Here is a 225874-nt window from a genome sequence, read left to right as displayed (position 1 = left end):
ATAGCGCCGTGGTGAAGGCCAGCGCCGCACCCGCCTCGCAGCAGGCGCGCACAATCAGCGGCGTACGCCAGGCGTCGCGGGCGAACAAGTTATGCCCGCCAAGACGCGCCATGATCGCAAACACCGTAGCGCTGCCCAGCCCCAGGAAGAACAGGATTTGCCCAACGGAGATATCCGCGGACAACTTCTTGATGAACATGTCCTCGACGGTGAAAGCCGCCATGGACAATACCACAAGAAGTATTCCGCGAATGTTGTCCATAATCTCCGCCCGACAGCCCCGCCGGAGCGATAGGCGGCTTTCAACGCAGAGACAAGCCGGTAGCGGCCGCCAACTACTCTTTGCGGAGCGGCACGCCGTAGAGTTCGAGCTTGTGACCTTTTAACTCGTAGCCCAGCTTGGCGGCGATCTTTTCCTGCAATTGTTCGATTTCGGGATCGACGAACTCGATGACCTCGCCCGAGTGCATGTCGATCAGGTGATCGTGATGATCGCGTTCGGCATCTTCGTAACGTGCGCGCCCATCGCCGAATTCCAGCTTCTCGATGATTCCGGCCTCTTCGAAAAGTTTCACTGTCCTGTATACCGTGGCGATCGAGATTTTTGGATCGCGGCCGCTCGCCCGCGAATAAAGCTCTTCTACATCCGGATGATCATCCGAATTTTCCAGAACCATGGCGATGGTGCGTCGCTGGTCGGTCATCCGCAGGCCCTTGGCCTCGCAACGGTCGATTATGGTCTCTGTCATGCCGGCCTTCTGTGCGTATCCGGGGCGTTGGATAACGGGAACGCTTCTGGAAATCCAGAGTTTTGACGGCCCGATCACTGCGACTGTTCGAGGTCGGCCCAGACCGGCAGGTGATCAGAGGCGATATGCGCGGGCCTCTCGCGCAATGTGCCAGTCGCCACTGTCGCAAGCGTGGCCGAATGCGCGATCCGGTCGAGCCGCGCCAAGGGGCGCGGGGCGGGGTAGCTGGGAGGCGTCAGGGCAAACGAGACACCGCGTGCCGCAGAGTCGATGGCGGCACGATTCCCCCACTCGTTGAAATCCCCGGCAAGGATAAGCGGCATCGCGGGACGCCGGGCAACGTGACGCAGCACGGCCTTGATCTGAAGAAGGCGATAGCGGCGCACCAATCCCAGATGCACCCCGACAACGCGTAAAGGTCCAAGTCGCGTTTTCATCTCGGCCAGTATCGCGCCACGCGGTTCCAGACCGGGCAGATCAAGATGCTGGGTGTGCAGAACGCTCAGGTCCGCGCGCACCAGCATCGCATTGCCATGCCATCCCAAAGAGCCACCGGGTGCGCCGAATGGCAGGATTTTCCATCCATCTCGCTCGACCAGATCATGGGGCAGGGCCGCGGGGCGCGGCGGCAGGCGCTTGTCTACCTCCTGCAACACCACGATGTCCGCCCCGAGGGAATTGATCACCTGAAGGCTTCGATCCGGCCGGCGGCGCATGTCCAGTCCCACGCATTTCTGCAGATTGTAGGTTGCAATTCTCAGGCGCGGCATTTTCATGCTAACACGTTGGCAGGAGCCGTGACGGAGCGTACCCCATGTTTGCAGATCAGACTTGGCTGGCGCGGATCATATGGCTGGCACTGGCCGGGGCAGTCATATGGGCGGTGGCTTTGCTGCGTTTCGAACTTGCTTTCGTTGCGTTGGCAACTTTGGGCCTGTCGATGGCTCCGGTGGTCGTGGCCAACTGGGCCCAGGTGCATGTTCCTCCGACATTCGTCGCGGTCGTGGTCATCTTCGTTGCGGCAACGCTTTTTCTTGGCGAAGTCTTCAATTTCTACGAACGGTTCTGGTGGTGGGACATCGCCATGCATGGCACCTCGGCCGTCGCGTTTGGTCTGATCGGCTTTGTGCTCGTCTTCATGATGTTCCAGGGCGATCGTTTCGCCGCACCGCACCTGCAACTCAGTTTTCTCGCATTCTGTTTTGCCATGACCATCGGGACTGTCTGGGAAATCTTCGAATTCGCGATGGATCAGGCTTTTGGGCTGAACATGCAAAAGTCTGGCCTGGACGACACGATGGGCGACCTCATCATCAACACGGTAGGGGCGCTTTTGGGCGCGGCAGCCGGGTATGGTTATCTCAAAGGCCGTCATGTCGGTATCGGATCCTTCATCGACGAATTCGTGCGCCGCAATCCGCGATTTTTCCGCAGGCTGCGCCGAAACCGCGACAAGAACCGCTCAAGCTAGGCTCAGGTTCCACAGAACGTCTGCTGGACCACCTCGGACGGCTCGGGCGGGCGCGCCAGATCCCGAGCGTCGTCCCGGGGTTGGTACGGGTCCGACAAGACGTCAAGCATCCGATGGAAGGGAGCGAGATCCTCGCCCAGTGCCGTCTGGATCATCTGCTCGACCCTGTGGTTGCGCGGGATGTAGACCGGATTTGCCTCCTTCATGGAGCTTACCGGATCCTGTTCCTGTTCCTGCTCCAGGCGCCTGGACCATTCCGTTTCCCAGGTATCGAAGTCACCGGGATCAAGGAACTGATCCCGCGCCTTGCCGTCGCTCAAGGCGCGGAAGGTATTGGTGAAATCGGCCCTGTTGGCGGCCATCTTGTCCAGCAACGATACGATCAGCGGCTCGTCCTCGACCGAGGCGTCCGCAAGTCCGATCTTTCGGCCGAAGCGCTTGCGCCACGCTATGTGAACTTGCTCCGGCATTGCATGCACGGTCTTGGTGAATTCCTCCACAGCCTCGTCCTGGTCCGGCATCAGGGGCACCAGCGCAGTTGCCAGCTGCGCCATGTTCCAGACGATCACATTGGCTTGGTTGGCAAAGGCATACCGGCCGTGCATGTCGATGGATGAAAACACTGTGTCGGGATGGTAGGTGTCCATGAAAGCGCACGGGCCATAATCGATTGTCTCACCGGACAGCGTGGTGTTGTCGGTGTTCATGACGCCGTGAATGAAACCAAGCGACATCCACTGCGCAACAAGTTCGGCCTGCCGCGCCATTACCGCCTGAAGTAGCTCGTGGGGGCCTTCGACATCCGGATAATGCCGATTCACGACATACTCGAAAAGGTCCTTCAAGCCGGCAATGTCGCGGCGCGCGGCAAAGAACTGAAACGTGCCGACGCGGATGTGGCTCCGGGCCACGCGGGTCAGCACGGCACCGGGCAGGGCGCCGGTTTCGCGGAAAACCTGCTCTCCGGTCAGGGTGGCGGCCAACGCGCGGCTGGTGGGGACGCCGAGCGCGTGCATGGCCTCGCTCACGACGTATTCCCGCAGAACCGGACCGAGCCAGGCCCGCCCGTCTCCCATGCGGGAATAGGGTGTCGGACCCGAACCCTTCAATTGTATGTCAAAGCGGTCGCCATTCCGCGCGACCTCGCCCAGCAGATTTGCCCTGCCGTCGCCGAGCTGTGGAGAGAACCCGCCGAACTGGTGACCTGCATAGGCCTGCGCCAGTGGATCGGCCCCGTCCGGCAGGGCATTGCCCGAGAAAATCTGTGCCAATTCCTCGTCAGATCCCGGTGTGATCCCAAGCTCATGCGCAAGAGCTTGGTTGAAAGCGATCAATTTGGGTGCCTTGACCGGCGCCGGGTCTTGGCGCGTGTAAAAGCGTTCGGGCAGGCGGCTATAGGAATTGTCGAAAGGAATCCGCAGGGTCATGCCTGAAACATAGGTGCATTTTGCGCCGACGCTAGAGCTTGCGCGTCATCAGCATGTAATTCTCCCGCGACTCGAACCGCAGTTTTTCATAGACCCGGCGCGCGGCTTCGTTGCCCCGGTCGACCTCCAGATGGATTGCTTTCATGCCTGCCTTCGCCAAGGTCTTGGGCAACGCCAAAAGGATTTCCGATCCGATACCACGGCCTCGCACACCCGGCCGGATGAAGATTTCGTCCACGAACCCGTCGAGGCCGCCGAACTCCACGGACCAGCCAAAAGTGACGATCACGTAGCCGATCGGCGCGCGTCTCGGTCCGGCCAGATAGACGCAACCGTGGGGCGATCCTTCCAGCAGCGGCGTAAGCGCCGCCCGACGGGTCGCCTCGTCCTGGGCAATCCCTTCTTCGGCATGGAACGCCGCCACCAAAGGCACCAGACGATCCAGGTCTTCCAGCGCGGCAAGGGTCAGTTTGGTCATAGACGTGCAAGCCTTTCGGTCAGCAGCGAAAAAAAGCCATCGGCGTCAACGTCCCCGATGAACAGCGCGTTGGGCGCGCGATCTGTCACGCCCCACCAGTCGGCGACGGTCATGCCCAGGGTCAGGTCGGACGTCGTCTCGATCTCGACATTGATATGCCTGCCGGAAAACAATTCTGGCCTCATGAGGTAAGCCGTGGTGCAGGGATCGTGCAGCGGCGCGCCTTCCGAGCCGTATTTTTCGCGGTCGAACCGTTCGAAGAAATCGGTCATCTCGGCGACCGCTTCGCCCACACGGTTCCCGATGGCTCGAAAGGCATCGTTGCGCGCCCGGGTGACCAGCGCCTTGTGCGTGACGTCAAGCGGCATGACCACAAGTGGGGCACCCGAGCCAAAGACACGTGCCGCGGCCTCCGGATCCACGTGGATGTTGAACTCCGCTGCGGGCGTGATGTTGCCCACCTGGAAATAAGCGCCGCCCATCAGAACGACCTCTGCGACGTTGCCCGCCACATCCGGTGCCTGCTCGAAGGCCGCCGCGATATTCGTCAGCGGTCCGATGGGAACAAGGGTAACGCTGCCTTTCGGTTCGGAGCGCAATGTTTCGATGATGAAGTCCACCGCATGTTTTTCCTGCAACGGCATGACGGGATCGCTCAGAACCGGCCCATCCAGCCCCGTCTTGCCGTGCACATGTTCGGCCGTGATCAAGTCACGCTTCAGGGGGCGGTCGCAGCCTGCAAAGACCTTGATATCCCGTCGCCCGGCAAGCTCGCAGACGATGCGGGCGTTTCTGGTCGTCAGGCCCAGCGGCACGTTACCCGCCACGCAGGTAATGCCAAGCACCTCGATCTCGTCAGGGCTTGCCAGCGCCAACAGGATGGCGACGGCGTCATCCTGCCCCGGATCGGTGTCGATGATGATCTTGCGCGGAGCCATGCGCAGTCCCTGTCACGCCGGGCTGCCCTTGTCCACTGGCCTTGCTTTGGTTGGCAGAAATACTCCGGACGAGACGCGGAAGAACCCGCGTATCGACCTTGTGGTCAGCGGCCCAGTTCCTTCATGCCGTTTTCGATGCCGGCCAGTGTCATCGGCACCATGCGGCCCTCGAAGATATCGCGGATCATGCCGATAGAGTGCGTGTAGTCCCAGTATTTCTCGGGCACCGGGTTGATCCAAAGATGTTCGGGCCATTGGGCACGGGCCCGGTTCAACCAGACCTGACCCGCTTCGGCGTTCCAGTGCTCGTTGGCGCCGCCAGGATACGCGATCTCGTAGGGCGACATCGAGGCATCGCCGACGAAAATGCACTTATAGTCCGGGCCATAGGTTCGCAGCACTTCGTCGGTCGGTGTCTGCACGTCCCAGCGGCGGCGATTGTCGCGCCAGACGCCTTCGTAGAGACAGTTGTGGAAATAATAGTATTCCAGATGCTTGAACTCGGCCCGCGCGGCGGAAAAGAGTTCTTCCACCAGCTTGATGTGCGGGTCCATGGAGCCGCCCACATCGAGAAACAAAAGTACCTTGACCGCATTGCGCCGCTCGGGCCGCGTCTTGACGTCGAGATAGCCATGCTCGGCGGTGGCACGGATTGTTCCGTCAAGGTCCAGTTCCTCTTCGGCCCCGTCCCGCGCCCAGCGTCTCAGGCGCTTGAGCGCGACCTTGATGTTGCGCGTGCCCAGTTCGATCGTGTCATCGAGGTTGCGGAACTCGCGCTTGTCCCAGACCTTGACCGCCCGCCGGTGCCGGCTTTCCTTTTGCCCGATCCGAACGCCTTCGGGGTTGTAGCCATAAGCGCCGAAGGGCGATGTGCCTGCCGTGCCGATCCACTTGTTCCCGCCCTGGTGGCGGCCCTGCTGCTCTTTCAGGCGCTCTTTTAGCGTCTCCATCAGCTTGTCGAACCCGCCTAGCGCCTCGATCTCGGCGCGTTCTTCTTCGCTCAGGTGCTTTTCCGCCAGCTTCTCCAGCCATTCCTGGGGGATTTCGACCGCGTTCAGAACGTCACTCGCGCTGATCGCTTCAAGCCCCTTGAAACTGGCGGCGAAAGCCTGATCGAAGCGGTCGATCAGGCGCTCGTCCTTCACCATCGCGGACCGTGCGAGGTAATAGAACCCCTCGATGTCATAGGTCACAAGCCCGGCGTTCATCGCTTTCAGGAACGTCAGGTATTCGCGCAGCGACACAGGCAGGCCCGACTTCCGGAGATTTTCGAAGAAGGGCAGGAACATCGTTACCTCAAATGGACATGCGGTGGATGACCAGTGTCGCGAAAAGTCCAAGCAAGGTAAAGATCAGGCCATAGATCGTGGCATAGAGCAGGATGTCCGCCACGCGCCCCTTGCGCCGCCACGCGGTGAATGCACCCAGGCTGATGCCCAGGATGGCCCCGAAAACTACGATCATGTTTTTTCCCGTCAGATCACTTCAAAGGGCTGAGCGACGAGATTTCGCGCAGTTTGGCCCGCACCGCCCAGTCCGCGCCGAAGCCGTATCGCGCCCAGCCGATACTGTCCAGCCGTACGGACTGCGCCTCCGCGACGCGGCCTTCGAGGTCAAGCGCCTCGGCCCGCAGCAGCATAAGCGTCGACAAAAGCGCTGCATTCTCGTGACGTTCGGCAATGGCCAGGTGAGGAGACAGGATGGCGAGCGCCAAAGTGCCGTTGCCTTCGCCGATCGCGAACGCGGCGAGCTGGGAGGCGGAGTAGGCACGATGCAACTCCGTACCCGGTGTCTGGCTGTAGAACCTCTCCGCAAGTCGGAAATGCTCGAACGCGGTGTCGGGCTGGCTGTCTTGGGTCAGCCGCCCCATGGCGAAATGCGAGAAAGCCCGGCGATGGTCGTGCCATCCCATGGCGTCGGCGATGCGCAACGCCTCGCCCGCGGCCACGACCCGCTGCGAATGTCCGGCCCCCGGGCCGAGCGCGGTTTGAACCGCTTTGACCCAGGCGCGGGGAGTCGAGGAAACCTGGCGCGGCGGAATGCTGTCACCCCGTGGATTGAGCCGCGACAGGATCGAGGGCAGGCGTGCCGCAACCTGCGCGCGGGTCATCCCCGAGTGCAACTCGGGCGCATAATAGGTCCGCAAGATCAGCATGTCGAAGCCGGTCAGGACGGTATGCACATTGTCATCGTTGAATACGCTGTCAGGCAGGCGATAGAGGTCGTTCAGAGGCCCGAGCGCCTGCGCCACTTCCTCATGCAGGCAGTCGCGCACTTCCTGAGGAGACGCATCGTTGGGAAGAAAAATCGCGATCTTCTCGCGCTTGATCAGCTTGCTCCAGTTTGTCAGGCGTTTGTTTCTTGCCGCGCGGTAGTCGGACAGGCGGCTGATGTTCGGGACGACAAAGCAGGCTGCTTTGGGCAGATGCCGGCGAATTTGCGCGCGGGGAACGGCTTCGATGGTGATGTTGGCGGTCTCAGATCGCACCCGCGCGATGTCGATCTGCGCCTCGGTCCGCAACCGATGGACCAGCCGATTGAGGTCCGGGATCAGTGTCGATGGCGGTTTGCCCGTGACGCGAATGGAAATCGGCCCCTCGAAACGCGAGAAGTTCTGCAATTTGCGACCGGATTCCAGCTGAAAGGACAGTTCGAGAAAGTCGCGCCCGATGTCCGTGTTCGAACGTGTCGGTGCAACTGGCCTGGGCGCAGAGAACGACTTGAGTGCCGGCAATGACGCCGTGGATTGTGTTGCGGCTCGTGACGGCATTTCGCTGGACGGACTGGGGACGCATGCGCCCAGCATGAGGAACAGTGGAAGTATGACGCGGCGCATGTGGTCCCCGATGCCTGTAAATTCCCAAGTGGCAGAGAACCCCGTCGCGGAAAGCCTGCCGTCCTTCGATGTCTTCCCAAGGGCTGATGCGTGTCGTTTCCCGCACGCGAATGTGCCCTGCTGCTGAACAAACCTACCGGACGGTACTGGAAATCGCCTCCTACTTCGTCTCGGGTGAGGAGCAAAAAAGGTAAAACTGTGGCCTAATCGCCAGTCAGCGGCGCCTCAGCCGAAAGATCGCCGCCAGTTTTTCAAGCAAGGTGCCGTGAGAATGATCTGCGCGTTTCACGTACCTTAGGCGTGGGACACGTATCTGACGGCAACGTCTGCCACGGCTTTCGCGAGGCGGCCCTACCTTTGGCGTCGCGCCATGAAGGCCAGCCGCTCGAAGAGATGCACATCCTGTTCGTTCTTCAACAGCGCACCGTGCAGCTTGGGCAGGGCGTCGGCGCCATTGCGTTTCAGGTCCTCGGCGCTCAGGTCTTCGGCCAGGATCAGCTTCAGCCAGTCGAGCACTTCCGATGTCGATGGCTTCTTCTTCAACCCGGACTGTTCGCGAATGTCATAGAACTGGGTCAGCGCCTCGGTCAGGAGCTTCTCTTTGATGCCCGGATAATGCACTTCGACGATCTGCTTCATGGTCGCGACGTCGGGAAAACGGATATAGTGAAAGAAGCAGCGTCGCAGAAAAGCATCCGGCAGCTCCTTTTCGTTGTTCGACGTGATGATGACGATCGGGCGCTGTGCCGCGCGAACAGTTTCGCCAGTCTCGTAGACGTGGAATTCCATCCGGTCGAGTTCCTGCAGCAGGTCGTTCGGAAACTCGATATCCGCCTTGTCGATTTCATCGATCAACAGAACGAGCTTCTGGTCGGCCTCGAACGCCTGCCATAGCTTTCCCTTGCGGATGTAGTTGCGCACGTCGTGCACGCGTTCTTCGCCCAGCTGGCTGTCGCGCAGGCGTGACACCGCGTCGTATTCGTAAAGACCTTGCTGCGCCTTGGTCGTGGACTTGATGTTCCACTCCAGCATCGGCACCCCAAGCCCTTTTGCGACCTGCCGGGCCAGCTCGGTCTTGCCCGTCCCCGGTTCTCCCTTGACCAGAAGGGGCCGCTCCAGCGTAACGGCGGCGTTCACGGCGACGGTCAGGTCGTCGGTGGCGATATAGGCATCGGTGCCTTCGAATTTCATGGGCTTCCCTTTTCTTGAGGATGTCGGCGTAACGCATGGTCTGCATGGAATTTTCGCTGCACCCTAGTGTCTTGGAGAATTCACATCAATGGCGGGCAATTGTGTAGTGACAATCCGGCAAGGCGCGTGTAATTGCACGCCACAAGGTGGATTTCTTTGGGGGAAGTTGGGTGACCGACGCCGACCTGAAAGAGGGAATGGACATGAAACAGGACGTTGTTCTGTCGGAGGACTATACTCCGGCCGAAGACGAGCCGTTCATGAATGAACGGCAAGTCGAGTATTTTCGTCGCAAGTTGCTGAACTGGAAGAGCGAACTTCTGGAGGACAGCCGCGACACCATCGAAGGGCTTCAGGACGGCACCCGCGCCATTCCCGACGTGGCGGACCGCGCCAGCGAGGAAACCGATCGTGCGCTGGAACTTCGGACGCGAGATCGTCAGCGCAAGCTGGTGGCGAAGATCGATGCGGCGCTGCGCCGGATCGACGAAGGTGAGTACGGGTATTGCGAAGTGACCGGCGAACCCATCAGCCTCAAGCGCCTCGACGCCCGCCCGATCGCCACGATGAGCCTCGAAGCGCAGGAACGCCACGAGCGGCGCGAAAAGGTCCACCGCGACGACTGAAGCGCTGGAATTTTCCTGAAGACCGAGCGCCGGAGCCAAGCTTCGGCGCTTTGCGCTTTCAAGGGGCGGCCATGAACATCACGACTTTGAAATCCGTCGTTATCGGCGGCGGGATCGCAGGCCTCGCGGTGGCACTTGTTTTGCGCCGCGCCGGCGCCGAGGTCCGTGTGCTGGAGCAGGCGCCTGAAATCGGCGAAGTCGGAGCCGGCCTGCAGATCAGCCCGAACGGCTTTGTCGTCCTGGAGAAGCTTGGGCTTGGCAATGCCCTGCGCGCCAAATCGGTACGCGGCCAGGCGGTGCGCCTTCGGGACTACAAGGGGCATGACGTGGTTCGGCTCGACCTCGCCCGGCTGCCCTGCGGAGACTACCATTTCGTTCATCGCGCGGATCTGGTGGATATCCTCGAGCGCGCCGCGCGCAATGCAGGGGTCGAGATCGCGCTTGGCCAGCAGGTCGCATCGGTGCACACGGGGCAGGGGGCGTCCGCGACCCTGGGCGACGGGACAGTGGTCGAAGCTGATCTTCTTGTCGGCGCGGATGGATTGCAATCGCATGCACGCCAAGCCCTGAATGGAACGGTTGCACCGTTCTTCACACGGCAGGTGGCGTGGCGTGCCCTTGTGACCGAAACCGGCGCAGAGCCCGAAGCGCAGGTCTTCATGGGACCGCATCGTCACCTCGTGACCTACCCCCTGCGCGGCGGACGGTTAAGGAATATCGTGGCGGTTCAGGAACGCGCGAACTGGCACGAGGAAAGCTGGCACACTGAGGACACTCCCGAAAACCTGCGGGCTGCCTTCGGAGATTTCTGCCCCGACGCCTTTGCTCTGCTCGAACGGGTCGAGCGCGTGCATCGCTGGGGGCTGTTCCGGCACCCCGTTGCCGGCAAATGGTTTGCCGGTGGCGTTGTTCTGTTGGGCGACGCGGCGCACCCGACGCTCCCGTTCATGGCGCAAGGGGCCAACATGGCGCTCGAGGACGCGTTTGCGCTTGGTCGTTGCCTGCAGGAAGGCGAGGACTTGAACCGCGCTCTCGTGGCGTATCAGCAGATGCGGGCGGACCGTGTCCGCCGTGTCGTCGAGACGGCCAGCGGCAACGCGTGGAAGTACCATCTCAGCTTTCCGCCGCTACGGCTTGCCGCACATACCGCACTCCGGCTTGGAGGAGCGCTTCTGCCGGGGCGCGTGGTCGGCCAATTCGACTGGATCTACGGCTACGATGTGACCACGGACGAAATCCAAAGCGATTCGCGATAAACCTGGATCACAGCTTACCCGCCAAACGCGGCACAACAGCCAACCGTTGCACGCGTTTCGCTGATGGCTCAGGTCAAAAGCAAAACACTTTACACGTCCAGTTCCACCCAGATCGGGACGTGATCCGAGGGCTTTTCACGTCCGCGGATGTCCTTGTCTATTGCGGTGTCGGTCAGCCTGTCGGCGGCTTGAGGGCTCAACAGGAAATGGTCGATGCGTATCCCGTCATCCCGGTTCCACGCGCCAGCCTGGTAGTCCCAGAACGTGTAATGTCCGGGACCCTGCACGCGAGCACGGAACGCTTCCGTGAATCCCATGGCCACAAGTTCGCGAAAGGCCGCGCGGCTCTGAGGAAGCGCCAGGGCATCTTCACGCCAGGCCTCGGGACGTTTGGCATCTTCGTCCTGAGGAATGACGTTGTAGTCACCGGCCATCAGGAATGGTTCCTCGGTCGCCAGCAATTCGGCCGCGCGCGCTTTCTGACGCGCCATCCAGGCCAGCTTGTAGTCGTATTTCGGGCCCGGTGCGGGGTTTCCGTTGGGCAGGTACAACCCGCAAATGCGCAGCGACGTCGCCTCGCCCATCACGGTCGCTTCTATCCATCGGGCCTGCTCATCCTCGTCATCCCCTGGCAGGCCGCGCTGGACGTCCTCCAGCGGATGTTTCGACAAGATCGCGACGCCGTTGAACCCTTTCTGACCGTGGGTTTCGACGTTGTATCCACGCTCTTCGAAAGGCGCGTGGGGAAAACCTTCATCGACCGTCTTGATCTCCTGCAGCACCGCCACATCCGGCTGAGCCTCGTCCAGCCAGTTGGTCAAGGCGTCGAGCCGCGCCTTGATGCCGTTGATGTTGAAACTGGCAATCTTCATTCAGGCCTCCTGATCTGGCTTGATCTATCGCGCAGCGGCGCGCGGGAGGCAAGCGGGCTTGGTCATTTCGTTAGCGTAATTTCCGGGGGGTGATTCGGCTCAGTTTGGAAACAGAAAGCAAGATATCCACAGCTTTGTGGCCCTGTGGAAAACAATTTTTTACGGGCGCTGCAAAGCAGCGCCCGTAAATACAGGCAAGGCTGTCCTAAAAAAGTTAACGGACAAGGTCGCCTGTGGATAACTCGCTTTCCGAGAAAATCTGTTTGAAAGTCCCGTTTTGCGTGTAACCGTTTTAGGTGTTGACCAAACAAGGAGACTACCGATGGTTGCACTGCTCAAAGCTCAAACCGCCTTCGAAACAAAGCCCAACGAGACCAGCCTGCACGACGGCGGCGCGGTCGAGGCGTTCACTTCTTCGCTCCACGCCTCCGGCGACATGCTGGACGGTTCTCAGACCGAAATGTTCACGTCCAGCCTGGCCCCGGTTGCCGAGACCAGCCGCATGACGGGCGACGCCGTCGAGGCGTTTACGTCCAGTCTTGCGCCGCGTGCGACGTCCGACGCAGGTGCCGGCGACTCGGTGGAACTCTTTACCTCCAGCCTTGGCCCGGTACGCGCCGCGCGCGCGGATGAAGGCGAGGTTGTCGGCGCCTTCACGTCGAGCCTGTAAGCTCCGGGCGGAACGGAACTAGAACACAAGGATATCAGACCCATGGGATCCGTCGTACACCTCGATATTCCGTTCCGCCAAACCACGCGGCAGGCGCGACAAAGCGCACTGATCCAATGCTTCGCCCGTGAGCGCCGGCCCGAGACCGATGTCTTCTGGCTCAAGGAGAACGCCGAAGTCCTGAACATCATGGTCAGCACCGGCACGACCTTGCCGCGCGAGGCGTTGAGTCCGTTCGATGCCGTCTACGACTCGCTGGACCGGCGCCTGGGCTTTTTCCCGCAATACTACAGATTTCTGCTGTCGCTTGGCCTGGACCTTGAAGACCTGGGCCTTGCCGGGACAAAGGCATCCCGGGCGGCCGAATGGGTGGCGTCCGAAGGATTGGTCGGCGCGGAACTTTCGGACCTTCAGCGCGCCGAGGCCCGGCGGCTGTGCTTGCGCCGTGGCGTTGATCCGGTGTCGGGTGATGCCGGGCTTGACGACCGCCTGCGGGCTTTCGGAAGCCGTAGGGCGACCTTCGCGCTGCCGAACAAGAAAGCGGCGTACGAACTTACGCATATCGTGTTCTACCTTTCAGAGTATGGCCAACGCGACCCTGACTTGCCCGCGGCCTTCGTCGAAAGCCTGACATTCGCCGGCACGATCGCCTTTCTCGAAATGAACCTGGACCTGCTCGCCGAGGTTTGCATCGCGCTGCGGTTCGCGGGGCAGGTCCCTCCCCAGACATGGGAGCGTTGGCTTGCCGCTCAGGCCAGGAATTTCGTGCTCGAGGCCGACGCGACGGGCTGGATGTCGGACGACTATCACCCGTACCTGATGGTCCAATGGTTCCTGGCGACCGCAGGCTTGGGCGGTTTTGGTGCTTCCTTGCCGGAAGGTGGCGTGCGCTTCACGGCGCCAAAGCCCCACGCGGCCCCGCTGAGAGAGCTGTCCGAATGCATCTATCGCCTGGACGGGGTGCGCAATGGCGACTGGTCCGCGATGCGCAACCTTGTCGACCCACATCTGTCGCTGGAGGCGCGCGACGTTGTCGAGGCCGCCGAGAGTGCCATCGACTTCGATGTATTCTTCCACGATTTCTCGCGCGCGTCGGCGCAGGAGTTTTTGGCGTGACGGGGCGCGCAACCGAAGTTGTGGCCCTCGGGGTCGTACTGACTGTCGCGTATACCCTGCTGATCACCGGCGCCGACGCCATAACCAAGCTGTTTTCGGCCAATTATGCAGCTCCGCAGATGTTCGCCTTTTCCGGTGGGCTGGTGGCACTGTTCTGCCTGCTTGTAGGTCGGAAGTCGGCAGGTACGACCGTTCTGAAAACGCGATGCCCCCGGGTGATGGCCCTGCGGGCCGTTGCGACAGTCATTGGCACCTGTGCCTTTTTCTATGCCTTCAAGCTTTTGCCCTTTGCCGAGGTCTTCCTGTTCATCGCCATCATCCCGATCCTCGCCGCCCTGTTGTCGCGTCTTGTGCTGCAAGAACGGCCGGGCGGGCAGGTCTGGGGAGCGCTGCTGTTGGGGCTAGTAGGCATGACAACGCTGTTCCCAAGCGGCTTTCACAGCTTCGGAACAGGTCATCTGGTTGCGTTACTCGCGGTGACGATGGGGGCGATCTCAATGGTCTCGTCGCGATACATCGGACAGCGTGATCCAGCAGGATTGTTGTCACAGGTCTTCTATCCAAACGCCGCCTTGATGGCAGTCATGGCTTGTGTCCTGCCCTTCGTGTTCGTGCCGATGGGATGGGGCGACGTGATGTGGATCGTCTGCTATGCCGCGCTTCTCTTCGCTGCGAGGTGGGTGCTGGTGGCCGCGCTCAGAATACTGCCGGCTTATGTCGTCACACCACTGATGAACCTGCAATTCCTCTGGATGGTGGCACTCGGCACGGTAGCTTTCGGAGAGCCGACCGGAGCCGGCGTGTTCTTTGGCGCGTCACTGCTCATCCTCGCGGGGGCCTGGTTGGTGTGGGACCAGGTGCGAACGCCGCTGCCGAAAGCGGCGGTGCCCGCCGAGTAGGTCACATCGAGAACGACGTACCGCAGCCGCAGGCGCTCGTAACGTTCGGATTGTCGATCGTGAAGCGCGCACCGATCAGCTCTTCAGTGAAATCAATCGTCGCGCCCGCAAGGAAGGGTAGCGAGACGCTGTCCACGACCACCTTCTGACCTTCTGCGCCTTCCAGCACCAAGTCATCGCCCGTGGGCGCGTCCAGCTTGATGTCGTATTGAAAACCGGAGCAACCGCCGCCTTCGACGGCGACGCGCAAGGCCTGACCCTGCTCACCAGCACCGATTTCAGCAAGGCGTTCATAGGCGCGTTGCGTCACTTTGGGGGGCATCTGCATCTGGCGATCCTCGAGGTTTCTTTGCAGTTCATCATCGAATATACGAACGCTGGGACAGGACGACAAGGAAACAGGCGATGCATACCCCTTATGCCTCGGACCCGGCGCGCGCTCGGGCGCGGCTCTACCCAGAAGAAGAAAGCGCGTTTCGGTCGTGTTATCAGAGGGATAGGGATCGTATCATCCATTCCAGCGCCTTCCGCCGCCTCAAGCACAAAACTCAGGTTTTCGTCGAACATGAGGGCGATTATTTCCGCACGCGGCTGACACACTCGATCGAGGTTGCGCAGGTCGCGCGCACGATTGCGGGTGCGCTCGGGCTTAACGTGGAACTGACCGAAGCGGTGGCCTTGGCTCATGACCTGGGCCACACGCCATTCGGCCATACCGGCGAAGACGCGCTTGACAGGCTCATGTCGGATTATGGCGGCTTTGATCACAACGCGCAGGCGATCCGTATCGTCACGTCGCTGGAACGCCACTACGCCGAGTTCGATGGGCTCAATCTCACCTGGGATACGCTCGAGGGCATCGCCAAGCATAATGGTCCGGTGACGGGTGCGCTTCCATATGCGCTTGCGGACTATAACGCAAAGCACGACCTCGAACTGCACACCTATGCGAGCGCCGAGGCACAGGTGGCCGCACTGGCTGATGACGTGGCATACAACAATCATGACCTGCACGACGGCCTCCGTGCCAGGCTCTTCACCGAGCAGGAAATCGCCGAGCTGCCGGTTGTGGGCGCCTGTTACCGCGAGGTCGACACGAAATATCCCGGCCTTGATCCGTATCGCCGTCGCCACGAGGCGCTGCGGCGCGTCTTCGGTGTGATGGTGACAGACGTTATCGAGACCTCTCACGCCATCCTTCAACAGGCCGCGCCGCCAGACCCTCAGGCCGTCCGTGACCTCGGGCGTCCGGTCATCCGGTTTTCCGACCGGATGTGGGCCGACTTGCAGGTGATAAGGTCGTTCCTTTTCAAGCGGATGTACCGGGCTTCTAAAGTGGTGGAGATGCGCAGCCGTGTTACAAAAGTGGTCGAGGACCTCTTTGCGTTCTACATGTCGCATCCCGACTTTCTTCCGAAGCGCTGGCGCCAAAACGTGGCTGATGCCCCGGACCGGACGGCACTGGCGCGGCTGGTCAGCGACTACATCGCGGGAATGACGGACCGTTTCGCGCTCGAGGCTCATGCGCGGTTGTTGGGCGGAGACGCCGGTATGACTGAAAGAAAAGGAATATAGCGCATGGCGACAGGCGTCACGGAGGGAGCGCTCGATCCGGTCATGGCGGTGGCGATGGTCGGGGCGCTCGGCGTTGGAGCGCAATGGATCGCCTGGCGCCTGCGGATGCCCGCAATCGTCCTTATGCTGGCTGCGGGATTGCTGGCCGGTCCTGTATTCGGCGTTTTCGACCCGTCGCGCGATATCGGCACGCTCATGGGCCCCATGATTTCCATCGCGGTGGCGATCATCCTGTTCGAAGGCGGCCTGACGCTTGATTTTTATTCGCTTCGCGGGGCAGAGCAGGGGGTCAAACGGCTAGTATTCCTCGGCGCTCCGGTAGGCTGGATCGGCAGCGCCCTGGCGCTGCATTATGTCGGGGGGCTCAGTTGGGAAAGTTCCGCTGTCTTCGGTGGCATCATGATCGTGACGGGACCGACGGTGATCGCGCCACTATTGCGTCAGGCGCGACTGAACCGCCGCCCGGCCCAATTGCTGCAGTGGGAAGCCATCGTGAACGACCCGATCGGCGCACTGGCGGCTGTACTGGCCTTCGAGGTGATCGTCGTGTCCGCAAGCGCAGGCAGTTTCGGCCTTGCCGCATGGCAGATCCTGCGCGGAATCGTGGTGGCGGGCGTTCTCGGATGGGCAGGCGGCTGGATCCTGAGCGAGGCGTTTCGGCGGGGTAAGGTGCCGGAATACATGAAGGTGCCGGTGCTCTTCAGCATCCTGTTGGGTATTTTCGCACTGACGGACTACATCCTTCACGAAAGCGGGCTGCTGGCGGTGACGGTGATGGGCGTGGTGATCGCGAACGCAAACCTTCCAAGCTACACAGAGCTGCGCCGTTTCAAGGAACATGCGACGATACTGCTGGTCTCGGGGGTATTCGTTCTGCTCGCCGCCAACATGGATATGGAAACCCTGCGCCTCATCAACTGGAATGCCGTTGCGATGGTGGCAGTGGTCATCCTCCTGGTACGCCCGATGACGGTCTTGTTTTCTCTGGCCTTCACCAACATCCCTTTCCGGGAACGCCTTCTGGTGGGTCTGACCGGACCACGCGGGGTGGTTCTCGTGGCCGTTGCGGGCCTTTTCGGAGAGCGCCTGGTGGCGGAAGGCGTCGAGGATGCCGCGTTCCTCACGCCCTTCGCATTTGCGCTGGTGGCTGCCACGGTGGTTCTGCACGGGTTCACGCTCGCTCCGCTGGCGCGATGGCTGGGGCTTGCCGGAAAGGGCCAGCCCGGCGTTCTTTTGTCCGGGGGCTCACAGTTCGCAACCTCCTTCGCGAAGACACTGCAAGAGCTCGAGGTGCCCATCCTGATCACCGACACCAACCGAGCGCGCCTGAGAAGTGCGCGCGAGGCCGGATTGCCGGTCTTTTTCGGCGACGTGTTGTCCGAAGCTGCGGAGCATAGTGCCGAGATCATGAAATACGGCGTCGTGCTCGCGATCAGTGACAACGATGCCTACAACACGCTCGTTGCCACCGACTTGGCACCCGAATTTGGTCGAGAAAACGTCTATCAACTGGGCCGTGCCAAGCAGGACAGCAAGCGGCACGAACTTCCCGCATCGCTGGGCGGCCGGATCGTTGCACAAGGTCGCGGCTATACCGAACTGGCCGGCAAAATGGTCCAGGGTTGGGAAGTCCGGGCGACCAACCTGACCGAGGACTACACCTTCGAAGACTGGCAGTCGCAGAATGACGGAGGCATTCCGCTGGCGACCCACAGCCAAACCGCCGGACTGCGCATTCTGTCGGAAACCTCCAAGGTCGAGAGCGAGGGCGAGTTCAAACTCATCTGGCTTGGCCCGGCGCGAGAGGAAAGGGCCGCCGCGTCGGCGTCTGCATAGACCCGCGCGGATTGACGTGGCCGGTTCTGGTGATAAACCGGCGCGGAAACGAAGGATTATCCGATGAACCTGTTTACCGAGATCCGCGCCAGCGTCCTTGCCGCCCTTGATACGATGCAGAGCAGGGGCGAATTGCCGGATGACCTGGACATGGCGAATGTGACCGTCGAGCCGCCTCGGGATGCCGCGCATGGCGACATGGCGACCAACGCGGCCATGGTTCTTGCCAAGCCGTCAGGTCAAAAACCGCGCGATATCGCCGAGAAACTCGCGACTTTGCTGGCGGCCGACGACCGTATTGAATCTGCCGAGGTCGCCGGTCCGGGATTTTTGAACCTGCGTCTGGCCAACTCGCTCTGGCAGGACGTTGTGCGCGCCGCGCTTCAGGGCGGAGAGGCCTACGGGCGCTCGGAACTGGGCAAGGGCAAGCGCGTCAACGTCGAGTACGTGTCGGCCAACCCCACAGGCCCCCTGCACGTTGGCCACACGCGTGGCGCCGTCTTTGGCGATGCCCTGGCCAGCCTGCTAGATTATGTCGGCTACGAGGTCACCCGCGAGTATTACATCAATGACGGTGGCGCCCAGGTGGGTGTCCTCGCCCGCTCCGTTTACCTGCGCTACCTCGAAGCGCACGGGCAAGAGATCGCCTTCGAGGACGGCAGTTATCCGGGTGACTACCTCGTGCCTGTGGGCGAGGCGCTGAAGGAAAAGGTCGGCGACGACTACGTGGGCCAGCCCGAGGACGTGTGGTTGGCCGACGTGCGCGATTTCGCCACTGACGCCATGATGGCGCTGATCCGCGAGGACCTAGACGCACTCGGCGTGCAGATGGATGTGTTCTACAGCGAAAAATCCCTCTACGGCACCGGCCGGATCGAGCAGGCGCTCGATGCTCTGCACTCGAAGGGCTTGATCTACGAAGGCGTGTTGGAGCCACCCAAGGGCAAGAAGCCCGAAGATTGGGAGCCGCGAGAACAGACGCTGTTCAAGTCCACCGCGCATGGCGATGACGTGGATCGCCCGGTCAAGAAGTCCGACGGGGACTGGACCTATTTTGCGCCGGACATTGCCTATCACTACGATAAGGTCGAACGCGGGTTCGATGCGCTGATCGACGTGTTCGGCGCCGATCACGGCGGTTATGTCAAGCGGATGAAAGCAGCGGTGAGCGCGCTGACGGACGGGCGGGTGCCGCTCGACATCAAGCTGACCCAGCTGGTCAAGCTCTACAAGGACGGCCAGCCGTTCAAGATGTCGAAACGGGCAGGGACCTTCGTGACCCTGCGCGATGTGGTCGATCAGGTAGGCGCGGATGTGACCCGCTTCGTGATGCTGACCCGCAAGAACGACGCCCCGCTCGACTTCGACTTCGACAAGGTTCTGGAGCAATCCAAGGAAAACCCGGTCTTCTATGTCCAGTACGCCTATGCCAGGATCTCATCGGTGATGCGCAAGGCGCGCGAGGCCGGTATCGAGGTCGACGACGCGACGCTCGCCGCGGCGGATCTTTCGGTGCTGCGCGACACGGCACAGCTTGCCGTGGCCAAGAAGCTGGCCGAGTGGCCGCGTCTTGTTGAAATCGCCGGACGCACGAACGAGCCGCACCGTGTGGCCTTTTATCTCTACGATCTTGCCAGCGACCTGCACAGCCTTTGGAACCGCGGCAACGACGTGCCAGAGCTGCGTTTCCTCGAAGAGGCCGATACAGCCGGGTCTCAGGCGAAAATCGCCTTGGCACGAGCCGTAACCGTTGTTATTTCCGCCGGTCTTGGTATCTTGGGTGTAACCCCGGTCGAAGAAATGCGGTAGAAAAACCGCGCCCGCACCGGGGATCAGGCAGTAATCCAAGCCGGCGGCCAAGTATCGCCGGAGGTAGCGAGGCGAGCAATGGCACAGATGCAGGGTACCCCCGGCGATATGGGGGGCAATCGGCGGATATCATTCCAGAAACTCACCAATATGGCAGGGGCTGCTATCTCTTTGGCTCTCGTGGTCGGTATCGGGGTCTGGGGCTACAAGATTCTTGTGCGCGATGTCAGCGGCGTACCTGTCGTTCGCGCTGCCGAAGGTCCGATGCGCATTCAGCCCAAGGACCCGGGCGGTGCGACCGCCGAACATCAGGGCCTCGCGGTGAACGGCGTGGCCGCGGACGGCTCTGCTGCCAAACCGGCCGACCGTCTCGTGTTGGCACCCGAACCGCTGACGCTAAGCCTTGAAGACACGCCGCAATCGGAATTGAGGGTCGCCGCTTCCGCCGACGCGCCTGCTGACGCCGCCGACGAGGTGTCACCCCGGGCAGAGGCCCAGGATGCAGTCGAGTCCGACGAAGACGCGGCGACGCTGGCGGCTCTGAACACGCTGGCCGATGAATTGTCCGAAGGCGTGGAGCCGATGACGCCCCTGGCGTCGACCGAAAGCTCCGACAACGACGCCGAAGCGTCAGCCGAACAGGAAGCCGAGCCTGAGTCCGAGCGCACCGCGGCTCTGTCCTCCGAGGGCCTTGGCCGCTCTCTTCGTCCCAAGGCACGCCCGGTCCAGCTGGCAAGTGTCGAGGATGCCGTTGCTGCAAGTGTCGCGGCCCAAGCGGCAGCCGCACCGGAAGTGGATCCCGACAGCATTCCGGTCGGCACCCGCATGGCACAGCTTGGTGCGTTCGAAAGTGCCGCGGTCGCGGAACAGGAATGGGCCAAACTCTCCAAGCGGTTCTCGGAATACCTGGACGCCAAGCAGCGCGTGATTCAGAAAGCGCAAAGCGGAGGGCGGACTTTCTACCGCCTGCGGGCAATGGGCTTCACAGATCTCAGCGACGCTCGGCGCTTTTGCTCGGCCTTGGTCGCGGAGAAGGCCGATTGCATCCCGGTGGTGACGCGTTGACTTCGCTTAGCGCCACGATCCTGGGCGTGGCCGGTACGGAACTGACAGTGGAAGAGGCGGCGCTTTTCAAAGAGGCGCGGCCCTTCGGTTTCATTCTTTTTGCACGCAATATCGAGACCCCGGACCAAGTGCGCGCTCTGTGCGACAGCTTGCGCAAGGCGGCCGGCCACGAGGCCCCGATCCTGATTGACCAGGAAGGGGGACGCGTTCAGCGCCTGCGCGGTCCGGTCTGGCGCGAGTGGTTGCCACCGTTGGAACAGGTACAGCTTGCCGGTTCGCGTGCCGAGGACGCGATGTACGCTCGCTACCGGATCATCGCGCATGAACTGCTGGAATTGGGGGTAGACTCCAACTGTGCACCTCTTGTCGACATCGCGACACGGCAAACGCATCCATTCCTGAAAAACAGATGTTATGGACATAGTGCCGATACGGTGGCGAAGGTTGGCCGTGCGGTGGCGAATGGTCTTCTGGACGGTGGCGTATTGCCGATCGTCAAGCACATCCCCGGTCACGGCCGAGCCCAGGTTGACAGCCACCTTGACCTGCCTGTCGTCGAGACGGATTTCGAAACGCTTTCTGATACCGACTTTCGGCCGTTCGCAGCGTTGAATGACCTGCCCATGGGAATGACTGCACATCTTGTCTATACGGCCTGCGACACGCGTCCCGCCACGACCTCGCCCGAAATGATGCGCGTCATTCGCGACCGCATCGGCTTTGACGGGCTGATCATGACGGACGATATCTCGATGAAGGCGCTCAAGGGCGACCTGGCCGAACTTTCCCGGCAGTCGCTCGCGGCTGGCTGTGACGTGGTCCTTCATTGCAACGGCGAATTTGACGAGATGACCGCTGTCGCCGGGGCCTCCGGCTCGCTTGAAGGCGACGCACGCCGTCGGGCCGATGCAGCGCTTGCCGCTCGAAAAGGCCCGGCCGAGGTTGACATTCCCGCGCTTGAGGCAAAGCTGACCGAACTGCTACACGGTCGGGGCAATGTCTGAAGACGCGTTCGAGGAAACAGATAAGATCGAGAGCGTAAGCGACCGCATGGCGGCCGAAGCGCTGATCGTGGACGTCGACGGCTACGAGGGGCCGCTCGACCTTCTGCTTACGCTCAGTCGCACGCAGAAGGTTGACCTGCGCAAGATATCCGTTCTGCAACTGGCCGAGCAATATTTGGCATTTGTCGAACGTGCCAAGGCGCTGCGCCTGGAATTGGCCGCGGATTATCTGGTGATGGCGGCCTGGCTCGCATTCCTCAAATCTCGGCTTCTTCTTCCACCCGATCCCGCCGAAGAAGGCCCGTCGGGCGAAGAGCTGGCCGCGCACCTGGCGTTCCAGCTGGAACGCCTGCAAGCTATGCGCGAGGCGTCAGCCAGGCTGATGGGGCGCGACCAGTTGGGACGCGACTTCTTTGCCCGTGGCCTGCCCGAGGACGTGACCCGCATTCGTCGCGTGCAATACACCGCCACGCTTCTCGACCTCATGCAAGGCTACGCGCGGATCCGCACCCGGGATGAGTTTCGGCCCTACGCGTTCGACCGCGAAGCGCTGTTCACCCTGGAACAGGCGCTTGACCGAATGCGGGGGCTGATCGGGTTCGCAGGCACATGGACCGATATCGCGTCCTACCTGCCGGAGGGTTTTACCTCCGATCCAGGACGCCGGCGCTCTGCCACGGCGTCGACCTTTGCCGCGGCCCTGGAGCTGACGAAGGAAGGCAAGGTAGAACTGCGCCAGTCCGAGGTTTTCGCTCCGCTGGAATTGCGGCGAAAGGGATAGCGCATGTCTGACGGGATCGAGAACGAAGCGCCGCAGAATGAAAGCCTTTTCGAGGCGCCGCCCATGGCGGAGCAGGAACGCATGTGCGAAGCGATCCTGTTTGCCACCGCCGAGCCGATTTCCGCAAAGGAGATCGAAGCCCGGATGCCCCACGGCTGCGATGCCGCCGAAGCCCTGGTGCACCTGCGCAAGCGCTACGAAGGGCGCGGCGTGCATCTGGTGAAGGTGGGCGATGCTTGGGCCATGCGTACCGCAGCCGACCTCGGCTTCCTGATGCAAAAGGAAACGGTCGAGACCCGGAAGCTCAGCCGCGCCGCGATCGAGACACTGGCCATCATCGCCTATCACCAACCTGTCACCCGCGCCGAGATCGAAGAAATCCGTGGTGTCAGCGTCAGTCGCGGCACGGTCGACCAGCTGCTGGAAATGGAGTGGATCCGGTTCGGGCGTCGCAAGATGACACCGGGCCGGCCCGTGACCTTTGTCGTGACCCAGCATTTCCTGGATCACTTCGGCCTGGAAAACGCGCGCGATCTGCCCGGTCTGAAGGAACTGCGCGCCGCGGGCCTTCTGGAAAACCGGCCACCGCCCGGCGAGATGCCCCAAATGGGGGAAGGCGACGAGGACCTGTCGGAAGAGACTGAAGAAGGTCAAAGCGAACTTTTCGAGGACTGACCCGGCTAAATTTCCGGATTTGCCCTGAAAACTTCATTATCGCGTGTTATATCCCAATCAAGCAGGTACTTGAGGAGCGCGCAATGAACGCCAACCGCATCATCAACATGGTCATTCGGATGGTCATGAACCGCCTGATCCGCGGCGGGGTCAATGCCGGGATCAACAGATTTTCGCAGCGGGATGCCAAGAACGCTTCGTCCAAAGGGCAGGGCACGTCGAACGGCCAGCAGAAACAGCAGACGGCAGAGACGCAGAAGCGCATGAGACAGTCCATGCGCGTGGCCCGCAAGATCGGCCGTTTCTAAATCGTTTCGCCATTTACCTGAGTCATCAGCGAAGGGCGAAACGCTTTAGGCGGCGCGGAAGTGCTTTGACAGCTTGAGGCCCTGTCCCTGGTAGTTCGAGGCTATTCCCGCGCCATAAAGTTGCTGTGGCACTTCGTCCATCTGCTCGTAGACCAGCCGACCCACGATCTGCCCGTGCTCCAGCACGAAAGGGGCCTCGTGACAGCGTACTTCCAGAACGCCGCGTGAACCGGCACCTCCCGCCGCGTCATGTCCGAATCCGGGATCGAAAAAACCGGCGTAATGCACCCGGAATTCACCCACCATGGCAAGGTAGGGGGCCATTTCGGCGGCATAGGATGGCGGGATGTGCACCGCTTCACGGCTGACGAGTATGTAGAACGCACCGGGATCCAGGATGATCCGCCCCGTATTGCTGTGGACTTCTTCCCAATAGTCGGCGGGCGCGTAGCCGGCGATATTGTCAAGATCGATGACCCCGGTGTGGGGCTTGGCACGGTACCCGACCAGGGTGCCTTCCGCCGGCTTCAGGTCCACCGAAAAGCCCAGCCCGTCGCTGATCACCGGCGGACCGTCGACCAAGGGGCTTTGGGCATGAAGGGCACTCAGGGCCGCATCGTTCAGCACGGCCTGTCCCGCCCTGAACCGGATCTGGTTCAAGCGCATCCCCGGACGGACAAGCACCGAGAACGAGCGCGGACATATCTCGGCATAGAGCGGGCCGGAATAGCCGGCAGTGACCCGGTCGAATTCCTCGCCGCCATCGGTGATGGTCCGGGTCAGCAGGTCAAGTCGTCCGGTCGAAGACTTTGCATTCGCCACGGCGTGAATATCCGAGGGCAAATCCAGGCTTTCCATCAGGGGCACGACATAGACACAGCCCTTTTCGAGGACCGCACCATCGGTCAGGTCGATCCGGTGCATTTCGAATTCCTGCAACCTGTCTGCGACCTTGGCGCCGGCGCCTGCCAGGAACGAGGCGCGCACCCGGTACGCGACCGATCCAAGGCGCAAATCCAGCGAGGCGGGCTGTATCTGATCGGACAGGACCGCGGGCTGCGCCGCAAGGCTACCGTCCTGGATCATCGTTTCGAGTTGCTGGCTGGCCAGAACGCCGGTCATTCCTGCCTCCCTGCGTGCCGCACCACGATACGTTCCGTACCGACGCAAAGCGCGGAAAAAGGACCAGTGGTGCGCGAAAAATTGGTCGGGCTAGCAGGACTCGAACCTGCGACCTTCCGTCCCCCAGACGGACGCGCTACCAGGCTGCGCCATAGCCCGACGTCTGGCCGTTCATACTGGTTTTGGCGACAAGGACAAGGGGGAAATTCCAGATTCACGCGCTACTCTCTGGCAGCGGTGCCCGTCGTGGCCCGCAGTCGCGGAAGCAAGCCTTCAAGCCCGGCAATCGTGTCGGGTGAAAGAGGGCGCTCGATCCTCGAGAGCAAGGTCAGAACGCCTGCGTCTGCGGCAACCTCGTCTTCCGGATCGTCGGGCACATCCACGGCAAGCGAAGGCTTCGGCGTTTCAGGCGTATCGTCCGCCACTTGCGGATCCTGCGCTTGATCCTCGTTGCTCTGTGACGCCCCAGGAGGCGCCTCATCGCGTTGCAGAAAACTCGGCAATTGGGCGCCACCATCCGACACATCTTGCGTCTCGGCGGTCGGATCGGGCTCGACTTCGGGCATAGGCGCGGGCTCCGGCTTGTGCCGGCTGAACGTCAAAGCTGCGCTCTCGGTTTCTTCTTCCCGCTCCGGAGTGGGCGGGAGGGCACGATCATTCGTCATTTCCGGACGGGGCGGCAAATCGGATGCGACCGGAGGCGGCTCGGGAGCCGCACTCGGCGTTCGTGGTTCGGGGTCGGGCGTTGCCCCGGATGATGGCTGCTCCGGCGTCGTCCCGGCGTCTTCAGGTTCCACTTCAGCAGCAGAAGACACGTCAGAAGGCGCCGAAGTTTCGGCCTGGGGTGTCTGCGGAGGCATGGGCGTCCTCATCCCGGTATCCGATGGCTGCGGTTCGGATGCGGCAACGGAGGCACCGGCACCGGGAAGTTGCGACTCTGACGCTTCGGCAGGGGCCTCTTCGAGGTGATCTATAATCACGTCATCCGCGGCGTCGCCCAGGGGCTGAGAAAAATCCGATACGTGCCCGACACCCTGTTCGCGCAGCATCTTTTGCACGCCCTTGATCGTCATGCCGTCATCGTGGAGCAGTTTCTTGATACCGCCCAGCAGTTTCATGTCGGCGGGGCGATAGTACCGCCGTCCACCGGCGCGCTTCACCGGCTTTACCTGACTGAACTTGCTTTCCCAGAAACGCAGCACATGCGCCGGAGTCTCCAGCCAGTCGGCAACTTCGCTGATTGTACGAAAGGCGTCGGCGGATTTGGCCATGGCGTCTACCTCAGCCTTTGTTGCCCGCCGCGACCCGGTCCTTCATGAGGTGCGATGGGCGAAAGGTCAGAACCCGCCTGGGATTGATCGGAACCTCTTCGCCGGTTTTCGGATTCCGCCCCACGCGGGCCGACTTGTCGCGCACCGAAAACGTGCCGAAAGAAGAGATCTTGACCTGTTCACCGCGCACCAGTGCGTCCGACATATGCTCCAGAACACTTTCGACCAACTGGGCAGAGTCGTTGCGCGACAAGCCCACTTCGCGGAACACCGCCTCGCTCAGGTCCATCCTTGTCAGCGTGTTGTTTGTCATCACATCCCCTCTACCTTATGCAAAGGACTTTAGGGTCGAAGAATTTTCCGAGTCAATGTCAATGACTTGGCAGGCAGAGTTTAAGCGGAAAAATCGCGCTTTGTTCCGGCACTTACCAGCGCAGAACCACGGCGCCCCAGGCCAGGCCACCGCCGATCGCTTCGGAAACGATCAGATCTCCGCGCTTGATCTTGCCTTCTGACACGCCGACCGACAAGGCCAGCGGAATGGACGCGGCCGAGGTGTTTCCGTGATCCTGAACGGTGACAACCACCCGATCCATGGGAATGGCAAGTTTCTTGGCGGTGCCTTGAATGATGCGGATATTGGCCTGATGCGGCACGATCCAGTCAACGTCGTCATCCGTCAGTTGGGCCTTGCCCAAGGCCGCCTCGGCGGTCGTGGTCAGTTTTTCAACCGCCTGCCGGAACAATAGGTTGCCCTGCATCTTCAGCTTGCCCGAAGTGCCGGTCGAAGACACGCCGCCATCGACATAGAGCATATCCAGGTAGCGACCGTCCGAATTGAGGTCGGTAGACAGAATTCCGCGATCGGACGGAGCGCCCTCGGCCTCGGCCGCGCTCAGAACCACGGCGCCGGCACCATCCCCGAACAGAACGCAGGTCGACCGATCGGTCCAGTCCATGATCCTGCTGAAGGTCTCGGCCCCGATCACCAGCAGGCGCTTCGCCTGGCCCGACACGATCAGCGCATTGGCGTTGGCAAGCGCATAGACGAAACCCGCGCAGACGGCCTGCACATCAAAGCCGAAGCCGCGCGTCATCCCCAGTTCTTTCTGGATCATCGTGGCGACGGACGGAAAGGTAAGGTCGGGTGTCGATGTGGCGACAAGGATGCCGTCGATATCTTCCGGGCTTACGCCCGCGTTTTCCATTGCAGCGATAGCCGCGCGCGTGCCCAAGTCAGAGGTCGTCTGATCCTCGGCGGCGAAATGGCGCCGCTCAATCCCCGAGCGGGTTCTGATCCATTCGTCCGTTGTATCGAGAAAGGTCTCAAAATGTGAATTCGGCACCACTCGTTCAGGAAGGTAGTGACCGACACCGTCTACAACGGCGCGAATCGTCATGCCTGTTCACCGCTACTGTCGGGTTCGTTTTCGCCATCCTGTTCAAGCATGCTCGCAGATGCAACCCGTGCGGCCAGTTTTTCGGTAAAGCCGGTATCGGCCAGCTCGAAGGCCAGTTTCACTGCAGCGGAAATGCCCGTCGCGTCTGCCGAGCCGTGTGATTTCACCACCGTACCGTTGAGGCCGAGGAAGACACCGCCGTTGGCGCGGCTTGGATCGATCCGCTTGCCCATCCGGCGCAGCGATGTCAGCGCCAGGATAGATGCAAGACGCGACAGCGGAGTATGCGCAAAGGCCTCCTTGAGCAATTCTCGAATAAGCTTCGCCGTGCCTTCCCCGGTCTTGAGCGCCACATTGCCGGTAAATCCGTCCGTCACGATCACGTCGCACACCGTGCCGGGCAGGTCGCGTCCCTCGACAAACCCCACGAACTCGAAATCGCCGTTCCGCGCATTGCCCTCGATCAGGTCATAGGCCTCGCGCAGCTCGGAGCGGCCCTTGTGCTCTTCCGTGCCGACATTCAGCAGGCCCACACGGGGGCGGTCCAGCCCGAAACCGTTCCGCGCATAGGACGTTCCCATGAGCGCGTATTGCATGAGGTCCTTGGCGTCGGCGCGAATATCGGCGCCACCGTCCAGCATGATGTTGTGCCGCTGCGGGTTCTGCGAAGGCCACAACACCGCGATTGCGGGGCGGTAGATGCCGGGCAACTTGCGCAGCCGTATGACCGACATCAGCATCAGCGCGCCGGTGTTGCCGCAAGAGACGCAGACATTCGCCTCGCCGTTGCGCACGGATTCCAGGGCCGACCACATCGAGGTGCCCTTGCCTTGGCGCAACGCCTGGCTCGGCTTGTCCTCCATCTCCACCACGTCGCCGGCGTTCCGAATCTCGCATCGACCGGCCAGGTGCTTGCGCTTGGCAACGAGCGGCTTCAACACGTCCTCGGGGCCGTGAAGAATGAAACCGATCCGATTGTTCTTCTTCGCAGACGTGGAAATCCCGGCAACGACGGTTGCCGGGCCCAAATCGCCCCCCATGGCGTCTACAGAGATGAGGATGCGCCCGTCGGTCTTGCCGGTCTTGTCGGCCGATGCCGTCATTGGACGCGTCCCTTTGCTGCCGCTTAGGCTGCGTCTTCGTCCAGATCGACCTCGTCATCCAGCGCGATGACTTCGCGGTCCGCATAGTGACCGCAGGCGACACACACGTGATGCGGGCGCTTCAGTTCACCGCAGTTGGGGCACTCGTTCGGGTTGGCACCCTCAAGCGAGTCATGCGCCCGGCGATTGTTCCGGCGCGATTTCGATACTTTGTTCTGTTGGACAGCCATGTCACAACCTCAAATCTTGTGGGCCTCACGGCCCGGTTTCATACGCTGCCGCGGCTCCTATTCCTCGAGAGCCTGCCGTGCAACCCTAAATCCGGTGAGAGCGCGAAAATACAAGGAAATCGCTTGCTGTCCAGCGATTCTTTCGTGCCCTCAATCGCCGTCTTTCAACTGGCCTTTCAGTTTCGCGAGGGCGGCAAAAGGCTTGGCATCCGCGTCCGTCATCGGCGTGACGCCCGGGGGCGCATATTGGGCATTCTCACTGGGTGTTCCCGTGCTGCGAGGGTAGGGCGGCAGCGCCAGCGCAATCGCCTCCTGCAGCACAGCCCACAGGTCGATCTGGTCGCTCAGCGGGTCGATCGTCTCGTCCTCGGGCATCTCGATCTCTTCCATGTCGGTGTCTACGCCCGGCCAATCCTTGCGAAACTTGCGGACGATCTCTTCGTCGATGCGTGTCGTGACAGGGTCCAGCGTCACCACGCAGGACTGCACCACGGTCGCCCCGAGCCGTGCTTCGAGTTTCCAGTTTTCGCCGTCGTCAGGATGCATCGCGCCCTCGAGTCGCACTTTTTTCAGCGCGAGAATCCCGAGGTCTTCCGCCATGCGCGCCATGTCCGGAGCATCCGGCTCGATCCGAAATGGATGCGATCGGTTCATCGACATCTGTGCCAGATGCAGCACGGTCGGATTTTCTGTCTTTTCGCTCATAGACGTATCACCTATCCTTTCTTGAACCTGACCGCTACCTTGTTGTATCGGGTACTTGGGTGTTTGGGACCCGTTCAAGAGGCGAAGAGGGGTGGCATGAAAAAACGGTTTGCCAGGATTGGTGCCATTGTGTGCCTTGTGGGGGCGCTTGCCGCCTGTACCCCGACCTATCGCAATCACGGATACATGCCGCTTCAGGAGGATCTTCAGAACCTTGTCGTGGGTGTGGACACGCGCGACACGGTCAACGACGTGATAGGACCGCCGTCTTCGGCCGGCATGTTGGACCGCGGCGACTATTACTACGTGCGCAGCCGCGTCAAGGAAGTGGGCATGTACCGTCCAGAGGTGATCGAGCGGCAGGTGCTGGCCATCAGTTTCGCGCCGAACGATACCATCGCCAACATCGAGACCTTCTCCCTGGCCGACGGCAACATCGTCCCACTGACCCGCCGCGTGACCGACTCTTCGGTGGTGGGCAACGGCTTCCTGCGTCAGATCCTGGGCAACTTCGGCAACATCGATCCCGGCACTTTCTTCTAGCCGCGGGCGTCATTCGCCTGTCACATGCTTCATGTTAAGCGGTTCGCACATATATAAAGCGTAAGCGACCGCCATGGATGAGGCCGAGATGTTGAGCAAGGGACGCTACCGCACGCGCATCGCCGATGGCGACGCCGACATAGAGGCGGCGCAGCGCCTTCGGCAACTGGCCTTCAGGGGCGGCGATTCCCAGGATGACCTCGACCGGGATCAGTTCGACGGCATCTGTACGCATATCCTTGTCGAGGACGCCCAGGACAAGCGCCTGATCTGCTGCTTCAGAATGCTGCCACTTGATGGCGGCGACGAGATCGAGCGCAGCTATTCCGCGCAGTTCTACGAATTGTCCGCGCTGCGGGCATTTTCCGGCCGGATGGTCGAGATGGGCCGCTTCTGCATCCATCCCGAGGCGCGTGACCCCGACATCTTGCGCGTGGCGTGGGCAGAGATGACGCGCTACGTCGATGACAACGACGTGGAACTGCTGTTCGGATGCTCGTCTTTCAAGGGAACCGACGCCGACGACTACCTCGACGCCTTCGCGATGTTGAAGGAACGCCACCTTGCGCCGCGGCGATGGTTGCCGCGCGTCAAGGCGCCTTCGGTGTTTCGCTTCGCGCAAAAGCTGCGCCTGCGGCAACCCGATGCCAAGTTGGCCATGCTGCGAATGCCGCCACTGCTGCGCACATACCTGGTGATGGGCGGCTGGGTCAGCGATCACGCGGTGGTGGACCTGCAGATGAACACGCTTCACGTTTTCACCGGGCTCGAGATCAACGCGATCCCGCCAGCCCGCAAGCGCCTGCTTCGCGCCGTTGTGCAATAACGCGACCGCTTGACGCTCCCCCCGGCGCGGGATAGCGCTGCGCCATGGCGCGTGCACCCCTCATCCAGCTGTCGGACATTTCCCTTACCTTTGGCGGCGAACCTGTCTTCGACGATCTGTCGCTGGTGGTTCAGACAGGCGACCGCGTCGCGCTGGTCGGGCGCAACGGCTCTGGCAAATCCACCCTCATGAAGGTCATCGCCGGTCTGGTGGAACCCGATCGCGGCACCCGCGCCCTGCAGCCCGACGCTTCGGTCGGCTACATGGAACAGGAGCCTGACATGACCGGCTTCGACACGCTGGGTGCGTTCGCGGCCGACGGTCTGGACGAGGCAGAGCATTACCGTGTGGAAATGGCCGCCGAAGGGTTGAAGTTCGAACCTGGCCGGCCCGTCGCCACCGCGTCGGGCGGAGAGCGCCGCAGGGCCGCGCTGGCGAAACTGATGGCGCAGGCGCCGGATCTGATGCTGCTGGACGAACCCACGAACCACCTTGATATCGAGGCGATCGGCTGGCTGGAACAGCAGCTGAAGGAGACGCGGGCGGGCTACATCATCATATCGCACGACCGCGCCTTTCTGCGCGAGTTGACCCGTGCCACGCTCTGGATCGACCGCGGCATGACCAGGCGGCAGGAAAAGGGCTTCGAGCACTTCGAGGCATGGCGCGACAAGGTCTGGGAAGAAGAGGACCAGGCGCGTCACAAGCTCAACCGCAAGATCGCCGAAGAGGCCCGGTGGGCGGTCGAGGGCATCAGCGCCCGGCGCAAGCGCAACCAGGGGCGGGTTCGTGCGCTTCAGGATCTCCGCGCCGAACGGGCGTCCCAGATCAAACGGCAGGGCACCGCAGCCATGGCGCTGGCCAGCGGCCCGCAATCCGGCCGCAAGGTGATCGAGGCGTCACACATCTCCAAGAGTTTCGGGGAGGCCCCCGTTGTGCTCGATCTTTCCCTGACGATCCAGCGCAAGGACCGGGTCGCCTTCATCGGCCCGAACGGGGTGGGCAAGACAACGCTTCTGAAGCTGCTGATGAAATCGCTCGAACCCGACGAGGGAGAAGTGCGGCACGGTACGAATCTTGTGCCGGCCGTGTTCGATCAGGCGCGGGCAAAGCTGGCTCCCGACATGACGCTCTGGGACAGTCTGACCGGCGATCCGGACATGCGCGTCTCGGGGCAGGCCGATCAGGTCATGGTGCGCGGCGTGCCGCGTCACGTTGTCGGGTACCTCAAGGATTTTCTGTTCGACGAGCGGCAGGTGCGCGCCCCCGTCCGGTCGCTCTCGGGCGGGGAAAAGGCGCGCCTGTTGCTGGCCAGGCTGATGGCGCGGGAAAGCAACCTGCTTGTGCTCGACGAACCGACCAACGATCTGGATATCGAAACGCTCGATCTGCTGCAGGAACTGCTGGACGACTATGACGGCACGGTTCTGCTGGTCAGCCACGACCGGGATTTCCTGGATCGGGTGGCGACCACCACCGTCGCAATGGAGGGGCGCGGCAGGCATACCGTCTATGCGGGGGGCTGGACCGATTATCAGGCGCAGCGTGTGGCGCCCGAGGTTACGCCTGAAAAAAAGCCGCAAAAGCCTACGCCGGCCGCGGGACAGCAGCGGTTAGCGGGCAACGCGAGCAAACAGAAACTCAGTTTCAAGGACAAGCACCGGCTTGACACTCTGCCCGATCAGATCGCCCGGCTGGAAGCCGAGATCGCGAAGCTGGAGGAATTGCTTGCCGACCCGGGGCTTTATACCCGGGACCCTTCGAAGTTCGCCAAGGCGACCGAAGGTTTGAACCAACGGCAGGCGGCACTGGGCGAGGCCGAAGAGGAATGGCTTCTTCTGGCGGAGAAGGCCGAGAACACCGGCTAGCCTTGGCCGGCGCTACTCGTTCACCGATTTGCCGCCTTTCCCCATTTCGCTCTTCTCGATCCACTGATGCAGCGTCGCTTCCATCTGTTCCGCATTCCGCGTGTCGATCGCTTGCCGCAAGGATTGCAGGGCGTTGGCCATTTCGATTTCTGAAAGGTGCTTTTCCTGTGCCCGCAGGATTTTCGGATGCGGCGTCGTCAGCATATCGGAGCCGATCAGCAGTTCCTCGTGCAATTTCTCGCCGGGGCGCAGGCCGGTGATTTTGATCTCGACGTCGCCGCCCGGGTTTTCAGCGTCGCGCACGGTGTGTCCGGCATTCTCGATCATTCTGCGTGCCAGCTCGTAGATCGGTACGGGTTTGCCCATGTCGAGCACGAACACGTCGCCGCCGCGGGCGAAGGAGCCGGTCAGCAGGACCAGCCGCACTGCTTCCGGGATGGTCATGAAATACCGGGTGACATCGGTATGGGTCAGCGTCACCGGACCGCCCCGAGAAATCTGTTCCTGGAATAGCGGGATGACCGACCCCGACGAGCCAAGAACGTTGCCGAACCGCACCATCGAAAACCGAGTGCCATTCGACCGCGTCGCCAGATCCTGCACCGTCAGTTCGGCAAACCGTTTCGAGGCGCCCATGATCGAGGACGGGCGCACCGCCTTGTCGGTGGAAATGAGGATGAAGCGTTCCACGCCCGTACGCATCGCCGCGCTGGCGACGGTCCTTGTTCCGAACACGTTGTTTCGGATTCCTTCCAGCGCATTGTGCTCGACCATGGGCACGTGCTTGTAGGCCGCGGCGTGCAGGACGATCTCGATCTGGTGTGTGCGCATGACGTCGGCAACCAGCGGCTCTTCGGTGACACTGCCCAGGACGGGGATGACCGTCGCCTCGGGCAGGATCGCATTCAGTTCGCGGTGGATCTCGAACAAGGCCAGCTCGCTGTGGTCCAGCAAGACGAGTTTGCCCGGTTCGCAGGACAGAATCTGGCGAGACAGTTCCGCGCCTATCGACCCGCCTGCGCCGGTCACCAGGATATTGCGGTTCCGGTACGTTTCGAAGACACCGGGCAGATCGTCGTCAAAGCCGGCACGGCCGAGCAGTGTATTGACGTCGACGGGCTTGGTTTCGGACAGGCTCGCGGACGATGTTGCAACCAGATCCGCGAAGGACGGCATCGAATGGACTTCGCAGGATGTGCTGGCCAGACGTTTGATGATACTGGACTGAACCGCCCGATTGGCGCTTGGCATGGCCAGGACGACGCGCTTGACCTGGTACCTCTGGATCAGGTCTTCGAGGTCGCCAGGCGAATAGGTGCGCAGCCCTCCAATGGTGATGCCCTGCAACCGCAAGTCATCATCCACGAAAGCGACGGGCTCTACCGCGTCGTCGACAGACAGCGCGGTCGCCAGTTGCTGCCCGGTCTGTCCCGCGCCGTAGATGATGATCGGCAATCTTGCATTGCCGCGCCGGTAGACGGACAGAAGTACTTGCCGCATCAGCAGCCGTGACGACACCGAGAGGATGAGAAAAAGCATTCCCATGACCACGAAAAGCGGCGCTGGAAAGGTCATCCCGAAGAACACCGCCGACATCAGCGCGCCGGTACCGATCATCACGGCCGCAACAAAGGCGGATTCGACCACGCCTTGCATCTGATAGGCGTTCAGCTTGATCCGGTGCAGTCCCAGCACGAAGATCAGAGCCAGGCCGACTCCTGTCACGCAGGTCACGCTCATCAGGAACGCATCGGCATGCGCCGTGACACCGTCCATGCCCAGCAACAGGAACCCGGCTACGATATGAGATACCGCGATCAGGACACCGTCGACTGCAAGCAGGATTTTCCGCTTTTGATGACGCGAAAGGGAAACCGCCAACTTGTAAAGCATCAAGCCCCGCCTCGTACGACCATGAGTTGAACCTTTATTGGCAAATACAACTTAAACAAATCACATCATCCCAACGAAACGCAACACGGTACATAGAATGGAAAATCTCCGCGTCACAAGTGAATTCTGCTGCGTATGCAATGCATGTGCGGATTCCAGTCTTAGCATGTATCTGTTATAGCTTCGTATAGGTTAGCCGCCTGAGGCGAAAACCCGCCTAACCGTCCTGACGATCAGTGCGGCGTCGAAACAGAGCGTCCTGTTTCTGGCCCAGATAAGGTCGATTTTTGCCTTGGCCGGCACACAACGACGCAGATAGACATCATCGGTTTCGGCCTGTGAATGGCATCTCGACAAGAGCTGTTCCTCCCGACGATGAAACACCAGCGTCGCCAGCCCCGTGACACCGGGGCGGTTTTCCAGAACCTCGGCATATACCAGAGGGCACAGACGGACGAAGCGGGGCAGGGGCGGTCGCGGGCCGACAAAGCTCATGTCGCCTTTCAGGATATTCCACAGCTGCGGCAGCTCATCCAGGCGTTTGCGACGCAGGAATCTTCCGGTCTTGGTGATGCGGCTCTGCTTGTACGCCCCGGACACGGACGCATCCCGGCCCGAATTCGTCATCGTTCGGAACTTCCACAGGATAAAGCTCTGTCCCGGCGCCTTCATGCGTTTCGACGGATAAAGGATCGGCCGGCCGTCGAGGACAAGAATGGCCGCGGCCACCAGCAGCGTCGGGATCAACAACACCACGACCAGCAACAGGGCCAATGCGATGTCCATGACCCGCTTGCCGGGACTCATCGGCGTACCTCCAGTCGGTTCAAATCTGCGATCATCTCGCCTGCGTCGGAGGTGAATCGATGGTCGGGCAGCAGGGCCTGCAGGCGCCCGACGTCCAGCGACACTTCCTTGATTGCGCTGTCGGGGGCAGGGCGCCACAGAACGTGCCGGCCCGCAGCCACCACCAGGTCTTCCATCGCCACCGGCCCGGGCGCGGCAATATTGAGCACGCGTGGCATCGGTTTTGTCTCCGTGTCGGAAAGGCGTTTCAACACCGCAAGCAGGTCGGTCGCCCCGATATAACTGCGAATGGGGCCGCGTCCATCCGCAAACTGGTCCAGCGTGACCCCGCCACCCTTTGCCAGCGCTGGTGCCAGGCTGTCAGCGCCGACCACGTTGGCCAGGCGCAACACATGCTCTGACACGGCGCTGTCGCCTGAGGTCACCGTGCGCTCCATGTTCAGTTTCGCCTCCCCGTATGGGCCGATCGGGCGCAATGGTGCGTCCTCGGTCAGTTTTGCGCCGGGGCCGTAAACGGCGGCCGTGGAAATATGGAACAGCCGCCGAGCACCGCAATGCTGCGCTACGCGGCGCGACAGGCCCACAAGCGCGGTATTCATTGCAAGGTCATCGCTCGTGCCGGCGGTCTTGCCCCACAGCGCAATCATCATGTCGCAGGCCGGCAGCCGGTCCAACGAGTCATCGGGTGTCCAACGCACGTCCCGGTCCGGTCCGCCGGACTGAAATATGAACTCGGCGTCACAACAGGCGCCCGTAGTCCTTGCGGCATGCAGCAATCGACCAAGCCGTCCACCAGAGCCCGCTACAAGTATCCGCATCCCGACGTCCAGCCCGGGCAATCTCGCCGGATTGCCCTCTTTTTCCATTACCCCATTGTCTATCATCACGTGCATGGGATAGGAAACCAATGCATGCCCGCGGGGGGACACGACATTGTTGAAGACGATCCGGTTTCTATTTTTGGCCGTCGGCGTTGTTGCGCTTACAGGATGCGCGTTGCCGCGTGGCGCTGCCGTGCAGTCCGAAATATTGAAGGAACAACGCTCTGAGAAGCCGTCGTTTCAGTTGGTCGAGGTGACGCGCGAGCTGACGCCGCTGATCGCGAAATGGCCGCACAGCGGCGCGAGCGCCAAATTCCACTGGTTCGGGGCCGATCAAGGGCCTGATTCCTCGGCTATCCAGACCGGCGATACGGTCAATATCGTGGTCTGGGACAGCGAAGACAACTCTCTTCTGACCGGACTGAACGGAACCGCAGCCGAAATCCCCCCACAGGAGGTTTCCGCGGCAGGCCGCATCTTCCTGCCCTATGTCGGCGAGGTGTCGGTGCGGGGCCTAACCCCATCCTCGGCAAGAGCCCGGCTGCAATCGCAGTTCGAACAGATCCAGCCTTCGGCGCAGGTGCAACTGTCCGTGACGCCCGGACGCAACAATTCTGTCGACGTTGTCGGCGGGGTCGCGGCGCCGGGTCGCTATCCGCTCGACAGCCGGAACACCAAGATACTGGGCGTGGTGGCCCAGAGCGGCGGAGTGAATCCCGCCCTGCGCAACCCGATGATTCGCCTTCAACGCGGGGGCCGAACCTACGAGGCCCGCGTCTCGTCGCTGTTGGAAAACGCCAATCGCAACGTGCGTGTCGTCGGCGGTGACCAGATCGTGGTGGTCGAGGACGAACGCAGTTTCACGTCTCTCGGCGCGACCGGCGCACAGAAGGTGATCTATTTCGAGAAGGAGCGCATGACGGTGGTGGAAGCGCTCTCGTCCACAAGCGGTCTGAATGCGGGAACAGCCAACCCCAAGGGCGTACTCGTCCTGCGTGATTACCAGCCCAGGGACCTGAAGCCGGGACTGGCGGGTCCGAACAAACAGCAGGTCGTGTTCAGCTTCGATCTGACTTCGGCCGACGGCCTGTTCGCGGCGCGACAGTTCTTCATCCAGCCCGACGATACACTTTATGCCACCGAATCCCCCATCAATTCGGCGCGCACGGTTATCGGTCTGTTTGGAACGATCATCGGTGTGACCAGCTCGGTGAACAACGTCAGCAACTGATTAGATTATGGCCAGCCGCTCTGCGCGCTCGGGGTCGGGAAATGGGCGGTACAGCGCATAGTCGGCGGTGTCGATCATGTCGTGCATCCGTGTGTAGAGCGTCTCCGCCTCGTCACCCTGTTGTCCGACCCATCGAAAGGCCTGATCAAGCTGCGCGAGGTCGGCCACCTCGATCCTCAAAAGGAAATCGCGAAAGCTGTCGGATGCAAGGTTGAGCTTGCGCCGGACGAGCGACCATTGGCCGACAACACCGGCCGCCTGCAGATGGGACATCCAGTTGTCGAGCGCGGCTGCGAACAACATCGCTTGCGCGTCTTTTTTCAGGTCTATCTGGCAGGTGTAGATGTTCATGTCGCGCAACGCCCCTGGTCGAACGCAGGCAGACTGACAGCAAACCGTTGCGAAATCGTTGCCGGGTGCGAGCGTCGCGATCGTCACAGGGCGGCGAAGATGTTCTCGACCTCGTCACTGTCGCCATGCGTCGCCGAGACCAGCCTGGGTTTCTGGCGTTCCAGTGCAGGCTGGGGCGATACGGCTTGTGTCCTGGTCAATGGCTGCATCGCGGATGTCGTCCGCGCCCGCTGTTGTGCCCGGTCCGCGGCGGTTGCCCCCGCTGTCACGCGGCGCGGCACCACCACCTGATCGTTGCGCAGCCGCGGCGTGCTGCGGCGCCATACAAATGCGGCCCGGCTGATTTCGGTCCGTTTCAGGCCGGTGTAGCTCAGAAGGACGGCACCGACGAGCGCCAGATCGCGCCAGAACGGCTCGACCAGCGGCGTATCGGCCAGCACCAGGTTCTGCGCCACGCTGGTGGCAAACACGAAGATCGCCAGCATCAAAGATGTCAGTCGCAACCACAGCCCAAGCATGAATACGGCGGTGACGGAAAACAGCAGAACGGTGCCAATCAGGTCAGCCGTCTGCGGGTCGGTAAACGACAGGAACAACGCGGGCGGCACCACACCGGAGATCAGGCCAAGCGCGATTGCCATGAAATACGATCCGATGACGATTCGGATCAAATTCAGACCCGTGTATTCGACCCAGCGTTGCCGTCTTTGCACCAAGGCGAAAAACCCTACCCCGGGGGCAGCAAAAGCCCGGAGTTTCCTTGACCTTTTTTTGCCGAAAAATTGGGGCAGAATTCGTTCGAAACCACGCGAATTGCACGGCAGGTCATCGGCTCAGGTGGTTTCCTGGCTTTCCGCGGGGGCGCCTTCATCGAGGTCGTCTTCGCCGGTCTCGGCAATCCAGGCGACGCTGACGACCTTCTCTCCCTTTCCGGTGTTGAAGACCTTCACGCCGCCCGCGCTGCGGGACCGGAACGAGATTCCGTCAACCGGAACGCGGATCGACTGGCCTCGTGATGTTGCCAGCATGATCTGGTCCTCGATCTGAACCGGGAAGGAGGCCACCAAAGCCCCGCCGCGCATGGCCTTGTCCATGGCCTGGACACCCATGCCGCCGCGTCCGCGGACCGGGTAATCATGGCTGGAACTCAATTTGCCGGCACCCTGTTCGGTGATGGTCAGAATCAGATTCTCAGCCGCCTTCATCTCTTCAAAGCGCTCGGCCGGCAGCGGCGTTTCCGCGTTGCCCTCTTCCTCGCCCGTCTCGTCGTCATCGGCCCCAGCCATCTGTCTGCGCATCTTCAGGTACGCGGCGCGTTCGTCCGGCGTGGCCTCGAAATGGCTGATGATCGACATCGACACCACCCGGTCGCCATTGCTCAGACGGATGCCGCGTACGCCCGTCGAGGCGCGCGAGTTAAAGACCCGCACATCGGTCGCCGGGAAACGGATGGCCCGACCGGAATTCGTGACCAGCATCACGTCATCGTCGTTCGAGGCGATGCGTGCATTGATCAAGGACCAGCCTTCGCTTTCGCCTTCGAACTTCATCGCGATCTTGCCGTTGCGCATGACGTTGGTGAAATCGCTCAGTTTGTTGCGGCGGACGGTTCCGTGGTCGGTGGCAAAGACCACTTGCAGGTCGTCCCATTCGCTCTCGTCACGGTCCACCGGCATGATCGCCGCGATGCTGACCCCGGTGGGGATCGGCAAGATGTTCACGATCGCCTTTCCCTTCGACGTTCGCCCACCCAGAGGCAGCCGCCAGGTCTTCAGCTTGTAGACCATCCCGTCGGTGGTGAAGAACAGAAGCTGGGTATGCGTATTGGCCACGAACAGCGTGGTCACCACGTCCTCTTCCTTGGTCTGCATGCCCGACAGGCCTTTGCCGCCACGTTTCTGCGCGCGGAAATCGGCTAGTGCGGTGCGCTTGATATAGCCGCCCGAGGTCACGGTCACGACCATGTCCTCGCGCTCGATCAGGTCCTCGTCCTCCATGTCGCCGGACCAGTCGACGATCTCGGTGCGGCGGGGAACGGCGAATTGCTCTTTCACCTCGGTCAGCTCGTCCGAGATGATCTGCATGATTCGCTCGCGGCTGGCGAGGATCGCGAGGTATTCCTTGATCTTGCCCGCCAGTTCCTGCAGCTCGTCGGTGACCTCTTTCACGCCAAGCTGAGTCAGGCGTTGCAGGCGCAGTTCCAGGATGGCGCGGGCCTGCGTTTCGCTGAGGTTGTAGGTGCCGTCGTCGTTCGCCTTGTGCGTCGGGTCGTCGATCAGCGCGATGTATTCAAGGATATCGCCCGCGGGCCAGCGGCGGGTCATCAGCTTTTCACGGGCCTCGGCGGCATCGGCGGAGGCGCGGATCGTGGCGACCACCTCGTCGACATTGCTGACCGCCACGGCCAGGCCGCACAGCACGTGGCTGCGTTCGCGGGCCTTGCGCAGGTCATAGGCGGTGCGCCGGGCCACCACGTCCTCGCGGAACGAGATGAAGGCGCTGAGGAACCCGTAAAGCGTCAGCTGTTCGGGCCGCCCGCCGTTCAGCGCCAGCATGTTGCAGCCGAAATGCGTCTGCATCGGGGTGAAGCGGAAGAGCTGGTTCAGCACCACCTCGGCGGTGGCGTCGCGCTTCAGCTCGACCACCACGCGCACGCCGTGACGGTCGGATTCGTCCTGCACATGGGTGATGCCCTCGATGCGTTTCTCGCGCACGGTCTCGGCGATCTTCTCGATCATCGCCGACTTGTTCACCTGATAGGGAATCTCTTCGATAACAATCGCGTAGCGGTCTTTCCTGATCTCCTCGATCCGGGTCTTGGCGCGCACGATCACGCTGCCGCGCCCCTCGATATACGCCTTCCGCGCACCGGAGCGGCCGAGCATGATGCCGCCGGTGGGAAAGTCCGGGCCGGGGATGTATTCGATCAGCTGTTCGGAACTCAGGTCGGGGTTCTCGATCAGGGCCAGCGTGGCGTCGATGACCTCGCCCAGGTTGTGCGGCGGGATGTTGGTGGCCATGCCGACGGCGATGCCGCCGGCGCCGTTGACCAGCATGTTGGGGAAACGCGCGGGCAGGACCGTGGGCTCGCGGTCCTTGCCGTCGTAGTTGTCCTGGAAATCGACGGTTTCCTTCTCGATATCCGCCAAGAGCGCGCCCGCGGGCTTGTCCATGCGGACCTCGGTGTAACGCATGGCGGCGGGGTTATCGCCGTCCATGGAGCCGAAGTTGCCTTGACCGTCAAGTAGCGGTAAAGACATGGAAAAATCCTGCGCCATGCGCACCAGCGCGTCGTAGATCGCAGAGTCGCCGTGGGGGTGGTATTTACCCATGACGTCGCCCACGGGGCGGGCGGATTTGCGGTAGGCCTTGTCATGCGTGTTGCCGGTTTCGTGCATGGCGTAAAGGATGCGGCGGTGCACGGGTTTCAGGCCGTCGCGCAGGTCGGGAATGGCCCGGCTGACGATCACCGACATGGCGTAGTCCAGGTAGGACGTCTTCATCTCTTCGATGATCGACACCGACGGCCCGTCATGGACGGGGCGTTCGGGCGGCATTTCGTCTTCGTTTTCAGGGGTTTCCGGCGTGTCGTTCACGTGCTGTCCCGTCCTGTCGCATTTGTCTATATCTTGTTAACGAAACTATACCAGAGGCAGGATATGGGGTGCAATGGCCCGTGTCCCCGACCTTTGGCAGCCAGCCGGGCAGGGTGATAACATGCTGTTTTTATTGAAAACTAATTATTTCGTGCCACACTCTGATTCATAACAATAAGAGTGGTGCCAACATGGATAACACGACGGAGCTTTCGGAAACCGAACTGATGCTGAAAGGCTATGGCCTGACGACGGCGGAATTTTATTACCACATGCCGGATTATGCGCATGTTATCAATACCTTCGTCTGGCAGGACTATGATCTTGCCCCGGACCATCCCAAGCTGTTCAAGTTCATCGAATTCTGGCAGGACGAAATCGACGGACCGCTGCATTCGGTGCAGTTCATCCACCGCAAGATGATCAGCCCCGGCGAATGGCGGCAGGTGACCGGCGAGTTTTACATGAACTGAGCACGGTCGGTTAACCGATCCGCGCAACGGGCCGAAATCGCGGGGGTGACAGGCGTGCACCCCGCGTACACCCCCCGTGCACCGGGCGGTGCCGCCAAGCGGCGTTAACGTCTCGGCGGCAGGATGACGGGCATTCACCCCCCGTGTCCTCCCGTTGAAAGGAACCCCCGATGCGCCGCACGCCGCCGCCGCAGAACAACCGCGCCGCGTTGATGGACGAACTGCGACAATTGCAGGAATCGCTGACCGAGCACTGGCTGGACCGATCCCTGCCCGAGGAGTGGCAGGGGCTGGAAAGCCGCGAACCGATCGCGCGCCCGAAAACGCGGGTCACCATCCGGCTGGACAGCGACATGGTGAAATGGTTCCGCCGCCTTGGCCCCGGCTATGGCGCGCGCATCAACCGGGTGCTGCGGCTGTACTGGCTGGCCCTGATCGAGGGACGGGTCTATGCGCATTGGGACGAGAACGGCGCGGGACCGCAATTTGCCGAATACCTGAACCGGCAGATGGAGATGCTGAAAGAGCAGCGCGCCCGGCGGCGGAACGGGGACGAGGCGGATGTGGGCGCGACGGAGGAGGGCGACGACACCCCGCTGCCAGGGATCACGATAGATTTCGGCGATGGCGCGGAATGAGGCGCGCCGCCCGCGCCCCGATCAGTAGGTCGGGCAGTTCGCGGGCGGCGGGGGAATGTCGGGCAGGGCGCAGCCGCAATGGGATTTCAGCAGGGTGAAGCGTTTGCTGCGCAAGCCCATCCGCTGAAGCTGGCGATGCACCTGGCCCAGCCGGGGGCGCGCGCCGGCCGAGACTTCGAGATCCATCACCATGCGGCCATCGAAATGGGTCTGGCTTGCGGAGTCATCGGCCCCTTCCGGCAGGTGCCCCAGGGCCACGGCCTGCCGCTTGCTGCAATCTACCAGAACATAGGTCGGCCGGTATCCCGTGGCGTCGGGATCAAGCTGCGAGAAGAGGACGGTGCTGCCGCTGGCATGTTCGAGCGTGGCACGCTGGCCGTTCGGGACCTCGCAGACCGGCGGCGGCAGGGCGCAGGCGGCGGCATGGGCCGCGGTGCAGAGGGTGACAAGCGCGGCAAGTGCTGCGGTACGGGGCATGGGCGACCTCTTTCGTGACACAGAGCGCGCGAGGTGTTCACGCGCCCTTCATGGGTCGGTCGCCGTCCCGGGGCGGTTCAATCCCCGCGCGGTCGTCAGGGAATGATGCGGGTGTACTTGATGCCTTCCAGCGACGCGCCGATCAGCGCACCGGCCTGGCCGAAGATCACCGCAAGCACCGGCGAGCTGGCGGTGGTGGTGTCGGCGCGCAGGTTCTCGCCCTGGTCCGAGAACACGTATTCGATATCGGCGCCCGCGACCCAGCCGGAGGCGCGGCGGAAGTTGGCCAGCGAATCCTCGGTCATGAAGAACAGGACATGGGCGAATTGCTGTGCCCCGATCTGCAGCCCGACACTGCCCTTGGTGGCGGAATAGTAATCGACGCTGACGCCGCCGACGCGCAGGGCGCCCCGGCCATAGCCGCCGCCGACGATGAAGCCGCCCTCGGTGATCAGCGGCATGACCAGCTGGCCCACCGACTTGTTCGAGATGTCGCGGGTCTGGGGATAGCGTTGGTAAAGGTAATTGAGCGTCGAGTTAACGCGGGCGTCGATCTTTTGCGAGCCGACGCTGCCGACCCCGTTGCCGCAAGCGGCCAGAAGGGGGGACGCGGCCAATGCGCCGAGCGTGAAGCTTCGCCGGGAAAGGTTTTTCATGATACTGCCTGTTCGTTGCCTGATCGTTGGCCGGTCTTTTGAAATTGCCGGTCTGGGGCTGAGTATAGGGGCTATCGCCGGCGGTGTCACCACAGATTGTGGTGCACTTGGGCATAAGCGAGAACCCGCGCTTGTGTCAGCCGTTCAGCATCCGTGCCACGGCGGGGGCGAAATAGGTGAGAATCCCGTCGCAGCCGGCGCGTTTGAAGGCCATCAGGCTTTCGACCATGGCGCGGTCGTGGTCGATCCAGCCGTTCTGCGCGGCGGCCTGGATCATCGCGTACTCGCCCGACACCTGGTAGGCGTAGGTGGGCGCGCCGAAGGTGTCCTTCACCCGGCGGCAGATATCGAGATAGGGCAGGCCGGGCTTGACCATGACCATGTCGGCGCCCTCGGAAAGGTCGCGGGCGACGCAGCGCAGCGCCTCGTCGGAATTGGCCGGGTCCATCTGGTAGGTTTTCTTGTCGCCCTTGAGTGCGCCCGATGCGCCGACCGCATCGCGGAAGGGGCCGTAGAAGGCGCTGGCGTACTTGGCGGCGTAACTGAGCAGAAGCGTGTTCTTGTGGCCTTCGGATTCCAGCGCCGCGCGCAGGGCGCCGATGCGGCCGTCCATCATGTCCGAGGGGCCGATGATATCGACGCCCGCCGCGGCCTGGCTGAGGGCCTGTTTCACGAGCGCCTCGATGGTTTCGTCGTTGAGGATCTCGCCGTCCACGACAAAGCCGTCATGGCCGGTATCGGAATAGGGGTCGAGCGCCACATCGGTCATGATGGCGATGTCGGGCACCGCATCCTTGATCGCCCGCGTCGCGCGGTTGGAAAGGTTGTCGGGGTTCCACGCCTCGGCGCAATCCGAGGTTCGGTTCTGCGCCGAGGTATAGGGGAAGAGGCAGATGGCGGGGATGCCAAGGCCGTGCGCCTCGCGGGCGGCCTCGACCACGCGGTCGACGCTGCGGCGCAGGACGCCGGGCATGGAGGGCACGGGTTCCTCGACGCCGTCCCCGTCGCGCACGAACACGGGCCAGATCAGGTCGGCCGGGGTCAGCGTGTTCTGCGCCACCAGCGCGCGGATCGCCGGGGTGGCGCGGGTGCGCCGCAGGCGCGTGACGGGAAAGGGCCCTTGGGTGGGACGCATGGTTGCCATCCTTTTTCTGATGCGCCTTCTGAGTGGCATGGAAATTCCGCCATCTCAAGGGTAGGAATTGGCGCCAAGCGGCGCTAAGAGGTGCCCGGATAGAGCGCGGCACAGCGCAACGACGCAACGAGGCACCGGCATTGGACCTGATCGAGACGATTTTCGAGCTGATCGACATGCGCAGCTTCAGCAACCTGTGGTTCTGGATCGTTCTGGCGGTGCTGTGGTCGTCGACCAGCCACTGGGTGCTGGGCGTGCCGTGGGACATGGTGCAGCGGGCCAAGGGCGGCGACGAGCAGGGCGTCGTGGACCTGCACGACATGGTGCGCATCAACTGCAACCGCATCCTTTACATCGCGCGTGAGACCGGGCTGCTGATGGCGGGGTTCATCTGTTTCGTTCTGACCTCGGCGGCGCTGCTGGGCTTCGTTTACGGCAACGAGTTCAGCCAGGCGCTGTTCCTGCTGGGGTTTCCGATGACGCTGGTGGCACTGATGGCCGTCTTCACGGCGCACCGCATCACCCGGGACGAACTGGTGGGCGCGGCGCTTTACAAGCGGATGCATTATCACCGCATCGCCACGCAGCTGGTGGGCATCCTGTCGATCCTGGTGACCGCGATGTGGGGTATGCTGGTCAACATGTCGACCGGCGTGCTGGGCGGCTGAGGGGCCGGGCATGGCAGGCAGCACCCGTATCGCCGTTGGCGGCGCGCCAGAAGGCTTCGACGCCAAGCTGATCCTCGACGAGGCCGCCCGTGCGAAGGGCCCCGTGATCCATGTCGCGCGCGACGACAAGCGGATGGCGGCGATGGAGGAGGCGCTGCGCTTTTTCGCGCCCGACATGCCGGTGATCCGCTTTCCCGGCTGGGATTGCCTGCCTTACGACCGGGTGTCGCCCAATGCCGATATCGCCGCCACGCGGATGGCGACGCTGGCGGGGCTGGTGCATGGCGGGCCGTCGCGGTTCATCCTGCTGACGACCCTCAATGCCGCGACGCAACGCGTGCCCGCGCGCGAGGTGTTGCGCGAGGCGGCGTTCTCGGCGCAGGTGGATTACCAGATCGACGAGGAGGCGCTGAAATCCTTCCTCGTGCGGATGGGCTTTACCCAGGCGCCCACGGTGATGGAGCCGGGCGATTATGCCGTGCGCGGGGGCATCATCGACATCTACCCGCCGGGCGAGAGCGGCCCGGTGCGGCTGGACCTCTTTGGCGATGTGCTGGACGGTGTGCGCCGGTTCGATCCTGCGACGCAGCGCACCACCGAGAAGCTGGACCGGATCGAGCTGGCTCCGGTCAGTGAGGTCATTCTGGACGAGGCCGCGATCACGCGCTTTCGCCAGAACTACCGGATCGAGTTCGGCGCGGCGGGCAGTGACGACCCGCTTTACGAGGCGGTGAGCGCGGGGCGCAAGCAGGCCGGGATGGAGCATTGGCTGCCGCTCTTTCACGAGCGGCTCGAGACGCTCTTTGACTATATTCCCGGCGCGCCGGTCAGCCTGGATGATCAGGTGGAGGCGGCGCGCGAGGCGCGGTGGGTGTCCATCGCCGACCAGTATGATGCCCGCAGGCACGCCATGACCCAGAAGGGCCGCGAAGACAGCGTCTACAAGCCCATCGCGCCCGATCTGCTGTATCTCGACAACGACGCCTGGAGCGCCGCATTGGGCGACCGCCGCGTGCTGGCCTTGTCGCCCTTGCCACAGGCGCCGGGGCCGGGGGTGATCGACGCGGGCGGGCGCATCGGGCGCAATTTCGCCCCCGAGCGTCAACAGGAAAAGATAAACCTTTTCAGTGTCCTGAAAGACCATGTTGATGCGCGCATGGCCGAGGGGCCGGTGCTGGTCGCGTCCTATTCCGACGGCGCGCGGGAGCGGTTGGAAGGGCTGTTGGAAGACGAGGGCCTCTTGGGCGCGGTCACGGTGAAGAACGCCGGGGCCATCGGCAAGCGCGGGCTGCATCTGGCGGTCTGGGGGCTGGAGCACGGGTTTACCGCACCCGGCATGACGGTGATCGCCGAGCAGGATATTCTCGGCGACCGTTTGATCCGGTCCCCCAAGAAGCGGCGGCGGGCCGAGAACTTCCTGACCGAGGCGCAGAGCCTGTCGCCCGGCGACCTGGTGGTGCATGTCGATCACGGGATCGGTCGCTACAAGGGGCTGGAAGTGGTCACCGCGGCGGGCGCGGCGCATGAGTGCTTGTTGCTGGAATATGCCGAGCAATCAAAGCTTTACCTGCCGGTCGAGAATATCGAGCTGCTCAGCCGCTATGGCCATGAAGAGGGCCTGCTGGATCGTCTGGGCGGCGGCGCGTGGCAGGCCAAGAAGGCCAAGCTGAAGGAGCGCATCCGCGAGATGGCCGACCGCCTGATCCGGATCGCCGCCGAGCGGGCGTTGCGCAAGGCCCCTGTGCTGGAGCCCGAGCACCACGCGTGGGAGGCGTTCTCGGCCCGGTTCCCGTACCAGGAGACGGACGACCAGTTGCGGGCCATCGAGGACGTGGTGGCCGACCTCGACAGCGGCACGCCGATGGACCGGCTGATCTGCGGCGACGTCGGCTTTGGCAAGACCGAGGTGGCGATGCGTGCGGCCTTCATCGCCGCCATGTCGGGGATGCAGGTGGCGGTGATCGCGCCGACGACCCTGCTGGCGCGGCAGCATTACCAGAGCTTTGCCGAGAGGTTTCGCGGCTTTCCGGTGTCGGTGGCGCCCTTGTCGCGCTTCGTGCCCGCGAGCCAGGCCACGAAGACCCGCGCGGGGCTGGCCGATGGCACGGTGGATATCGTGGTGGGCACGCACGCGCTTCTGGCCAAGAACATCCGGTTCAAGAACCTTGGCCTGCTGGTGATCGACGAGGAACAGCGGTTCGGCGTGACCCACAAGGAGCGGCTGAAGTCGCTGCGCTCGGAAGTGCATGTGCTGACCCTGACGGCGACGCCGATCCCGCGGACCTTGCAGTTGAGCCTGAGTGGCGTGCGGGACCTGAGCATCATCGGCACGCCGCCCATCGACCGGCTGTCGATCCGCACCTATGTCAGCGAGTTCGACACGGTGACGATCCGCGAGGCGCTGTTGCGCGAGCATTACCGGGGCGGACAGAGTTTCTACGTGGTGCCGCGGATCAGCGACATCGCCGAGATCGAGGCCTTCCTGCGCGATCAGGTGCCCGAGGTCAGCTTTGTCGTGGCGCATGGGCAGATGGCGGCCAAGGAACTCGACGAGCGGATGAACGCCTTCTACGACGGCAAGTACGATGTGCTCTTGGCCACAACCATCGTGGAATCGGGCCTCGATATTCCCACCGCCAACACGATGGTGGTGCACCGCGCCGACATGTTCGGCCTGTCACAGCTTTACCAGATAAGGGGCCGCGTGGGGCGGGCCAAAACGCGAGCCTATGCGTACCTGACGACCAAGCCCCGGATGCGGCTGACGCCCGGCGCCGAGAAGCGGTTGCGGGTGCTGGGAAGTCTGGATCAGCTGGGCGCGGGGTTCACGCTGGCCAGCCAGGACCTCGATATTCGCGGGGCGGGCAACCTCTTGGGCGAGGAACAGTCCGGGCAGATGCGCGACGTGGGGTACGAGCTCTACCAGTCGATGCTGGAAGAGGCGATTGCCAAGATCAAGTCGGGTCAGCTGGAAGGGCTGAGCGAGGCCGATGAGCAATGGGCGCCGCAGATCAACCTGGGTGTGCCGGTGCTGATCCCCGAGGAGTATGTGCCCGACCTGGACGTGCGCTTGGGACTGTACCGCCGTCTCAGTGGTTTGGCGACCAAAGTTGAACTGGAAGGCTTCGCCGCCGAGCTGATCGACCGGTTCGGCAAGCTGCCGCGCGAGGTGAACACGCTGATGCTGGTGGTGCGGATCAAGGCGATGTGCAAGCGCGCCGGCATCGCCAAGCTGGATGGCGGGCCGCGGGGGGCGACGATCCAGTTCCACAACGACAAGTTTTCCAATCCGCAGGGGCTGGTCGATTTCATCAAGGACCAGAAGGGGCTGGCCAAGGTCAAGGACAACAAGATCGTGGTCAAGCGCAGCTGGAAATCGGACGCCGACAAGATCAAGGGCGCGTTTGCCATCGCCCGCGACCTGGCGGAGAAGGTGAAGGAAGGCAAGAAGGGGTGAGGAGCCGCCTTCGCGCGGAATCAAGGCGCGGCACCGCCGCGCCGCCGCGCGATCGCCAGACCGCCCCCCGGGCTGGCGATTCGGGCACGTTAGCGCATCAATCTGAGGCTTTACGGATGTGGCTGCGATAAAGTGCGTTGAACAGCCGACGGGTCGCCACCCCGCGGTCTGGCAATCGCGCGGCGCTCACTGCGACCGTTTCAACTCCGCCACCAGCTTTTCGTACTGCGCCTTGGTCAGCTCGTCCGTGTCGGTATAGGGCTTGGAGGCCAGAAAGCTGCGCTCGAACAGGGTGTCGTAGGTCAGGCGAGGCCCCAGCGCGTGCTTGCCGGCGCCGTCCTCGCCCAGACCCTCGCCATGGTGCCGCGCGACCGACAGGGCGTTCTGCATCCAGTTGAGGCAGTTGATCGCCGTGAACGGATCGTTGACGCCGGGGGAGAGGGCGCGGGCCAACACCTCGACCAGTTCATCGACGAGAAAGAGCACGTTCTGATGCTCGGTCTTGCTGGTGCCAAGCGCGTAGCAGTCGCGCAGCTCCGCGATATCGTCGTCCGACAGCGCCTCGTGTGACCAGACCGACATCACCGGCGTGAAGGAGCTGACGAAATCGCCCGGCTGCTGTTCGATCCGCAGGAGCCAGTCGTCGCGGTCGGTCAGTTTTTCGACCTGCTGGTAGTTCAGCGTGCGGATGTAGCCGGCGGCGTTCAGGGCGATCCGGTGGTCCGGGTCGCGGTCGGGATAGGTGACCTCGCGGCGCTTGTCGCGGGCGTCCTCGGCGTCGATGATGGCCTTGATCTCGGCCTCCAGCCGCTGGCCCAGGCCGGCGGTGATGTTGCCCACGTTGATCGTTTCAGGCACGTGGTGGACGAAATAGATCATCGTGAAGACCGCGATGATGCAGCCGAGCATGGCCAGCAGCATGGAATATTGCGGCACGAAGGCCTCGATCTCGGCGGTCTCGGAGGGGTCCTGCACGGCGCGCAGGATCAAGAGGGCATAGACGAAGGTGGCGATCAGGATGCCGAGGCTGATCTGGTTGCCCCGGTTGCGCATGAAATTCCCGATCAGGCGCGGGCCGTAATTACCCGCGGCGAAGGACACCGCGACGATGGTCATGGAAAACATCACGCCGGTGACACCGATCACCGAGGTCGCGATGGTCGAGAGCGTGCTGCGCGCGCCCTCGACCTGGGTATCTATAAGGGATTCGGGGAATTGGAACGGAAGGATCTCGGCATTGTGGTCGAGCCATTCCGACCCGTAGGCCAGAACGATCGCGAACAACACCATGTTGGCCGGAATGAACCAGTAGCTGGCGCGCATGTCCTGCGCCAGTTTGAGCAAAAGCGCCCGTTTGTTCATTCAGTTCTTCCCTGGAGGTCGGACCCCGGGACCTCGTTCACCCGATGCCGATGAAAGAAAGGATGGCAACGACGATGACGATAAGGCCGACGATATAGATGATGTTGTTCATGGGTCTTCTTCTCCGATTTGCCGGGCGGGCACAATTGGCGTGCCCGCTTTGGCGTGCAGTCGCTCAACTGCACCACGCCAAGGAAAGTTCCCGCAATCGTGATCAAAGCGTGAGGATGGTCGAGCCGGTGGTTTCGCGCGCCTCGAGTGCGCGATGCGCCTCGGCGATATCCTCCAGTTTCCAGGTCTGGCCGATATTCACCTTCACGTCGCCGGACTGCACCTTCGAGAAGAGGTGGCGCGCCATTTCCTGGCAGCGTTCGTGGTCCGCCAGGAAGGTGAAGAGCGTCGTGCGGGTGAGCTTCAGCGAGCCTTTCTGCGCCAGGGTCAGCAGGCTGACGGGCTCGACCGGGCCGGAGGCGTTGCCGAAGGACATCATCATGCCCAGGGGTTTCAGGCAGTCGAGCGAGCGGTCGAACGTGTCCTTGCCGACCCCGTCCATCACCACGTCGACGCCCTTGTAGTCGGTCAGTTTCCTGACCTCGGCCACGAAATCCTCGGTGCGGTAGTTGATGCAGGCCGACGCGCCGTTATCGACAGCCATCTTGCATTTTTCATCCGTGCCGGCGGTGCCGATCAGGGTGATGCCCTCGGAGCGCGCCCATTGGCAGGCCAGCAGGCCCACGCCCCCGGCGGCGGCGTGAAAGAGCACGGTGTCGCCCTTTTTCAGGGGCCAGACCCGGTGAAAGAGGTATTCCACCGTCATGCCCTGAAGCATGATCGAGGCGGCGTCCTCGAACGGGATGTCGTCGGGCAGGGGGCAGACCTGCGCGGCGGGCATGACCCGGGCCTCGGAATAGGCGCCGGGCGGGGTGGCGGCATAGGCGGCTTTCTGGCCCGGTTGCAGGTGGGTCACACCGTCGCCCACCGCCTCGACGATGCCCGCGGCCTCCATCCCAAGGGCATGGGGCAGCTCCAGCGGGTACAGCCCGGTGCGCTGGTAGACGTCGATGAAGTTCAGCCCGCAGGCGACGTGGGCGATGCGCACCTCGCCGGGGCCGGGTTCGCCGACCTCGCGGTCAACGAGCTTGAGGTTCTCCGGTCCGCCGAACTCTTCGATGATGATGGTGCGTGCCATGATGGTGTCTCCCTGCTTGGTTGTCGTGCGCGGGGCGAGAGCCCGGCGCCGCACGTGTCTGGACGGGCACCTAGCCCGCTTGGCACGGATCGCCCGTGCGAAGTGCGATCGCCGTCAGGTTTCGGGCGCGTCCTTGGCCGCGCCGCCCTCCGTGCCCTGCTGTTCCTGGAACTTCCTGACCCGGTTCAGCAGATGCGCGCGCGCCGCCATGTTGGCGCGGCGCACCCGCATCGAGGTCAGGAACGCCTCTTCGGCGGATTGCGAGGTGGCGCCGAGGATGCCGACGATTTCCGAGATCACGCCGTCGTCCCCGGAGGCATCGACATACTTGATGACCTTGAGCGCCAGTTCGTCGGCCAGATCCTCGGTCACGCCCATGGGCCGTTACCTCGTGGTCTCGGTAAGGCGGCGTTTGACGTAATCGCTGACGGTGCCGATCATCGTCTCCATGTGCGGCTCCTCGAAGAAGTGCCCCGAGCCCTCGATTTGTTCGTGGGTGATGGTGATGCCCTGCTGCTCGTGCAGCTTGCCCACGAGGGCCTGCGTGTCGGCGGGCGGCGCCACGCGGTCGGCGCTGCCGTTGATGATCAGGCCCGAGGACGGGCAGGGGGCGAGGAACGAGAAATCGTACATGTTGGCCGGCGGCGACACCGACACGAAGCCGGTGATCTCGGGGCGGCGCATCAAGAGCTGCATCCCGATCCACGCGCCGAAGGAAAAGCCCGCGACCCAGCAATGTTTCGAGTTGGCGTTCATCGACTGCAGGTAGTCGAGCGCCGAGGCGGCATCGGAAAGCTCGCCCACGCCCTGGTCATACTCGCCCTGGCTGCGGCCCACGCCGCGGAAGTTGAAGCGCAGGACGGTGAAGCCCAGCTTGTGGAACGCGTAGTGCAGGTTGTAGACCACCTTGTTGTTCATCGTGCCCCCGAACTGCGGGTGCGGGTGCAGGATGATGGCGATGGGCGCGTCGCGCTCTCGTTGCGGGTGGTAGCGGCCTTCCAGGCGGCCCTCGGGGCCGGGAAAGATGACCTCGGGCATGCGTGTCCCCTTGCATTTCGGGCGCCGGTCAATTCTTGACGGAATTGATCAAGCACCTTAGAACTATTCTAAACAACCGAATGGATTCTGCGGCTTCACGCGAGATAGGGGGTTGATGGGGCAAGGTCAATCATTTCCCCGCCCGCCAAGCCACTGACTCGCCGGGTATTTGGGGGAGACGATGAAACTCAGCACCAAGGGACGCTACGCGATGGTCGCGCTGGTCGATATCGCGTTGCAGCAGAAGGACGGGCTGGTGACGCTCAGCGACATCTCGCACCGGCAGAGCATCTCGCTGCCCTATCTGGAGCAGCTGTTTGTGAAACTGCGCCGGGCCGAGCTGGTGAGTTCGGTGCGCGGGCCCGGCGGCGGCTACAAGCTGGCGCGGCCGGCGTCCGAGATCCGGGCGGTGGACATCCTGGCCGCGGTGGACGAGACCATCGATGCGATGCACAAGGGCGCGGGCGCCTCGGGCGCCACGAGCGGCTCGCGGGCGCAGAGCATGACCAACCGGCTGTGGGAGGGGTTGAGCGCGCAGGTCTACGTGTTCCTGCACCAGACGAGGCTGAGCGACGTGGTGGGCAATTCGCTGGCGCCTTGTCCCGCCGTTCCGTCGCTTTTCGCCGTGGTGGACGAGGAATGAGGACGCCTGCGGCGACAGGTTTTGCGCCGCCTTCGGCGTCGCGGCGGGAGGGGGCTCTGCCCCCAACGGCGAACCCATGGGTTCGCCGCTCCCCCCGGGATATTTTTGGCCAGAGGAAGGGGTGGGCGGTTTGAGCCGGGTCTACCTCGACTACAACGCGACCGCGCCGTTGCGGGCCGAGGCGCGGGAGGCGATGGTCGCGGCGATGGATGTGGTCGGCAACCCGTCTTCGGTGCATGGCGAGGGGCGCAGCGCCAAGGCGCTGGTGGAGCGGGCGCGGGGGCAGGTGGCCGCCGCGGTGGGCTGCAAGCCGCAGGAGGTGGTGTTCACCTCAGGCGCGACCGAGGCGGCGCGGGTCCTGGCGGGCTTCGACAGCGTGGATGTGCAGGCGACCGCGCATGACGCGCTTTGGGCGCATCACGCGCCGGGTCAGGCTGAGCCAGTGGTGCGCGCGATGGGGCTGGCCAATTCCGAGACCGGGGTTGTGACGCAGCCCGAGACCGGCGAGACCCTGCTGCTTCTGGATATCACGCAGGCGGTGGGCCGCCTGCCGTTTTCGTTTGCCTGGTCCGGTGCGGACCTGGCCGTGATGTCGGCGCACAAGCTGGGCGGGCCCAAGGGTGTCGGCGCGCTGATCGTCCGGCAGGGCGTGGACATTCCGGCGCTCAGCGCTGGCGGCGGGCAGGAGATGGGTCGCAGGTCGGGCACGGAGAACATCATCGGCGTCGCGGGCTTCGGCGCCGCGGTCGGCGCGGCGCAGCGCGATCTGGAGGATGGCGCGTGGGAGCGGGTGAAAAAACTTAGAAGGATTCTAGAAAATGCTATTGAGGAATCCGCCCCAGCGACTATTTTTGTCGGGAAATCCGAAGAAAGGCTGCCGAACACGTCCTGCTTCATCACGCCCGGCTGGAAGGGCGAGACGCAGGTGATGGCGATGGACCTTGCGGGGTTCGCCATTTCGGCCGGTTCGGCCTGTTCCAGCGGCAAGGTCAAGGCCAGCCGCGTGCTGGCGGCGATGGGGTTCGACGAGGCTGAGGCGGCCAGCGCCGTCCGGGTCTCGCTGGGCCCCGACACGAGCGAAGACGACGTTGTGGCCTTCGCGCAAGCCTGGGCCAGGCAACACGAGAAGTTCCGCGCCCGTGCGGCGTGAGAGACAAAACCGAGGAGGTGGCCCAATGGCGGCACTGGACGAAACCCAAGTCAAGGAAGGCGTCGACAAGGAAACGGTCGATGCGGTGCGCGACATCAGCACGTACAAGTACGGCTGGGAAACCGACATCGAGATGGAATACGCGCCCAAGGGCCTCACGCCGGAGATCGTCAAGCTGATCTCGGAAAAGAACGGCGAGCCGGAGTGGATGACCGAGTGGCGCTTGCAGGCCTATGAGCGCTGGCTGCAGAAGGAAGAGCCGGATTGGGCGATGGTTGATTATCCCGAGATCGACTTTCAAAACCAGTATTACTATGCCCGGCCCAAGAGCATGGAGCAGAAGCCCAAGTCGCTGGACGAGGTCGACCCCAAGCTGCTGGAGACCTATGAAAAGCTGGGTATTCCGCTGAAGGAACAGATGATCCTGGCTGGCGTCGAAGGCGCCGAGGAGGCGCCCGCGGAGGGCCGCAAGGTGGCCGTGGACGCGGTGTTTGACTCTGTGTCCGTCGGCACGACCTTCCAGAAGGAGCTGGAGAAGGCCGGCGTGATCTTCTGCTCGATCTCCGAGGCCATTCGCGAGCATCCCGAACTGGTGAAGAAATACCTCGGCTCGGTCGTGCCGGTGAGCGACAACTTCTATGCGACGCTCAATTCGGCGGTCTTTTCGGACGGGTCCTTCGTCTACGTCCCGCCGGGCGTGCGCTGCCCGATGGAGCTGAGCACCTATTTCCGCATCAATGCCGAGAACACCGGCCAGTTCGAGCGGACTTTGATCATCGCCGACAAGGGCTCTTACGTCAGCTACCTCGAAGGCTGCACCGCGCCGCAGCGTGACACCAGCCAGCTTCACGCGGCGGTCGTCGAGATCGTCGTCGAGGAAGATGCCGAGGTGAAATATTCCACGGTGCAGAACTGGTTCCCCGGCGACGAGGACGGCAAGGGCGGCATCTACAACTTCGTCACCAAGCGCGCCGATTGCCGGGGCGACCGGGCCAAGGTGATGTGGACGCAGGTGGAAACCGGCTCGGCCGTGACGTGGAAATATCCCAGCTGCATCCTGCGCGGCAATGAAAGCCAGGGCGAGTTCTATTCCATCGCCATCACTAACAACTGGCAGCAGGCCGATACTGGCACGAAGATGATCCACCTTGGCAAGAACACCAAGAGCCGGATCGTCTCGAAGGGTATCAGCGCGGGGCATGCGCAGAACACCTATCGCGGCCTTGTCTCGATGCATCCCAAGGCGAAGGACAGCCGCAACTACACCCAGTGCGACAGCCTGCTCATTGGCTCGGAATGCGGGGCGCACACGGTGCCTTATATCGAGGTCAAGAACAACTCGTCCCGGGTGGAGCACGAGGCGACCACGTCGAAGGTGGATGACGACCAGCTGTTCTATTGCCGCCAGCGCGGCATGGACGAGGAAGAGGCCGTGGCGCTGGTGGTGAACGGGTTCTGCAAGGATGTGCTTCAGGCCCTGCCGATGGAGTTCGCCATGGAGGCGCAGCAACTGGTGGCGATTTCGCTGGAAGGCAGCGTGGGATGACCGAAGGGTGCCGGACACCCGAGGCGACCCGGAGCCGGCTGCCGAGGCTTGGCCATTCGGGGCGCCTGCGGTCCGGCACCCGGACCTTTACCATGCTGCTGCTTGGTCATTTCCTGGTGTTCGTTCTGGCGATGAGCCATGACGAGATCGCGCTGCAGGCGGTCGAAAGCGGCTGGATCCGGCCCGGTCAGGCAGAGCTGGCCGAACTTGGCATGGGGCTGGTCCTGTTCATGATCTGGGGGTGGCTGAGCGTGCGCGTGGCAGGACTTTTGCAGGAGGCACGCGCGGCCTCGGACGGCAAGGCGAAACGATAGAATGATCGACACGACCACGCACAGCATCGAAGGGCGCAATATCGTCGCCGGCAGCGGCGCCATGCCGGGCGGCGCGATCATGGTCGGAAGGACGGTGGGCTGATGTTCAGCGGGTTCGATCGGGACGACGCTATGCTGCGTGACATCCACCATCCCGGGCATACGGACGGGGGGCGCGAAGGCTTCGCGACGTTCGCAGCCCTGTGCCTGGCCGGGACGGTCACGTTCTCCGCTGTCGAGATCGCCTGGCTACCGCTCTACTGGAAGATCTTCGTGACGCTTTTCGTGGCGGCTGTCGGCGGGATCGTGGTTGGCGCCTGGATACGAGGCCTGCAAACCTCGGCGAAGCGGAAGGCGCAGAACGCGTATCGCGCCATGCGCGAAGCGGAAACGCAAAAGGGGATCGACCAGATGCTTCGGGCACAGTCGAAAATTCCAAGGGTAAGAAAATGATCATCACGACCACGCAGAACATCGAAGGACGCAAGATCATCGACTACCGCGGTATCGTGGTGGGCGAGGCGATAATGGGGGCGAATGTCTTTCGCGATTTCTTCGCCCAGGTGACGGATATCGTCGGTGGGCGCTCGGGCGCCTACGAGACCAAGTTGCAGGATGCCCGCGACACCGCCATGCGCGAGCTGGAGGAGCGGGCCAAGGCGGTGGGCGCGAATGCCGTGGTGGGTGTAGATCTGGACTATGAAGTAGTTGCGGATTCCATGCTGATGGTCTCGGCCAGCGGGACGGCAGTGGTGCTGGACTGACATGACCCCGACCGCCACCATATCGCGGCCCGAGCTGACGCTGCCGGAGGCCGAGGCGGAGGTGCTGCGCGCGGCCTACGCGGGTGCAGACGTGATCCTGGAATACGGGTCGGGCGGGTCGACCGTGATGGCGGGCGAGATGCCGGGCAAGCGGGTCTTTTCGGTCGAAAGCGACAAGGACTGGGCGCTGATGATGCGCGGCTGGTTCGACGAGAACGCGCCCGCGAAAGGCACCGAGGTGGACGTGATCTGGTCCGACATAGGCCCGACGAAAGAGTGGGGTTATCCGACCGACGCGGAGCAGTACATGCGCTATCCGCGCTATCCGCTGGAGGTCTGGGATCTGCCCGAATTCCGACAGCCCGACGTGGTGCTGGTGGATGGCCGGTTTCGGACGGGATGCGTGATGGCCACGGCGCTGCGCACCGAGCGGCCGGTGCAGCTGTTCGTCGACGACTACAAGCGGCGCAAGCAGTACCACGTGGTCGAGAATTTCATTGGCGCCCCGCAGATGACGGGGCGCATGGCGGGGTTCGAGATTAAACCGCTGAACCTGCCGCAGAACGAGCTGTTGAACGTGATCGAGATGATGCTGCGCCCCTGAGGGGGCAGCGACAGGAAAAGGAGAGAAAGATGTTGGAGATCAAAGGCCTGAAGGTCGATCTTGAAGACGAGGACAAGACCATCCTGAAAGGCGTCGACCTGACCGTCGAGGCGGGCAAGGTGCACGCGATCATGGGGCCGAACGGCTCTGGCAAGTCGACGCTGAGCTATGTTCTGTCGGGCCGTGACGGCTATGAGGTCACGGGCGGGACGGCCACGCTGGAAGGCGAGGACATCCTGGACATGGAACCCGAAGAGCGCGCCGCGGCGGGGCTTTTCCTGGCGTTTCAATACCCGGTCGAGATCCCCGGCGTGGGCAACATGACCTTCATGCGCACCGCCCTGAACGCGCAGCGCAAGGCGCGCGGGCAGGACGAGATCAGCGCCGCCGATTTCCTCAAGCTGGTGCGCGAGAAGGCGGCCACGCTGGAGATGAGCAACGACATGCTGAAGCGCCCCGTCAACGTCGGCTTCTCGGGCGGTGAGAAGAAGCGCAACGAGATCCTGCAAATGGCTGTTCTGGAACCGAAAATGTGCATCCTGGACGAGACGGATTCCGGCCTTGACGTGGACGCGATGAAGCTGGTGTCGCAAGGCGTGAACGCGCTGCGCGATCAGGGTCGCGGGTTCCTGGTGATCACGCACTACCAGCGCCTGTTGGACCACATCAAACCCGACGTGGTGCACATCATGTCCGATGGCCGCATCGTTAAAACCGGCGGGCCTGAACTGGCCCTTGAGGTCGAGAAGAACGGGTATGCCGAGATCAAGGCGGAGGTGGCGTAATGGCCTTGCCCCAAGCGAAACAGGACGCCACTGAGGCGCGCCTTGCCGCGCTGAGCCTGCCCGAGGCGTCGGGCTGGACGAAAGCGCCGCGCGAGGATGCGCTGGCGCGGCTGCGGGCCGCGGGCCTGCCGCACGCGCGGGATGAATACTGGAAATTCACCCGCCCCGACACGCTGGTCGACGCCGAGGCGCCCAAGGCCGCGGTGTTCGAGAGCGACGAGACCGAGATGTTCGACGATGTCGAGCGCCTGAAGATCGTGTTCCGCGACGGTGTGTTCGACGCGGATGCCAGCGACGACCTGAGCCTCGAAGGCGTGAAGATCGACCGTCTGGCCGAGGCCGGGCAGGCCGACATTCACTGGGCCAAGGACCTTTACGGCGCGCTGGAAACGAATGGCCAGACGCCGGTGGCGCGGCCCCTCGCGACGCTCAACACGGCGGCCGCCACTGACGGCGTGCTGATCCACGTGACCGGCAAGGCATCGAAGCCGATAAACCTGATTTATCACCACGAATCAGAGACTTCCGACGCGATCCTGCACCACGTGATCAAGCTGGATTCGGGCGCCGAGTTGACCGTGCTGGAAAACGGTCCCGCCGCCGCGCGGTTCAACAAGGTGATGGAGGTCGAGGTGGCCGACACCGCCGCGTTCAACCACGTGCGCACGCAAGGGCGCGACCACGAGCGGCGCGCGGTCACGCATATCTTCGCGCGGCTGGGACGGGAAAGCGCCTTCAAGTCGTTCACCATGACCGCCAACGGCGTGCTGACGCGCAATGAATGCGTGATCGAGCTGACCGGCGACGATGCCATTGCGCATGTCGCGGGCGCCTGCGTGGGCGACGGTGATTTCCACCATGACGACACCGTCTTCATCACCCATGACGCCGAGAATTGCGAAAGCCGGCAGGTGTTCAAGAAGGTCCTGCGCAACGGTGCCACCGGCGTCTTCCAGGGTAAGATCCTGGTGAAAGCGGGCGCGCAGAAGACCGACGGTTACCAGATCAGCCAGTCGCTGCTGCTGGATGGCGACAGCGAGTTCCTGGCCAAGCCGGAGCTGGAAATCTACGCCGACGATGTGGCCTGCTCGCATGGCTCGACCTCGGGCGCGATCGACGAGGAGGCGCTCTTTTACCTGCGCGCGCGCGGCGTGCCCAGGCCCATCGCCACCGACCTTCTGACGCTGGCCTTCCTGGCCGAGGCGGTGGAAGAGATCGAGGACGAGGGCCTGCGCGACGGGATCGTCGAGCGCCTCGAAGGCTGGCTGGTGCGGCGGCGCGGCTGATGCCGGTCACCACCGATATCGTGGCCGCCTATCGCGGCCCGCGAACGGTGTTCCGTCGCCTGCTGGCGATGGGCGCGAATGAAGGGCGTGCGCTGGCCATCCTGATGGCCGGCTGCGCGATCTTCTTCGTGTCCGAATGGCCGCGCCTGGCGCGCGAGGCGCACCTGACCGGGCAGGAGCTGAACCCGATGCTGGGCGGGGCGCTGCTGGGGTGGATCTTCATCGCGCCGCTGATCTTCTACGCCATCGGGACGATCACCCAGCTTGTGCTGCGCCTGATGGGCGGGCGCGCCTCGACCTATGCCACGCGGCTGGCGCTGTTCTGGGCGTGGCTGGTGGCCAGCCCGATCAAGCTGCTGCATGGCCTCGTGGCGGGGTTCATCGGCCCCGGCCCGGGCTTGACGGCGGTGGGCGCGATATGGCTTGTGGCGTTTCTGTGGGTCTGGCTGTCCGACCTGCGCGAAGCCGGATGGGGGCAGACATGAACGCGGCGGTGCTGAAACCCCTTTTCGCAACCACCATCCGCGACCCGCGCATGGGCGCCGAGCAAATGATCGCCCTGAGGTGGCCGGTTCAGGCGCTGTGGATCGCGCTGTCGCTGATTTCGGTCGTGACCTCTGCGCTGGTCGCCGCGCTGGTGCAGGCCGCGCCGATGCCCGAGGGCGACCTGGGGCGTATGCTGGAAGCGTCGCCGGTCTACAGCTCGCCGCTGATCTTCGCTGGCATGCAATGGGCGCGGGCGGTCTTTTCGGTCTTCATGCTGTTCTGGATCGGCCGCGCGCTTGGCGGCCGGGGCACGGTCCCCGAGGTGCTGGCCGTGGTCACCTTGTTGCAGGCGGTCAGCTTCGTGCTGGTGGCCGGGTTTACCATTCTGGGCCTTTTCATCCCCTTCGTGTCGTCGCTGGGACTGCTGGTCTTCCTCGTGTGGTGGATGTGGGCGGTGTCCAACATGCTGGACGTGGCGCACGCCTTCGACAGCCCGCTGAAGGCCTTCGGCGTGATGATCGTCGCCATATTCGGCGTGCTGATCGGCCTTTCGATCATCATGGGCGTCATCGGCGGCATCGCGGGCGGATTTACAGGAGCTATCTGAGATGTACGATATCGAGGCGATCCGCCGCGACTTTCCGATCCTGTCGCGAGAGGTGAACGGCAAGCCGCTGGTCTATCTCGACAATGGCGCCAGCGCGCAGAAACCGCAGGTGGTGATCGACGCGATCACGCGGGCCTATTCGGAAGAATACGCCAATGTCCATCGCGGGCTGCACTACCTGTCGAACCTGGCGACCGAGAAATACGAGGGCGTGCGCGGCATCATCGCGCGCTTCCTGGGCGTGGCGGACGAGGACCAGATCGTGCTGAATTCCGGGACCACCGAGGGGATCAACATGGTCGCCTATGGCTGGGCCATGCCCCGGATGGAGGCGGGCGACGAGATCGTGCTGTCGGTGATGGAGCATCACGCCAACATCGTGCCCTGGCATTTCCTGCGCGAACGTCAGGGCGTGGCGCTGAAATGGGTGGATACCGACAGCACCGGCGCGCTGGACACGCAAAAGGTGATCGACGCCATCGGGCCGAAAACGAAACTGGTTGCGATCACGCATCTGTCGAACGTTCTGGGCACCAAGGTGGATATCAAGGCGATCACCGACGCCGCCCATGAAAAGGGCGTGCCGGTGCTAGTCGACGGCAGCCAGGCGGCGGTGCATATGCCGGTGAACCTCGACGAGCTGGGTGTGGATTTCTACGCCATCACCGGGCACAAGCTTTACGGCCCCTCCGGCTCGGGCGCGATTTTCGTGCACAAGGACCGGCTGGCCGAGATGCGCCCTTTCATGGGCGGTGGCGACATGATCCGCGAGGTTTCCAAGGACGAGGTGACCTATGCCGACCCGCCGATGAAATTCGAGGCCGGCACGCCCGGCATCGTGCAGACCATCGGGCTGGGCGTTGCGCTGGAGTACATGATGGGGCTAGGGATGGAGAATATCGCCGCCCACGAGGACCGCTTGCGCGATTATGCGGTGGGGCGCCTGGGGGGCCTCAACTGGTTGCAGGTGCAGGGGCAGACGCCGGACAAGGCGGCGATTTTCTCCTTCACGCTGGACGGCGCGGCCCATGCGCATGACATCTCGACCATCCTCGACAAGAAGGGCGTGGCGGTGCGTGCGGGCCATCACTGTGCCGGGCCGCTGATGGATCACATCGGGCTGACGGCGACCTGCCGGGCGTCCTTCGGCCTTTACAACACCGAGGCCGAGGTCGACGCGCTCATCGACGCGCTGGAACTGGCGCACGAGCTTTTCGCCTGACGGCCGGAAAAGTTTGAACGGATCCTCCTGGCGGGCCGACCCATGGCCGGACCACCAAGGAGAGCATCATGTTCAAACTTCACACAACCGCCTTCGTCGCCCTGATGGGCGCCAGCCTGTCGGCCTGCACCGAGCCCCCCACGACCCCGAGCCGGGCCGCGATCACGCCCGACCCGATCATGACCAAGTATGACAGCGACGGGGGCGGCGGCGGCTGTCCGGGCGGCGGCCAGCAAGGCACTGCCGGCGGCGGCGAGGAATGCCTGCCGGACGACTATCCGCAAACCCCGCGCAACCCCACGGGCCAGCCTCAGTCGAGCGGCGGGGGCAACCAGGGCGCCGGCACCCAGGGCGGCGCGCGTCCCTGACCCGTGCGGCCCGGGCGCGTCCGCCCGGGCCACGACACCTCCCGCGGCCTGCACCACATCGCGGGCGTTTTCGCCGTTGCGGCACTGGACCGAACGAGTTATAGCGTCGACCAGGCACCTGTAGCTCAGCTGGATAGAGCGCTGCCCTCCGAAGGCAGAGGCCAAAGGTTCGAATCCTTTCAGGTGCGCCATTTTCCCGAATATATCATCACGTGACGCTGTGGCGCCTCCGGCGCGCGTGTCAGGGCAGGGTCCTGGGCCTAGTCAAGCCTCATGATGATCATCGGTCCGATTTGAAGTGTCCTGGCATCAAGCGCCTGCTCGATAAAGGACAGAGCAGCAACCGGATCGGTGATGTCGATGGTCCCGCTCAGTCGTCTTTTGTCGAGGGAGGCCCCTGTCACGAAAATTCTCCCGGACATTCGTTTGTCGATTTCAGTGATGATTTCGTCGATCGGGGTGTCGTCGAGAAGCAGCTTGCCGTCTCGCCATGCCAGGGCGCGGTGATGATCGGAGTCTTCCACGGTAAGCTGTGCGCCGGCGATCTGGTATCGCCCCTGTTGCCCCTCGTTCAGTTGCGTTGTCCTGTCTTCGCCTAGGTCAAGGAGAACGCTATGCTCGGTCACCGTGACCGCGATATCGGCTTGGCCGAGCCGAACATCGAATGCGGTGCCGAGAGCGACGACAGTGGTCGTGCCAGCGGTTACGGAGAAAGGTCGATCGCGATCGGGCGCGACCTCGAAATAGGCCTGGCCGCGCATCAGATGAACGCTGCGCTGTCCCGGGTCGAGATCGACCGCGATCGCGGACCCCGCGTTCAGTTGCACCACCGAGCCATCCCCGAGCGTTACCCGCGGCATCTCGTCAATCCCGGCGATCAGATCGGCCCGCAGCCGCATGGGGCCGTCGGCCCAGAAAAAGCTGCCGATGCCAATGGCAAGTGCCACGGCGATGACCGCAATCTTAGGGCCTGCCGGCCTGGCTGGCTTCGCCTCGAAGGCGCGGAGGTCCGGGTCGGATTCGATTGCCTGTCCCGCTGCGCCAAAGAGCTGCCGGGCCGACTCGTAACTCCGCCGGTTGTCCGACGCGGTGCGAACCGTGGTGACTCCCCCCAGGGGTTCGGTCCTTTCAAGGTATTGGCGGATATCCTGACGGGTGTAGTCGAGGCGTCCGCCAAGTGTGACATTCACCGTCGGGATCACCTCATAGGTCGCCTCACCGAAAATCGCGTAGTTTTCGCTGGAGCTTTCGTTGCGTTGGACCTGGTTCCGGTAGTCATAGATGGTCCGGTCGTAAAAGTTGTCCTCGTGCTCGTAGGCGGCGTAGAGCCCCGCGACCCAGGTCAGCCTTTCGTCTTCGTAATTGAGGCGAAACTCCTGGGACGCCAACAGGTTTCTATAGTGCCCGTGATAGGTGTTGATCTCACCCGGTGTCCGGTAATTCGGCGATTGCCGTTGGGTGTCCGAGTAGCTGAAGGCCGTCATCGAGGTGAAACGCAGCGCGTTTGTCAGATCGTGGGTGACCTCAAGGCCGAGATTGTGCACGTCGGTCGGGCGATGTTCGACATAGGCGGGGATCGTGAAGTCCCCGCGCTCGTCATCAAAGTCGAAGCCAAGGCCCGGCCCTCCGATATCGCGGACGTAGGGATCGTCGTGCGAGAACGAGTAGCTCAGCAGGGCGCGCGTGGATGGGGAAGCCTTCGGTTCAAACAGCAGTTTGGCCCGAATCTGGTAGTTCGTGTCGGTGGTGAAATCGTCCAGATGGGTGAAGGACGAGAACGTCGGATACTCGATATCGTTCTCGCTTCTTTCGAAGACCCCGGAGAAGCGAAGCGCCACCTGGTTGTTCTTGAGCGGCGTGTTCAGCATGAATGCGGTGCCGCGAAGGCCGTTCGAACCGATGGTTCCGGAGATCTCTCCTTCCTTCTCGAAGACAGGGTCCTTTGTCTTGATATAGAGTGCCCCGGCCATTGCAGCCCGGCCCGAAAGCGTTGACTGGGGGCCACGGTAGACTTCGACCTGTTCGACATCCCACAGGGAGCGGGCGCCGCGCCGTGTGCCTTGGCTCGTCTGCTGGACACCATCGACATAGAGCGAGGCCAGAGGTGCTCCGCCCGGCACCAATCCCTCGGAGTTTACGCCGCGGATGATGAACCCGTTATCCGTCCAGTCGCCATCGATGACGTTGCCCAGTCGACGGAAGGAGTCCCGGAAAGACCGGATCTGACCGTCGCGGATCTGGTCCGAGCCGACGATGCCGACACTTGCATCGGTGCTTCCGAGCGTGGTCGCGCTCCTGTTGCCATAGATGGTGATCGTGCCCAGGTTGACGGCACCATCCTGCATTGTCGCGGCACTCTCGTCGGCTTTCCGTTCCAGCACGACCTGGTTGGCGCCGGCAAAGCGCGGCTCCAGTCCCGTGCCCGAAAGCAGCAAGTCCAGGGCGTCGATGTTCGGGAGGCAAGCGCGGGATCGAAGAGGATCTGCAGGCCGGTCTGCCGCGCCAGGTCATTGAGACCCTGTGTCAGGCTTCCCGCTGCGACCGATATCTTCTGTGCGTCCGCCGTTGCGGGAAAGCTTTGGGCCGGAGCGTCTGTCGCCAGACAAATGCTTGCCAGTATTGCTGCGGCCATTGTCGGCTTCACGGACGTTTTTCGCACGCGTGCTGCGTTGCGCCAAGCCTCGGTATTCTGTGTCATTCTGCCCTCCGCGTCATCGCGATCTGTCTTGGGTTGTCGCGGATGCGTGGCGGCGGCTGTGATCCGTTCCCTTATCTGACGTTTGGGCCATTGCGCTTGGGACCATTCTCGTAAAAAAATATTCGCAATGGTCCTTTCCGCGCCTAATCGCTCAATCCGAAGCGCCGGCGAAGAGCGATCCGAAGATCGCGGTTGCGTGGGGCAGGGGTCTTCAGAACGCAGGTGGTACAGAACCTGCCCGCCTCGACCGTATAGTACCGGCAGCATCCTCCACGTGCGCGCAGGCAAACGCGGTTGGACGGCTCGCCCGCGACGGCCAGCTCGAGGTCGAAGAAATGCAGCTGTGCATTGTTCAGCGGAGAGCCTTCCGTTTTCACGATCCTCAACGCCAGGGCCTTGGCAGGCGCTTCCTCGCCTGTGTTTTTGCCGACCGTCAGAAATTCCGCCGCGATACCATCCGCCACGAGGCGCCAGAATGCGGCAGGCGCCAGCCCGGAAAGGGCGCTCAGACGAGAGATCAGTGGCGCGAAATGGCGTTCGGTTTCCGTTCTGAGTGCTTCGGCCAGGTCCGGCTTCGTGGCACCCTCCCGGGTGGGAATGGCCGACAGGTCCGGCGCTGCCGCGAGATCGGAAGACAAAAAGACGACACGCATCGTCCTTGGCTGTGGTTGGGACGGATCGGTCGGCTGGTCGGTGGCCTGGTGAAAGCTCAGCCCAACATTCCGGGGGGCGAGGCTTGGCACGATCCGGTGATGCATGAAGAGCGGGATCAGCACTTTCATCAATACCGCGATATAGTCGGACAACATGAAGGTCGCGGAGGCTTTGGTGTCCGCGTCGAGGCAAAAGCTGCGCTGATACTCGAACGCCTTCAGAAGGGCTGCGTCGTCGGCAAAGAACTCGCTGCACGGCAGGACGTTGCCCGGGATGCGTGAAACGTCGCGCCCGGCGTGCTCCCCGTCGGGCTGGCCACCGACTTTCCCAGCCAATTCGAGCGGGTTTGGATGGGTGCCGAACCCGCGGTCGCTGCCATCGCACATTGCGTTACCTCGTCATAAAGCTCTCTGTTATGACGTTTGGCCGTGCCCGGTCGGGACTTCGGCTTTCGATTTTCGACCCGCCAGGGGGAGTCCTGAGGGCCCCGCTTTGCGCAAATCTCTCACCGTGGCTCGCTCTATGGCAAGGATTGCCGATGCGGCGCATGACCAGGACCAACAGCCGTCAGCAGAAGATGCGGACGGAGTTGCCGCATGAGTTCGAAACAGGTGGCGACGGTGGCGGCATCCTCGACCGGAACGATCTTGCTCATCAGGCCGCCGCCGGGGAGTTTGGAATGTGAAGGCGCCTTTCGGGGAAGCGGCCGCTCTCGTGCGGCGCATGTGCGCCTTGTCCGGGGATGGACCGGGCCAAAAGGGCTGCACGTTGTCTGACAGGCCGGCGGCATGATCCTGCCGCCGGCCGTCATGCGTGCAAGGGTCAGGTCGTGGCGGACGTCCTGGCCATCGCGTAGTACAACGCGCCGCCAAGGCAGGCTCCGATCACCCAGTTGTACCCGGACAGAAACCCGAACCACGGCACCCAGACCGTCGCGACCGAGAAGATCGCGGCGATGGCGAACACCTTGACCGCGGTCAGGTTCCAGCCGTTGCTGTAGTGATAGCGCCCCCCGGACATGTCGTAGAGGTCATCCAAATCCAGGCTTTGCCCGCGATGCAGGTAGTAGTCCACGATCATGATCCCGAAGACCGGGGCCAGCGTCGCCCCCAGCGTGTTGACGAAGCCGCTGATGCCGACCTCGCTGATGAAGCTGGTCCAGAACCCGCCGATGATCAGCGCCAGGAACGAGGTGATCAGCCCCGCCTTGCGAAAGCTGATCTTTTCCGGCGCGAGGTTGGCGATGCCGTTCACCGCCGGGATGAAATTGGCGACAAGGTTGATCCCGACCGTGGCCGCAAAGAAGGTCAGCGCGGCGATGACCCCCAGCAGCACGCTGTCGGTGCGCTCGACGATAAGGCTGGGGTTGGTGATTTCCTCGCCAAAGACGACAGCCGCGCCCGCGGTGGTCAGCAGGGCCAGCGCCGAGAACAGGATCATGTTGAACGGCAGCCCCACCAGGTTGCCCATCACCATCGACCGCTTGTCGCGGGAATAACGCGAGAAATCGCTGAAGTTGATCATCACGGCGGCGAAATAGGCCACCATCGTGCCGACGATCGCGACGAAGCCGTTGAACTCGGTGAGGAAAGTCGCATCCGGGTTGGCAAAGATCGTGGCCGTCGCCTCGAGCAGCTGGCCGTCGGCCTTTTGCCACAGCACGATCAGCAGGCCGATCATCACCAGGTAGACAAGCGGACCGGCGATATTCAGGAAGGTCTCGACCCAGTTCATGCCGCGCCAGAAAATCACGATATGAAAGGCCCAGACGATGAAGAACGACAGCCAGTCGATCCCGGTCAGGCCAAGAACCTCGGCGCCCCCGGCCTCGATCCCGGTCAGGGACCGGATCAGCAGCGCAACTGCCGTGGAGGCAAAGTAGACCTGCACACCGTACCAGAACACCGCGACCGTCGCCCGCAAAACCGCGGGCAGGCGCGCGCCGCTGGTGCCAAGGCTGGCGCGGGCCAGAACCGGGTAGGGGATGCCGTATTTCTCGCCCGGCGCGCCGGACAGGTTGACCATCCACATGGTAAAGAGGCCCGCGGCGATCAGCGCCGCAAAGGCGGTCCAGCCGCTGACTCCGTAGGATATGAACAGCGACGCCACCAGCGAATAGCCGAACAGCGACTGAACGTCGTTGGCCCAGACGTTGAAGATGGCGAACCATCCCCAAGTCTTTTCGCTGGCCTTGACCGGCTGCAGCGTGTTGCCCTCCGGGTCCAGCGTGGACCCGGCATGGCCGTGGTTAGTTTCGATTGCAGTCATTGTGTCCTCTCTGTCCGTCGACTTGATTATTGTTTTTTGAATTGGCCCGGCGGCGTGTCGACTACCGCCGCCGGGATGCGCCGCTCAACGCGGCAAGGCACCCGACGCGAGCGGCATGTGCCGGTTCACGTCCTTGTAGAGAAGATAGCGGAAGGGCTCCGGCCCCCCGGCGTAGCAGGCCTGCGGGCAGAACGCGCGCAGCCACATGAAATCGCCGGCCTCGACCTCGACCCAGTCCTGGTTCAGCCGGTAGACCGCCTTGCCCTGCAACACGTAAAGCCCGTGTTCCATGACATGGGTTTCGGCAAACGGGATCACCGCGCCCGGCTGCAGGGTAACGATGGTCACATGCATGTCGTGGCGCAGGTCGTCGGGATCGACGAAGCGGGTGGTCGCCCATCTGCCGTTGGTGTCGGGCATCGCGGTCGGTGCGATGTCTGCCTCGTCGGTGACCAGGGCCGGGGGCGCGTCGATGCCGTCAACCGCCTGATACGCCTTGCGGATCCAGTGGAACCGGGCCGGCGCCTCGCCCTCAACCCTCAGCTGCCAGTCCGTGCCGGGCGGAATATAGGCGTATCCGCCCGCACCCATCTCGTGCGCCACGCCTTCCAGGGTCAGCCGCAGCGTCCCGTCGACGACGAACAGCACCGCCTCGACCCCGGCTTCGGTTTCGGGCCGGTCGCTGCCGCCGCCCGGCTGCACCTCGGCGATATATTGCGAGAATGTCTCGGCAAAGCCCGACAGGGGCCGCGCCAGCACCCAGAACCGGGCCTTGTCCCAGAACGGCAGCTTGCTGGTCACGATATCGCTCATCGTGCCGTGCGGGATCACCGCATAGGCCTCGGTGAACACCGCGCGGCCGGTCAGCAGCTGGCTCTGGGGCGGCAACCCGCCCTCGGGATAGGCATAGATGCGGTCGCTCATGACAGGTCTCCCTGGACTGTGAAAGGGTGCTCGAACCAGTGTTCCTCGAGATTGTTGCCCGCCCCGATCCGGTCGATCACCAGGAACCGGCCCGGCCCGCCGATCGGGTTCAGGACGCCGTGCCAGACGCCGCGCAGCAGGTTCACCGCCTGTCCGGGCTGGCTGAGAAAGGCGCGCGGCTCGCCGGGGCGGCCCGACGCGTCCGGGGCCACACAGATCAGCATCGCCACGGGATCCATCGGCACGAAGGCCTGGCTGCCCAGCGGGTGACGCTCCATCATCCCGAGGCTGACGGGCAGGGTCTCGGCCTCGGCATCGAACAGGCTCAGCCCGGCGCGACCCTCGTCCCCGAAATCAAGCCGCGCGCGGTCGTGGAACCGGCCACAGCGCCCCTGGTTTATCATGATATCGGGCGCGCCCCGTGCCTCGATCACGTCGCCGAACGGGGCAAAGGCCTCTGCCGTCAAGGGCGCGGCCAGAATGCGCGCGCCGCTCATGGCAGCAACTCTCGCAGGCGCGGCAGAAGCGCGGCTTCATACGCCGTGCAGGCCCGGTCGACGGCGCGCGCGTCTGTCACCGCCGCGGGATCATCGCCGCCCGCGCCGACCGTGGCGGACTGCGCCGCCCCGGCCATCTCCTGCGCCAGCGCCGCGCGCTCCGTGTCAGAGGCGCTGCGCAGGGCGCGGCAAAAGGCATTGTGCAGCCCGATGGCGCTGTCATGGCCCGGCCCCAGTTCCAGCGCCCAGGCCCGCGGGGCCAGCCACTTGCCCGCGCCAAGCGCCGGTCCGAACACCTCGGTGAACCGTGCCTCTTTCATTGCGCTGGGGCGTTCCTGGCGATGGTGGGGGTGGGTGGCGGCCCAGTGCCGCGCGATGTCGCTGCGGCGTGGGCACCAGACGGCCTCGTGACGCTGCACATGCTCGATGAAGCGGCGCAACCCGGCGATCTTGCCGGGGCGGCCGATCAGCCGGCAATGCAGCCCCACCGTCATCATCTTCGGCGCGCCCGCCGCGCCCTCGGCATACAGCGTGTCGAACGTGTCTTTCAGGTAGGTCTCGAAATCGCCGCCCGTCACCCAGCCGGGCGTGGCGGCAAAGCGCATGTCGTTGGTTTCCAGCGAGTAGGGGATCATCAGTTGATCGCGCCGGGCGAACTCGCGCCAGTGGGGCAGATCGTCGTCATAGCAATCCGAGATATAGTCGAACCCGCCTTCCTCGGCGACAAGGCGCACGGTGTTGGCGCTGCACCGGCCCGTGTACCAGCCGCGCGGCCGTTCGCCGACCACCTCGGTATGCAGGCGCACCGCTTCGGCGATGGCCGCGCGCTCTTCGTGTTCGGGCATATCCTTGTGGTCGATCCATTTCAGGCCGTGGCTGGCAATCTCCCAGCCGGCGTCGGTCATCGCCGCCACCTGTTCGGGGCTGCGCGCCAGGGCGGTGGCGACGCCATAGATGGTCAGCGGAATACCCGCCCCGGTGAACAGATCGTGCAACCGCCAGAACCCGGCCCGCGCGCCGTATTCATAGATCGACTCCATGTTCCAGTGACGCTGGCCCGGCCAGGGCACCGCACCGGGAATGTCCGACAGGAACGCCTCGGAGGCCTCGTCGCCATGCAGGACGCAATTCTCGCCGCCCTCTTCATAGTTCAGCACGAATTGCACGGCGATCTTCGCGCCATCGGGCCAGCGCGGATCCGGCGGCGTCGCGCCGTAGCCGCGCATGTCACGGGGATAGCGAGTCATGTCTGCTCCTTTGTTGGAATCTGTCCGGGCACGCGTCAGCGGCGGACGGGCGGAAGGGGCCGGCGCGCGGCCCCTTCCGGGCGATATGCGTGCCTCAGCCGTCGAGGAACCGGCGCGCGGCGGGCAGGTGCCGCATCAGCAGGTAATAGGTCAGCCCCGCCGGGATCAGGCTTGCATACCACGACACCGACGAAAAGGTCAGCGCCGCGGCGATGCCCACCACCATGGCGATCAGCGCCGCCGGGTTGAATCCCTTGTAGTCGCCGGTCTCGTCATAAAGCTTGTCGAGGTCCAGCACCTGCCGGCGCAGCACGTAGTAATCGACCACCAGGATCGCGAAGATCGGGCCGAGGAAGGCGCTGTAGGTCTGGATGAACAGGTTCAGACCGGCGGCGGACTCGTCCTTGACCAGTTCCCACGGGAAGGTGGCGAAGGCCAGCAGCCCGACCAGCACCGCCGAGGTCTTGTAGTTCAGCTTGAAGACATCCATCAGCGCATAGGCCGGCGGCACCACGTTGTTGAGAATGTTGGTCGTCACCTGTGCAAAGGCGATGAACAGCAGGGTGATGACCAGCAACAGCTTGTTGTCCACCGCGTTCGAGAACACGCGGATCGGATCGACCTCGCCGGTCGCACCCGACACCATCAGCCCGATCAGCCCCATGAACAGCGTCGCCGGCAGGATCGAGTTGGCGTAGATCACCACCTGCCGCGTGCGTCCGACGGACCGGCGCAATTCGCGAGAATAGTCCGACACGTTCAGCATCATCGTCGCGTAGATCCCGAGGAAAAGCATCGTCGCCCCCCAGAACGGCGCGCCCCAGGTGCCTTCGACATTGACCAGGTTCGTGCTGATCTCGTCGCCGTATTTCCCGATCACCGACACGAACATGTAGACCAGCGACCCGATGATGAAGACCGAACCGATGTTCTCCAGCCACTTGATGCCGTGGAATCCGAGGACCGACAGGAAGATCTGCAGGAACTGGAAGCCGATGAAGAACACCACGATGTTGGAATAGCCGAACAGAGTCTCGCTCACCAGGTTCAGCGCGCCGGCCCCGATCCAGCTTTGAAAGCCGAACCAGACGATGGCCGGCACCGACCGCACCAGCGCGGGAATGCGCGAGCCGGTGAACCCGAAAGCAGAGCGCACCTGCACCATCATCGGAATGCCGTACTTGTGGCCCGCCGCCCCGTTGATCATCAGCGCAAAGCCGATGACGGTGCAGCCGATGGCGATGGCGATGAACACCTGAAGCAGGTTCAGCGTGCCCACAAGGCCCGACCCGATGGTAAAGGTGCCGATCGACACGCAGCCGCCCAGCCAGGCGAACAGGTACGACCAGGGGTCCATGATCCGGGTCTCCTGCGGGGCCAGCGATTCCTCGCCCAGGCCCTTCTTGTCGATTGCATGGGGCACGTGGTCTTCCTTTGACCCGACGCCCTTGTTTGTATCCGAAATTGTCATCTGTCTCCTCCCAGTTGTCTGTTATTTCGGGTTTGGTGCGGCGTATGCTCCGATCTTGCTCGTCTTCAGCCCCGCACCGACCAGCGCCTCGGCGAATTTCGTCGCCACCGAGACACCGTCGATCACCGGAATGCCTGTCTCCTCCGACAGCCATTCCACCAGATCGGACATGCCGGCACAGCCCAGCACCACGGCCTCGCAGCGATCCTCCTCGATCGCGCGCAGGATCTCGTCGCGCACCTGAATGCGGGCATTCGATCCGGGCTCTTCCAGCGCCAGCACCGGAATCGCCGCCGCGCGCACCTTGCGGCACTGGTGATCCAGCCCGTAGCGTCGCACCAGCTCCTCGATGATCGGGGCAGAGCGGGGCAGGGTGGTGATCACGCTGAACGACGTGGCGATCATGCTGGCGGCCTTCACCGCCGCCTCGCACAGCCCCACCACCGGGCCGGTCGCGATCTCGCGGCAGGCGCCCAGGCCCGGGTCGTCGAAACAGGCCACGACGATGGCGTCGGCCTGTCCGGCTTCGGCTTCGCGGACCTGATCCAGAAGCTTTGGCATCGCCATCGCCTCGTCGTAATGGCCCTCGATGCTGACCGGCGCGCCGATGCCGGTGCGTGCCTCTATCTCCACGCCCGGTGCGCAGACCGACCGCGCCGTCGCTGCGATCTTGTCTGTCATGCTGACCGTGGCGTTCGGATTGATGACGGCGATTTTCATGTGCTCCTCCACTTGATTTGCATTTTGGATAACATAAATTGTTAACAATCAAAACAGACAATTTTTGCAGTCGAATTTTGTCGGGGAAAATGGCACCTTGCGACACAGGCTGAATTGCGGAGTTCCCATGCCCGAAAATCCAGAACTCTTGATCGTGGAGCATGTCTTGGACGCGGTCGCGGATCAGCGCCTTCAGGCGGGCACCAAGCTGGGAGAGCAGGCGCTGAGCGATCTTTTTTCCTGCAATCGCGCGCATGTACGCCGTGCGCTGGCGACCCTGGCCGCCCATCAGGTGGTCGATCTGATCCCCAATCGCGGCGCGTTCGTCGCCACCCCGTCCGAAGCCGAGGCGCGCGACGTGTTCCAGGCCAGGCGGGCGATCGAGGCCACGATCATCCGCAACGTCGTGCGCAACGCGAACGCCGCCGACCTGACCGCCCTGCGCGCCCATCTGGAGGAAGAGGACCGCGTGCGCCACGCCAGCGACCGGCCCCGGGCGATTCGCGCCTCACGCGCGTTCCACATGCTGCTGGGTCGGATCGGGCGCAACAGCGTGCTGGAAAATTACCTGTCCGAACTGACCATGCGAACCTCGCTGATCATCGGGCTTTACGGATCGGACCGCGCCAGCCTGTGTGACGATGACGAACATTCCAGGATCGTCGAAAGCATCGCCGACCGCGACGAGGCAACGGCGCAGAAGCTGGTCGACATCCACCTGCGCCACATCGAGGCGGAAATCGACTTCGGCAAGAAACGCCCGCGTGGAGGCCCTCTCTCGGTCCTGATCCAGACGTCTTCTCCAGAGTAAAAACCCCGTGCCAGCCCTCCGGGGCCGATCTGCGCCCTCACGGACCTGCTGCGCTCCCTCGAGCGTGTAACCTGCCACGCAGGGGAGCCATCATGGCGCAGACACCAGCCCCGGAGATCCGCGCCGAGGCCGCGCGACGCCAGGAAAATTCGTACGAATTTTCCATCCCCCAAACTCTTCAAGCAAAGGCTCCCGGCTCTCCGTGTCGGCTCAGGGACGATACCGCCCGCTCTTGGGGTCCACGGACATCCAGTCGGGCAGGCCGATGAAATACTCCGCCCCGGCAATCAGAAGACAGATCGCGACGATGGCGAAGACGAACTTGACCCGTCCCGCGCTCGGCGGGTTCTGGGCCCATCGGGACATGCGGAACAGCCAGCGGGGGTTCATCGACGCTGCGGTTCCGTGTCGTAGCGCATGACATTTTCGCGCGACATTCCGTGTTTCCCTTGCATTTCGCGGACCAGTTTACGACACAGACCTGCACCGCCACAACCCAACGGACCGATCTGCCTTCATGCCTACTCATGCCGAAACCCGGACGCTGCCCTATACCGCGCAGCAGATGTACGACCTTGTCGCCGATGTCGGCTCCTATCCGGAATTTCTGCCCTGGACCGCCGCCGCGCGCGTGACCAGCGTCACGCCGCAGGACGACGGCAGCAAGGTGATGGAGGCCGACCTGGTGATCAGCTTCCGCGTCTTCCGCGAACGCTTCAGCAGCCGCGTCGTGTTGTGGCCGGAAAAGAAGCGGATCGAGACCGAATACCTCGATGGCCCGTTCCACCACATGCGCTCCAACTGGGAATTTCGCGACGTTGGCGACGGCCAGTGCGAGGTCGGCTTTGACGTCGATTTCAAGTTCAAGAACAGGCTGTTGCAGGGCGCGGCGGAGCTGTTCTTCTACGAGGCGATGAAGCGCATCGTGCGCGCCTTCGAGACGCGGGCGGAGAAGCTCTATGGACGGGGGTGAGATCGGCGAACGGCTGGCCGGCTTCGCGCTCGGGCCCGTGAAGGCCCAGGACGCGATGGAAATCCTGCGCCTGTCGCTGCTTGACTGGGCCGCCGTGGGCATCGCCGGGCGCGACGAGCCCGTGGCGGGGATCCTGCGCGCGCAGGCCCAGGACGAGGGCGGCAGCCCGCAGGCGGGGCTCATCGGCAGCGACCTGCGTGTGCCCGCCCGCATGGCCGCGCTGGTCAACGGCACGGTGTCCCACGCGCTCGATTATGACGACACGCATTTCGCCCATATCGGCCACCCGTCCGTGGCCGTGATCCCCGCCGCCCTGGCCGTGGGCGAGGCCATGGGCGCCACCGGAACCGCGCTGCAGGAGGCCGCGCTGATCGGCGTCGAGGCGTCGATCCGCGTGGGCGTCTGGCTGGGCCGGGCGCATTACCAGGTGGGCTATCACCAGACCGCCACGGCGGGGGCTTTCGGCGCCACGCTGGCCGGCGGGCGCCTTATGGGGCTGACCGAGGGACAGATGCAGCACGCCATCGGCCTCGTCACCACCCGCGCTTCGGGGATCAAGGCGCAGTTCGGCACCATGGGCAAGCCGATGAACGCGGGCCTTGCGGCCTCGAACGGGGTGGAGGCGGCGCAACTGGCCGCGCGCGGATTCGTCAGCGCGCCCGGCGCCATGGACGGCCAGAACGGGTTCGGCCAGACGCATCATGGCGAAGGGCATGGTGGGGCCTTCGACACGCTGGGGCAGGACTGGCTGTTCGAGAGCGTTCAGCACAAGTTCCATGCCTGCTGCCATGGCCTGCATGCCACGCTGGAAGCGCTGCGCGACCTCGATGCCGGGGCCGATCGGGTCGAGACAGTCGGAATCTCCACCCATCCCCGCTGGCTCAGCGTCTGCAACATCGCCGCGCCCGAAAGCGGGCTTCAGTCCAAGTTCAGCTACCGCATGGTCACCGCCATGGCGCTGACCGGGCATGACACCGCGCGGCTGGAAAGCTTCGCCGACTCGCTCAGCCGTGACGCCGACCTCGCCGCGCTGCGCGAACGGGTCACGGTGGACAGCGACGACAGCCTGACCGAAATGCAGGCCCGCCTGCGCGTGACGCTCAAGGACGGGTCCGTGCAGGATCTCTTTCACGACCTCGACGCTGATCCCGGCCTAGCCGCGCGCCAGAAACGCGTGCGCGCCAAGGCCGCCGCCCTGTTGGGCGAAGGCCGCGCCGAGGCGATCTGGCAGGCGATCGAGGCTGACGCCCCGCCAGAGGAGTTCGCGGCGCTGCTGGTGCGTTAGGCCGGTCAGTCCCTTGGGAAGATGACGGCGTCCTCGGGCAGGTCCACGACGCTGCCGTCATATTTCGGCAAATCGTCGTCCAGCGTCAGCCACGGCAGCCGCTTGTCATAATGCACGTGAAAGGCCGGTTGCACCGCGCCCGGGTCCTCCAACGCGGCCGCGTAGACATGCATGTCGCCGGGGTAGTGATCCGCCTCGAATGCCATCGGCGTGCCGCAACTGGCGCAGAAATGCCGGTGGGCGCCGGGCGAGCTTTCGCGGGTCGCGGGCGTCGCGCCGGTCCATCGGAAGGCCGCCACCGGCACGCCCAGCCACGCCACCACCGGCGCCCCGCAATTGCGGCGGCAGTCGTCGCAATGGCAATAGCACGCCCAGTTGGGCGCGCCCTCGAACTGCCAGCGCGTTGCGCCGCAATGACAATGGCCGCGTGTCGTCATGTCGGAATGTCCCGTGCTGAACCCTGCCTGCAAGACCTAGCCGCAGGGCAGGGGCCGGGGCAAGATATTCAGTCCAGCGCCTTGAGCAACAGCGTCAGCGCATGGTCCCGTGCAGCGGCGCGCACCTCGGCCCGCCCCAAGGCGCCGAACTCGACCGTTTCCACTTGCGTCACGCGGCCCACGCGGGCCAGGCCGAAACAGACGCGCCCCTCGGGTTTGTGTTCGGACCCGCCGGGGCCGGCAATGCCGGTGATCGACACCGCGACGTCCGCCTCGGAATGGTCCAGCGCGCCTTCCGCCATCTCCCGCGCGACCTCTTCCGAGACCGCGCCATGCGCCTCAAGCGTGTCGCGCGAAACGCCCAGCATCTGCCGCTTGGCCGTGTTGGAATAGGTCACGAACCCGCGTTCGACGACCGCCGAGGAGCCGGCAATATCCGTCAGCGCGGCGGCCACCATGCCCCCGGTGCAGGACTCCGCCACCGACACCATCAGCCCCGCCGCTTTGGCGGCCTTCAGCACGTCCCCGGCGCTCATAGCCCCAGCACCCCGTGCGACAGCCAGGCGAAAAACATCACACCCAGCGCGGCGAAAAGCCCCGCAATCAAATCGTCCAGCATCACGCCGAAAGCTCCGCCCTGACGGTCGGCCCAGCCCACGGGGCCGGGTTTCCAGATGTCGAACAGGCGGAACAGCAGGAAGGCGGTCAGGAAGCCCGGCCAGAGCGCCCAAAGCGCCGCGCCCGCATGGGCCGCGCCGATCGACACGGGCAGGAAGGCCAGCCATTGCCCGGCCACCTCGTCGATCACGATCTCGCTCGGGTCGTGATCCTCTTTCCCCTTTGTTTCCAGCGCCGTGGCCCACCATCCTAATGCGAATGAGACCGCTATCCCTAAGCCAAGCAGAACCGGCCCGCCAAGCACATGCAAAAGCGCCGCCACAGGCAACGCCGCCAGCGAGCCCCAGGTCCCCGGTGCCGGGCGCAAATAGCCCACGCCGCCGAAGGTCGCGATCAGCTGCGCCGCCCTCATGGCCGCACCAGCGTGGCCACGGCCTGCGCCGCGATGCCTTCGCCCCGCCCGGTGAAGCCCAGTCGCTCGGTCGTGGTGGCCTTGACCGACACGCGATCCACCGCAAGCCCCATGATTTCCGACACCCGCGCCTGCATCGCCGCCGCGTGCGGCCCGATCTTGGGCGTCTCGCAGATCAGCGTCAGGTCCACGTTGGTGATGCGGAAGCCCTTCTCGGCAGCTAGGCCCGCCGCGTGGGACAGGAACACATGGCTTTCCGCGCCCTTCCATTGCGGGTCGCTGGGCGGAAAATGCCGGCCTATGTCGCCCTCGGCCATTGCGCCATAGATCGCGTCGGCCAGCGTGTGCAGCCCCACATCGGCATCCGAATGCCCTTGCAGGCCCCGGTCATGCGGCACCGCGACGCCGCACAGCATCACGTGGTCGCCGGGGCCGAAACGGTGCACGTCAAAGCCGGTTCCGGTGCGTATGTCCATGGGTCCTCTCAGGATGGTCTCGGCCCGGGCGAAATCCTCGGGCGTGGTGATCTTCAGGTTGCTTTCGCGCCCCGCCAGGATGCGCACGGGGATGCCCGCGGCGCGGGCGACCTCGACATCGTCGGCGGTGCCTTCGGGGGCTGTGGCATGGGCAGCGGCAATCGCGGCAAGGTCAAAGCCCTGCGGGGTCTGCGCCCGGTACAGCCCGGCGCGATCCTGCGTGCCGCTCACCAGCCCGTCTTCGCCAAGCCACAGCGCGTCGCTGACCGGCAGGGCGGGGGCCGCCGCCGGGCAGTCGGGGCCAAGTGCCGCGATCACATCGGCGATCTGGTCCGGCGACACGCAGCACCGCGCCGCGTCGTGGATCAGCACATGGGCCACGCCCACGCCCTCCAGCGCCGCCAGACCGTTGCAGACCGAGCCCGCGCGTGTGTCCGCGCCCTCGGTCACGGTGATGCCGGTCTCGCAGCTTAACTCGCCCATGTCGTCGGGATGCACCACCACCACGATCCGCTCCACCGCGGGCACCGCGCGGAACGCCGCCAGCGTCCAGTCGATCACCCGTTTGCCGGCCAAGCGCTGCCACTGCTTGGGCCGCTCGCCCCCGGCACGGGTGCCGCGTCCTGCGGCGACGATGATGGCTGCGATGCTCATATGCTTTGCTTACGCAAGCGGGCAGAGGCATGCAATGGGCGCGTGATGCCGTGTATTTGCCTAATTTTTAATCAAATACACCTTTTTGATTTTAATTTGAGCACGCATAAATTGTGCTTGGCCGCGCCCGGTCATAAAACGTCCATATGCTCATTCGTTAGGCACCCATGCTCAACATCGGCCCTCGAAACCTACATCCTCCGGTTCTTCTGGCCCCGCTCGCGGGGATCACCGACCTTCCGTTCCGCACCCTGGTCAGCCGCTTCGGCGCCGGACTGGTCGTGAGCGAGATGGTCGCCAGCCAGGAAATGGTGCAATCCAAACCCGGCGTGCGCGAAAAGGCCGAACTGGGCTTCGAGGCCGCCGACACCTCGGTGCAACTGGCGGGGCGCGAGGCGCACTGGATGGCCGAGGCCGCCCGCCAGGTCGAAGGCAACGGCGCCACGCTCATCGACATCAACATGGGTTGCCCGGCCAAGAAGGTCACCAGCGCCAGCGGCTCGGGCGCCAGCGGGTCCGCGCTGATGAAGGATCTCGACCATGCGCTCAAGCTGATTGAGGCGGTGGTGGGCGCGGTGTCCATTCCCGTGACATTGAAAACCCGCCTTGGCTGGGACGACAGCAACCTCAACGCGCCGGACCTCGCCCGGCGCGCCGAAGGGGCAGGGGTGCGCATGATCACCATCCACGGGCGCACCCGCTGCCAGTTCTACAAGGGCTATGCCGACTGGGCCGCGATCCGCGCCGTAAAGGACGCGGTCGGCATCCCCGTCATCGCCAACGGTGACATCACCGGCACCCCCACCGCCCGCGACGCGCTGATGAAATCCGGCGCGGACGGCATCATGATCGGGCGCGGCGCGCAGGGGCGTCCATGGCTCCTGGCGCAGGTCGCGCACGAGTTGCACGGCACACCCGCGCCGGACATTCCCGAGGGCGGCGACCTCACGCGGCTGGTGCAGGACCATTACGAGGCCATGCTGTCCTTCTATGGCACCGATCTGGGCACCCGCGTCGCCCGCAAGCACCTGGGCTGGTACATGGACGGGCGCGACACGCCCCAGGCCCTGCGCAAGCGCATCCTGACCGAGCGCGACCCCGCGAACGTCAACCGCCTGCTCGAAGACGCGATGACCGCCCCGGAAAGGACCGCCGCATGACCGGGATGGATGAAATGGTCTGGACGTCGCTGCCGGTGCCGGGGCTGATCCTCGACGGGCAGGACCGCATCGTCCAGATCAACCCCGCCGCCGAGGGCTTCCTGATGACATCCGCCCGCTCGATCATCGGCCAGCCGGTGTGGGACAAGCTGGCCGTCGACGCGCCCATCGAAGAAGCGCTGGAACGCGCCCGCGAGAAATCCGCGCCGCTCTTCGTCAATGACGTGGACGTGGGCACCGGCGACCGCGCCCCGATGCAGTGCAACCTGCAGATCGCGCCGGTCTCGGGCTGGGACGACCACATGATCCTGCTCATTTCGCCCCGCGAACTGGCGGGGCGCGTAACCCAAAGCCAGTCGGTCAAATCCGCCGCCAAATCCGCCATCGGCATGGCCGAGATGCTGGCGCATGAAATCAAGAACCCGCTCGCCGGCATCACCGGCGCGGCGCAGCTTCTGTCGATGAACCTGGATCAGGACGACCTGGAACTCACCGACCTCATCGTGTCGGAAAGCCGCCGCATTGTCGGCCTGCTGGAACAAGTCGAGCAATTCGGCAATGTCAGCCTGCCCAAGCTGCGCGCGGTCAACCTGCACGACGTCCTGGACCGCGCCCGCCGTTCGGCGCTGGTGGGCTTTGCCGCGCACATGACCATCGTCGAGGATTACGACCCCTCGCTGCCGCTCGCCGTGGCCGATCCCGACCAGCTGTTGCAGGTGATCCAGAACCTGTTGAAGAACGCGGCACAGGCCGCGGGCGACAAGGGCGGCACCATCACCCTGCACAGCTATTACGAGCAATCCCTGCGGGTGCGGCGGGACAGTGGAGGCCCGGGCAAGTCGCTGCCGCTTCAGATTGAGGTCATCGACGACGGCCCCGGCCTGCCGCCCGAAATCGCCGGCAACGTGTTCGAGCCGTTCGTGTCGGGCCGCGAGAACGGCACCGGCCTGGGCCTCGCGCTCGCTGCCAAGATCGTCTCGGACCTCGACGGCTGGATCTCGGTCAGCTCGGTGCCGGGACGCACAGTATTCAGGATATCGCTGCCGCGCGCCGGCAAGGACATGGAGGAAAGCTAGATGGATGGCACGGTACTGGTCGCCGACGACGACCGCACGATCCGCACGGTTCTGACGCAGGCCCTGACACGGGCGGGGTGCCGGGTGCACGCCACCTCGTCGCTGACCACACTGATGCGGTGGGTGGGTGAGGGCAAGGGCGACGCGGTGATCACCGATGTCATGATGCCCGACGGCAACGGCCTGGAAATGCTGCCCAAGATCAACCAGGACCGTCCGGGAATGCCGGTGATCGTGATCTCGGCCCAGAACACCATCATGACTGCCATCCAGGCCGAAGAGGCCGCGGCCTTCGATTACCTGCCCAAGCCGTTCGACCTGCCGGACCTGATGAAACGCACCGCGCGGGCACTTGATGCCCGTACCAAGCGTCCCCCGACCGAGCCGAAATCCGAGGACCGCCCCGACGAGTTGCCGCTGGTCGGGCGCACCGCGGCGATGCAGGGGCTCTACCGCGTGGTCGCGCGGCTGATGAACACCGACCTGCCGGTGCTGATCACCGGAGAATCCGGCACCGGCAAGACGCTCATCGCCCGCGCGATCCATGACTTCTCCGACCGGCGGACGCTGCCCTTCGTGACCGTGACGCCCACCGACCTGGCCGACCTGGAAGGGCCCGCGCGGGTCATGGCGCGGGCCAAGGGCGGCACCATCGTGCTGGACGGGGTGGGCGACCTCAGCACCGATGCGCAGGCGCGCGTGGTGCGGATGATGGACGCGCCGGGCGATCACGTGCCGCGCTTCATGGCCACCTCGCTCGGCCGCCTGGCCGACCGGCTGGAAGAGGGCAAGCTGCGCGAGGACCTCTATTACCGCCTGTCGGGCGCCGTGGTCGAGGTGCCGTCATTGCGCGCCCGCGTCGACGACATTCCGCTCCTGGTCCAGCACTTCCTCCTGAAGGCCGAGCGCGAGGGCCAGCCGCCGCGCACCGTCTCCGAAGACGCGATGGAACTGATGCGCGCCTACAGCTGGCCCGGAAATGTCCGCCAGATCGAAAACGCGGTCCAGCGTCTGGGCCTCACCGCGCGGTCCTCCGAAATCACTCGCTCCGAGGTCGAGGCCGTGCTGGGCAACCAGCCCGAGGCCGCGCCGGTGGTCGGCGGCGGCGGAGGCGAAACCCTGTCGACCTCGATCTCGCGCCACCTGCGCCGCTACTTCGACCTGCACGGCAACACCCTGCCGCCGCCGGGCCTCTACGGGCGAATCCTCAAGGAGATGGAGATGCCCCTGATCGAGATCGCGCTCGATGCGACGGGCGGAAATCAGGCCAAATGCGCCGATCTTCTTGGCATTAACCGCAATACACTACGCAAGAAAATCACCGACCTTGATATTCGCGTGACACGACGCCGCAAGTTGATGTAAAACTGCAACATGACTGTGGCGCTTCGGAAGCCTTGCCAGGTTCCAAGCCATATCTGGAGGTCTGGCGCATCCCGCGCCACAACCTGATGGGGGGATTGCGTGGCTGCAAAAGCACGCAGACTGACGTGGGAAAGGCTCGGGCGTCTTCGCCGGATGAAGCGCGTGCGCAATGCCGCCGCGTTTAGCCTCGTCGTTCTGGGCCCGGTGCTGGCATTCCTGACCTATCTCGTCATGGGCCCGCTCGACCAGGGCAGCTCGTCCAACATCCTGCGCATCGTCCTTCTGGCCGACATGGTCTACATCATCATGGTCGCCGCGCTGGTGTTGCAGCGCGTGGTCCAGATGGTTGCCGCCCGCCGCCGCAAATCCGCCGGCTCCCGCCTGCACCTGCGCCTGACCGGCGTCTTCGCGCTGATGGCGCTTCTCCCCACCATCACCGTCGCCGTCTTCGCCACGCTGTCGGTGAACATGGGGCTGGAGGCGTGGTTCTCCGACAGGGTGGGGCGCGTCGTCGACAACTCGGTCGCCGCCGCCCAGGCCTATGAGGACGAGCACCGCCGCGACCTGCTGACCGACGCGCGCGCCCTGGCGTCGCTGATCAACGCCACCAAGCGCGCCGCCGTCTTCCTCGACGATGGCGACATCCGCCAGATCCTGTCGCGCGGCCAGCGCGAGATCCAGCGCGGTCTGCGCGAGGCCTTCGTGATCGACGGCACCGGCGACATCCGCTCGCGCGGCGAACGCTCCTACCTCTTCGATTACGAGGAACCCTCGCGCGACATGTTTCAGCAGGCCAACGAAGAGGGCGTCGTCGTCATCCGCGACTGGGACAACAACGAATTCCGCGCGCTCCTGCCGCTGGACGAGATCCCCGACCGCTACCTCTATGTCAGCCGCAATGTCGACGGCGACATCCTCAGCCTCTTGGACGACACCCAGGAAACCGCGCGCTTCTACCAGCAGCGCGAGGATGAACGCGACCGCGTACTGTTCGAGTTCGGCGTGCTCTACCTGGGCTTCGCGCTGATCCTCATCCTCGCCGCCGTGTGGCTGGGCATGTGGTTTGCCGAACGCCTCAGCCGCCCGGTGGGCCGCCTGACCAGCGCCGCCCAGCGCGTGGGCGAGGGCGATCTTGACACCCAGGTGCGCGAAGAGGACGGCGACGACGAGATCGGGATGCTCTCGACCTACTTCAACCAGATGACCCGCCAACTGAAGCAGCAGCGCGACAGGCTCCTGACCAACACCGAGCAGATCGAACGCCGCCGCAGGCTCTTCGACTCCGTTCTGGGCTCGGTGTCCTCGGGCGTGGTGGGGCTCGACGTGAAGGGCCGCGTCACCTTCGTCAACCGCGCCGCCGAACGCCTGCTCGACTGGCACGAGGACCAGCAATCGCTGGCGCTGTCGGTGGCGATCCCGGAATTCGGCGCGCTCTTCGACCGGCTGAAAGACAGCAACACCGGCTTCGTGCAGGAGGAGATCAAGGTCAGCCGCTCGGGCCGGATGGAAAACCTGCTGGTGCGCATGTCCACCCGCACCAACGACGGCGGCCGGCGCGAGGGCTACGTGGTCGCCTTCGACGACGTGACCGACCTCGTGACCGCCCAGCGCATGGCCGCCTGGGGCGACGTGGCACGCCGCATTGCGCATGAAATCAAGAACCCCCTGACCCCGATCCAGCTGTCGGCGGAACGCATCAAGCGCAAGTTCACCCGTGTGCTGGACGACGAACAGGCCGCCAGCCTGGAACAGCTGACCGACGTGGTCGTGCGCCAGACCAACGACTTGCGCCGCATCGTCGACGAGTTTTCCAAGTTCGCCCGGATGCCCGAGCCGCAGACCAAGGTCGAAAGCCTGACCAAGCTCCTGCGCGAGGCGGTCCTTCTGCAGGAGGCCGGTCAGCCCGACGTGACCTTCGAGACCGCGCTCACCGAGGATGCCCTGATGGCCGAGGTCGATGGCACCATGCTGCATCAAGCGCTGACAAACCTGATCAAGAACGCCGGCGAAGCCATTGAAAGCCTTTACGAAAAAGAAGGCGGCGACGGCCACGTCCCGCAGATCCGCGTGATCAGCCTGCGCGAGGACGACCATGCCGTCATTCGCATTTCGGACAATGGCATCGGCCTGCCCGAGGACCGCTCGCGCCTGTTCGAGCCTTACGTGACGACGCGCGAAAAGGGCACCGGCCTGGGCCTGCCCATCGTCAAGAAGATCATCGAGGAACATGGCGGCAACCTTGCGCTGGAAGACGCCGAACCCTTCGCGGACGGCGCCCGCCCCGGCGCCATGGCCGTAATCCGCCTTCCCCTGACCCGGGCCGAGGCGGCGCCAGATGCCGACCCCGATACCGACCCGGACCCCGACTCCGATTCCGATTTGAACGAATATGACCAACGACAGGCCGTATGAGGTGACCCATGAGTGACATCCTGATTGTCGACGACGAACGCGATATTCGAGAACTGATTTCAGACATCCTGCAGGACGAAGGCTTCACCACCCGCCTTGCCGGCAATTCCGACGAGGCAATGGCCGAGATCCGCGACCAACCGCCGGGTCTTCTGATCCTCGATATCTGGCTGAAAGACAGCAACATGGACGGGATCGACATCCTCAAGGCGGTCAAACGCGACTATCCCGAGGTGCCCGTCGTCATCATCTCGGGCCACGGCAATATCGAGATCGCGGTGGCGGCCATCAAGCAGGGCGCCTACGACTTCATCGAGAAACCCTTCAACATCGACCAGCTGATGGTGGTGATCCGCCGCGGCATGGAAACCAGCCGCCTGCGTCGCGAGAACCTCGCGCTCAAGCACCAGGGCAGCGGCCCGGCCGACATGCTGGGCGAAAGCCCCGCCTTCCGCACCCTGGTGGGCCAGCTCGACAAGGTCACGCGCTCCAACGGCCGGGTCATGCTGTCGGGGCCTGCCGGCTCGGGCAAGGAACTGGCCGCGCGCTACATCCATGCCAATTCTGACCGCGCGGCCGGCCCCTTCGTCTGCGCCGGCTGCGCCTCGATCGAACCCGACCGCATGGAAGAGGTGCTCTTCGGGCGCGAGGCCGAGGACGGCACCGTCACCCCGGGCCTTCTGGAAGAGGCCAATACCGGCGTGATCTATTTCGACGAGGTCGCAGACATGCCCATGGGCACCCAGGGCAAGATCCTGCGCGTGCTGGTCGATCAGACCTTCCTGCGGGTGGGCGGCAGCGACAAGGTCCAGGTCGACCTGCGCGTCATCTCCTCCACCTCCCGCGACCTCGAGTCGGAGATCAGGGCCGAGCGGTTCCGCCGCGAGCTCTACCACCGCCTCAACGTGGTGCCCATCGCCGTGCCCAGCCTCGAGGACCGGCGCGAGGACATCCCCGTGCTGGCCGGCTACTTCATCGAGAAGCTCAACGGCGAACAGGGGCTGCCGATCCGCGCCCTGGGCGACGAGGCGGCGGCCCTCCTGCAAACCATGCGCTGGCCCGGCAACGTGCGCCAGCTGCGCAACGTGATCGAACGCATCCTGATCCTGGGCGACAGCTCTGGCGACATCAATGCGCGTGAGATCCCCGGCGACAGCGCCACGCCCAGCGACGAGAGCCGGGTTGTCCTCTCGGGCACCGTGGCCACCATGCCGCTGCGCGAGGCCCGAGAGGCGTTCGAGCGTGAATACCTGATGACCCAGATCAACCGCTTCGGCGGCAATATCAGCCGAACGGCGGAATTCGTCGGCATGGAACGCAGCGCCCTGCACCGCAAGCTGAAATCGCTGGGCGTGGTCACCGGCGCCAAGGGCGCGCGGCTCTCTGACGAGGAAGAGGACAGCCAGCAGGCCGCCACCGGCTGACCGGGCCGGGCGGCACGGGGCCGCCCATCTTCCTCTGGCCCCAAATATCCCCGCCGGAGGCAGTCCCGAGGCGGCACGCCGCCGAGACATCGAGCGCGCCGCAGGCGCTCCTCCTGGTCACGCGACCTAGTCCGGGTTCACGATCTGGTATTTCCCGCCCTTGATGCGGATCGCGCAGGAATTCTCCGTCAGGGGTGGCTGCACGCGCGTCGCGGTGATCACCGTCGCCTCCACCACCTCGGGCGGGCAGGGCTTCAGGCTGACCTTCTCATACCCCTGGTCTGCCATGCACTGCCTGGCCACCCGCGCCCGCAGCCCCTCGTTGGCGTCGTACCGCTCCCACCGGCCGGGGGACAGGATCACGCGGATCGTGCGGCACGCGCCCGCTCCGTTGCAGACCTGCCGATAGCTGTAAGTCGGGGGAATGTACCGCGTCAGCGTGCGCACCGGCACTTGGCGCAGGGCGTCCACGTCGCATTGCGTGCGGTCCCGGGCGACACCGCTTACCGGCGCGCCTTCCTTGTAATAGACATTGGTCGGCAGGCACCCTGCCAACAGCAGCGCGATCACGGTGAAAAGCGGGACTCGGAACCATCTCATACGCGCCAGCCTATCCGGCAAATCCCCGCAGGACAAAGCAATTGACCGTGACAGCCCCATCTGTCATGCAAAGCGCTCGATTGGGTCAATAAGGGCATAGCCCATGAAGGTCATCATCTGCGGGGCAGGGCAGGTCGGCTGGCAGATCGCACGCCACCTGTCGGGCGAACGCAACGACGTCACCGTGGTCGACAGCAACCCCGACCTGGTGCGCCGCGCCACGGAAACGCTGGACGTGCAGGGCATCAACGGCTTTGCCAGCTATCCCAACGTGCTGGACCAGGCCGGCGCGCGCGATGCGGACATGATCATCGCCGCCACCTACTCGGACGAGGTCAACATGGTCACCTGCCAGGTGGCGCACTCGGTCTTTTCCATCAACCGCAAGATCGCCCGCCTGCGGTCGCAATCCTATCTCGACGCGATCTATTCCGACCTCTACCGCCGCGACCACATGCCCATCGACGTGGTCATCTCGCCAGAGCGCGAGGTGGCCGAGGCCGCCCTGCAACGCCTTGCCGCGCCGGCGGCCTTCGACACCGAGACCTTCATGGAAGGCAAGGCACAACTTATGGGCCTGCGCATCGAGGATGACTGCCCCATCGTCAATACGCCCCTGCGGCAGCTGACCGACCTCTTCTCGACGCTCGAAGTGGTCGTGCTGGCCATCCGCCGCGACGGCAAGCTCTTCGCGCCCGAGGCCGAGGACCAGCTTTTCGTGGGCGACGACGCCTATGTCTTTGCCCCCACCGAGGACGTGCCGCGCACCATGGAGGTCTTCGGCAAGACCTCGCAGACGCAGGAACGGCTGGTCATCATCGGCGGCGGCAATATCGGCCTCAGCGTCGCCAAGCGGATCGAGAAGCGCGGCAAGCGCACCCGCGTCAAGGTGATCGAGCGCGACCGCAGGGTGGCCGAACGCGCCGCCGACGCCCTGGAACGCACCATCGTCCTGAACGGCGACGGTCTCGACGCGCAACTCCTGGCCGAGGCCAACATCTCGCGCACCGATGCGGTGCTGGCCGTCACCGACGACGACAAGACCAACATGCTCGCCGCCGTGCGCGCCAAGGCCGAAGGCTGCCCCTTTGCCATCGCGCTGATCAACGACCCCACGCTTCTGCCGATGATGGAGCCCCTGGGCATCGACGCTTATATCAACCCGCGCTCCACGACCGTCAGCTCGATCCTGCGCCACGTCCGCCACGGCCGCGTGCGCTCGGTCTATTCCATCGGCGACGCCGAGGCCGAGGTGATCGAGGCCGAGGTCATGTCCACCTCCAACATCGCCGGCGCCGCCATCCGCGAGATCGACTTTCCCGAGGGCGTGCTCGTGGGCGGCGTGCTGCGCGACGGCAAGGTGCTCAAGCCCTCCGGCACCATGCGGATCGAGGCGGGCGACGTGGTGGTGATCTTCGCGCTGGCGTCGGATGTGGGCCGGGTGGAACAGCTCCTGCAGGTTTCGATTGATTTCTTCTGAGACATCGTCGCCGGGCCTGACCGCCCGTCTCCTGCGGTTTCCGCTCATTCTCGTGCTGACCGGAATCGCCAGCGTCGCCATGCTCGGCCCCGCGCTCCATGCCTTCGTGCAGGACGATCATTCCGTCGCCCGCGCCTTTCTCTATTCCAGCGTCCTCGGGATCACCTTCATCCTGCTCATCGGCCTCGCAATCTCCGGCCGCCGCCAGCAGGACAACACCGACATCCAGAACCTCGCCTCGCTGGCGCTGGCCTATACCGCGTTGCCGGTCTTTCTGGCGCTGCCCTTCTACGAGGGGCTCGAGACCACGCGCTTTCTCAACGCGTATGTCGAGATGGTGTCGTGCCTCACCACCACCGGCGCCACGCTTTTCGACAACCCCTCGCGGCTGGTCGACAGCCTGCATCTGTGGCGCGGTCTCGTCGGCTGGTTCGGCGGTCTGCTTATCTGGATCGCGGCTTCGGCGGTGCTGGCGCCGATGAACCTGGGCGGGTTCGAGATCACCGTCTCGGCCGAGCCGGGGCAGGGCGAGGATGCGCTCAGCCGCTTCCGCCGCGCCACCTCCGCCCGCCGCATCGCCCAGAGCACCCAGGCACTGGCGCCGATCTACGTGGGGCTGACGGGCGTTCTGTGGCTCCTGCTGGTGATCGGCGGCGACCGACCGCTCGTCGCCGTGGTTCATGCCATGTCCACCATGGCCACCAGCGGCATTTCCGCCGTCGGCGGGGTCGAGAATGCCGGCAGCGGCTTTGGCGGCGAGATCGTGATCTTCCTGTTCATGTTCTTCGCGCTCTCGCGGCTGACCTTCTCCTCGGACACGCTGACCAGCCGCTCCACCAGCGTGCTGGGCGACCCCGAGTTCCGCATCGGCTGCGCCCTCGTCGTCGGCGTGCCGCTGATCCTCTTCTCGCGCCACTGGCTGGGCGCGTTCGACGTCGACCAGGTCGAGGATCTGGGCATGGCGCTTCAGGCGCTCTGGGGCGGCACGTTCACCGTCATGTCGTTCCTGTCCACCACCGGCTTTCAAAGCGCGGCATGGGAGGCGGCCCAAAGCTGGTCGGGCCTCGGCACGCCGGGCCTTCTGCTGATGGGGCTGGCGATGTTCGGCGGCGGTGTGGCCACCACGGCGGGGGGCGTGAAACTCTTGCGGATCTACGCGCTCTACCTCAATGGCCAGCGCGAGATGGAGCGTCTGGTGCATCCCTCGTCGGTGGGGCGCGCCGGGGTCCACACCCGCCGGATGCGGCGCGAGGGCGCGTTCGTGGCGTGGATCTTCTTCATGCTCTTCGCGCTGTCGCTGTCGCTGGTGACCGTGCTGATGGCCGCCCTGGGCGAGGATCTGCAGAACGCCATCGTGCTCTCGACCGCGGCCCTCGCCACCGCCGGCCCGCTGACCCAGGTCGGGGCCGACGCGCCCATTCCCCTGCTGGAGATGCGCCCGGCGGCCAAGCTGGTCTTTTCCGCCGCCATGGTGCTGGGCCGGATGGAGACGCTGGCGCTGATCGCGCTGTTCAACCCCAGCCTGTGGCGCCGCTGAGGCCCGGCGCAGGCCGGGCCAAGTTGCGCGCGTGTCACGGTCGTAACATATCTTCCCGGCAAGACGCCGCAACGATTTGATTTTTGGGCTGGAAACTCCGAAACGCCCACTCCATACTCCCTTGCGAGGGAGACCGGGGCCGCAACGCGCCCCACGCAAGAACAAAGGCTATAAAAACAATGGCGACAGACCGACAAAACCTGCAAGACGCATTTCTGAATCAGGTCCGCAAGACCAAGATTCCGGTCACGGTTTTCCTGATCAACGGCGTCAAGCTGCAAGGCGTGATCACCTGGTTCGACAATTTCTGCATCCTGCTGCGCCGCGACGGGCAGTCACAGCTTGTCTACAAACATGCCGTGTCCACCATCATGCCGTCCCAGCCGGTCAGCCTTTACGAGGGCGATGACGGGTCTTGACCCAGACCGACGTTTCGGACACCCGCGCCTGGGTCCTGCACCCGGATATTCCCAGTTCAGACCGCGAGCGTGACCCCGCGCTCGCGCTGGAAGAGGCCGTGTCGCTGGCCCATGCCCTGCCGGGGCTGATGGTGTTGGGCGGCTCGGTCGTGCGCCTGCGCGACCCGCATCCGGGGATGCTGTTCTCCAAGGGCAAGCTGGCCGAGCTGAAATCGCTGGTCGAGGACAACGAGGTCGAACTGGTGCTGATCGACGGCCCGGTGTCGCCCGTGCAGCAGCGCAACCTTGAAAAGCAGCTGGGCGTCAAATTGCTGGACCGCACCGGCCTGATCCTTGAGATCTTTTCCGACCGCGCCGCCACCCGCGAAGGCGTGTTGCAGGTGGAAATGGCCGCGCTCAGCTACCAGCGCACCCGCCTTGTGCGCGCCTGGACCCACCTGGAACGCCAGCGCGGCGGGCTGGGCTTCGTCGGCGGTCCGGGCGAGACCCAGATCGAGGCCGACCGCCGCGCCATCGACGAACAGCTCGTGCGCCTGCGCCGCCAACTGGACAAGGTGGTCAAAACCCGCACGCTGCACCGCGCCGCCCGCGCCAAGGTGCCGTTCCCCATCGTGGCTCTCGTCGGCTACACCAACGCCGGCAAGTCCACGCTGTTCAACCACCTGACCGGGGCCGAGGTCATGGTCAAGGACATGCTCTTTGCCACGCTCGACCCCACCATGCGCAAGATCGCCCTGCCGGGCGGCGGCCCCGAGGTCATCCTGTCCGACACGGTGGGCTTCATCTCGGACCTGCCAACCGAACTCGTCGCCGCCTTCCGCGCCACGCTCGAGGAAGTGCTGGCCGCCGACCTGATCGTGCATGTCCGCGACATCTCGCACCCCGAGACCGAGGACCAGGCCGGCGACGTGCACGACATCCTCACCAGCCTCGGCGTGCTGGACACCACGCCCCAAATCGAGGTCTGGAACAAGATCGACCGCCTGTCGGTAGAGGACCGCACCCTGGCCGAGAACCGCGCCGCGCGCCTTGAGAACGTGCAGCTTCTGTCGGCCATCACCGGCGAGGGCATGGACGCGCTCAGCGACACCATCATCACGCGGCTTGCCGGGGCCACGCATGTCGAGACGTTCACCCTGGGTTTTGACGCGGGCCGCAAACGCGCCTGGCTGTTCGAGAAGGGGCTTGTCGAGGACGAAGTTCAGGACGAGGACGGCTACACCCTGACCGTGCGCTGGAACGACACCCAGAAATCGCAGTTCGACGGGCTTTGACCGCGCCGCCTCGCGGCCTCGTGATTTGCGAAATACCCGCTGCATCCCGATCTAGCGGCCTTGAGCACCTGAAAGGACGCAAGACATGGCCAAGACATTCCACGAACTCGCTTTCACCGACGCCGTCCGCGCCATGCAGGAAAAACAGGGCTCTGCCGCCACGTACGCCCGCAGCCTTGCCCCCGATGCCCCCGCCGACGACCGCCTCGGCCCCAACGAGACACAGTTCATCGCCTTGCGCGACGGGTTCTACCAGGCCACGGTCAGCGCCACGGGCTGGCCTTACGTGCAGTTCCGCGGCGGCCCGCGCGGCTTTCTCAAGGTGCTGGACGACACAACGCTGGGCTATGCCGACTATCGCGGCAACCGCCAGTATATCTCTGCCGGCAACCTGGCGGACAACGACCGTATTTCGCTGATCCTGATGGATTATCCCAACAGCGCCCGGCTCAAGATCCTTGGCCGCGTGGCGATCTCGGAGGACCCCGACGTGATCGGGCGGCTGATGCATGACGGCTACAAGGCGCGCCCCGAACGGGCCGTGGTCATCACCGTCGAAGGGTTCGACTGGAATTGTCCCCAGCACATCCCCGTCCGTCTGACGGTCGAGGAACTGGGCCCGATCCTCGAACCCTTCCAGCAGGAGCTGGCCGACCTGCGCGCCGAGAACGCCGCGCTCAAGGCCCGCCTGGACGCGGCTCAGTCGCTGTGAACCAGTCGCAAATAGGGCCGTTCGCTGGGGTGTGACAGCGGCGCGGGCCGCTCATGCCGGGCCTTCGGCGCAGGGGGCTCCAACGGCGCCTGCTCTTCACTGAATCCCGGCGCGGTCGCGTCGGTCAGATCGACCGGCGTCACCTGGCACTCCACGATGCCGAACCGCCGCGGTGTCGCGCCGATCGGCCCGTCGGTCACGAAACAGCCCAGCGCGCGCGAGATATCGCCCAGGTCGCTGCGCAGCGGCAGCACGATCAGCGTCGCCGCCAGCGCCGGACGTCGGATACCGGCGGGCGCGGTCAGGTCCAGCCGCAGCGTCGCGGGCCGCTCGAACAACTCCACCATCGCATCGGCCAGCTGCGCCCGGTCCTCGGGCGCGATCAGCGCCGACAGGGGCATGCCGCGCACTTCCATGCCCATCACGTCCGACAGGTGCGTGCCGGCGATGCGCAGCCGGGCGATGCCGGGGGCGACCTTTTCGACGATGAAGGCATTGCCCAGCAGGCTCTCGATGCCGCGCGGGTCGATCTCGGTGCGCAGCGGCACGTCGCCGCCCCGTCGCATCGCCGACCAGTAGTCGACGAACTTGCGCAGGTCCGCCTCGCGCCGGCGGCGGGCCGCGCCTGCGCCCGGTAGCTGCAAGTCCGAAATCTTGTCCGGGAACGAGGTTCCAGAATCATCCGTCATCGGTCTTTCCCCATCCGGCTACGACACCGGCCTCACCATGAATATTCCGATCCGAACGCGATCACGCGCCCGGAACGCCCCCGTGCGAGATCGACCCTGCGCCACTCCCGCGCGGTCCTGCACCGCCTTCAAATTGAATCAGATGCAGCTCGACTTGAAACAAGCTTGCCACAATTCTGCCCGAATTTGTTCAACTTTATTGCCCAGTGGTTAACGCGGCTCCGCGCAGGGCGCTTGCGAAGGGTGCCTCGACAGACTAGGACACCTGCACGAGACCGGGCGTTTTCACGGCCCGCGCGCGAAGGATAGGCTGCACCGTGACAAAAGATCCGTCCCCCCTGATTTCCATGACCGGCTATGCCGCGGGGCAGGGGGCGCATGGGCGTTTCGGCTGGACGTGGGACCTCAGGTCGGTGAACGGGCGGGGCCTCGATCTGCGCCTGCGGGTGCCCGACTGGATCGAAGGGCTGGAGGCGGCGCTGCGCGCGCGCCTGACCGGGGCGCTTTCGCGCGGCAATGTCACGCTCTCGCTGAAGCTTCAGGCGCAGGACGGCGGCGCGGCCGCGCAACTGGATACCGCCCAGCTCGACCGTGTGCTGGCGGCGATGACCGAGATCGAGGCCCGCGCCATGGCGCTCGGCCTGTCGCTGGCGCCGGCCAATGCCGCCGACGTGCTGGCCCTGCGCGGCGTGTTCGAGCCGGGCACGCAGGCCGAGGACACCACCGCCCTGGGCAAGGCGCTGGTGGCGGATTTCGAGACCGTTCTGGACAGTTTCCAGTCGATGCGCCACCGCGAAGGGGACGCATTGGCCGAGGTGCTGAGCGGCCAGCTTGCCCGGATCGCCGAGCTCACCGACGCCGCCGCCACCGCCGCCGAGGCCCGCCGCCCCGAGACCGAGGCCAATTTCCGCGCCGCGCTTCAGCGGGTGATGGACAATACCGACGGCGTCGAGGAAGCGCGCATCGCCCAGGAACTGGCCGTGCTGGCCGTGAAATCCGACGTCACCGAGGAAATCGACCGCCTGCGCAGCCACGTATCCGCCGCCCGCGACCTCATCGCCAAGGGCAGCCCCGCGGGCCGCAAGCTCGACTTTCTCGCGCAGGAATTCAACCGCGAGGCCAACACGCTGTGTTCCAAGGCGCAAAGTCGCGACCTGACGAGCGTGGGGCTGGAGCTGAAAAGCGTGATCGAACAGATGCGCGAACAGGTGCAGAATGTCGAGTGACCTGCAAAACAGGGTTTTGCAGGTCATCCCGGACCTGATCCTGCCTGCCCCGGGCTTGACCCGGGGGGATCTCCCGGCAATTTCGTACCACCTCGTCCCGGGCCTGACCCGGGACCTCCCGGCCAATCCCCCTCGCCCTGCCAAAGGAATTGCGCCGCCTTCGGCGTCGCCGCAGCGCGCCTTCGGCGCTTGCATGAGTATTTCGGGCAAGAAAAAGCCGGGCCGCGTGCCCGCACCGGGGGCCCCATGACGCAGCGTCGCGGTCTTCTGATCATCCTCTCCTCGCCCTCGGGCGCGGGCAAGTCCACGCTGTCGCGCCGCCTGCGCGACTGGGACGGGACGATCTCGTTCTCCGTCTCCGCCACCACGCGGCCGCCCCGCGCGGGCGAGGTGGACGGGCAGGATTACCATTTCCTCGACGACAGCACCTTCCGCCGTCAGGTGGCCGCGGGCGAGATGCTGGAACACGCCCATGTCTTCGGCAATTTCTACGGCTCGCCCCGCGGCCCCGTGCAGGCCGCCATCGACGCCGGCCGCGACGTGCTCTTCGATATCGACTGGCAGGGCGCGCAGCAGATCCAGAACTCGGTTCTCGGCCCCCATACCCTGTCGATCTTCATCCTGCCGCCCTCGATCACCGAGTTGCACCGACGGCTGGAAACGCGCGGGCAGGACAGCCCCGAAACCATCGCCAAGCGGATGCAGAAAAGCTGGGACGAGATCAGCCACTGGGGCGAGTACGATTACGTGCTGGTCAATGACGACCTGGATACCACCGACAACGCGCTGAAGACCATTGTCTCGGCCGCCCGCCTGCGCCGCCTGCAACAGCCCGATCTGAACGCCCATGTGCAACGCCTGCAGGCCGAATTCGAGGAGAGATGAATGCCCATCTACGCGCTTGACGACGTGATCCCGCAACTGGAAGACGGCACCTGGGTGGCCCCCGACGCCAACATCATCGGCAAGGTGGTGCTGGAAAAAAATGCCTCGGTTTGGTTCGGCTGCACCCTGCGCGGCGACAACGAGCCGATCGTCGTGGGGGAGGGCAGCAACGTGCAGGAAAACGTGGTCATGCACACCGACCCCGGCTTTCCGCTGAGTATCGGGCGCGGCTGCACCATCGGGCACAAGGCGATGCTGCATGGCTGCACGCTGGGGGAAAACACGCTGATCGGCATGGGCGCGACCGTGCTGAACGGCGCCAGGATCGGCAAGAACTGCCTGATCGGGGCCGGCGCGCTGATAACCGAGGGCAAGGAGATCCCCGATGGCAGCCTCGTGATGGGCGCGCCGGGCAAGATCGTGCGCGAGCTGGACGATCAGGCCATCGCCGCCTTCACGGCCACCGCGCTGCACTACCAGAAGAACGCCGCGCGCTACCGGGCGGGACTGCGCCGCCTCGACACGGAATGAACCAGGGCAATATCGCCACGCTTTTGCAGGCGATTCCCCTGGCCGCGCTGCTGATCGGGCGGGGCGAGCGCATCCTTGGCGCCAACGACCGTGCCACGGCCCTTCTGGGGCCGGGGCTGACCGGGCGTCATTTCATCACCGCCATCCGCCAGCCCACCGTACTCGACGCGGTCGAGGCGTCCCTGCGCGACCGCGAAATGCGCCAGACGCGGTACCTCTCCAGCGCCGGCGCGCAGGACACCACCTTCATCGTCACCTGCAGCCCGGTCGACACCGACGCTGGCTCGGGCGTGCTGTTGTGTTTCGAGGATGTCACGCATCTGGAACAGGTCGGCCAGATGCGCCGCGATTTCGTCGCCAATGTCAGCCACGAGCTGCGCACGCCCCTGACCGCGCTCCTGGGCTTCATCGAAACCCTGCGCGGTCCCGCCCGCAATGACACCGTGGCGACAGAGCGGTTTCTGGGCACCATGCAGGTCGAGGCCAGCCGGATGGAACGCCTTGTGAAAGACCTGCTGTCGCTCAGCCGGGTCGAGGCGCAGGAACGCGTGCGCCCCACCGACCGCGTCGACCTGATCCGGCTGATCAATGCCGTGATCCACGCCACCCGTCCCATCGCCGAGGAAGCGGACGTGACCATCGCCTTCCAGACCGAGGTGCAAGAGATCCACGTGCCCGGCGATGCCGACCAACTGCACCAGATCCTGACCAACCTGATCGAGAATGCGGTCAAGTATGGCGGCCCCGGCAAGACCGTCACCGTGACGCTTGCGGCGCATTCCGATCATCCCGCGCTGCGCGGCCCCTCGGCGGTGATTTCCGTGGCCGACCAGGGCCCCGGCATCGAAGAGGTGCACATCCCGCGCCTGACCGAACGCTTCTACCGCATCGACAGCCACCGCTCGCGCGAGATGGGCGGCACCGGGCTTGGGCTGGCCATCGTCAAGCATATCGTCAACCGCCATCGCGGCCGTCTGAAGGTCGAATCGGAACTGGGGCAGGGCACCCGATTCGACGTGATTCTGCCCTCGCGCCCCGCGTCGCCGCAGACCTGACGCACCCCCCATCTTTGCGCCGCGACGTCAACCGGAATTAATTCAGCGTTAATCTTCGCAAAAAGGGGCCTGTCATAAAACCGTTACAAAACCGTAACAAAAGCGTCGTGCCCGAGGCGTAGCAGGGCGCCAAGGTCGCCCGCTGCAAGGTGACCGGGATACATGGATATCAGGAGCTATATATGTCCTTCATGAAAATGACCGCCTCTACCCTGGCGATCGCGGCCGTTTCGGCCACCGCTGCCGCTGCACGTGACAACGTCCAGGTTGCCGGTTCTTCCACCGTGCTGCCCTACGCGTCGATCGTGGCCGAGCTCTTCGGCGAAAACACCGACTTCCCGACCCCGGTCGTGGAATCGGGCGGCTCGTCGGCTGGCCTGAAACGCTTCTGCGAAGGCGTTGGCGAAAACACCATCGACGTGGCGAACGCCTCGCGCGCCATCCGCGAAAAAGAGATCAAGGCCTGCGCCGACAACGGCGTGACCGACATCATCGAAGTGCGCATCGGCTATGACGGCATCGTCTTCGCCTCGCAACAGTCCGGTCCCGAGTTCACCGCGTTCGAACCCACCGACATCTTCAACGCCATCGGCGCCACCGTCCTGAAAGACGGCGAGCTGGTCGAGAACACCCATGAAAGCTGGGCCGAGTTCAACTCCGAGCTGCCCGACGCCGAAATCGCGATGTTCATCCCCGGCACCAAGCACGGCACCCGCGAAGTCTTCGAAGAGAAGGTTCTGCTGGTCGGCTGCGAGGAAACCGGCGCGATGCAGGCCATGCTGGACAGCGGCATGAGCGAAGACGAGGCCGAGGATTCGTGCCTTGACGTCCGTCAGGACGGCAAGTCCGTGGACATCGACGGCGACTACACCGAGACCCTGGCGCGCATCGACGCCAACACCAACGGTATCGGCGTGTTCGGCCTGGCGTTCTACGAGAACAACACCGACAAGCTGAAGGTCGCCACCATGAGCGGCATCGAGCCCTCGACCGAGACCATCGCCTCGGGTGAATACCCGGTGTCGCGTCCGCTGTTCTTCTACGTCAAGAAAGCGCATATCGGCGTGATCCCCGGCCTGAAAGAGTACGCCCAGTTCTTCGTCGCCGACGAGATCGCAGGCCCCGGCGGCCCGCTGTCGAACTACGGCCTGGTTGCGGACCCGGAACTTGCGGCCACGCAGTCGGCTGTCGAAGCCGAAGAAACCATGGGCAGCGGCTCCTAAGCCTCTGACCACCGGGGGCGGCATTTTCCGCCGCCCCCAACCCCTTTTAGGTAATTTTTCCAGACAGACGGATGGGGGGCTCATGCCGACACTCTGGCTATTCCTGATCGTGCTTGGCATCGCGGCGGTGGGCTACGTGCTCGGTCGCGGTCGGGCGCTTCAAAGCGTGGAGGGCGACAACCGCAAACTCCACTCGCTGCCGTCCTATTACGGCTCGAACGTGCTGATCAAAGTCGTCGTTCCGGCCTTCCTGCTGATGATCGCCTGGCTGCTGATCCAGCCGCTTATCGTCAGCAATACCATATCGGGCATGATCCCCGACCGCTCCATCGACAACAAGGGCTCGCTCGGGCTTGTCATGGCCGAGGTCCGGCGCACAGCGGACGGGTTGGACAATGCCGTGGCTCAGGGCGTCATGGAAGAAGATTTCGCCCGCAACGCGCGCGCCGAATTCAACGATGTGACCCAACGGCTCCGGGACGCGGGCCAGATCGTGACCTCCGAGGTCACCCAGACGGTCCTGCGCGCCGCGCAGCGCTACCGGATCATGAACGCCACTGGCAACCTGATGATGACCGTCGCGGTGCTGATCTTAGCGGTCCTCGGCGCGCTCTGGGGCCTGCGCGAATCCCACGGCGATTTCCGCGCCCGCAACACGGTCGAGCAAAGCATCCGCGCGCTTTTGATCGGCGCCGCCTCCATCGCCATCCTGACCACGGTCGGCATCATCCTGTCGCTGGTGTTCAACACCATCGAGTTCTTCCGGCTTTACCCGGCTTCCGATTTCTTTTTCGGCACCAACTGGGCGCCCAGCTTCTCTGGTCGGGGCGGCAGTTCCGACCTCGGTGTGATCCCGCTTCTCTGGGGCACGTTCTACATCTCCATCGTGGCGCTGGCCGTGGCCGTGCCCATCGGGCTTTTCGCCGCGATCTACCTTTCGGAATACGCCTCGCCCAAGGTCCGCTCGGTCGCCAAGCCGCTGCTCGAGGTGCTGGCCGGTATTCCGACCATCGTTTATGGCCTCTTCGCCCTGCTGACGGTCGGCCCGCTGCTGCTCAAGGTCTTCGGCGATGACGGGCTTGGCATCATGCAGGCGGGCACCGCCGTCATGACCGCCGGTCTGGTGATGGGCATCATGCTGATCCCCTTCGTTAGCTCGCTTTCCGACGACATCATCAACGCGGTGCCGCAGGCCATGCGCGACGGCTCCTACGGGCTGGGTGCCACGCAATCGGAAACCATCCGCCAGGTGGTACTGCCCGCCGCCCTGCCGGGCATCGTGGGCGCCATCCTGCTGGCCGCCTCACGGGCCATCGGCGAGACGATGATCGTGGTGCTGGGGGCAGGGGCCGCAGCCCGGCTTAGCCTCAACCCGTTCGAGGCCATGACCACCGTGACCGCCAAGATCGTCAGCCAGCTCACTGGCGACGCCGACTTCGCCTCGCCCGAGGCGCTGGTGGCCTTCGCGCTCGGGATGACGCTTTTCGTCATCACGCTCTGCCTGAACGTCTTCGCCCTTTATATCGTGCGCAAATACCGGGAGCAGTACGAATGACCGACGCAACGCTCAACGGCGCCAGCGGCGGCGGCCATGGCCGCTCCTCGCTCAAGACAGCCGACGCCAACACCAAGCGCCGCAACGCTGCCGAGAAACGCTTTCGCGCCTACGGTATGACGGCGATCATCATCGGCATCTTCTTTCTTGTCGTGCTGTTCTTCTCGATCATCCGCTCGGGCCTCCCCGCCTTCACCCACACCGTGGTGGAGATGGAATTCACCTTGACCCAAGAACAATTCGACGAGGCCGAGGGCGAACTTTTCAAGACCAAGGCCTATTCGAACCTCTTCATCGCGCAGCTTCAGCAGCAACTTGAGGAACGCGGGATGGAGGTCGAATTCGACGAGGCCTCGATCGAACGCGTGCTGGGCAAGGTCGGCGGCAACCTGCGGGAATACTACGCGGGCAACCAGAACCGTCTCGGCGAGCCGACGTCCTTCTCGCTCTCCGCCTCGTCGCGCGTCGACGGCTATTTCAACGGCCGTGTCACCCGCGAAAGTATGCAGGACAGCCGCTTTCTCATGGCCTCCGACCTCGATCTGGTGGATGCGCTGCGCAACGCCGGCATCATCAAGTCCGAGTTCAACTGGAACTTCATCACCGGCGCGGATTCCGGCGTGGACAACCCCGGCGGGGCCGGGATCGGCGCCTCGGTCATCGGCTCGTTCTTCATGATGCTGGTGGTGCTGGTCCTGTCGCTGCCCATCGGCGTCGCCGCCTCGATCTATCTCGAGGAATTCGCGCCGCAGAACAAGTTCACCGACCTCATCGAGGTGAATATCTCGAACCTTGCCGCCGTGCCGTCAATCGTCTTCGGCATCCTTGGTCTTGCTGTCTTCATCCAGTTCATGCACCTGCCGCAATCCGCCCCGCTGGTGGGCGGGCTGGTGCTGACACTGATGACCCTGCCGACGATCATCATCTCGACCCGCGCCTCGCTCAAGGCGGTGCCGCCCTCCATTCGCGACGCCGCGCTCGGCGTCGGGGCGTCCAAGATGCAGGCGGTCTTTCACCATGTCCTGCCGCTGGCCATGCCCGGCATCCTCACCGGCACCATTATCGGCCTCGCGCAGGCCCTGGGCGAGACCGCGCCGCTTTTGCTGATCGGCATGGTCGGCTTCGTCGCCCGCGGCTACCCTGACGGCTTCGTCGCCGGCTTCACCGAGCCGAACTCGGCCATGCCCGCCCAGATCTACACCTGGGCCGCCCGCGCCGACGCCAGCTTTTACGAGAAAGCCTGGGGCGGGATCATCATCCTTCTGGTCTTCCTGCTGACCATGAACATCATCGCCATCATCCTGCGCCGCCGCTTCGAGCGCCGCTGGTAGAAAGGGACCACGCCATGTACGATACGCCAAATACGGAGAGAGCCGTGGATCAGAAAGACATCAAATTCTCGGCCAAGAAGGTGCAGGTCTATTACGGCGACACCCATGCCATCAAGGACGTGGACGTGGCGCTGGAAGACAAGACCGTCACCGCCTTCATCGGCCCCTCGGGCTGTGGCAAGTCCACCTTCCTGCGCTGTCTCAACCGGATGAACGACACGATCGACATCTGCCGGGTCGAGGGCGATATCCTGCTCGACGGCGAGGATATATACGACAAGAAAGTCGACCCGGTGCAACTGCGCGCCAAGGTCGGCATGGTGTTCCAGAAACCCAACCCGTTCCCCAAGTCGATCTACGACAACATCGCCTACGGCCCCCGTATCCACGGCATGGCCAAGTCCAAGGCCGACCTTGACGAAATCGTCGAACGCGCCCTGCGCCGCGGCGCCATCTGGGACGAGGTCAAGGACCGCCTGCAAGCCTCCGGCACGGGCCTCTCGGGTGGCCAGCAACAGCGCCTCTGCATCGCCCGCGCCGTGGCGACCGAGCCGGAAGTGCTCCTGATGGACGAACCGTGCTCGGCGCTCGACCCCATCGCCACCGCGCAAGTGGAGGAGCTGATCGACGAGCTGCGCACCGAGTATTCGGTCGTGATCGTGACCCACTCGATGCAGCAGGCCGCCCGCGTCAGCCAGAAGACCGCCTTCTTCCACCTCGGCAACCTGGTGGAATTCGGCGAAACCGGCAAGATCTTCACCAACCCCGAAGATCCCCGCACCGAAAGCTACATCACCGGCCGGATCGGCTAAGGAGCGCACGTTATGAACGACGAACACATCTCATCGGCCTTCGACCGTGACCTTGAAACCGTCCAGGCGCTGATCATGAAAATGGGCGGCCTGGTGGAAGAGGCGATCATGAACGCCGCCATCTCGCTCGACACCCGCGACGAGGAGCTGGCCGAAACCGTCCGCGCCGGCGACCGCGTGATCGACGACCTGGAAGAACAGATCGACCAGGAAACCGCGCGCACCATTGCCCTGCGCGCACCCACCGCCATCGACCTGCGCGTGATCCTGACGGTGATGAAAATCGCCTCCAACCTCGAACGCATCGGCGACTATGCCAAGAACATGGCCAAGCGCACCACCGTGCTCGCGCAGATGACCCCCATCACCGGCGCCACCGCCTCGCTGCGCCGCATGGCACGCGAAACTGAACGGATGCTGCGCGACGTGCTGGACGCCTATATCCAGCGCGACGCGGCACTGGCCCGCGAGGTGATCCAGCGCGACCATGATGTCGACCAGATGTACAACGCGCTTTTCCGCGAATTCCTGACCTTCATGATGGAAGACCCGCGCAACATCACGCCCTGTATGCACCTGCACTTCATCGCCAAGAACACCGAGCGCATGGGCGACCACGTCACCAACATCGCCGAACAGGTGGTTTATCTGGTCACCGGCACCATGCCCGAAGACAACCGCCCCAAAAGCGACAAGACCTCGCTGGACCCCAAGGTCTCGCCCCAGGTCGGCGCATAACGAAGGACACAAGACGTCATGGCAAGCGAACAGCCCAGCGTTCTTCTGGTCGAGGATGAACCCGCACAGCGCGAAGTGCTGGCCTACAACCTCGAAGCCGACGGCTTTGCCGTGACCCGCGCCGAGAACGGCGAAGAGGCCCTGATGCTGGTCGAAGAGGCCGCGCCAGACCTCATCCTGCTGGACTGGATGCTGCCCAACGTGTCAGGCATCGAGGTCTGCCGCCAGCTCAAGACCCGCTCCGAGACGCGCAACGTGCCGATCATCATGCTCTCGGCCCGCTCCGAAGAGGTGGACCGCGTGCGCGGGCTGGAAACCGGCGCCGACGATTACGTGATCAAGCCCTATTCGGTGATCGAGCTCATGGCCCGCGTCCGCGCCCAGCTGCGCCGCACCCGGCCCTCGACCGTGGGCGAGCGGCTGGAATACGAGGATATCATCCTCGATTCCGAGACCCACCGCGTCACCCGTCAGGGCGAGGGGCTGAAGCTCGGGCCGACCGAGTTCCGCCTGCTCTCGACCTTCATGGAAAAACCGGGCCGGGTGTGGAGCCGCGAACAACTGCTCGACCGCGTCTGGGGCCGCGACATCTATGTCGACACCCGCACCGTCGACGTCCATATCGGCCGGCTGCGCAAGGCGCTCTGCCAGCACGGCGGCGAGGACCCGCTGCGCACGGTCCGCGGGGCAGGGTACTCGCTGGGCTGATCGCGCCACAACTTTCACTGTTCTTCAAATACTCAATCCAAACAAATAATGCGTGGCGCAGCCACTCAATCGGATCACGCTGGTCACCGGGGCAGGGGGTCTTCATCCTCGGCCTGCGGCGCCAGCCATTCGCGGAATTTCAACACCGCGCTGTCCTGCGCCTTTTCGACGGGCCAGACAAGGTGATAGGCGCCGGGGCTTTCCGTGCGACCCCCCCAGACCGTCACCAGCTTGCCTGTCGCCAAGTCCTGCTCGGCCAGGTATTCGGGCAACAACGCCACGCCCAGACCATGCAGTGCCGCCTGCGTGATGGTCGAGAACTGGTCATAGATCGTCCCCGCCACCGTGCCCGCCTCGATCCCGTGTGCCTTAAACCACGCCCGCCACGCCTCGGGCCGCGTCTCGATATGTAACAAGGGCAGGGACAGCACATCGCCCGGTCCCGATACCTGCGTGCGTTCCAGCAGCACTGGCGCGGCCACCGCCACAACCGTCTCGCTCTTCAGCCGCAAGCTTTGCGTTCCGGGCCACCCTCCATCTCCGAAAAGAATAGCGGCATCAAATGGTTCCGCGGCAAAGTTGAATGGCTTCAACCGGGTCGACAGGTTCAGCGTCACCTCCGGGTGGGCCGCAGCAAACTCAGGCAGGCGCGGGACCAACCAGCGCATCCCGAAGGTCGGCAATATCGCCAGGTTCAGACTGCCGCCCCCGGGGTTCAGCGCCAGCTTCAGCGACGCCTGGCTGATCCGGTTCAGCGCCGCGCGCGTCTCGCCGGCGTATTCACGCGTCTCGGGTGTCAACCGCACGCGACGCCCTTCGCGCACGAAGAGCGGAGCGCCAAGCTGGCTTTCCAGCGTCTGCAACTGGCGGCTCACCGCGCTTTGGCTCAGGTTCAGCTCTTCGGCCACCGCTGTCAGGCTGCCCAGCCGGTCCAGCGCCTCCAGCGCGCGCAGCGCGCCGAGGGATGGCAGAAAGCGGCGGGGCAGGGACATCTATGCGGTTTCCTCATGAATCTATGTCGAATTGCCGCTTTTTATTGCGCTTATCTCAGGATAAATTCAACCCAAACCGAATTTCCCTTGCCAAAGGAGACCGTCATGAGCCTCGATGCCCCCAAACTTCGCGACAAGGACAAGCCCGATCTCGCCGGGTTCGACTGGGCCGATCCGTTCCTGCTGAACGCCCAGCTGGAAGAAGACGAGCGCATGATCGCCGACAGCGCCCGCACCTTCGCGCAGGAAACGCTGCAACCCAAGGTCAAGGACGCCTATGCCGCTGAGACCTCCGACCCCGGCATCTTCCGCGAAATGGGCCAGATGGGCCTTCTGGGCACCACCATCCCCGAGGAATACGGTGGACTTGGCGCCAATTACACCACCTACGGCCTTGTCGCGCGCGAGATCGAGCGCGTGGACTCCGGCTACCGCTCCATGATGTCCGTGCAGTCCAGCCTCGTGATGTACCCGATCTACGCCTATGGCAGCGAGGAGCAGCGCCAGAAATACCTGCCGGGCCTCGCCTCGGGCGAGCTGATCGGCTGTTTCGGCCTCACCGAGCCCGACGCGGGCTCCGACCCCGCCGGCATGAAGACCCGCGCCGAGAAGACCGACACCGGCTACAAGATCTCCGGCTCCAAGATGTGGATCTCGAACGCGCCCATTGCCGATGTCTTCGTCGTCTGGGCCAAGTCCGACGCGCATGACGGAAAGATCCGCGGCTTCGTGCTCGACAAGGGCATGAAGGGCCTCAGTGCCCCAAAGATCGGCGGCAAGCAGTCCTTGCGCGCCTCCATCACCGGCGAGATCGTCATGGATGGCGTCGAGGTGGGCGAAGAGGCACTTTTGCCGAATGTTCAAGGGCTTAAAGGCCCTTTTGGATGTCTCAACCGCGCCCGCTACGGCATCGCCTGGGGCGTCATGGGATCGGCCGAGTTCTGCTGGCACGCAGCGCGCCAATACGGCCTCGACCGCAAGCAGTTCAAGCGCCCGCTTGCCCAGACCCAGCTCTTCCAGAAGAAGCTCGCCGACATGCAGACCGAGATCACCCTGGGCCTTCAAGCAGCCCTACGCGTCGGTCGGTTGATGGACGCCGCGCAAGCCGCGCCCGAGATGATCAGCCTCATCAAGCGCAACAATTGCGGCAAGGCGCTGGACATCGCGCGCATGGCCCGCGACATGCATGGCGGCAACGGCATTTCCGAGGAATTCCACGTCATCCGCCACATGATGAATCTGGAAACCGTCAACACCTACGAGGGCACGCATGACGTGCACGCCCTGATCCTGGGGCGCGCGCAAACCGGGCTTCAGGCGTTTTTCTGAAGCTTTTTCAAGGCAGTGCAGGGCAGGGGGCTGCCCTGCTCTATTGCCTTTGCCGCGCGTAATCGCTCAGTACAAGCAAACCGCCCGCAATCGCCCAGTTCTTGACGTAGATCGACATCTGCCAGCCATCCTCGGGCTGAAAGTGAAAGACGCTCGTCACCATGCAATAGACGCTCAGCGCCAGCGCAACCCAGCGCGTCGCATATCCCAGCAACAGCGCCAGTCCCGCACCCGCGTTGAACACCAGCGCAGGCCAGATCAGCGCGCCGGGCAGTCCAAGGTTGCCCAAGAGTGCCATGCCTTGCTCCGGCGCCACGGCTTTCTGCACCGCGCCGGCCAGGAACAGCGCCGCGATCAGGCCGCGCCCGATCCGCAGGGTCCAGGGGGTCTTTTTCGTCTCCGGCACTGATCTCTCCATCGGCAGGGGGCGGTCGGCTTTAATCGGGCGACGTAATCCGTTTCCCATCCACGCAAACCCGGCCGGTCAAGTTTCAGCGCATCCCCGTCAGCCCGTGAGGCTTTCACGCATAATCAGTATTATGTTAAAAGAATACATAGTCCAAATAGCATGCACGGCTCCGTAAAACCCTGGCGCGTCCGGCACTTGGTCAAATCTCCTCACCTGCCTGCCGCGCCTGCCACCCCCGATGCCACAGTCCTGTACAGAGTGCCACACCCCGCAACTCTTACTCGACACCACCGTATGTCACGGTCTATGACGTAGCGGAAAGGACGCGCGCCGCATGACTTCCATCCTGATCCTCAACGGACCCAACCTCAACCTGCTGGGTACACGCCAGCCCGAGGTCTATGGCACCACGACGCTGGGCGACATCGAGGCACAGTGCCGCGCTGTTGCCGAGGATCTGGGCGTCACGCTCGCCTTCGCGCAATCCAACGCCGAAGGCGCGCTCGTCAACAGGATCCATGACGCCCGCGGCACGCATCACGGGCTCATCCTCAACGCCGGCGCCTATACCCACACCTCCATCGCCCTGATGGATGCGATCTCGAGCACTGAAGTTCCCACGATCGAGCTGCATCTCAGCAACATCCACGCGCGCGAGGATTTCCGCCACACATCCTACATCGCCAGGGTCGCGGTCGGCGTGATCTGCGGCTTCGGCGCCCATGGCTACACGCTGGCGCTTCAGGCCATGGCGCGGCACCTGGAGACCGGCGCATGATTTCCACGACCCATCTCAACGCGCTCCTGAACGCGCCCAGCATCGAAGAGCTCTGGGACATGCACGTGGCGCAGATGGCGGACTATGGCTTCGACCGGCTGATCTACGGCTTCACCCGCTACCGCACGCCAACCTCGCTGGGCGATCCGGAAGATTTCGTCCTGCTCAGCAACCACACGCCCGAGTACATGAACACCTTCATCGGCGACGGTCTCTATCACCATGCGCCGATGGTCCGCTGGGCGCTCGACAACGAGGGCGCCTGCTCGTGGCGCGTCCTGGCCGAGATGCTGGAAACCGAAACGCTGACCCCGCAGGAACGCAAGGTGGTCGATTTCAACGCCTCCATGGACGTCACCTGCGGCTACTCGATCAGCTTCAAGTCGATGTCGCCGCGCACCAAGGGGGCCATCGCGCTGACCGCCCATGCCGATCATGATCAGGCCGACTGCGACAAGCTGTGGGAAGAGCACGGCGAGGACATCATCCTGCTCAACAACATCGTGCACCTGCGCATCCTCACCCTGCCCTACGAGGCGCCGGGCCGCTCGCTGACCCGTCGCCAGAAAGAGGTGCTGGGCTGGGTCGGCGACGGCAAGACCATTCAGGACATCGCCCTGCTGATGGAACTGACGCCCGCCACCGTGGAAAAGCACCTCCGCCTCGCCCGCGAAGCGCTCAGCGTCGAAACCACCGCCCAGGCGGTGCTCAAGGCCGCGTTCCAGAACCAGATCTTCGTGCTCCACACCTGACAACACGGCAAGGTCCGGAATTGTTCTCCCTGCCAGTGCGCCACGATATTGCGAAATTCTCAAGTCATTTGAATGATTTTACCGTTTGGTAAGGATTCCCCTACTTTCTCAAATTGACGTTACGTCGCAAAGTGGCCACGTTCCGTGAGTGGTGGCTTTTAAGCCTGGGAACATGGGTCGGCGTCCCCTGTGATATCAGGTGAGTACCCGGCCTGCCGGTTTGTCCGGGGGCCGGTCGGTTTGCCTATTTCTCGGCGGATCGACCGGATTTGCCTGCACCGTCTCATCCCGTTTCAGGTGCTGGGAACAACGGTGTCGCCCGCCCGGGCGGCACCGTTTTTCATGGCCCCCTGCCGGTCCGGATGCGGAATGTGATCCTCGCTGACCGTCCCGGCGTCCGGCGCCGGCATGGGCAACCACCCCGACGTCCGGCACCACGGCGGCGCCGTCTCATGGTCGGACCGTCGGGTCCTCCTACCGCCACCACCGCAACAGCGGGCAGGCGTTCGCAAACGCGACCCGGCGACAGCGACAAGGCACCATCGCTTGCAGAATCGCGCGGCCCCCGGTCAACAACACATTGCGCGCCGTCTCCTCCGGCGGAATGTGGCAAGCCCCTGCCGGCGCACGCTCCGGCCACCACACGCGCGCCGCTCAAACGAAAAAGCGCGCCCCGATCCCGGAACGCGCCCTGTCTTCCTCTGGCCGAAAATATCCCGGGGGGTGCGGGGGGCTGGCCCCCCGCTTCGAACCGGGAACCCGAGGGGCTGGCCCCTCGGTCCCACGGTCAGGGCATTCTCAGCCCTGCGCCGCCTTGGCGACTTCCTCGGCGAAGTTCTCTTCCTTCTTCTCGATCCCCTCGCCCACTTCCATGCGGATGAAGCCGGTGATCTCGACACCCGCCTCGGAGGCGGCGGCGCCGACGGTCACGTCGGGGTTGATGACGAAGGACTGGTTCACCAGCGTGATCTCGGACATGTACTTCTTCATGCGGCCTTCGATCATCTTCTCGATCACCTGCTCCGGCTTGCCGGATTCGCGGGCGATGTCGATCTGCACCTGGCGTTCCTTGTCGACCACGGCCTGGTCCAGTTCCGCCTCGTTCAGCGCGGCGGGGTTGGTGGCGGCGATGTGCATCGCGACCTGGCGCCCGAACGCCTCGTCACCACCCTTCATGGCGACCAGCACGCCGATCTTGCCCATGCCGTCGGTGGCGGCGTTGTGGATATAGCTCACCACGGTCTCGCCCTCGATCTTCTCCATCCGGCGCAGGCCCATGTTCTCGCCGATCGTGGCGATCTTGTCGGTGATGATGTCCGACACGGGCTTGCCGCCGATCTCGGCCTTCTGCAGCGCCTCGAGATTCGCCACGCCCACCGCGGCACCGGCGATCTCGGCCACCATCTTCTGGAAGTCGGCGTTCTTGGCGACAAAGTCGGTCTCGGCGTTCACCTCGACGGCGACCCCGGTTCCGCCGGTCACGCTGACGGCCACCAGGCCCTCTGCGGCGGTGCGGCCCGATTTCTTCGCGGCCTTTGCCAGGCCCTTGGTGCGCAGCCAGTCAACCGCGGCCTCCATGTCGCCATCGGTTTCGGTCAGCGCTTTCTTCGCGTCCATCATGCCCGCGCCGGTCTTGTCGCGCAGTTCTTTCACACTTGCAGCTGTGATCGCCATCTTGGCTCTCCTCGAATATTGGGGCTGTCATGGGCGCGGCCTGTCCCGCGCCCATTTTCCATAAGCAAAGTATAGGTTTCGTGACAGGCTCAGCTGTCAGCGGCCTCTTTCTTGACCTCTTCGGCGGACTCTATGTCCAGCGGCGCATCCTTCGACATGGCATCGTCATGCATCGCCTCGTCGCTCGGCGCGGGGGCCTCCGCCGCCGGGGCCGGCGCTTCGCTCACGGCCTCCTCGGCCGGGGCTTCTTCCATCGCGCCCAGGTCGATCCCGGCCGCGCCCATCTGCGCCGACATGCCGTCGAGCGCCGCGCGGGACACCAGGTCGCAGTAGAGCGAGATCGCACGCGCCGCGTCGTCGTTGCCGGGGATGATGTAATCCACGCCATCGGGCGAGCAGTTGGTGTCGACCACGGCCACGACCGGGATGCCCAGCTTGTTGGCTTCGGCCACGGCCAGCGCTTCTTTCTTGACGTCGATCACGAAAAGCAGGTCGGGCACACCGCCCATCTGGCGGATCCCGCCCAAGCTGGCCTGCAGCTTCTCCTGGTCGCGCTCGAGGCCCAGGCGTTCTTTCTTGGTCAGGCCTTCCGCGCCGCCTTCCATGATCTCGTCGATCTCGTTCAGGCGCTTGATCGACTGGCTCACGGTCTGCCAGTTGGTCAGCGTGCCGCCCAGCCAGCGGTGGTTCATGTAATATTGCGCGCATTTCTCGGCCGCCTCGGCGATCGGTGCGCTGGCCTGCCGCTTGGTGCCCACGAACAGCACGCGGCCGTTCTTGGCCACGGTCTCGCGGATGACGTTCAGCGCCGCGTCGAGCATCGGCACGGTCTGCGTCAGGTCCATGATGTGGATGCCATTGCGCGCGCCATAGATGAACTCGCCCATACGGGGGTTCCAACGCTGCGTCTGGTGGCCGAAGTGAACGCCAGCTTCAAGCAGCTGACGCATGGAGAACTCTGGAAGAGCCATGGTCGTTTTCCTTTCCGGTTTGCGCCTCGGTACGGGGATGAGAAGCGGATGCTTCAACCGGTGGACCTTCGGGGATGTCTCCCCCGATAAGCCCGCCCATACCTGCGGGATTGAATGGCGCGCGTATAACGGGCAATCTTCCGCGGCGCAAGCCCTCATCTGCACGCCGCCTCCACGGGCGCGCGCCGAAATCTTTCAAAGATTTCGACCCGTTTTCTTTGCAAGAAAACGCCGCCCTACCCGCCGCATCCACCCGAAAGGTCGCGCGCCACGGCCCCAAGCTCGGGCACCGCCCCGGCCAGCATGTCGTCCAGCGCCTCCGTTCCGACCGGGGCATAGAACCACGCGGCCTCGTCCCAGACCACCAGCCACCGCGCGCACCAGCCCAGCGGCGCCTCCCCGGGCGACAGGTCCCCGGCCCCGCTGGCCGCAAGCCCCCAGCGCCACTGGCCCTCCACACCGTGCGCCTCGAACTCCGGCCCTGTCACGTCGAAAAGTGAAATGTCGAACGGATGCGCATAGTCAGGGTCCAGCACCGCGCCCCGCAGCCAGTCGGCGGGCATGGCGATCCGGTCGGCATAGGCTTCCAGCAGCCCTGGCAGCACATGCGCCCGCCGCTCCCGGCGCACCCGCGCCTCCTGCCCCGACAAATCCGCCACCGTCCCCAGAAAGTCGAACGCCCCCTCCCCCGGTGCTGCGCTCAGGTTGGCGAAGGCGGAAAACACCTCGGCCCGCCTGTCCCCGGGCGTCGCCTCGGCGAACCACGACGCCGGCAGGTTTGCGGCCACCGCCGCCGCCGCCAACAGCGCCAGCACGGGTTTCAGCGGGATGCGAAAGCGGCGTGTCTCGTCCATCCCGCCACCCTACGCCGCGCCACCGCCCTCGGCAAACCGCTTGCCCTCCCCTGTCCGGGCGGTGCAAATGTCCCCATGACGCACCCGCCCGAGATCCTCTGCATCGGCTCTGTCCTCTGGGACATCATCGGTCGTGCCCCCAGCGCCATGCGGCCCGGCGCCGACGTGCCCGGCCGCATCACCCGCGGCCCGGGCGGTGTCGCGCTCAACATCGCGCTCAGCCTCGCGCATTTCGGCCTGCGCCCTGCCCTGCTCAGCGCCGTGGGCCGCGACGCCCCGGGCGAGGAATTGCTGGCGCTCTGCGCCGCACGCGGCCTCGACACATCCCATGTCTGGCGCGCGTCCGAGCTGCCGACCGATCAATACATGGCCATCGAAGGCGCGGGCGGGCTGGTGGCGGCCATCGCCGACGCCCATTCCCTCGAAGCCGCCGGAGACCGGATTCTCGCGCCGCTGCACGACGGTACATTGGGAAGCGCCGTCCATCCCCATAACGGACCCATCGCGCTCGACGGCAACCTGACCACGGCCCTGCTGACGCAGATTGCCCACGACCCGGCCTTTTCCGCCGCCGACCTGCGCATCGCGCCTGCCTCGCCCGGCAAGGCCGAGCGCCTGCTGCCCTTCCTGCAAACCGGGCGCGGCATCCTCTACGTCAACCTCGAAGAGGCCGGCATCCTCTGCGGTCGCGCCTTCGCCTCCGCCGCCCGGGTCGCCGAGGCCCTGATCGCACGCGGGGCGGCGCGGGCGATCGTCACCAACGGCGCCGCTCCCGCTGCCGATGCCGGTCCGGACGGTGTTCTGACCGGCCAGCCTCCGCCCGTCCTCGTCACTCGTGTCACCGGCGCGGGCGACACCTTCATGGCCGCCCACATCGCCGCCGAATGCACCGGCGCAAGCCGCGCCACCGCCCTCGACCGCGCGCTTCAGGCCGCCGCCACCCACGTTTCCAGCGAGATCGCCCCATGACCACCCTGCCCTTGCAATTCTCGCCCGAGGTCGCCGCCGCCCGCGCCGAGGCGCGCCCCATCGTGGCGCTCGAAAGCACCATCATCACCCACGGCATGCCCTCTCCCCGGAACTTGGAGACCGCCCGCCAGGTCGAGGAGACGGTGCGCGACGCCGGCGCCACCCCGGCCACCATCGCCGTGCTTGGGGGGCAGTTGCATATCGGCCTTGACGACGGCCAGCTCGACTCCCTCGCCCAGGCGCAAAATGTCGCCAAGCTCAGCCGCGCCGACCTCGCCGTTTGCATGGCAACCGGCGGAACCGGCGCAACCACTGTCGCCGCCACCATGATCGCCGCCCATGCCGCCGGCATCGGCACCTTCGCCACGGGCGGCATCGGCGGCGTGCATCGCGGCGCCGAACTCAGCTTCGATATCTCCGCCGACCTGCAGGAACTGGCGCAAACCCCCGTCACCGTGGTCTGCGCCGGGGCCAAGGCCATTCTCGACCTGCCCAAGACGCTTGAAGTGCTGGAAACCCTCGGTGTGCCCGTCATCGCCTATGGCCAGGCCAGTCTGCCCGCCTTCTGGTCCGCCACCTCGGACCTGACAGCCCCTCTGCGGCTGGATGATCCGCACTCCATCGCCCGCGCGCATCTCGCCCGCGCCGCGCTTGGCCTGCCGGGGGGACAGCTTGTCGCCAATCCCATTCCGGCCGAGGCCGAGATCCCCGCCGCAGAAATCATTCCCATCATCGAAGAGGCCACGCGCGAGGCGACGGCCAAGGGCATCACCGGCAAGGCCGTGACACCCTTCCTGCTCGACCGTATCTACAGCCTCACCCACGGCCGCTCGCTCGACGCCAATATCGCGCTGGTTCTCAACAATGCCCGGCTTGCCGCGAAAATCGCCATCTGCCTCGCGGATGCGGGTCAAAGCGGTGCCGGGGCACTGAAATCCGTTGTAGCGCCCCGTTGAAGCGCCTAGATATCGCCTGACAAGAACCCCCCGAAGGCTCTCATGAACACCCCTTTCGACGACGATCCCCCGCCACCGCCCAAGAAACCCGGACGGTTTGCGGGGCTGCGCGCCAGCTTTTTGACCGGCATCGTTGTGATTGCCCCGGTCGTTCTGACAATCTGGCTGATCTGGACACTGGTCGGCTGGGTCGACGGTTTCGTTCTGCCCTTCGTCCCTGACATCTATCAGCCGGAATACCTGGTCAATCGCTTCGTTCTTGGCAACACCCGCCCCGACGACGCCGACTGGGTTCATTTCAATATCCGCGGCCTCGGCGTGATCGTCTTTCTTGTGTTCACGCTTTTCGTCGGCTGGGTCGCCAAGGGCCTCATCGGCCGCTCCCTCATCCGCTACGGCGAAAGCCTGGTCGACCGGATGCCCGTGGTCCGCTCGATCTATTCCGGCGTCAAACAGATCGCCGAGACGGTCTTTGCCCAGTCCGAGCGCAGCTTCGAGAAGGCCTGCCTCATACAGTATCCGCGCAAGGGCATCTGGGCCGTCGGCTTCATCTCGACCCAGGCCAAGGGCGAGGTCGCCGACAAGGCCCAGATATCCGAGGACATGCTCAGCGTCTTCGTGCCCACCACGCCGAACCCGACCTCGGGCTTCCTGCTGTTCTTTCCGCGCTCGGACGTGATCGAGCTGGACATGTCGATCGAGGACGCGGCCAAGCTGGTGATCTCCGCGGGCCTCGTCTATCCGGGCCAGAACGGCAAGGCGGTCCCGTCCGACAGCGAACACTGAAATCCCTGCGAATTGCCAAACGCAGCGGACGGCGCCTCGACCGGGCGAAACGCGATCAGGCGCACCGTCGCGATACCACTGGAATACCGACGCGATACCGACGTCCCGTTTCGGCCTGTCCGGCGCCGTTGACCGGCCCGATCCGACTCAGCCGAACATCGCCTTCAGATCCACGCTGTCGCGCTGTCCGACATCCCCGAAGCCCGTCTCCAGGAACCTCTCCGCCGCCGCCCGCCCGGCCTGCTTCAGCCGGTCCAGCACCGGCGGAGTCGGCACCAGTTTCGTGGCCACCGACAGGTCCCGCATCAGCGCGTCATCGGCAATCATGTGCACCCGAACCCGCTTCATCGCACCCTCCGCGATGGTCCCCGCATCCATCAGCTCCTGCACGAAATGGATCGCCCGCAACTCTCGCAAAAGCGCGGCGTTGAAGCTGATCTCGTTGATCCGGTTCTGGATCTCCTGCGGCGATTTCGGCACCTCGTCCCGCACCATCGGGTTGATGTTCACGACGACGATGTCATCCGGCAAGTCCTTGCGAAACAAGGGGAAAAGCGCCGGGTTCCCGCTATAGCCGCCGTCCCAGTAATGCGCCCCGTCGATCTCGACCGCCTGGAACAGCGTCGGCAGACAGGCCGAGGCAAGCAGGCTGTCATCGGTGATCCCGTCGCCCTCGAACACCCGGATCTTGCCGGTATGCACGTTGGTCGCGCCGACAAAGAACTGCGGCTCGCAGACGCGGCAGACTTTGTCATAGGCGAACCGCCGCACGACCCGCCGCAGCGGGTTCACGTAGAACGGGCCATAGGCATAGGGCGAGACCACCCGGCTGGCCGCATCGGCCAGGGTATAGACCGGCGACAGCTCCAGCACGTCGCTCAGCGTGCCGACGCCGGGCAGGTGCCCGGTCATCCACGCCGGCAGGCGCGGGTCCTCCACCGCGCCCATCTGCGCCCACAGCCAATCGAGGTTCTCCCGCGCGCCCTCCCGGCCCCCGGCCAGCATGCCGGCCTTCAGCGCGGCGCCGTTCAAGGCCCCGGCGGAGGTGCCTGAAATCCCGGCAATTTCAACGTCTTCCGACTCCAGCAGGCGATCGAGCACGCCCCATGTGAAAGCCCCGTGCGCGCCCCCGCCCTGCAAGGCCAGATTGATCCTCTTGCCGCTCACGTCACGCTCTCTTCCTCTGGCTTCAAATATCCCGGGGAGCCCGAGGGGCTGGCCCCTCGGATGGCCCGATCACAGCGCCGTCCAGCCGCCATCCACGCTGATGGTCGTGCCGGTGATCTGCTCGGCCGACGGCGAGCACAGAAAGACCGTCGTGCCGCCCATCTGTTCCACCGTCGCCATCTGCTTGGACGGCTGGCGCTCCAGGATCACCTCGCGGATCACCTCCTCGCGGCCCATGCCGTATTTCTCCATCGTGTCCGGGATCTGCTTTTCGACCAGCGGCGTCATCACGTAACCGGGGCAGATCGCGTTGCAGGTGATCGGCTCCTCCGCGGTCTCCAGCGCCGTCACCTTGGTCAGGCCGACGATGCCGTGCTTGGCGGCCACATAGGCCGATTTGAACGGGCTCGCGGTCAGGCCATGGGCACTGGCAATGTTGATCACCCGGCCCCAGCCCCGTTCGCGCATCACCGGCAGGGCGGCGGCGGTGGTGTGAAAGGCGGAACTCAGGTTCACGGCGATGATCTGGTCCCATTTCTCGACCGGGAAATCCGGGATGCCCGCCACGTGCTGCACACCGGCGTTGTTCACCAGGATATCGCAGTCACCCGCCTCTTCGATCAGCTTCCGGCAGGCCTCCGGGTCGCTCATGTCCGCGGCGATGAATTCGACCTCCGCGCCGGTATCTTTACGAATTTTTTCCGCTATCTCGTAATTCTCGTCCCGCGCGGCCCGACCGTTCAGCACGACGCGCGCTCCGGCCTCGGCCAGGGAGGTGGCGATTCCAAGACCGATTCCCGAGGTCGATCCGGTGACGATGGCGGTTTTTCCGGCGAGAGACATGGTGCAGCACCTTCCTGTTAAACTTTCGCGCCAGACCTAGCGCGTTTCGCGGGTCGTTGAAAACCTGCCATACACGGGTTTCGGCGCCTATGGGCGCATGTTTGCGATGTTGAGAAAAAACTGCCGTTCGCGTAAAAAAAACGCCGGCACAAGGCCGGCGTTAAGTTATTGAGGCAGGTTTCATACAGGCAAGAAACCTATCGAGCAGTGCACCCTTTATACGCAATTCGCCGTGATGATCCAAGCTAAAAGTTTGAAAAGACGTAAATCCGCCTTTAACGTCGTTGGTCAGACAAATAAGGCCTGAGCAGGATTGTTGCCCAAATGGGACCAGAATTTTTCCACCGCGCGCTGCGCGCAATCGCGATTCTTGCCGCTGGTTTTGCGGCCAATCCGGGCGTTGCCGAGCCTTCGCATGGCATAGCTATGTACGGCGACCCCGCCCTGCCCCCAGATTTCGTGTCCCTGCCCTATGCCAACCCCGACGCGCCCAAGGGCGGCCGGCTGGTCAGCGGCAACGTCGGCAGCTTCGACAGCCTCAATCCTTTCGTCCAGAAAGGCGAGCCGCCTTGGCAGTTGCGCTACCTCACGCACGAGTCGCTCATGGGGCGATCCTATGACGAACCCTTCTCGCTCTACGGTCTTCTGGCCGAATCGGTCGAGACCGGCCCCGACCGCGACTGGGTCGAATTCACCCTGCGCGAAGAGGCCGCGTTCTCCGACGGCACCCCCGTCACGGTCGACGACGTGATCTGGTCGTACGAGACCATCGGCACGGAAGGCCACGGGCGCTATCGCGGCTTCTGGCAGAAGGTCGAAAAGATCGAAGCGACCGGCCCGCGCAGCGTCCGGCTGACCTTCAACACCGAGGACCGCGAACTGGCCCTCATCGCCGGCCTGCGCCCGATCCTGAAAAAGGCCCAATGGGAGGGCAAGGACTTCTCCGAGGCCGCGCTGGCCGACGTGCCCATCGGCTCGTCGCCCTACGTGGTCGAGAATTACGAGGTCGGGCGTCACGTGACCCTGCGGCGCAACCCCGATTACTGGGGCAAGGACCTGGCCTTCCGGCGCGGCACCAACAATTTCGACGAAATCCGTATCGAGTTCTACGGCGACGATGCGGTGCTGAAAGAGGCCTTCAAGGCCCAAGCCATTTCCTACGTCCGCGAGTTGAATGCCGAGAAATGGGCGTCGCAGTATAACTTCCCCGCCGTTCAGTCCGGCGCCGTCACCCTGTCGGAAATTCCGCAGGGCACGCCCTCGGGCATGACCGGCTTCGTTTTCAACACCCGCCGCGCGCCGCTCGATGACTGGCGCGTGCGCGAGGCGCTGATCCTGGCCTTCAATTTCGAGTATATCAACGACACGCTCACCGGCGGGCGCCAGCCGCGCATCACCTCGTATTTCTCGGGCTCGGAATTGGGTATGCGAGACGGCCCGGCTTCGGGCCGCGTGCGGGAGCTTCTGGAGCCTTACGCCGACACGCTTCTGCCCGGCGCGCTCGAAGGCTACACCGTGCCCGAAGGAGACGGCACCAAGCGCAACCGTGGCAACATCCGCAAGGCGATGAACCTGCTGAACGAGGCCGGCTGGACCGTCGTGGATGGCGAGTTGCGCAATGCCGAGGGCGCTCCGCTGAACCTGACCGTGCTCTTGCGGCAGGACGGCCTGTTGCAGCAGGCCGCCACCTACATGGAAATCTACGCTCAGGCGCTGGAACGGCTGGGCATCGACCTGGCGATCGAGACGACAGACCCCGCCCAGTATAACGAGCGCGAGCAGAATTTCGATTTCGACCTCACCTTCTTTCGCCGCGCCTTCTCGCTCAGCCCCGGGAACGAGCAGATCTACTACTGGGGCGCCGAGTATGCCGACATTCCCGGCAGCCGGAACGTCATGGGCATGAAATCCCCCGCCGCCGAGGCGATGATCGACACGATGCTCAACGCCACCAGCCGCGAAGACTTCACCGCCGCGGTGCGGGCGCTGGACCGGGTGTTGATTTCAGGTCGCTATGTCATTCCGATCCACGAGTATGCCGTCGGCCGGATTGCGCATCTCAGCCACTTAAAATATCCTGCTGACCGACTGCCGGTCTACGGGGACGGGATCTGGTTCCTCCCCGAGGTCTGGTGGTCAGAGGCAAATGAAAAATAAAAACGACAGTAACAATCGAGCAGATATCATGAGGAAAATCGCTGTTTTCACGCTGATCGCCGCGGCCCTGTCGGGCTGTGCCACGATCGAGGGTGTCGGCCGGGACATCTCCGGCGCATCGCGCGGCGTGCAAAGCTGGTTCTGACGCCGCGCTGACGGCGACAGACGGACCCCTCCAACGTCTTCGGTAACCGAAGGCGAACGGCGTGTTGCGGCCGTTTGCCCGATGCTCCACGCAAAAAGGCCGACGCGTCTGCGCCGGCCTTTTCCGTTTCCGTCTCGAGGCGGTTCAGCCGACCTTTTGCTCGGCCCGGCTTTCGCGCAGGTCCGACAGTTGCTGTGCCACGAGGAAGGCCAGTTCCAGCGCCTGCGAGGCATTGAGCCTCGGGTCACAGGCCGTGTGGTAACGGTCCGACAGGTCCTCTTCGGTGACGGCCCGCACGCCGCCGGTGCATTCGGTCACGTCCTGTCCGGTCATCTCGAAATGCACGCCGCCGGGGATGGTGCCCTCGGCCCGGTGCACGCCGAAGAACTCCTGCACTTCGCGCAGGACGCTGTCGAAGGGGCGCGTCTTGTAGCCCGAGGCCGACTTGATCGTGTTGCCATGCATCGGGTCGCAGACCCAAGTCACGTTGGCGCCCTCTTCGCGCACGGTCTTGATCAGGCGCGGCAGATGCTCCCCCGCCTTGCCCGCACCGAACCGCGCGATCAGCGTCAGCCGTCCGGCCTCGTTCTCGGGGTTCAGCTTGGCCAGCAGCTTTTTCAGGTCGTCCTCTTCCATGGACGGACCGCATTTCAGCCCGATCGGGTTCAGAACACCGCTCAGGAACTCCACATGCGCCCCGTCCGGCTGGCGCGTGCGGTCGCCGATCCACAGCATGTGGCCAGACCCCGCCAGCCAGTTGCCCGAGGTCGAGTCGACGCGAGCCAGCGCCTCCTCGTATTCCAGCAGCAGGCTTTCATGCGAGGTGTAGAACTCCACCGTGTGCAGCGTGTGCGCGCTGGTGCTGTCGACGCCCGCGGCGCGCATGAAATCCAGCGTGTCGGAAATCCGCGACGCCATCTCGCGATAGCGCTCCGCCTTTTCGCCGTCGGTAAAGCCCAGCGTCCATGCGTGCACCTGGTTCACGTCAGCATACCCGCCGGTCGAGAAGGCCCGTATCAGGTTCAGCGTGGCCGCCGCCTGCGTGTAGGCCTGAAGCATCTTCGCCGGATCGGGGATGCGCGCCTCGGGCGTGAAGGCCAGCTCGTTGATGATGTCTCCGCGGTAGCTGGGCAGTTCCACACCGCCGACGACCTCGGTCGGGGCAGACCGGGGCTTGGCGAACTGGCCGGCCATGCGCCCGACCTTGATCACCGGCACCTTGGCACCATAGGTCAGCACCATCGCCATTTGCAGCATCACCTTGAACGTGTCGCGGATCGCGTCGGCCGAGAACTGATCGAACGCCTCGGCACAATCACCGCCCTGCAAAAGGAAAGCCTCGCCCCGCGATGCCGCGCCAAGCTGTTTCTTCAAACGCCTGGCCTCTCCTGCAAACACCAGCGGCGGGTACTTGGAAAGCTTCGACTCGACCGCCTGCAGGGCTTCTGCATCGGTATAGTCGGGCATCTGGATCCGCGGCTTGCTGCGCCAGTCAGACTTCTGCCAATTGCTCATCTTTTCTCTCCGCTCATCGAGTTTCGAGACCCGTCTATACTAAAGCCGACCCCCGGACACCATACAGGTTCGACGGAATATGTCGGAAATTGACTGCGGCTCTCTTGCCAACCTCAGGGTTTTCGTGGAAGACCTGACCGATACGCCACTGCGCAGGGAGTAGCGAACATGCGCGCGGAAGCGAAAAAAACGAGCGGCGACGCCACGTCTGGTCCGAAGCGTTTCGTTTTCGTATTGCTGGAGAATTTCACGCTGCTGAGTTTTGCCTCGGCGCTGGATTGTCTTCGTATTGCGAACCGCATGGCCGGTGAAACCCTGTATGAATGGGTGATGTCGGGCGAGGCCGATGAAGACGGCACTGTGTCGTGCTCTGCCGGCTCGCGGTTCAAGGTGGACATCGATCTGGACGAATTGCGCCGCGAGGACGTCGTGCTGCTCTGTGGCGGGTCCGATATCCAGAAAGCGGCGACCAAGAAGCTGCTGAACTGGCTGCGACGCGAGGCGCGTCGGGGACCGCGGATCGGCGGGCTTTGCACCGCGTCCTACGTCATGGCCAAGGCCGGTCTGCTGGATGGCAAACGCGCGACGATTCACTGGGAAAACCACGACAGCTTTGTCGAGGAGTTCGACGAGGTCGAACTGACCAAGTCGGTTTTCGTCGTGGACGGCAACCGCATGTCCACGGCGGGCGGTACCTCGTCCATCGACCTGATGCTGAAACTCATCGCCGACGACCACGGCGAGCAGTTGGCCAACGCGGTCGCCGACCAGATGATCTATTCCTCGATCCGAACCGACCAGGACACGCAGCGGCTGTCCGTCCCCACGCGCATCGGGGTCCGGCACCCCAAGTTGAGCCAGGTCATCCAGATGATGGAAAGTAATATCGAAGAGCCGATCAGCCCGGCGATCTTGGCCAAGCAGGTTGCCATGTCCACGCGGCAGCTGGAGCGGCTGTTCCGGCGCTACCTGAACCGGTCGCCCAAGCGGTACTACATGGAACTGCGCCTGCAAAAGGCCCGGAACCTGCTGATGCAAACCGACATGACGGTGATCAACGTGGCGCTGGCCTGCGGTTTCGCCTCGCCCTCGCATTTCTCGAAATGCTACCGCTCGCATTACAACACCACGCCCTATCGCGAGCGCGGCAGTCAGGCGGCTCGGCTTTCGGTGTGAGCCGTCCCGCGGGCCCGGTCGTAGTCCTCATGAAGGGACCCCAGATCGGTGTTGAACCTGAAACTCACGGCGTCAACAGCGTGCGGACGTAAGAAATCAAAGCGCAAAGCGGCCACCCGACAGACGGCTGCGCTGACTTGGCAGGGTGGTGTCGGGGTGCGTTAACTTCGATTCGAACAATGCGGCGAACAAAGGGCTTTTGGCCGCCTGAATTGCCCCTGTTGTTTCACCACGGTTTACAGTTTCGAACCTCGGCCTCGATTGACAACTTTGATCGGCGAAAAACGGCGCGAATTCGGCGTTCCGAAGCGCCAGAACCGCGCTTTCGCCCCATTTGCCTCATTTCCGCCCCATTTGGCGTCGATTTTAGATTTCGTTAACCGAGGTGCGGCGCTGCTGCCGCGTCTCAAGACCACGAAACGAGGAAGGCCGGCCACATATGCCAAGCTATCTACGACACTTCATGACCGATGATACCGGCGTCGTGAGCGTTGACTGGATCGTATTGGCGTTCAGCGTGATCTGTCTTGGATGCCTGACGATCGCCACGGCCGCCGATGGAACTTTCGGGCTGGCCGACTCGGTCAAGACATCCGTCGGAAGCAAGACCGTCGAAGGGGTCGACCAATAGGTTTGAGTTGAAACCGGCCAAATGCCGGAAATGAAATGTCGAAGGAAAGTCGCTGCCATGTTTTCCGTTTTCAAAACCTTCTGCGCCGAGGAAGACGGCGTCGTGACTGTCGAATGGATGGTGATCGCCGCCGCGATCACCTGGATGTGCCTTGGCGCGATCACTTACGCGCAAAGCGGCGTCAACAACTTGGCGAGGGCACTGGAACAAGGCATATCGGTAAAGTCCACCCAGGAAGATTAAGTTCTTCCTGTAGGTGAATTGTTTAATTGGTAAAATTTAATTGGTAAAATTCCCGCGCCCGTTTCTCACGCGCGCTTGCCCGCGATATTCCCCACGCCAAGCACGTCCAGCACTTTTGCTTCGATCTGCGCGGCGTTAAGGCCCGCCACCGCGTACATGTCGGTCGGGGTTGCCTGGTCGATGAAGATGTCGGGCAAGACCATCGAACGATACCTGAAGCCTTCGTCGAACACGCCCTGCTCGGCCAGGTGCTGTGCAACATGGCTGCCGAACCCGCCGATGGCGCCTTCCTCGATGGTGATCAGCGCTTCATGATCGGCGGCCAACTGGTCGATCAGGTCGGTGTCCAGCGGTTTCGAGAACCTCGCATCGGCCACGGTCGGCGTGATGCCGCGCGCCCCCAGCCCCTCGCAGGCCTTCATCACCTCGCCAAGACGCGTGCCGAAAGACAATATCGCAACACGGGAGCCTTCGCGGATCATGCGACCCTTGCCAATCTCCAGCACCTCGCCGTGTTCGGGCATGGTGACCCCCTCGCCCTCGCCCCGCGGGTAGCGAAATGCGATCGGCCCACTGTCATGGGCCGCGGCGGTGGCGACCATGTGCACCAGTTCGGCTTCGTCCGCGGCGGCCATCACGGTAAAGCCCGGCAGGTTCGACAGGTAGGCCACGTCGAAGCTGCCGGCATGGGTTGCGCCGTCGGCCCCCACCAGCCCCGCGCGGTCGATGGCAAAGCGCACCGGCAGGCGCTGAATGGCGACATCGTGCACCACCTGGTCGAAACCGCGTTGCAGAAAGGTGGAATAGATCGCGCAGAACGGCCGCATCCCGCCCGCGGCAAGCCCGGCTGAAAACGTGACGGCGTGTTGTTCCGCGATGCCGACATCGAAGCAGCGCGACGGATAGCGCTTTTCCAGCAGATCCAGCCCGGTACCGTCCGGCATGGCGGCGGTCACGCCGCAGATGCGGTCATCCTCGGCGGCATGTTTCAGAAGCGCCTCGGCAAAGACCTTGGAGTAGCTGGGCGCGTTCGAGGGCGATTTCTTCTGCTCGCCGGTCGTGACATCGAATTTCGCGGTGGCATGCCCGCCGTCGCGGCGGCTTTCGGCCGGGGCATAGCCCTTGCCTTTCTTGGTGATCATGTGGATCAGGATCGGACCGCTGGCGCGCGCCTTGACCGTGCGCAGCACCGGCAGCAGCTGGTCCATGTCATGCCCGTCGATGGGTCCGACATAGCTGAAGCCCAGCTGCTCGAACAGGGTGCCGCCCACGGCCATGCCCTTGAGCACTTCCTTGGCCCGCTTCGCGCCCATCTGGAACGGTTCGGGCAAGAGCGAAACCGCGCCCTTGGCGGCGGCCTTGAATTCCTGGAACGGCTCGCCCGCGTAGAGGCGGGACAGGTAGGATGACAGCGCCCCCACCGGCGGCGCGATGGACATCTCGTTGTCGTTCAGGATCACGATCAGGCGCTTTTTCAGGTGGCCTGCGTGGTTCATCGCCTCGAAGGCCATGCCCGCCGACATCGCGCCGTCTCCGATGACGGCAATAGCGTCACCGTGGCCGGTCTCGCTGGCGCCGCCAAGGTCACGCGCCACGGCAAAGCCGAGCGCGGCGGAGATCGAGGTGGAGCTGTGCGCGGCGCCGAACGGGTCATAGGGGCTTTCAGAGCGCTTGGTGAAGCCGCTGAGGCCCCCCTCCTGCCGAATGGTGCGGATACGGTCGCGGCGCCCGGTCAGGATCTTGTGCGGATAGCACTGGTGGCTGACATCCCAGATGATCTTGTCGCGCGGCGCGTCGAAGATGTGGTGCAGCGCCACCGTCAGTTCGATTACGCCAAGGCCCGCGCCAAGGTGCCCGCCGGTCTCGGAGACTGCCGCGATGGTCTCGGTACGCAATTCGTCGGCCAGCTGGCGCAGCTCGGCATCGGAAAAGCGCTTGAGATCGGCAGGGCTGGAAACGGTGTCCAGCAAGGGGGTCTGGGGGCGTGTCACGCGTCGCCGCTCCTTCGAATGTGGCTGCCGGCCTTGGCCGGGCGGCTAACTTTGCCGCGAGATAACGAAGCGGGCCAGATCGCGCAAGCGGTCGGCCCGTGCTCCGTACTCAGATAAGCTGTCACAGGCTGTGTCAACAAGGACCGCGGCACGGTGTTTGGCCTCGTCGAGGCCCAGAAGCGACACGAAGGTCGCCTTGCCGGCGGCCGCGTCCTTGCCCACGGCCTTGCCCGCGGCGGCGGCATCGCCGGTCCGGTCGATGACGTCATCCTGGATCTGGAACGCGAGGCCGAGCGCCTGCGCATAAGCCACGAGCGGCGCGGTGTCGGCGCGGGCCATGACGGCCCCGGCACTGGCGGCCCAGCCGAACAGCGCGCCCGTCTTGCCGTCCTGCAACGCGACGATCTGGTCGAGCGTCAGTGGGTCCGCCGTGGTTTCCGCCGCAATATCAAGGGCCTGGCCCAGAACCATGCCGTCCTTTCCGGCCGCCCGCGCGAGCGTCAGCGCAAGGTCCGCACGTGCCTCGGCCGTGGCGGCGCCGTCGGGATGCGCGGCCATCTCGAAGGCCAGCGACTGCAACGCGTCGCCTACCAGGACTGCGGTGCCCTCGTCCCATTTGACGTGGACGGTGGGCTGGCCCCGGCGCAGATCGTCGTCATCCATGCAGGGCAGGTCGTCATGCACGAGACTGTAGGCGTGCATCGCCTCGATCCCCGACGCGGGAAAGACTGCCCGAGAAGGGTTAACGTCATGCAAACGGGCCGTTTCCATCACCAGAAATCCGCGCAGCGCCTTGCCGCCGAACAGCGCGTGGCGCATCGCGGCGTGCAGCGGCAGATCCCCGGTGATCTGGGCGTCGAGGCAGGTCTGGATGGCCGCCGCGTCCTCGGCCAGAGCGGCCTGCAGCATCAGAGTCCCTCGACCGGCGTGGTGCCCTTGGGCGTGCCGTCGCCGTCGAGCGTGATCGCCGCCACTTTCTCTTCGGCTTCTTTCAGCTTGGTTTCACAGCGTTTTTTCAGTTTCGCCCCCTGCTCGTAGAGCGCGATGGATTCGTCCAGCGGGACGTCGCCACGCTCGAGCCGCGTGACGACATCCTCGAGCGCTTTCATGGCCTCTTCGAAAGACAGGGTGTTGATCGCGTCGTCATCCATTGCGTGGTCCCTTGCACGGTAATTTTGCAGGCACCATAGCGCCGCGGGCGGTGGGCTTCAATTCGGTTGACGGTCTTCGGGGCATGGGAAATTATGACGGCATGAAGATGTCCTCCACACCCTCCGCCGACATGATGCCAGACCTTGAGATGCGCGATTTCATGAGCCGGCAGTTTGCGGTGGCTTGCGCGGAAAACGAAGACTTTTCAAAGGCTCGGGCGACGGAGTTGATCCGGCATGTTGCGGAAAAGCGGATTGTTGCACGCGGGCTGCTGGACGACCGTCCGGCGGTCTTTCGCGTCTACCTGGATGGGGTGGCGGATTGTGCGCGGGACTGGGAGGAAATCTGCCGGATCTGGCCGCAGATGCGCGAGGGGGAGTTGCGGGTCTGTGCCCCGCTCGCCTGCGCGCCGGACTGCGGTGTGCTGGCGGTGGCCGACGTGCCCGGCACGCCGCTGTTGAAATGGATCTATGGCGCCGCCGAGGACGAGCGCGCGCGCTACCTGAAACCGGCTGCGCGGTGGCTGCGGGCCTACACCGAGTGCTCCGAAACGCAGGCCAACGCCCAGCCCGCCGGCTGGGCCAAGCGGGCGGAACGGGCGGCGAAAGCCCAGGCCTTCAACCGCCTGAAACGGGTCGAGAAGCCGATCCTGTCAGAGATCCAGCGCCTGGTGCCGCAGCTGCAGGACAGCCAGTGGCGCTTTGCCGTGTCGCATGGAGATTTCCATCCCAACAACCTGATAGTGAACGATAATCTTGTCACGGGGATTGATTGCGGCGGGTCGCGCCCGGCGCCCATCTACAAGGACATGGCGCGGTTCCTGATGCATATGGGACGCCGGGCGATGATCCCGTCGGGAGAGATGTATCTTGGCGTCGACAAGCAGGGGTTCATCGCCTTTGCCGATGCCTTCCGCCTGTCGGCGGAGGAACGTGAACTGACCCTGCCCTTTTTCATCGCGGTCGAGGCGCTCCTGCGGGTGGAAACGCGGGGCTTGTCGCCAAGCCGGGTGCGGCGGGCGCGGAAGATGTCGGAGGCGCTGCTGGAAGACCTCGAACGCGTCGGCCGATAGCGGAATCGGGGCCGCTCGGATCCGCGAAAACGGCGGGTCGGTATCGCGTCGGTATTTCAGTAGCATCGCGTCGGTGGAGTTTCCAAGCCCGGCGGGGGGCCGGGCCGCAGCCAGTGGATGCGAGCAAACATGGCATCGCGCGTGGGTTTTCACCCACCCTACGTCATCGGCCCTTGAAGAGGCCGCCGAGGATGCCGCGCACGATGCGGCGGCCGGTGGTGCCTTTGAGTTCCTTGACCACGGCGCCCAGAACCGCGTCGCCGATGCCCTCGCTTTTCTTGCGTCCGCGCGACGAGGAGCGGTCGACGCGGCTGCCGGAATAGCGGCGCCCGGCGTTGAATTCGCGCTCGGCGGTGGATTGGTCTTCGGCGGCGGCCTCGGCCTTTTCGGCCTCTTGCGCAGCCGATGCGGCACGTTCGGCAAGGATTTCGTAGGCGGACTTGCGGTCCATGACCTTTTCGTATTTGCCCGCCACCGGCGAGGCGGCGATGACGCCGGCGCGCGCCGCGTCGTCGATGGGGCCAAGCCGCGAGGATGGCGGGCGAATGAGCGTGCGCTCGACGATGCCGGGCACGCCCTTCTCCTGCAGCATCGAGGTCACCGCCTCGCCGGTGCCCACGTCGCGGATCGCGTCGGCGGTGTCGAAGCGGTCGTTGGGGCGATAGGTCTCTGCGGCGCGTTCCAGCGCCTTGCGGTCGCGGGCGGTGAAGGCGCGCAGGGCGTGCTGCACCCGGTTTCCGAGCTGGCCCAGGATATCCTCGGGCACGTCGTCGGGGTTCTGGGTGATGAAATAGACGCCGACGCCCTTGGAGCGGATCAGGCGGGCGACCTGCTCGACCTTGTCGATCAGCGCCTTGGGGGCGTCCTCGAACAGCAGATGCGCCTCGTCGAAGAAGAAGACCAGCTTGGGTTTGTCGGGGTCGCCCACCTCGGGCAGCGTCTCGAACAGCTCGCTGAGAAGCCACAGCAGGAAGGTGGCATAGAGGCGCGGGGCGCCCATCAGCTTGTCGGCGGCAAGGATGTTAACCTGCCCGCGCCCGTCGGGGGCGGTGGTCATGAGGTCCGAAAGCTCCAGCGCGGGTTCGGCGAAGAACTGCGCCCCGCCCTGGTTTTCCAGCACCAGAAGCGAGCGCTGGATCGCGCCCACGGACTGGCGCGAGACGTTGCCATAGCGCAGGGAAAGCTCGCCGGAGTTCTCGCCCACCCAGACCAGAAGCGCCTGAAGGTCCTTGAGGTCCAAGAGCGGCAGCCCCTGTTCGTCGGCCACGCGGAAGGCGATGTTCATCACGCCTTCTTGTGCCTCGGTCAGTTGCATCAGGCGGCTGAGCAGCAGCGGCCCCATCTCGGCCACGGTGGCACGGACGGGGTGGCCCTGATCGCCGAAAAGATCCCAGAAGGTGACCGGGAAGCTGTCATAGGTGTAGTCGTCAAAACCGATGGTCTGGGCGCGGCTGGTGAACGCCTCGTGCAGCTTGAAATCTGCCGATCCGGCGGCGGCGAGACCCGAGAGGTCGCCCTTCACGTCCGACAGGAACACAGGGACGCCGGCGGCAGAGAAGCCTTCGGCCAGGATTTGCAGCGTGACGGTCTTGCCCGTGCCGGTGGCCCCGGCGATAAGCCCGTGACGGTTGGCGTATTTCAGGGCCAGCCCCTGTTTCTCGGCGTAATCGACGCCGCCACCGCCCAAGAAAACCTTGTTTTCCAAGCCCCTGCCCCTTTGCCCAAGTTATTTCACGATGCGACCATACAAAATTAACGATTGTCTGCCAGTGTTTATCACGCTCCGGGCCTCATGTCCTCTTGGCCCGGGGCGACTTCCTCCCTGTCAGACTGGCCGCGCCTTCGGGTGCGGCCTTTTTTTCACGGCGCTGAGGCGTTGCAACCTAAGCGTGCTAGATCGTTGTTATGGCTTGATAAGTTTTTTTAATCATTGCCTGTTGACGGGTCGACAGAACTGTCCTAGCGTCTGTTCAATAGATAAGTCGGCCAGTCCGGCAGGGAGAATTGGGAAAGAGACCTTACGGGTCTCTTTTCCTTTTTGCGGACAGGGGTTTTGCCGTTGTTTCAAGGCGATACGATGGAGGATCCCAACCAAAATCACGGCGAAAATCCGCCTTGCGCCGCCGTCGGCGTTACGGTTTTATCCTGACATGCCGGCGCACCCATGTTAGAGCGCACACAGCTTGATTTCATACAAGAAAATGGGGTCCACATGACCAAGATTCTGCACAGCCTTCCCTTGATCGCCCTTCTGGGACTGGGAACGGCTTTGACCGCACAGGAAGCCGTACAGACGGACGGTGCCGACACCGAAACGCAGGCCACCGAGACGGAAGGCTCCGAGACGGAAGCCACCGAGAGTGAGACGACCGAAACGGACAGCGCAGAGGACGGCGCCGCCGGTACGGATGAGGACACCGCCGGTGAGGCGGGCACCGACCCGGCCACCGGGCTGGACCTGGGCCGCGAGGCGGAGGAGCCGCCGTCCTATGTGAAGGAGACATATGGCGACTGGCAGCTTCAGTGCTTCCGCAGCGAGGCTGGTGAGGATCCTTGCCAGATGTACCAGCTGCTGCGCGAGGAAGGTGGCAACCCGGTTGCCGAGTTCAGCCTGTTCAAGCTGCCGAACGAAGGCCAGGCGGTGGCCGGCGCGACGATCGCGGTGCCGCTGGGCACGCTGCTGCCGCAGGGCCTGAAGATCTCGGTCGATGGCGGCAAGGCCAAGAACTACAATTACTCGTTCTGCTCGATGGGCGGATGTTTTGCCCGGATCGGCTTTACCCAGGCCGATATCGACGCGTTCCAGGCCGGTGCCGCCGCCCGCCTGACGCTGATCCCGGCACAGGCGCCTGACCAGGTGGTCGAGATCGAGGCGTCGCTGTCGGGCTTTACCGCCGCGTATAACGAGGTGTCGGTTCTGGAGAACTGAGACACGTCACCGTTCCGGACCTGGAAAGCGCCGCCCCCCGGGGCGGCGTTTTTCGTTTCTGCTTTTGATGGCATGACAATGACGATGAGCAAGCGCGGGGCGCAGAGTCGGCTTAGAATCTGAAGCAGACTAAGTTCCTAGTGCCAGATCCAGGCTCGGGATTACTTGGTGATTTTTCGATACTCTAGGTCCGGCCATTCTTCGCTTTTGAGCCAGCCTAAAAAAAGATTCTCGAAATCGTCGTGTTGGGCCCGATACCCGTGACGCCACCACCAAGCAACATCCGCAGATCGTGATCCATCTATGGATGGGTACACGTAGGCACAGCCCAGATATTCGGCGCTGCCATCTTCGATTATCCATGCAAAGCTCCGCTGGGCCTCAAACTCCTTTTGGTGCCAAGCCAAATCGACTAGATTTTTTTCCAGCGTAAGTCCTTTTGGCCATGTCAATTGCGGTGCCGCTGAATGAATGTTCGCAACGCTTTCCATAATCGCCGAATAGTCTCGCTCGTTTTCCGAGATGCCAAGTGATTTGAGATTGAAACCGCCCAATTTGTGAGTTTTTGGGATTTTCTATCCTTGAAAAAACGGGTGAGGTCTCATGCATTCTCCGATTAAAATTGATGAATTTACTCTAGATACGAACCCTGCAGATGGATAGCGGTTCGTTCAGCCGTGCGCTCCGTCCCGCTTTGGCGACCAAGTACCCGCGCGGAATCGAGGTGCGGCTTGCCGCGCCGCCGCGCATCGCCGGGCCGCACCCACGGCACGGCGATTTGGTGAGGCCGGGTGCTTCGCTCGAAAGTCTTCCGGATTTGGCAGGGATAAATTGCGGTAGAACAACTGCAGGATCGCCGCGCCGCGGCCCGTCGATTCGCGGCCCCTAACAACCCACCGTCCGCTTCGTCCCGCCAAACCGCCCCGGAACGCCAACGAACGCCGTCAGGCGAACCGCTTGAGCGCCAGCACCGCGTTCAGGCCGCCGAAGGCGAAGGCGTTGGAGAGCGCCACTTCGACCGACGCCTCGCGCGCCTCGTTCGGGACCACGTCGAGGGCGCATTCGGGGTCGGGCTCGTCATAGTTGATGGTGGGCGCAATGACCCCGTCGCGCAGGGCCATGATGCAGGCCAGAAGCTCGACCGCGCCGGTGCCTCCGATCAGGTGGCCGTGCATCGACTTGGTGGACGAGATCATCAGCCGGTCGGCATGGGCGCCGAAGATATCCGCGACGGCAGCGCTTTCGGTCTTGTCATTGGCGGCGGTGCCGGTGCCGTGGGCGTTGATATAGCCCACCTCCGACGCGTTGATCCGCGCATCCTGCAAGGCGCCCGCGATGGCGCGCGACGCGCCGTTCTTGGAGGGCATGACGATGTCGGCGGCGTCCGAGGACATGGCGAAGCCGGCCACTTCGGCGTGGATCTCGGCGCCGCGCGCCTTGGCGTGTTCCAGTTCCTCGAAGACGAAGATGCCCGCGCCCTCGCCCTGGACCATGCCGTTGCGGTTGGCGGAAAACGGGCGGCAGCCGTCCTTGGACATGACGCGCAGCCCTTCCCAGGCCTTGACCCCGCCGAAGCAGAGCATGGATTCAGACCCGCCCGCGATCATCACCGGGGTGAGGCCGCCATGGACCATCTGGAACGCCTGCGCCATGGCGTGGTTCGACGAGGCACAGGCGGTCGAGACGGTAAAGGACGGGCCCTTGAGGTTGAATTCCATTGACACGTGGCTGGCCGCGGCGTTGTTCATCAGCTTGGGCACGACGAAGGGGTGAACGCGGTTCTTGCCCTCCTCGTAGACCGAGCGGTAATTCTCGTCGAGCGTGGTCATGCCGCCGCCCGAATTGCCCAGCACCACGCCGGCCCGCGCGGCCATTTCGCCGTCGAACTTCAGGCCGGATTGCGCAATGGCCTCGCGGGCGGCGATAAGGGTGAACTGGGTGAAACGGTCGTAGAGCGCCAGTTGCTGGCGGTTGAAGCGTTCCTCGGGTTCGTAATTCTTGACCTGGCCGCCGATCTTGATGGCCAGCCGGTCGACATCGCGGATGTCGAGCTCGGAAATGCCCGAGCGGCCTTCGCGCATGGCCTCCAGCGTTTCGGGCACGTTCGTCCCCAGCGCGTTGATCGTGCCCGCGCCTGTTATGACGACCCGCTTCACGCTTTCTGTTCCGCCACCAGCTTTTCGATGCCCGCAACGATGGAGGCGACCGACGAGATGTCGAAATCGCTTTCCTGGGGCGCGTTGGCGTTGAAGGGCACGGAGATGTCGAAGGCTTCCTCGATGGCGAAAATGCTTTCGACGAGGCCGAGGCTGTCGATGCCCAGTTCCTCCAGCGTGCTGTCCATCGTGACGTCAGACGGCTCCAGCACCGCCTGCTCGGCAATGATGTCGATGACCTTGTCCTTGGTATCCATGCTGCACCCCGTTCTTTTCGCGAACCGCTTTAGTCACTCTGATCCGGTTTTGAAACAGCTTTCTTGAGGTCGGCGACATCGGCAAACAGCCGCTTGATGCGGCGCAGGTATTTGTAGACCTCCATCTGGGTGTCCATCTTCATCGCCGGGTAGCCGAGCATGACGCGGCCGGCGGGCACGTTCGACAAAAGCTTGGTGCCGCCGCCGGCGATGACGTTGTCGCCGATGAAGATGTTGTCGGCCACGCCCACCTGCCCGGCCAGCACGACGTTGTTGCCGACCTTGACCGACCCGGCCAGACCGACAAGGCCGCACAGCAGGCAGTCCGTGCCGATGACGCAGTTGTGGCCGACCTGGACGAGGTTATCGATCTTGGTGCGGTCGCCGATCACCGTGTCCCGGATTGTGCCCCGGTCCAGCGAGGCATGGGCGCCGACCTCCACATCGTCGCCGATGCGCACCGAGCCAAGGCTTTGAATGCGCACATAGGACTGCGCCGCGATTTCCCCCTGGTCGCCGAGGGACTGGCGCGCGCGTTCGACGCCCGAGACGTCCGGCGTGACATAGGAAAACCCGTCTGAACCCACCACCGCGTTGGGCTGCGCGATGAAGCGGTCGCCGATGACCACGCGGGCGCCGATGCGGGCGCCTTCGCGCAGGAAGGCCTTTTCCCCCAGAACCGCACTCGTGCCGACAAAGCTTTGCGGCCCGATGACGCTGCCCGCACCGATCTGGGCACCGGCGCAGATCACGGCGAGCGGACCGACGGAGACATTGTCGCCAAGGCTGGCGGTGTCGTGGATCACGGCGGAGGGGTGAATGCCGTCGTCCCAGCCCTGGCCGGGGTCGAACAGGGTGGAAAGGCCCGACATCACGTAGCGCGGACGCGGTGCGACGATGGCGGCCTCCAGTCCCAGCGCCTGCCAGTCGGCCCCGTCCCAGACCAGCGCGGCGCGCGCCGCGCCCTGCGACAGGGTCTGGGCGTATTCGGGCTTCATTGCCAGGGCAAGGTCCCGGGCCGTGGCGTCGGCCGGTTCGGACACGCCGGCAACGGTGACGGAAACATCGCCCAGGGCCGTGGCCCCAAGCGCATCTGCGATCTGCTCAATCGTGTAGGACATGACGGACCCCCTGCGTTCGGGGCCGGTTTACCCCCGAACGCCGGGCAGCGAAACCCCTGCCCGCTCCAGCGCGTCCCAGATCCGGGCATCCCGGCCATAGACATCCGCGCGGTAGTTGGTGTGGCCCTTGGGCTCGGTCACGGCGGTCCGGTAGATGATGTGCACCGGCACCTTCACCTCGAGGTTCACCTTGGTTTCGCGGCCCGTGTTCAGGATGCGGTGGAACGCGCCCTCGGGGTCGGCCTCCTGCCGCGCCAGAAGGGCATAGGCGAAATCGAACGGCTGTTGCAGCCGGATGCAGCCGTGGCTGTAGGCGCGGGTTTCATGGTCGAAGAGGTGCTTCTGCGGCGTGTCGTGCAGATAGATGTTGTACTTGTTCGGGAACATGAACTTCACCAGGCCAAGCGCATTGCGGCTGGAGGGCGGCTGCTTGATCGCGAAGGGAAAGTTGCGGGCGTTGTAGGCCCCGAAATTGATGCTGGAGCGACTGACCGTGCGGCCGCGGCTGTCGACCAGGCGCAGGTGGCCGGCGGCGTTGCGGTTGCGCTTCATCTGCGGCAGGTATTCCTTGACCGCGATGGAGCGCGGCACGTGCCAGGTCGGGTTGATGACCATGTGCTCCATCTCGTCCGAGAATTCGGGGCTTTGACGGTCGGCGGCCTTGGCGCCGATCACGGCCCGGGTGCGGAAGGTCTCGATGTCGTCATCCATGATCCGGGCGGAGAAGTCGGTGAGGTTCACCAGGATGTGGCGCTTGCCCCTGCCCTGCGGCAGGTTCAGCCAGCGCTCGCGTTCCATCGCCACGATGATGGATTTCAGCCGGTCTTCGGCGGTGGCGTTGATTTCGCGCAGGGTGCTTTCGCCCGCGACGCCGTCGGTTTCCAGCCCGTGGTCGCGCTGAAACTCGCGCACGGCCTTCCGGATCGTGGGATCATAGCTTTGCGTCGCGGTCCGCCCGAGATAGCCCTTGGCCATCAGCCGGTTGCGCAGGGCAACGACGGCGGGCCCGGTTGCGCCCGGTTCCAGCTTGGTGGCCGGAACGGTCGGACCCCAGCCGCCGCTGACGACGAGGCCCTCGAGGCGCATCTTTTCCTTCATCAGGCGCTTGTATTCGTTGGTCGAGGGGGCAAGCTGCCGGATGAACTGGCGCGGCTCGCGGCTGGCGGCGAAGGCGGTCAGGGTGCGGGTGCGGTCGTAGTCGCGCAGCTCGCGCTTGATCGCGGGGACCACGCGGCGCGGATCCAGCACGCCGGTGCGCATGGCGTCGGCAAGATTCAGGAACGCCTTGCTGAGCGCGACCTCGGCTAAGCCGATATCGCGGGGCGTGCGCGCGGCGCGCAGCGTGTCGATCAGGCCGTCGATGTCGTAGCGCGACTGCGGCAGACCGTGGGCCGACACCGATTGCAACCCCAGGATCAGCGCCTGCCGCCGTGCCTTGTCGGCTTCCTCGTCGGTCCAGATGCCGCGAAAATCGGTGCTGCGGTAAAACGCTGCCAGATCGCGATCGTCCGCGGCGGCTTCGGCCACGGCCTGTTTGTAGGCGGTGACCTGCGCGTGAGCGGGCGTGGAGGCGGACAGCGAGACGACGACCGCCGCGAGCGCACTGACGATGGTGGTGAAAATGCTGGTGTGCCCCAAGGTGCGCAACGCGCTGCTCATGCCGTTCTCCAAGTTACCGTATTCCCCTGCGTGCAAAACAAGCGCACGCGATCATTAGTTCCTATTGCGGGTGGAACTGTCCAATCACAATTGGTTTTAAAGGTAAAATCCGCCGCATGTTGCAGCATCGCCGCAGGCTGGGCCGTGCTTCGCAGACACATCTGACCGAAATTTGCGCAAATTCTTGCCGAAATCGCTTGCGCTATGGAACCGGCGGACTTTCACCCCTTGGTAACCGAATCCTGATATGCCATAACACTCCTGCATCTGGGGATGAGATGAACAGAGCCGCTTCTTAACGCGGCAACAGGCAAGCGACGGGACAGGCGCTAACAACATGACCGATCAAAGCTCGACGAGCGTAACGCGGCGTGCGTTACTGGGTGCATTTGCGGCTACGACAGTGGTTGCGGCACCAACTTTTTCCAAGGCAGCAGGGTTCCTTCGGGGCGCAGGCGACATTCGTCGGCTGACGATGGCCTCGCCCCGCACCGGTGAAAAGATCGACACGATCTACTGGATCGAAGGGGAATACATCAAGGACGCGGTCCGCGAGATCAACCTCTTCATGCGCGACTGGCGCACCAACGACGTGCACAATATCGATATGCGCACGATGGACATCATGGCAGCGGCCCACAACCTGATGGATGTGAACGAGCCCTACCTGCTGCTCTCGGGCTATCGCAGCCCGAAGACGAACGCGATGCTGCGCTCGCGCTCCAGCGGCGTGGCGAAGAACTCGCGCCACCTGCGCGGCCAGGCGGCGGACCTGCGGCTGAACTCGCGCTCGGTGAACCAGATGTTCCGCGCGGCCTCGGCCTGCCGCGGCGGCGGCGTGGGCCGCTATTCGGGGTCAAACTTCGTGCACATGGATTGCGGTCCGGTGCGCAGCTGGGGGCGGTAAGGCCCCGCCCGACAAAACGCGAATATTTCTGTTCAGCACCGGCCCTGCGAGGTCGGTGTTTTTGTCTGCGGGGGTGAGATCCCGGATCAGGTCCGGGACGGTCTGTCGCTGCTTTCGTTCGGCACAATCCTGGTGCAGACGTCATCCCGGACCTGATCCGGGATCTCTTGCTGGTGTCGACGGGCTGCGGCGCCCCTACCCCAGCCTGGCCATCCGCGCGTCGCGCAGCCGGGCGAAATCGTCACCCGCGTGGTAGGACGAGCGCGTCAGCGGCGTGGCAGAGACCATCAGGAAGCCCTTGCCATAGGCGACCTTCTCATAGGCCGCGAACTCGTCGGGATGCACGAAGCGATCCACGGCGTGGTGCTTGGGCGTGGGCTGAAGGTACTGGCCGATGGTCAAGAAATCGATATCGGCGGCGCGCATGTCGTCCATGACCTGGTGCACAGCTTGTCGGTCTTCGCCCAGGCCCACCATGATGCCGGACTTGGTGAATATGCCCGGATCCATTTCCTTGACCCTTTGCAGCAGGCGCAAGCTGTGGAAATAGCGCGCACCGGGGCGCACCTCGGGGTAAAGGCCCGGAACGGTTTCGAGGTTGTGGTTGAAGACGTCGGGGCGGGCCGCGACCACGACTTCAAGCACCGCAGGGTCGCAATGCAGGAAATCGGGTGTCAGGATCTCGATCGTGGTGCCGGGAGAGCGGTGGCGGATCGCGCGGATCGTCTGGGCGAAATGCTCGGCCCCGCCATCGGTCACGTCGTCGCGGTCCACCGAGGTGATGACCACGTGATTAAGCCCCAGCTTCTGCACCGCGTCGGCCACGCGTCCCGGCTCGAACGGGTCGAGCTCCTCGGGTGGTTTACCGGTGGCGATGTTGCAAAACGAGCAGGCGCGGGTGCAGACCTCGCCCATGATCATCATGGTGGCGTGGCCCTGATTCCAGCATTCGCCGGCATTGGGACAGCCCGCTTCCTCGCAGACCGTGACCAGCTTGTGCTCGCGCATGATCCGGTGGGTTTCGAGATACCCTTTGCCGACCGGCGCCTTGACACGAATCCAGTCGGGCTTTTTCGGTTGGGCGTTGTCGGGCCGGTGCGCCTTTTCAGGGTGGCGCTGGTCCGGGATCTTGAGATCGCGCACGAATTTTTCCCCGCAAATCCTTTGGTAAGACATCCTATTTATAAGTCACCGTGGTGGGAAGTTCCAGTGATGCAAACCTGTCATGCATGTGGCGGGTGCGCGCTTAACGAGTGGCCCACCTCCTGCCATCCCGGCGTGCCCGGTCCTCGCGCCGGCGCCACCGCCGACTTCGGGCATTTGCGCGGGGTCCGGGCCGGTCTATGCTGCCGCTCGAGGCGGAACGCGGGGGCAGGATGGATTGGCAGAGACACAGGCGCGAGGCGCACCGGCTGAGCCAGACGCAGGAATACCTGAAGCAGATCGTCTATGGCGGCAATGACGGGATCGTGACCACCTTCGCCATCGTGGCGGGATTCGCCGGCGCGCAGGCCGAGGGCGTGGCGCAGATCGGCGGCGTGGCGGTCCTGGTTTTCGGTCTGGCCAACCTCTTTGCCGATGCGATCAGCATGGGGCTGGGCGAATTCCTGTCGCTTCGGTCGCAGCATGACCTTTACCGGGCGCGGCGCACAAGCGAGCTGCGCGAAATCGCCGCCGACCCGGAGCACGAGCGGATGGAGCTGTTCGAGATCCTGCGCCAGCGCGGCCTGCCCGCCGGGGAGGCCGACACGACAGCGACGATCATGTCGCGCCATCCCGAGATCATGGCCGACCTGATGATGACCTACGAATTCGGGATGCAGGACCCCGACGAGGACAGCCCCGTTCTGAGTGGGCTGTTCACCTTCGGCGCGTTCCTTCTGTTCGGTGCGATTCCCCTGTTCCCCTATTTCGTGCTGGAGGCCACGCAGACGACCTTTGTCCTGTCGGTTGCGGCAACCGCGGCGGCGCTGATGGCGCTTGGGGTGCTGCGCTGGAACGCGACCGGCGAACATATGGGGCGCTGCGTGGGCGAGACGCTGCTGGTGGGCACGATCTGTGCGCTGGCGGCCTTCGGCGTCGGCTGGCTGGTGGGCAGCTGAGGCGCGGGCCCCCTACCCCATCAGGCCCGCGCTGTCGCCCAGCTCGGCGTAGTGACGCTTGAGCCGTTGCAGCGCGATGCGCAGGACAATCTTTCCCGACCGCGCCGACCAGCCAAGCTTTTTCTCGGTGGTTTCCAACCCTTCGAGAAAACAGCAGCAGCGCAGGGCCACATCTGCAAGCCCCGGCCCCAGATCGCGCAGGGCGCCAAGCACCCGCGCCTGCGCGGCCTGGGCACTGGCGGCGGGCGGAGCGACGGGCGCGGGCTGTGTCTTGCCGGTCAGAATGTCGGTCCAGTCCGTCCGGGGCGTGTCGCCCAGGTGGCCCATCTCGAAATCTTCGCGCAGGCGTTCGCCGGCCCGCACCAGGTCGGGCGCGAGAAAGCGGCTGCCGTCGCGGTCGCGGCGGCGCGCGAGCAGGATCAGGGGAGACTCCCCGATGCCATGGCGGAGACGGCGCCGACCCTCGGCCGCGTCATCCTCCGGGAGCGGCGCATCCTGCCCCAGAAAGGCGGCCTGCGACTCGGCAAAGCCCTGGGCGCTGTTCTCCGCCCGGGCCATCAGCTGTCCAAGCGCGGATCGTCCCGCCGACGTGATGGCGTAGCGTGACACGCGGCCGGGCGTGTCGCAGCTGATCCAGCATTTCAGGGCCATCGCCTCGGCCACGTCGCGGTCGACGACCGCGGTGCGGTTCTGGCCCGCCTCGGTTTCGCGGACCACGACGGCCTTGTCCATTTCGCTGGCCACGGCCAGGACCGCGCCTTTCTCGCAAAGCCGGCGCAGAACGCGCAGCGCCTCGCGGTTCAATCGGGATTCGGTGAGGGTTGTCGCGGTCTCGGCGGGGGTCGGCAGCATGGTCATGCGGGTCTCCTTGAGGCATGAACCGGCACCGGGCTGCGACATGACCTGTGGGCCAAGGCGGCGCAGGGCCTCGTCGACGAGGTGATCGTCGCGCAAGGCCTCGAACGCACGCACTTGTCGGGAAACGGTCGAGGCGTGACAGCCGAGTTTCCGGGCCAGCGCCCGGATCGACGTGCCGCCCTCCGTATGGGCCAGATAGGTTATGGCCGCCATCGGCACCCAAGACAGATCTTTGCCGGGCGTCGACCCGGGCACTCCAGCCATGCTCATCCGTTTCCCTCCTTGGCCTGATCTCTTGTGACAGGATCAGTTGTCCCCAAAGTGCCCACAGAGTTCTCCACAAGCGACATGCAACCTAAGGGCGACTTGGTTACCAGTTCGTTAATTTTCACTCCGTTCGGCAACAATGGTTTCTCAAGTGTAAACAATTGGCCACGGCGGCGTGCGGTGGAACGGCGATTCACGCAACGCACCGGCGAGTCGTGTCACTCAGAGGGCTCCGCAGAACAGGAGACCGACACCATGACCCACGCGCTTGCCCTTCTAGATTCGCTGACCCGCCCGCGCCTGTTGATCAAGGCGGCCAGGATCGGCGCCGCGCAGTATCGCCGCGACATTCACCTGGGGCGCCTTCTGGACATCGAACCGCTGCCCGACAGCGGCGCGGCGCTGGAATTGTTGATCGAGATCGAGGCCGCGCTGGACGAAGCGCGGCGGCGGCGCAGCGCCGAATACGCCGTGGCGCGGCATCTGGACCTTTTGATCGCAATCATGGGAGAGGCCCGGCTGATCCGGGCGGCGATGGCGCCCGAAGGCGCGACACCGGCGCAGGGCATGGCACCCGCGCCGGTGTCTTGAGGGATCAGGCGAAGGCGTCGGGCATGGACGCCTTTCTTTCCGCCACGTAGGCGTCGAGCGCTTCGAGCACGCCGGGGTCGAGATGGGGCTGCTGGTAGTTGGCCAGCTGCTTTTCGACGCGGGTGGTGGCCAGCGCCATCGTGTCCTGCCCGCCCTCGTCGGCCCATTGCTCGAACGGCTTGTAGTCGAGCATTTCCGAGCGCCAGAAGGCGGTCTTGAAGTTGGCCTGGGTATGGGCGCAGCCCAGGTAGTGCCCGCCGGGGCCGACCTCGCGGATGGCATCCATCGCCTGGCCGTTCTCGTCGGTGTAGATGCCTTTGGCGAGGTGATGGTAGACCCCCAGCTGGTCGGCATCCATGACGAATTTCTCGAACGAGGACACCAGCCCGCCTTCGAGCCAGCCGCAGGAATGCAACATGAAGTTGACGCCCGAAAGAAGCCCCATGTTGAGGCTGTTGGCGGTTTCATACGCGGCCTGCGCGTCGGGCAGCTTGGAGCCGTTGAACGACCCGGCCGAACGGTAGGGCAGCCCCAGGCGGCGGGCGAGTTGGCCCGCGCCATAGGTGATGTGCGCGGCCTCGGGCGTGCCGAAGGTGGGCGCGCCGGAGTTCATGTCGATCGAGGTCACGAAGGCGCCCATGATGACGGGTGCGCCGGGGTTGCAAAGCTGGTTGAAGGCGACGCCCGCCAGCGCCTCTGCCATCACCTGCGTCAGGGTGCCGGCCACGGTCACCGGCGCCATGGCGCCACCGACGATGAAGGGCGAGACGATGCAGGCCTGGTTGTTCTTGGCGTAAACCTCCATCGCGCCCATCATCACCTCGTCGAAGGTGAGCGGCGAGTTGATGTTGATCAGTGAGGTCATCACCGTGTTTTGCTGCACGAACTCCTCGCCGAAGAGGATTTTGCACATATCCACGCTGTCCTGCGCGCGGGAAGGTTCGGTCACCGAGCCCATGAAGGGCTTGTCCGACAGCACCATGTGGGCGCGCAGCATGTCGAGGTGACGCTTGTTGACGGGGATGTCGGTGGGTTCGCACACCGTGCCGCCCGAGTGGTGCAGCCACTTGGACATGTAGCCGAGTTTCACGAATTTCTCGAAGTCGGCCATGGTGGCATAGCGCCGGCCGCCCATGGCGTCGCGCACGAAGGGAGGGCCGTAGACCGGGGCGAAGACCAGGTTGTTGCCACCCACCACGACGTTGCGCTCGGGGTTGCGGGCGTGCTGGGTATATTGCGACGGCGCGGTCTTAATCAGTTCGCGCGCGAGGCCGCGGGGGATGTGCACCCGCTCGCCCTGCACGTCGGCGCCGGCGTCCTTCCACATTTTCAGAGCGCGCGGATTCTCGACGAAGTTGACGCCGATCTCTTCCAGAACGGTTTCGGCATTGTGCTCGATCATCTCGAGCGCCTCTTCGTTGAGGATTTCGTAATTCGGGATATTGCGCTCGATATACTTGGCGGTTTCGACGCTGACGGCGGTACGTTCCGCGCGGCGGGCTGCGCCGCCTCCGCCCCGGGCCCGTCTGCGGGTTGCTGCTTCGGCCATATTCTGGTTCCCCAACGTGAACTTGCACCCATGACAGAGTGCGACTGCGCCCTTAAATATCCGCTAACGCGACCGAGTCGCGGGAGATTTGCGCCGTTTCACGGTCTATAGCGACATTCGGCGTGGACGATGGGAGCGATCGGCCGGGGCGCGTGGGCTCTCGCCCACCCTACGGGATGTGGCGGCGCGGCATCCCGGACTTGATCCGGGATCTCCGGGTCCGAGGGATCCTCGGGTCAGGCCCGAGGATGACGGAACGCTTCACGGTCACACGGCTTGGTCAAGCACGCGCAAACCTGTTGCATCGGCCCGGCGCATTTCATAATGGCTTGGCATGACCCAGCACGATCGCCTTCTCATCATCGACTTCGGCAGCCAGGTGACGCAGCTGATCGCGCGCCGCCTGCGCGAATTGAGCGTCTACTGCGAAATCCATCCCTTTCAAAAGGTCACGGATGACTTCCTGAAGGAGTTCGCGCCCAAGGCGGTGATCTTCTCGGGCGGTCCCGATACGGTGACGCGCGAGGGATCGCCCCGGCCGCCGCAATCGGTCTATGACCTTGGCGTGCCGATCCTGGGGATCTGCTATGGCCAGCAGGTCATGATGCAGGATCTGGGCGGCCGCGTCGAAGGCGGCAAGATCTCGGGCGGCGGCGGCACGGCGGAGTTCGGCCGCGCCTGGGTCTCGCCCAGCGAAGAGCGGATCGAGCTGCTGGCGGGCTGGTTCCTGGACGCGCGCGAGCAGGTCTGGATGAGCCATGGCGACCACGTGGCCAAGCTGGCGCCCGGCTTTGCCGTCTACGGCACCTCGCCGCACGCGCCTTTTGCCATCACCGCCGACCTGGAGCGGGATTTCTACGCAGTGCAGTTCCACCCGGAAGTGCATCACACGCCCAATGGCCGCACGCTTTACGAGAATTTCGTCAAGCGGGCCGGGTTCAAGGGCGACTGGACCATGGCCGCCTACCGCGAGGAGATGGTCGAGGCGATCCGCGAACAGGTGGGCGACTCCAAGGTGATCTGCGCGCTGTCGGGCGGCGTGGACAGTTCGGTGGCCGCGGCGCTGATCCACGAGGCGATCGGCGAGAACCTGACTTGCGTCTTCGTCGATCATGGCCTGTTGCGCCTGAACGAGGGCGAGGAAGTCGTGGGCATGTTCCGCGACCACATGAACTTGCGCGTGATCCACGCGCAGGAACAGGACCTGTTCCTGGGCGAATTGGAAGGCGTCTCGGACCCCGAGACCAAGCGCAAGATCATCGGCAAGCTCTTTATCGACGTGTTCCAGAAATACGCCGACAAGATTGAGGGCGCGGCCTTTCTCGCGCAAGGCACGCTTTACCCGGATGTCATTGAATCGGTGAGCTTTTCCGGTGGCCCCAGCGTGACGATCAAAAGCCACCACAACGTCGGCGGCCTGCCCGAGAAGATGGGGCTGAAGCTGGTCGAGCCGCTGCGGGAACTCTTCAAGGACGAGGTGCGGGCCTTGGGCCGCGAGCTGGGCCTGCCCGACAGTTTCATCGGGCGTCACCCCTTCCCCGGCCCGGGCCTTGCCATTCGCTGCCCCGGCGAGATCACCCGCGACAAGCTGGAGATCCTGCGCAAGGCGGATGCCGTCTATATCGACCAGATCCGCAAGCACGGGCTTTACGACGAGATCTGGCAGGCCTTCGTCGCCATCCTGCCGGTGCGCACCGTGGGCGTGATGGGCGACGGACGGACCTATGATTACGCCTGCGCGCTGCGGGCGGTCACGAGCGTGGACGGCATGACCGCCGATTATTACCCGTTCAGCCATGATTTCCTGGGCGAGACCGCGACGCGGATCATCAACGAGGTCGAGGGCATCAACCGGGTGACCTATGACATCACCAGCAAGCCGCCGGGCACCATCGAATGGGAATAGGCGCCTGCCGTCGGGTCCTGCGCCCCCAATAACGCCACGTTGAAATTCATGACGCCCCCGCATCACACCGGCTACCGCAGAGAGATCGACGGCCTTCGGGCCTTCGCGGTCCTGTCGGTCGTGGCCTTTCATGCGTTTCCCGGTGCGGTGCCGGGCGGGTTCGTCGGCGTCGATGTCTTCTTCGTCATCAGCGGCTTTCTGATCACCAGCCATATCTTCGAGAAGCTGGACCAGGGCGCGTTCAGCTTTGCCGACTTCTTTCAACGGCGCATCCGGCGAATCTTTCCCGCGCTTCTGGTGGTGATGTCGCTCAGCCTGCTGTTCGGCTGGCTGGTCCTGTTGTCGGACGAGTTCAACCAGCTTGGCCTGCACGTCGCCAGCGGCGCGGCGTTCATCAGCAATTTCGTCTTTGCCGCCGAGGCCGGCTATTTCGACGCCGCCGCCGAGCTGAAGCCGATGCTGCACCTGTGGAGCCTCGCGGTCGAGGAGCAGTTCTATATCCTGTGGCCGCTGGCCCTCTGGGTGGCGTGGAAACTGCGGGTCGGCCTGCTGATCCTGACCCTGATCGTGTTCGCGGCCTCCTTCGTCGTGAATGTCGCCTATGCCACCTCGCATCCGGTCGAGGCGTTCTTCTGGCCGTTCGGGCGCTTCTGGGAGTTGCTGAGCGGCAGCATTCTGGCGTGGTTCACGGTGCACCGGAACGGGCCGCTCGCCGGTGCAGCGGTTCGCAAACTGGCGGGAGGACTGGGTATGCTGCTTCTGGTCGTGTCGGTGGCGATGATCGACCGGACAGTCGCCTTTCCGTCCTGGTGGGCGATCCTGCCCGTTCTGGGCGCGGTGCTCGTGATCTTTGGCGGGGCGACGGCTTGGGGGGTGGCCCCCCTCTTCACCAATCGCGTCGCGGTCTGGTTCGGGCTGATAAGTTATCCGCTCTACCTTTGGCATTGGCCGGTCCTGTCGTTCCTGCACATTGCAGAGGACGACGTGCCGCACCGGGATGCGCGGGTTGCGGGCGTGCTCCTGGCCATCCTGCTGGCATGGCTGACCTATCGCTTGATCGAGCGACCGATCCGCTTTGGTAAATTCCGTGAACCGGCACGGTCGCTGTGGCTGGCGGCGATCATGGTGGCGGTCGGACTGGCGGGCTTGGTGGTCAGCCGGACCGATTTCAGCGACACCCACACCGCCCGGACGGTGTATTTGCGGGGCGGTCTGGAGCACCGGATCGGACCGTCCAGCCGGTGGTTCGAGGGGCGTGACGACTGGCTGTTCCTGGGCAACAGCTATGACCGGACGGTGGCCAAGCTGCGATCCGACAGCCCGCCGCCGACCGACGAGGTGGAAGACACGCGCGCGCTCTTTGCAGAGATCGCGGGGACGGCGGCGCGATCCGGCACGCGCGTTGCCCTGCTTGTCGGTCCCAACAAGTCGTCGGTCTATCCCGAGTACCTGCCGCCGGAACTGACGCCCGCGGACAGCCGGTATTTCGGGGCCTTCGCGCGGGCGTTGAGTTCTGTCCCGAACCTGACGTTCCATGATCCGACCGCCGGGTTCCTGCGGGACAAGGAGGCCGAGGGCGAACTCTATTTCCGCACGGACACGCATTGGAACAGCAAGGGCGCGTTTCTTGCCTGGGACGGGCTGATGCAAGCGCTCGGGCTGCCGGTGCCGGAGGTGGCGTTTGTGCCCGGTCCCGAAGTGCGCGGCGACATCATAGAGATCGCCGGGATGGAGCGCTTTCCGCTGCGTCCCGGCGACAACTGGCTCTACGAGTTCCGGCGGGATATCGAGCTTGAGCGCCGCGGCATTCCCGACGCGACGGTCACCGATTCCTTCGGCCTGCGCGAAGTGGTGACGAACTCGAATCCGCCGTCGGACATGACGGTCTGGGTGATCGGGGATTCCTTTGCCTCGTCGGTCAAGCCGTTCATCGAGGCGAGTTTCCGCGAGGTTCACCACAAGGGCCATTGGAACGAGCGCCTGCCGCGACTGGCGGACGATCTGGACGCCGCCGAGGAAAAACCGGACCTGATCGTGATCATCCGGGTCGAAAGATCCTTCTGACCGCTGCATCACGAGCGCATCCCCAAAACCGCACTCTGCCCTTGGAAAGCGCCCTGCGGCTCTTTAGAGAACGTGTCAGCGCCAGCGGGCCCCGGCATCTGCCGGACCGGTCCGTTGCGCGCCATGATCCTTCAGCCGATCCGGGGACCAGATGACCGACAACCTGCAAAACCCGCCGCGGGACACCGCGGCGTCCGTCCTGCGCGCGGGCGTTTTTATGCTGGGGGCCGTGGCGTCCTTTACCCTGATGGCCGTGGCCGGGCGACAGGTGAGCTTCGAGCTGGATACATTTGAAATCATGATGTTTCGCAGCTTCGTCGGTCTGGCCGTCGTGATGGCGTTCGTGCTGGTTCAGGGACGCCTGCACGAGCTGCCGACGCGAAAGACCGGCACGCATCTTCTGCGCAACATCTTTCATTTCACCGGACAGAACCTGTGGTTCTTCGCCATCACCATGATCCCGCTGGCGCAGGTCTTCGCGCTGGAATTCACCACGCCCCTGTGGGTGCTGATCCTGTCGCCGCTGATGCTGGGCGAACGGATGACGCGGATGCGGGTCATCGCCGCCGTGCTGGGCTTTGTCGGTATCCTGATCGTGGCGCGCCCCACGCCCGAGACGCTGAACATCGGCACCGCGGCCGCGGCGGCCTGCGCCATCGGATTTGCCGGGACATACATCTTCGCCAAGCGGCTGACGCGCACGGAATCGCTGGCGTGCATCCTGTTCTACATGACGGTCATGCAGGCGGTGTTCGGGCTGATCTGCGCCGGCTTCGACGGCGACATCGCTCTGCCCTCGGGCACCAGCCTGCCGTGGCTGGTGGCCATCGGCATCTGCGGGCTGACGGCGCATTTCTGCATCACCTCGGCCCTGTCGCTGGCCCCCGCCACGCTGGTCAGCCCGATCGACTTCATGCGCCTGCCGGTGATCGCCATCGTCGGACTGCTGGTCTACGGCGAGGCGGTCAGCATCTATGTGTTCGTGGGCGCCATACTGATTTTCGGGGCGAATTACCTCAACCTCTGGTCGGAAACCCGCAAAAGCTGAACCGCCCGGTTCGGAACAGGCCAAAGCTGTGACATTCTTGCAAGGTCCGTGTGTCCTCCAGACATCGTGACGTCGCGTAAAAATTGACCAATTTTTACACGTAACAGTAGTGTGATGTCATGTTCTGGAGGAGAGGAACTCATGAAAAATCTAGCTTTGGCAGCCTGCGCGCTCACCGCAACTGCCTCTGCCGCCTCAGCAGGCGGAATCGAACGCCGCGGTGACCCATCGCAAATCCTGTTCGAAGAGAGCAGGAACTATCTGCAATTCTCGGTGGCGACCGTGCACCCCAACGTGTCCGGCCCGCCGATCGGACAGGCCGCGGCCATCGGCGCACTGCCGACCGGCAACATTCAAAACAGCTATCAAAGCTACGCCCTGGGCTTCAAGCACCAGTATAATGACCGCCTGGCGCTGGCCTTTGTCATCGACGAGCCCGTGGGCGCATCCGTGAACTATCGGACGGGCCCCTATACCGGCCCGGGCACCGGCGCGTTCTTCGGCGCCTCGAACGCCGAAGTGTCTTCGATCCAGTTCACGGCCATGGCCAAGTACGAGGTCGTGGACAACATCAGCGTCTATGGTGGCGTGCGCTACCAGGGGTTGAAGGGTGACATCGTTGTCATCTCGCCCGCGACCGGCCCCGCGGGAGGCCCTGGCCCTTATACGCTGAGCGTCGATAACGACTTTCAGCTTGGCTACCTGGTTGGTGCGGCCTATGAGCGGCCCGAACTGGCCATGCGCTTTGCGCTGACCTACGAGTCGAAGATCGAGCATTCGTTCCGCGACAACAACGGCACGCCGTTCGACGTGGAAATCCCCCAGGCTGTGACCTTGCACGCCCGCTCGGGGATCGCGCCCGACACGCTGCTGTTCGGGTCGATCAAGTGGCGTGAATGGACGGCGTTCAACGTGCAGCCCGCGGATTTCTTTTCCTATACGCCTGCGCCGGTCAACACGTCGATCGCCAGCGGCACCAGCGACATCTGGACCTACGAGCTGGGTCTTGGTCGCCGGTTCAGCGAGAACTGGAGCGGTGCGGCGATCATCGGCTATGAAAAAGACAACGGCGACATCGTCGGCAACCTTTCGGGCACGGACGGCTATGTCAGCTACGGGCTTGCCGCGACCTACGAAACCGAGTCTTGGAAGATCACGTCCGGCATCCGGTATATCGACGTGGGCAGCGCCAACAGCTCGGTCACCGGGTTTACCGGCAGCGACGCCATCGCCGTCGGCACGACCGTGGGCTTCAAGTTCTAGAACGCGCCACCGGACAAATTCGGAAAACCCCGCCGACCACTTCGGCGGGGTTTTTCTTTTGGCCATACTGCTTTGAGGTTTGACGCCCCGCGCGGTGCTGGCTACCAAAGCGGCTCAAAGGAGAGCCGCGACCATGATTTACAAGACCGCGCAGGCATGGCGGGATGCGCCGCACAAACGGGTGCTGTTCTATGGCATGTCGGGGCTGGGCAAGACGCACCTGTCCAACATGCTGCGCGATGCGGGCACGTGGTTTCACTATTCCATAGATTACCGGATCGGCACGCGCTACATGGGCGAGCTGATCGCCGACAACGCCAAGGCCCACGCGATGAAGGTGCCCTTCCTGCGTGATCTGCTGAAGTCCGACTCGATCTACATCGGCTCGAACATCACCTTCGACAACCTGTCGCCGGTCTCCACTTACCTGGGAAAACCCGGCGATCCGGACAAGGGCGGTCTGCCCATCGACGAGTACCGCATCCGGCAGGAGCAGTTTCGCCGGGCCGAAGTGAACGCGCTGATGGACACCGGGCATTTCATCGAACGCGCCGGGCGGCTTTACGGCTATCCGCATTTCGTCTGCGATACCGGCGGGTCGATCTGCGAATGGGTGGATGGCGACGACCCGGACGACCCGATCCTGACGGAGCTGGCCTCTCACTGTCTTTTGATCGGGCTGAAGGGCAATGACGCGCACCGGCAGGAGCTGATCCGCCGGTTCGACCGCGCGCCCAAGCCGATGTGCTATCAGCCCGAGTTTCTGGCGGCCGCCTGGGCGGAATACCTGAGCGAAAACAAGGTCGAAGAAGGCGATGTTGAACCCGATCATTTCATCCGCTGGACCTATGCCCGCGCGCTGGCCCACCGCGCGCCGCGCTATGCGGCGATGGAGAAATGGGGCATCACGCTTGATCACGACGAGGTTTCGCAGGTCACAACCGCCGACGGGTTCGAGGCACTGGTGGCCGCAGCCCTTGAGCGTACGGGATAAACCTCTATCTAGGCCGGACCGCCGCAAACAGGTTATCACATGCCCATAAAGATCCCTTCCAGCCTGCCCGCCTTCGACGTCCTCACCCGCGAGGGCGTCATGGTGATGGACGAGGATCAGGCATCGCGGCAGGATATCCGGCCCTTGCGGATCGGTCTGTTGAACCTGATGCCCAAGAAGATCCAGACCGAGAACCAGTTCGCCCGCCTGATCGGCGCGACGCCGCTGCAGATCGACCTGAGCCTCATCCGCATGTCCGAGCACCGCACCAAGAACACCGCCGCGGATCACATGGAGAGCTTTTATCGCCCCTTCACCGAGATCGAGGCGACGGGCGAGAAATTCGACGGGCTGATCATCACCGGCGCCCCGATCGAGCATCTGGAGTTTTCAGACGTCACCTATTGGGACGAGCTGACCCGCGTCTTCGAGTGGACGACGACCCACGTGCATTCCACCTTCGGCGTCTGCTGGGGCGGGATGGCGATGATCAACCATTTCCACGGGGTCAAGAAGCACCTGCTGGACGCCAAGGCGTTCGGCTGTTTCCGGCACCGCAACATGGCGCCCGCCTCGCCGTTTCTGCGCGGGTTTTCCGACGATTGCGTGATCCCGGTCAGCCGCTGGACCGAGATGCGCCGCGACGAGATCGACGCGGTGGACGGGCTGGAGGTGCTGCTGGACAGTGACGAGGTCGGCCCCTGCCTGGTGCAGGACAGCGCGGCGCGGTCGCTCTATATCTTCAACCACCTGGAATATGACAGCGACACGCTGAAACAGGAATACGACCGCGACATCGACGCGGGCACGCCGATCAACGTGCCGTGCAATTACTATCCCGACGACGACCCGGCCTGCCCGCCTCAGAACCGCTGGCGCAGCCATGCGCACCTGCTCTACGGCAACTGGATCAACGAGATTTACCAGACGACACCCTTTGAAATGGACGCGATCGGGCTAGGTTCGCGCTGGTAACGATCGACGGGGGTGCAGGGCTGATGAAACGCGGGCTGGTCTGGGCGGCGCTTGGCGCCGTGGCGCTGTTGTCAAGTTGTGCGGGGCTGGCCGGCGTCAAGGAACGCACCGCCGAGGAAACCCATCCGCCGCTGGGCCGGTTTGTCGAGGTCGACGGCACCCGCGTGCATGTCTGGGTCGAGGGGTCGGGACCGGACGTGGTGCTGATCCACGGCGCGGGCGGCAACCTGCGGGATTTCACCTTCGACCTGGCGAAACGGCTGACCCCGCGCTACCGCGTCATCGCCTTTGACCGGCCCGGCCTGGGCTATACCGAGCGCCTGCCGGGCTATGGCGGCGTGGGCAGCACCGAGGGCGAAAGCCCGCGCGAACAGGCGGCGCTCCTGCAAAAGGCCGCGCGGCAGATCGGCGTGCGGCGGCCGGTGGTGGTGGGCCACAGTTTCGGCGGCGCCGTGGCGCTGGCCTGGGGTCTGAACGCGCCGCAGGACACGTCCGCGCTGGTGCTGCTGGCAGGTGTATCGAACCCCTGGCCGGGCGAGCTGGGCACCTTCTACAATGTCACCGGCACGGCCCTGGGCGGTGCGGCCGCGGTGCCTCTGATCACCGCGCTGGCCTCGGAGGAGCGGATCGAGCGCAGCATCGAGGGCACGTTCGCCCCGCAACGCGCGCCCAAGGGGTATTCCGAATACCTCGGCCCCGGCCTGACCCTGCGGCGCGAGACGTTGCGGGCCAACGGTCAGCAGGTGCTGGGCCTGCGCCCGCATATCGTGGCGATGTCGCAGCAGTATCGCGACCGGCTGCGGATGCCGGTCGAGATCGTGCATGGCGACGCGGACACCACCGTGCCGCTGGACGTCCACTCGATCCCGCTGTCGAAACAGCTGCGGCGTGGCACCCTCACGGTGCTGGAGGGCGTGGGCCACATGCCGCATCACGTGCGGCCCCAAGCAACGGTCGCGGCAATCGACCGCGCGGCCTCCCGCGCCGGATTGCGTTAAGCTGTTTAACATTCCATAGTCGCCCTAAAATCAAGGGAGTGGCCGCATGGACCTGCCATTTGACGGCGCGATCAGCACCTATTTCAAATCCGAGGCCCCGGAGGAGTTGCGCAACGCCATCCGCCGGGCCGACAAGGGCGATATCCTGTCGCCCGATTACCCGCATTCGGACCGGATGCCGCGCAAGGCGTACGAGCAGGACCTGCACCGCTTGCAGATCGAGCTGGTGAAGCTGCAGGCCTGGGTCAAGGACACCGGCGCGCGTGTTGTCTGCGTCTTCGAGGGGCGGGATGCCGCCGGCAAGGGCGGGACGATCAAGCGCTTTCGCGAGAACCTGAATCCGCGCGGCGCGCGGGTTGTGGCCCTGCCCAAACCCTCCGAGACGGAAGCCACGCAATGGTATTTCCAGCGCTATATCGATCACCTGCCCGCGGGCGGCGAAATGGTCTTCTTCGACCGCTCCTGGTACAATCGCGGCGTGGTGGAAAAGGTCTTCGGCTTTTGCACCGAAGCGCAGCGCGAGCATTTCTTTCACCAGGTCGGCGATTTCGAGAAGATGCTGGCCGACGAGGGTATTCACCTTTTCAAGTTCTGGCTGAACGTGGGGCGTGCCGAGCAGCTGCGCCGGTTCATGAAACGCGAGAGCGATCCGCTGAAGCAGTGGAAGCTGAGCTGGATCGACGTCGAGGGGCTGAAGAAATGGGACGCCTATTCAGAGGCCATTTCCGAGACGCTGGCGCGCTCGCACAGCACCCACGCGCCCTGGACGGTGGTCCGCTCGGACGACAAGCGGCGTGCCCGGGTTGAGGCGATCCGGCATATCCTGCTGAACATAGACTATGGCCGCAAGCTGCCGAAATCGCTGGGAAAACCTGACGCTTCGGTCTGCGGCGGTCCAGAGATATGGGATGCCTAAGCGCGGCTATCACCACGGCAACCTGCGCCAGGCGCTGGTGGACGCGGCGCTGACCCTGATCGAGGAGAAGGGTCCGACGGGCTTTACCCTGTCCGAGGCCGCCAAGCAGGCCGGCGTGACCCCGGCGGCGGTCTATCGCCATTTCGGCGGGCGCGAGGACCTCATCGCCGAGGCGGCGCGGCAAGGCTACGAGATCTTCGCCGACGTGATCGAATACGCCTATGGCACCGGCCAGACGGCGCTGAGCGCGTTTTCGGCCACGGGGCGCGCTTACCTGGCCTTCGCGCGGAAGTATCCCGGGCACTATATTGCGATGTTCGAAAGCGGCATTTCCGTCAATCGCAACGCCGACCTCGCCGCCGTGTCGGGCCGCGCCCGCACCGTGCTGGAACGGGCCGCCGAAGGGCTTTCGGCGCACATCCCGCCCGACAAGCGCCCGCCCACGGCGATGGTCTCGGCCCATGTGTGGGCGCTGTCGCATGGCGTGGTGGAGCTGTTCGCCCGCAACTCGCCCGGCACCCAAAGCCCCTTCCCGCCCGAGGACCTGCTGGAATCCGGCTTCGGCATCTACCTGCGGGGCCTGGGCCTGTTGCCGCCGGACAGCTGACAGGGCTTTTTGCGGCCGCGCCGGGCGCTACATCCGTCCGTCGCCGAACAGGGCCTTGTCCAGCAAGGGCGCCACGGCGCGGGCCGCCGGGGCCGAGATGTGATCCGCGTCCGTGTAAAGAAGCGCGCGGTCGAGCAGCCAGGCATACCGCCCCTCACGCTCGAAGAACGCGTTGACCGAAATCAGGTCCGCGCCCAGGTCTTCCGCGACATCCACCAGGATCGTGCGGGCGCCGCGCATCAGTTCGTCATGCACCCGGGTCTCGATGAAACTGCGCGCGACATCGGCCTCGAACTCGGCCTCCGGCAGGTCGCGCAGGATCGCCTGCCCGAGCACGTTGATCGGCAAGACCACCTGCTGCGGCACCTGATCCAGGATCACGACACGAATGCCGGCATCTTTGTAGTGGGAAATCGTCTGTCGCAGGCCGGTCTCGAAGCTGGCGAACCATTCCGCATCGCTTTGCCGGCGGTTGTCGGGATCGGTCGAGATCATGAACCGCCGCGGCTTGCGCGTGAGGTCGCCTTTGACATAAAGGCTCCACCTTGCGGCGAGGAATACCATGTCGACCCCGCGTGCCACGGCGTCTTCCGCAAAGGCCTGAACCTCGTCGTGACACTCTTGCGACGTCCGTCCGCCATTGACGAGATAGACGCCCAGCAAGGGCGGACAGGCGGCGCGGACACCGCGCAGCACGCGAATGTCCCGCATGGCCGCGATTTCGTCGAAGGCGGGCAGGATCGCTCCGGCATGACTGTCGCCCAGCACCGCGATCATCGGGCTTGGTACGTCGCTGTCGTGCACCATGCAGAGACCGCCGGGGCGCTCGGGCGCGCCGCCGGGGCACGAAGCGCCCTGACTTACAGGTCGGTTAGGCGTGAAGAGGTCGATATACGCCTGATCTGCCTTGCCATCCAGGCGTTGCGGCACGCCGTTCAATGCCAGAACCGTAAAGCCCACGGCGCCGAAGGCGACGATGCCCCCAAGGCTCGCACCGAAGACGGCCTTGCGCGACGGCAGCCATCCGGCGCGCCGGAACGGGCGCTCGACAATGGCCCAGGACAGCACCGCCAGCGCGAAGGAGAGCGCGATCAGGCCCCAGATCAGGCCCGGCACCGTCTCGGCCCAGCCGCGGATGCGGGCAAAGGCAAAAATTGGTTGATGCCAAAGGTAAAGCGAATAGCTGATCAGCCCGATGCCGACCAGCGGGCGCCACGACAGGACCCGCGCCGTCACTGTCTCGCGCGCGGCAAAGAGGATGACCAGCATCGCCCCGGCAATCGGCACCAGAGTGTAGGCGGAGGGCGACGGATCGTCAGGGCCGAGCCAGAAGACACTGCCCACGATCAGCGCAAGGCCGATTGCCGCCAGCGCCTCGTTCCGCATCTGTGGACGGTTCAGCAAAAGCGCGGCACAGATCGAGCCGGCCAGCAATTCCCACAGCCGGGACGGGGTGAAAAAGAAGTTCTCGGCCGGCAGGTTCCACGCGCCCCAGATGGCCAGCGCGATGGATGCCACGGCGCAAAGCGCGAAGACCGCGACATGCTTGCCGCGCCGAAAGCGGCCCAACGCCCAGAGCAGCGCCGGAAACAGGATATAGAACTGTTCCTCGACCGCGAGGCTCCAGGTGTGCAGCAGCGGACGCAGGTCGGCGGAGACGTCGAAATAGCCCGAATGTTCCAGGAAATGGACGTTCGAGATGAAGAGAACGGTAAAGGCCAGGCTGCGCGCGAAATCCTCCAGCGGATCAGGCGGGATCCACATCCACGCGAAGGGCACGCAGCAGGCCAGGACAAGGAACAGTGCGGGCAGGATGCGCCGCGCGCGCCGCTCGTAGAACCGCCACAGGCTGTAGGTGCCGGCCTCTCGGTCGGAAATCAGGATCGTGGTGATCAGGTAGCCGGAGATGACGAAAAAGATGTCGACGCCGATATAGCCGCCGCCGAAGACGGTAAAGCCCGCGTGAAAGAGGATGACCGGCAGCACGGCAACCGCCCTGAGACCGTCGATTTCACGCCTGTATTTCACACCCGACTGCCCCGAGAATTTCTTGCCATCCGTGAACCCGATAAAGGGCTGAGTTGCAAGAAAAAAGCGCGGCCTGCGCTGAGTCCGCGCTTTCGCATGGCGTGGTCGCGCTCTTCGCCCGCAACTCGCCCGGCACCCAAAGCCCCTTCCCACCCGAGGATCTGCTGGACTCCGGCATCGGCATCTACCTGCGCGGCCTGTGCCTCTTGCCGCCGGACCAACAGGAACCGCCAACCACTCTTCCTCTGGCCAAAAATATCCCGGGGGTTTGGGGGCTGGCCCCCAATTAAACCTGCGTTTGGGGGCTGGCCCCCAATTAAACCTGCGTTTGGGGGCTGGCTCCCGATCGCCCTTGCGTCTGGGGCCGGCCCCGTGCGGCGGTCATCCTCCGGCCTGACCCGAGGATCTCTCTGCCGCGGAGATCCCGGATCAGATCCGGGATGACGTGAGTGCCGGCCGGCAAAGAAAAGGGCCGCCCCACCGGACGGCCCTTCCCGAAATCCTGAACCCAAAGCTTAACGCTTGGAGAACTGGAAGCTCTTGCGGGCCTTGGCGCGGCCGTATTTCTTGCGCTCCACCACGCGGCTGTCGCGGGTGAGGAAGCCTGCCGCCTTCAACGCGCCGCGCAGCGACGGGTCGTAAAGCTGCAGCGCCTTGGAGATGCCGTGCTTGACAGCCCCGGCCTGGCCTGACAGACCGCCGCCCTTGACGGTGGCCTGCACGTCGAACTGGTCCTCGACACCGGCCACCGTGAACGGCTGGCGCAGGATCATCTGCAGCACCGGGCGCGCGAAGTACTTGTTCATTTCCTTGCCGTTGACCGAGACCTTGCCCGAGCCGGGCTTGATCCAGACGCGGGCGACCGCGTCCTTGCGCTTGCCGGTGGCGTAGGAGCGGCCCAGGTCGTCCCGGACAGGCTCGCGCGGCGCTTCCTCGGGCGTGCCCTGGACACCGCCGATATCATCGGTGACGGCTGCTTCGAGACCGTCGAGTGTTTTGATTTCGTCAGCCATGTCTCTTACACCCGCGTGTTTTTCTTGTTCATGGATTTCACATCCAGCACTTCGGGGCTTTGCGCCTCGTGCGGATGCTCGGTGCCGGCGTAGACGCGCAGATTGGTCATCTGGCGGCGCGCAAGGCGGTTCGACGGCAGCATCCGCTTGACGGCCTGCATGACGACACGCTCGGGGTGCGCGCCTTCCAGGATCTCCGCCGTGGTGCGCGACTTGATGCCGCCCGGGTGACCGGTGTGCCAGTAGTTGGGCTTGTCGCGCTTCTTGCCGGTCAGCTGCACCTTGTCGGCATTGATGACGATGACGTTGTCACCCATGTCCTGGCTCGGTGTGAAGCTGGGCTTGTGCTTGCCACGCAGGCGCGTGGCGACGATCGACGCAAGGCGGCCCAGAACGATGCCGTCGGCGTCGATCACGATCCACTTCTTGTCGATATCTGCCGGTGTTGCAGAAAAGGTTTTCATGGTCTTGTCCCCAAAGGTCAGAGGGTCATAATTCGGATTGCGGGGTTATATAGGCTCCGGTGCACAGTTCAAGCGGGAAATGCGCATTATTTCCATTCAAAAACAAAGACTTGTTATTTAGGTATCATTTTACCCCATATGGAAAGCCTGATTCACAACCCCGGCCCGCCGCTTGCCGCGCTGCTGCTTCTGGCGCTGTCCACGGCGCTTGGCATGGCGCAGGTGGCCAAGATCATCAAGGTCTACGAGGCCAAGCACGAGCTGAAGCACGGATCGGCCGGATTCATCCGCGGCATCGCGGGCTGGTCCCTGGTGGCGTTCTGGGCCATGGCGGTGTGGTTCGTGGCCACGGTGATCGGCGACTGGTGGGCGACCGAAGACCTGGCCGGCGCCATGGACCGCGCCTGGCTGCGGCTGCGCATCCTCCTGGAGATCGCGGCGGCGCTCGCGGATAGCGACTGATGGCGGGCCCGGTTCCCGGCGCGCAGGCGATCCAGACCGCGCTGCAATGCCCCAGCTGCGCCGGCCAGTGCCGCTACAGCGCCGAGGCCAAGGGCCTGCGCTGCGACAGTTGCGGGGACGTGCGGTCGCTCGACACGCCCGACGACCACCTGGCGCGGACCGAATTCGGCTATGACCCGGACGTGCCCGCAGAAGAGCCGAAAAGCCGCCCCGACCTGATGGAGCACGGCTGCCAGACATGCGGTGGGCACGTGATCTTCACCGGCCCTGCCCTGTCCGAGCGCTGCCCCTATTGCGACGGGCCGGTGGTGCTGGCCCAACCCGACATGGGGTTCGACACCATGGCGCTGATCCCTTTCCGGGTGACGCTGGAGAGCGCGAGGGCCAACGCCCGCGACTGGGTGCGCGCCCGGATCGCCGCGCCGTCGGACCTGTGGGCACAGGTCGAAGACGGGCATTTCAGCGGGCTTTACGCCCCTTTCTGGACCTTCGACAGCAAGGAAGCGCTGCGTTACTGGGCCAAGTATACCACCGGGTCGGGCGACAACCGGCGCACGCATTCCATCGACGGGGCGATGACGATCGACTTCGACGACCTGCTGGTCCCGGCCTCGACGCATGTCACGCCTCTGATCCGGGACGGCATCCTGCACGAGTTCTACCCCGACCGCCTGCGCCCCTATCGCGCCGGTTACCTGGCCGGGTTCGCGGCCGAGCGGCACCACCAGACCGTGGCCGAGGGGCTGGAGGCGAACAAGACGGACAAGCGCCTGCTCATCCGCAACCGGATCAAGCGGCATATCAACAAGCGCGGGGTGCATGACATCCGCTATCGCACCGACACGACGGGCATCCATTACCGGCGCATCCTGCTGCCGGTGTGGATCCTGCACTATGTCTATGACGGCAAGGCGCAGAAGGTCGTGGTGTCGGGGATCGACGGGCGCACCTTCGGCGAGCGGCCCCTGTCGAAGCTCAAGCTGATCGGCTATGCCGCCGCCCTCAGCGCCCTGGTGATCGGGGTCGGCCTCGCCTGGGGCGCGGGCGGTCTGCTCTAGGTCCTGCTCAGACCCCGATGCCTTCGGGCGGGTTGTCCAGAAGGCGGCGCAGGCGCTGCATCGCGGCCTCGAAACTGGCCAGGCTCACGCCGGCATTGACCGCCATGCGCACCGCGTGGGGCGAGGCCGCGTCGCGGCTGGCGAAATCCTCGGCCGAGCGCACCTGCACGCCCTGCTCTGCCGCGGCCTGGCAAAAGGCGGAGGTGCGCCAGCCCGGCGGCAGGGTCAGCCACAGGAACGGCACGTCGCGGCGCCATTTCACGTCATACCCGCCCAGCACGTTCAGCGCGGCCTGGATATAGTCGCCCGACTGGCTGCGCACCGCTTCCATGAGGTCGTCGAGCCGGTCATGCGTCAGAAGTGCCGCCACGAGGTCCGCGATCGGCGTTGCCAGCCCGAAGAACGACGATTCCGCCGCGCGGCGCAGCGCCACGGACTGCTCCCTGGGTGCCAGCGCGAAGCCCACGCGCAGCGCCGGCGTCAGGGATTTCGACAAGGACGCCACGTACCAGCCGCGTTCGGGCGCCAGCATCCGGTAGGCCGGGGCCTGGGACGGACCGATGCGATAGCAGTCGTCTTCCAGGATCTGCAGGTCGCAGCGGCGGGCGACCTCGACGATCTCGTCGCGGCGCGCGGCGGGGGTGAAGACGCAGGTGGGATTGTGCACCTCGGCCGAGGTCATGATCATCTGCGCCTGGTGGCCTTTCGCCGCCGCCTCCAGCGCGTCGGGGCGCAGGCCGTGGGCATCCATCGCCACCGGGATTACCTCGGCCCGCATCAGGTCGGCGGCGCGGCGGAACCCGGGATAGCACAGCTCCTCGACCAGCACCGTGGGGCGACGCCCGCACAGGACCGTCTGCATGATCAGCGTGATCGCGTTCTGGCCGCCATGGGTCAGCACCACGTCCTCCTGGGTGAAGCGCCCCAGCGGTGCCCGGCTGAGGTACAGCGCCGCGGCGGCGCGGGCCGGTTGCATGTTGCGGCGGCTGGGATAGTGCATGACGCCCGAGGGTGGATCCTCTGCGATTTGTGCCAGAAGCTGACGGATCAGCCCCGCCTGCCCCACGCTGGGCAGATGCGGAGAGATCATGTTGACCGCATAGACGTCGTCCTCGGAATTGTGCTCGACGGTGTCCGCCTCGATCGGGAACAGGTCCTGGGGGACGGGTTTGGGGCTGGCCACGAAGGTGCCGCGCCCGACCTCGGCCACCAGCGTGCCATCGTCCGTCAGCCCCGAATAGGCCCGCGCCACGGTGCCCGGCGTCATGCCCAGCCGCCAGGCAAGGTCACGCACCGGCGGCAGCTTGTCGCCGGGCGCGAGCGCCTGATCGGTGATACCGGTGCGGATGGCCTGCATCAGCGCCTTGTACTTGGGCGCGGCGGTATCGGTCAGCTGTGGCTGCCAATTTGTACCCATGACAATATTTCCGTGGATTCGAACAATTGTGCAATGTATCACTTAATTGTGGCAATCACACAATATTGTGTCAATACAATTTATCAGAAAGGACACGCCATGACCAGTTTCACCCGCATCGACCGCACGGCACTCGAGGGGCTTTCCGCCCGCACCACCCTGCCCGCCCTGTCGCTGATCGCGGTACAGCTGGCCTGGGCCTATGTCCTGTGGACGCAACGCCGAAAAACCCGGGCGCGCCTGTCGCAGCTGGATGACCATATGCTGCGCGATATCGGCCTGACCCCGCGCGAGGCGGACATGGAAGCGCGCAAACCGTTTTGGAGGCCGTAATCGTCCCCGATACGGATCTCTTCCACCTGGGCCGGGATATTCCCGGCCCTTTTTTCATGCCTTGGGCGGAATGGAATAGGTCAGGCTGGCCCGTGCCACGGGCTGTTCGAACCCGTCCGAGAAGATCAGCACGTCCCCCACGGCCAGCACGCGGCCCAGTTTCAGCAGCCGGCAGTCGGCAATAAGGTCGGTGTTGGCGGCGGGCTTGCGCATGAAGTCGATGGAACAGCTGGTGGTGACCGCCAGCGCCTCGCGCCCCGTCATGCTGAGCACCGCCATGTAGACCGCCACATCCGCCAGCGCAAAGATCGACGGCCCCGACACCGTGCCGCCGGGGCGCAGGTGACGGTCGTCGACGTTCAGGCGCACGCGCAGCGCCATCTCTTCCAGGCTGTCGATGGTGAAATCGCCCTTCACCTGTGGAAAGACCTCGTCGATATAGGCCATCAGATCGGTTGCATTCAGTTTCAGGGCCATGCTTTCCTCCGTGCGCGTGCCGGCGTAAGAAGGCACAAGCCCCGAGGAGGATCAAGATGACAATCCTGGAACGCCAAGATGACGGCGCCATCGCCCGTCTGACGATGAACCAGCCCGAGAAACTGAACGCGCTGAGTGACGGGATGCTGGAGGCGCTACAGACCGCGCTGGATGACATCGCGGCGGACAGTTCGATCCGCGTCGTCACGCTGGCCGGGGAAGGCAAGGCGTTCTGCGCGGGCCACGACCTGAAGGAAATGACCCAAGGTCGCCAGGCCGAGGATGGCGGCAAGGCGTATTTCGCCGATCTCTTCGCACGCTGCAGCAAACTGATGCGCACGATCCGCGAGCTGCCCCAGCCGGTGATCGCCCTCCCCCACGGCATCGCCACCGCCGCGGGATGTCAATTGGTGGCGACCTGCGACCTGGCGGTGGCGGCCACCGGCACGCGTTTCGGGGTCAACGGGGTGAATATCGGGCTCTTCTGTTCCACGCCGATGGTCGCGCTCAGCCGCAACATCCCGCGCAAGCAGGCGTTCGAGATGCTGACCACCGGCGAGTTCATCGAGACCGATCGCGCCATCGAACTGGGGCTGATCAACCGCGCGGTGCCGTATGACGCGCTGCACGCCGCCGGCGACGATCTGGCCCATACCATCGCCGCCAAGCTGGGCGCGGCGGTGAAGATCGGCAAACAGGCGTTCTACAAGCAGCTGGAAATGGGTCTCGACGATGCCTACGCCTTCACAGGCGACGTCATGGTCGAGAACATGATGTGGCGCGACACCGAGGAAGGCATCAGCGCTTTCATCGAAAAGCGGCCGCCCGAGTGGAGCCAGGATTGAGGCGAAAAACGCACGTATTAAGTGTGTCTTACGCCAGATACTCCTCCCCAGGGTGGGATTTCGGGCGCCAGATCGCTGCTGTTGAGCGCCGTGTGATGACAAGATCGCGGAATTCCTGCCCTTAGAACAATACATTAACCGATTGTTAACGAATCGCGTCCTCACTGTTCCGCTTTCGGCGGTTTATTGCCGCCTCATTTCAGTCATTATCTATCCGAGGTTGGCACGACGCAAAGTAGGATCACCCGGTCCGTTTTTCAGCATCTCATTTTACATACGTCGCGCCAACCTCACGATCAGCCAGCAAACACTGATCTCTTGCCGGGGCGCCGCGGCGCTCGGCAATGTTTCCAAAGCCGTGCCACAGTTTTTCCGCATTTGCCGTTTTGTCGCCACATTCCATCCGCTAGACCGTATGGTGGGGGCATCGTGTGGGATTTGCACGACGCTATGGTTACGGCGCTATGACATCTCGGGTGGCGGTCTTCGGCATCTGGTCCCTCCTGGCCAGCCTCTCTCTGGCCATTCCATCGGAGGCCACGGACCTGCCCGACCCGGCAAACCGCGCGGCGTTTCCCACACCGGGGGCCACGTCGGTTCTGCTGGGCCGTGATCTGTTTTTCGATCCGATCCTGTCGGGCAATCGCAACATCGCCTGCGCCACATGCCACCATCCCGAAATGGCCGGCGGCGACGGCGTGTCGCTGTCGCTTGGCGAAGGTGGCCGCGGGCTTGGCCCGGCGCGAACGCGCGCCGCCGATAACCCGCCCAAGCGCCTGGCGCGCAATGCACCACCGCTTTTCAACTTGGGTGCCGCGGAGTTCACCGCCTTTACCCATGACGGCCGTGTCAGCGCCAGCAAGACCGAGCGCTACGGCATCAGCCTCCCCGAGGAGCTTCTGCTGGAGCGCCCGGTCAGCCTGTTGGCCGCGCAGGCATTGCTGCCCCTTGTCGCGGTGGACGAGATGGCCGGCCACCCCGGCGAGAATATCATTGCCGACGCCGTGGCGCAGGGCCGGATCGCAGGCTATGACGGTGCGTGGCAGAAGATCGCAGAGCGGGTCTGGGACATCCCCGAGTACCGCCGCCGCTTCGCGTGGCTGATCGGCCCTGACGAGCCTTTGCACATCACCCATATCACCGCCGCGCTGGCCGATTTCGTGGCCTACGAATTTCGCGCCACGGACAGCCCGTTCGATGCCTTCCTGTCGGGCCGGGACGAGGCGCTGAGCAACGACCAGCTGCGCGGCATGGCGCTGTTCTATGGCAAGGCGGGGTGTGGCGGCTGTCATTCGGGCACGTTCCAGACCGACCACGGTTTTCATGCCATCGGCCTTCCCCAGATCGGGCCGGGCAAGGGGCACGGGGCCAACGGCAATTCCGATATCGGCCTCGGGGCGATCACCGGCGATCCCGGCGATGCCTACAAGTTCCGCACGCCGTCCTTGCGCAACGTGGCGCTGACCGCGCCCTATGGCCATAACGGCGCCTATCGCGACCTTGCGGCGATAATCCGGCACCATGCCGACCCCGGCGCGGGGCTGGCGCAGTATCCCGGCCTGTCCGCGGCCTATCTGCCGGATGTGGGCGCGGATGAGGCCGGGCTGGACGGGGCGCTGTCGGACGAGGACGAGATGCTGAACATCTATGCCGCCGCGACCCTGCCCCGCACACCGCTGACGGATATGGAGATCACCGCGCTGGTCGATTTCCTGGAGGCGCTGACCGACCCGGTGTCGCGCACGGGCCGCCTTGGCGTGCCGGACGCCGTGCCTTCGGGCCTGCCGGTGGCCGGGCTGCCGGGCGACAGCTGACCCTTTCCAAATGACCCGCGACCCCTTAAATGCGGGGCCATGACAGAGACACTTCATATCGTCGGCGGCGGCATGGCCGGGTCCGAGGCCGCGTGGCAGGCCGCCAACATGGGCGTGCGCGTGGTCATCAACGAGATGCGCCCCAAGGTCGGCACCTTCGCGCACCAGACCGGCGACCTGGCCGAGATGGTCTGCTCCAACTCCTTCCGCTCGGACGATGACGAGCAGAACGCCGTGGGCCTCTTGCACTGGGAAATGCGCGCCGCGGGCGGGCTGATCATGGAAATGGCCGAGACCCACCGCCTGCCCGCCGGCGGCGCTCTGGCCGTGGACCGCGAGGCGTTTTCCCAAGGTGTCACCGCCCGGCTGCGCGCGCATCCCAACGTCACCATCGAAGAAGGCGAGATCACCGCCCTGCCCGACGATGGACGCTGGATCTTCGCCACCGGCCCGCTGACCTCGCAAGGGCTGGGCGCGGCCATCGCCGCCGAGACGGGCACCGACCGGCTGGCCTTTTTCGACGCCATCGCGCCGATTGTCTACCATGACACGATCGACATGAGCCAGGCGTGGATGCAGTCGCGCTATGACAAGGGCGTGACCGAGGAAGAGCGCACCGCCTACCTCAACTGCCCGATGACGCGTGACCAGTACGAGGCGTTCATCGACGCCCTGCTGGCCGCCGACAAGACCGAGTTCCACGAGGGCGAGACGGCGACCTATTTCGATGGCTGCCTGCCCATCGAGGTGATGGCCGAACGCGGCCGCGAGACGCTGCGGCACGGGCCGATGAAACCGGTGGGCCTCACGAATCCGCATCAGCCGGACGTGAAGCCCTGGGCCGTGGTCCAGCTGCGCCGGGACAACGCGCTCGGCACGCTCTACAACATCGTCGGCTTCCAGACCAAGATGAAGTACGGCGCGCAAACGGATGTTTTCAAAATGATTCCCGGGCTGGAGAATGCCAGTTTCGCGCGTCTTGGCGGCATCCACCGCAACACGTTCCTGAATTCCCCCACGCTGCTGGACAACCAGATGCGCCTGCGCGCCAAGCCGCATATCCGCTTCGCCGGTCAGATCACCGGTGTCGAAGGCTATGTCGAATCCGCCGCCATGGGCCTTCTGGCCGGACGGCTGGCCGCCGGAGAGATCCTGGGCCGCTCCCTGCCCGCGCCGCCGCAGGACACGGCCATGGGCGCGCTGATCCACCACATCACCGGCGGGGCCGAGGCCAAGACATTCCAGCCGATGAACGTCAATTTCGGCCTCTTCCGCCCCGTCGACGGGCTCAAGGGCGGGCGCCGGGGCCGGCGCGACCGCTACAAGGCCTATACCGACCGGGCCAAGGCCGCCTGGACCGGCTGGCTGGGTGAAACACAGGTGGACGCAGGCGAAACCGTGTGATCTTCTGCGCACATGCAGGACAGCTTTTTCGACAAGGCCTATGCCACGGCCGATCCCGACGAGACCCGTGCGCTCTATGACGCGTGGGCGGCCAGTTACGACGCCGAGATCGCCGCGAACGGCTATGCCACGCCGGGCCGCGTGGCCGACGCGATGTTCCGTTTCGCCAAGTCGCACGAGGCGCCGCTGCTGGATTACGGCTGCGGCACGGGCCTGTCCGGGCTGGCGCTGAAACTGGCCGGGTTTACCACGCTCGACGGCATGGACCCCAGCCATGAGATGCTGGATGGCGCACGGCGCAAGGCCGTCTACCGCAACCTTACACCCATCGACCTTTCAGATCCCGCCCCGATCCCGTCGGGGGCCTACCAGGCCATCACCTGCATCGGCGTGATCGGCACCGGCGCGGCCCCGGCCTCGACGCTCGACCTGGTGATGCGCGCGCTGCCAAAGGACGGCCTTCTGGGCTTCAGCCTGAATGACCACGCGCTGGCAGACCCGCAATACGAAGGCGCGCTGAACGGCTGGCTCGATTGCGGCGCGGCGCGGCTGCTGTTTCGCGAGCACGGGCCGCACCTGCCCGGACAAAACATCAAGTCCACCGTTTATATCATTGAAAAAGCGTGACTTTCAGAACCAGATTCGCCCCGTCCCCCACCGGCCCGCTGCACCTGGGTCATGCCTTCTCGGCGATCCTGGGGCATGACATGGCCCGGGCGCGTGACGGCGCGTTCCTCTTGCGGATGGAAGACACCGACCTGCAACGCAGCAAGCCGGAATGGGATGCGCAGATCCTCGACGACCTGACATGGCTGGGCCTGACCTGGGACGGACCCGTGCTGCGGCAGTCCGAGCACCTGACCGGCTATGACCCCGCCCTGCACCGGCTCGACGCGATGGGCCTGCTCTATCCCTGCTCGTGTTCCCGCAGCCAGATCCAGGCCGCGCTCGCCGCGCCGCAGGAAGGCGTCACCCACGAGGTCTATCCCGGCACCTGCAAGCGCCGCAGCATGGACAGTCGCCAGCCCGGCGACGCGCTGCGCCTGCATCTCGACCGGGCGCTCGATCACTTCGGCGGTGTCTATCCCGACTTCGAGGAAACCGGCCCGTTGCATACCGGCACGCATCGGATCGATCCTGACCAGGCCCTGGCCGAGATCGGCGACGTGGTCCTCAGCCGCAAGGGCGAGGACATCGTCGCCTATTTCCTCGCCTCCGCGCTGGACGATATCGGCCAAAATATCACCGACGTGGTGCGCGGCGAGGACCTGTTCGGCTTCGTGCCGATCCAGGTCATCCTGCTGAGCCTTCTGGGCCACGCGATCCCGCGCTATCACCACCACCGCCTGATCCGCGACGAGAACGGCAAGCGTCTGGCCAAGCGCGACGACGCGCGCAGCATCGCCACCTACCGCCAGGCCGGCAAGACGCCTGCCGATATCCGCGCGATGGTTGGGCTATAACCCGCGCTTTTTCTCGCCAAAAATACTCACGGCGCGACGGGCGCCATAAGCTCGACCTCGAGCCCGTCCTGCACACCCGTGTAAAAACAGCTGCGCCGGTTGGTGTGGCAGGCCGGCCCGGTCTGGTCGACCAACACCAGCAGGCAGTCGCGGTCGCAATCCACCCGGAACTCCACCAGCTTCTGCACGTGACCCGAGCTTTCGCCCTTGACCCAGAACGCCTGCCGTGACCGGCTCCAATAGGTCACCCGGCCCGTCTCCAGCGTTCGGGCCACGGCCTCGGCGTTCATCCACGCCATCATCAGCACCTCGCCGCTGGCTGCATCCTGCGCAATGGCCGGGATCAGGCCCTGGTCGTTGAAGCGCAAGCTGGAAACATCGAATTCCATGTCAGAAAACCTTTTGCCTTGCCGGTGTCAGCCCTTATCTATGGGGTCAACGACGAAAGGGAAAGCCATGAGCGGCGAAACCGACCTGATCAAGCTCTACTCCGCGCGGATCCTCGAACTGGCCGCAGACATCCCGCATCACGGCCGGCTCGACGCGCCGGACGCGACGGTCAAGCGCCGGGCGCCTCTCTGTGGCTCGACCGTAACGGTGGACCTGAAGACCGATGGCGACCGCATCACCGACTATGCCGCCGAGGTCAAGGCCTGTGCGCTGGGGCAAGCGGCAGCGAGCGTCGTGGGCGGCGCGATCATCGGCTGCTCCTATGACCAGGTGGTCGAGGCGCGCGATGCGCTGAAAGCGATGCTGAAATCCGACGGGCCCACGCCGCCTGCGCCCTTCGACGGGCTGGAAGTGCTGCGCCCGGCGCAGGACTACAAGAACCGCCATGCCTCGATCCTGCTCACGCTCGAGGCCACGGCGGAGGCGATGGAAGAGGCCCGCGCCACCGCCTGCGGCAGCGCATAGAGTCCTCAAACGAAGACTCTCGTCAGCGCACCACTTCGATCGTCGCGTGATCGACGCCGTAGCTTTCGCGCAAGGCCTCACGCACCGCCTGCTTGACCGTCTCGGCATCGTGCCCCTCGGCCACCGACAGGTCCAGCGTCGCCATGGGGCGTTCCTGCGTCACCTGCCAGGCATGCACGTGGCGCACCTCGGCCACGCCCGGCACGTCCCGGGTCAGCGCCTCGGCCACCTCGCGCCGGTCGAACCCGCCTGGCGCACCTTCCAGCAGGATATGCCCGCTTTCGCGCACCACTTTCAGCGCCGAGCGCAGGATGATCACCGCCACCAGCACCGACAGGATCGGGTCGATGGGCATCCAGCCGGTCCAGAGGATCACCAGCGAGGCGACGATGGCCGCGACCGAGCCCAACAGATCCCCCGCCACGTGCAGCGCCGCGGCGCGGATATTCAGGTTGTCGCTGTCCTCGCGCGTCAGCACCCAGAAGGACAGGATGTTGACCACCAGCCCCGCCAGCGCCACCCATAGCATCAGCCCGCCCAGCACCTCGACCGGTTGGGCCAGCCGGCGCACCGCCTCGATCACGATCCAGAGCGCGATGGCAAAGAGCGTCAGGCCGTTGACGAAGGCGGCCAGCACCGAGAACCGGTCATAGCCGTATGTCCGCTTCCAGTCCGCCGGCCGCCGGGCGATGCGAAAGGCGAACCAGGCCAGCATCAGCGAGGCGAAATCGGTCAGCATGTGCCCCGCATCGGCCAGGAGCGCCAGCGAGCCCGACAGGAGGCCGCCCACCAGTTCCGCCAGCATGAAGCCGCCCGTCAGGGCTGCCGCGATGGCGATGGTGCGTTCCTTTTTCGGAACGTGGCTGTGCCCGTGGGCGTGGTCGTGCATTGCGGTCTCCTTGTGCGCGCAACCTGTCACGAGGCGCACGCGCCCGCAATCCGGGCGCCGAGATTCTTCGTACGAAGAATCTCTGGCCGCGCACCAAAAAAAACCGCCGCACGCTGAAACAGCGGCGGCGGCAGGAATGCGTGATCCGCTTCGGCGCGTCGTGTCAGGGGAAGAGGCAACAACCCCGGACGATGGGACAGTATCGGGCCGCGTCAAAGGGGACAGGAGACGCAGGCGCGACGCGCGAGGGATATACGCAGGCAGAAACCGTTACATCAGGCCAGGCAGGTAGAGCCCGCCCACCAGCGTGACCACCAGCGCCGCACCGCCGATGAAATCACCGAGCAGAGTGTCGGCAGAGCGTTTGGCGGCGGTCGAGATCTGGGTCAGCATCGGGTGGCTCCTTGGTGCCGTGAACTTCTGTTGCTCCTTTGTTCTCATTTTGAAAACCATTTGTAAAGAACTTTATGAGAACATTTGCGAACTTTTATGGAAGTTAGCTGATATCGGTCCGGAATCGCTGGGTTTCTTGGGTCAAAAAAAACTTGAACCCGCACCGCCCTGCTTCCGACTCCCTGAAGTCAACTGACCGAAAAAGGAGAAACGCCATGACCGACACAAATAACCATGTTTGGAGCAGAGTACTGAATCAGCCGAACCTGTCTGTTAGCCTGATGCCGGACCAGTCCAGTCAAGCCGATCCGAAGGACGTGTTTGACCCGCCCGAGAGCTTCCTGCTCTTGCCGGCCGTGCAGACCGCGCCCGAGGATCCTGCCACTGACGCTTTCGACTTCAAAGCGTCGCACAGTGGCGACGAAACGGCTTTCGATGTCGCGGACGTGTTGGTCAGCAGCTATCAGACAGGCGGATCCGGCAGCGATGATCGGGACGTGCTGCCCGAGCCCGAGCCGGTACCGGAGTTCGGCATGACCGACCATTTCGATTTCTTCTGAACGGCGCGGCGGCCTCAGCCGACCGACAACAGGCGGATCGCCTCGTCCTGGCCCATCAGCCACAGCAGGACGCGGGCGGCTTGCCCGCGGTCCGACGTCAGGTCGGGGTCGTCGGCCAGCAGTTTCCGCGCATCGGTCTGCGCCGTGGCCATCAGCCCCGCCTGCGCCTCCATGTCCGCCACGCGAAACCGCGGCAGGCCCGATTGCGCCGTGCCGATCAGGTCGCCGACGCCGCGCATCTCAAGGTCCACCTCGGCGATGCGAAACCCGTCCTCGGTCTCGCGCATCGTGTCCATCCGGCGCTGGCCGCCCTCGGACAACGGCGCCTGGTACATCAACAGGCAGGTCGACTGCGCCTCGCCCCGCCCCACGCGGCCGCGCAGCTGGTGCAGTTGCGCCAGCCCGAAATGCTCGGCCCGTTCGATCACCATGATCGAGGCGTTGGGCACGTCCACGCCCACTTCGATCACCGTGGTCGAGACCAGAACGCTGGTTTCGCCCGTCTGGAAGGCCGCCATCGCGGCATCCTTCTCGGCGGGCGGCATCTGGCCGTGCACCAGCCCGACGCGCCCTTCGCCCAAGGTGGCGCGCAGGTGCTTGAACCGTTCCTCGGCGCTGGTCAGGTCCATCACCTCGGAGTCCTCGACCAGCGGGCAGACCCAATAGGCCTGCCGTCCCTCGGCGATGGCGCCCTTCAGGTGCTCGACCACTTCCTGCATCCGCGCCATGTTGGTCAGCGCGGTCTTGATCGGCTTCCGGCCGGGCGGTTTTTCATCGAGGATGCTGACATCCATGTCGCCATATTGCGCCAGCGCCAGGCTGCGCGGGATCGGCGTTGCGGTCATCACCAGAACGTCGACCGCCTGCCCCTTGCGCCCCAGTTCCAGCCGCTGGCGCACGCCGAACCTGTGCTGTTCATCCACCACGGCCAGGCGCAGGTCGTGAAACTCCACGTCCTTCTGGAACACCGCGTGGGTGCCCACGAGAATATGGATATCGCCGCGCTGCAACGCCTCCAGCTTGGCGCGCCGCTCGGCCCCCTTGTCGCGGCCGGTCAGCAATTCCAGCACCACGCCCGCCGATTCCGCCAGTAGGCGCAACCCTTCCAGGTGCTGCCGCGCCAGGATCTCGGTGGGGGCCATCATCACCCCCTGCCCGCCCGCCTCGACCGCGACCAGAAGCGCCATCAGCGCCACCAGCGTCTTGCCCGCGCCCACGTCGCCCTGCAGCAGGCGGTTCATGCGCAAGGGCGCGGCCATGTCGGCGGCGATCTCTTCGATGGCGCGGGCTTGTGCGCCCGTGGGCGTATAGGGCAAGGCGGCGCGGACCTTTGCCTGCAAGCGGCCCGTGGCCTCGCTCACGCGCCCCTTGCCGCGCCGCGTCCTGGCGCGGGCCAGCGCGAGAGTCAGCTGGTGCGCCATGAACTCGTCATAGGCCAGCCGCGTGCGGGCCAGATCGGTCGCCGCCAGATCGCCGATTTTCGCGGGGCAATGGGCCTGCTCCAGCGCCGCGTGCCAGTCGGGCCAGCCGCCCTGGGCCTTTTGCGAGGCGTTGATCCACTCGGCCAGGTCCGGCGCGCGTGCCAGCGCCGAACGCACCGCCTTGGCCATCGTCTTTTGCGTCACACCGGCGGTCAGCGGGTAGACCGGCTCGAAATCCGGGATCTCGCCCGCCTCTTCGATGGGCAGGATATGGTCGGGATGCACCATCTGCGCCATCCCGTCGAAGAGTTCCACCTTGCCCGACACCACGCGCCGCGCGCCGGTGGGCAGCACGCGATTGAGGTAGTCATCGCGGCCGTTGAAAAAGACCAGTTGAAAGGCCACGCTGCTGTCCTCGACCTGGATGCGATAGGGCCGCCCCCGGCTGCGCGGCGGATCGTGCCGGCCCACCGTCACCTCGACCGTGACCGTGCCGGGCAGGTCCGCGCCCTGCACCGTGTCGCGCTTGCGCCGGTCGATGCCGGAATGCGGCAGCGTGAACAAGAGGTCGCGGGGCTTGGAAATATGCAGCGCCTCCAGCGTCCTGGCGGTCTTCGGCCCGACGCCTTCCAGCGTTTCCAGCTCCGCGAAAAGCGGAAAGAGAATTTCGGGCCGGGTGCTCATGCGTCGCCGATCAGCTCCAGCCAGCCATCTTCGTCGATGGTCTCGATGCCCAGTTCTTCGGCTTTCTTGGCCTTGCTCCCCGCGCCCGGCCCCGCGACCAGCAGGTCGGTCTTGGCCGAAACCGAGCCCGAGACCTTGGCGCCCAGGGCCTCGGCCCGCGCCTTGGCCTCGGCGCGGGTCATCTTTTCCAGCGTGCCGGTGAAGACGACCGTCTTGCCCGCGACGGGGCTTCCGTCGGTGGCGGGTGCCGCGGCCTCCTGGATCGTCAGATGTGCCGTCAGCCGGTCGATGCTCTGGCGCTCGTGATCCTGCGCGAAGGCGGTCACAAGGCTGCGGGCCATGACCTCACCCACCCCGTCGATGGACAGAAGGTTGTCCCATTCCGGGCCTTCGCAGTCCTTGGCCGCATCCATTGCCCGGGTGAAGTCGTCCCACCTGCCATAGCTGCGCGCGATGAGGGTGCTGGCCTGCTCGCCCACGTGGCGGATGCCAAGCGCGAAGAGCACGCGGCCGAAGGGAATGTCGCGCTTCTCGTCAATCGCCTGGAACAGATTCTCGGCGCTTTTCTCGCCCCAGCCTTCGCGGTTCTTGAGCTGCTTCACGCCGGAACCGTAGCGGTCTTGCAGGGTGAAGATGTCGGCAGGCTCCTTCACCCAGCCGTCGCGGTAGAACTGCTCGACCTGCTTCGCCCCCAGCCCCTCGATGTCGAAGGCCGCGCGGCTGACGAAATGTTTCAGCTTTTCCACGGCCTGCGCCGGGCAGATCAGCCCGCCGGTGCAGCGGCGCACGGCATCGCCCTCCTCGCGAATGGCCTCCGAGCCGCATTCGGGGCATACCGTCGGGAAGTCGTAAGGCTTCGTCCCCTCGGGCCGCTTCGACAGGTCCACGTCGGCCACTTTCGGGATCACGTCCCCGGCGCGGTAGACCTGCACCCAGTCGCCCTCGCGGATGTCCTTGCCGCCGCGGATCTCCTGCCCCTTGCTGTCCCGACCCTTGATGTAATCCTCGTTATGCAGGGTTGCGTTGCTGACCACCACGCCGCCCACGGTGACCGGCGTCAGGCGCGCCACCGGGCTGAGCGCGCCGGTGCGGCCCACCTGGATTTCGATCTTCTCCAGCGTGGTCCAGGCCAGTTCGGCGGGAAATTTATGCGCCGTGGCCCAGCGGGGCGTGGTGCTGCGAAAGCCGAGCCGGCGTTGCAGGTCGAGGTCGTTCACCTTGTAGACCACGCCGTCGATGTCATAGCCCAGGCTCGCGCGCTGCTGTTCGATCTCTTCGTAATGCGCCTGCATCTCGGCGGGGCCGTCGCAGAGCGCGGTCAGCGGGTTGGTCTGGAACCCCAGCGCGGCCAGCCGCTCGATGGCGGCCATCTGCGTGTCGGCCAGCGCTTCGCTCACCTCGCCCCAGGCATAGGCGAAGAACCGCAAGGGCCGCGCCTTGGTGATGCTGCTGTCCAGCTGCCGCAACGAGCCCGCGGCGGCGTTGCGCGGGTTGGCAAAGGTCTTGGCGCCCTTCTCGGTTTGTCGCGCATTCAGCGCCTCGAAATCGGCGTGGCTCATGTAGACCTCGCCGCGCACCTCCAGCACCTCGGGCGCGCCTGTCAGCGTCACCGGGATATCCTCGATCGTGCGGGCGTTGGCGGTGACGTTCTCGCCCACGGCGCCGTCGCCGCGCGTGGCGGCCTGAACGAGCGTGCCGCCCTCGTAGCGCAGGCTCAGGCTCAGCCCGTCGATCTTGGGCTCGGCGGTGTAGTTCAGCGGCGCATCGGCTTTGAGACCCAGATAACGGCGGATGCGGTCGTCGAACTCGGTCACCTCGGCGTCGTCGAAGACGTTCGAGAGGCTCAGCATCCGGACCGCGTGCGTCACTTTCGCGAAACCGTCGGCCGGGGCGGCACCCACCTGTTCGCTGGGACTGTCTTCGCGCTTCAACCTGGGGAACCGGGCCTCGATCGCGGCGTTGCGAGCCTTGAGCCGGTCATATTCGGCGTCGCTGATCTCCGGCGCGTCATCCTGGTGGTAGGCGGTGTTGGCTTCGGCCAGCAGGCCGGCCAGGCGTTCCAGCTCGGTGCGCGCGTCCTCTTTGGTCAGCTCATCCACGGGTGTCTCGGTGCTCATGCCCTGTCCTCGATGCGTCTGGCGATCATCTCCGTTTCCGAAGTGTTAAAGCCTTTCGCAGCGAAGCTGAATGACCGATTTTCAGTGCCGGCCGCAACGGACCCGCGCCGCTTGCGAAGACCCGCCATGTTCGAGTGGCCCGAGTGGCGCGAGTGGCTTCGAGCGCCGGGCGTGTTCCCGGTCCGCCGGTGCAGGCCACCGGCGGAATTAAACCGGGCCCGGCGCTGGGGCCGGACCCGGTCGGGGGAACGCCGTATGGCAAGACCCGGCGTGTCGGGCCGGTTTTGCGCGACGGCGTCTTTGCGGGCACGCGGCGCAGGATCGGAGGGGGGCGGCCCGCCCGCCAGTCCGGTCTCAGGCGCCCACGGCGAGGCGGGGACCGTCGCCCTTGCCTTCACTCGGATCGGGGTCGCGCAGGACATAGCCGCGGCCCCAGACCGTTTCGATGTAGTTGTCACCGCCCGTCGCCTCGGCGAGTTTCTTGCGCAGCTTGCAGATGAAGACGTCGATGATCTTCAGCTAAATCGGAAAAGTCTTTGAAATCATTATAATCAGCACCTTAGAACTTTAAAATGTTCACAGGGTGTGTCACAAGGTGTGTCACAATGAGAGTTTAGACATGGCAAAATCAGACGTCCCCGGTACGCGCATTCGAGGCCCTCGCAAGCTCTATGGCCTTAACCTCCGAATCCCCTCTTCCCTTCAGGAAGAATTCTACGAAGGCAGGGGGTGGTTGAGGGACGCTCTGCACACTGACTCAAAATCGGAGGCTGAAAACGCGGTTACCTTGGCCAAGGCGCGTTTCATCGAACAAGCGGAAGAGCTACAGCGCCGCGCGGCTCTTGCAGAAGCTTTTGACAGCCTTCCCCCGGATCAACGGGCAATCTTCGACGAAGCCGGGGACGTGAAAAGACTTCGCAAGCAGTTCAGTAGGGCCGATACCGCGCGCGCATTCTTGGTTGCTGGCGGGTCGTTAACGGAAAGCGACCTTCGAGGCGATGAGCCGTCTACTATCGCTGAGCGAGAAGGAGCGGAAGCACGCTACCAAGCAGAGCTAAGGTCCTTCGATGAAACCACAGCACGGGAGGCAAAGACTCTCCGAGCACTCGGTGAGAACGTCAACGCTCCTGAGGTTTTCGGACTGCGAGAATTAATCGCGGTGCTGGAAGGTTATGACATAGTCAAACCCGGCACCGTGAATCGCTGGCGAATGGTCGCAGACCGCTTCATCGACTTTGTCGGCGACCTTCCCTTGAATGCTCTGACCATAGACCAACTGCGCGAATTCACGCTTGCCTACCGTCAGCTTCCAGCGCGCCAGAACACTATTGAGCTAAGGAGCCTCAACTTCAATGAGCAGGTATCCGTAGCGAGGGCGAAAAAGCTCGAAACAGTTAGTGAGGAGACGGTACGGCAGCACATCGGTGCTATCCGGGCACTGATGCCTCACGCAATCTCAACGGGGTATCTGACAACGGACCCGTGGGCGCACTTCAAACTGCTTTCACCACGTAAGAAGAATTCTGCGAAGAAAGAGCGGAAACGACTGCCCTTCAACCCGGAGATGGTGGCGGCGACCTTCGACGATGCAGCCGCCCGCGACGCGGCTTCCGTCGATCACTGGGGTCCACTACTTGCTGCGTACATGGGCGCGAGGATTGGGGAGATTTGTCAAATTCTCGGCAAGGACGTTATCCAAGTGGGTGAGACTTGGTGTGTGTGGCTGACGGATGCAGACGAACGCCAGACGACCAAGAATGCACCAAGTGTCAGGCTTCTACCTGTTCACCAAGCTTTGCTCGAAGCCGGTTTCATCGAATTCGCGAAGAAACAACCAGATGACGACTACCTCTTCAAGAACGAGACCGCTAAAGGGTTGATGCCAATCACTCCGAACGAGAACGGACATACCAGCATTCAGTTCTCTGGAAGGTTCAACAAGAGGCTGCGTAAGAAGCTGGGGATCACCGATCAACGATACACGTTCCACAGCTATCGGCATTTGTGGGAAGACTGCGCCACTGCCGTAGGAATGAACCTCTTACACAACCTAGAGATGGGTGGACGAAGCAAGGAAGAGGTATTGGGGTCAAAGGCGGCATATGGTCAAGGCGCTCGGATGAAAACGCTCAAAGCGAGCTTAGACAAGATCGACCCACGGGCGGACCTTGAAGCACTCGTCATGTAACCGCCCTGCCCCGCTACGCGGGCATTCACCACACCACCAACATAGCGCCCTGCCATCACGGCGGGGCGTTTTCTTATTAGTACGTTGATCCGCTGTCAGGGCGCGGCGCCCTCGAATCGCCCGTGGACCTCTGACCGTGGACAATATTGACATGTCAAGTAAAAAATGATAGACATCACAATTAGAGGGATAGACCCTCAGACCAACTGTTTTGGACGGCTTGGTCACGAACAATTCCCGACAAGCAATGCGCCCGTCTGGGCGCGAGGAGTCGATCATGAACCCCATCACCGCGACTCTGCGGTCAGCCGACCTGTGCACGCTTTTGAGCGTCTCTGACCAGTCCATTTATCGCTGGACCGCGAAGCCGTATCCGCCGTTCCATGACTTCCGGTGCAGCCCGCGCGGCAAGATGTTCGCACTGCCCGATATCGTGGTCTGGTTTCGCGAACGCCGGAAGCGTGGACTGTATGAAGACGACCTGAGCCGCGTCGTTGAATTCGATGCTCACGTACGCGCTGAACGTGCCCGTGACGGCGTAGACGACCTTTGGCTGGGCGATGCCCCTGAAGCGCGCGCTGAGGGCTTCCTGAAGGCGCTGACCGGGGAGGAATTCGAGCGGGCGCGATTGGTACAGAAGACCACTACCAGCTTCGCGATGGCGGTTGGTGTTCCTCGCATCGAGCGCCTTCGCAAGATCGTCCTCATCCATCCCGGCTGTGTCCGTTTCATCCTGACCGGTGAACATGACGAGTTGCCCGTAGGTGACGCCGGTTGGGCGTCATGGGTCAAGGCAATCGAAGTGGTGAATATTCCTATCGAAGAAAAGGAGGCCGCGTGATGGCCAATATTGAAGATACACTTGCCCATCTGGGCGAAGAAGATCGCCAGCGCTTCACCGATGCAATTGGCAAGGTAGGAAAGGCGTTCCAGATGAAGACGGGGATCGACGTAGACCCGAAGACCATCGCCGGTCTGGCAACGATCCGGGACCATGTCCTTACCGGCGGTGAATACCCGCTTGGCCTTGCGGAATCTATCGAGGCTTTGAAGCGGGATACGGACGTTTCGAACGCTTTGATCGCCGCAGAGATCGAACGGGCAGAAGTCTCCAAGATCAATGAAGATATTGCCAACCTCCGCCCGCAGCAGCGTATCAACTACGCCCGTGCGAACGGCCTTGATCGGCCTCGAACCGACACCACTAGCTCAATGACGCGGAACGAACATGATACAGTCTTGGCGAGCCTTAGCCCGCAGCAGCGCATCAACTACGCACGCAAGCACGGCCTGACCTGAGGTGATGGGATGAACCTGACGAAGATCGAGTCCGCCGTGCGGTCGGCTGGTGGCGTCTGGTCACAGTATTTCCGGCGCGAGGGAGAGCACTGGCAGTGCATCTTGCTGCCCTCGGAACGCCTTACGCCCTCGCAGTACGCCGCCCTTTCGCGTAGGTTCACACCTTTGCCTACCGAAATGGACAAGGCGAAGGCGCGGGCGCGAGCGGCGGCTGAACGAAATGGATAGTCAGTTGAACAGCGCCACGGCAGGCGACTTCCTGCACCTGTCCCCTAGGGAACGTCGCAAGGCCAAGGCCCGTGCGAAGAAGCGCGCTCGCATTGGACTCCTGAAATGATCGAGGAAGAGAATGAAGAACTTGAACGACAGAAGCAGCCGATGCTCGCAGAGCGCCGCGCGGCGTAAGCCTCTGCCGATGGAGCAGGCGCTGGCCCGGATGCACAGGCGTCGCCAGCTTTGGTACAACGCCCGCTTGCTTTTTCCCGACCTCGAAACTTTCAAGAGTCATCTGGCCAGCGTCCAGAGGGGGATCGAGAAAATCCTCGCCGCTGAGTTCGCCCCCTCGCGCCACGAAAATATCTAAGGAGAAACGACATGCGGAAGCATCACCTTGGGGCGCTGCCCCACCAGACGAATTACGACGAAGATATGATTGAAGACCTCGCAGACCGCTTGCGGGCAGTAGGTACACGCAATGGTGGCGTGCGCATCGAATTCGATTGGCTCCGCGATGCGCTCGGAGGGGATGCGGAGCTGACGCGCCGGGTGTTCAAGGAAGCAGGCTTCAAGCAGCCCGCGTCGGAGGAGTGGTATGTCGGACATGGGGCGAAGCGCCTTGAACTCGCTGCCTATCCCGCAAAGCTCGCAGACGATTTGGCGGACATCCTCGACGACTACACCTGAGGTCCGATTTTCGGCTTCAAGCTTAGGGCGAAAAACCGTCTGCGTGACAGATTTCAGCTTCAAGCCGTTAAGTAGCTGATTTTTATAACTAAAAGTTACAAATCCCTTGACTCGTGTGTCAGATGTTCTGTACTGATCGCAATGGTGGCTGCCGTAGAAAGCAGCGCGTCGATCATATGGGGCGGTGACGATTGTCCGTACTGTTGCCGCCCGACGCCTCACAGGATGAGGCAGAATGAACGGTCCAGAAAGGAGAGTGACATGAAATAAACTGCACGGAGAGAACCCACATGCCTGACGGCAGCACTATGAATCCGATCACGAAGATCGGCGACGCCACAATTATCGGCGACCTGACCACCCCCGAAGTATCTACATTCCTCGACTCCGAGATCGACTTGATCTGGGCCACGACTATGCGTGCCCCCGGCGGCAAGGAGAAGAAGGGCAAGAAGTCCAAGACTAGCTGGATCAAGTATAAGGCGCGGCTTGGCAATTTTATCGAGCACGGGCTTTCCGAACACCCCGTGAAGAAGGAAATCGACGGGCTGTCCTTCGTCTACAACCGCGCCAAGGAATTCCCCGGAACCTGCGAGATTGGGGGCATTCGCTATCCGCTGGCGTACCGCACCGCAAACACCGCAGAGGCCATCACGGCCCTTGTGATCGACGCAGACGAAGGCGACACCTTAGACCGCGTCATCGCGGCGTTGAAGCCTCTGGGCGTGCTCTGTGTCGGCTTCACGTCTTATTCACACACCACGAAGGCGGGTCCGGGTGAAGACCGGTTCCGGATCGTTGTCTTTTTGAAGGAAGCGTTCGAGCTTCCGGAAAGCGGTGAGGAACGCCGTCAGGCGTTGAATGTGTGGAAGCGCAAGTATGTCGGCTTCTGTGAGAGCATCGGCGTCACGACCTTCGACAGGACCGGTATGGACCTGTCGCGCCTTCAGCGCCCGCCCCGTCGGCCCTCAGAGGATGCAGAGTTCAAGCACTACATCATCGCGGGCACCGGCCTCGATCTGGATACGGTCGAAGACGGTGATCCCACGAAGTACGGCAAGAAGGAGGTGGCGCGGCGCTCTGGCGGGCTTGCGCCGGTCGAAGACGAAGGCGGCGATGCCATCCTGAGCGACGGCTTCGACGTTCGGGCGTGGTTCAACGATGTCGGCTCCGCCTGTATGTTCGGCGATGTCCTCGACATGATCGGCTGGGAGACGCGTACCGGCGACGGCGCGGAACGCGAGATCATGTGCCCTAATGACGCCGCGCATTCAAACCCCGGCGACCCCGACGACACCGCCTGCTGGATCAAGGAGGACACTGACGAAGGGTTCCGCATCCACTGTCTGCACGACCATTGCAGCGCCGCAGGTGTCCACACGTGGGACATGGTTCGCTTGATCGACAAGGCCATCGCAGACGTGCAGATCGGTCTTCCCGACGGCTATGAAAGCTTCTCCGACGTCCTCTGCGACGGGACGTTCTTTCCTGACGAGATTGAAGGCGAGCCGGTCGAGCTTTCAAAGTACGATTACGGCGTCCCCGAACCTGCGCCCGAGATCGAAACCATCTCGACGAAGGGTAAGGTTAAGCGCCTCTTCAAGCGTCTCAGTGACCCCAGCGACAAGGAACTGGCGGCACTCTATGCAGGCGTCATCCGTGGCGGCAACAAGCCGGATATCGTGGCGCAGCTCGATGCTCTTGTCCGGGAGCATGGCCAGCGCAACGGCAATGATGTTCAGCGCCTGCGGAAGCAGGGTCGCGAGCTTCTGGACGAATGGAAGGCTGCTCACGCAGCGGAGAAGCAGTCCGCCCGGTCCGAATTGATCCGCGAGTCCCTCGACCGCGAAGACATTGCCCATAGCTCGCTCGATCCGACCGGGCCTCTTGGGGACACCATGGAAGAGGCCATTGCCACCCTTGGAAAGCGCTACGCCGTTCTCGACATGGCAGGGAAGTTCCGCATCGCCCGCAAGCCCGATCTGGACGCCTTCACGTCGGAGACGCAGGACCCGACCATGATCTTCTACACCAAGCAGGACTTCATTGACCTTCACAGCGACCGGCAGGTCCGGGAAGGTAAGGAAGAGACCAACCCGGCGAAGGCTTTCCTCGACCACCAGACGCGCAAGTCGGGATTGGTGTTCGCGCCGCCCCCTGTCGTGGCCTCGCCGACCGCCTTCAATATCTATCAGGGGCGTTGGTTCGAGGCTGAAGAAGGCGAGTGGGCGACGATCCGCGACTTCATCTTCCAGATTGTCTGTCGCGGTGATCAGAAGAAGTACAACTTCCTCGAACTGTGGATGGCCCACATGGTGCAGCGCCCCGGCGAACTGCCGGGTACCGCGGTCATCGTTCGGGGCGAAGGCGGGACCGGCAAGGGCACGTTTGGCGACATCCTGAAGAAGCTGACCTTCCCCCACTGTAAGCAGCTTGAGAAGGAATCCCACGTGATGAGCAACTTCGCAGGGGAACACCTGAGCAAGTGTATTCTGGCCGTCGTGACCGAAGCCGTCTTCGGGGCCAGCCCCAAGGTCGCGTCCGAACTGAAGGCCATGGTATCCTCGACCACGATGCAGGTCGAAGCCAAGGGAATGAACGTCGTCACCGCGCCGTCCTATCTGCGCCTGTACTTCGACTCGAATGACGAGGTGCCGATCCTGATTGAAGACAACGGTTCCGACCGGCGCTGGTTCGTCATGGAGATCAGCGAAGACGTGAAGCAGGACAAGGACTACTTCCTGAAGCTGCGCAGCGCCATGAACGGCGACGAGATGGCGGGCTTCCTGCATCATCTCGAAAGGTATGACCCTGCTGACGCGGGCTTCACTTGGTCCGATGTGATGAAGGCCCCTGAGACCGAGGAGCGGCGCGTCATGCGTGAGAAGTCGCGGTCTGAGCCGATGCAGCGCCTGATTGACGTGCTGGGAGATGGCGCGGTTGATCTTCGCGTCACCGGAGAGATCGAAACCTTCACCGCTGACGCGAAGGGGCTGCGTCTGCCGGTTGCGCCTTTCCGGGAATTCCTCCGCGAAGGGTCTCGCTTCCGGAACCGTCTGGACATTGTCGAGATGTTTGAGCGCCTGCATCCCGGCGTTGCGTTGGGCGATGGTCAGGGCGCTTGCGGATTATTGAAGAACACTCGCTGGATTTTGTTCCCGCCGGAGGTTCTCGGGACGCCTGTTCCGGAAACCGATGTTTCGGAAGCCGCAGGGTCCTAGCAAGCTAGAGGTGTGGCCTCTTCCCTGTCGGCGGTAAGGCCGACCTACAATGTCAGAGAGTTGGTGCTGGCCCCCGTTAGGGGGCCTTTGCCGTCGCGCCCCAAGACGGTGGTTCTCGACCCTTGTCGCTCAATCTTGGGGGCAAGTTGGGGGCGTTGGATTCCTCATACCCTTTTGTTTAGTAAAGATTATTTCCCCCAACCCCCAAAACCCCACGCCCCCAAGCGGTTTTGTCTTTAGAGCGCGAGGCCCCCTCTCTTTGGCCGATCTACAAGGGGGGGGGGGCTCGGTGGAATATTTTCAAGAATCTGTTGGGGGTTTGAGGGTTTGGGGGAATGAAATAAAGATCAATAAAATAAGGAGGTTAAGCACCTTCGCCAGCCCCCAACTCGCCCCCAACTTCCGAAAGCTGGGGGCTGGGCGGGCAAAGCGACCGCGTCAGCGGCGATGGTTGCTCTTGTCGGCCCAGTCCCCGTATCGTGCTCATACCGACCAACTGGAGTTCGCATGGAATACCGCATCGAAGAAACGTCCATCCCCCATCCCGAACAAGGGAACGTCACCTTCTATGAAGTTGTCGAGATCATCGACGGGAAGCGTCACCGGTCAAGTGATCGACCGGCGTTCAGTTCGCGGGAAGAGGCTCAGGCTTGGATTGAGGCACAGTCGTGATCGACGCCCCGACAGTGACGCTCCACAGGGTCCTAATCGACACATCCATTTGGTTGGACATGGCGAGCACTTACCGCGCCGCCCCCCTTGTGCGTGCACTTCATGAGATGTGCGACAATGCCCAGCTTGAAATCATTGTCCCGGATATCGTCCGAGAGGAGTTTGATAGAAACAAGGACAGGGTCGCAGCGCAGTCCTCGAAGGCTTTACAGTCTAACTTGAAATCGCTCCGCTACGCCCTCAACGGGTTCGCTGACCAGAATGCCGCCCAGCAAGCGATGGAAGCCTTTCAGAGCTTGGATTTCACCAACGCCATCCAAGAGAGTAGCATAGTCGACCAAGTACAGGCCTTGATGGACCACGGCGAGAACATCAATGTTGAAACCACCGTCATACATCGGGCAAGGGCGGCGAACCGTGCCTTGTATGGTGAAGCGCCTTGCCACCGGAACAGAGGCAGCATTGCCGATGCAATACTGTTCGAAGTGTACGACGAAATACGCCAAGATGCTGTCCGGGAGCACATCGGCTTCGGGTTCGCCACGACCAACCATAACGATTTCAGTGATCCCAGAGGAGACAACCGCACCCCGCACCCTGACCTTGCAGCCGCCTTCGGTGACCGGTCTCAATACATCTTGGATATCGGGAAGTTCGTTGAGGAAACCGACCCGGACGCAATGGCACTTGGAGACTTTGAACTTGGATACAGTCCTGAGTTTCGAACTCTGTCAGACTTGACTGAAGCGGAGCACCTTCTCTTCCGACAGGTCTGGTACAACCGACACATGAACCTCCGGTACAAGATCGAACACGGACAAACCAAGATCGTGTCAGAAGATGAATTCGCCCGTAACCCATACAGTCAGGACGAGATACTGGATACAGTCTGGGCAAGGGCGCTCGATGCCGCGCGGCGGACCGAAGAAGAAGTCGGCGTTGAAAACCTAGGACCATGGGATGATTTTGAATGGGGCATGATTAACGGAAAGCTATCAGCCATCCGTTGGGTCCTTGGGGATGAATGGGACTTTCTGGATACCTGAGACGGCGACTGAGGGGCATCGTTGGGGATAAACGTTTATAAAGACCGGTCGGTAGTCATTGATCATTCTCATCAGGAAATGGTGGATACTTCGACCGAAGGCAATCCAACTGAAGGAACGGTTGGCGAGATGCGTGTTAAGTATGTCTTCCGCAGAAAAAAGACCAAAGGGCATGATCGGGATGGTAATCCGCTGGTCTACGCACTTAAGGAGATGAACGGCTACAGAATGCAGCCGATGTATCATAAGATGCTGTACACGCGTGCCGATGATATCCTCAACACCTTCGTGCATGAACTGGACGTCGACTTGCTCATGGATGTTCCGTCCAGCAAGCAGCTTTGTTTTACGTTCGCTGAACGAGTCGCTCAGGCGTCTGGATTGCCGTTGGTGGCATCAACCTTCCTGCGCAAAAGGACAGTTGGAGAGGTCATTGACGGAATTGACGCAGAGTTCCCGCAGTTCCAGAAAGACCGGCAAGAGAAATTGTTTAAGGCGCAGTTGGGTGAGCTTCGCAGGGTGGATCGAGAATTCGATTTCCAGATGAAAGAGGTGTCCAAGCAAATGCGCCGCTTTTTCCAGCCGTTCACGTTAGTTGGAGACGTTCCAGACCTTTACGGTAAGCGGATCGCCTTAATTGATGACCTTGTATCGTCCGGAACATCAATTATCTCTGTCGCTCAATGCTTGCGGGAGCAAGGTGCGTTGGTAGAGCGGGGTGTTTGCCTTCTGAGCGATCTTGATCTTCGCAATGATTGACATTTTCCCCGAATAACACTATGTTCCACTTTACAAGACGGACCGTGCCTATGCCTCACGGTCTCAAAACATCAAGCACGGAAACGTGTAGGTCCGAGCGGCGCCCGAGGTGGCCATCCCGTAAGAGGAAAAAGCCTCAAGACTAGGCATCGGCTAGTCGGGAATAGAAAAGGCCGTCACATCGAAAGGTGTGGCGGCTTTTTTATCGGCACCAGACGCCGTCGAACCCGCGTTGTGCAACCGTCGCCGAACTGTACTAATCAGTTTACGTTTGAGCAATAGATGCTGACCCATTTTACAACGGTACAGAAGCCGCTGGCGCGGCAAAAAACCCATTGTTTCCAGAAATGAAGGCGGACTCGGCGGTCCAGATGTGTTATCTATCTTCAGTAAGATCACGGATGATTCCCGTATCCCACTGAAAGGGTTGATATATGTCGAAATCAAAGGTCCCCGCTTTCGCTTACATGCGGACTTCCAGCGCCACAAACGTGGGCGAGGACAAGGACTCCGATAAGCGCCAGCGGGCGGCAATCGAGGCATACGCCAAAGCGAACGGATACGAGATAGTCCAGACCTTCTATGACGCGGCGGTATCCGGCGCCGATCCCATCGACTCCCGCCCCGGTATGCAGGACCTTTTGGACGCTGTCCTGTCCAACGGTACGCGCACCATTCTGGTGGAGTCGCCCGACCGGTTCGCACGTGATGCTGTGGTGCAGGAACTTGGCCACCGCCTATTAAAACAACGCGGGGTCGACCTCATCCCGACGACCGCGCCCGACTACTTCATGGTCGATACGCCCACGACAGAGCTTGTACGCACGATCCTAGGCGCTGTAGCAGCCTTCGACCGCCGAAACACCGTGGAGAAGCTGAAAGCCGCCAGAGACCGCAAGAGCGAGGCTCTGGGCCGCAGGGTGGAGGGCAGGAAGCCTGTCAGCGCTGACGCGCTCACCGCAGCGAAACGGCTGTATCGCCGCAACCCTAAGACAGGCACCCGCCGATCCCTACGCCAGATCGCAACCGAACTGGCAAACGAAGGATTCACTGCACCATCTGGCAAAGACTATCAGGCCAACAGCGTGCGCCAAATGCTGGTGAAGGCAGGTGTCTATAAGGCCGATGCGGCGTGACGGCAGAGGTGCTGACAGGGCCAAACAGGACATGGAAAGCTCAGAGATATGCCGGAGGAGGCATAAGCGGCGCCTTCCTGCGTCAAAGCGCTTGCAGGATCAAAGCGGAAATACTTATAAGAGAATGATTTTAATATATTATTTTAGGGACCCAAGGTGGGGTACCCCAGTACGCCGAAAGCCCGCGCAGGTGCTGTCAGCGTCTATGCAACCGAATTTAGCAACTAAGTTGTAGTATGAGGCAAAAGATTGGTTTTATGCCCACGTAAATTTATTACGCGTGAAACTCCTCTCGCGGAAAAAGATAATGGGACCCGCCCAGAACAGGCTCCCCAGTCTTTCAAATCACAAACCGCCGTTTCGAGATTCCAAAATTCTCCTAAAAAAGTTGTATGGGATTCGCGACGGAACCGTCTGCGGCTGATCTATCCGTCGTTCTGTTTCGCAGCCCTTGCCTGATTGAGACGGAAAAGGCGGGCAAGGATTTCATCTTCAGTCAGCTTGCCGTCGCGCCAGTCGTCACCCCAGCCGTAAGCTTCTGCAACGGCTTCATCCAGTTTTTTGTGGGCGTGGTCCAACCATGCGGGGCGCGCATTGTAGAGATTGGTGAGGGTGCGCTTCTTGAGTTCCTTCGCGGCCTTGTCGTCTTTTGGTATCAACCGGTCAGGGTAGCCTTCGACCACCTCGGGGACCCTGTCCACGAGATCAGGCGGGTTTAGCCAGTTTTCACGCAGGCGGTTCAGTTCTGCGGCGGTTTCGGCGATCTTCTGGGCGCGCGGATTATCAGCATAGTCGGTGGCGGGAATGTTCGGCGAAAGAGCCTCCGGAAAGGGAAAGGTCTCGAATGTGGTTGAAGGAGTATACCGGGGGCGGTCTTCGAGCGAGGTACCCATGCGGAGCGCCCAGATTGCGTGAAAACGAGAATGTAGAATACCGAAGGTAGTGTCGTCGTCTCGGGCAATCGAATACACCGATCCGGAAGCTAACATCCCTCGATTCAACCAAACGAAAACGCGGTGCTTTGCTACTTCAGGCGTGGCAATGAATCGCTCCAACCCTGCCAGACCCTCGCGCAACTCAGGTCGCGGCCGTTGATGCAGCCACCAAGTGGCTAAGGTCTTTGCTTCGCCGGCCCGAAGACGCCGCTTTCCTGCGGCCTCCAGTCTAGCGTTTTCACTGTTCCAGTGTTTCGTGTGCGCTGCGAAAGGGGCCTCGAACAATGCCGCCTCGTGCTCCGTTCGCGTTACGCCGAAGTCAATGCACCATCGTTCTTCAAGACGACGTGTCAAATCCATCCCATTGAACCAACGACGTATCACCGTAGAGTTTTTTTCACCGTTCGGGTTGCGAGGTTCATCCAGCATCTGCCTTGCAAGGTCTGCGGAAATGTCGAACGGCCCCCCAAACTTAAAACCCTGAAACGCAAGGTCTGCATTGCTGCGAAGGCGTTTGGCCGATGTCAGGTCGTGCCCGTCCGTACTGGCAGTGAGGTCAGAGAACACCTTTGAGACTGACTTCCCGTCCAACATAACATCTAGCTCGCCTCCGGCTTGAAAGCAGACCATGGATACGCGGACTGCCGCGCCCTCGACAGTCCAGTTCTCGTCCGACCAAGCAGTGAATATTTGGCCTCCGTCTACGATAGGTTTCAGGACCTCTCGGTTGATGCCTCCGCGAATAGAGTTCGTCGCAACCAGCCCGACGCGCCTAAGGCGGTTTTCCTGTATCATCTCCCAAGCCTTGGCGAACCAGTAAGCCACAAGATCGACACCGCCGGGGACCGTATTCCAAGCCTTTCTGAGTGCGTGGGTATATTCTTCTCCAAGTGCGAAGATCATTCGCTTGTTCCCAAGGAAGGGTGGGTTTCCAACCACCACGTCAGCATCTGGCCAGTCTGCTTTGGAGCCGTCCGGGGCAAGCACCGCGTCGCGGTTTTCGATGGTGCCCAACGGGCGCAGGATCGGGTTGCGGGCGGCATCGAAACCGTTCCTGCGCATCCACTGGATTTCCCCAACCCATACCGATACACGGGCGAGTTCAGCGGCATAAGGGTTCAATTCAATCCCCTTCACGCACTCCGGCCCAATGGTCGGGAAGCCGCGTGGAAGGCCCAAGGCCTCGGCCTCAAGGTTCGTGCGGTGTTCAATGTCCTTAAGCGCCAAGAGAGACAGGTAAAGGAAGTTGCCGGACCCACAGGCCGGGTCCAGCACGCGGAAGCTTCTCAGACGCTCCAGAAACGCTGCGTGGAGGCGTTCCGCCTCTTTCTCGGCCTTGGTCCGGGCAGAGCGCGACTTGGCGCTCTCCGCCCTGCTCAGCGCCGCTTCGATCTGGGTTTTCACCTCGGTCCATTCGGCAAACAGCGGCTCCACCACCACCGGGTTGACGATTTGCATAATCTTGTCGCGGTCGGTGTAGTGCGCGCCAAGCTGCGAGCGCTTGTCCGGGTCAAGGCCACGCTCGAACAGGGTACCCAAAATAGAGGGGTCGATTTCGGACCAGTCAAGCTTCGCGGCGGCAAGAAGGTCAGCCAAGTCTTCCTTGTCGAGCGGCAGGGCCGTGTCGTCATCGAAGAGACCGCCGTTGAACCATTCCACCTTTTCGAAGCCGACGCGCCCGCCGGACTGCATGGCGGCGAAGAGGTCCTTGGCGAAGGGCTGAAACTCGGTCGGGTCCTTCTGGCACAACTCCAGCATCTTCTGGAACATCTTGTTCGGCAGAAGGTCCACGTCTTCGGCGAACATGCAGAAGACGAGGCGGTTCACGAAATGCGCGACGGTTTCCGGGTCATGCTCGCGCTCGCGCAAACGCTGCGCAAGCGATGCGAATTTCTGCGCGGCCTCTTCGGTTAGGGCCTGCCGTGTCTTAGCGGGGCGCAGGCTTTCGGGATCGGTGAAGCAGGCGCGCAGGAGGTCGCGCTTGCTGGCATCTAGAAGGTCCGGCGTGGTGATTTCGTATGTTTGCTGGACGGTGTTCGTCCAGTTTGTCTGTATCCGGATGCGCGTCATGTCCGACACGATTAGAAGCGGCGGGTTTTCCAGCGCGATGGAGTATTGCAAGAGTTGTTCAAAAGCCTTGTCTAGGTCCTTCTTCTTCCCCTTGTACTCCCATGCGAAGCATCCTTTGCGCCAGACGTCCGCCCAGCCTTCGCCGCCTGAGGTCTTGGACGCGCCGCGTTCAAAGGTGAACCATTCGCCCTTGGGGTCGGCGGAGACAGGGTCTTCAATGCCTAGGAGTGCGCAGAGGTCTAAGAAATGCGCCTGCGATGCGCTCCGCTCCTTCAGCTCCGCCGCTTCCCACTTCTTGATAAAATCCGCCGCCTGCATAAGCTCACCCAAATTCTTTTCGGGACTGGTACCACTTTGGAAGGGGGAAAAACCAGAACCACTTAGCGTCTAAGGCGAGTTGCATGGAGATAAGAAAGGATACTTGCACGCCGCTGACACGGCCTCCACCGAAGACTAACCACGCCACCAACCGCAAGCGCCTCTCTGAACCATTGAATAGGCGAGGTCCCGACCATCTGACAGACTGCAAGAACCGATCCATCGGTCATAACTCTTTCGACCTGTCAAACGGCACGATACGGTCTGCCCCTTTACGAGTGAGGCCATTAGTTGCTTCGCGCGGTTGCCGGAGGCCGTACCAAGCTCTGCGCAATCGAGATTGGCGAACCTGACTGGGCGACCGGATACCTCGATGGTGTCGCCGTCTCGGACATATGTCACCCTGCCGACCAAGTTCCCGCTGGCGCTCTTCGATCCTTTCGAGGTCCCCCGGTTCCAAGCGTCACCGCCGCGGATGCTCTTTGGAAGTTGAGCCTGTGAGCCTGAATGTTCATCGAACCATCCGGTGTAACGTCCGTGATCGACGGCAAGCGCCACGATCACCAAGGTGACACCGACAAACCCTAGGACGGCGAGACGGCCCAGTCTTCGGCCCCGACGCCGTGAGGCGTTCGCCTTCATCATCTTTCGCCATTGCCGCTGCGTTGGCGTTCTAGTGATTGCTCTTCGGTTCATCGCACCTAGACAAAGGTTTATCGCTAGGAAAAAATGTGCCAGCAGATTCGGGCGGCTTCACTTGGTTTCCATCGCTACGCACGCATACTGCATTCCAGTAGCGAAACCATCGGCTGCTACAGTTTTCTCTTTCTCTACTGAGTACAGATTCTGGAGGCCAACCTGTTCATGAATGGCAACTGTAAACTTTTGCATCCTGTTGGTGTCACCGTACTGAATGTAATAAGTAGGCTCCTTCAAACGTGCTCTCTGATGGTGCTGCGCCATTTCGTAAGATCGATAATAAATCTCGTCACAAAAATCGCTAGACAGCATTTTCATCCTAAGCATCTCCTGCGTAGTAGCTGACGTCGGCTTCGCTACGCATGTTGCCAATATTAGGATCACCACCGCCAGAGAACTGGTGCTCATTTATCTTTCTCCACGACTTCGACCGAATAATTACAATCAGTATTTGTGGCGTCGTTTTGGCGGTGGCGTAGACAAAATTGGGCTTTCGCGACATTATTTCTTTTGAGAATGAACCGTTCCGGCCCTGCCCTAATGCTGCCTACTCAGTCACGTAACGCGCCACCGCCTCCAAGGCTTCCGGTTTCTCTGCGACCTCAGGTGGCCAGACTTACTGCAGGGCCGCGTCAGCGGCTCTATCCCCTGCCCCAGCCAAAGTGTGTCACATTGCGGGTCTCAACGTGTGTCACGCGTACGATCTAAGTTACTGATTTTGCGAAATTCCTGTGATGGAATGAAGACGTCGATGATCTTGAGCTCCGGCTCGTCCATTCCGCCGTATAGGTGGTTGAGGAACATCTCTTTCGTCAGGGTCGTGCCCTTGCGCAGGCTGAGCAGTTCCAGCATCTGGTATTCCTTGCCCGTCAGGTGCACGGTCTTGCCCGCGACATCCACCGTCTTGGCGTCGAGGTTCACGTTCACCTTGCCGGTGCGGATCATCGACTGCGAATGTCCCTTGGACCGCCGGATGATGGCGTGGATCCGCGCCACCAGTTCCTCGCGGTGGAAGGGCTTCGTCAGGTAGTCGTCGGCACCGAAACCGAACCCCTTGATCTTGTTCTCGGTGTCGTCCGCCCCGGACAGGATGAGGATCGGCGTGTCGATCCGTGCAAGCCTGAGTTGCCGCAGCACCTCGTGCCCGTTCATGTCGGGCAGGCCCAGATCGAGCAGGATCAGGTCGTAATCGTAAAGCTTGGCCAGATCGATCCCTTCCTCGCCCAGGTCCGTGCTGTACACGTTGAGGTTGGCATGGGTCAGCATCAACTCGATGCTTTTCGAGGTGTTCGGATCGTCTTCGACCAGAAGAACGCGCATGTTCAATTCTCCGCTTATAACCTTGTCGCGAACGATCTTCCCGAAAATTGGTTAACCGCTGGTTACTATATGAGAACAAATAGCGGCTACTACCTCAGGTTGTCCACAGGTTTTGCCACTGTCACCTTCAGCCCCGCCTCGCCGTGGCGAGATACCGCTTCAAGCCATTCGTGAAATTCCTCTGCGCTGATCTGGTACATCTCCTGCGCCTCTGCCTGTGACAGCAGGCCATGCGCCACCGCCCGCACAACCAGGAGTTTTCTCGACGCCACCCACCGCTGCGTGTCCGGCGCCGGCAAATCGGCCCGCGTCAGGACGCTTCCATCCGGCAGGGTCACGGCGCGGGGCCCTGCGACTTTCTTCAGATACATCTGGTTCACCCCTCGATAACACCCTGCCCACATTCGGGATTTGTCCTTAACGCCGGGTGAAACGAGCCGCGGTGAATGCCTCGTATTTTCCTAAAAGCGGGCGGCGACGGGTGCGCAGCACGGCGGCCGGCTTGACACTTGCGACGCGGCAGGCCACACCGCGCCCTCTTAACACCTGTCGGATCCTTCCTATATTCGGGCAAACGCCGGAGCCCTGCCATGCCGCTCGATCCTGAACTGAATTCGCTTGGATTTCCCAAGGCGCCCGCCGACACGCGGGTCGTCGTCGCCATGTCGGGCGGGGTCGACAGTTCGGTCGTGGCCGCACAGCTTGCGGAAGAAGGCTATGACGTGGTCGGCGTGACGTTGCAGCTTTACGATCACGGCGCGGCGCTGGCCAAGAAAGGCGCCTGCTGCGCCGGGGTCGACATCCACGACGCGCGGCGCGTGGCCGAGGAAATGGGCTTTCCGCATTACGTGCTGGACTACGAGAACATCTTCAAGGACGCGGTGATCGACGAGTTCGCCGACAGCTATCTGGCCGGCGCGACGCCCGTGCCCTGCATCCGCTGCAACGAGCGGGTCAAGTTCAAGGACCTGCTGGAGACGGCCAAGGATCTCGACGCCGATTGCATGGCGACCGGCCATTACATTCAGCGCAAGACGGGCGAACGCGGCCCCGAGTTGCATTGCGCGGCGGACGCCAATCGCGACCAGAGCTATTTCCTCTTTTCGACCACGCCCGAACAGCTGGACTTCCTGCGCTTTCCGCTGGGACACCTGCCGTCCAAGGACGCGACGCGGGCTTTGGCCGCGCGCTATGGCCTGCCTGTCGCGGACAAGCCCGACAGCCAGGACATCTGCTTCGTGCCGAACGGCAATTATGCCAGCGTGATCGAAAAGCTGCGCCCCGGCGCGGCGGAACCCGGCGAGATCGTCCATGCGGACGGTCGCGTCCTGGGGCAGCACAGCGGCGTCATCCACTATACGATCGGCCAGCGCCGGGGGCTGGGCATCGGCGGCCTGGACGAGCCGCTTTACGTGGTGAAACTCGACGTCGACGCGCAGCGCGTGATCGTGGGACCCAAGGATATGCTGGCCACCCGCACCGTGCCCGTGCGCGAGATCAACTGGCTGGGCGACGCGCCCTTTGAAAGCCAGTCCGAATGGCATGTCTCGGTCAAGGTCCGCTCCACCCGCCCGGCGCGCGAGGCGGTCATTCGCCCCACCGGGCCGGACACGGCCCAAGTCGAGCTGATGGTGGCCGAGGAAGGCGTCTCGCCGGGGCAGGCCTGCGTATTCTATGAGACCGAAGGCAGCCGTATCCTGGGCGGCGGCTGGATCTGGAAAGGCTGACCGGGGTCAGGCCGCAGGCACGGGCTACCCAAACCCGACCACACCCCGGGGGATCCTTTCATAACGGCGCGGATCGGTCTGGCTGTCCTGCCGAAACGACGAGGATTTCCATACCTGCGGGTCGGCGACGAAGCCGTGGCGCACCGGATCGGTCCGGCAATGCTGGCGGAACGCCTCGATCTCCGCTGGGCTGCGGACAGGTTCGACGATGTCCTGCGGCACCCACAGATGCGCGCCGCCCGCCGCGATCTGGCTGGGTGTCATCGCCCGTGTCGAGACCCGCGAGGCAAACCGCGCCTTGATCGTCTTGAGCCGGATGGCAAGGTCGGCGTCGCCATGGGGCAATGTCAGGACGGCGTGCAGGTGGTCGGGCAGGACGACCCAGGCGTCCAGCTCGAACGGCCAGAGGTCGCGCACCATGCGCACCGTCGCTTGCAGGTGGTCGATTTCGTCCACCAGAGTCGTCGCATCGCGCTCGGCCAGCGTCAGGGTCACGAAGCTCGTTTCGCCACGGCGGCGGATAGGAAGTAGCTGTACCATGCCCCAAGCCTGCGCGATTCCCGTTAACGGACGATTGACGTGGGCGCGCAGCCACTTAGCCCGGCATCCGGTCCAGCACTGCGCGGGCGGCACGCAGGCCGGGATCCTCGCCGCCACGGCCCAGCCGTTCCATCGTCAGGCGCATCGCATCGCGCTGCGGACCGGGATTGTCGAGCATGTCCAGAACGCCGGGCGCGATAAGATCCGCGCGACACCGCTCGCCGTTAAACTCGGGGATGGCGCGGGTTTCCGACACCAGGTTGACCAACGTCAGCGTGTCGATGATCAGCATCCGGCGGATGATCTCGCGCGTCAGCCACGCGGCGTCATAGGCGATGACCATCGGTGTGTCGGCGGCGGCCAGTTCCAGCGAGACGGTGCCCGACGCCGCCAATGCACCTTGCGCACAGCCAAAGGCCGCGGCTTTGCGCCGCTTGTCGGCCTGACCCTTTGGCACGACCACAACCGGGTCGCCGGGCCAGTCGGCCACAAGCTCCGTAACCTGTTCGGTGCGCGCCGCAACGGTCGGGATCACCAGTCGCAACTCCGGTTTCGCCGCGCAAACCTGCCGGATCGCGTCACCGAAAATCGGGCCGAGACGCGCGACCTCGCTGCCGCGCGAGCCCGGCAGCACCAGCAGCACCGGCGCATCGCCCAAGCCGTGATCGGCGCGGAAGGCGGCGATTTCGTCGTCCGCGGCGGGTTCATCATTCACCACCGGGTGCCCGACGAAATCGCAGTCCACGCCGGCTGCCTCCAGGTAGGGTGGCTCGAATGGCAGAAGCGCCAGAACCTGGTCGATCACCTTCGCCATCTTGTCGGCCCGCTTGGGCCGCCACGCCCAGACCGAGGGGGCGACGTAGTGCACGGTGCGCAAATCACTGCGCTCTTTGATGATGCTCGCCACGCGCAGGCAGAAATCGGGGCTGTCGATCCCGATCACCACGTCCGGGTCATAGTCGATCGCGGCTTGGGCGGTCTCGCGGATGCGGCGCTTGAGGTGGAAATACTTGGGAAGGATCTCGACCAGCCCCATGACGCTCAACTCTTCCATGGGAAAGAGCGACGTAAACCCCTCGGCCTGCATCTGGTCGCCGCCCACGCCCGCGAACTCCACCTCGGTCAGCGATTTGAGGCCCGCCATCAGCGCCGCGCCCAGCCGGTCGCCCGACGCCTCGCCGGCGATGACAAAAACCTTCATGCCACGTCCCGCGGTCGGACCCACAGGAACATGCCTTGTGCGCGCAACACCTCGGCCACGCCGTCCGGGTCGAGCAGCATCACGCCGCCCGCCTCGATCACGAGGCCCGCCAGCCCCGCTTCGGCGGCACGCATGACGGTGCCAAGGCCAATGAGCGGCATGTCCACGCGCAATTCCTGCCCGGGCTTGGGGGCCTTGAAGAGAATGCCGCCCTCGCTCTTATCCTCGGCGGCCCGCGCCTCGGCCACCGGGCCGCTCAGCCAGTCGGCCACGCTGTCGAGCATGTCGCCCACGATCTCGAACGGGTCGTCGGACAGCCAATGGCTCGGCGTCTCGGGGCAAAGGTCGCCCAGCATGGCATCGGTGCCGCGGGCATCCTCGCGGGCGATGACCGCGCCGTCGCGCACCACCACCGCCTGTCCCTTGTCGGCCGCCGCAAGGTCAACCAGCGCCGCCTCCGCCACCGCGATGTCGCGCTCCACGCCCTTGGGCAGCGTGCCGGTCACGCCTTCGGGCGGCAAGAGCGACGGGTCGATCTCGACCGCGCCGATCACCTCCAGTCCCGCCTCCTCGAAGATCTGCGTGAAAATGCGCAGCGTGCTGTCGTCGCCCGAATTGGTCAGCGCCGCCTGGACCTTGGGCACCAGCGGCAGGGTCGCCGCGTCGATCTGCGCGGGATCAATCGGCGGACGGCGCATGGCCCCGGCCATGCAGATCCGTGTGACGCCGATCTCTTTCGCGGTGGCGATGAAGCTGCCCAGCGTTTCAAGGCGAAAGCCCAGCCGCGGCAGTTCGCCTTTGACGTCCGACGGGAACTGCTCGATCTCGCAGATGACCGGCACCTCTCCACGGGCCAGCATGACCCGCACCAGCTGTGGTGGCAGGCCGCCCTGCCCTGCGATGAGCGCCAGCGTCATGGCGCGCCTCAGCCCGCGCCGGGGGTGAGGAAGGACCGATCGCTTTCGGCCAGCACGAAATTCACGATCTGACGCACATAGTCGCTCTCGGTCTCCTCACCCAGCCGGCGGGCGCGGTCCTGGAACGCGCCTTCGCCCTGCGCCAGCATCTGGAACGCGGCGCGCAGCGCGGTGATGTCCTTGCGCGCCACGCCACGCCGCTTGAGACCCACCAGGTTCAGACCATCGAGATGCCCGCGCGGCGCCTGGACCAGGCCGTAGGGAATCACGTCGTTGGTCACCATGGTGACCGCGCCGATGATCGCGCCCTGCCCGATGCGCACCCATTGGTGCACGCCCGAAAGCCCGCCGATGATCACGTCATCCTCGACCACGCAATGGCCTGCAAGGGCGGCGTTGTTCACGATGATCACCCGGTTGCCCACCTGCACGTCATGCGCCACGTGACAGCCGGCCATGAAAAGCCCGTCATCGCCCACGCGGGTGATGCCGCCGCCGCCTTCGGTGCCGGAGTTCATCGTCACATGCTCGCGGATGCGGTTGCGCTGGCCGATGACCAACCGCGTCTTCTCGCCGGCGAATTTCAGGTCCTGCGGGATCTCTCCGATGCAGGCGAAGGAAAAGATCACCGATCCGTCCCCCACTTGCGTGTCGCCGGTCACGACCACGTGCGATTTCAGAACCACATCATCGCCCAAGCGAACTTCTGGCCCGACATGGCAAAACGGGCCGATCTCGACCCCGGCGCCGATCTGGGCGCCCTCCTCGATGACCGCACTGGAATGGATGCGCGTCTCGGCCATGCGGGTCACTCCTTCGGCAGGTCCATCATCGCGGTGAAATCAGCCTCGCAGGCCAGTTCTCCCTCGACCGTCGCCTCGCCGTGAAAGCGCCAGACCTTGCCGCCGGGCTTGCCGCGCGTGGTGGTCACCTTCAGCTCCAGCACGTCGCCGGGCACCACCATGCGGCGGAACTTGCAGCCCTCGATGGCCATGAAATAGACCAGCAGATCGCGGTCCTCCATCTCCAGCGCGGCGCCCACCATGACGGCGGCTGTCTGCGCCATCGCCTCGACGATGGTGACGCCCGGCATGATCGGCTTGGCCGGAAAGTGGCCCTGGAAATGCGGCTCGTTCATCGTGACGTTCTTGATGCCGCGAGCCGAGGAGATCCCGTCCATGTCCACGACCTTGTCCACCAGCAGGAACGGATAGCGATGCGGGATCAGCCGTTGGATGCGGCCGATATCGGCGCTGTCGAGAGGGGGGGTCATGTGTCGTTTATTCCTTCTGCCCTGTCGCGCGGGCCTCAGCCGTCGCGCCCGGTGTCCCGGCTTAGCAACTCGGCTCCGGCGGGGCAAGCGCGGCGGCGTCCGCGCCTGAAGCGTTTCGCGATAAACCTGTGTCACAGCTGACCCGCGAAACGCAGCACGACAGCCAATCGGTGCACACGTCTCGCCTTTCGCTGATGGCCCAGGTAAGTGGCGAAACGCTTTAGTTGTCGGTCGCGTCTTCGGTGCCGTCCCCGGCGGCGTCGTCCTCGCTGCCGGCCTGCGAAGGCTCCCCCTCATTGCCCGCACCGTCGCCCAGCGTGGCGTCGATGCGTTGCACCGCGGCGCTGGTGATGTCGACGACATCGTCCTGCAACAGCACCGTGCGCCGGTCCATCACCACCGAGGCCCCGGCCTCGCGCATCAGTTCGACCAGCACAGGTTCTACCTGGCGCATGAAATCCAGAGGCGCGCGTTCGCGGTTGCGTTCGTGCTGGCGGACCCGGCGCTGGCTGTCGGCGCGGATCTGCTGCACCTTCTCGTCAAAGGCGTCGGCCAGGGCGCGGAAATTTTCCGGAGATGTCGTATCCCGCTGTTCGGTCAGCGCCCGTTCCTCGGCTTCCAGCTCGGACTCGAGCTTGCGGTTGAGCGCGATCAGGTCCTCGCGCTCCTGCTGCAGGCGGGACGTGATGGCTTGCCCCATGCGGGTATCCTCGAACAGGCGTTCGGGATCCACTACCAGGATATCGCTCTGCACCACGCCGACGTTCTGCGCCAGCGCGGGCACGGCGCCACCGGCGACCCAGGCCGGGACCACCAGCAGGGCCACCGACATCAGCAGCGCCCGTAGCGGCCTCATCTCAGAATTCCGTGCGTACCGTGATATCGAACTCGCGCTCGATGTCGCCCGGCTCTTTCTTGAGCGCTTTCGAGAAGTTCAGCCGCAGCGGACCGAACGGCGAGTCCCAGAACAGCGACAGGCCGACGACGTGGCGCGGATTGAACCCGGTCGATTGCGCCGCACCGATCGTGTCGACGTTCCAGATCGCGCCGACATCGTAGAACGCACCGCCCGACAGGCCGAATTCCTCGGGCGTGCCCAGCGGGAATTCCACGTCGAACTTGGCGACCGCATAGAGGTTGCCGCCCAGGTGTTCGCCATTCTGGATCGGGCCCATTCCGTTGGAATCGAAGCCGCGCATCACCTGCCCGGTATAACGGTCGATGGCGCGGGACTGATCACCGCCCATGAAATCCAGCGCACCGGCCTCGACCGAGGCGCGCAGCGTGATCTCTTCGTTGAAGGCAAGTTTTTGCCCGGCCACACGCATGGAGTACTTCATGTACTCGAGGTCTCCACCAAGCCCGTTATATTCCACGCCCGCATCGATCAGAACGCCGGCATTGGGGTTGAGCCCCGTGCGCCGCGTGTCGAAGACGACGCGCGTGCCGATACCGCTGGTAAAGTAATCGCCCTGCGCGACCTCGGCGGCGAGAGTGGGCGAAACGCCGGTATAGTCATCCATCTCCTGATAGCCGGCGCGGTAATACAGCGACAGGCGGCTGTTCTCGGACACGGGGAAGGTCAGGCTGGGCTGGAAGACGCCCTGGACGGTGTCGTAAAGACTGTTGTTGCCATCGGTTTCCAGCAACGAGGTCTGGATCGCGAATTCCACGTCGCGGCCCAGGAAGGCCGGCTCGGCAAAGGAAAGGTTGTAGTTCGCAGTATCCGCCGAGGCCGCGATCTGTGCTGTCACGCGCTGGCCACGGCCCAGGAAATTGCGCTCGGAAAAGCCCAGCGTCAGGCCGAACCCGCCGTCCGAGCTGTAGCTGCCGCCGAAGGACAGCGTGCCGGTGGTGGTTTCCTCGACATCCACGTCGACCACGACCTGGCTGGGGTCCGACCCTTCGCGGGCCTCCACGTCCACGTCCTCGAAATAGCGCAGCGCGCGGATGCGCTCGGCGGCTTCGCGAATCTGGCGCGGGTTGAACGGGTCGCCCTCGACCGGGGTGAACTGCCGACGGATGACGCGGTCCAGCGTGGTGGTATTGCCCTCGATGTCGATGCGTTCGACAAAGACGCGCGGCCCGCGCACCAGCATGAACTCCACGTCCAGCGTCAGCTCCCGCTCGTTGCGGGTGATGACCGGCTCGACCCGCAGGAAGTCGACACCCTGCTTGATCGCCAGCCGTTCCATCCGCGCGATCGAACTCTCGACCAGAGTGGGCGAATAGACGACGCCCGGGCGAATCTTCAGCACGTTCTGATATACGGCGGCATCGGCCTCGGGGATCTCGCTCGTGGTGGTGACCTGCCCAAAGCGGAATTGCTGGCCTTCCTGCACGTTGAAGGTCACGAAATAGCTGTCGCGTTCCTGCGCCAGTTCGGCGTTGGTGCCGGTGACCCGGAAATCCACGTAGCCGCGCGACAGGTAGAAATCGCGCAGCACCTGCTTGTCGAATTCCAGCCGCTCGGCATTGAACGTGTCGCGCGAGACGATGGCGCGCAGCAGGCCCGCCTGCTTGCTGTCCACCACGCGGCGCAGCCGGCGGTCGGAATAGGCCCGGTTGCCGACAAAGCTGACCCGGTTCACCTCGATCGCACCGCCCTCGAAGATCTCGTAGACCAGGTCGATGCGGTTGTCGCTGCGGCGGATCACCTTGGGCTGGATCCGGGCCGAGACGCGGCCGTTCTGTTCATAGGCCTCGGTCATGATGGCAATGTCGCGTTCCACCCGCGACGGGCTGAACACCTGGCGCGGCTCGCTTTCGATGAACCCTTGCAGATCGGCGTCCTTGATGCGCCGGTTGCCCTCGAAGGCGACGCGGTTGATCGTCGGGTACTCGATGACCCGGATCACCAGCGTGTTGCCCTGCGGGATGACCTGAACGTCCTCGAAAAGACCGCTGGCGCGAATGCGCTGCGCGGCGTCGTTCAACTGACCGGCGCTGACCGTCTCGCCCCGCGCGATGCCCGCCTGGCTGAGGATCGTGCCACCCTCGATCCGCTGGTTGCCCTCGATGGACACGTTGGTGAAGCGGTAGCTTTGCGCCTGCGCCGGCGATGCGGCGGACAGGGCGGCGGCCATCAGGCCGGCCGCGAAAAGCAGCGAAAGAAAGTGCGTTGAATAAAGCCCTGAAAAGCGCTTTGTCCCCAACCCGATCGACAGTTTCATCAGCAAACCCAATCAGCCATCCCAATGGGCAAAAGCACTACCGGGTCCGGGGAGGGTTGTCAAAACGAGTATGGGAGATTTTTGCGTGAGTGCGTCGTTACGGCGACGCTGCGATCCGCGGCCCTTACAGAGAGCCTACAAAGGCCCCGGCCCAGAGCGCGACGGCGATGGTCGCAAGATACAGGATGCGGTCCCAGTTCAAATTCACCAACAGGGTCATCCCGCGATATCCGTTCAGAACGTGTTGCATGTAGTGTCCGGCCTTCAACGCGCTTGTGATCAGGGTATTACCCGGCTTTTCCGATTCTTTTGTGACGATACTCGGGCGGAAAAAATGACGTTTTCAGGGCAGGCCGCGTGCGCCCTGCCCCGCTCTTCCCGTCGCCGCCCTGGTATCGGTCCGATCAGGGGCAGAAGATGTCGTTGAACAGCGCGAACAGCATCACGCCAAGCACCAGCGTCAGGCCCACGGTCATCATGATCCGCAGCGCGCGTTCGCTGGGCGGCCGGCCGGCCACGGCCTCGTAGGCGTAAAACACCAGGTGGCCGCCATCCAGGACCGGAATCGGAAACAGGTTCAACAGGCCCACGGCGGTGGACAGCACCGCGATGAACCAGATGAAGCTGTCCACGCCCTGGCTTGCCATCGCGCCCGACACCTCGGCGATGCCGATGGGTCCCGACATGTTGCAGCTGCTGATCGCGCCGGTGATCATGTGATAGAGGCCCGACATCGACCCCGAGATCACCGCCCATGTCTGCGACACCGCGCCCGACAGGGATTCGCCGAAGCCGCGCGGCCCAGTCTTCAATTCATAGGGCAGACCGCCGACGATGCCGATCCGCCAGTTGGTCTCGAACCCGCCATCCTCCTGCGGCTCATCCACCCTGCGCGGCGTCAGGTCGAATTCCATCAGGTCGCCATCGCGCCACACGTCCAGCGCCACGGTGGCGCCGTCCGAGCCCTCGACCACGTCCTTGAGCTGATCGAACGCATAGATCCTCTCGCCGTCCAACCCGACGATCACGTCTTCCTGCTTCAGGCCCGATTCGAACGCCGCCGAACGGGGCGACAGCTGGGTCACCAGCGGCGGCTGCGGGTGCGGTCCGGTCGCCGTGACAACCTCGCCGTCGCGGCGCACCTCGTAGTCCAGCAGGGGTTCTCGCGGCAGCGCGTCGATGAAGGTCTGGAAGACCTCTTGGTCTTCCTCGTCCATGTTGATCAGCGTCGGAATGTCCTGCCCTTCGATCGCCAGCAGTTCGTCGCCCTCCTGCAGGGTGACACCGTCGAACGGCAGCGGGCGCAGGTTGTCGATGACATAAGGCTCGGTGACCTTGCCCTGGCTCATGATGATCGCGCCGAAGACAAGGATCGACAGGATGAAGTTGAAGACCGGCCCCGCCGCCACGGTCAGCGTCCGCGCCCAGAGCGGCGCGCCCAGCATGGTCTTGCGCCTGATCTCGGGCGGCATCTCCTCGACCGTTCCGTCGCTGGTGCCGCTGGCGGCGTTCGCGTCGCCCATGAACTTGACGTAACCGCCGAAGGGAAGTGCGGCCAGTTGCCAGCGCGTGCCGTGCCTGTCCATCCGGCTGAACAGGACCGGGCCGAACCCCAGCGAAAAGACATCCGCCTTGATGCCGCACCAGCGCCCGACGATGTAGTGGCCGTATTCGTGGATCGCCACGATGACCGACAGGGCCGCGAAAAAGGCCAGAAGGGTCAGGGCAAGGCCACCGAACTGCGGGAGAAAGCTTAATCCGTCCAAGGTCTGTTATCCGTCCTGCTCTTTCGCCACGCTGTCGACATACATCCTTGCCAGATGGTCCGCGCGGGCTGTTGTATCAAGGGTCATCGGCCTTTGGGCGATCTTGTCATGCCCCTCCAGGCGGGCCAACACCTCTTCGACGATGGTGTTCATCTGCATGAATCCGATCCTGCCGGCGATGAAATGGTCCAGCGCACGCTCCTTGGCCGCGTTGAACACAGCGCCCATCAGGCCCCGCGCCTCCATCACGTCGCGCGCCAGCCGCAGGGCGGGGAAACGCTCCGGGTCCGGCGCCTCGAAGGTCAGCTGTCCCACCCGGGCAAGGTCCAGCGGAGCGACCGGCAGGTCGCGCCGTTCGGGCCAGTTCAGCGCATAGCCGATGGCGTGGCGCATGTCGTGCGGGCCCATATGGGCCATCATCGCGCCATCCACGTAATGCACCATCGCGTGAACCAGGGATTCGGGATGGATCAGCACTTCGATCTGATCGGGCTGCACGCCGAAGAACTCCCGCGTCTCGATCATCTCCATCGCCTTGTTGAACATCGAGGCGCTGTCGATGGTGATCCGCTGGCCCATGTCCCAGTTGGGATGGGTCGCGGCCTCGTCGGGGGTGGCGTGAACCAGCTGGTCCAGCGGCCAGTCGCGAAAGGCGCCGCCGCTGGCGGTGATGATGATGCGCTGCACGGCGACGGCGTCCTCGCCCACCAATGCCTGGAAGATACCGGAATGTTCGCTGTCCACCGGCAGGATGCGCGCGCCCGCACGCCGCGCGGTGCCCATCATCAGCTGCCCCGCCGCCACCAGCGATTCCTTGTTGGCCAAGGCCAGCGTCGCGCCGGTGCGCAGCGCCGCCAGCCCCGGCGCCAGCCCGGCAAAGCCGACGATGGCCGACATCACCCAATGGGCGTCGCGCTCGGCGGCCTCTTCCAGCGCGGTCGCTCCGGCGGCGGCCTCGATATCGGTGCCGCGCAAGGCCGCGCGCAGATCGTCCAGCAGGCTGTCATGCGCGGTGACGGCGATCTCGGCGTCGCAGGCGATGGCGTCCTGCGCCAGTTGCGCGATGTTGCGCCCGCCGGTCAGGGCGACGACCTGGAACGCGCTGCGGTCGCGCTGCACAAGGTCCAGCGTGTTCTGCCCGATCGAGCCGGTCGCGCCCAGGATGCTCACCCGCTTCAAGCGCCGGCCCCCGGCATCAGACCCACGGCCCAGAACAGCAGCGCCGCGGCACTGCTGCCCAGCATGGCGTCGAAGCGGTCGAAGACGCCGCCATGGCCGGGAATGAGGCTCGAGCTGTCCTTGATTCCCTTGCGGCGCTTCACGGCGCTTTCGGCGATGTCGCCCATCTGCCCGGCAAAGCCCACCACCATCGACATCGGCACCAGTTCCAGCCCCATGCCCAGCGGCCCAAGAAAGAACATCCCCACGATCCCGGCCAGAAGCCAGCCCGCGATGGTGCCCGACCAGGTCTTCTTGGGGCTGACGCGCGGCCAGAATTTCGGCCCTCCCAGCATCCGCCCGGCGAAATACCCCGCCACGTCCGAGGCGATGACGACCAGGATCAGCCACAGGATCCACAGCGTTTCATGCCCCGCGCGCAACCACAGCAGCGCAAAGCAGGCCAGCAGCACCCAGGCGACCACGACAAAGGCCAGTGGCCCGTCTTGGGCGGTCTGGCTGGCCGCGACCAGCGCGAGGCCCAGCATCAGGGGCAACGCGAAGGTGCCGGGCAGGAAATTCAGCGCGACCATCACCACCGTGGCGGCAATCCCCAGGCCCACGGCCTGGCGCGTGGCGAACATGCGCGCGGTTTCCCACACCATGACGCCGCAGATCGCGCAGACCAGCACTATGAAGAACAGCCCGCCCTGGTAGACCCCGAAGGCGCCCAGCACCAGCATCAGCACGCCCGACAGCGCCCGCCGACGCAGGTCGGACCACTTCGCGCCGCCTGCACTCATGCGGTCACGGCCCCGAACCGCCGGTCCCGCACGCCATAGCCGCGCAAAAGCTCGCCAAAGATTTCCGGCGTGAAATCGGGCCACAGCGTGTCGATGAACTCGTATTCCGCATAGGCCGACTGCCACAGCAGGAAGTTCGAGATCCGCGCCTCGCCCGACGTGCGGATCACCAGGTCGGGATCGGGCAGCACGCAAGTGTCGAGGTACTTGGGCAGGGTCTCCTCGTTGACGTCCTCGGGGCGCAACCGGCCCTCGGCCACGTCACGCGCCAGGCGCTGGGTGGCGCGGCTGACCTCGTCGCGCCCGCCATAGTTCAGCGCGATGGTCAGGTTCGTGCCGGTGCATCCTTGGGTCATCGCCTCGGCATCGTCCATCAGCCGGCGCAGCTTGGCGTCCAGCCGCGGCCGGTCGCCGATAAAGCGCACGCGCACGTTCTTGCGCACGAATTCTTGCATTTCCTTCATGATATAGCGGCGAAACAGGCTCATCAGCCCCGCCACCTCGGTCTGGGTGCGCTTCCAGTTCTCGGTCGAAAAGGCGAAGATGGTCACATAGTCCACCCCGAAGTCGGGACAGGCGGTCACGATCTCCTTCACCCGCCGCGCCCCCGCATGGTGCCCGAAAAGGCGCGGCCGCCCGCGCTTTTGCGCCCAGCGACCGTTGCCGTCCATGATGATCGCCACATGGCGCGGGCCACGCCCGGCGGATTGCTCCTGCATGTCTCGCGCCCCTGTCATCTCAGACCTGCATGATTTCGGCCTGCTTGGCCTCCAGCGCCTCGTCCACGGACTTGATGTGCAGGTTGGTCATCTCCTGCACCTCGGTTTCCCAGAATTTCTGGTCGTCCTCGGACATGCCGTCGGCCTTGGCCTTCTTGATCTGGTCCATGCCGTCGCGGCGCACGTTGCGGATGGCGACGCGGGCGTTCTCGGCATATTGCGCGGCGACCTTGGTCAGTTCCTTGCGCCGCTCCTCGTTCAACTCGGGGATGGGCAGCATGATGATCGTGCCGTTCATCTGCGGATTGATGCCCAGCCCGCTTTCGCGGATGGCCTTTTCCACCTTGTTCACCAGGCCCTTGTCCCAGACATTGACCGTCACCATGCGCGGCTCGGGCACGTTCACCGTGCCCACCTGGTTGATCGGCGTCATCGCGCCATAGGCGTCCACCATCACCGGCTCCAGCATCGAGGCCGAGGCCCGGCCCGTCCGGAGTGAGGCAAATTCCGTCCGCAGGCTGGTCATCGCGCCGTCCATGCGCCGCTCCAGGTCCTTGGTGTCCAGTTCGAAGTCGTCGCTCATCTTACATCCCTTGTTCTTCCGGACGGTGGTCTCGCCTCTATACCGGCAAGTTCCGCCCATTGTATAGGCCCCAGTCCCGTAGGAAAGCCTCAGGTTTCGAGTGGATTTCGCGCAGACGGCCCCTAGCCGCCAACCTTCGTATACGTGCCCGTCCCGTCCAGGATCGAGCGAAAGCCGCCCGGCTCGTCCAGGCTGAAGACGATGATCGGCAGGTTGTTGTCGCGCGCCAGCGCGATGGCGCTGGCATCCATCACGCCCAGGTGCTTGGCCAGCACCTCGTCATAGCTGACCTCGTCGAACCGCGTGGCGTCGTCGTGTTTCATCGGGTCCTTGTCATAGACCCCGTCCACCTTGGTGCCCTTGAAAATCGCCTCGCAGGCCATCTCGTTGGCGCGCAGCGTGGCCGCGGTATCGGTGGTGAAATAGGGGTTGCCTGTTCCGGCGGCGAAAATGCAGACCCGCTTTTTCTCCAGGTGCCGCACGGCGCGGCGGCGGATATAGGGCTCGGCCACCTCGTCCATGCGAATGGCGGTGATCACCCGGCAGAAGACGCCCAGCTTTTCCAGCGCGCTCTGCATGGCCAGCGCGTTCATCACCGTGGCCAGCATCCCCATGTAATCGGCGGTCGTCCGCTCCATCCCCTGCGCGCTGCCCTGCAGCCCGCGAAAGATGTTGCCGCCGCCGATCACCATGCAGATCTCGACCCCCATGTCGTGCACCGATTTCACTTCGCGCGCGATCCGCTCCACCGTGGGCGGGTTCAGACCGTAATTCGCGTCGCCCATCAGCGCCTCACCGGAAATCTTCAGCAGGACCCGGCTAAACGTGGTCTCGGGGGCGGCGGCGTCTGGCATGGGGCGGCTCCTTATGCGCGGTCTTGGAACGGTCCCGGTGCGGGTCGTCTCTTGGCGCGCAAAATGGGCGAAAACGCCCCCGGGTTCAATCGCCAAACCGGGCCGCGGGGCGCGGGGATGCCCGGATTTCCGCCAAAGCCGCTTAAAACCGGCGTGGAAACGTCCTAAACGAAGGACATGACCGCCCTGCCCGACATCCCTCCCGGCATTCCGCCGGACCGGCCCGTGCTGATCGCCGGCCCCACCGCCTCCGGTAAATCCGCCCTGTCGCTGGCCCTGGCCGAGCGGGACGGCGGATGCATCGTCAACGCCGACGCGCTGCAGGTCTTCGCCAACTGGCGCATCCTCACCGCCCGCCCCTCGCCCGAGGACGAGGCCCGCGCGCCCCACGCCCTCTACGGTCATGTGCCGGGCGATGCCGCCTATTCCGTGGGCCACTGGCTGCGCGACATGGCGCCCCTGCTGCGCGACGGGCCCCGTCCGATCATCGTCGGCGGCACCGGGCTGTACTTTTCGGCCCTGACCGAGGGGCTGGCCGACATCCCCGCCACCCCGCCCGAGATCCGCGCCGAGGCCGACGCGCGGCTTGCCGAGAGGGGCCTGAGCGGCCTGCTCGACGATCTCGACCCCGACACCCGGTCGCGGATCGACACCGCCAACCCGATGCGCGTGCAGCGCGCCTGGGAAGTGCTGCGCGGCACCGGCACCCCCCTGGCCCGGTGGCAGGACGCCACCCCGCCCCCGCTCCTGCCGGCCGACAGCGCCACGCGCCTCCTGGTCGACGCGCCCAAGGACTGGCTGACCCCGCGAATCGAACGCCGCTTCGACTTGATGCTGGACGCCGGCGCCCTGGACGAGGCGCGCGACAACCTCGCCTCATGGTCCCCCGCGCATCAATCCTCCAAGGCCATCGGCGCGCCGGAACTCATCGCCCACCTCAAGGGCGAAATGACGCTCGACGCCGCCCGCGAAGCGGCGATCATCGCCACGCGGCAATATGCCAAGCGACAGCGCAGCTGGTTCCGCGCCCGCATGAAAAACTGGCAAACCCTCGCCGCCGCCGCGCTGTGACCGGGCTTTGTCCTTGTCACGCCTGTACAGAATCGGACATTCCTGCGTCCAATTCGATGCAATCTCTGCGCTCTGCGTACAGAATCACGACAATCGAGGTGCCGGACCGTGACATCCCATCCGCAACTCCAGACGCTCGCGCAGTGGATCGGACCGGGCGCATGGCGCGCCAGCCTGCCCCATAGCGACCCGCACCACGTGTTCCTGTGGATCACCCGCGGCCAGGGGCGCTGCCTGGTGGGCGGACGGCGGCGCGGGCTGGCGGTGCATACCGCGCTGGTGCTGCCCGCAGGGTCTCTCTTCGCGCTCGACCCCGGCGCGCAGAGCTTTGGCCTGGCCTGCCGCATTCCGCCGCGAACCGGCATCCTCATGCCCGACGAGCCGGTGCTCCTGCGCGTCCGCGACCCGCGCGCGCAGGCCGACCTGACCACCCTGCTGGAAACCATGCAGCGCGAACAGAACGAGGCGCGCGACTTCATGGACGAGGCGATGACCGCCCATGCCCAGCTTCTGACGGTCTGGCTGCGCCGCGCCCTGATCTCCGGCGCCGACGAGGCCCTCGCCCCCACCGCGGCCCATCGCCTGGTCGAGGCCTATGCCGCGCTGATCGAACGGGATTACACCACCGGCGCCTCGATGCAGGATTTCGCCCGGCATCTCGGCGTCACGCCAACGCATCTCAGCCGCGTGTGCAAGTCTACGGCGGGGCTGACGGCCTCGGCAATGCTGACGGGCCGCGTCCTGCACGCCGCCCGCAACCTGCTCGAAACCACCGACCGCGCCGCCAACCAGGTCGCCGCCGATCTCGGTTTCAGCAGCGCCGCCTATTTCTCGCGCTTCATCCTGCGCCATACCGGCAAGTCGCCCTCGGACCTGCGCCGCACCGCCCCGCGCAAGGCCGCCTGAAACCCCGCCGGTCACGCGTATTTCAGCACACCCGGTTGATTTCCGCGCGGGCGGGATGGAAAGTGAGACCTGTTGCCTCATTTATTCCCGCACCGCTCGTTGCAAGGCCCACGCCCATGTCCTCACGCCCCCATGTTCCGCTTCATCCCGCCCTGCCCGCGCTCAACCGCGCGCTCAGGCGCGGGGCGATGGACCGGCGCGAGTTCCTGACCCGCGCCTGTGGCCTCGGCCTCTCCGCGCCGCTGGCCCTGTCGATGGCCGGCCTTCCGGCACCGGCCCGCGCGCAGGACACGGCCCAGATCGTCCCCGGCGGCACCCTGCGCATCCAGCAGAACGTCAAGGCGCTCACCGACCCCCGCACCTATGACTGGAGCGAGATGGGCAACCAGACACGGGGGTTCCTGGAATACCTGGTGGAATACGGCCGCGACGGTACCGTGCGCGGGATGCTCCTGGAAAACTGGGACGTGAACGCCGACGCGACCGAGTATCGCTTGAACGTGCGCGCCGGCGTGACGTGGAACAACGGCGACCCCTTCACCGCCCGCGACGTGGCCCGCAACCTCGAACGCTGGTGCGATGCCTCGGTCGAGGGCAACTCGATGGCCTCGCGCCTCAGGGGCCTGTGCGACCCCGACTCCGGGCAGATCCGCGAGGATGCCGTGCGCGTGGTCGACGACACCGCGCTCGTCCTCACGCTCGCCAGCCCCGATATCGCGCTCATGGCCAACCTGTCGGATTATCCCGCGGCGGTGATGCATTCCAGCTATGACGATGGCGACCCGTTCGAGCATGGCATCGGCACCGGCCCCTTCCGCCCGGTCGAACTGTCCGTCGGCCAGCGCTGCGTGCTGGAGCGCAACTCCGATCATCGCTGGTGGGGCACAGACGTCCTGGGCGGGCCTTACCTGGACCGGGTCGAGTTCATCGACCTGGGCACGAACCCGTCCAGTTGGATCGACGCCGCCGAGGGCGACCGCATCGACCTGCTCTACGAATCCGTCGGCCATTTCATCGAGGTGCTCGACGCCATCGGATGGACCCGGACCGAAACCGAAAGCACCGCCACCGTCGTGATCCGCGGCAATGCCCGGGCCGAGCTCGAGGGCACGCGGCCCTATGCCGACCCGGTCCTGCGCCGGGCGCTGGCGCTCGCGGTCCGCAACGAGACCTGCCTGGAGCTAGGCTATTCCGGCTATGGTACCGTGGCGGCCAACGACCATGTCAGCCCGGTTCACCCCGCCCATGCCGATCTTGGCCCGGCCCCGTTCGATGCCGCCAAGGCCCGCGCCGATCTCGAGGAGATCGGGATGCTGGGCTACGCGCACGAACTGATCACCGTCGACGACGAATGGCAGCGCAACACCGCCGATGCCGTCGTCGCCCAGCTGCGCGACGCAGGCCTGACGGTCCAGCGCACGGTCCAGCCCGGCGTCACATTCTGGCAGAACTGGCGCGACTACCCGTTCTCGGTCACCCAGTGGAATCACCGCCCCCTTGGCGTGCAGGTGCTGGACCTCGCCTACCGTTCGGATGCCGTGTGGAACGAGACCGGCTTTGCCAATCCCGAGTTCGACCGCCTGCTGGACCGCGCCATGTCGATGCCCGACGTGGACACGAGGCGGCAGACGATGGAACGCCTGCAATCCATCCTGCGCGAGGAGGGCGTGATCATTCAGCCCTACTGGCGCACGCTCTACAACCACCACAATGGCCGCCTGGCAGGGGCCGAGAAACACCCCTCGAACGAGATCCACCTGCACAAGATCGGCTTTACCGGCTGATGGCGGCGCGGACCGACAGCCATGACATCCCGAAAGGCCCCCCATGAAGATAACCCGCTCCGGCACCAACCCCTCCAAGCCCGGCCCGGACGAGTATTTCACCGGCACCGTGCGGCTCGATCCGCTCTTCACCGCCGAGGCGCCGGGTCGCGCCGCGGGCCTTCACGTCACCTTCGAGCCGGGCGCGCGCACCGCCTGGCACACCCATCCCGCCGGCCAGACCCTGATCGTCACCTTCGGGCAGGGTCGCGTCCAGCGCGACGGCGGCCCGGTCGAGGAGATCCGGCAAGGCGATGTGGTCTGGTTCCCGGCGGGCGAAAAGCACTGGCACGGCGCGTCGCCCGACACGGCCATGAGCCATATCGCAATTCAGGAAAGCATCGACGGCAGTGCCGTCAGTTGGATGGAAAAAGTCTCCGACGCCGATTACTACGGCTAGGCCGCGCGACGCGGCCTACTGCCCGTAGATGATCTTCACGTAGTTGCGGGTTTCCTTGTAGGGCGGAATCCCCTTGTATTTCTCGACCGCCTTCGGCCCCGCATTGTAGGCCGCCAGCGCCAGCCGCCAGGACTTGAAGGTGCGGTACTGTTCCGCCAGGTACCGCGCCCCGCCATCGAGGTTCTGGTGCGGGTCATTGGGATCGACCCCCAGATAGTTCGCCGTGCCGGGCATCAGCTGCGCCAGCCCGATGGCACCCTTGTGCGACACGGCGCGCGGGTTCCAGCCCGATTCCTGCTGCACCAGCCGCAGGAACAGGTTTTCCGGAATCCCGTGGCGGCGCGCCGAATCCTTGGCGACGTTCAGGTATTGTCCCTTGTACTTGCCGCTGTATCCCACGGCGGGGGCCGCGTCGTCCCATTTGCTGGGCGTGTGAACCTTCTGCGGCTGCAGACGGATCGAAGCGTTGTATTGCTGCTTGGCCCGGGTATCCAGCACCCGCGTCTGCGAGCTGAACACCCGCTGTTTGCCCTTGGTCGAGAGAATATCCGCCGTGGCCGCCATCGGCCATGCCAGTGACGCGCAGGTCACTGCAATCGCGAGCTTCCGCATTCTGGTTACCGTCCCTTGCTGTCCCACTACGATCCTCCGGTGCCTTGTGTCCCAGGGCCCGGTTCGAACCGTCTCGGTGCGCACTATACCGAACTCGGCTCAAATTGCCAGACTTGCGCTCCGCATTCCTGTCCGGCACCGCCCGCCTTGGAACTTCCCTGAATTTTAGCCTTTTCTTCATGCCTTCGGGGTGATGTAAGGTGAACGTTAACCAAGAGACCGCAGCAGGAGGGCGCCATGGCCGGTTCCGTCAACAAAGTCATTCTCATCGGAAACCTGGGGCGCGACCCCGAAGTGCGCACGTTCCAGAACGGCGGCAAGGTGTGCAACCTGCGCATCGCCACGTCCGAGAACTGGAAGGACCGCAACACTGGCGAACGGCGCGAACGCACCGAATGGCACACCGTGGCGATCTTCAACGAGGCGCTCGTGCGCCTGGCCGAGCAATACCTGAAAAAAGGCTCCAAGGTCTATATCGAGGGCAAGCTGGAAACCCGCAAATGGCAGGACCAGTCCGGCCAGGACCGCTATTCGACCGAGGTCGTGCTGCGCCCCTATGCCGGCGAGATGACCTTCCTCGACGGCCGTGACAGCGGCGGCGGTGGTGGTGGCGGCTATGGCGGCGGCAGCGGCGGTGGCTATGACCAGGATTACGGCGGCGGGCCGTCCGGCCCGTCCGACCAGGGCCGCTCGCAACCCTCGCCCTCGCGCGACTACGACGACGAAATTCCGTTCTGATCGGGGGCTGACCGATGCTGTCCTCTCTCTCACCCGAGGGACAGGCCTTGGTCACCGTCATCACCTGCCTGGCGGTGGCCTATTTCATGCTCTACCCCGCCCTGCGTCCGCGCCACGCGTCGCGCATGGCGCTCTACGACGTTGGCGTGACGGGCATGATGCTACTGATCAACAGCTGGCTCTTCTGGGGCACCGGAACCCGCTTTTCGCTCTGGCTGTTCGATACCAACTGGGCCGTCTTCACCATCGTCACCGCACTGATCATCGAGACGCCGCTGATGCTGTGGTACGTTCGCCGCCACGGCATGAACTGGGACTGATCCGCTACCGGATCCACTCGATGACACTCAGCACCACGAAGACCGGTACTGACAAGGCCACCGCCACCAGCCACGCGGCATAGGCCGTGGGCCGCACGCTGGGCGCCGTCACGCCGCGCACCGACATTGTCTTCTTCGCCATGACCGGGATTAACCATGATTTAGGTTATCATCGCCTTAATGGCGGCCATGTCTCTGACCTGGACCCTTCGCGACACCGCCCCCGATCCGCCCGACGCTTGCGCGCTGCACCAGCACCCGCGCTACGGCGCCGCCATGCGGGCCATCGGGGCCGATGTCGGCTGGTACGCGCTGACCCGTGGTGCGCGCACGCTTGGCACCGCGCAGATCCTGCGCCGCCGCCTTGGCCCATCGCGCCTGACATGGCTGCCGCGCGGGCCGGTGCTGGCCCCCGGCACCGACCCAGGCGCGGCCCTGCTGCCCCTGCCCGGCCCCTCCGTTGTTCAGCCTGACACGCCAAGAACCGCCCGCCTCTACCGCTCACACGGCTACCGCGCCCTGCTCACCCCGGCCCACATCGCCGAGCTGGACCTCACGCCGGATCCCGGGACCCTCTTCGCCGGCCTGCACGGCAAATGGCGCAACCGCCTGCGCGCCGCGCAATCCGGCCCCTTGCGCACGCATGACCGCCCGTTCGATCCCGACCGCGACGCCGACCTGCTGACCCTCGACCGGCACCAGCAGCGCACCCGTGGCTACCGCGCCCTGCCGCCGGGGTTCACCTGCGCCTTCGCCGCCACCCACCGGCAGGCCACGCGACTATTCACCGCCCATGACCGCGCCGGAATGCTGGCCTACCTGCTCTTTCTTATGCACGGCGACGTTGCCACCTACCACATCGGCTGGGCCGCCCCCGCCGCGCGCAAGGCTCATGCCCACACTCTGCTGATGTGGCAGGCCATCACGCATCTGCACCAGCGCGGGTTTACCCGGCTCGATCTCGGTCCCATCGACACCGAGGCCGCCCCCGGCCTCGCCCGTTTCAAGCTGGGCACGGGTGCGGTCGCCCGCCCGCTTGGTCCAACACTCCTGCGGCTTTTGCCGCACCGCGGCGCCACCATCGCCGCGTAACACCTTTTTCCCTCTGGCAATTGACGCGCAAAGCCCTTAGGGCCACCACCAAACCACCAAGGATACCCCAATGGACCTGCGCAATATCGCAATCATCGCCCACGTCGACCACGGCAAGACCACCCTCGTGGACGAGCTTCTGAAGCAGTCGGGCGCCTTCCGCGCCGGACAGGCCGTGGCCGAACGCGCGATGGACAGCAACGACCTGGAGCGCGAGCGCGGCATCACCATCCTGGCCAAGGCCACATCGGTCGAGTGGAAAAAGACCCGCATCAACATCGTCGACACCCCCGGCCACGCCGATTTCGGCGGCGAGGTCGAGCGTATTCTCAGCATGGTCGACGGCGTGGTCCTGCTGGTCGACGCCGCCGAAGGCCCGATGCCCCAGACCAAGTTCGTCACCTCCAAGGCGCTGGCCTTGGGCCTGCGCCCCATCGTGGTTCTGAACAAGGTCGACAAGCCCGATGCCGAGCCCGACCGCGCGCTCGATGAATGCTTCGACCTCTTCGCCGCGCTGGATGCCGACGAGGATCAGCTCGATTTCCCGCATATGTACGCCTCCGGTCGTTCCGGCTGGGCCGATCACGACCTCGATGGCCCGCGCAAGGACCTCTCGGCGCTCTTCGACCTGATCGTCAACCACGTGCCCGCGCCCAAGCAGGTCAAGCAGGCCGACGACGATTTCCGCATGTTGGCCGTCACCCTTGGTGCCGATCCCTTCGTCGGCCGCCTGCTGACCGGCCGCGTCGAATCGGGCCGGCTCAAGGTCGGTGCGACGGTGCAGGCGCTCAGCCGCATTGGCCAGAAGATCGAGCAATTCCGCGTGACCAAGATCCAGGCCTTCCGCGGCCTTACGCTTCAGGACATCGACGAGGCGACGGCGGGCGATATCGTCAGCCTTGCAGGCATGTCCAAGGCCACCGTGGCCGACACGATCTGCGCGCTGGCGGTCGAGGAACCGCTGTCGGCCCAGCCCATCGACCCGCCCACCATCTCGGTCACCTTTGGCATCAACGACAGCCCGCTTGCGGGCCGCGACGGCAAGAAGGTGCAGTCCCGCGTGATCCGCGAACGTCTGATGAAAGAGGCCGAAACCAACGTCGCCATCAAGGTCACCGACACGCCCGGCGGCGAGGCGTTCGACGTGGCGGGCCGCGGCGAATTGCAGATGGGCGTTCTGATCGAGAACATGCGCCGCGAAGGTTTCGAGCTTTCCATCTCGCGCCCCCGCGTCCTGATGCGCGAAGGCGAGAACGGCGAACAGCTTGAACCAATCGAGGAAGTCACCATCGACGTCGACGACGACCATTCCGGTGCGGTGATCGAGAAACTGACCGGCCCCCGCAAGGGCGAGATGACCGAGATGAAACCCGCCGGCGCCGGCAAGACCCGTATCATCGCGTTGGTCCCTTCGCGCGGCCTCATCGGCTATCACGGCGAATTCCTCACCGACACGCGCGGCACCGGCGTGCTGAACCGCGTCTTCCATTCCTGGGCGCCGCACAAGGGCGCCATCCCCGGCCGCCGCGCCGGTGTGCTGATCTCGATGGAATCGGGCGAGGCCGTGGCCTATGCGCTCTGGAACCTCGAGGATCGCGGCCGCATGTTCATCGGCCCGCAGGAAAAGATCTATCAGGGCATGATCATCGGCGAGCACAGCCGCGAGAACGACCTGGAAGTGAACCCGCTGAAAGGCAAGAAACTGACCAACGTGCGCGCGTCGGGCACCGACGAGGCCGTGCGCCTGACGCCGCATGTCCAGATGTCGCTGGAGGAGGCCATCGCCTATATCGACGACGACGAGCTGGTCGAGGTCACGCCCAACGCGCTGCGCCTGCGCAAGCGCCACCTCGACCCGCACGAGCGCAAGCGCGCCGCCAAGACCGCTTAAACTGTGGCCGATAAACCCCTTAAACTGACCCGCGCTGACTGGGCTAAAGATGCCAACAGTTGGACGGGTCATTTCGAAGGCAAGGATCTCGGCACCGATATCACCGTTCTTTTTGTAGAGTTCGAAGAAACGGGCAAGGGCCCGCCCCTGCATACGCACCCGTATGACGAGGTGTTCATCCTCCGCGAAGGCCGCGCCCGCTATACCATCGGCGACGACGTGATCGAGGCCGAGGCGGGCGATGTCCTGCGCGCGCCCGCCGAGGTGCCGCACAAATTCGTCAATCTCGGTCCCGGCCGGTTGGTGTCGACCGATATCCATCTGTCTCCGGAATGGATTCAGACCGATCTTGAATGAAACGTCAGGGCGAGACTGCGATCCGCCCGACAACCTCCAGCCCGTCATCCGTGCGCCGGGTCACGATAATCTCGCCCGAGGTGGTGCCGGTGCCGCTCAGTTCCGACACATTCACTTGGTGCGTCACCAGTAAAAGCCGCGCATCTTCGGGCGTCTTGGCGATCCGGGCCATGACTTCCGCCGCCTGTCCTTCGGGATCACCCTGCCCCGCGAAATGCGAGTTGAGCGCGGGGAATTCCTCGGGCGTGCCCATATCGAGAAGCTCTGCCGTATCGACGCAGCGGCACCATTGGCTGGTCCATACGGCATCGAACTGAATACCCGCTTCGCGCATCGCAGTGCCGATCTGCCGGGCCTGCTCGCGACCCCGTTCGTCCAGCACCCTTTGCGTGCTGCAATCCTCCAGATCGAAATTCGCCGGATCGCCGACGCCGGGCGCCAGTGCATGGCGCATCAAGGCCACCGTGCCCGGCTCCTTCAACAGGCTCCAGTCCTGCGCAGCCACGGCCCCCGGCAGGATCAGAATCAGGATCAGGGAAATCAGTCGCATCGGCACCTCCGTTCAGATCGAAGGAAATTCTAGGCCGTGCCGTTGTCGGTTCCAGCCCGTGCGACGCTATCGCCCACCGCGATCCGCCCCGGTTCCAACACCCGCGCACACCACCCACCATGCCCGCGCATGGCGTTATACCCGCCGTGCCCAAGTGCCGTTTCCATCCGCGAACAGGGCGCACAAGGCGCGGTGACCTCGATCACGGCCTTGCCGATCCGAACGGGATGATTGCGCAAGGCGGTCAGGTTGATGCCAGAGACCACCACGTTGCGCCGCAACAACTCGGGCGGTACTTCGCTGATCCCGGCCAGCGCCGCGATCACCTGTAGATGCTCCGCCTGGATCAGCGTCAACGCGCGTTTCCCGGCCCGTGCATGGTCTCCGTCAAGGCCCGCCTCACCCAGATCCGCCACCTCGACGCTCACCGGATCGGCCAATCGCTCCGGCCGCAGCCCGATCCACGCCACCCGGCCCTCGCCCGCGTGCCGCGCCATGATTTCGGCCAGTCGGCCCTGCACTATTCCGAGGTTTCCACGATCACCAGATCACGTTCGGACGCGTTCCGCGCATGGTCCAGCGCCTCTTGATAGGCGTCCGAGCGATAGCACTCCTCCGCCGCCTCCAGCGAGGGGAACTTGGCCACCACGTTGCGCGCCCGGTCGTTGCCTTCCAGCTGCACGTACCGCGCGCCGCGGGCGATGAAATGCCCGCCATGCGCCTCGATCGCCGGACCGGCCAGCTTGGCATAGCGGCCATAGGCCTCCTCGTCGGTCACGGTCACATGGGCAATCCAGAGTGCCGGCATGTCTTTAACTCCTCAAACTCCGTCCACGATGACGATATCGCGCTCGCTCGACGAGGTCGCCATGGGCAGGATGCGCTGATACGCCTCCGAATTGTACCAGTCCAGCGCCGCCTGGTGGTCGGGGAACTCGATGATCACGTGCCGGTCCGGGCTGATCCCCTCGACCTGCGTCTGGGTGCCGCCCTTGGCCAGGAACCGACCGCCGAAGGCCTCGGCCAGCGCCACGGTCTGGCTGGCATAGGCCTTGTAATCCTCGGGATCAGTCACGTTGATCCGCGCAATCAGGTAGGCCGCCATGTCGTTCCCCTTCTCACGCGAGCCTCAGCCCTGCAACACCTGTTCCGCCGCCGCGATGGCGGCTTCGGCGTTGTCGGTGCTCGCCGCCCCGCCCTGCGCCATGTCGGGTCGGCCTCCGCCGCCCTTGCCGCCCAGCTCCGCCACGGCGGCCCGGACAAGATCGACCGCCGACAGGGTGTCGGTCAAGTCCTTCGTCACGCCCGCGGCCACGGCAGCCTTGCCATCGGCATCGGCAATCAGCAGCACCGCGCCCGAGCCGATCCGCGTCTTCATCTCATCCATCAGCGGCGGCAGGTCGCGTCCCGACACGCCAGACAACACTTGGGCCAGGAACTTCACGCCGTTCACGTCCTTGGCCTCGGGGCCAGACGTGCCACCGCCGCCCATGGCCAGCTCGCGCTTCAGCTGCGTCACCTCGTTGGCCAGCGCCTTGCGCTCGTCCATCAGAGCGCGCACACGGTCCAGCACGTCGCCCGGCTGCGCCTTCAACTCCGACGCAAGTGCCGCCATGCGGTGATCCTGCTCGCTGAGGTACCGGAAGGCCTCCGGCCCGGTCAGCGCCTCGATCCGGCGCACGCCGGAACTGGACGCGCCTTCCCCCACCATGACAAAGAGGCCGATATCGCCAGTCTGCCGCACATGGGTGCCGCCGCACAGCTCGATGGAATAGGTCTGCCCGTCCAGCCCCTTGGCCGAGCCATCCTCGGACCCCATCGAGACCACGCGCACCTCGTCGCCGTATTTCTCGCCGAACAGCGCCTGCGCCCCGATCTCCCGCGCATCATCGGGCGTCATGATCCGGGTTTCGACCTTGCCGTTCTGGCGGATGAAGGCGTTGACCTCTTCCTCGACCTGGCGGATCTCCTCCAGCGTCAGCCCCTTGCCATGGCTGAAATCGAACCGCAGCCGGTCGGGCGCATTCAGGCTCCCGCGCTGCGCCACGTGATCGCCCAACGCCTTGCGCAACGCCTCGTGCAGCAGGTGCGTGGCCGAATGGTTCGACCGGATCGCGGTGCGGCGGACATGGTCCACCTCCAGCTTCACCGGGTCGCCCGGACTAAGCGTGCCGCCCTCCTCGAACGTTACGAAATGCGCTGACAGGCCGCCAGCGCGCTTCTGCACGTCACTTACCCGTCCCGAAAATTTTAGGATGCCGTTTGCGAAGCTACGCACGAAGCCATGGTCTGCCACCTGACCGCCCGCCTCGGCGTAGAACGGCGTCTGGTTAAAAACGACCCAAGCCTTGGGATAGTTATGGTTTAAGCTATTTGAAAGTTCGCCATCCACGACGATCGCCTGCACCACGCCCTCGGCGGTTTCGGTGTCGTACCCCAGGAAATCCGTGGCACTGTGTTTCTCGGCCAGATCGAACCAAACGGTCGCGTCGGCCGCCTCGCCACTGCCGGACCATGCCGCGCGGGCCTTGTCCTTCTGCTCTTCCATCGCCGCATCGAATCCGGCCACATCCACCTCGCGGCCCTTCTCGCGCAGCGCATCCTGCGTCAGGTCCAGCGGAAAGCCGTAGGTGTCATAGAGCTTGAACGCCGCCTCGCCCGGCAGCGCCGCGCCATCGCCCAGCTTGCCCAACTCGTCGTCCAAGAGGCGCAGACCCCGGTCCAGCGTCTGCTTGAACCGCTTTTCCTCCAGTTCCAGCGTTTCCTCGATCAGCGGCTGCGCCCGGCCCAACTCGGGGAAGGCCTGGCCCATCAGCCCGACCAGATTGGACACCAGCCGGTACATCACCGGGTCCTGCGCGCCCAAGAGATGCGCGTGCCGCATCGCCCGCCGCATGATCCGGCGGAGCACATAGCCGCGCCCCTCGTTCGACGGCATCACCCCGTCTGCAATCAGGAACGACGTCGAGCGCAAATGGTCCGCGATCACCCGGTGATGCACGTTGCCGGGCCCGTCCGGCGCCCCATCCGTCACATGCGCGCTCGCCTCGATCAGGCTGCGCATCAGGTCGGTGTCGTAATTGTCGTGCTTGCCCTGCAACAGCGCACCGATCCGCTCCAGCCCCATGCCGGTGTCGATCGACTGCATGTCCAGATCCACCTGGCTGCCATCCTCGAACCGCTCGTTCTGCATGAAGACGAGGTTCCATATCTCGATGAACCGGTCGCCATCCTCCTCCGGGCTGCCCGGAGGGCCGCCCCAGATCTCGGGCCCGTGGTCATAGAAGATCTCGGTGCACGGCCCACAGGGGCCTGTCGCGCCCATCGACCAGAAATTGTCATCCGTGGCGATGCGAATGATCCGGTCATCGCTGAGGCCCGCGTGCTTCTTCCATATCTCCGCCGCCTCGTCGTCGGTGTGATAGACCGTGACCAGGAGCTTCGACTTGTCGATCCCGAAATCCTTGGTCAGCAGGTCCCACGCATAGGGGATCGCCTCGCGCTTGAAGTAATCGCCGAAGCTGAAATTCCCAAGCATCTCGAAAAACGTGTGGTGCCGCGCGGTATAGCCCACATTGTCGAGGTCATTGTGCTTGCCCCCCGCCCGCACGCATTTCTGGCTGGTGGTGGCGCGGGAATAGTCGCGTTTCTCGACGCCGGTGAACAGGTTCTTGAACTGAACCATGCCGGAATTGGTGAACATCAGCGTCGGGTCGTTGCGCGGCACCAGAGGGCTGCTCGGCACCACCTCGTGGCCGTTGCGTTCAAAGAAACTAAGGAAGGTCGAGCGGATCTCGTTGAGCGTGGGCATGAAGGTCTGGTCCGAAGGCAAAAGTTGCGTCGAACCCGTGTAACGCCAAGCCATTTGACTGTCCACAGAAGGTGGCGGTCCGAGTCGCGCGCGGCGCCCGGAAAAGAGGAAAGGCCGCCCCGTCGGACGGCCCTTCCCCGAATATTCTCCGCCACCCGTCGGTGGCGCGGGCCCTTTCCGGAGTGGGCCGTCTCCGTTCCGTCAGTCGTCCAGCACGTCCTCGGCGGTCGCGTCCGCGCCGCCTGGAATGTTGAAATCAAGCCCGTGCGCGCCACGGATTTTGTCCTCGATCTCGTAGGCGATCTTCTTGTTTTCCTTCAGGAAGTTCTTGGCGTTCTCGCGGCCCTGGCCGATGCGCTCGTCACCGTAGCTGAACCAGCTGCCGGACTTTTCGACCACGCCGGCCGCCACGCCCAGGTCCAGCAATTCGCCGGTCTTGGACACGCCCTCGCCATACATGATGTCGAACTCGACCTGCTTGAAGGGCGGCGCGACCTTGTTCTTGACCACTTTCACGCGGGTCTGGTTGCCCACCACCTCGTCGCGGTCCTTGATCGACCCGATCCGGCGAATGTCCAGCCGCACCGAGCTGTAGAATTTCAGCGCGTTGCCGCCCGTCGTCGTCTCCGGGCTGCCGAACATCACGCCGATCTTCATGCGGATCTGGTTGATGAAGATCACCGTGCACTTGCTGCGGCTGATCGAGCCGGTCAGCTTGCGCATGGCCTGGCTCATCAGGCGGGCGTGGACGCCCACGCTGCTGTCGCCCATGTCGCCCTCTAGTTCCGATTTCGGCGTCAGAGCGGCGACGGAGTCGACCACCACCATGCTCACGGCGCCCGAGCGCACCAGCGTATCCACGATCTCCAGGCTCTGCTCGCCGGTGTCGGGCTGCGAAATCAACAGTTCGTCCAGATCCACGCCCAGCTTCTTGGCATAGATCGGGTCCAGCGCGTGCTCGGCATCGACAAAGGCGCAGACGCCGCCCTTTTTCTGTTCCTCGGCCACGCAATGCAGCGTCAGCGTCGTCTTGCCCGAGCTTTCGGGGCCGTAAATCTCCACGATCCGGCCCTTGGGCAGCCCGCCGATGCCAAGCGCGATGTCAAGCCCCAGCGAGCCGGTCGAGGTCGATTCGATGTCCTGCGCCGGGTTGTCGGCGCCCAGTTTCATGATCGACCCCTTGCCGAATTGCCGTTCGATCTGCGCCAGCGCGCTGTCGAGCGCCTTCTGGCGGTCTGCTTGCTTCTTGCTGTCCATGTTCAAAAGATCTGCCGTTGCCATACCTGTCATTTCCCTTATTTCACACGCCAGACGGGGCGTCTATCGCTGTCTTCCCGCCGTCCGGCCGCTGCTTTCGTTCACCTCTTGTTCCACACGTTATGGAGACAAAAGGAGAACATTTCAACGAATTTGTTCCTTTCCGATGTTTGCAGCGATGGGTTAAAGAGGGGTTACCAAGAGCAGGCAAGCGGGCGAAATCTTCTATGCTGGTGTTTTCAAACGAAAAGCTCGTGTTTCTGTCGGTCCCCAAGACCGGCACCACCGCCTACGAGGCCGCCCTTGCGCCGCGCGCGGCCATCGTCGTGCGCCAGCCGCCCGAGCTGAAGCACGCGCCGGTCTTTCGCTACAACCGCTTCTTCCGCCCGGCGATCGAGAAATTCATGGGAGAGGGATTCGACGTGCTCGCGGTGATGCGCGATCCGCTGGACTGGCTGGGCAGCTGGTATCGCTACCGTCAGCGTCCGGGCCAGGAGCAGGCCCGCAATTCCACCCACGGGATCAGCTTCGACGCCTTCGTCACCGAGTACATGAAAGGCAAGCGCGCCGCCTTTGCGCAGGTCGGCTCGCAGACGAAATTCCTCGAGCCGCAGAACAACGGCACCGCGGTCACCCATCTTTTCCGCTACGAGGATCAGGACGGGCTGCGGCGTTTTCTCGAAACCCGTCTCGGGATCGAGATCGAGACGCGGCGCATGAACGCGTCCCCGGACATGGCGCTCACCCTCTCGGCCGATGTCGAGGCGCGCTACCGCCGGAAATTCGCGGTCGAATACCAACTCTACGACGGAATCGGCGCGGACGGCGCCTTCGTGCCGCTCGCCAACGGGGTTCTGCCGCCGCATCACTGAGGCAGCCGCAGGCGGCATCGCGTGCCCTGCGCAGCGCATCCATCCGAAGTGGTGTCTCAGGGCAAGAGGGCGCGGACACCGTCTTTCCCTGATGTGCTCGACATAACGCATCCCGGAAACCACCGGGATCCCGCCTGCGCCGGTCCGCGCCGTCAGCCCTGGGCCAGCTGGTGCTGGACGGTCTCGGTCAGCTCGGTGAGGGAAAAGGGTTTGGGCAGAAAAGTCGAATTCGGGATTCGCGACTGGATCTCGCCGAACGCCTCCTCCGCATAGCCGGACATGAACACGACCTGCGTCTCCGGGCGCTCCTCCAGGGCCTTCAGCACCCAGCTCGGGCCGTCGATCCCCGGCATCACGACGTCGGAGACGAAGACATCGACCTTCAGCGACGTATCCTCCAGAAGGTCGAGCGCCGATTCGGCCGAGTCGGCCTCCAGCACCGTCATCCCGCGCAGCTGCAACGCGCGGCTGGCGAAGGCCCGCACGGGCGCCTCGTCTTCCACCAGCAGCACCACGCCGTCGGTCTTGGCCGCGAGGGCCGGCGCCGGGTCCGCCTGGGCCATCGGCGTGTCGACGGTTTCATGCGCCGGAAGCAGCACCTGGAAGGTGGCGCCCTTCCCTTCGTGGCTGTCCACGAAGATGAAACCGCCGGTCTGCTTCACGATCCCGTAGGCCGTGGACAAGCCGAGGCCCGTGCCCTCGCCGGTGCGCTTGGTGGTGAAGAACGGCTCGAACACCTTCTGGATCTTGTCCTGGGATATCCCCTGCCCCTCGTCCGTGACGCTGACACGCACATAGCGGCCCGGCGCCACCACCGCGCGGTCGCGGCGCAGCGGTTCGTCCAGGGTGACGTTCTCTGTGGCGATGCGGATGTCGCCGCCCTCCGGCATGGCGTCGCGGGCGTTCACCACGAGGTTCATCAGCACCTGTTCCAGCTGCCGCTTGTCGGCGCGGATCGACCACAGAGTCGGGTCGTGACTGAGCGACAGGATCACCCTCTCGCCCACCAGCCGGTTCAGAAGATGCGTCAGTTCCGACAGCATGTCACGCAGGTCCATGACCTCGGGGCGCAGCGTCTGCTTGCGCGAATAGGCCAGCAGCTGGCTGACCAGGGCGGCGGCCCGGTTGGCGTTCTGGTTGATCTGCACAAGGTCGCCGTAATCCGGGTCGCCCTGATCGTGGCGCAGCAACAGCAGGTCGCAATGCCCCGCGATGGCGGTCAGCAGGTTGTTGAAATCATGCGCCACGCCGCCGGCCAGTTGCCCGATCGCCTGCATCTTCTGGCTTTGCACGAACTGCTCTTCCAGGGTCTTCAGCTTGGTCGCGTCGTTCAGCACCGCGATCAGAACCGTCTCGCCCGCCTCCATCGCGCGGTTGAGCGTGACCTGCACGAAGGTTTCGCGGTCGTCGCGCCTGACCCGCAGGAATTCCGAATGCACCCCGCCCCGACCGGCGGCCGCGTCATCGAGCCAGTCCGGGATCGACCGGCCGAGCCCCTCCATCAGGTCCGACAGCGTCTTGCCGCAGCACGCCTCGGCGCCCAGAAGGTCCCGCGCCGGGCGGTTCGAGATCTGAACCTCGCCGTTGCGCGCCAGTTTCAGCAGCGGCACCGGCAATTCGTCGAAGAATGCCCATCCGTCCGGCTGCCGCTCGGTCGGCGCCACGCCCGGCAGCAGGAACACCTCGCGCCGGCCGGCCACGCCCTCCAGCTCGACGACGAGGCAGGCCGTCAGCCCCTGCGCGGTGGTGATGTCGTTGATCTGGCCCGAGCGCAGGGGCATCTTGGGAAAAATGCGGTCGAGCGTGCGCGCCCGTTCACCCACCAGTTCGCGCGCCGCGGAATTCATGAACAGAACCGCCCCGCCCCGGCCCACCGTCAGCATCGGCAGCGGCACCGGATCGGCCTCGCGCGAGGGGCGGTCGGCGGATTTCTCGATCCGCCAGATATATCGGTCCGCCGCCGCGCGGTGCACGCTCAGCCGCAGATGTCCCGCCCGCGTGACCACATCCTCATGCGCCGAGCCGCGCAGGTCGGCCCGGCTTTCCAGGCGGTAGAGGATCGGGCCGGGGTTGGCGACGGTGTGCTTCAGTGCCCCGGCCAGCGTGCTGGCCTCGTCGGCCGAAAACGCGGTCTGCGCCGCGCGGTTGGCGTATTGGATGTCGCCCTCGCGCCCGGTCAGGATGGCCGGCGTCGCGTCTTCCCCCATGAAATCCGCCGCGGCCTCCACCAGGCCCTTGCGAAACCGCGTTTCCGCCGCGTGGACGATGGCGATCCAGAGCGCCGACATCAGCAGGATCGCGCCGAGAAAAAGGCATGCGACCTGCAACCGCGGATCGGGCATCACGAACGCGCCCGCGCCAAACCCCAGCCCCGTCGCCAGAACGGTCCTGGAGCGCGGCCTGATCCGCGACGCGGCATCGCGCAAGGGCAGTACGGTTCCGGTAATCGAAGCCAACCGGCAAGTCTCCAGCAATCCATCTCCTGTCGCCTGTCTTAGGCGGCAGGATTTAACGTTAGATTAACGCTGAAACGGCGAACACGTCTAGGTTGCGATTGCCAGTGTCGGCTCTGCTATTGCGGCTTGCGCAGGACCGACAGGAAAAAACCGTCTCCCACCTCCGACACCGGCCAGTGCCGGGTGATCTCCTGCACCCATCCCGAAGACGCGGCGAGAAAGGCGGCCACCTGGCCCGCGTTCTCCTCGTCCAGCACCGAACAGGTGGTGTAGGCCAGCATCCCGCCCGGCCGCACCAGCGCCTGCGCCTCCTGCAGGATGCTCCGCTGGGTCCGGCACAGGTCGGCCAGACGCTCGGGCGTCAGGGTCCACTTCGCCTCGGGCGTGCGCCGCCATGTGCCGCTGCCCGAACAGGGCACGTCGCACAGCACGAGGTCGAAGGGCGCCGTCCCGCTCACCGCGCCCGCATCGAGCAGGGTGACCGTCACACCGGCGCGCGCAGCGCGCTGTGGCAGGTCGCGCATCCGCCGCGGCGCGGCGTCATGGGCAAACCACGCGCCTTCGATCCGGGACGCCAGCGCCAGCACCTTGCCGCCGCCGCCGGCGCAGTAATCCAGCCCCCGTGCGCCCGGGGGCACCTCCAGCGCGGCCATGGCCGCCTGGCTGCTGGTGTCCTGCACTTCCACAAGCCCGTCGCGATAGGCCCGCGACTGCGTCACCCGCCGCGCCTCCGCGGTCACCAGGACCGCGCCCTTGATATCCGGCACCGGATGCAGCGCGATGCCGTCTTGCTCAAGCATATCAATGACATCGGCGTCGGTCTTCAAGCCCGGATTGAGCCGCAGGCAAACCGGCGCGCGATGCCGCAGCGCCTCCGCCGCTCGCGTCGCCTCACCGCCAAGGCTCGTCGCGAACCGCTCCCACAGCCAGTCCGGCAGATCGCGCGTCTCCTGCGGCGTCGGCGTCCGGCCCGCGTGGCGCTCGACAGGGTCGAGCGGCGCGGGGGCATGTCCCTCGCCGGAGAAGATCGCATCGGTGTCCTCACCCGCCCCGCGCAGCAGGCCCAGCATCAGCGCCCGCCCGCTGTCGCCGCCGCCCAGGGCCGCGCAGGATCGCCTGCGGCGCAGCACCGAGAAGACGTGATCGCGCACCGCCGCGCGGTCTTTCGATCCGGCATAGCGCGCACCGCGCGCCCAGCGGGTCAGCGCCTGTTCGGCGGCCATCCCGCTGGCCACGGAATCGAGCACCTCGATCGCGGCCTGGACCCGGGCCGCCGGGGTCATGTCATGCCCCGGGCCCTGTCGCGCGGCCCGATGATGACCGCCGCATCAGTCAATGCGGAAATCAGGGCTGTCGCGGGTGATCTGCACGTCGTGCACGTCCGTATCATTCCACTGATCTGCCCTTGTTTTGTTAACCGATCTTCACTCCGCCGCATCGGCGAACATCGGTCGATCATGCTCATTTCGCAGGTCTACACGCGTGAACGGCTGGAGGGAAGGCCGCCAGATCCGTTGCCGCGAACCGCCTCCGGCCCTGCGATGACGGAAAAGGAGCCGTCGGATTCCAGGATGACGGCAGCAACCGTCTCCGGGTCGCGCTGCCCTTCCGTGCGCACAATCGTCTCGAGTTCCGCTTCGGTGACCCGGGCGCGCTTCATCGCGCGCGGCAGGGTCTCGCCGTCGCGCAGCAGCAAGGTCGGCTCCGAACGGACGATGCGCGCGAACGAGGTCGAACGCACCGACAGGACCGTCACGCCGTATTGCAATGCGATCAGCAGCACCAGCGCCGTCACGCCCTCTGCCAGTGCGACGTTCTTGCTGAGAAGGATGGTGGCGAGGGTCGACCCGAGAGCCACGGTAACCACTAGGTCGAACGCGTTGAGTTTCGCGAGGGTCCGTTTGCCGGACGTCCGCAACGCGACGACCAGCGCCACATAGGCAAGGGTGCCGACGATCGCGGTGCGCAGGATCCCGCTCCACCCCTGAAACAACATTTCCGACCAATCCATGACGTTCTCCATTCGTGACGCATTTGTGCTGTCTACCTAACCCCCGTTCCTCGCCGGGACAGTTTTCCTTTTGGACGCAGCCCCGGAAGGCGCGGGAACATTGGAACATCGCGGCCGTTGACTCCCCAGCACCAACCCGGAGAAGCCTGATGAATTATCCGAAGCCCCCCTTTCCCGAGCAGCCTCAGGGCACGCCCGGCCGTACCGATCAGATGGAGCCGTGCCCCGATCACGGCGAAGACAGCTACAGGGGGTCCGGCAAGCTTGAAGGCATGGCCGCCCTCGTGACCGGCGGCGACAGCGGCATCGGCCGCGCGGTGGCGCTGGCCTACGCGCGCGAAGGCGCCGATGTGATGATCTCCTACCTGGAAGAGCACGACGAGGCGCATACGACACGCGCCTTGGTGGAAGACGCCGGGCGGCGGGCCTATGTCATGCCCGGCGACATCCAGAGCGGCGATCACTGCCGGGCGCTGGTGCGCGACACGCACGAGGCCTTCGGACGGCTCGACATCCTGGTGAACAACGCCGCCCACCAGATGCATTTCGACACGCTGGAGGACATCCCGGACGAGGAGTGGGAGATGACCTTCCGCACCAACATCCATTCGATGTTCTATCTCTGCAAGGCGGCCGTCCCGGTGATGGAAAAGGGCGGCGCGATCATCAATACCGCCTCGATCAACTCCGACAAGCCCAACCCCGGCCTGCTGGCCTATGCCGCGACCAAGGGCGCGATCCAGAACTTCACCGTGGGCCTGGCGCAGATGCTGGCCCCGCGCGGCATCCGCGCAAACTGCGTGGCGCCCGGCCCGGTCTGGACGCCGCTGATCCCGGCGACGCTGCCGAAGGAGTCGGTGGCCCATTTCGGCGAGGACAAGCCGATCGGCCGCCCCGCACAACCCGCCGAACTCGCCACCGCCTACGTCATGCTGGCCGACCCGCTTTCAAGCTACACCAACGGCGCGACCGTGGAGGTCACCGGCGGCATTCCCATGATCTGACCGATGGCTGTCGTGGCCCCGGCGAGTCAGGCCAAATGAGGCCGACGGTTGCCGGTGGCCCCACGGCCGCCGCCCTGACAACACCAAGGAGGTTCCCATGACCAATCCATACCAACACTTGCGCCCTGCCCGGCTGCTGCTGCTTGCCTCGGCGATGTCGCTCGGCCTCGCCAACGTGGCACAGGCGCAGGACGCCGATGCGAAAGCGAGTTTCATCAACGCCGAAGGCACGGAGATCGGGACGGCTACCCTCACCGACACGCCTGCGGGGGTGCTGATCGAGCTCGACCTGGCCGAGCTGCCGCCGGAAACCTGGCATGGCTTCCACATCCACGAGACCGGGGAATGCGATGCCGAGGGCGGCTTCAAGTCCGCGGGCGGGCATCTCGCGAGTTCGGGCAACGATCACGGCTTCTTAACGGATGGCGGTCCTCATGTCGGTGACATGCCCAACCAGTATGTGGCCAGCGATGGCACGCTGAAGGCCCAGGTGCTCAATCATCAGGCGGTGCTGGGCGGCGAACAGGACAATCTGTCAGGCCGGGCGCTGATGCTGCACAGCGGTCCCGACGACTACGAGAGTCAGCCATCGGGCGATGCCGGCGAGCGCATCGCCTGCGCCGTCATCGAGTGACTCTTCGGCCACCCCGGCACCGGCCCGGTAACATACGGGGCGCGCGGGGTGACCGCCATCGGGACGAGTGCACCACGCTAGGACCGCAGTGCCGGTATCATTTCCATGATATCTTCTCCACTGCACGCGTCCGCCCTGTCCACTCGACGTGAGTGACTCAATGCGAGGCGGTTCAACATTTCCTCTTTCCCGAGACATCGGCGACTGACCGCCAGGATTGTTGGCGGTTTGGCGAGGAAGGATTACCCAGGCATTCGGAATGCGGTCATTCTTGAACGGAGTGTTGGACTGAAAGTCCCAACAAGGTACCTGACAACGACAGGTCTCTCCCACAGGGCCGACAGCTGTCGGCAACGGATCCCCTGTCGAGTTCAGGATATCAGGGCGAAGCAAGGGCACCGAGCGGTCGACACGTGACCGCTCGACAAGGTTCGATCGGGACGGGCTTTAACTCAGGGCGTGCACGACGCGGCTCCTCGGAGCGGCCATGATCGCGCGACTCGCAAGTGCCGCCAGAGGGCTTTCAGTCGCGAGACCAGTCTTCCAGCGCTTCCACGACCTCGGCTCCGATGCCGCGCGCCTTGGCCGTCCGCAGCGGGCATGGGCGTTTCAGACGTGCCGCCATATCGCCCACATGAAAGCCGTCGGGACAGCTCAGGTCCTGCAACTCGGCCCAGGTCACAGGCACCGCGACCGCGGCGCCGGGGCGCGCGCGGAGGGAATAGGGCGCAATGGCGGTGGCGCCGCGCTCGTTGCGCAGCCAGTCGATGAACACGCGCCCCTTGCGTTTGGACTTGGACATGGTGGCGGTGTACCGCTTCGGGTGGCGCTCCGCGAGGACTGTAGCAAAGGTCTTGGCGAAGGTTTTCACCGTCTCCCACTCGCTGATGCGGCGCAGCGGCACGATCACGTGCACACCCTTGCCGCCCGTGACCATGGGCGCGCTGTCCAGCCCGCAGGCGCTCAGGCCCTCGCGGACCTCCTGCGCCGCCGCCTTCACCCTGGCAAAGCCGAGGCCCTCATCGGGATCCAGATCGAACACCATCCGGTCGGGCCGTTCGATCCGGTCGCGCCGCGCGCCCCAGATGTGGAATTCCAGCGTGCCCATCTGCGCCGCGCCAAGCAGGCCCTCGGGGCCGGAGACATACATGTAATCGGCCCTGTCGCCGTCCTTTTCCTCGATGGGAATGGATTTGACGCCCTCGGGAAAGCCCTTGCCGGCGTGTTTCTGAAAGAAGCAATCGCCCGCGATCCCATCGGGGCAGCGCAACAGTGCCAGGGGGCGGTCGGCGGCGTCATCGAGCATCCGTTCGGCGACCTGCGCGTAGTGTTCCGCAACCTCGCCCTTGGTCAGACCCGCATCGGGATAGACCCGGCGCGAGGTGCTGGAGATTCGGACGCCGCCGATGGTTTTCTCGTCGTCGCCGCTGTCGTTCTTCGCTTCGGCGCTGGCACTCACGTCCCTGGCCTCCTTGTCTTCGCGCAGGCCCTTGTAGACGCCGTGGCGTATCCGGCCTTCGCTGGTGAACTCGGCATAGTCCGCCTCGACGACCAGCCTTGGCGTGACCCAGCGAGCGCCGGTTGTCTCGTCGGGCAGGTCTTCGTCAAACGGGGGGGTCTTGCGGGCAAGGGGCTTCAGCGCGGCCATCAGTTCCGCCATGTCGTCTCCGTCGAACCCCGTGCCGACGCGACCCCGGTAGATCAGCGTGCCCGCCTCAAAGCTCCCCAGGATCAGCGAGGAAAACGGCCTGCCCTTCTTGTCCGAGGGCGACCATCCGGCGACCACGAACTCGGCCCGGCGGATGCACTTGGACTTGATCCAGCTTTTGCTCCGACCGGCGCGATAGGCGGCATCGATGCGCTTGGAGACGAGGCCCTCCCCGCCGGCCTCGCAGATGGCGGCAAGGGCGGCGGCGCCATCGCCCTCGATCACCGGGCTGAGGCGGAGCGGCCCGCGGGGCGGCTGCCCGTCCATGAGCCCTTCCAGCGCCTCGCGCCGCTGCGAGAGCGGCTTGCCGGTCAGATCCTCGCCATCGAGGACAAGGATGTCGAAAAGGTAGCAGGTGAGCGGGTCACCCGCCTTCAGTGCTTTCTGGAGCGTCGAGAAGTCCCCTCCCCCGGCGCCGGTGATCACTTCCCCGTCGATCAGGGCCGAGCCACAGGCCAACGCCGCCGCCGGTTCGCAGAGCGCCCCGAAACGGTCGGACCAGTCCTTGCCGTTGCGCGAGTAGAGCCGCACCCCACCCTTGCCCAGGGCGATCACGCAGCGATAGCCGTCGAACTTGGCCTCGTGCTGCCAGCCCTCGCCCTCGGGCGGGGCATCGCGCAGGGTGGCCAGCTGCACCTTGTGAAACCGGGGCAGCGGCTTGTCGTGTTTCGCAGGCGTGGCGGCGGGTTTGTCCCCGGCAATCGCGCGCATCGCACGGCCGGTGGTCACGGACGTTCGGTGCTTGTTGGTCAGCGCCTCGGCGGTGCGCCCGGCAAAATCGTCGCGTTCCTTGATCAGAAGCCAGTTCTCGCGTTTCTCGCCCTTCTTGGCGCGCATCCGCACCAGCGCCCAGCCGCCTTTCATCCGCGCGCCGTGCAGCCTGAAATGCAGCTTGCCCTCCTTCAGACCCTCCTCGGGATCGTGCAGCGGCTCCCACCAGCCGTTGTCCCACAGCATGACGGTGCCGCCGCCGTATTCCTCTTTCGGGATGGTGCCCTCGAAACCGCCATAGGACACCGGG

223 protein-coding genes, 2 tRNA genes and 3 pseudogenes (2 of these 228 cut by a window edge) are annotated in these 225874 nt (G+C 64.1%); 119 read left to right on the top strand and 109 right to left on the bottom strand.

The window, feature by feature from the left end:
- The 3 genes from FIU89_RS10615 to FIU89_RS10605 form a co-directional block, all read right to left on the bottom strand.
- Positions 1–262 carry the start of a DMT family transporter gene (locus FIU89_RS10615; RefSeq protein ID WP_152492559.1) on the bottom strand. 620 nt of this gene lie to the left of the window's left edge, so only the first 262 of its 882 coding nucleotides appear in the window; the start codon lies at positions 260–262; its stop codon lies off the left edge, out of view.
- Between the two features lie 73 nt (positions 263–335).
- A complete protein-coding gene (locus FIU89_RS10610) occupies positions 336–749 on the bottom strand; it encodes a Fur family transcriptional regulator (RefSeq protein ID WP_152492558.1) in 414 nt (137 codons plus the stop codon).
- A gap of 74 nt (positions 750–823) precedes the next feature.
- On the bottom strand, positions 824–1525 hold the full coding sequence (locus FIU89_RS10605) for an endonuclease/exonuclease/phosphatase family protein (protein WP_152492557.1): 702 nt from the start codon (positions 1523–1525) through the stop codon (positions 824–826).
- 38 nt (positions 1526–1563) lie between these two features.
- Here FIU89_RS10605 and FIU89_RS10600 point away from each other — a divergent pair, with 38 nt between their 5' ends.
- On the top strand, positions 1564–2220 hold the full coding sequence (locus tag FIU89_RS10600; protein WP_152492556.1) for a hypothetical protein: 657 nt from the start codon (positions 1564–1566) through the stop codon (positions 2218–2220).
- A gap of 2 nt (positions 2221–2222) precedes the next feature.
- Here the strand turns inward: FIU89_RS10600 and FIU89_RS10595 are convergent, their stop codons facing one another.
- The 7 genes from FIU89_RS10595 to FIU89_RS10570 all read right to left on the bottom strand — a co-directional run bounded on the left by FIU89_RS10595 (position 2223) and on the right by FIU89_RS10570 (position 9090).
- Positions 2223–3647 carry a YdiU family protein gene (locus FIU89_RS10595; RefSeq protein WP_152492555.1) on the bottom strand — a complete coding sequence of 475 codons (1425 nt, stop codon included), beginning with the start codon at positions 3645–3647 and terminating at the stop codon, positions 2223–2225.
- 31 nt (positions 3648–3678) lie between these two features.
- The gene (locus FIU89_RS10590; protein WP_152492554.1) at positions 3679–4125 is read right to left on the bottom strand and encodes a GNAT family N-acetyltransferase; all 447 of its coding nucleotides are present in this window, start codon (positions 4123–4125) and stop codon (positions 3679–3681) included.
- A complete protein-coding gene (locus FIU89_RS10585) occupies positions 4122–5063 on the bottom strand; it encodes a nucleoside hydrolase (RefSeq protein WP_152492553.1) in 942 nt (313 codons plus the stop codon). The genes FIU89_RS10590 and FIU89_RS10585 overlap by 4 nt, the downstream gene beginning before the upstream one ends.
- A gap of 104 nt (positions 5064–5167) precedes the next feature.
- Positions 5168–6352, bottom strand: a complete 1185-nt coding sequence (locus FIU89_RS10580; protein WP_152492552.1) for a VWA domain-containing protein — start codon at positions 6350–6352, stop codon at positions 5168–5170.
- A 7-nt stretch (positions 6353–6359) separates the two neighbouring features.
- Positions 6360–6527, bottom strand: coding sequence for a hypothetical protein (locus tag FIU89_RS22280; protein ID WP_172978086.1), 168 nt, complete (start codon positions 6525–6527; stop codon positions 6360–6362).
- A gap of 16 nt (positions 6528–6543) precedes the next feature.
- A complete protein-coding gene (locus FIU89_RS10575; protein ID WP_152492551.1) occupies positions 6544–7899 on the bottom strand; it encodes a DUF2927 domain-containing protein in 1356 nt (451 codons plus the stop codon).
- Positions 7900–8250: 351 nt separating this feature from the next.
- Positions 8251–9090 (bottom strand): MoxR family ATPase, encoded by an 840-nt coding sequence (locus FIU89_RS10570; RefSeq protein WP_152492550.1) that lies wholly within the window; start codon positions 9088–9090, stop codon positions 8251–8253.
- 203 nt (positions 9091–9293) lie between these two features.
- Here FIU89_RS10570 and dksA point away from each other — a divergent pair, with 203 nt between their 5' ends.
- Both dksA and FIU89_RS10560 read left to right on the top strand, forming a co-directional pair.
- Positions 9294–9716: an RNA polymerase-binding protein DksA gene (gene dksA / locus FIU89_RS10565; RefSeq protein WP_152494486.1), complete on the top strand. Its 423-nt coding sequence runs from the start codon at positions 9294–9296 to the stop codon at positions 9714–9716.
- A gap of 71 nt (positions 9717–9787) precedes the next feature.
- Positions 9788–10972: an FAD-dependent monooxygenase gene (locus FIU89_RS10560; protein ID WP_152492549.1), complete on the top strand. Its 1185-nt coding sequence runs from the start codon at positions 9788–9790 to the stop codon at positions 10970–10972.
- Positions 10973–11061: 89 nt separating this feature from the next.
- Here FIU89_RS10560 and xth read toward each other — a convergent pair whose 3' ends face one another.
- On the bottom strand, positions 11062–11844 hold the full coding sequence (gene xth / locus FIU89_RS10555; protein ID WP_152492548.1) for an exodeoxyribonuclease III: 783 nt from the start codon (positions 11842–11844) through the stop codon (positions 11062–11064).
- Between the two features lie 322 nt (positions 11845–12166).
- Between xth and FIU89_RS10550 the strand changes: the two genes are divergently transcribed.
- The 3 genes from FIU89_RS10550 to FIU89_RS10540 are packed head-to-tail and all read left to right on the top strand — an operon-like array spanning position 12167 to position 14529.
- Positions 12167–12514 (top strand): DUF6749 family protein, encoded by a 348-nt coding sequence (locus tag FIU89_RS10550; RefSeq protein ID WP_152492547.1) that lies wholly within the window; start codon positions 12167–12169, stop codon positions 12512–12514.
- A 42-nt stretch (positions 12515–12556) separates the two neighbouring features.
- Complete coding sequence (locus FIU89_RS10545) at positions 12557–13630, top strand: hypothetical protein (protein ID WP_152492546.1); 1074 nt, start codon at positions 12557–12559, stop codon at positions 13628–13630.
- Positions 13627–14529 (top strand): DMT family transporter, encoded by a 903-nt coding sequence (locus tag FIU89_RS10540; RefSeq protein ID WP_152492545.1) that lies wholly within the window; start codon positions 13627–13629, stop codon positions 14527–14529. Before FIU89_RS10545 ends, FIU89_RS10540 begins: the two co-directional genes overlap by 4 nt.
- A 1-nt stretch (position 14530) precedes the next feature.
- On the opposite strand, the gene FIU89_RS10535 is transcribed toward FIU89_RS10540, so the two are convergent.
- The gene (locus FIU89_RS10535; protein WP_152492544.1) at positions 14531–14857 is read right to left on the bottom strand and encodes an iron-sulfur cluster assembly accessory protein; all 327 of its coding nucleotides are present in this window, start codon (positions 14855–14857) and stop codon (positions 14531–14533) included.
- A gap of 77 nt (positions 14858–14934) precedes the next feature.
- Between FIU89_RS10535 and FIU89_RS10530 the strand changes: the two genes are divergently transcribed.
- The 8 genes from FIU89_RS10530 (at position 14935) to FIU89_RS10500 (ending at position 23582) form a co-directional block, all read left to right on the top strand.
- A complete protein-coding gene (locus FIU89_RS10530) occupies positions 14935–16104 on the top strand; it encodes a deoxyguanosinetriphosphate triphosphohydrolase (RefSeq protein WP_152492543.1) in 1170 nt (389 codons plus the stop codon).
- Between the two features lie 3 nt (positions 16105–16107).
- Complete coding sequence (locus FIU89_RS10525; protein WP_152492542.1) at positions 16108–17940, top strand: sodium:proton antiporter; 1833 nt, start codon at positions 16108–16110, stop codon at positions 17938–17940.
- A 63-nt stretch (positions 17941–18003) separates the two neighbouring features.
- Entirely contained in the window at positions 18004–19749 is a 1746-nt protein-coding gene (argS, locus tag FIU89_RS10520) for an arginine--tRNA ligase (protein WP_152492541.1), read from the top strand.
- A 150-nt stretch (positions 19750–19899) separates the two neighbouring features.
- Positions 19900–20814, top strand: coding sequence for an SPOR domain-containing protein (locus FIU89_RS22605; RefSeq protein ID WP_254701646.1), 915 nt, complete (start codon positions 19900–19902; stop codon positions 20812–20814).
- Positions 20790–21818, top strand: a complete 1029-nt coding sequence (nagZ, locus tag FIU89_RS10515; RefSeq protein ID WP_254701645.1) for a beta-N-acetylhexosaminidase — start codon at positions 20790–20792, stop codon at positions 21816–21818. The genes FIU89_RS22605 and nagZ overlap by 25 nt, the downstream gene beginning before the upstream one ends.
- A complete protein-coding gene (locus tag FIU89_RS10510) occupies positions 21811–22599 on the top strand; it encodes a ScpA family protein (RefSeq protein WP_152492539.1) in 789 nt (262 codons plus the stop codon). The genes nagZ and FIU89_RS10510 overlap by 8 nt, the downstream gene beginning before the upstream one ends.
- 3 nt (positions 22600–22602) lie before the next feature.
- Positions 22603–23274 (top strand): SMC-Scp complex subunit ScpB, encoded by a 672-nt coding sequence (gene scpB / locus FIU89_RS10505; RefSeq protein WP_152492538.1) that lies wholly within the window; start codon positions 22603–22605, stop codon positions 23272–23274.
- An 83-nt stretch (positions 23275–23357) separates the two neighbouring features.
- A complete protein-coding gene (locus FIU89_RS10500; protein WP_152492537.1) occupies positions 23358–23582 on the top strand; it encodes a hypothetical protein in 225 nt (74 codons plus the stop codon).
- Between the two features lie 45 nt (positions 23583–23627).
- Here FIU89_RS10500 and FIU89_RS10495 read toward each other — a convergent pair whose 3' ends face one another.
- From FIU89_RS10495 to FIU89_RS10460, 8 genes are all read right to left on the bottom strand, one after another.
- Complete coding sequence (locus FIU89_RS10495) at positions 23628–24704, bottom strand: 2'-deoxycytidine 5'-triphosphate deaminase (RefSeq protein ID WP_152492536.1); 1077 nt, start codon at positions 24702–24704, stop codon at positions 23628–23630.
- An 82-nt stretch (positions 24705–24786) separates the two neighbouring features.
- Positions 24787–24863: transfer RNA gene (locus FIU89_RS10490), tRNA-Pro, on the bottom strand.
- Between the two features lie 62 nt (positions 24864–24925).
- Positions 24926–25975, bottom strand: a complete 1050-nt coding sequence (locus FIU89_RS22600; RefSeq protein ID WP_254701644.1) for a MerR family transcriptional regulator — start codon at positions 25973–25975, stop codon at positions 24926–24928.
- Positions 25976–25985: 10 nt separating this feature from the next.
- Positions 25986–26288 (bottom strand): integration host factor subunit alpha, encoded by a 303-nt coding sequence (ihfA, locus tag FIU89_RS10480; protein WP_152492535.1) that lies wholly within the window; start codon positions 26286–26288, stop codon positions 25986–25988.
- Positions 26289–26400: 112 nt separating this feature from the next.
- Positions 26401–27375 carry a beta-ketoacyl-ACP synthase III gene (locus FIU89_RS10475; protein WP_152492534.1) on the bottom strand — a complete coding sequence of 325 codons (975 nt, stop codon included), beginning with the start codon at positions 27373–27375 and terminating at the stop codon, positions 26401–26403.
- Positions 27372–28478 (bottom strand): phosphate acyltransferase PlsX, encoded by a 1107-nt coding sequence (gene plsX / locus FIU89_RS10470; RefSeq protein WP_152492533.1) that lies wholly within the window; start codon positions 28476–28478, stop codon positions 27372–27374. Before plsX ends, FIU89_RS10475 begins: the two co-directional genes overlap by 4 nt.
- 23 nt (positions 28479–28501) lie before the next feature.
- Positions 28502–28708 (bottom strand): 50S ribosomal protein L32, encoded by a 207-nt coding sequence (rpmF, locus tag FIU89_RS10465; protein ID WP_057789461.1) that lies wholly within the window; start codon positions 28706–28708, stop codon positions 28502–28504.
- Between the two features lie 150 nt (positions 28709–28858).
- Entirely contained in the window at positions 28859–29413 is a 555-nt protein-coding gene (locus FIU89_RS10460; protein ID WP_152492532.1) for a DUF177 domain-containing protein, read from the bottom strand.
- 96 nt (positions 29414–29509) lie between these two features.
- On the opposite strand from FIU89_RS10460, the gene FIU89_RS10455 reads away from it, so the two are divergent.
- From FIU89_RS10455 to FIU89_RS10445, 3 genes are all read left to right on the top strand, one after another.
- Positions 29510–29956: an outer membrane protein assembly factor BamE gene (locus FIU89_RS10455; protein WP_152492531.1), complete on the top strand. Its 447-nt coding sequence runs from the start codon at positions 29510–29512 to the stop codon at positions 29954–29956.
- 73 nt (positions 29957–30029) lie between these two features.
- The gene (locus tag FIU89_RS10450; protein WP_254701643.1) at positions 30030–30782 is read left to right on the top strand and encodes a GNAT family N-acetyltransferase; all 753 of its coding nucleotides are present in this window, start codon (positions 30030–30032) and stop codon (positions 30780–30782) included.
- 44 nt (positions 30783–30826) lie between these two features.
- On the top strand, positions 30827–32650 hold the full coding sequence (locus FIU89_RS10445) for an ABC-F family ATP-binding cassette domain-containing protein (RefSeq protein ID WP_152492530.1): 1824 nt from the start codon (positions 30827–30829) through the stop codon (positions 32648–32650).
- A gap of 12 nt (positions 32651–32662) precedes the next feature.
- On the opposite strand, the gene FIU89_RS10440 is transcribed toward FIU89_RS10445, so the two are convergent.
- From FIU89_RS10440 to FIU89_RS10430, 3 genes are all read right to left on the bottom strand, one after another.
- On the bottom strand, positions 32663–34543 hold the full coding sequence (locus FIU89_RS10440) for a nucleoside-diphosphate sugar epimerase/dehydratase (RefSeq protein ID WP_152492529.1): 1881 nt from the start codon (positions 34541–34543) through the stop codon (positions 32663–32665).
- Positions 34544–34735: 192 nt separating this feature from the next.
- Entirely contained in the window at positions 34736–35350 is a 615-nt protein-coding gene (locus FIU89_RS10435) for a sugar transferase (protein ID WP_152492528.1), read from the bottom strand.
- Positions 35347–36216 (bottom strand): NAD(P)-dependent oxidoreductase, encoded by an 870-nt coding sequence (locus tag FIU89_RS10430; RefSeq protein ID WP_172978085.1) that lies wholly within the window; start codon positions 36214–36216, stop codon positions 35347–35349. The genes FIU89_RS10435 and FIU89_RS10430 overlap by 4 nt, the downstream gene beginning before the upstream one ends.
- Before the next feature lie 67 nt (positions 36217–36283).
- Here FIU89_RS10430 and FIU89_RS10425 point away from each other — a divergent pair, with 67 nt between their 5' ends.
- On the top strand, positions 36284–37402 hold the full coding sequence (locus FIU89_RS10425) for a polysaccharide biosynthesis/export family protein (RefSeq protein ID WP_368372972.1): 1119 nt from the start codon (positions 36284–36286) through the stop codon (positions 37400–37402).
- Here FIU89_RS10425 and FIU89_RS10420 read toward each other — a convergent pair whose 3' ends face one another.
- From FIU89_RS10420 to gyrA, 3 genes are all read right to left on the bottom strand, one after another.
- A complete protein-coding gene (locus tag FIU89_RS10420; protein ID WP_152494483.1) occupies positions 37403–37753 on the bottom strand; it encodes a DUF6614 family protein in 351 nt (116 codons plus the stop codon).
- Positions 37754–37836: 83 nt separating this feature from the next.
- Positions 37837–38394 carry a hypothetical protein gene (locus tag FIU89_RS10415; protein ID WP_152492526.1) on the bottom strand — a complete coding sequence of 186 codons (558 nt, stop codon included), beginning with the start codon at positions 38392–38394 and terminating at the stop codon, positions 37837–37839.
- A gap of 192 nt (positions 38395–38586) precedes the next feature.
- Complete coding sequence (gene gyrA / locus FIU89_RS10410) at positions 38587–41349, bottom strand: DNA gyrase subunit A (RefSeq protein WP_254701642.1); 2763 nt, start codon at positions 41347–41349, stop codon at positions 38587–38589.
- Positions 41350–41540: 191 nt separating this feature from the next.
- Between gyrA and FIU89_RS10405 the strand changes: the two genes are divergently transcribed.
- The gene (locus tag FIU89_RS10405; protein WP_152492525.1) at positions 41541–41822 is read left to right on the top strand and encodes an usg protein; all 282 of its coding nucleotides are present in this window, start codon (positions 41541–41543) and stop codon (positions 41820–41822) included.
- Between the two features lie 170 nt (positions 41823–41992).
- Complete coding sequence (locus FIU89_RS10400) at positions 41993–42460, top strand: BrnA antitoxin family protein (protein WP_152492524.1); 468 nt, start codon at positions 41993–41995, stop codon at positions 42458–42460.
- Between the two features lie 21 nt (positions 42461–42481).
- On the opposite strand, the gene FIU89_RS10395 is transcribed toward FIU89_RS10400, so the two are convergent.
- The 3 genes from FIU89_RS10395 to hemB form a co-directional block, all read right to left on the bottom strand.
- Positions 42482–42937 (bottom strand): hypothetical protein, encoded by a 456-nt coding sequence (locus FIU89_RS10395; RefSeq protein WP_152492523.1) that lies wholly within the window; start codon positions 42935–42937, stop codon positions 42482–42484.
- A 95-nt stretch (positions 42938–43032) separates the two neighbouring features.
- A complete protein-coding gene (locus FIU89_RS10390) occupies positions 43033–43593 on the bottom strand; it encodes a YSC84-related protein (RefSeq protein WP_152492522.1) in 561 nt (186 codons plus the stop codon).
- Positions 43594–43729: 136 nt separating this feature from the next.
- Positions 43730–44728, bottom strand: a complete 999-nt coding sequence (gene hemB / locus FIU89_RS10385; RefSeq protein WP_152492521.1) for a porphobilinogen synthase — start codon at positions 44726–44728, stop codon at positions 43730–43732.
- Positions 44729–44868: 140 nt separating this feature from the next.
- Here hemB and FIU89_RS10380 point away from each other — a divergent pair, with 140 nt between their 5' ends.
- Together FIU89_RS10380 and mfd are read left to right on the top strand one after the other, a co-directional pair.
- The gene (locus tag FIU89_RS10380) at positions 44869–45396 is read left to right on the top strand and encodes a component of SufBCD complex (RefSeq protein ID WP_152492520.1); all 528 of its coding nucleotides are present in this window, start codon (positions 44869–44871) and stop codon (positions 45394–45396) included.
- A 10-nt stretch (positions 45397–45406) separates the two neighbouring features.
- Positions 45407–48853: a transcription-repair coupling factor gene (mfd, locus tag FIU89_RS10375; RefSeq protein ID WP_152492519.1), complete on the top strand. Its 3447-nt coding sequence runs from the start codon at positions 45407–45409 to the stop codon at positions 48851–48853.
- Positions 48854–49039: 186 nt separating this feature from the next.
- On the opposite strand, the gene FIU89_RS10370 is transcribed toward mfd, so the two are convergent.
- The 4 genes from FIU89_RS10370 to FIU89_RS10355 form a co-directional block, all read right to left on the bottom strand.
- Positions 49040–50215, bottom strand: coding sequence for a DUF2254 domain-containing protein (locus FIU89_RS10370; protein ID WP_152492518.1), 1176 nt, complete (start codon positions 50213–50215; stop codon positions 49040–49042).
- A 214-nt stretch (positions 50216–50429) separates the two neighbouring features.
- The gene (locus tag FIU89_RS10365) at positions 50430–51404 is read right to left on the bottom strand and encodes a quinone oxidoreductase (protein ID WP_152492517.1); all 975 of its coding nucleotides are present in this window, start codon (positions 51402–51404) and stop codon (positions 50430–50432) included.
- A gap of 114 nt (positions 51405–51518) precedes the next feature.
- On the bottom strand, positions 51519–51782 hold the full coding sequence (locus FIU89_RS10360; protein WP_152492516.1) for a hypothetical protein: 264 nt from the start codon (positions 51780–51782) through the stop codon (positions 51519–51521).
- Positions 51783–51788: 6 nt separating this feature from the next.
- A complete protein-coding gene (locus FIU89_RS10355; RefSeq protein WP_057789434.1) occupies positions 51789–52442 on the bottom strand; it encodes an alpha/beta hydrolase in 654 nt (217 codons plus the stop codon).
- Between the two features lie 181 nt (positions 52443–52623).
- Between FIU89_RS10355 and FIU89_RS10350 the strand changes: the two genes are divergently transcribed.
- From FIU89_RS10350 to FIU89_RS10285, 14 genes are all read left to right on the top strand, one after another.
- Complete coding sequence (locus tag FIU89_RS10350) at positions 52624–53085, top strand: Rrf2 family transcriptional regulator (protein WP_152492515.1); 462 nt, start codon at positions 52624–52626, stop codon at positions 53083–53085.
- A 130-nt stretch (positions 53086–53215) separates the two neighbouring features.
- Positions 53216–54235, top strand: a complete 1020-nt coding sequence (locus FIU89_RS10345; protein ID WP_152492514.1) for a cysteine desulfurase family protein — start codon at positions 53216–53218, stop codon at positions 54233–54235.
- Positions 54236–54260: 25 nt separating this feature from the next.
- Complete coding sequence (gene sufB, locus FIU89_RS10340; protein WP_152492513.1) at positions 54261–55781, top strand: Fe-S cluster assembly protein SufB; 1521 nt, start codon at positions 54261–54263, stop codon at positions 55779–55781.
- The gene (locus FIU89_RS10335) at positions 55778–56095 is read left to right on the top strand and encodes a hypothetical protein (protein ID WP_152492512.1); all 318 of its coding nucleotides are present in this window, start codon (positions 55778–55780) and stop codon (positions 56093–56095) included. Before sufB ends, FIU89_RS10335 begins: the two co-directional genes overlap by 4 nt.
- A 102-nt stretch (positions 56096–56197) precedes the next feature.
- Positions 56198–56548 carry a hypothetical protein gene (locus tag FIU89_RS10330; RefSeq protein WP_152492511.1) on the top strand — a complete coding sequence of 117 codons (351 nt, stop codon included), beginning with the start codon at positions 56198–56200 and terminating at the stop codon, positions 56546–56548.
- On the top strand, positions 56545–56859 hold the full coding sequence (locus FIU89_RS10325; protein ID WP_152492510.1) for a heavy metal-binding domain-containing protein: 315 nt from the start codon (positions 56545–56547) through the stop codon (positions 56857–56859). Before FIU89_RS10330 ends, FIU89_RS10325 begins: the two co-directional genes overlap by 4 nt.
- A 1-nt stretch (position 56860) precedes the next feature.
- The gene (locus FIU89_RS10320) at positions 56861–57463 is read left to right on the top strand and encodes a hypothetical protein (RefSeq protein WP_152492509.1); all 603 of its coding nucleotides are present in this window, start codon (positions 56861–56863) and stop codon (positions 57461–57463) included.
- Between the two features lie 29 nt (positions 57464–57492).
- Positions 57493–58248, top strand: a complete 756-nt coding sequence (gene sufC, locus FIU89_RS10315; protein WP_152492508.1) for a Fe-S cluster assembly ATPase SufC — start codon at positions 57493–57495, stop codon at positions 58246–58248.
- Entirely contained in the window at positions 58248–59534 is a 1287-nt protein-coding gene (gene sufD, locus FIU89_RS10310) for a Fe-S cluster assembly protein SufD (RefSeq protein WP_152492507.1), read from the top strand. The genes sufC and sufD overlap by 1 nt, the downstream gene beginning before the upstream one ends.
- Complete coding sequence (locus FIU89_RS10305; RefSeq protein ID WP_152492506.1) at positions 59534–60019, top strand: YIP1 family protein; 486 nt, start codon at positions 59534–59536, stop codon at positions 60017–60019. The genes sufD and FIU89_RS10305 overlap by 1 nt, the downstream gene beginning before the upstream one ends.
- Positions 60016–60627 carry a Yip1 family protein gene (locus FIU89_RS10300; protein WP_172978084.1) on the top strand — a complete coding sequence of 204 codons (612 nt, stop codon included), beginning with the start codon at positions 60016–60018 and terminating at the stop codon, positions 60625–60627. Before FIU89_RS10305 ends, FIU89_RS10300 begins: the two co-directional genes overlap by 4 nt.
- A 1-nt stretch (position 60628) precedes the next feature.
- Positions 60629–61849 (top strand): cysteine desulfurase, encoded by a 1221-nt coding sequence (locus FIU89_RS10295; protein ID WP_152492504.1) that lies wholly within the window; start codon positions 60629–60631, stop codon positions 61847–61849.
- 68 nt (positions 61850–61917) lie between these two features.
- Positions 61918–62217, top strand: a complete 300-nt coding sequence (locus FIU89_RS10290; protein WP_152492503.1) for a hypothetical protein — start codon at positions 61918–61920, stop codon at positions 62215–62217.
- A 114-nt stretch (positions 62218–62331) separates the two neighbouring features.
- Positions 62332–62408, top strand: a tRNA-Arg gene (locus FIU89_RS10285).
- Between the two features lie 69 nt (positions 62409–62477).
- Here FIU89_RS10285 and FIU89_RS22465 read toward each other — a convergent pair.
- Entirely contained in the window at positions 62478–64652 is a 2175-nt protein-coding gene (locus FIU89_RS22465) for a TonB-dependent receptor (protein WP_216647068.1), read from the bottom strand.
- 406 nt (positions 64653–65058) lie between these two features.
- Positions 65059–65955: a ferric iron reductase gene (locus FIU89_RS10270; protein WP_152492502.1), complete on the bottom strand. Its 897-nt coding sequence runs from the start codon at positions 65953–65955 to the stop codon at positions 65059–65061.
- 161 nt (positions 65956–66116) lie between these two features.
- On the opposite strand from FIU89_RS10270, the gene FIU89_RS22275 reads away from it, so the two are divergent.
- Positions 66117–66254: a hypothetical protein gene (locus FIU89_RS22275; RefSeq protein WP_172978083.1), complete on the top strand. Its 138-nt coding sequence runs from the start codon at positions 66117–66119 to the stop codon at positions 66252–66254.
- A 137-nt stretch (positions 66255–66391) separates the two neighbouring features.
- Here the strand turns inward: FIU89_RS22275 and FIU89_RS10260 are convergent, their stop codons facing one another.
- The 6 genes from FIU89_RS10260 to FIU89_RS10235 all read right to left on the bottom strand — a co-directional run bounded on the left by FIU89_RS10260 (position 66392) and on the right by FIU89_RS10235 (position 72696).
- Complete coding sequence (locus FIU89_RS10260; protein ID WP_152492501.1) at positions 66392–67837, bottom strand: NCS1 family nucleobase:cation symporter-1; 1446 nt, start codon at positions 67835–67837, stop codon at positions 66392–66394.
- A gap of 84 nt (positions 67838–67921) precedes the next feature.
- Positions 67922–68761, bottom strand: a complete 840-nt coding sequence (locus FIU89_RS10255) for a bifunctional allantoicase/(S)-ureidoglycine aminohydrolase (RefSeq protein WP_152492500.1) — start codon at positions 68759–68761, stop codon at positions 67922–67924.
- The gene (locus FIU89_RS10250) at positions 68758–69258 is read right to left on the bottom strand and encodes an ureidoglycolate lyase (protein WP_152492499.1); all 501 of its coding nucleotides are present in this window, start codon (positions 69256–69258) and stop codon (positions 68758–68760) included. Before FIU89_RS10250 ends, FIU89_RS10255 begins: the two co-directional genes overlap by 4 nt.
- Positions 69255–70505, bottom strand: a complete 1251-nt coding sequence (gene puuE / locus FIU89_RS10245) for an allantoinase PuuE (RefSeq protein ID WP_152492498.1) — start codon at positions 70503–70505, stop codon at positions 69255–69257. Before puuE ends, FIU89_RS10250 begins: the two co-directional genes overlap by 4 nt.
- 94 nt (positions 70506–70599) lie before the next feature.
- Positions 70600–71976: an NCS1 family transporter gene (locus tag FIU89_RS10240; protein WP_254701851.1), complete on the bottom strand. Its 1377-nt coding sequence runs from the start codon at positions 71974–71976 to the stop codon at positions 70600–70602.
- A 21-nt stretch (positions 71977–71997) separates the two neighbouring features.
- On the bottom strand, positions 71998–72696 hold the full coding sequence (locus FIU89_RS10235; protein WP_152492497.1) for an aspartate/glutamate racemase family protein: 699 nt from the start codon (positions 72694–72696) through the stop codon (positions 71998–72000).
- 127 nt (positions 72697–72823) lie between these two features.
- Here FIU89_RS10235 and FIU89_RS10230 point away from each other — a divergent pair, with 127 nt between their 5' ends.
- Positions 72824–73507, top strand: a complete 684-nt coding sequence (locus FIU89_RS10230; RefSeq protein ID WP_152492496.1) for a GntR family transcriptional regulator — start codon at positions 72824–72826, stop codon at positions 73505–73507.
- A 210-nt stretch (positions 73508–73717) separates the two neighbouring features.
- Here the strand turns inward: FIU89_RS10230 and FIU89_RS10225 are convergent, their stop codons facing one another.
- A complete protein-coding gene (locus FIU89_RS10225) occupies positions 73718–73897 on the bottom strand; it encodes a hypothetical protein (protein WP_152492495.1) in 180 nt (59 codons plus the stop codon).
- A 127-nt stretch (positions 73898–74024) separates the two neighbouring features.
- Between FIU89_RS10225 and FIU89_RS10220 the strand changes: the two genes are divergently transcribed.
- Both FIU89_RS10220 and FIU89_RS10215 read left to right on the top strand, forming a co-directional pair.
- Positions 74025–74480 (top strand): type II toxin-antitoxin system RatA family toxin, encoded by a 456-nt coding sequence (locus tag FIU89_RS10220; RefSeq protein ID WP_152492494.1) that lies wholly within the window; start codon positions 74025–74027, stop codon positions 74478–74480.
- On the top strand, positions 74467–75765 hold the full coding sequence (locus tag FIU89_RS10215; protein ID WP_152492493.1) for an MmgE/PrpD family protein: 1299 nt from the start codon (positions 74467–74469) through the stop codon (positions 75763–75765). The genes FIU89_RS10220 and FIU89_RS10215 overlap by 14 nt, the downstream gene beginning before the upstream one ends.
- 5 nt (positions 75766–75770) lie before the next feature.
- Here FIU89_RS10215 and FIU89_RS10210 read toward each other — a convergent pair whose 3' ends face one another.
- The 4 genes from FIU89_RS10210 to FIU89_RS10195 all read right to left on the bottom strand — a co-directional run bounded on the left by FIU89_RS10210 (position 75771) and on the right by FIU89_RS10195 (position 78362).
- On the bottom strand, positions 75771–76202 hold the full coding sequence (locus FIU89_RS10210) for a GFA family protein (protein WP_152492492.1): 432 nt from the start codon (positions 76200–76202) through the stop codon (positions 75771–75773).
- A gap of 68 nt (positions 76203–76270) precedes the next feature.
- Positions 76271–76738 (bottom strand): CinA family protein, encoded by a 468-nt coding sequence (locus FIU89_RS10205; protein ID WP_152492491.1) that lies wholly within the window; start codon positions 76736–76738, stop codon positions 76271–76273.
- Positions 76735–77232: a phosphatidylglycerophosphatase A gene (locus FIU89_RS10200; RefSeq protein ID WP_152492490.1), complete on the bottom strand. Its 498-nt coding sequence runs from the start codon at positions 77230–77232 to the stop codon at positions 76735–76737. Before FIU89_RS10200 ends, FIU89_RS10205 begins: the two co-directional genes overlap by 4 nt.
- Positions 77229–78362: a bifunctional 2-C-methyl-D-erythritol 4-phosphate cytidylyltransferase/2-C-methyl-D-erythritol 2,4-cyclodiphosphate synthase gene (locus FIU89_RS10195; RefSeq protein WP_152492489.1), complete on the bottom strand. Its 1134-nt coding sequence runs from the start codon at positions 78360–78362 to the stop codon at positions 77229–77231. The genes FIU89_RS10200 and FIU89_RS10195 overlap by 4 nt, the downstream gene beginning before the upstream one ends.
- A 167-nt stretch (positions 78363–78529) precedes the next feature.
- Between FIU89_RS10195 and dusB the strand changes: the two genes are divergently transcribed.
- From dusB to FIU89_RS10170, 5 genes are all read left to right on the top strand, one after another.
- Positions 78530–79522: a tRNA dihydrouridine synthase DusB gene (gene dusB, locus FIU89_RS10190; RefSeq protein ID WP_152492488.1), complete on the top strand. Its 993-nt coding sequence runs from the start codon at positions 78530–78532 to the stop codon at positions 79520–79522.
- On the top strand, positions 79519–80598 hold the full coding sequence (locus FIU89_RS10185; RefSeq protein ID WP_152492487.1) for a nitrogen regulation protein NR(II): 1080 nt from the start codon (positions 79519–79521) through the stop codon (positions 80596–80598). The genes dusB and FIU89_RS10185 overlap by 4 nt, the downstream gene beginning before the upstream one ends.
- Positions 80599–81963, top strand: a complete 1365-nt coding sequence (locus tag FIU89_RS10180) for a response regulator (RefSeq protein ID WP_152492486.1) — start codon at positions 80599–80601, stop codon at positions 81961–81963.
- Between the two features lie 153 nt (positions 81964–82116).
- Complete coding sequence (locus FIU89_RS10175) at positions 82117–84375, top strand: PAS domain-containing sensor histidine kinase (RefSeq protein WP_152494479.1); 2259 nt, start codon at positions 82117–82119, stop codon at positions 84373–84375.
- A gap of 8 nt (positions 84376–84383) precedes the next feature.
- Positions 84384–85799, top strand: a complete 1416-nt coding sequence (locus tag FIU89_RS10170; RefSeq protein ID WP_152492485.1) for a sigma-54 dependent transcriptional regulator — start codon at positions 84384–84386, stop codon at positions 85797–85799.
- Between the two features lie 126 nt (positions 85800–85925).
- Here FIU89_RS10170 and FIU89_RS10165 read toward each other — a convergent pair whose 3' ends face one another.
- Positions 85926–86399, bottom strand: a complete 474-nt coding sequence (locus tag FIU89_RS10165) for a hypothetical protein (RefSeq protein WP_152492484.1) — start codon at positions 86397–86399, stop codon at positions 85926–85928.
- 103 nt (positions 86400–86502) lie between these two features.
- On the opposite strand from FIU89_RS10165, the gene trkA reads away from it, so the two are divergent.
- From trkA to FIU89_RS10140, 5 genes are all read left to right on the top strand, one after another.
- Positions 86503–87879, top strand: a complete 1377-nt coding sequence (trkA, locus tag FIU89_RS10160) for a Trk system potassium transporter TrkA (protein WP_152492483.1) — start codon at positions 86503–86505, stop codon at positions 87877–87879.
- A gap of 16 nt (positions 87880–87895) precedes the next feature.
- Positions 87896–89416 carry a TrkH family potassium uptake protein gene (locus FIU89_RS10155; RefSeq protein ID WP_152494478.1) on the top strand — a complete coding sequence of 507 codons (1521 nt, stop codon included), beginning with the start codon at positions 87896–87898 and terminating at the stop codon, positions 89414–89416.
- 179 nt (positions 89417–89595) lie between these two features.
- The gene (gene hfq / locus FIU89_RS10150) at positions 89596–89835 is read left to right on the top strand and encodes an RNA chaperone Hfq (protein ID WP_057789335.1); all 240 of its coding nucleotides are present in this window, start codon (positions 89596–89598) and stop codon (positions 89833–89835) included.
- A complete protein-coding gene (gene hflX, locus FIU89_RS10145) occupies positions 89832–91109 on the top strand; it encodes a GTPase HflX (RefSeq protein WP_152492482.1) in 1278 nt (425 codons plus the stop codon). The genes hfq and hflX overlap by 4 nt, the downstream gene beginning before the upstream one ends.
- A gap of 85 nt (positions 91110–91194) precedes the next feature.
- Positions 91195–91821 (top strand): pyridoxamine 5'-phosphate oxidase family protein, encoded by a 627-nt coding sequence (locus tag FIU89_RS10140; protein ID WP_152492481.1) that lies wholly within the window; start codon positions 91195–91197, stop codon positions 91819–91821.
- On the opposite strand, the gene FIU89_RS10135 is transcribed toward FIU89_RS10140, so the two are convergent.
- Positions 91809–92510: a PAS domain-containing protein gene (locus FIU89_RS10135; RefSeq protein ID WP_152492480.1), complete on the bottom strand. Its 702-nt coding sequence runs from the start codon at positions 92508–92510 to the stop codon at positions 91809–91811. The genes FIU89_RS10140 and FIU89_RS10135 overlap by 13 nt on opposite strands.
- Positions 92511–92827: 317 nt before the next feature.
- Between FIU89_RS10135 and FIU89_RS10130 the strand changes: the two genes are divergently transcribed.
- From FIU89_RS10130 to phoB, 10 genes are all read left to right on the top strand, one after another.
- A complete protein-coding gene (locus FIU89_RS10130; RefSeq protein WP_368373300.1) occupies positions 92828–93736 on the top strand; it encodes a YicC/YloC family endoribonuclease in 909 nt (302 codons plus the stop codon).
- Positions 93737–93982: 246 nt separating this feature from the next.
- Positions 93983–94621: a guanylate kinase gene (gene gmk / locus FIU89_RS10125; protein WP_152492479.1), complete on the top strand. Its 639-nt coding sequence runs from the start codon at positions 93983–93985 to the stop codon at positions 94619–94621.
- Positions 94622–95152, top strand: coding sequence for a gamma carbonic anhydrase family protein (locus FIU89_RS10120; RefSeq protein ID WP_152492478.1), 531 nt, complete (start codon positions 94622–94624; stop codon positions 95150–95152).
- Entirely contained in the window at positions 95149–96207 is a 1059-nt protein-coding gene (locus FIU89_RS10115; RefSeq protein WP_152492477.1) for an ATP-binding protein, read from the top strand. Before FIU89_RS10120 ends, FIU89_RS10115 begins: the two co-directional genes overlap by 4 nt.
- 182 nt (positions 96208–96389) lie before the next feature.
- On the top strand, positions 96390–97430 hold the full coding sequence (locus FIU89_RS10110; protein WP_152492476.1) for a substrate-binding domain-containing protein: 1041 nt from the start codon (positions 96390–96392) through the stop codon (positions 97428–97430).
- Positions 97431–97512: 82 nt separating this feature from the next.
- Positions 97513–98985: a phosphate ABC transporter permease subunit PstC gene (gene pstC / locus FIU89_RS10105; protein WP_152492475.1), complete on the top strand. Its 1473-nt coding sequence runs from the start codon at positions 97513–97515 to the stop codon at positions 98983–98985.
- A complete protein-coding gene (gene pstA, locus FIU89_RS10100; RefSeq protein ID WP_152492474.1) occupies positions 98982–100316 on the top strand; it encodes a phosphate ABC transporter permease PstA in 1335 nt (444 codons plus the stop codon). The genes pstC and pstA overlap by 4 nt, the downstream gene beginning before the upstream one ends.
- Before the next feature lie 14 nt (positions 100317–100330).
- Complete coding sequence (gene pstB / locus FIU89_RS10095) at positions 100331–101128, top strand: phosphate ABC transporter ATP-binding protein PstB (protein ID WP_152492473.1); 798 nt, start codon at positions 100331–100333, stop codon at positions 101126–101128.
- Between the two features lie 12 nt (positions 101129–101140).
- Complete coding sequence (gene phoU, locus FIU89_RS10090; protein WP_152492472.1) at positions 101141–101866, top strand: phosphate signaling complex protein PhoU; 726 nt, start codon at positions 101141–101143, stop codon at positions 101864–101866.
- Between the two features lie 18 nt (positions 101867–101884).
- Positions 101885–102574, top strand: coding sequence for a phosphate regulon transcriptional regulator PhoB (gene phoB, locus FIU89_RS10085; protein ID WP_152492471.1), 690 nt, complete (start codon positions 101885–101887; stop codon positions 102572–102574).
- A gap of 83 nt (positions 102575–102657) precedes the next feature.
- Here the strand turns inward: phoB and FIU89_RS10080 are convergent, their stop codons facing one another.
- Positions 102658–103566, bottom strand: a complete 909-nt coding sequence (locus FIU89_RS10080) for a LysR substrate-binding domain-containing protein (RefSeq protein ID WP_152492470.1) — start codon at positions 103564–103566, stop codon at positions 102658–102660.
- 105 nt (positions 103567–103671) lie between these two features.
- Here FIU89_RS10080 and FIU89_RS10075 point away from each other — a divergent pair, with 105 nt between their 5' ends.
- On the top strand, positions 103672–104895 hold the full coding sequence (locus FIU89_RS10075; protein WP_152492469.1) for an acyl-CoA dehydrogenase: 1224 nt from the start codon (positions 103672–103674) through the stop codon (positions 104893–104895).
- A gap of 40 nt (positions 104896–104935) precedes the next feature.
- On the opposite strand, the gene FIU89_RS10070 is transcribed toward FIU89_RS10075, so the two are convergent.
- Positions 104936–105301, bottom strand: coding sequence for a DoxX family protein (locus FIU89_RS10070; RefSeq protein WP_254701850.1), 366 nt, complete (start codon positions 105299–105301; stop codon positions 104936–104938).
- 337 nt (positions 105302–105638) lie between these two features.
- Here FIU89_RS10070 and aroQ point away from each other — a divergent pair, with 337 nt between their 5' ends.
- Both aroQ and FIU89_RS10060 read left to right on the top strand, forming a co-directional pair.
- A complete protein-coding gene (aroQ, locus tag FIU89_RS10065; RefSeq protein ID WP_152492467.1) occupies positions 105639–106082 on the top strand; it encodes a type II 3-dehydroquinate dehydratase in 444 nt (147 codons plus the stop codon).
- Positions 106079–106834 carry a LuxR family transcriptional regulator gene (locus tag FIU89_RS10060; protein ID WP_152492466.1) on the top strand — a complete coding sequence of 252 codons (756 nt, stop codon included), beginning with the start codon at positions 106079–106081 and terminating at the stop codon, positions 106832–106834. The genes aroQ and FIU89_RS10060 overlap by 4 nt, the downstream gene beginning before the upstream one ends.
- A gap of 798 nt (positions 106835–107632) precedes the next feature.
- Here the strand turns inward: FIU89_RS10060 and tsf are convergent.
- From tsf to FIU89_RS10045, 3 genes are all read right to left on the bottom strand, one after another.
- Positions 107633–108508 (bottom strand): translation elongation factor Ts, encoded by an 876-nt coding sequence (tsf, locus tag FIU89_RS10055; RefSeq protein ID WP_152492465.1) that lies wholly within the window; start codon positions 108506–108508, stop codon positions 107633–107635.
- A gap of 89 nt (positions 108509–108597) precedes the next feature.
- Positions 108598–109479 carry a 30S ribosomal protein S2 gene (gene rpsB, locus FIU89_RS10050; protein ID WP_152492464.1) on the bottom strand — a complete coding sequence of 294 codons (882 nt, stop codon included), beginning with the start codon at positions 109477–109479 and terminating at the stop codon, positions 108598–108600.
- A 236-nt stretch (positions 109480–109715) separates the two neighbouring features.
- Positions 109716–110333, bottom strand: coding sequence for a hypothetical protein (locus FIU89_RS10045; protein WP_152492463.1), 618 nt, complete (start codon positions 110331–110333; stop codon positions 109716–109718).
- A 75-nt stretch (positions 110334–110408) separates the two neighbouring features.
- On the opposite strand from FIU89_RS10045, the gene FIU89_RS10040 reads away from it, so the two are divergent.
- Genes FIU89_RS10040 through FIU89_RS10030 form a run of 3 tightly spaced genes read left to right on the top strand, consistent with a single transcriptional unit; the run spans position 110409 to position 113044 of the window.
- A complete protein-coding gene (locus tag FIU89_RS10040) occupies positions 110409–111302 on the top strand; it encodes a PfkB family carbohydrate kinase (RefSeq protein ID WP_152492462.1) in 894 nt (297 codons plus the stop codon).
- Positions 111299–112258, top strand: coding sequence for a pseudouridine-5'-phosphate glycosidase (locus tag FIU89_RS10035; protein WP_152492461.1), 960 nt, complete (start codon positions 111299–111301; stop codon positions 112256–112258). The genes FIU89_RS10040 and FIU89_RS10035 overlap by 4 nt, the downstream gene beginning before the upstream one ends.
- A gap of 42 nt (positions 112259–112300) precedes the next feature.
- A complete protein-coding gene (locus FIU89_RS10030) occupies positions 112301–113044 on the top strand; it encodes a DUF502 domain-containing protein (protein WP_152492460.1) in 744 nt (247 codons plus the stop codon).
- A gap of 147 nt (positions 113045–113191) precedes the next feature.
- Here FIU89_RS10030 and FIU89_RS10025 read toward each other — a convergent pair whose 3' ends face one another.
- The gene (locus tag FIU89_RS10025) at positions 113192–114211 is read right to left on the bottom strand and encodes a patatin-like phospholipase family protein (RefSeq protein ID WP_152492459.1); all 1020 of its coding nucleotides are present in this window, start codon (positions 114209–114211) and stop codon (positions 113192–113194) included.
- Between the two features lie 69 nt (positions 114212–114280).
- Positions 114281–115054, bottom strand: a complete 774-nt coding sequence (locus tag FIU89_RS10020; RefSeq protein WP_152492458.1) for a 3-hydroxybutyrate dehydrogenase — start codon at positions 115052–115054, stop codon at positions 114281–114283.
- 324 nt (positions 115055–115378) lie between these two features.
- Here FIU89_RS10020 and FIU89_RS10015 point away from each other — a divergent pair, with 324 nt between their 5' ends.
- Together FIU89_RS10015 and FIU89_RS10010 are read left to right on the top strand one after the other, a co-directional pair.
- Positions 115379–117211, top strand: coding sequence for an extracellular solute-binding protein (locus FIU89_RS10015; RefSeq protein WP_152492457.1), 1833 nt, complete (start codon positions 115379–115381; stop codon positions 117209–117211).
- Positions 117212–117239: 28 nt separating this feature from the next.
- Positions 117240–117356 carry a lipoprotein gene (locus tag FIU89_RS10010; RefSeq protein ID WP_152492456.1) on the top strand — a complete coding sequence of 39 codons (117 nt, stop codon included), beginning with the start codon at positions 117240–117242 and terminating at the stop codon, positions 117354–117356.
- Positions 117357–117500: 144 nt separating this feature from the next.
- Here FIU89_RS10010 and FIU89_RS10005 read toward each other — a convergent pair whose 3' ends face one another.
- The gene (locus FIU89_RS10005; protein ID WP_152492455.1) at positions 117501–118871 is read right to left on the bottom strand and encodes a class II 3-deoxy-7-phosphoheptulonate synthase; all 1371 of its coding nucleotides are present in this window, start codon (positions 118869–118871) and stop codon (positions 117501–117503) included.
- Between the two features lie 168 nt (positions 118872–119039).
- Between FIU89_RS10005 and FIU89_RS10000 the strand changes: the two genes are divergently transcribed.
- The 3 genes from FIU89_RS10000 (at position 119040) to FIU89_RS09995 (ending at position 120921) form a co-directional block, all read left to right on the top strand.
- On the top strand, positions 119040–120047 hold the full coding sequence (locus FIU89_RS10000; RefSeq protein ID WP_152492454.1) for a GlxA family transcriptional regulator: 1008 nt from the start codon (positions 119040–119042) through the stop codon (positions 120045–120047).
- 463 nt (positions 120048–120510) lie between these two features.
- On the top strand, positions 120511–120678 hold the full coding sequence (locus FIU89_RS22270) for a hypothetical protein (protein WP_172978081.1): 168 nt from the start codon (positions 120511–120513) through the stop codon (positions 120676–120678).
- A gap of 57 nt (positions 120679–120735) precedes the next feature.
- On the top strand, positions 120736–120921 hold the full coding sequence (locus FIU89_RS09995; protein ID WP_152492453.1) for a hypothetical protein: 186 nt from the start codon (positions 120736–120738) through the stop codon (positions 120919–120921).
- 65 nt (positions 120922–120986) lie between these two features.
- Here the strand turns inward: FIU89_RS09995 and dxs are convergent, their stop codons facing one another.
- Genes dxs through FIU89_RS09980 form a run of 3 tightly spaced genes read right to left on the bottom strand, consistent with a single transcriptional unit; the run spans position 120987 to position 124063 of the window.
- Entirely contained in the window at positions 120987–122912 is a 1926-nt protein-coding gene (gene dxs / locus FIU89_RS09990) for a 1-deoxy-D-xylulose-5-phosphate synthase (protein ID WP_152492452.1), read from the bottom strand.
- Positions 122913–122957: 45 nt separating this feature from the next.
- The gene (locus tag FIU89_RS09985; RefSeq protein ID WP_152492451.1) at positions 122958–123821 is read right to left on the bottom strand and encodes a polyprenyl synthetase family protein; all 864 of its coding nucleotides are present in this window, start codon (positions 123819–123821) and stop codon (positions 122958–122960) included.
- Positions 123821–124063, bottom strand: a complete 243-nt coding sequence (locus FIU89_RS09980; protein WP_152492450.1) for an exodeoxyribonuclease VII small subunit — start codon at positions 124061–124063, stop codon at positions 123821–123823. The genes FIU89_RS09985 and FIU89_RS09980 overlap by 1 nt, the downstream gene beginning before the upstream one ends.
- A gap of 83 nt (positions 124064–124146) precedes the next feature.
- Here FIU89_RS09980 and FIU89_RS09975 point away from each other — a divergent pair, with 83 nt between their 5' ends.
- Positions 124147–125136, top strand: coding sequence for a phosphotransferase (locus tag FIU89_RS09975; RefSeq protein ID WP_152492449.1), 990 nt, complete (start codon positions 124147–124149; stop codon positions 125134–125136).
- A gap of 163 nt (positions 125137–125299) precedes the next feature.
- Here FIU89_RS09975 and FIU89_RS09970 read toward each other — a convergent pair whose 3' ends face one another.
- Complete coding sequence (locus FIU89_RS09970) at positions 125300–126841, bottom strand: helicase HerA-like domain-containing protein (RefSeq protein WP_152492448.1); 1542 nt, start codon at positions 126839–126841, stop codon at positions 125300–125302.
- A gap of 507 nt (positions 126842–127348) precedes the next feature.
- Between FIU89_RS09970 and FIU89_RS09965 the strand changes: the two genes are divergently transcribed.
- Positions 127349–128065 (top strand): invasion associated locus B family protein, encoded by a 717-nt coding sequence (locus tag FIU89_RS09965; RefSeq protein ID WP_172978080.1) that lies wholly within the window; start codon positions 127349–127351, stop codon positions 128063–128065.
- Positions 128066–128226: 161 nt separating this feature from the next.
- Here FIU89_RS09965 and FIU89_RS09960 read toward each other — a convergent pair whose 3' ends face one another.
- From FIU89_RS09960 to FIU89_RS09940, 5 genes are all read right to left on the bottom strand, one after another.
- Complete coding sequence (locus FIU89_RS09960; protein WP_152492446.1) at positions 128227–128619, bottom strand: hypothetical protein; 393 nt, start codon at positions 128617–128619, stop codon at positions 128227–128229.
- Positions 128620–129009: 390 nt separating this feature from the next.
- Positions 129010–130221, bottom strand: a complete 1212-nt coding sequence (locus FIU89_RS09955) for a beta-ketoacyl synthase (RefSeq protein ID WP_152492445.1) — start codon at positions 130219–130221, stop codon at positions 129010–129012.
- Positions 130218–130478, bottom strand: coding sequence for an acyl carrier protein (locus FIU89_RS09950; RefSeq protein WP_152492444.1), 261 nt, complete (start codon positions 130476–130478; stop codon positions 130218–130220). Before FIU89_RS09950 ends, FIU89_RS09955 begins: the two co-directional genes overlap by 4 nt.
- Positions 130479–130507: 29 nt before the next feature.
- Entirely contained in the window at positions 130508–131599 is a 1092-nt protein-coding gene (lpxD, locus tag FIU89_RS09945; RefSeq protein WP_152492443.1) for a UDP-3-O-(3-hydroxymyristoyl)glucosamine N-acyltransferase, read from the bottom strand.
- 27 nt (positions 131600–131626) lie between these two features.
- Positions 131627–133258 carry a murein L,D-transpeptidase gene (locus tag FIU89_RS09940; protein WP_152492442.1) on the bottom strand — a complete coding sequence of 544 codons (1632 nt, stop codon included), beginning with the start codon at positions 133256–133258 and terminating at the stop codon, positions 131627–131629.
- A gap of 337 nt (positions 133259–133595) precedes the next feature.
- Here FIU89_RS09940 and FIU89_RS09935 point away from each other — a divergent pair, with 337 nt between their 5' ends.
- Positions 133596–134165: a DUF882 domain-containing protein gene (locus FIU89_RS09935; protein ID WP_152492441.1), complete on the top strand. Its 570-nt coding sequence runs from the start codon at positions 133596–133598 to the stop codon at positions 134163–134165.
- Positions 134166–134360: 195 nt separating this feature from the next.
- Here FIU89_RS09935 and lipA read toward each other — a convergent pair whose 3' ends face one another.
- Positions 134361–135308 (bottom strand): lipoyl synthase, encoded by a 948-nt coding sequence (gene lipA, locus FIU89_RS09930; RefSeq protein WP_152492440.1) that lies wholly within the window; start codon positions 135306–135308, stop codon positions 134361–134363.
- Between the two features lie 233 nt (positions 135309–135541).
- On the opposite strand from lipA, the gene FIU89_RS09925 reads away from it, so the two are divergent.
- Positions 135542–136267 (top strand): VIT1/CCC1 transporter family protein, encoded by a 726-nt coding sequence (locus tag FIU89_RS09925; RefSeq protein WP_152492439.1) that lies wholly within the window; start codon positions 135542–135544, stop codon positions 136265–136267.
- Between the two features lie 12 nt (positions 136268–136279).
- On the opposite strand, the gene FIU89_RS09920 is transcribed toward FIU89_RS09925, so the two are convergent.
- Entirely contained in the window at positions 136280–137395 is a 1116-nt protein-coding gene (locus FIU89_RS09920; RefSeq protein ID WP_254701849.1) for a DUF6456 domain-containing protein, read from the bottom strand.
- A 252-nt stretch (positions 137396–137647) separates the two neighbouring features.
- Here FIU89_RS09920 and FIU89_RS09915 point away from each other — a divergent pair, with 252 nt between their 5' ends.
- The gene (locus tag FIU89_RS09915) at positions 137648–137983 is read left to right on the top strand and encodes a DUF6477 family protein (protein WP_152492438.1); all 336 of its coding nucleotides are present in this window, start codon (positions 137648–137650) and stop codon (positions 137981–137983) included.
- 4 nt (positions 137984–137987) lie between these two features.
- Here the strand turns inward: FIU89_RS09915 and FIU89_RS09910 are convergent, their stop codons facing one another.
- Entirely contained in the window at positions 137988–139532 is a 1545-nt protein-coding gene (locus FIU89_RS09910; RefSeq protein ID WP_152492437.1) for a trimethylamine methyltransferase family protein, read from the bottom strand.
- A 334-nt stretch (positions 139533–139866) separates the two neighbouring features.
- Between FIU89_RS09910 and guaA the strand changes: the two genes are divergently transcribed.
- The 9 genes from guaA (at position 139867) to FIU89_RS09865 (ending at position 150303) form a co-directional block, all read left to right on the top strand.
- Entirely contained in the window at positions 139867–141438 is a 1572-nt protein-coding gene (gene guaA, locus FIU89_RS09905; RefSeq protein WP_152492436.1) for a glutamine-hydrolyzing GMP synthase, read from the top strand.
- Positions 141439–141486: 48 nt separating this feature from the next.
- Positions 141487–143502: an acyltransferase family protein gene (locus FIU89_RS09900; RefSeq protein ID WP_152492435.1), complete on the top strand. Its 2016-nt coding sequence runs from the start codon at positions 141487–141489 to the stop codon at positions 143500–143502.
- A 151-nt stretch (positions 143503–143653) separates the two neighbouring features.
- Positions 143654–144550 carry a DMT family transporter gene (locus FIU89_RS09895; protein ID WP_254701848.1) on the top strand — a complete coding sequence of 299 codons (897 nt, stop codon included), beginning with the start codon at positions 143654–143656 and terminating at the stop codon, positions 144548–144550.
- A 141-nt stretch (positions 144551–144691) separates the two neighbouring features.
- The gene (locus FIU89_RS09890; protein ID WP_152492434.1) at positions 144692–145813 is read left to right on the top strand and encodes an OmpP1/FadL family transporter; all 1122 of its coding nucleotides are present in this window, start codon (positions 144692–144694) and stop codon (positions 145811–145813) included.
- Between the two features lie 133 nt (positions 145814–145946).
- Positions 145947–146807, top strand: coding sequence for an ATPase (locus FIU89_RS09885; protein ID WP_152492433.1), 861 nt, complete (start codon positions 145947–145949; stop codon positions 146805–146807).
- A 39-nt stretch (positions 146808–146846) separates the two neighbouring features.
- Positions 146847–147782: a homoserine O-succinyltransferase gene (metA, locus tag FIU89_RS09880; RefSeq protein ID WP_152492432.1), complete on the top strand. Its 936-nt coding sequence runs from the start codon at positions 146847–146849 to the stop codon at positions 147780–147782.
- A 23-nt stretch (positions 147783–147805) separates the two neighbouring features.
- Entirely contained in the window at positions 147806–148780 is a 975-nt protein-coding gene (locus FIU89_RS09875) for an alpha/beta fold hydrolase (RefSeq protein ID WP_152492431.1), read from the top strand.
- A 46-nt stretch (positions 148781–148826) separates the two neighbouring features.
- Complete coding sequence (ppk2, locus tag FIU89_RS09870; protein ID WP_152492430.1) at positions 148827–149696, top strand: polyphosphate kinase 2; 870 nt, start codon at positions 148827–148829, stop codon at positions 149694–149696.
- Positions 149689–150303 (top strand): TetR/AcrR family transcriptional regulator, encoded by a 615-nt coding sequence (locus FIU89_RS09865; protein ID WP_152492429.1) that lies wholly within the window; start codon positions 149689–149691, stop codon positions 150301–150303. The genes ppk2 and FIU89_RS09865 overlap by 8 nt, the downstream gene beginning before the upstream one ends.
- A gap of 27 nt (positions 150304–150330) precedes the next feature.
- Here FIU89_RS09865 and FIU89_RS09860 read toward each other — a convergent pair whose 3' ends face one another.
- Positions 150331–152331 carry an acyltransferase family protein gene (locus FIU89_RS09860; protein ID WP_172978079.1) on the bottom strand — a complete coding sequence of 667 codons (2001 nt, stop codon included), beginning with the start codon at positions 152329–152331 and terminating at the stop codon, positions 150331–150333.
- An 86-nt stretch (positions 152332–152417) separates the two neighbouring features.
- Between FIU89_RS09860 and FIU89_RS22595 the strand changes: the two are divergent.
- Positions 152418–152549: pseudogene (locus FIU89_RS22595) on the top strand (TetR/AcrR family transcriptional regulator); the annotation flags it as partial.
- Between the two features lie 297 nt (positions 152550–152846).
- Here the strand turns inward: FIU89_RS22595 and rpsI are convergent.
- Both rpsI and rplM read right to left on the bottom strand, forming a co-directional pair.
- The gene (gene rpsI, locus FIU89_RS09850) at positions 152847–153344 is read right to left on the bottom strand and encodes a 30S ribosomal protein S9 (protein WP_057789222.1); all 498 of its coding nucleotides are present in this window, start codon (positions 153342–153344) and stop codon (positions 152847–152849) included.
- A 5-nt stretch (positions 153345–153349) separates the two neighbouring features.
- Complete coding sequence (gene rplM / locus FIU89_RS09845) at positions 153350–153808, bottom strand: 50S ribosomal protein L13 (protein WP_152492427.1); 459 nt, start codon at positions 153806–153808, stop codon at positions 153350–153352.
- A gap of 138 nt (positions 153809–153946) precedes the next feature.
- Between rplM and FIU89_RS09840 the strand changes: the two genes are divergently transcribed.
- Together FIU89_RS09840 and FIU89_RS09835 are read left to right on the top strand one after the other, a co-directional pair.
- Positions 153947–154270, top strand: a complete 324-nt coding sequence (locus FIU89_RS09840; protein ID WP_152492426.1) for a hypothetical protein — start codon at positions 153947–153949, stop codon at positions 154268–154270.
- Positions 154270–155328 carry a hypothetical protein gene (locus tag FIU89_RS09835; protein ID WP_152492425.1) on the top strand — a complete coding sequence of 353 codons (1059 nt, stop codon included), beginning with the start codon at positions 154270–154272 and terminating at the stop codon, positions 155326–155328. The genes FIU89_RS09840 and FIU89_RS09835 overlap by 1 nt, the downstream gene beginning before the upstream one ends.
- Positions 155329–155335: 7 nt before the next feature.
- Here FIU89_RS09835 and FIU89_RS09830 read toward each other — a convergent pair whose 3' ends face one another.
- A complete protein-coding gene (locus FIU89_RS09830) occupies positions 155336–156745 on the bottom strand; it encodes a PLP-dependent aminotransferase family protein (RefSeq protein ID WP_152492424.1) in 1410 nt (469 codons plus the stop codon).
- Between the two features lie 99 nt (positions 156746–156844).
- Here FIU89_RS09830 and FIU89_RS09825 point away from each other — a divergent pair, with 99 nt between their 5' ends.
- Positions 156845–157078 (top strand): DUF1127 domain-containing protein, encoded by a 234-nt coding sequence (locus tag FIU89_RS09825; RefSeq protein WP_152492423.1) that lies wholly within the window; start codon positions 156845–156847, stop codon positions 157076–157078.
- Positions 157079–157132: 54 nt separating this feature from the next.
- On the opposite strand, the gene FIU89_RS09820 is transcribed toward FIU89_RS09825, so the two are convergent.
- Positions 157133–157555 carry a PaaI family thioesterase gene (locus tag FIU89_RS09820; protein WP_152492422.1) on the bottom strand — a complete coding sequence of 141 codons (423 nt, stop codon included), beginning with the start codon at positions 157553–157555 and terminating at the stop codon, positions 157133–157135.
- Positions 157556–157611: 56 nt separating this feature from the next.
- Here FIU89_RS09820 and FIU89_RS09815 point away from each other — a divergent pair, with 56 nt between their 5' ends.
- From FIU89_RS09815 to gluQRS, 5 genes are all read left to right on the top strand, one after another.
- Positions 157612–158400 (top strand): enoyl-CoA hydratase, encoded by a 789-nt coding sequence (locus tag FIU89_RS09815; protein ID WP_152492421.1) that lies wholly within the window; start codon positions 157612–157614, stop codon positions 158398–158400.
- A gap of 464 nt (positions 158401–158864) precedes the next feature.
- Positions 158865–160214 carry a cytochrome-c peroxidase gene (locus FIU89_RS09810; protein ID WP_152492420.1) on the top strand — a complete coding sequence of 450 codons (1350 nt, stop codon included), beginning with the start codon at positions 158865–158867 and terminating at the stop codon, positions 160212–160214.
- Positions 160215–160253: 39 nt separating this feature from the next.
- Positions 160254–161618, top strand: coding sequence for a methylenetetrahydrofolate--tRNA-(uracil(54)-C(5))-methyltransferase (FADH(2)-oxidizing) TrmFO (gene trmFO / locus FIU89_RS09805; RefSeq protein WP_152492419.1), 1365 nt, complete (start codon positions 160254–160256; stop codon positions 161616–161618).
- Between the two features lie 12 nt (positions 161619–161630).
- A complete protein-coding gene (locus FIU89_RS09800) occupies positions 161631–162245 on the top strand; it encodes a class I SAM-dependent methyltransferase (RefSeq protein ID WP_152492418.1) in 615 nt (204 codons plus the stop codon).
- On the top strand, positions 162242–163081 hold the full coding sequence (gene gluQRS / locus FIU89_RS09795) for a tRNA glutamyl-Q(34) synthetase GluQRS (RefSeq protein ID WP_152492417.1): 840 nt from the start codon (positions 162242–162244) through the stop codon (positions 163079–163081). Before FIU89_RS09800 ends, gluQRS begins: the two co-directional genes overlap by 4 nt.
- Positions 163082–163107: 26 nt before the next feature.
- Here the strand turns inward: gluQRS and hisI are convergent, their stop codons facing one another.
- A complete protein-coding gene (hisI, locus tag FIU89_RS09790) occupies positions 163108–163470 on the bottom strand; it encodes a phosphoribosyl-AMP cyclohydrolase (protein WP_152492416.1) in 363 nt (120 codons plus the stop codon).
- A 67-nt stretch (positions 163471–163537) separates the two neighbouring features.
- Between hisI and FIU89_RS09785 the strand changes: the two genes are divergently transcribed.
- On the top strand, positions 163538–163996 hold the full coding sequence (locus tag FIU89_RS09785) for an iron-sulfur cluster assembly scaffold protein (RefSeq protein ID WP_152492415.1): 459 nt from the start codon (positions 163538–163540) through the stop codon (positions 163994–163996).
- 22 nt (positions 163997–164018) lie between these two features.
- Here FIU89_RS09785 and FIU89_RS09780 read toward each other — a convergent pair whose 3' ends face one another.
- The gene (locus tag FIU89_RS09780; RefSeq protein WP_152492414.1) at positions 164019–164885 is read right to left on the bottom strand and encodes a cation diffusion facilitator family transporter; all 867 of its coding nucleotides are present in this window, start codon (positions 164883–164885) and stop codon (positions 164019–164021) included.
- A 270-nt stretch (positions 164886–165155) separates the two neighbouring features.
- Positions 165156–165278 (bottom strand): hypothetical protein, encoded by a 123-nt coding sequence (locus FIU89_RS22815; protein WP_261391185.1) that lies wholly within the window; start codon positions 165276–165278, stop codon positions 165156–165158.
- A gap of 215 nt (positions 165279–165493) precedes the next feature.
- On the opposite strand from FIU89_RS22815, the gene FIU89_RS09775 reads away from it, so the two are divergent.
- Positions 165494–165838, top strand: coding sequence for a hypothetical protein (locus FIU89_RS09775; RefSeq protein WP_152492413.1), 345 nt, complete (start codon positions 165494–165496; stop codon positions 165836–165838).
- A 14-nt stretch (positions 165839–165852) separates the two neighbouring features.
- Here the strand turns inward: FIU89_RS09775 and recG are convergent, their stop codons facing one another.
- The 3 genes and pseudogenes from recG to FIU89_RS09760 form a co-directional block, all read right to left on the bottom strand.
- Positions 165853–167943, bottom strand: coding sequence for an ATP-dependent DNA helicase RecG (recG, locus tag FIU89_RS09770; protein WP_152492412.1), 2091 nt, complete (start codon positions 167941–167943; stop codon positions 165853–165855).
- Positions 167940–170060, bottom strand: coding sequence for an NAD-dependent DNA ligase LigA (gene ligA, locus FIU89_RS09765; protein ID WP_152492411.1), 2121 nt, complete (start codon positions 170058–170060; stop codon positions 167940–167942). The genes recG and ligA overlap by 4 nt, the downstream gene beginning before the upstream one ends.
- A gap of 354 nt (positions 170061–170414) precedes the next feature.
- Positions 170415–170579 (bottom strand): annotated as a pseudogene (locus FIU89_RS09760) (helix-turn-helix domain-containing protein); the annotation flags it as partial.
- Between the two features lie 100 nt (positions 170580–170679).
- Here FIU89_RS09760 and FIU89_RS09755 point away from each other — a divergent pair.
- From FIU89_RS09755 to FIU89_RS09715, 10 genes are all read left to right on the top strand, one after another.
- Entirely contained in the window at positions 170680–172248 is a 1569-nt protein-coding gene (locus FIU89_RS09755; protein ID WP_152492410.1) for a phage integrase SAM-like domain-containing protein, read from the top strand.
- 277 nt (positions 172249–172525) lie between these two features.
- Positions 172526–173089 carry a hypothetical protein gene (locus tag FIU89_RS09750; RefSeq protein WP_152492409.1) on the top strand — a complete coding sequence of 188 codons (564 nt, stop codon included), beginning with the start codon at positions 172526–172528 and terminating at the stop codon, positions 173087–173089.
- A complete protein-coding gene (locus FIU89_RS09745) occupies positions 173089–173547 on the top strand; it encodes a hypothetical protein (RefSeq protein ID WP_152492408.1) in 459 nt (152 codons plus the stop codon). The genes FIU89_RS09750 and FIU89_RS09745 overlap by 1 nt, the downstream gene beginning before the upstream one ends.
- A gap of 349 nt (positions 173548–173896) precedes the next feature.
- The gene (locus FIU89_RS09740) at positions 173897–174130 is read left to right on the top strand and encodes a hypothetical protein (RefSeq protein WP_152492407.1); all 234 of its coding nucleotides are present in this window, start codon (positions 173897–173899) and stop codon (positions 174128–174130) included.
- A gap of 11 nt (positions 174131–174141) precedes the next feature.
- Positions 174142–174450, top strand: coding sequence for a hypothetical protein (locus FIU89_RS09735; RefSeq protein ID WP_152492406.1), 309 nt, complete (start codon positions 174142–174144; stop codon positions 174448–174450).
- A gap of 308 nt (positions 174451–174758) precedes the next feature.
- Positions 174759–177671, top strand: coding sequence for a primase-helicase family protein (locus FIU89_RS09730; protein ID WP_216647067.1), 2913 nt, complete (start codon positions 174759–174761; stop codon positions 177669–177671).
- A 507-nt stretch (positions 177672–178178) separates the two neighbouring features.
- On the top strand, positions 178179–178343 hold the full coding sequence (locus FIU89_RS22265; protein ID WP_172978078.1) for a hypothetical protein: 165 nt from the start codon (positions 178179–178181) through the stop codon (positions 178341–178343).
- 59 nt (positions 178344–178402) lie between these two features.
- Positions 178403–179389 carry a PIN domain-containing protein gene (locus tag FIU89_RS09725; protein ID WP_152492404.1) on the top strand — a complete coding sequence of 329 codons (987 nt, stop codon included), beginning with the start codon at positions 178403–178405 and terminating at the stop codon, positions 179387–179389.
- A gap of 81 nt (positions 179390–179470) precedes the next feature.
- Positions 179471–180148, top strand: a complete 678-nt coding sequence (locus tag FIU89_RS09720) for a hypothetical protein (protein WP_172978077.1) — start codon at positions 179471–179473, stop codon at positions 180146–180148.
- Positions 180149–180639: 491 nt separating this feature from the next.
- On the top strand, positions 180640–181284 hold the full coding sequence (locus tag FIU89_RS09715; RefSeq protein WP_216647066.1) for a recombinase family protein: 645 nt from the start codon (positions 180640–180642) through the stop codon (positions 181282–181284).
- Between the two features lie 425 nt (positions 181285–181709).
- Here the strand turns inward: FIU89_RS09715 and FIU89_RS09710 are convergent, their stop codons facing one another.
- From FIU89_RS09710 to FIU89_RS09695, 4 genes and pseudogenes are all read right to left on the bottom strand, one after another.
- Positions 181710–184619 carry a DNA methyltransferase gene (locus FIU89_RS09710; RefSeq protein WP_254701847.1) on the bottom strand — a complete coding sequence of 970 codons (2910 nt, stop codon included), beginning with the start codon at positions 184617–184619 and terminating at the stop codon, positions 181710–181712.
- Positions 184620–185360: 741 nt separating this feature from the next.
- Positions 185361–185714 (bottom strand): hypothetical protein, encoded by a 354-nt coding sequence (locus FIU89_RS09705; protein WP_152492401.1) that lies wholly within the window; start codon positions 185712–185714, stop codon positions 185361–185363.
- Positions 185715–186044: 330 nt separating this feature from the next.
- Positions 186045–186626, bottom strand: a pseudogene (gene ctrA, locus FIU89_RS09700) (response regulator transcription factor CtrA); the annotation flags it as partial.
- A gap of 89 nt (positions 186627–186715) precedes the next feature.
- Positions 186716–186997, bottom strand: a complete 282-nt coding sequence (locus FIU89_RS09695) for a DUF1153 domain-containing protein (protein WP_152492399.1) — start codon at positions 186995–186997, stop codon at positions 186716–186718.
- Positions 186998–187216: 219 nt separating this feature from the next.
- Between FIU89_RS09695 and mnmA the strand changes: the two genes are divergently transcribed.
- Positions 187217–188353, top strand: a complete 1137-nt coding sequence (mnmA, locus tag FIU89_RS09690; protein ID WP_152492398.1) for a tRNA 2-thiouridine(34) synthase MnmA — start codon at positions 187217–187219, stop codon at positions 188351–188353.
- Between the two features lie 24 nt (positions 188354–188377).
- Here the strand turns inward: mnmA and FIU89_RS09685 are convergent, their stop codons facing one another.
- The 14 genes from FIU89_RS09685 to pyrH form a co-directional block, all read right to left on the bottom strand.
- Positions 188378–188893, bottom strand: coding sequence for a transposase (locus FIU89_RS09685; RefSeq protein ID WP_152492397.1), 516 nt, complete (start codon positions 188891–188893; stop codon positions 188378–188380).
- Positions 188894–188948: 55 nt separating this feature from the next.
- Complete coding sequence (lpxB, locus tag FIU89_RS09680; protein WP_152492396.1) at positions 188949–190094, bottom strand: lipid-A-disaccharide synthase; 1146 nt, start codon at positions 190092–190094, stop codon at positions 188949–188951.
- Positions 190091–191011 (bottom strand): LpxI family protein, encoded by a 921-nt coding sequence (locus FIU89_RS09675; RefSeq protein ID WP_172978076.1) that lies wholly within the window; start codon positions 191009–191011, stop codon positions 190091–190093. Before FIU89_RS09675 ends, lpxB begins: the two co-directional genes overlap by 4 nt.
- Before the next feature lie 8 nt (positions 191012–191019).
- Positions 191020–191814: an acyl-ACP--UDP-N-acetylglucosamine O-acyltransferase gene (lpxA, locus tag FIU89_RS09670; RefSeq protein WP_152492395.1), complete on the bottom strand. Its 795-nt coding sequence runs from the start codon at positions 191812–191814 to the stop codon at positions 191020–191022.
- A gap of 5 nt (positions 191815–191819) precedes the next feature.
- Positions 191820–192284 (bottom strand): 3-hydroxyacyl-ACP dehydratase FabZ, encoded by a 465-nt coding sequence (gene fabZ / locus FIU89_RS09665; protein WP_152492394.1) that lies wholly within the window; start codon positions 192282–192284, stop codon positions 191820–191822.
- A 220-nt stretch (positions 192285–192504) separates the two neighbouring features.
- A complete protein-coding gene (locus FIU89_RS09660) occupies positions 192505–193140 on the bottom strand; it encodes an OmpH family outer membrane protein (protein WP_254701846.1) in 636 nt (211 codons plus the stop codon).
- Position 193141: 1 nt separating this feature from the next.
- A complete protein-coding gene (gene bamA, locus FIU89_RS09655) occupies positions 193142–195457 on the bottom strand; it encodes an outer membrane protein assembly factor BamA (RefSeq protein ID WP_254701845.1) in 2316 nt (771 codons plus the stop codon).
- 124 nt (positions 195458–195581) lie between these two features.
- Positions 195582–195707: a hypothetical protein gene (locus FIU89_RS22810; RefSeq protein WP_261391182.1), complete on the bottom strand. Its 126-nt coding sequence runs from the start codon at positions 195705–195707 to the stop codon at positions 195582–195584.
- Positions 195708–195861: 154 nt separating this feature from the next.
- Positions 195862–197223 (bottom strand): RIP metalloprotease RseP, encoded by a 1362-nt coding sequence (rseP, locus tag FIU89_RS09650; protein ID WP_152492393.1) that lies wholly within the window; start codon positions 197221–197223, stop codon positions 195862–195864.
- Between the two features lie 6 nt (positions 197224–197229).
- Positions 197230–198402: a 1-deoxy-D-xylulose-5-phosphate reductoisomerase gene (gene dxr / locus FIU89_RS09645; protein WP_152492392.1), complete on the bottom strand. Its 1173-nt coding sequence runs from the start codon at positions 198400–198402 to the stop codon at positions 197230–197232.
- Complete coding sequence (locus FIU89_RS09640; protein WP_152492391.1) at positions 198399–199184, bottom strand: phosphatidate cytidylyltransferase; 786 nt, start codon at positions 199182–199184, stop codon at positions 198399–198401. Before FIU89_RS09640 ends, dxr begins: the two co-directional genes overlap by 4 nt.
- Positions 199181–199903 carry an isoprenyl transferase gene (locus FIU89_RS09635; protein WP_152492390.1) on the bottom strand — a complete coding sequence of 241 codons (723 nt, stop codon included), beginning with the start codon at positions 199901–199903 and terminating at the stop codon, positions 199181–199183. Before FIU89_RS09635 ends, FIU89_RS09640 begins: the two co-directional genes overlap by 4 nt.
- 19 nt (positions 199904–199922) lie before the next feature.
- Positions 199923–200486: a ribosome recycling factor gene (gene frr, locus FIU89_RS09630; protein WP_152492389.1), complete on the bottom strand. Its 564-nt coding sequence runs from the start codon at positions 200484–200486 to the stop codon at positions 199923–199925.
- A 122-nt stretch (positions 200487–200608) separates the two neighbouring features.
- Positions 200609–201340: a UMP kinase gene (gene pyrH / locus FIU89_RS09625; protein WP_152492388.1), complete on the bottom strand. Its 732-nt coding sequence runs from the start codon at positions 201338–201340 to the stop codon at positions 200609–200611.
- A 177-nt stretch (positions 201341–201517) separates the two neighbouring features.
- Here pyrH and miaA point away from each other — a divergent pair, with 177 nt between their 5' ends.
- The 4 genes from miaA (at position 201518) to FIU89_RS09605 (ending at position 205540) form a co-directional block, all read left to right on the top strand.
- Positions 201518–202411 (top strand): tRNA (adenosine(37)-N6)-dimethylallyltransferase MiaA, encoded by an 894-nt coding sequence (gene miaA / locus FIU89_RS09620; RefSeq protein ID WP_152492387.1) that lies wholly within the window; start codon positions 201518–201520, stop codon positions 202409–202411.
- 108 nt (positions 202412–202519) lie between these two features.
- On the top strand, positions 202520–203317 hold the full coding sequence (locus FIU89_RS09615; protein WP_152492386.1) for an AraC family transcriptional regulator: 798 nt from the start codon (positions 202520–202522) through the stop codon (positions 203315–203317).
- A 116-nt stretch (positions 203318–203433) separates the two neighbouring features.
- Positions 203434–205101 (top strand): ABC transporter substrate-binding protein, encoded by a 1668-nt coding sequence (locus FIU89_RS09610; protein WP_254701844.1) that lies wholly within the window; start codon positions 203434–203436, stop codon positions 205099–205101.
- A 43-nt stretch (positions 205102–205144) separates the two neighbouring features.
- The gene (locus FIU89_RS09605) at positions 205145–205540 is read left to right on the top strand and encodes a cupin domain-containing protein (RefSeq protein WP_152492385.1); all 396 of its coding nucleotides are present in this window, start codon (positions 205145–205147) and stop codon (positions 205538–205540) included.
- A 15-nt stretch (positions 205541–205555) separates the two neighbouring features.
- Here the strand turns inward: FIU89_RS09605 and FIU89_RS09600 are convergent, their stop codons facing one another.
- Positions 205556–206152: a lytic transglycosylase domain-containing protein gene (locus FIU89_RS09600; protein ID WP_152492384.1), complete on the bottom strand. Its 597-nt coding sequence runs from the start codon at positions 206150–206152 to the stop codon at positions 205556–205558.
- A gap of 237 nt (positions 206153–206389) precedes the next feature.
- Between FIU89_RS09600 and ssb the strand changes: the two genes are divergently transcribed.
- Entirely contained in the window at positions 206390–206890 is a 501-nt protein-coding gene (ssb, locus tag FIU89_RS09595; protein WP_152492383.1) for a single-stranded DNA-binding protein, read from the top strand.
- A 14-nt stretch (positions 206891–206904) separates the two neighbouring features.
- Positions 206905–207210 (top strand): hypothetical protein, encoded by a 306-nt coding sequence (locus tag FIU89_RS09590; protein WP_152492382.1) that lies wholly within the window; start codon positions 206905–206907, stop codon positions 207208–207210.
- A gap of 4 nt (positions 207211–207214) precedes the next feature.
- On the opposite strand, the gene FIU89_RS22260 is transcribed toward FIU89_RS09590, so the two are convergent.
- Complete coding sequence (locus FIU89_RS22260) at positions 207215–207352, bottom strand: hypothetical protein (protein ID WP_172978075.1); 138 nt, start codon at positions 207350–207352, stop codon at positions 207215–207217.
- A 38-nt stretch (positions 207353–207390) separates the two neighbouring features.
- Here FIU89_RS22260 and FIU89_RS09585 point away from each other — a divergent pair, with 38 nt between their 5' ends.
- The 3 genes from FIU89_RS09585 to FIU89_RS09575 all read left to right on the top strand — a co-directional run bounded on the left by FIU89_RS09585 (position 207391) and on the right by FIU89_RS09575 (position 210550).
- Positions 207391–208302 (top strand): GNAT family N-acetyltransferase, encoded by a 912-nt coding sequence (locus FIU89_RS09585; protein ID WP_152492381.1) that lies wholly within the window; start codon positions 207391–207393, stop codon positions 208300–208302.
- 70 nt (positions 208303–208372) lie between these two features.
- Positions 208373–210193 (top strand): translational GTPase TypA, encoded by a 1821-nt coding sequence (gene typA, locus FIU89_RS09580; RefSeq protein ID WP_152492380.1) that lies wholly within the window; start codon positions 208373–208375, stop codon positions 210191–210193.
- Positions 210194–210196: 3 nt separating this feature from the next.
- On the top strand, positions 210197–210550 hold the full coding sequence (locus FIU89_RS09575; protein WP_152492379.1) for a cupin domain-containing protein: 354 nt from the start codon (positions 210197–210199) through the stop codon (positions 210548–210550).
- A gap of 4 nt (positions 210551–210554) precedes the next feature.
- Here the strand turns inward: FIU89_RS09575 and FIU89_RS09570 are convergent, their stop codons facing one another.
- From FIU89_RS09570 to recA, 6 genes are all read right to left on the bottom strand, one after another.
- A complete protein-coding gene (locus FIU89_RS09570) occupies positions 210555–211100 on the bottom strand; it encodes a histidine phosphatase family protein (RefSeq protein ID WP_152492378.1) in 546 nt (181 codons plus the stop codon).
- 29 nt (positions 211101–211129) lie between these two features.
- Positions 211130–211597 carry an MOSC domain-containing protein gene (locus FIU89_RS09565; protein ID WP_152494469.1) on the bottom strand — a complete coding sequence of 156 codons (468 nt, stop codon included), beginning with the start codon at positions 211595–211597 and terminating at the stop codon, positions 211130–211132.
- A gap of 23 nt (positions 211598–211620) precedes the next feature.
- Positions 211621–211908 (bottom strand): DUF1330 domain-containing protein, encoded by a 288-nt coding sequence (locus FIU89_RS09560; RefSeq protein ID WP_057789179.1) that lies wholly within the window; start codon positions 211906–211908, stop codon positions 211621–211623.
- A 12-nt stretch (positions 211909–211920) separates the two neighbouring features.
- Positions 211921–212205 carry a DUF1330 domain-containing protein gene (locus tag FIU89_RS09555; protein ID WP_152492377.1) on the bottom strand — a complete coding sequence of 95 codons (285 nt, stop codon included), beginning with the start codon at positions 212203–212205 and terminating at the stop codon, positions 211921–211923.
- 24 nt (positions 212206–212229) lie between these two features.
- Complete coding sequence (gene alaS / locus FIU89_RS09550) at positions 212230–214911, bottom strand: alanine--tRNA ligase (protein WP_152494468.1); 2682 nt, start codon at positions 214909–214911, stop codon at positions 212230–212232.
- Positions 214912–215112: 201 nt separating this feature from the next.
- Entirely contained in the window at positions 215113–216192 is a 1080-nt protein-coding gene (gene recA, locus FIU89_RS09545; protein WP_152494467.1) for a recombinase RecA, read from the bottom strand.
- A gap of 203 nt (positions 216193–216395) precedes the next feature.
- Here recA and FIU89_RS09540 point away from each other — a divergent pair, with 203 nt between their 5' ends.
- Positions 216396–217040, top strand: a complete 645-nt coding sequence (locus tag FIU89_RS09540; protein WP_152492376.1) for a gamma-glutamyl kinase — start codon at positions 216396–216398, stop codon at positions 217038–217040.
- A 152-nt stretch (positions 217041–217192) separates the two neighbouring features.
- Here FIU89_RS09540 and FIU89_RS09535 read toward each other — a convergent pair whose 3' ends face one another.
- The 3 genes from FIU89_RS09535 to FIU89_RS09525 all read right to left on the bottom strand — a co-directional run bounded on the left by FIU89_RS09535 (position 217193) and on the right by FIU89_RS09525 (position 221507).
- Complete coding sequence (locus FIU89_RS09535) at positions 217193–219382, bottom strand: ATP-binding protein (RefSeq protein WP_152494466.1); 2190 nt, start codon at positions 219380–219382, stop codon at positions 217193–217195.
- Between the two features lie 230 nt (positions 219383–219612).
- On the bottom strand, positions 219613–220779 hold the full coding sequence (locus FIU89_RS09530; RefSeq protein ID WP_152492375.1) for an RsmB/NOP family class I SAM-dependent RNA methyltransferase: 1167 nt from the start codon (positions 220777–220779) through the stop codon (positions 219613–219615).
- Between the two features lie 191 nt (positions 220780–220970).
- On the bottom strand, positions 220971–221507 hold the full coding sequence (locus FIU89_RS09525; protein WP_152492374.1) for a DUF421 domain-containing protein: 537 nt from the start codon (positions 221505–221507) through the stop codon (positions 220971–220973).
- Positions 221508–221653: 146 nt separating this feature from the next.
- Between FIU89_RS09525 and FIU89_RS09520 the strand changes: the two genes are divergently transcribed.
- Both FIU89_RS09520 and FIU89_RS09515 read left to right on the top strand, forming a co-directional pair.
- Positions 221654–222511 (top strand): SDR family oxidoreductase, encoded by an 858-nt coding sequence (locus FIU89_RS09520; RefSeq protein WP_172978193.1) that lies wholly within the window; start codon positions 221654–221656, stop codon positions 222509–222511.
- Between the two features lie 154 nt (positions 222512–222665).
- The gene (locus FIU89_RS09515; protein ID WP_254701869.1) at positions 222666–223145 is read left to right on the top strand and encodes a superoxide dismutase family protein; all 480 of its coding nucleotides are present in this window, start codon (positions 222666–222668) and stop codon (positions 223143–223145) included.
- A gap of 523 nt (positions 223146–223668) precedes the next feature.
- Here FIU89_RS09515 and ligD read toward each other — a convergent pair.
- Positions 223669–225874 carry the 3' portion of a DNA ligase D gene (gene ligD, locus FIU89_RS09510; RefSeq protein WP_152492372.1) on the bottom strand. The gene runs 239 nt beyond the window's last position, so the window shows 2206 of its 2445 coding nt (coding positions 240–2445); the start codon falls outside the window, past its right edge; its stop codon occupies positions 223669–223671.

It is taken from the genome of Roseovarius sp. THAF27, from assembly GCF_009363655.1.
In the GTDB taxonomy this organism is placed as follows: domain Bacteria; phylum Pseudomonadota; class Alphaproteobacteria; order Rhodobacterales; family Rhodobacteraceae; genus Roseovarius.
Note: the sequence above shows the minus strand (reverse complement) of the source record. Positions and strands in the feature narration are given on the sequence as shown.

Bases quoted from the DNA above. Each gene is read 5' to 3' on its own strand.
- FIU89_RS10420 (WP_152494483.1), bottom strand. From the start codon at position 37,753: ATGAACATCTACACCTGCCAGATAGACCTGAAAAAAGACGCGCAAGCG.
- FIU89_RS09755 (WP_152492410.1), top strand. From the start codon at position 170,680: ATGGCAAAATCAGACGTCCCCGGTACGCGCATTCGAGGCCCTCGCAAG.
- FIU89_RS09635 (WP_152492390.1), bottom strand. From the start codon at position 199,903: ATGCAGGAGCAATCCGCCGGGCGTGGCCCGCGCCATGTGGCGATCATC.
- FIU89_RS22605 (WP_254701646.1), top strand. From the start codon at position 19,900: ATGGCAGGGGCTGCTATCTCTTTGGCTCTCGTGGTCGGTATCGGGGTC.
- FIU89_RS22810 (WP_261391182.1), bottom strand. From the start codon at position 195,707: ATGCAACACGTTCTGAACGGATATCGCGGGATGACCCTGTTGGTGAAT.
- FIU89_RS09745 (WP_152492408.1), top strand. From the start codon at position 173,089: ATGGCCAATATTGAAGATACACTTGCCCATCTGGGCGAAGAAGATCGC.
- FIU89_RS10370 (WP_152492518.1), bottom strand. From the start codon at position 50,215: ATGAACAAACGGGCGCTTTTGCTCAAACTGGCGCAGGACATGCGCGCC.
- FIU89_RS09600 (WP_152492384.1), bottom strand. From the start codon at position 206,152: ATGCGGAAGCTCGCGATTGCAGTGACCTGCGCGTCACTGGCATGGCCG.
- FIU89_RS10450 (WP_254701643.1), top strand. From the start codon at position 30,030: ATGGATGAGGCCGAGATGTTGAGCAAGGGACGCTACCGCACGCGCATC.
- FIU89_RS10235 (WP_152492497.1), bottom strand. From the start codon at position 72,696: ATGAAAATCGCCGTCATCAATCCGAACGCCACGGTCAGCATGACAGAC.
- guaA (WP_152492436.1), top strand. From the start codon at position 139,867: ATGACCCAGCACGATCGCCTTCTCATCATCGACTTCGGCAGCCAGGTG.
- pstB (WP_152492473.1), top strand. From the start codon at position 100,331: ATGTACGATACGCCAAATACGGAGAGAGCCGTGGATCAGAAAGACATC.
- FIU89_RS09985 (WP_152492451.1), bottom strand. From the start codon at position 123,821: ATGCTGCAGGCCGCTCTGGCCGAGGACGCGGCGGCCATCCAGACCTGC.
- FIU89_RS10330 (WP_152492511.1), top strand. From the start codon at position 56,198: ATGTTCAGCGGGTTCGATCGGGACGACGCTATGCTGCGTGACATCCAC.
- ssb (WP_152492383.1), top strand. From the start codon at position 206,390: ATGGCCGGTTCCGTCAACAAAGTCATTCTCATCGGAAACCTGGGGCGC.
- FIU89_RS10510 (WP_152492539.1), top strand. From the start codon at position 21,811: ATGTCTGAAGACGCGTTCGAGGAAACAGATAAGATCGAGAGCGTAAGC.
- FIU89_RS10475 (WP_152492534.1), bottom strand. From the start codon at position 27,375: ATGACGATTCGCGCCGTTGTAGACGGTGTCGGTCACTACCTTCCTGAA.
- FIU89_RS10045 (WP_152492463.1), bottom strand. From the start codon at position 110,333: ATGGACGAGACACGCCGCTTTCGCATCCCGCTGAAACCCGTGCTGGCG.
- FIU89_RS09725 (WP_152492404.1), top strand. From the start codon at position 178,403: ATGGCGAGCACTTACCGCGCCGCCCCCCTTGTGCGTGCACTTCATGAG.
- FIU89_RS09565 (WP_152494469.1), bottom strand. From the start codon at position 211,597: ATGGCGCGGCACGCGGGCGAGGGCCGGGTGGCGTGGATCGGGCTGCGG.
- FIU89_RS10575 (WP_152492551.1), bottom strand. From the start codon at position 7,899: ATGCGCCGCGTCATACTTCCACTGTTCCTCATGCTGGGCGCATGCGTC.
- rpsI (WP_057789222.1), bottom strand. From the start codon at position 153,344: ATGGCTGACGAAATCAAAACACTCGACGGTCTCGAAGCAGCCGTCACC.
- xth (WP_152492548.1), bottom strand. From the start codon at position 11,844: ATGAAGATTGCCAGTTTCAACATCAACGGCATCAAGGCGCGGCTCGAC.
- FIU89_RS09835 (WP_152492425.1), top strand. From the start codon at position 154,270: ATGGCGGGCCCGGTTCCCGGCGCGCAGGCGATCCAGACCGCGCTGCAA.
- sufD (WP_152492507.1), top strand. From the start codon at position 58,248: ATGGCCTTGCCCCAAGCGAAACAGGACGCCACTGAGGCGCGCCTTGCC.
- phoU (WP_152492472.1), top strand. From the start codon at position 101,141: ATGAACGACGAACACATCTCATCGGCCTTCGACCGTGACCTTGAAACC.
- FIU89_RS10395 (WP_152492523.1), bottom strand. From the start codon at position 42,937: ATGCCCCGTACCGCAGCACTTGCCGCGCTTGTCACCCTCTGCACCGCG.
- FIU89_RS10545 (WP_152492546.1), top strand. From the start codon at position 12,557: ATGGGATCCGTCGTACACCTCGATATTCCGTTCCGCCAAACCACGCGG.
- FIU89_RS09560 (WP_057789179.1), bottom strand. From the start codon at position 211,908: ATGCCGGCACTCTGGATTGCCCATGTGACCGTGACCGACGAGGAGGCC.
- FIU89_RS09865 (WP_152492429.1), top strand. From the start codon at position 149,689: ATGCCTAAGCGCGGCTATCACCACGGCAACCTGCGCCAGGCGCTGGTG.
- FIU89_RS10350 (WP_152492515.1), top strand. From the start codon at position 52,624: ATGAAACTCAGCACCAAGGGACGCTACGCGATGGTCGCGCTGGTCGAT.
- dksA (WP_152494486.1), top strand. From the start codon at position 9,294: ATGAAACAGGACGTTGTTCTGTCGGAGGACTATACTCCGGCCGAAGAC.
- FIU89_RS10460 (WP_152492532.1), bottom strand. From the start codon at position 29,413: ATGAGCGAAAAGACAGAAAATCCGACCGTGCTGCATCTGGCACAGATG.
- FIU89_RS10390 (WP_152492522.1), bottom strand. From the start codon at position 43,593: ATGAAAAACCTTTCCCGGCGAAGCTTCACGCTCGGCGCATTGGCCGCG.
- FIU89_RS09995 (WP_152492453.1), top strand. From the start codon at position 120,736: ATGTTTTCCGTTTTCAAAACCTTCTGCGCCGAGGAAGACGGCGTCGTG.
- FIU89_RS22280 (WP_172978086.1), bottom strand. From the start codon at position 6,527: ATGATCGTAGTTTTCGGGGCCATCCTGGGCATCAGCCTGGGTGCATTC.
- FIU89_RS09785 (WP_152492415.1), top strand. From the start codon at position 163,538: ATGAGCGGCGAAACCGACCTGATCAAGCTCTACTCCGCGCGGATCCTC.
- FIU89_RS10605 (WP_152492557.1), bottom strand. From the start codon at position 1,525: ATGAAAATGCCGCGCCTGAGAATTGCAACCTACAATCTGCAGAAATGC.
- FIU89_RS09750 (WP_152492409.1), top strand. From the start codon at position 172,526: ATGAACCCCATCACCGCGACTCTGCGGTCAGCCGACCTGTGCACGCTT.
- FIU89_RS10525 (WP_152492542.1), top strand. From the start codon at position 16,108: ATGGCGACAGGCGTCACGGAGGGAGCGCTCGATCCGGTCATGGCGGTG.
- FIU89_RS09915 (WP_152492438.1), top strand. From the start codon at position 137,648: ATGACCCACGCGCTTGCCCTTCTAGATTCGCTGACCCGCCCGCGCCTG.
- FIU89_RS10335 (WP_152492512.1), top strand. From the start codon at position 55,778: ATGACCGAAGGGTGCCGGACACCCGAGGCGACCCGGAGCCGGCTGCCG.
- FIU89_RS09920 (WP_254701849.1), bottom strand. From the start codon at position 137,395: ATGAGCATGGCTGGAGTGCCCGGGTCGACGCCCGGCAAAGATCTGTCT.
- FIU89_RS10405 (WP_152492525.1), top strand. From the start codon at position 41,541: ATGGATAACACGACGGAGCTTTCGGAAACCGAACTGATGCTGAAAGGC.
- FIU89_RS09925 (WP_152492439.1), top strand. From the start codon at position 135,542: ATGGATTGGCAGAGACACAGGCGCGAGGCGCACCGGCTGAGCCAGACG.
- sufB (WP_152492513.1), top strand. From the start codon at position 54,261: ATGGCGGCACTGGACGAAACCCAAGTCAAGGAAGGCGTCGACAAGGAA.
- FIU89_RS09825 (WP_152492423.1), top strand. From the start codon at position 156,845: ATGACCAGTTTCACCCGCATCGACCGCACGGCACTCGAGGGGCTTTCC.
- FIU89_RS10325 (WP_152492510.1), top strand. From the start codon at position 56,545: ATGATCATCACGACCACGCAGAACATCGAAGGACGCAAGATCATCGAC.
- sufC (WP_152492508.1), top strand. From the start codon at position 57,493: ATGTTGGAGATCAAAGGCCTGAAGGTCGATCTTGAAGACGAGGACAAG.
- FIU89_RS10035 (WP_152492461.1), top strand. From the start codon at position 111,299: ATGACCACCCTGCCCTTGCAATTCTCGCCCGAGGTCGCCGCCGCCCGC.
- FIU89_RS10225 (WP_152492495.1), bottom strand. From the start codon at position 73,897: ATGAACCCCCGCTGGCTGTTCCGCATGTCCCGATGGGCCCAGAACCCG.
- aroQ (WP_152492467.1), top strand. From the start codon at position 105,639: ATGACTTCCATCCTGATCCTCAACGGACCCAACCTCAACCTGCTGGGT.
- lpxD (WP_152492443.1), bottom strand. From the start codon at position 131,599: ATGTCCTACACGATTGAGCAGATCGCAGATGCGCTTGGGGCCACGGCC.
- FIU89_RS09800 (WP_152492418.1), top strand. From the start codon at position 161,631: ATGCAGGACAGCTTTTTCGACAAGGCCTATGCCACGGCCGATCCCGAC.
- FIU89_RS09535 (WP_152494466.1), bottom strand. From the start codon at position 219,382: ATGCCCGATCCGCGGTTGCAGGTCGCATGCCTTTTTCTCGGCGCGATC.
- metA (WP_152492432.1), top strand. From the start codon at position 146,847: ATGCCCATAAAGATCCCTTCCAGCCTGCCCGCCTTCGACGTCCTCACC.
- FIU89_RS10440 (WP_152492529.1), bottom strand. From the start codon at position 34,543: ATGCTTTACAAGTTGGCGGTTTCCCTTTCGCGTCATCAAAAGCGGAAA.
- FIU89_RS10320 (WP_152492509.1), top strand. From the start codon at position 56,861: ATGACCCCGACCGCCACCATATCGCGGCCCGAGCTGACGCTGCCGGAG.
- FIU89_RS09675 (WP_172978076.1), bottom strand. From the start codon at position 191,011: ATGACGCTGGCGCTCATCGCAGGGCAGGGCGGCCTGCCACCACAGCTG.
- FIU89_RS10255 (WP_152492500.1), bottom strand. From the start codon at position 68,761: ATGAGCGACCGCATCTATGCCTATCCCGAGGGCGGGTTGCCGCCCCAG.
- FIU89_RS09775 (WP_152492413.1), top strand. From the start codon at position 165,494: ATGACCGACACAAATAACCATGTTTGGAGCAGAGTACTGAATCAGCCG.
- FIU89_RS10230 (WP_152492496.1), top strand. From the start codon at position 72,824: ATGCCCGAAAATCCAGAACTCTTGATCGTGGAGCATGTCTTGGACGCG.
- FIU89_RS10535 (WP_152492544.1), bottom strand. From the start codon at position 14,857: ATGCAGATGCCCCCCAAAGTGACGCAACGCGCCTATGAACGCCTTGCT.
- FIU89_RS10040 (WP_152492462.1), top strand. From the start codon at position 110,409: ATGACGCACCCGCCCGAGATCCTCTGCATCGGCTCTGTCCTCTGGGAC.
- FIU89_RS09820 (WP_152492422.1), bottom strand. From the start codon at position 157,555: ATGGCCCTGAAACTGAATGCAACCGATCTGATGGCCTATATCGACGAG.
- FIU89_RS10140 (WP_152492481.1), top strand. From the start codon at position 91,195: ATGGCCAAGACATTCCACGAACTCGCTTTCACCGACGCCGTCCGCGCC.
- FIU89_RS09705 (WP_152492401.1), bottom strand. From the start codon at position 185,714: ATGAGCACCAGTTCTCTGGCGGTGGTGATCCTAATATTGGCAACATGC.
- FIU89_RS10570 (WP_152492550.1), bottom strand. From the start codon at position 9,090: ATGAAATTCGAAGGCACCGATGCCTATATCGCCACCGACGACCTGACC.
- FIU89_RS09640 (WP_152492391.1), bottom strand. From the start codon at position 199,184: ATGAGTGCAGGCGGCGCGAAGTGGTCCGACCTGCGTCGGCGGGCGCTG.
- FIU89_RS10305 (WP_152492506.1), top strand. From the start codon at position 59,534: ATGCCGGTCACCACCGATATCGTGGCCGCCTATCGCGGCCCGCGAACG.
- FIU89_RS09685 (WP_152492397.1), bottom strand. From the start codon at position 188,893: ATGGTACAGCTACTTCCTATCCGCCGCCGTGGCGAAACGAGCTTCGTG.
- FIU89_RS10430 (WP_172978085.1), bottom strand. From the start codon at position 36,216: ATGGAAAAAGAGGGCAATCCGGCGAGATTGCCCGGGCTGGACGTCGGG.
- tsf (WP_152492465.1), bottom strand. From the start codon at position 108,508: ATGGCGATCACAGCTGCAAGTGTGAAAGAACTGCGCGACAAGACCGGC.
- pyrH (WP_152492388.1), bottom strand. From the start codon at position 201,340: ATGCCAGACGCCGCCGCCCCCGAGACCACGTTTAGCCGGGTCCTGCTG.
- FIU89_RS09525 (WP_152492374.1), bottom strand. From the start codon at position 221,507: ATGGATTGGTCGGAAATGTTGTTTCAGGGGTGGAGCGGGATCCTGCGC.
- ppk2 (WP_152492430.1), top strand. From the start codon at position 148,827: ATGGACCTGCCATTTGACGGCGCGATCAGCACCTATTTCAAATCCGAG.
- FIU89_RS22815 (WP_261391185.1), bottom strand. From the start codon at position 165,278: ATGCTGACCCAGATCTCGACCGCCGCCAAACGCTCTGCCGACACTCTG.
- FIU89_RS10115 (WP_152492477.1), top strand. From the start codon at position 95,149: ATGAACCAGGGCAATATCGCCACGCTTTTGCAGGCGATTCCCCTGGCC.
- pstC (WP_152492475.1), top strand. From the start codon at position 97,513: ATGCCGACACTCTGGCTATTCCTGATCGTGCTTGGCATCGCGGCGGTG.
- FIU89_RS10015 (WP_152492457.1), top strand. From the start codon at position 115,379: ATGGGACCAGAATTTTTCCACCGCGCGCTGCGCGCAATCGCGATTCTT.
- recG (WP_152492412.1), bottom strand. From the start codon at position 167,943: ATGAGCACCCGGCCCGAAATTCTCTTTCCGCTTTTCGCGGAGCTGGAA.
- FIU89_RS10455 (WP_152492531.1), top strand. From the start codon at position 29,510: ATGAAAAAACGGTTTGCCAGGATTGGTGCCATTGTGTGCCTTGTGGGG.
- FIU89_RS10270 (WP_152492502.1), bottom strand. From the start codon at position 65,955: ATGTGCGATGGCAGCGACCGCGGGTTCGGCACCCATCCAAACCCGCTC.
- FIU89_RS10080 (WP_152492470.1), bottom strand. From the start codon at position 103,566: ATGTCCCTGCCCCGCCGCTTTCTGCCATCCCTCGGCGCGCTGCGCGCG.
- FIU89_RS10260 (WP_152492501.1), bottom strand. From the start codon at position 67,837: ATGACTGCAATCGAAACTAACCACGGCCATGCCGGGTCCACGCTGGAC.
- FIU89_RS22600 (WP_254701644.1), bottom strand. From the start codon at position 25,975: ATGGCCAAATCCGCCGACGCCTTTCGTACAATCAGCGAAGTTGCCGAC.
- FIU89_RS10205 (WP_152492491.1), bottom strand. From the start codon at position 76,738: ATGAGCGCCGGGGACGTGCTGAAGGCCGCCAAAGCGGCGGGGCTGATG.
- FIU89_RS10435 (WP_152492528.1), bottom strand. From the start codon at position 35,350: ATGAGTCCCGGCAAGCGGGTCATGGACATCGCATTGGCCCTGTTGCTG.
- rpsB (WP_152492464.1), bottom strand. From the start codon at position 109,479: ATGGCTCTTCCAGAGTTCTCCATGCGTCAGCTGCTTGAAGCTGGCGTT.
- bamA (WP_254701845.1), bottom strand. From the start codon at position 195,457: ATGAAACTGTCGATCGGGTTGGGGACAAAGCGCTTTTCAGGGCTTTAT.
- FIU89_RS09660 (WP_254701846.1), bottom strand. From the start codon at position 193,140: ATGAGGCCGCTACGGGCGCTGCTGATGTCGGTGGCCCTGCTGGTGGTC.
- FIU89_RS09585 (WP_152492381.1), top strand. From the start codon at position 207,391: ATGGCGGCCATGTCTCTGACCTGGACCCTTCGCGACACCGCCCCCGAT.
- lpxB (WP_152492396.1), bottom strand. From the start codon at position 190,094: ATGAAGGTTTTTGTCATCGCCGGCGAGGCGTCGGGCGACCGGCTGGGC.
- FIU89_RS10295 (WP_152492504.1), top strand. From the start codon at position 60,629: ATGTACGATATCGAGGCGATCCGCCGCGACTTTCCGATCCTGTCGCGA.
- pstA (WP_152492474.1), top strand. From the start codon at position 98,982: ATGACCGACGCAACGCTCAACGGCGCCAGCGGCGGCGGCCATGGCCGC.
- rplM (WP_152492427.1), bottom strand. From the start codon at position 153,808: ATGAAAACCTTTTCTGCAACACCGGCAGATATCGACAAGAAGTGGATC.
- FIU89_RS10360 (WP_152492516.1), bottom strand. From the start codon at position 51,782: ATGGGCGTGACCGAGGATCTGGCCGACGAACTGGCGCTCAAGGTCATC.
- FIU89_RS22260 (WP_172978075.1), bottom strand. From the start codon at position 207,352: ATGGCGAAGAAGACAATGTCGGTGCGCGGCGTGACGGCGCCCAGCGTG.
- FIU89_RS10210 (WP_152492492.1), bottom strand. From the start codon at position 76,202: ATGACGACACGCGGCCATTGTCATTGCGGCGCAACGCGCTGGCAGTTC.
- FIU89_RS10595 (WP_152492555.1), bottom strand. From the start codon at position 3,647: ATGACCCTGCGGATTCCTTTCGACAATTCCTATAGCCGCCTGCCCGAA.
- FIU89_RS10165 (WP_152492484.1), bottom strand. From the start codon at position 86,399: ATGAGATGGTTCCGAGTCCCGCTTTTCACCGTGATCGCGCTGCTGTTG.
- FIU89_RS10195 (WP_152492489.1), bottom strand. From the start codon at position 78,362: ATGAGCATCGCAGCCATCATCGTCGCCGCAGGACGCGGCACCCGTGCC.
- FIU89_RS10180 (WP_152492486.1), top strand. From the start codon at position 80,599: ATGGATGGCACGGTACTGGTCGCCGACGACGACCGCACGATCCGCACG.
- gmk (WP_152492479.1), top strand. From the start codon at position 93,983: ATGACGCAGCGTCGCGGTCTTCTGATCATCCTCTCCTCGCCCTCGGGC.
- FIU89_RS10010 (WP_152492456.1), top strand. From the start codon at position 117,240: ATGAGGAAAATCGCTGTTTTCACGCTGATCGCCGCGGCCCTGTCGGGC.
- mnmA (WP_152492398.1), top strand. From the start codon at position 187,217: ATGCCGCTCGATCCTGAACTGAATTCGCTTGGATTTCCCAAGGCGCCC.
- FIU89_RS10060 (WP_152492466.1), top strand. From the start codon at position 106,079: ATGATTTCCACGACCCATCTCAACGCGCTCCTGAACGCGCCCAGCATC.
- FIU89_RS09810 (WP_152492420.1), top strand. From the start codon at position 158,865: ATGACATCTCGGGTGGCGGTCTTCGGCATCTGGTCCCTCCTGGCCAGC.
- FIU89_RS10250 (WP_152492499.1), bottom strand. From the start codon at position 69,258: ATGAGCGGCGCGCGCATTCTGGCCGCGCCCTTGACGGCAGAGGCCTTT.
- FIU89_RS10495 (WP_152492536.1), bottom strand. From the start codon at position 24,704: ATGACCGGCGTTCTGGCCAGCCAGCAACTCGAAACGATGATCCAGGAC.
- FIU89_RS09965 (WP_172978080.1), top strand. From the start codon at position 127,349: ATGACCAAGATTCTGCACAGCCTTCCCTTGATCGCCCTTCTGGGACTG.
- typA (WP_152492380.1), top strand. From the start codon at position 208,373: ATGGACCTGCGCAATATCGCAATCATCGCCCACGTCGACCACGGCAAG.
- hfq (WP_057789335.1), top strand. From the start codon at position 89,596: ATGGCGACAGACCGACAAAACCTGCAAGACGCATTTCTGAATCAGGTC.
- FIU89_RS10400 (WP_152492524.1), top strand. From the start codon at position 41,993: ATGCGCCGCACGCCGCCGCCGCAGAACAACCGCGCCGCGTTGATGGAC.
- FIU89_RS10240 (WP_254701851.1), bottom strand. From the start codon at position 71,976: ATGACAATTTCGGATACAAACAAGGGCGTCGGGTCAAAGGAAGACCAC.
- FIU89_RS09555 (WP_152492377.1), bottom strand. From the start codon at position 212,205: ATGGCGGCCTACCTGATTGCGCGGATCAACGTGACTGATCCCGAGGAT.
- rpmF (WP_057789461.1), bottom strand. From the start codon at position 28,708: ATGGCTGTCCAACAGAACAAAGTATCGAAATCGCGCCGGAACAATCGC.
- FIU89_RS10120 (WP_152492478.1), top strand. From the start codon at position 94,622: ATGCCCATCTACGCGCTTGACGACGTGATCCCGCAACTGGAAGACGGC.
- hemB (WP_152492521.1), bottom strand. From the start codon at position 44,728: ATGCGTCCCACCCAAGGGCCCTTTCCCGTCACGCGCCTGCGGCGCACC.
- puuE (WP_152492498.1), bottom strand. From the start codon at position 70,505: ATGACTCGCTATCCCCGTGACATGCGCGGCTACGGCGCGACGCCGCCG.
- FIU89_RS22265 (WP_172978078.1), top strand. From the start codon at position 178,179: ATGGAATACCGCATCGAAGAAACGTCCATCCCCCATCCCGAACAAGGG.
- FIU89_RS09730 (WP_216647067.1), top strand. From the start codon at position 174,759: ATGAATCCGATCACGAAGATCGGCGACGCCACAATTATCGGCGACCTG.
- FIU89_RS09935 (WP_152492441.1), top strand. From the start codon at position 133,596: ATGACCGATCAAAGCTCGACGAGCGTAACGCGGCGTGCGTTACTGGGT.
- FIU89_RS09900 (WP_152492435.1), top strand. From the start codon at position 141,487: ATGACGCCCCCGCATCACACCGGCTACCGCAGAGAGATCGACGGCCTT.
- recA (WP_152494467.1), bottom strand. From the start codon at position 216,192: ATGGCAACGGCAGATCTTTTGAACATGGACAGCAAGAAGCAAGCAGAC.
- FIU89_RS10135 (WP_152492480.1), bottom strand. From the start codon at position 92,510: ATGACGGATGATTCTGGAACCTCGTTCCCGGACAAGATTTCGGACTTG.
- dusB (WP_152492488.1), top strand. From the start codon at position 78,530: ATGCTCAACATCGGCCCTCGAAACCTACATCCTCCGGTTCTTCTGGCC.
- FIU89_RS22275 (WP_172978083.1), top strand. From the start codon at position 66,117: ATGACCAGGACCAACAGCCGTCAGCAGAAGATGCGGACGGAGTTGCCG.
- FIU89_RS10075 (WP_152492469.1), top strand. From the start codon at position 103,672: ATGAGCCTCGATGCCCCCAAACTTCGCGACAAGGACAAGCCCGATCTC.
- frr (WP_152492389.1), bottom strand. From the start codon at position 200,486: ATGAGCGACGACTTCGAACTGGACACCAAGGACCTGGAGCGGCGCATG.
- FIU89_RS10000 (WP_152492454.1), top strand. From the start codon at position 119,040: ATGCGCGCGGAAGCGAAAAAAACGAGCGGCGACGCCACGTCTGGTCCG.
- FIU89_RS09605 (WP_152492385.1), top strand. From the start codon at position 205,145: ATGAAGATAACCCGCTCCGGCACCAACCCCTCCAAGCCCGGCCCGGAC.
- ihfA (WP_152492535.1), bottom strand. From the start codon at position 26,288: ATGACAAACAACACGCTGACAAGGATGGACCTGAGCGAGGCGGTGTTC.
- FIU89_RS09610 (WP_254701844.1), top strand. From the start codon at position 203,434: ATGTCCTCACGCCCCCATGTTCCGCTTCATCCCGCCCTGCCCGCGCTC.
- FIU89_RS09735 (WP_152492406.1), top strand. From the start codon at position 174,142: ATGCGGAAGCATCACCTTGGGGCGCTGCCCCACCAGACGAATTACGAC.
- scpB (WP_152492538.1), top strand. From the start codon at position 22,603: ATGTCTGACGGGATCGAGAACGAAGCGCCGCAGAATGAAAGCCTTTTC.
- FIU89_RS10290 (WP_152492503.1), top strand. From the start codon at position 61,918: ATGTTCAAACTTCACACAACCGCCTTCGTCGCCCTGATGGGCGCCAGC.
- FIU89_RS10355 (WP_057789434.1), bottom strand. From the start codon at position 52,442: ATGCCCGAGGTCATCTTTCCCGGCCCCGAGGGCCGCCTGGAAGGCCGC.
- FIU89_RS09515 (WP_254701869.1), top strand. From the start codon at position 222,666: ATGTCGCTCGGCCTCGCCAACGTGGCACAGGCGCAGGACGCCGATGCG.
- fabZ (WP_152492394.1), bottom strand. From the start codon at position 192,284: ATGACCCCCCCTCTCGACAGCGCCGATATCGGCCGCATCCAACGGCTG.
- FIU89_RS09830 (WP_152492424.1), bottom strand. From the start codon at position 156,745: ATGGGTACAAATTGGCAGCCACAGCTGACCGATACCGCCGCGCCCAAG.
- FIU89_RS10020 (WP_152492458.1), bottom strand. From the start codon at position 115,054: ATGTCTCTCGCCGGAAAAACCGCCATCGTCACCGGATCGACCTCGGGA.
- FIU89_RS10415 (WP_152492526.1), bottom strand. From the start codon at position 38,394: ATGGCAATCGCGCTTGGCCTGATCTCCGGTGTGGTGCCGCCCGCGTTG.
- ligA (WP_152492411.1), bottom strand. From the start codon at position 170,060: ATGAGCACCGAGACACCCGTGGATGAGCTGACCAAAGAGGACGCGCGC.
- FIU89_RS09815 (WP_152492421.1), top strand. From the start codon at position 157,612: ATGACAATCCTGGAACGCCAAGATGACGGCGCCATCGCCCGTCTGACG.
- FIU89_RS09695 (WP_152492399.1), bottom strand. From the start codon at position 186,997: ATGTATCTGAAGAAAGTCGCAGGGCCCCGCGCCGTGACCCTGCCGGAT.
- FIU89_RS10585 (WP_152492553.1), bottom strand. From the start codon at position 5,063: ATGGCTCCGCGCAAGATCATCATCGACACCGATCCGGGGCAGGATGAC.
- FIU89_RS10530 (WP_152492543.1), top strand. From the start codon at position 14,935: ATGCATACCCCTTATGCCTCGGACCCGGCGCGCGCTCGGGCGCGGCTC.
- FIU89_RS10550 (WP_152492547.1), top strand. From the start codon at position 12,167: ATGGTTGCACTGCTCAAAGCTCAAACCGCCTTCGAAACAAAGCCCAAC.
- lpxA (WP_152492395.1), bottom strand. From the start codon at position 191,814: ATGGCCGAGACGCGCATCCATTCCAGTGCGGTCATCGAGGAGGGCGCC.
- FIU89_RS09540 (WP_152492376.1), top strand. From the start codon at position 216,396: ATGCTGGTGTTTTCAAACGAAAAGCTCGTGTTTCTGTCGGTCCCCAAG.
- FIU89_RS10110 (WP_152492476.1), top strand. From the start codon at position 96,390: ATGTCCTTCATGAAAATGACCGCCTCTACCCTGGCGATCGCGGCCGTT.
- miaA (WP_152492387.1), top strand. From the start codon at position 201,518: ATGACCGCCCTGCCCGACATCCCTCCCGGCATTCCGCCGGACCGGCCC.
- FIU89_RS10200 (WP_152492490.1), bottom strand. From the start codon at position 77,232: ATGAGGGCGGCGCAGCTGATCGCGACCTTCGGCGGCGTGGGCTATTTG.
- FIU89_RS09840 (WP_152492426.1), top strand. From the start codon at position 153,947: ATGGAAAGCCTGATTCACAACCCCGGCCCGCCGCTTGCCGCGCTGCTG.
- FIU89_RS09980 (WP_152492450.1), bottom strand. From the start codon at position 124,063: ATGGATGACGACGCGATCAACACCCTGTCTTTCGAAGAGGCCATGAAA.
- FIU89_RS09940 (WP_152492442.1), bottom strand. From the start codon at position 133,258: ATGAGCAGCGCGTTGCGCACCTTGGGGCACACCAGCATTTTCACCACC.
- FIU89_RS10600 (WP_152492556.1), top strand. From the start codon at position 1,564: ATGTTTGCAGATCAGACTTGGCTGGCGCGGATCATATGGCTGGCACTG.
- FIU89_RS10580 (WP_152492552.1), bottom strand. From the start codon at position 6,352: ATGTTCCTGCCCTTCTTCGAAAATCTCCGGAAGTCGGGCCTGCCTGTG.
- FIU89_RS10610 (WP_152492558.1), bottom strand. From the start codon at position 749: ATGACAGAGACCATAATCGACCGTTGCGAGGCCAAGGGCCTGCGGATG.
- FIU89_RS09570 (WP_152492378.1), bottom strand. From the start codon at position 211,100: ATGCGACTGATTTCCCTGATCCTGATTCTGATCCTGCCGGGGGCCGTG.
- FIU89_RS10215 (WP_152492493.1), top strand. From the start codon at position 74,467: ATGGACGGGGGTGAGATCGGCGAACGGCTGGCCGGCTTCGCGCTCGGG.
- FIU89_RS10300 (WP_172978084.1), top strand. From the start codon at position 60,016: ATGAACGCGGCGGTGCTGAAACCCCTTTTCGCAACCACCATCCGCGAC.
- FIU89_RS09975 (WP_152492449.1), top strand. From the start codon at position 124,147: ATGGGAAATTATGACGGCATGAAGATGTCCTCCACACCCTCCGCCGAC.
- FIU89_RS10445 (WP_152492530.1), top strand. From the start codon at position 30,827: ATGGCGCGTGCACCCCTCATCCAGCTGTCGGACATTTCCCTTACCTTT.
- trkA (WP_152492483.1), top strand. From the start codon at position 86,503: ATGAAGGTCATCATCTGCGGGGCAGGGCAGGTCGGCTGGCAGATCGCA.
- mfd (WP_152492519.1), top strand. From the start codon at position 45,407: ATGGCAGGCAGCACCCGTATCGCCGTTGGCGGCGCGCCAGAAGGCTTC.
- plsX (WP_152492533.1), bottom strand. From the start codon at position 28,478: ATGACGGCATCGGCCGACAAGACCGGCAAGACCGACGGGCGCATCCTC.
- FIU89_RS10220 (WP_152492494.1), top strand. From the start codon at position 74,025: ATGCCTACTCATGCCGAAACCCGGACGCTGCCCTATACCGCGCAGCAG.
- FIU89_RS10170 (WP_152492485.1), top strand. From the start codon at position 84,384: ATGAGTGACATCCTGATTGTCGACGACGAACGCGATATTCGAGAACTG.
- FIU89_RS09950 (WP_152492444.1), bottom strand. From the start codon at position 130,478: ATGGATACCAAGGACAAGGTCATCGACATCATTGCCGAGCAGGCGGTG.
- FIU89_RS09875 (WP_152492431.1), top strand. From the start codon at position 147,806: ATGAAACGCGGGCTGGTCTGGGCGGCGCTTGGCGCCGTGGCGCTGTTG.
- FIU89_RS09590 (WP_152492382.1), top strand. From the start codon at position 206,905: ATGCTGTCCTCTCTCTCACCCGAGGGACAGGCCTTGGTCACCGTCATC.
- FIU89_RS10185 (WP_152492487.1), top strand. From the start codon at position 79,519: ATGACCGGGATGGATGAAATGGTCTGGACGTCGCTGCCGGTGCCGGGG.
- FIU89_RS09530 (WP_152492375.1), bottom strand. From the start codon at position 220,779: ATGACCCCGGCGGCCCGGGTCCAGGCCGCGATCGAGGTGCTCGATTCC.
- FIU89_RS22270 (WP_172978081.1), top strand. From the start codon at position 120,511: ATGACCGATGATACCGGCGTCGTGAGCGTTGACTGGATCGTATTGGCG.
- FIU89_RS09890 (WP_152492434.1), top strand. From the start codon at position 144,692: ATGAAAAATCTAGCTTTGGCAGCCTGCGCGCTCACCGCAACTGCCTCT.
- FIU89_RS09885 (WP_152492433.1), top strand. From the start codon at position 145,947: ATGATTTACAAGACCGCGCAGGCATGGCGGGATGCGCCGCACAAACGG.
- FIU89_RS10005 (WP_152492455.1), bottom strand. From the start codon at position 118,871: ATGAGCAATTGGCAGAAGTCTGACTGGCGCAGCAAGCCGCGGATCCAG.
- FIU89_RS10590 (WP_152492554.1), bottom strand. From the start codon at position 4,125: ATGACCAAACTGACCCTTGCCGCGCTGGAAGACCTGGATCGTCTGGTG.
- FIU89_RS10560 (WP_152492549.1), top strand. From the start codon at position 9,788: ATGAACATCACGACTTTGAAATCCGTCGTTATCGGCGGCGGGATCGCA.
- alaS (WP_152494468.1), bottom strand. From the start codon at position 214,911: ATGCCCACGCTCAACGAGATCCGCTCGACCTTCCTTAGTTTCTTTGAA.
- trmFO (WP_152492419.1), top strand. From the start codon at position 160,254: ATGACAGAGACACTTCATATCGTCGGCGGCGGCATGGCCGGGTCCGAG.
- FIU89_RS09910 (WP_152492437.1), bottom strand. From the start codon at position 139,532: ATGGCCGAAGCAGCAACCCGCAGACGGGCCCGGGGCGGAGGCGGCGCA.
- phoB (WP_152492471.1), top strand. From the start codon at position 101,885: ATGGCAAGCGAACAGCCCAGCGTTCTTCTGGTCGAGGATGAACCCGCA.
- FIU89_RS09740 (WP_152492407.1), top strand. From the start codon at position 173,897: ATGAAGAACTTGAACGACAGAAGCAGCCGATGCTCGCAGAGCGCCGCG.
- FIU89_RS10365 (WP_152492517.1), bottom strand. From the start codon at position 51,404: ATGGCACGCACCATCATCATCGAAGAGTTCGGCGGACCGGAGAACCTC.
- hisI (WP_152492416.1), bottom strand. From the start codon at position 163,470: ATGGAATTCGATGTTTCCAGCTTGCGCTTCAACGACCAGGGCCTGATC.
- FIU89_RS10500 (WP_152492537.1), top strand. From the start codon at position 23,358: ATGAACGCCAACCGCATCATCAACATGGTCATTCGGATGGTCATGAAC.
- FIU89_RS09780 (WP_152492414.1), bottom strand. From the start codon at position 164,885: ATGCACGACCACGCCCACGGGCACAGCCACGTTCCGAAAAAGGAACGC.
- FIU89_RS09895 (WP_254701848.1), top strand. From the start codon at position 143,654: ATGACCGACAACCTGCAAAACCCGCCGCGGGACACCGCGGCGTCCGTC.
- FIU89_RS10175 (WP_152494479.1), top strand. From the start codon at position 82,117: ATGAAGCGCGTGCGCAATGCCGCCGCGTTTAGCCTCGTCGTTCTGGGC.
- FIU89_RS10030 (WP_152492460.1), top strand. From the start codon at position 112,301: ATGAACACCCCTTTCGACGACGATCCCCCGCCACCGCCCAAGAAACCC.
- argS (WP_152492541.1), top strand. From the start codon at position 18,004: ATGAACCTGTTTACCGAGATCCGCGCCAGCGTCCTTGCCGCCCTTGAT.